The sequence below is a fragment of the Streptomyces sp. NBC_00984 genome (assembly GCF_045162475.1).
Taxonomy (GTDB): Bacteria; Actinomycetota; Actinomycetes; order Streptomycetales; family Streptomycetaceae; genus Streptomyces.
The window spans coordinates 2,406,962-2,637,647 of record NZ_CP108734.1; the positions used below are offsets into that span (position 1 = coordinate 2,406,962).

A 230,686-nucleotide genomic window follows, 5' to 3' on the forward strand; every position below is an offset into this window, starting at 1 on the left:
ACCGCCGCGACCCCGGCCCTTCCCGCGCTGCGGAGTCGCGACGGTGCGGCTGCGGCGTTACGAGGGCAGGGCGGCGCCGCTTCCGGTGCCGGGCTCCAGGGCGTCGAGCGCCCGGCGCAGCCCGGTGAGCTTGCGCTCCAGATGGGCCGCGGTGGCCACCGCCGCGGCATCCGCCGACTCGTCGTCGAGCTGCTTGGAGAGCGCCTCGGCCTGCTCCTCGACGGCCGCGAGCCGCGCCGAGAGCTCGGCCAGCAGCCCCGCCGGCTCGTTCTCGTGGTCCGCGCCGCTGCCGTCGCCCTCGAGCTGGAGCCGCAACAGCGCCGCCTGCTCGCGCAGCTTGCAGTTCTTCATGTACAGCTCGACGAAGACCGAGACCTTGGCCCGCAGCACCCACGGGTCGAACGGCTTCGAGATGTAGTCCACCGCGCCCGCCGCATAACCCCGGAAGGTGTGATGCGGACCATGATTGATCGCGGTGAGGAAGATGATCGGGATGTCCCGGGTCCGTTCCCGCCGCTTGATGTGCGCGGCGGTTTCGAAACCGTCCATGCCCGGCATCTGGACGTCCAGCAGAATGACCGCAAAGTCGTCCGTGAGCAGCGCTTTGAGCGCTTCCTCCCCTGACGATGCCCGTACCAGTGTCTGATCGAGCGCAGAGAGGATGGCCTCCAGCGCCAGCAGATTCTCCGGCCGGTCATCGACCAGGAGGATCTTGGCCTTCTGCACCATGGCCCGTCCTCCTCGCCCCGGAATTGCACCGGGCGCCGCCCCAGGGGACGACTCCCTTACGCCGTCCGTCCTTGTGCCGGTCATGGTAGCCGCACCCCGCCCGTCGCCACACCCTGTCACCGCGATGTCACTGTGCACACAGCAGAAACGCGGTGGGGGACCAGAAGGTTCCCCGTACAGCGCCCTCTCACACCCCTGCGGGCACAGCCGATCAGCAACTCATCGCGATTCGCTCAGCTAATGATCACTCTCCGCGCATCCACTGCTCCATTACGGAAAGAAGATGATCAGGGTCGACAGGCTTGGTGACATAGTCGGAAGCGCCGGATTCGATCGCCTTCTCCCGGTCACCCTTCATCGCCTTCGCGGTCAACGCGACGATCGGCAGCCCGGCGAACTGCGGCATCCTGCGGATCGCCGTCGTCGTGGCATAGCCGTCCATCTCCGGCATCATGATGTCCATCAGTACGACCGTCACATCGTCGTGCTGTTCCAGGACTTCGATGCCCACGCGCCCGTTCTCCGCGTACAGCACCGAGAGGCCGTGCTGCTCCAGCACGCTGGTGAGCGCGAAGACGTTACGGATGTCGTCGTCGACGATGAGCACCTTCTCGCCACGGAACCGGAACGTCCTGCGTGCCGCCGACTCCTCCTGCCCGGCGAGCGTCCACGGCTCCTGCGGAGCCGCTGGAGCGGTACTCCGGGGCGGCAGCGCGGGCCGCCGCTCCGCGCTCTCCAGGCTCTTGCGGCGCCGCCGCATCAGGCCGGCCGCACCGGCCGAACCCGGTGCCGTGGCCGCCGGGTCGGCACCCGGACCGGCCTCCGGCAGCAGCCCTTGCTCGACCGCGGCGCCATGTGCCTCGATGGAACCGGGGCCGATCTGCGGGTATCCCTGCGGCGGCAACTCGCTCGGGTGCAACGGCAGATACAGCGTGAACGTCGAGCCTCGGCCCGGCTCGCTGGCCGCGTGGATCTCGCCGCCCAGCAGCCGGGCGATCTCCCGGCTGATGGACAGCCCGAGCCCCGTGCCGCCGTACTTGCGACTGGTCGTACCGTCCGCCTGCTTGAACGCCTCGAAGATCACCAGCATCTTGCTGGAGGCGATCCCGATACCGGTGTCGGTGACCGAGAACGCGATCAGGGCGGCGTCCGCGTCGCGCAGTGAGCCGGCCTCCAGGAGCTGCTCACGGATGGCATTCGGCACATCCTCGTTGGCGTGCCGGATCACCAGCTCGACCGCCCCGCTGTCGGTGAACTTCACCGCGTTGGAGAGGAGATTGCGCAGCACCTGCAACAGCCGCTGCTCGTCCGTGTGCAGTGTCGCGGGCAATTCCGGCGAGACCCGTACGGAGAAATCGAGTCCCTTCTCCGCGGTGAGCGGGCGGAAAGTGGCCTCCACGTAGTCCACCAGCTGGACCAATGCGATCCGGGTCGGGCTGACGTCCATCTTGCCCGCCTCGACCTTCGTCAGATCGAGAATGTCGTTGATCAGCTGGAGCAGATCGGAACCGGCCCCGTGGATCGTCTCGGCGAACTCCACCTGCTTCGGCGAGAGATTGCCCTCGGCATTGTCCGCGAGCAACTTGGCCAGAATGAGCAGCGAGTTGAGCGGCGTACGCAACTCGTGCGACATGTTCGCCAGGAACTCGGACTTGTAACGCATCGAGACCGCGAGCTGCTCGGCGCGCTCCTCCAGGACCTGCCGGGCCTCTTCGATCTCGGTGTTCTTGACCTCGATGTCGCGGTTCTGCTGGGCCAGCAGTTCGGCCTTCTCCTCCAGTTCGGCGTTGGAGGCCTGGAGCGCCTTCTGCCGGTTCTCCAACTCCTGTGAACGGTCCCGCAATTGCTCGGCCAGCTCCTGCGACTGTTCCAGGAGCTTCTCGGTCTTCGTGTTGACGCTGATGGTGTTGACGCTCGTCGCGATCATTTCGGCGAGCTGGTTGAGGAAGTCCCGCTGGATGTGGGTGAACGGCTGGAACGACGCCAGCTCGATCACACCGAGCACCTTCCCCTCGAAAAGCACCGGCAGCACGATCACATGCGCGGGCGGCGCCTCCCCGAGCCCGGAGGAGATCTTCAGATACCCCGGCGGAACGTTGTCCACCTGAATGGTCCGCTTCTCCTCGGCGGCCGTGCCGATGAGCGTCTCGCCCGGCCGGAAGGACGTCGGCATCGAGCCCGCCGAGTATCCGTAACTGCCCCTCATGCAGAGTTCGTACGAACCGTCCTTGTCGCTGTCCGGGCCCACCGCGCCGGTGTCGCCGGTCGGCATGGCCAGGAAGAACGCGCCGTGCTGCGCGGATACGACCGGAGTCAGCTCGCTCATGATCAGCGAGGCCACGTCGTCCAGATCGCGACGCCCCTGCATCAGACCGGAGATCCGGGCGAGGTTGCCCTTGAGCCAGTCCTGTTCCTTGTTGGTCGCCGTGGTGTCGCGCAGGTTGGCGATCATGGTGTTGATGTTGTCCTGCAAGGCCTGGATCTCACCGGCCGAGTCCACATCGATCTTCAGATTGAGATCGCCGCGGGTCACCGCGGTGGCGACGGCCGCGATGGCCCGCACCTGACGGGTGAGGTTTCCGGCCATCTCGTTCACCGACTCGGTGAGGTCGCGCCAGGTGCCGTCGACGTCCCGGACCCGGGCCTGGCCGCCCAGCTGCCCCTCCGTGCCCACCTCGCGGGCCACCCGGGTCACCTGCTCGGCGAAGGAGGACAGCTGGTCGACCATCGTGTTGATCGTGTTCTTCAGCTGCTGGATCTCACCACGCGCGTCGATGTCGATCTTCTTGGTGAGGTCGCCCTTGGCGATGGCGGTGGTGACCGCGGCGATCTGCCGCACCTGACCGGTCAGATTGGACGCCATCGAGTTCACCGACTCGGTGAGGTCCTTCCACGTACCGGACACCCCGGGCACCCGCGCCTGGCCGCCCAGCTCGCCTTCCGTACCCACCTCGCGGGCGACGCGCGTCACCTCGTCGGCGAACGAGGAAAGCGTCGTCACCATCGTGTTGACGGTGTCCGCGAGCTCGGCGACCTCGCCGCGCGCCTCGACGGTGACCTTCTTGCGCAGATCGCCGTTGGCGACCGCCGAGGAGACCCGGGAGATGTTCCGCACCTGACTCGTCAGGTTGTTGGCCATCAGGTTGACGTTGTCACTGAGGTCCTTCCAGATACCCGTCGCACCCGGCACCCGGGCCTGACCGCCGAGGATGCCCTCGGTACCCACCTCGCGGGCGACCCGCGTCACCTCGTCGGCGAAGTTGAGCAACTGGTCGACCATCGTGTTGACGGTCGTGACCAGTTCGAGGATCTCGCCTCTGGCATCGACGGTGATCTTCTTGGAGAGGTCGCCGTTGGCGACCGCGGTGGTGACCTCGGCGATGTTGCGGACCTGCATGGTCAGGTTGTTCGCCATGCCGTTGACGGACTGGGTGAGGTCCTTCCACGTACCGGACACCCCCTGCACCTCGGCCTGGCCGCCGAGGATGCCCTCCGTACCCACCTCGCGGGCGACCCTGGTCACCTGCTCGGCGAAGTTCGAGAGCTGGTCGACCATCGTGTTGATGGTGTTCTTCAGCTCCAGGATCTCCCCGCGCGCGTCCACGTCGATCTTCTGCGACAGGTCACCACGCGCCACCGCCGTGGCGACCTGCGCGATGTTACGGACCTGAGCGGTGAGGTTGCCCGCCATGCCGTTCACCGAATCGGTCAGATCACGCCACACCCCGGCCACGCCGGGCACCTGCGCCTGCCCGCCGAGCCGCCCGTCGGTGCCGACCTCGCGGGCGACCCGGGTCACCTGCTCCGCGAAGGCGGAGAGCTGGTCGACCATCGTGTTGATGGTGTTCTTCAGCTCCAGGATCTCGCCACGCGCGTCCACGTCGATCTTCTGCGACAGGTCACCACGCGCCACCGCCGTGGTCACCTGGGCGATCTGGCGCACCTGCGAAGTCAGGTTCCCGGCCATGAAGTTGACGGAGTCGGTGAGCTCCTTCCAGGTGCCGGAAACGCCGTCCACCCGGGCCTGGCCGCCGAGGCGGCCCTCGGTACCCACGTCACGCGCCATCCGCGTCACCTGGTCGGCGAAGTTCGAGAGCTGCGCCACCATCGTGTTGACGGTGTTCTTCAGCTCCAGCATCTCGCCCGCGACATCCACGGTGACCTTCTGCGACAGGTCGCCGTTGGCCACCGCGGTCGTCACCTGCGCGATGTCGCGCACCTGCCCCGTGAGGTTGCGGAACGCCGCGTTCACCGAGTCGGTGAGGTCCTTCCAGGTCCCCGCCGCACCCGGCACCTCGGCCTGACCGCCGAGCCGGCCCTCGAGGCCGACCTCCCGGGCCACCCGGGTCACTTCCGAACCGAAGGCCTGGAGCTGGTCCACCATCGTGTTGACGGTGTTCTTCAGCTCCAGCATCTCTCCGGCCACGTCCACGGTGACTTTCTGCGTCATGTCACCGTTGGCCACCGCCGTGGTCACCTGCGCGATGTCGCGCACCTGGGTCGTCAGGTTCCTGAAGACCGTGTTCACCGAGTCGGTGAGGTCCTTCCAGGTCCCTGCCGCACCCGGCACCTTCGCCTGACCGCCGAGCAGACCCTCGCCACCGACCTCGCTGGCCACCCGGGTCACTTCGTCCGCGAAGAGCCGCAGCGTGTCGGTCATCTGGTTGATCGTCTCGGCCAGTTGCGCGACCTCGCCGCGGGCGCTCACCGTGACCTTCTGGGACAGGTCTCCATTGGCGACGGCCGTGGTCACCTCGGCGATCCCGCGCACCTGGGACGTGAGGTTCCCGGCCATCGTGTTGACGGAGTCGGTGAGGTCCTTCCACACCCCGGCCACGCCCGGCACGGTCGCCTGGCCGCCGAGCTCGCCCTCCGTACCCACCTCACGGGCGACCCGGGTCACCTCGGAGGAGAACGACGACAGCTGGTCGACCATCGTATTGACGGTGTTCTTCAGCTGGAGCATCTCGCCGGCCACATGGACGGTGACCTTCCGCGACAGATCCCCCTTGGCGACCGCCGTCGTCACCAGGGCGATGTCGCGCACCTGCGCGGTCAGCCGGTACGCCATGGTGTTCACGGAGTCCGTGAGGTCCTTCCACGACCCGGACATCCCGCGCACCTGGGCCTGACCGCCCAGTTTGCCCTCGGTACCCACCTCGACCGCGACCCGCGTCACCTGCTCGGTGAACGCCGACAGCTGGTCGACGAGGCTGTTGACCGTACGGGCGACCTTCAGGAACTCGCCGCGCAGCGGCCGTACCGTCTCGTCGGACGTGTGCGACCGCAGTTCCATCCGCTGTTCGAGATCACCGTCGGCCACCGCCGACAGCACCCGCCCGACCTCCGAGACCGGGCGTGCCAGATCGTCGACCAGCTCGTTCGAGGCGTCGATCGCGGCGGCCCAGGAGCCCTCGCACGCGCCCGTCTCCAGCCGCTCGGTGAGCTTCCCCTCGCGTCCGACCACCCGCCGCACCCGGGCCAGCTCACCGGTGAGATGCAGATTACGGTCGGCGACCTCGTTGAAGACTGCCGCGATCTCCGCCATCACGCCGTCGCCCGAGACGGTCAGACGCCTACGGAAATTCCCGTCGCGCATCGCCACCAGGCCCGCCAACAGTCTGTTGAGCGCCGCCGCGTCGACGTCGATGGTTCCATTGCGCTGTTTCTTCACGGACTGTCCGCCTTTTGTGCGCGTGCCTGATCCCCGCGCCGCCACGCCAGACTCCACCGTGTCCCTCCCGCAGGGGTTGACCGTATCGCTCGGGCCTTATCTGGGAGCTTGCCCAGTTCTTCTTTGGCTCACCGCCACAGCCCACCGTCGACGGGTGACCATGGGGACGTCAAATCGTTGAAACGTACCAGGCCCGACACAGCCGGGGTGCAACCTCCAAGGGTTGTCCCACATCCCGCTGTTGAGAAGCCCACACTTGTCCGGTCACGAGTCTGTTCCTGGTCGCTCCTGCCCGAAGTCGCCCCTCGTGTATCCGGCACCGAGACCGAGCGTCTAGCCTGGCAGGCGAATCGAAGCGGCGAGAAACGGGCACAGGACTCGGGGAAGCGACGAGACACCATATGGGGAGTGCTGTGATCACCGCGCGCGCGGCCGCCACCTTCGACCCGGTCGGGCGCTCCGTCGCGACCGCCCGCGCCTTTGTCCGCGACACCCTCCAGGGGTGGGGCTACACGGACGTCGTCGACGACGCGGTCGTCCTCACCAGCGAGCTGGTGACCAATGCCGTGGTCCACGCGGGCACCGCCGCGGACGTGCTGTGCCTGCGTACGGAGGACGGCGTCCGGATCGAGGTCTCCGACCACTATCCGGAGCGTGAGATCCCGCTCCAGAGCACGGGCCCGGACTTCGGCAGCCCGGACCGCGAGAACGGCCGCGGGCTGCTGCTCTGCGCGGCACTCGCCACCCGGTGGGGCGTGGAGTACTCGCCCACCCGCAAACATGTCTGGTTCCAGCTCGATCTTCCCGACCGCCCGGTGGGCATCCGTTCGGCGGGCCCGCTGCTGCCCGTGGGACTGCTCCCCGTCGCCGACGAACGCGTCCGGGTGGCGGTCGTCCAGATCGACAGCGCCGGCTCCATCGCGGCCTGGAACGAGGACTCCTCGTTCCTTTTCGGCCATACCGCGGATCAGGTCACCGGGAAGCAGCTCACCGACTTCACCGCCTGGCCCCAGACTCCCGGCACCAACACGGGCATCGTCGACGCCCTCCAGCTCTCGCGCTGGGAGGGGAGTTACGGAATCCGGGGTGCCGACGGCCGGATCATCCCCGTCTACGCCTCGCACCTGAGGGTCCGCGACACCCACGGCGAGCCCTCGACCGTCTGTCTGCTCGTCCGCGACTACGAACGCGCCGTGCTCCAGTCGCCGGTGCGCACACCGGTGTCCGACACGAACGCCGAGAGCGGCAAGACCGACCCGTTCGAGATCTTCATCGGCTCCCCCGCCCCCGACGACCTCGACGGCCTGCTCCAGCGCACGGTCGAGCGGGCCCGCGACATGCTCGACGCCGACGCAGCCTTTCTGCTGCTGGCGACGGACGACGAAACGGAACTGGAGGTACGGGCCACCACAGGTCTGCCCTCCGCCCGCCAGCGTTTCGCCCGCGTCCCGGTGGAAGCCGGTACCGGACGATACGGATCCGCCCGGATGCCCGCCGTCCACGAAGACCTCGACAATGTTCCGGGCGCCGTACCGCTGCTCGGCGGCACCGGGATGCGTTCCGTCGTCACCGTCCCGCTGAAGGTCGAAGGGCGGCTCACTGGCTCCCTGGGCGTCGCCGCCGAAGCAGCCGGCCGCTACTCGAACGAGGAGGCCCTGCGCCTGCAGTTCGCCGCGGACCGGATCGCGCTGGCGGTCGAGTCGGCCCGCCTGGGCGAGCTGGAACGCCTCCGCCGCGGTTCCCTCTCCTTCCTCGTCGAGGCTTCCGACCTGCTGGCCGGCACCCTCGACCGGGACCAGACCCTGGCGCTGATGGCCCAGATGACGGTCCCCACCCTGGCCACCTGGTGCGCCGTCTACACGATCGCCGACCAGTCGTCCGAGCCGTATCTCTCCTACGTCCTGCACGAGGACGAGGAGCGCATCGACGGCCTCAAGGCCCTGCTCTCCAAGATCGCGCCGCCGGACCCCGTGCCGACCCCCGGCGCCCGTGTCTGGGCCGCCCCGTCCGAGGCCGCCCACCAGGCGGCCCTGCGCAGTTCGATGCGCACTCTCGGCCTCGGTGAGAACGGCAGGCTCGGCGAACCGGGCAGGCTCGGCTCCGGCATCCGTACGACGCTCGCCACCGCGGCCGCCGTCGGCGGGGAGACGGTGGTCCTGCCACTCGTGGCCCGTAACCGCGTCATCGGCATGCTGACGCTCGGCAAGCCCTCCGACGACCATTTCCGCCAGGAGATCCTGGAACTGGCCGAGGACCTCTCCCGCCGCGCCGCACTCGCCCTCGACAACGCCCGCCTCTACTCGGAGCGCATGGCGATCAGCCAGTCCCTGCAGCGCAGCCTGCTGCCGCCGGGGCTGCCCGAGGTCCCCAATGTCGAGATCGAGGTCATCTACCGCGCGGCCGGCGAGGGCAACGAGGTCGGTGGCGACTTCTACGACGTCTTCCCGATCCGTGACGGCGCCTACGGCTTCGCCATCGGCGACGTATGCGGTACGGGCCCGGAGGCCGCGGCCGTCACGGGCCTCGCCCGCCACGCCCTGCGCCTTCTCGCCCGCGAGGGCTTCGGCGGCCCCGCCGTCCTGGAGCGCCTCAACGCCGCCATCCTGGACGAGGGCGCCCGCAGCCGCTTCCTGACCCTCCTGTACGGCGAGCTGTGGCCCCAGGAGGACGGCAGCGCCCTTCTCAAGGTGGTCTGCGCAGGGCACCCGCTGCCGCTGCGCCTGCGTCAGGACGGTTCGGTGGAGGCAGCGGCCGAGCCTCAGCCCCTGCTGGGCGTCATCGAGGAACTCGAGCTGTACGAGCAGACGGTCACCCTCGCCCCGGGCGATGTCCTGCTGTGCGTCACCGATGGCGTCACGGAACGCCGGGAGGGCACCCGCATGCTGGGCGACGACGGTCTGGCGGACGTCCTGGCGACCTGCACCGGTCTCACGGCGGGTGCGGTGGCAGCCCGCATCCTGCGGGCGGTGGAGCGCTTTGCCGCCGAGCCGGCCTCGGACGACATGGCCATCCTCGCCATGCGCGTGCCTGAACCCCACACCGCCTAATACGGCAGCACCGACAAACAGGAAAGGCCCCCGCCGACTGGCGGGGGCCTTTCCTATTCTTCTGAGCCCCAATGCGGAATCGAACCGCAGACCTTCTCCTTACCATGGAGACGCTCTACCGACTGAGCTATTGGGGCCTACTGCGCTGTGGCAACGAGGTAAAGCATACCCCGAACTCAGGGATGCTCAAAACCACTGACCACAGAAGACTCTGACGGGCTCTCACCGGACCCCGCACCGTCCTTCCCGTCACGACGCGGGGCCTGCCCCGACAAGGCCGGCCCCGGCCGTACGACTCCATAGGGCAGCCAACCGTGGAACGCAGAAAAGCCCCGTGCCACAAGGGCACGGGGCTTTCCCGTAAAAGGAGTTCGGCGGCGTCCTACTCTCCCACAGGGTCCCCCCTGCAGTACCATCGGCGCTGAAAGGCTTAGCTTCCGGGTTCGGAATGTAACCGGGCGTTTCCCTAACGCAATGACCACCGAAACACTATGAAATTAACCAACACCGGAAAAACACGGCCGTTCGTTATTTCAGAACTAACACAGTGGACGCGAGCAACTGAGGACAAGCCCTCGGCCTATTAGTACCAGTCAGCTCCACCCGTTACCGGGCTTCCACATCTGGCCTATCAACCCAGTCGTCTACTGGGAGCCTTAACCCTTCAAGAGGGTGGGAATACTCATCTCGAAGCAGGCTTCCCGCTTAGATGCTTTCAGCGGTTATCCTTTCCGAACGTAGCCAACCAGCCATGCCCTTGGCAGAACAACTGGCACACCAGAGGTTCGTCCGTCCCGGTCCTCTCGTACTAGGGACAGCCCTTCTCAATATTCCTACGCGCACAGCGGATAGGGACCGAACTGTCTCACGACGTTCTAAACCCAGCTCGCGTACCGCTTTAATGGGCGAACAGCCCAACCCTTGGGACCGACTCCAGCCCCAGGATGCGACGAGCCGACATCGAGGTGCCAAACCATCCCGTCGATATGGACTCTTGGGGAAGATCAGCCTGTTATCCCCGGGGTACCTTTTATCCGTTGAGCGACAGCGCTTCCACAAGCCACTGCCGGATCACTAGTCCCGACTTTCGTCCCTGCTCGACCCGTCGGTCTCACAGTCAAGCTCCCTTGTGCACTTACACTCAACACCTGATTGCCAACCAGGCTGAGGGAACCTTTGGGCGCCTCCGTTACTCTTTAGGAGGCAACCGCCCCAGTTAAACTACCCATCAGACACTGTCCCTGATCCGGATCACGGACCCAGGTTAGACATCCAGCACGACCAGAGTGGTATTTCAACGACGACTCCACAACCACTGGCGTGGCCGCTTCAAAGTCTCCCACCTATCCTACACAAGCCGAACCGAACACCAATATCAAACTGTAGTAAAGGTCCCGGGGTCTTTCCGTCCTGCTGCGCGAAACGAGCATCTTTACTCGTAGTGCAATTTCACCGGGCCTATGGTTGAGACAGTCGAGAAGTCGTTACGCCATTCGTGCAGGTCGGAACTTACCCGACAAGGAATTTCGCTACCTTAGGATGGTTATAGTTACCACCGCCGTTTACTGGCGCTTAAGTTCTCAGCTTCGCCGACCCGAAAGTCAGCTAACCGGTCCCCTTAACGTTCCAGCACCGGGCAGGCGTCAGTCCGTATACATCGCCTTACGGCTTCGCACGGACCTGTGTTTTTAGTAAACAGTCGCTTCTCGCTGGTCTCTGCGGCCACCCCCAGCTCATGGAGTAAATCCACTCACCAGTGATGGCCCCCCTTCTCCCGAAGTTACGGGGGCATTTTGCCGAGTTCCTTAACCATAGTTCACCCGAACGCCTCGGTATTCTCTACCTGACCACCTGAGTCGGTTTAGGGTACGGGCCGCCATGAAACTCGCTAGAGGCTTTTCTCGACAGCATAGGATCATCCACTTCACCACAATCGGCTCGGCATCAGGTCTCAGACTATATGCACGACGGATTTGCCTACCGTGCGTCCTACACCCTTACCCCGGGACAACCACCGCCCGGGCTGGACTACCTTCCTGCGTCACCCCATCGCTTACCTACTACAAGTCTGGTTCATCGGCTCCACCACTACCCTCAACTCCGAAGAGATCGGGCCGGCTTCACGGACTTAGCATCGCCTGATTCAGTATTGGGCGTTTCAAAGCGGGTACCGGAATATCAACCGGTTGTCCATCGACTACGCCTGTCGGCCTCGCCTTAGGTCCCGACTTACCCTGGGCAGATCAGCTTGACCCAGGAACCCTTAGTCAATCGGCGCACACGTTTCTCACGTGTGTATCGCTACTCATGCCTGCATTCTCACTCGTGAACCGTCCACAACTCGCTTCCGCGGCTGCTTCACCCGGCACACGACGCTCCCCTACCCATCCACACAGGCGTTGGCCCTTCATGTGTGAATGACACGACTTCGGCGGTACGCTTGAGCCCCGCTACATTGTCGGCGCGGAATCACTTGACCAGTGAGCTATTACGCACTCTTTCAAGGGTGGCTGCTTCTAAGCCAACCTCCTGGTTGTCTCTGCGACTCCACATCCTTTCCCACTTAGCGTACGCTTAGGGGCCTTAGTCGATGCTCTGGGCTGTTTCCCTCTCGACCATGGAGCTTATCCCCCACAGTCTCACTGCCGTGCTCTCACTTACCGGCATTCGGAGTTTGGCTAAGGTCAGTAACCCGGTAGGGCCCATCGCCTATCCAGTGCTCTACCTCCGGCAAGAAACACACGACGCTGCACCTAAATGCATTTCGGGGAGAACCAGCTATCACGGAGTTTGATTGGCCTTTCACCCCTAACCACAGGTCATCCCCCAGGTTTTCAACCCTGGTGGGTTCGGTCCTCCACGAAGTCTTACCTCCGCTTCAACCTGCCCATGGCTAGATCACTCCGCTTCGGGTCTTGAGCGTGCTACTGAAACGCCCTATTCGGACTCGCTTTCGCTACGGCTTCCCCACACGGGTTAACCTCGCAACACACCGCAAACTCGCAGGCTCATTCTTCAAAAGGCACGCAGTCACGACTGCATGTGCAAGCACACACAGCGACGCTCCCACGGCTTGTAGGCACACGGTTTCAGGTACTATTTCACTCCGCTCCCGCGGTACTTTTCACCATTCCCTCACGGTACTATCCGCTATCGGTCACCAGGGAATATTTAGGCTTAGCGGGTGGTCCCGCCAGATTCACACGGGATTTCTCGGGCCCCGTGCTACTTGGGTGTCTCTCAAACGAGCCGTCAATGTTTCAGCTACGGGGGTCTTACCCTCTACGCCGGACCTTTCGCATGTCCTTCGCCTACATCAACGGTTTCTGACTCGTCTCACGGCCGGCAGACCGCAAAAGAGAGATCCCACAACCCCGCATGCGCAACCCCTGCCGGGTATCACACACATACGGTTTGGCCTCATCCGGTTTCGCTCGCCACTACTCCCGGAATCACGGTTGTTTTCTCTTCCTGAGGGTACTGAGATGTTTCACTTCCCCTCGTTCCCTCCACACTGCCTATGTGTTCAGCAGCGGGTGACAGCCCATGACGACTGCCGGGTTTCCCCATTCGGACACCCCCGGATCAAAGCTCGGTTGACAGCTCCCCGGGGCCTATCGTGGCCTCCCACGTCCTTCATCGGTTCCTGGTGCCAAGGCATCCACCGTGCGCCCTTAAAAACTTGGCCACAGATGCTCGCGTCCACTGTGCAGTTCTCAAACAACGACCAGCCACCCATCACCTCACCCTTACAGGCAAGTTCACTGGGGCCGGCAACTGAAGGCGACCATACGGCCGTACCCTCAGATACCCAACAACGTGCCCGACCCGACCTGCCATCCCCCACGTTCCACGCCGAAGCAGTACTAGTGAAAAACAACCTGTCGTGCCGAATAGTCAACGTTCCACCCATGAGCAACCACCGTCGAACATTTGCCGACGTAATGGCCTCTGGACTCCTTGCGGAATCTAGATGCTCCTTAGAAAGGAGGTGATCCAGCCGCACCTTCCGGTACGGCTACCTTGTTACGACTTCGTCCCAATCGCCAGTCCCACCTTCGACAGCTCCCTCCCACAAGGGGTTGGGCCACCGGCTTCGGGTGTTACCGACTTTCGTGACGTGACGGGCGGTGTGTACAAGGCCCGGGAACGTATTCACCGCAGCAATGCTGATCTGCGATTACTAGCAACTCCGACTTCATGGGGTCGAGTTGCAGACCCCAATCCGAACTGAGACCGGCTTTTTGAGATTCGCTCCGCCTCGCGGCATCGCAGCTCATTGTACCGGCCATTGTAGCACGTGTGCAGCCCAAGACATAAGGGGCATGATGACTTGACGTCGTCCCCACCTTCCTCCGAGTTGACCCCGGCAGTCTCCTGTGAGTCCCCATCACCCCGAAGGGCATGCTGGCAACACAGAACAAGGGTTGCGCTCGTTGCGGGACTTAACCCAACATCTCACGACACGAGCTGACGACAGCCATGCACCACCTGTACACCGACCACAAGGGGGGCACCATCTCTGATGCTTTCCGGTGTATGTCAAGCCTTGGTAAGGTTCTTCGCGTTGCGTCGAATTAAGCCACATGCTCCGCTGCTTGTGCGGGCCCCCGTCAATTCCTTTGAGTTTTAGCCTTGCGGCCGTACTCCCCAGGCGGGGAACTTAATGCGTTAGCTGCGGCACCGACGACGTGGAATGTCGCCAACACCTAGTTCCCAACGTTTACGGCGTGGACTACCAGGGTATCTAATCCTGTTCGCTCCCCACGCTTTCGCTCCTCAGCGTCAGTAATGGCCCAGAGATCCGCCTTCGCCACCGGTGTTCCTCCTGATATCTGCGCATTTCACCGCTACACCAGGAATTCCGATCTCCCCTACCACACTCTAGCCTGCCCGTATCGACTGCAGACCCGGGGTTAAGCCCCGGGCTTTCACAACCGACGCAACAAGCCGCCTACGAGCTCTTTACGCCCAATAATTCCGGACAACGCTTGCGCCCTACGTATTACCGCGGCTGCTGGCACGTAGTTAGCCGGCGCTTCTTCTGCAGGTACCGTCACTCTCGCTTCTTCCCTGCTGAAAGAGGTTTACAACCCGAAGGCCGTCATCCCTCACGCGGCGTCGCTGCATCAGGCTTTCGCCCATTGTGCAATATTCCCCACTGCTGCCTCCCGTAGGAGTCTGGGCCGTGTCTCAGTCCCAGTGTGGCCGGTCGCCCTCTCAGGCCGGCTACCCGTCGTCGCCTTGGTAGGCCATCACCCCACCAACAAGCTGATAGGCCGCGGGCTCATCCTTCACCGCCGGAGCTTTCAACCCCGTCCCATGCGGGACAGAGTGTTATCCGGTATTAGACCCCGTTTCCAGGGCTTGTCCCAGAGTGAAGGGCAGATTGCCCACGTGTTACTCACCCGTTCGCCACTAATCCACCCCGAAGGGCTTCATCGTTCGACTTGCATGTGTTAAGCACGCCGCCAGCGTTCGTCCTGAGCCAGGATCAAACTCTCCGTGAATGTTTTCCCGTGATCGGGACAACACAACACGAGAGCGGAACGACCGGACGGAATAAGACCGGTCGTTCACAGCGTCCTCGCTGTGTAAATTGCCCACCGGGTCAGTGACCCCGCGGGACTTTCAAAGGAACCTCCAACCTGCCGAAGCAGGCCGGGGTATCAACATATCTGGCGTTGACTTTTGGCACGCTGTTGAGTTCTCAAGGAACGGACGCTTCCTTTGTACTCACCCTCTCGGGCTTTCCTCCGGGCTTTCCCTTCGGTCTTGCGTTTCCGACTCTATCAGACTCTTTCGTGTCCGATTCCCGGTCGAAGCGGGTTTCGCTTTCCAGTTCTTCGCTTTCGCGCTTCCCTTTCCGGCGGTTCCAACCTTACCAGACTCTTTTTCGTTCCGTTTCCGGTCCGAATTTGAATTCCGGTGACCTTTGGAGTGGTCTTTGCCTTTCGGCGGATCCGACTTTATCAGAAGTTCTGAGTCGGAATTCCCGCCCCGTCCGGAACGCTCACTGCACACGAGTGTGCGCGGTGCTTCCCGGTCAGGCGGAGCCGTAAACGTACTGGAGCGGGGCGCCCCGATGCAAATCGGGGGCCCCGCTCCGGAGTTCGTTGCTGTCGGCGTCAGACCTCGACGACGACGGGAAGGATCATCGGGCGCCGGCGGTAGGTGTCGGAAACCCACTTGCCCACCGTGCGACGGACGAGCTGCTGGAGCTGGTGCGGCTCCAGCACGCCGTCCTGGGCGGACTTGTTGATCGCTTCCTCGATCTTCGGCACCACGGCGGTGAACGCCGAGTCGTCGATGCCGGAGCCGCGGGCGTGGATGTCCGGCCCGCCCGTGATCTTGCCGGAGGAGCTGTCGACCACGATGAAGACCGAGATGATGCCCTCGTCACCGAGGATACGACGGTCCTTGAGCGAGGTCTCGGTGACATCGCCGACCGAGAGGCCGTCGACGTACACATATCCCGCCTGGACCTTGCCGACGATCTTGGCCTTGCCGTCGATGAGGTCGACGACGACGCCGTCCTCGGCGATGACGATGTGGTCCTTGGGTACGCCGGTGAGCGCGCCCAGTTCGGCGTTGGCCCTCAGATGGCGCCATTCGCCGTGGACCGGCATCAGGTTCTTCGGCTTGCAGATGTTGTAGAAGTACAGCAGCTCGCCGGCCGAGGCGTGGCCCGAGACGTGGACCTTGGCGTTGCCCTTGTGGACGACGTTGGCGCCCCAGCGGGTCAGGCCGTTGATCACGCGGTAGACCGCGTTCTCGTTGCCCGGGATCAGGGACGACGCGAGGATCACCGTGTCGCCCTGGACGATCCGGATCTGGTGGTCGCGGTTGGCCATCCGGGACAGTGCGGCCATCGGCTCGCCCTGGGATCCCGTGCAGACCAGCACGACCTCGTCGTCCGGCAGGTCGTCGAGGGTCTTGACGTCGACGACCAGGCCCGCGGGAACCTTCAGATAACCGAGGTCACGGGCGATGCCCATGTTGCGGACCATCGAGCGGCCGACGAAGGCGACCCTGCGGCCGTACTCGTGTGCCGCGTCGAGGATCTGCTGGATGCGGTGCACGTGGCTGGCGAAGCTCGCCACGATGATCCGCTTCTGGGCGTTGGCGAAGACCGTGCGCAGGACGTTGGAGATGTCCCGCTCGGGCGGTACGAAGCCGGGGACCTCGGCGTTCGTCGAGTCGGAGAGAAGGAGGTCGATGCCTTCCTCGCTCAGCCGGGCGAAAGCGTGCAGGTCGGTGAGCCGGCCGTCCAGCGGGAGCTGGTCCATCTTGAAGTCGCCGGTCGCGACGGCCATCCCCGCGGGTGTGCGGATGGCGACCGCGAGGGCGTCCGGGATGGAGTGGTTGACCGCGATGAACTCGCAGTCGAACACGCCGATGCGCTCGCGCTGGCCCTCCGCCACTTCGAGGGTGTACGGACGGATGCGGTGCTCCTGGAGCTTCGCCTCGATCAGCGCGAGGGTCAGCTTGGAGCCGATGAGAGGGATGTCCGGCTTCAGGCGCAGCAGATACGGGACACCACCGATGTGGTCCTCGTGGCCGTGCGTGAGGACGATGCCCTCGATGTCGTCGAGACGGTCCCGGATCGTGGTGAAGTCCGGCAGGATCAGGTCGATTCCGGGCTGCTCCTCCTCGGGGAAGAGAACTCCACAGTCGACGATGAGCAGGCGGCCGCCGTACTCGAAGACCGTCATATTGCGGCCGATTTCGCCGAGGCCGCCGAGCGGGGTGACCCGGAGGCCGCCCTTCGGGAGCTTCGGCGGGGTGCCGAGTTCGGGATGCGGATGACTCAAAAGACTCTCCTTACCACACACGCCACGTACCGCTTGGGCACGTGGCGCGCATGTCATTCGTGCACTTACTTGTCTGTGATCGCTCTTGCGAGTGTTCTTCGCTTATTCAGTTGTGAAGTCTGTGGTTACAGCTCTACCCCACCGGCTGCGAGATCGATCTTGAGCTGCGCCGTTTCCTGTGCGGTGAGTTCCACCAGGGGGAGACGCAGCGGGCCCGCCGGGAGGCCCTGGAGGGCCAGTGCGGCTTTGGTGGTGATCACACCCTGGGTGCGGAACATGCCGGTAAAGACGGGCAGGAGCTTCTGGTGGATCTCCGTGGCCTTCTGGACGTCGCCGCCGGCATACGCCTCGATGAGGGCGCGCAGGTCGGGGGTGACGACATGGCCGACGACGGAGACGAATCCGATGGCGCCGACCGAGAGCAGCGGCAGGTTCAGCATGTCGTCGCCGGAGTACCAGGCGAGGCCGGAACGTGCGATGGCCCAGCTGGCGCGGCCGAGGTCGCCCTTGGCGTCCTTGTTGGCGACGATGCGCGGGTGCTCGGCGAGCCGTACCAACGTCTCCGTGTCGATCGGCACACCGCTGCGACCGGGAATGTCGTAGAGCATCACCGGCAGGCCGGTGGCGTCGGCGATGGCCGTGAAGTGGCGGAAGAGGCCTTCCTGCGGCGGCTTGTTGTAGTACGGCGTCACCGCGAGGAGTCCGTGGGCGCCGGAGCGTTCGGCCGTACGGGCGAGCTCGATGCTGTGCCGGGTGTCGTTGGTGCCGATGCCCGCGACGATGTGGGCCCTGTCCCCCACGGCTTCCAGTACCGCCCTTACGAGCTGGTCTTTCTCCGCGTCGCTGGTGGTCGGGGACTCGCCGGTGGTGCCGTTGACGACCAGGCCGTCATTGCCTGCGTCCACCAGATGGACGGCGAGCCGCTGCGCACCGTCGAGGTCGAGTGCACCGTCCGCCGTGAAGGGCGTGACCATAGCGGTGAGGACCCGCCCGAAGGGGGTCTGCGGAGTGGAGATCGGAGCCATGGGTAACACGCTACTCGCTGCTCAGCGCCCAATGTCCCCTCGGGGGGACAAGCTGTAGGAGCCCGGCACTGCCTGCTCGGGGGTTCAAGCAGTGCCGGGTCCGTTTGATCAGCCTAGATGAACTTCACGAAACGCCGCAATACGGACACCGCTTACGGGGCTACGCGTCCGTTCTTGTTGAAGGCTGCATGGGTGAGCGGCATGAGCCGGGCCCAGTGCTCCTCCATCTGCTGTCCGACCATCTCGATCTCGCGCTGCGGGAAGGACGGCACCTTCGCCAGCTCGTGCTGGGTGCGCAGGCCGAGGAAGTGCATCAGCGAGCGGGCGTTGCACGTGGCGTACATCGAGGAGAAGAGGCCGACGGGGAGCACGGAGCGGGCGACCTCGCGGGCCACTCCTGCGGCGAGCATCTCCTGGTACGCCTCGTACGCCTGGCGGTAGGAGTCCTCCATGACGCGGCCGGTGAGCTCCTGCTGGGCCCGGGTGCCCTCGACGAACTCGTACTTGCCGGGGCGGCCCTGCTGGACGAGCTTGCGGGACGCGTCCGGAACGTAGAAGACCGGCTCCAGCTCCCTGTAGCGGCCCGATTCCTCGTTGTACGACCAGCCGACACGGTGCCGCATGAACTCGCGGAACACGAAGATCGGGGCACTGATGAAGAAGGTCATCGAGTTGTGCTCGAACGGGCTGCCGTGGCGGTCGCGCATCAGGTAGTTGATGAGGCCCTTGGAGCGCTCGGGGTCCTTGGTGACCTCCTCCAGGGACTGCTCGCCGGCCGTGGAGACACGGGCCGCGAACAGGACGTCGGAGTCGCCCGCGGCGTGTTTCACCAGCTCAACGGTGACATCGCTGCGGAAGCTGGGCTTTGCGGGCTCGGGGGTCTCGGTCACCGGCGGGGTCCTTCCAGTTGCGTCGCACGGGCGGCGCCCACTCTACGGGCCACCACTGACAACCAGGTCGGGAAGGGCCGTCCAGGGATTTCTTCGACGAATTCGGCGATTCGGGGCACCGATCGGGCCCGCCGTGCGTCTGACTCAATAGCAGCATCCGTAACAGAGTTCAAGGAGACCTTCCTCATGTTCCGCCGGCGTGAAGCCGTCCCGTTCTCGTTCGTGGCCGAGAGCGACCGATTCCGCAGCAATGTCACTCCGCCCCCGCGGGAGCGCGCGAGCGTCTCCCAGCTGGCCGCCCGTTCTCTCGTCGGGCTGACGGTGGTCGCCGGCCTGGCCGGTGCGCTGATCCTCGGCCTGCCCGCGCTCAGCCCCACCCAGAGCCCTTCGCACGCCGAGCAGACCGAGGCCGCCCACGGGCACTGACTCGTACGGGCCCCCTGGGGTGGTCGGGCCGGTGACCTCCTCGGTAGCCTCACCGGGCACAGCAATCGAGCGTGTTTGTGAGTGAGGATCTGTCGTGCCCCTGCCCTTTCTGACGGCCGACCGCGCGTTTGACGCGAGCGCCGAGGACATCGCGCTGCCGTTCGACGACCACGACAGCTGGCGACGTCCGTACCGTCCCGGCCCCTGGCGCGTCGCGGCTGCGGCCTTCCTGCTGCTGCTCGCGTCCTTCGTGCTGCTCGCGGGAATGATCATCGCGTTCGCCGGGGCGCTGCCTGGCACGGCCGTGTGCCTGGTACTGGCCCTCGGGGTCATCCTCTGCGCGCTGCGGCTGCTGCGGGTCGGTGCCTGGGTCAGCCGGCACGGCGTGCGCCGGGTGGGCTTCTTCACGACGGCGACCGTGCCGTGGAACCGGGTCACCGCCATCCGTACGGTGCAGCAGCCGGTGAAGTGGCTCGGGTTCCCGCGCACGGTCCAGGGGCAGGCCCTGATCGTCGTACGCCAGGGGGGCGAGGCGATGGCGCCGCTGCTCACCGACAACAGCGCCGACTTCCTGACGCGCGGCGAGGCGTTCGACCGTGCGGCCGACACGGTCGAGGCGTGGGGGGACGAGTACCGGCGGGCCTGAGGCCCTGGACGAACGGGCCGCCCGGCCCGGCACGCCCGTTCAGGACGTGCTGGGCCGGGCGGTCTTCATGTGCAGGGCGATGGCTCGCTGCATGGCCTTCCGGGCCCGCGGGGTGTCCCTGGCGTCCTGGTAGGCGACGGCGAGGCGGAACCAGCTGCGCCAGTCGTCCGGGGAGTCCTCGGTCTCCTCGCGGCGGCGGGCGAACACCGCGTCGGCCGAGTCGCGGTCGATGCGGCCGGACGGGGTGCGGACCAGTTCGTCGACCGGCAGGCCGCCCTCCGCGTCGAGTTCCGCGGCCAGCGCGTTCGCCCGCGACACGAACTGGGTGTTCTTCCAGAGGAACCAGATGCCGATCACCGGCAGGATCAGCACCGCGACCCCGAAGGTGACCGTCAGCAGGGTGCCGTGCTCGATGAGCAGGACGCCACGGCTGCCGACCAGGACGAAGTAGAAGACCAGGACGGCAGCGGTGACGAAGTAAGTGATCTTTGCGCGCATGGCGGGGGCTCAGTCAGTTCAGGTCGAGGAAGTGTTCCAGGCCGAACGTGAGGCCGGGAGTGGTCACCACGCGGCGTGCGCCGAGCAGGATGCCCGGCATGAAGCTGCTGTGGTGCAGGGAGTCGTGGCGGATGGTGAGGGTCTCGCCCTCGCCGCCGAGCAGCACTTCCTGGTGGGCGAGGAGGCCGCGGAGCCGGACCGCGTGGACCGGGACCCCGTCGACGTCCGCTCCCCGGGCCCCGTCCAGGGCCGTGGTGGTGGCGTCCGGCTGCGGGGCGCAGCCGGCCTTCCTGCGGGCCTCGGCGATCAGCTGGGCGGTGCGGGTGGCGGTACCCGAAGGGGCGTCGGCCTTGTTGGGGTGGTGGAGTTCGATGACCTCGACGGACTCGAAGTAGCGGGCGGCCTGCTCCGCGAACTTCATCGTGAGGACGGCGCCGATGGAGAAGTTCGGCGCGATGAGCACACCGGTCTCCGGGGAGCCGGAGAGCCAGGTGTTCAGCTGCGCGAGCCGTTCGTCGGACCAGCCTGTCGTACCGACGACGGCGTGGATGCCGTGCCGGACGCAGAAGTCGAGATTGCCCATCACGGACGCGGGGGTGGTGAGCTCGACGACGACCTGGGCGCCGGATTCCGTGAGGGTCTCCAGCTCGTCGCCGCGTCCCAGCGCGGCCACCAGCTCCATGTCGTCGGCGGCCTCGACGGCTCGTACCGCCTCGGATCCGATGCGGCCCTTGGCGCCGAGAACGGCCACGCGCAGCTTGCTCATTGCTCTGCTTCCTTACGGGTGGGGTTAGGAGACCGCTTCTTCGAGGCGGTCGGCCTGCTTGTCCTTGAGCGGACCGATGACGGAGAGGGAGGGGCGGTGTCCGAGGACCTCGCCCGCGACCGCGCGGACGTCGTCGGGGGTGACCTGCGCCATCCGGGCCAGCATGTCGTCGACCGACATCTGGTCGCCCCAGCACAGTTCGCTCTTGCCGATGCGGTTCATCAGCGCGCCGGTGTCCTCCAGGCCGAGGACCGTGGAGCCGGAGAGCTGCCCGATGGCGCGGCCGATCTCCTCGTCGCTCAGTCCTTCGGACGCCACCCGGTCGAGTTCGTCCCGGCAGATCTTGAGGACGTCGTGGACCTGGCTGGGCCGGCAGCCCGCGTACACCCCGAAGAGTCCGCAGTCGGCGAAGCCCGAGGTGTACGAATACACGCTGTAGGCGAGGCCGCGCTTCTCCCGTACCTCCTGGAAGAGGCGTGAGCTCATGCCGCCGCCGAGGGCGGTGTTGAGGACGCCCAGCGCCCAGCGGCGCTCGTCGGTGCGGGCCAGGCCGGGTACGCCGAGGACGACGTGGGCCTGCTCGGTCCTGCGGTTCAGGAGCTCCACCCGGCCCGCGGTGCGCAGGGTGCGGGAGCCCTCGCGCGGGGCGACCGGGACGGCGTCGGTGCGGGACAGAGCGCCCGCCCGCTCGAAGGCCCTGCGGACCTGGCGTACGACCGTGGCGTGGTCGATGTTGCCGGCGGCGGCGACGACCAGGTGCGTGGGGTCGTAGTGCTTCTTGTAGAAGCGGGCGATCCGGCTGCGGTCGAGCGCGTTGATGGTGTCGACGGTGCCGAGCACCGGGCGGCCGAGGGGGGTGTCGCCGAGCATGGTGTGCGCGAACAGGTCGTGCACGCAGTCGCCCGGGTCGTCCTCGGTCATCGCGATCTCTTCGAGGATGACGCCGCGCTCGGCGTCGACGTCCTCGGCGGTGATCAGCGAGCCGGTCAGCATGTCGCAGACGACATCGATGGCCAGCGGCAGGTCGGTGTCGAGGACCCGCGCGTAGTAGCAGGTGTACTCCTTCGCCGTGAAGGCGTTCATCTCGCCGCCGACCGCGTCGATCGCGGCGGAGATGTCGAGGGCGCTGCGCTTGGCGGTGCCCTTGAAGAGGAGGTGTTCGAGGTAGTGCGTCGCGCCGTTCAGGGTGGGGGTCTCGTCGCGTGATCCGACGTTGGCCCAGATGCCGAAGGTGGCGGAGCGTACGGAGGGCAGGGTCTCGGTGACGACCCGGAGGCCGCCGGGCAGGACGGTGCGGCGGACCGTACCGATGCCGTTGGTGCCCTTGAGAAGCGTTTGGGTACGGGCGACGGCCCGCGCCTCGGAGGAGGCGCGGGCCGTCGTCACGGAACTACGGGACGTCACTTGGCGGCGTCGTCCTTCTTCTCGTCCTCTTCACCCTCGACGACCGGGATCAGGGAGAGCTTGCCGCGGGAGTCGATCTCCGCGATCTCGACCTGGACCTTGGCGCCGACGCCGAGCACGTCCTCGACGTTCTCCACGCGCTTGCCACCGGCGAGCTTGCGGATCTGCGAGATGTGCAGCAGGCCGTCCTTGCCGGGCATGAGGGAGACGAAGGCACCGAAGGTGGTGGTCTTGACGACCGTACCCAGGTAGCGCTCGCCGACCTCCGGCATGGTCGGGTTGGCGATCGAGTTGATCGTGGCGCGGGCGGCCTCGGCGGCCGGTCCGTCGGCGGCACCGATGTAGATGGTGCCGTCGTCCTCGATCGTGATGTCGGCGCCGGTGTCCTCCTGGATCTGGTTGATCATCTTGCCCTTGGGGCCGATGACCTCACCGATCTTGTCCACCGGGATCTTGACGGTGATGATCCGCGGGGCGTTCGGGGACATCTCGTCCGGGACGTCGATGGCCTCGTTCATCACATCGAGGATGTGGAGGCGGGCGTCGCGGGCCTGCTTCAGCGCGGCGGCCAGGACCGAGGCGGGGATGCCGTCGAGCTTGGTGTCGAGCTGGAGCGCGGTGACGAACTGCTTCGTACCGGCGACCTTGAAGTCCATGTCGCCGAAGGCGTCCTCCGCACCGAGGATGTCGGTGAGGGCGACGTAGTGGGTCTTGCCGTCGATCTCCTGGGAGATCAGGCCCATGGCGATACCGGCGACGGCGGCCTTGAGCGGCACACCGGCGTTCAGCAGCGACATGGTGGAGGCGCAGACCGAGCCCATGGACGTCGAGCCGTTGGAGCCCAGCGCCTCGGAGACCTGGCGGATCGCGTAGGGGAACTCCTCGCGCGTCGGCAGCACCGGCACGATGGCGCGCTCGGCGAGCGCGCCGTGGCCGATCTCACGGCGCTTGGGCGAGCCCACGCGGCCGGTCTCACCGACGGAGTACGGCGGGAAGTTGTAGTTGTGCATGTAGCGCTTGCGGGTCACCGGGGAGAGGGTGTCCAGCTGCTGCTCCATGCGGAGCATGTTGAGGGTGGTGACGCCCAGGATCTGGGTCTCGCCACGCTCGAACAGCGCCGAGCCGTGCACCCGCGGGATGGCCTCGACCTCGGCGGCGAGCGTACGGATGTCCGTGACGCCACGGCCGTCGATGCGGACCTTGTCCTTGATGACGCGCTCGCGGACCAGCTTCTTGGTCAGCGCGCGGTACGCGGCGGAGATCTCCTTCTCGCGGCCCTCGAAGGCCGGGAGGAGCTTCTCGGCGGCGATCTCCTTGACGCGGTCCAGCTCGGCCTCGCGGTCCTGCTTGCCGGCGATGGTGAGCGCCTGGGCCAGCTCGGACGTCACGGCGGCGGCGAGCGCCTCGAAGACGTCGTCCTGGTAGTCCAGGAAGACCGGGAACTCGCCGACCGGCTTGGCGGCCTTGGCGGCCAGGTCGGACTGGGCCTTGCAGAGCGCCTTGATGAAGGGCTTCGCGGCTTCCAGGCCGGCGGCGACGACCTCTTCGGTCGGGGCCTCGGCGCCGTCCTTGACGAGCTGGATGGTCTTCTCGGTGGCCTCGGCCTCGACCATCATGATCGCGACGTCGCCGTCCTCCAGGACGCGACCGGCGACGACCATGTCGAAGACGGCGTCCTCGAGCTCGGTGTGCGTCGGGAAGGCGACCCACTGGCCCTTGATCAGCGCGACACGGGTGCCGCCGACCGGGCCGGAGAAGGGCAGGCCGGCCAGCTGCGTGGAGCAGGAGGCGGCGTTGATCGCGACCACGTCGTACAGGTGGTCGGGGTTGAGCGCCATGATCGTCTCGACGATCTGGATCTCGTTGCGCAGGCCCTTCTTGAAGGAGGGGCGCAGCGGGCGGTCGATCAGGCGGCAGGTGAGGATCGCGTCCTCGGAGGGCCGGCCCTCACGACGGAAGAAGGAGCCGGGGATCTTGCCGGCGGCGTACTGCCGCTCCTCGACGTCCACCGTGAGGGGGAAGAAGTCGAGCTGGTCCTTGGGCTTCTTCGAAGCGGTGGTGGCCGACAGCACCATGGTGTCGTCGTCCAGGTACGCGACGGCGGAGCCGGCGGCCTGCTTGGCCAGGCGGCCCGTCTCGAAGCGGATGGTGCGGGTGCCGAAGGTTCCGTTGTCGATAACGGCCTCGGCGTAGTGGGTCTCGTTCTCCACTAGCGTTTTCTCCGATACATATCGTCTTCTCGCCCCCACGCCCGTGTGGCGGGGGACGGTAGCGGAGAAGCCCTCCATCGGCGGGCCGGTCTTCGATCGAAGCACCCGGGTCGATGAGTCCGGGGGCCACTACCGAGGACCGGCGGCGGGGAGGTCTGCTTCTCGCTCGTCTGTTGGTCGTTCTCCGACCAGGTTACTGAGATTCGGCTCAGCTTGGCATTCCGGTGGGGCGGGCGGGCCCGTCACTTCCCGGACATGCGTGCGTACGCACAATCGTACGTACAACAAAGGGAGCGGCCCCCTCAGTGGTGGGAACCGCTCCCTTCACGGCGAACTACTTGGCGCCGCCGGCCGCACCGCGGCGGATGCCGAGGCGGTCGACCAGCGCACGGAAGCGCTGGATGTCCTTCTTGGCCAGGTACTGAAGGAGGCGGCGACGCTGGCCGACCAGGATCAGCAGACCACGACGGGAGTGGTGGTCGTGCTTGTGCGTCTTGAGGTGCTCCGTCAGGTCCGAGATCCGGCGGGAGAGCATCGCGACCTGGACCTCGGGGGATCCGGTGTCACCCTCCTTCTGGGCGAACTCGGACATGATCTGCTTCTTCGTAGCGGCGTCGAGCGGCACGCGTACTCCTCTTGATGTTCGATGCGCCCACGAGTGCCCCTGGTCTTGATCGCAGGGGAGCTTCCGTGACTCGGAGGCGAAGGTCCGATGAGCGCAGCTCCCAGCATGATCCGGAAGGGCGTACACAAACGGCCGTCACACAGCGTACCAGCCCCCACGGCTCAGCTCGTCAGGGCCCTCGCCCTGCTGAAGACGTCCAGTACTGCCAGGCAGAGCGGGACCAGCGAGAGCAGGACGGCGCTCTCGGCCAGGTCGAGCAGGCGGCCCCAGAACGGGGAGAGGCCCTTGCGCGGAATGATCAGGCCGATCGCGGTGAGCAGGGCGGCCCCGGCGGCGACGGCCGCGGAGAGCCAGATCGTACGGATGTCCAGGGAGCTGCGGTCCCCGTACCGGACCAGGTCGAAGAGCAGGTCGGTCGGCGGGTTCAGGGAGAGGCCGAGGACCAGCAGGGCGACCGTGCCGAGGCCCGCCACCAGTACGCAGGCGACCTGGGAGGTGTAGCGGAACAGACGGGCGCGCAGCAGCATCGCGAGTCCGGCGGCCAGCGCCAGGAACTGGCCCCAGATGTTGTCCGAGAAGCCGAGCACGGCCCCGCATCCGACGACGACCGCCGCGCAGCCCCCGACCAGGCCGAGCAGCATCTCGTGGCCCCGGCGGGCCTGGGCCGCGATGCGTTCGGCGTCGACGGGGGCGCCCTGGGCCGCGGGCTCGGCGTACGGGTCGGCGAGGGTGTCGTCGTAGCCGCCGGGGGCGGTGCGCGGCGACGCGTAGCCGATGGGCAGCCGGGCGAACCGGGCGGAGAGGCCGGGCAGGAAGGCGACCAGGCCGAGGGTGGCCGGGGCGCAGACGGCGGCCGTCTGCGTGGCGGACGCCTCGGTGAGGATCGCGACGAAGGTCGCCAGGGTGCCGACGGTGGCGAGGAAGGTGGCCGCGACGAACGGGGCGTCGCCGCTCGGGGTGAGGACGACCAGCGCGACCGAGGCGATCAGGACGGCGACGCAGCCGAGCAGGAACTGCAGCCGGCCGGGGCCCTGGCCTGCGTCCGGGCCGATGACGCCGGAGCCCGCGATGAGTACGAGGGGCAGCGCGCCGAGGCCGAGGGCGACAGCGGTGGAGCGGTCGGTGTAGACCCGGGCGCGTACCCCCGCGAACGCGGTCAGCAGCAGTCCGGCGGAGCCCGCGATGATGCCGGGCAGGCTGTGCATGTCGTGCCTGACCGGGTCGGCGAACCAGAGCACGAAGCCCATCAGTACGAGCAGCAGCACCCCGCCGACCAGGCCCGCGCCGCGCAGCAGTTCGTCGCTCCACAGATGGCGGTCGCGGGTGACGGCCGAGGCGACGGCGTCCGAGACGTCGTCGAAGACGGCGGGCGGCAGGGACTGGGCGAAGGGGCGCAGGCTGAGGAGTTCGCCGTCGAGGACCTGCTGGGCGGCGAGGGTGCGCGCCCCGTCGAGGACCGTGCCGTCGCGGCGCACGAGGTGGTATCCGGTGGGGATTCCGGCTGCCTGGGTCTGGCCGGTGAGACGGAGGATCTCCGGGTAGACGTCCGCGACGGCGATGTCCTCCGGCAGGGCCACATCGATCCGGCTGTCGGGCGCCACGACGGTCACCCGGCAGAAGCCCGTCGCTGCAGTCGAACTCACGTGTCTGGTCCCCCTGATTCGCGGTTGCGCACGGTGCGCGCGCCACCCTACCGGGAGGGGGGCCGGTCATCTGCAAGTAGGATCGCCGTCGCGCGGAGGGACGTCCGCAAGCAAAGGCAGCCACGGGGGCTTCGGTGCACGTTCGGCCGGTCTTGTGCCCGTCCGTACCGAGGGACTGATGTTTCGGTGAGCCAGATCGTCGTGAAACGACCTCCGCGGGCCCTGCCGCCGGAAGTCCCCATGGACGAGTTGACGTTGGAGTCCCCTCCCGAACTGCCCCGCGGGCAGCAGGAGGGCATGCTGATGCAGATCCTGCCGGTGCTCGGCATGGGGTCGTCGGTGGTCTTCTTCTTCTCTCCGCAGGCACCTCCGTTCATGCGGATCATGGGTGTTCTGATGCTGGTCTCGACCGTCGGGATGGTGGTCGCCCAGCTGGTCCGCTATCGCCGCGGTACGCAGGGGCAAATGGCCGATGTCCGGCGCGACTACCTCAAGTACCTGGCGCAGACCCGGCGTACGGTGCGCCGGACGGCGCGCACCCAGCGGGACGCGCAGCTGTATCTGCAGCCCGCTCCGGACCAGTTGTGGTCGGTGGTCGCCGAGGGCGGCCGGGTGTGGGAACGGCGGATCGGCGACAAGGACTTCGGGCAGGTCCGGGTGGGGCTCGGGGCGCAGCAGCTGGCCACCCCGCTGATCGCTCCCGACACCGCCCCGGTGGACGAGCTGGAGCCGATGTGCGCGGGTGCGATGCAGCGGTTCCTCGCCGTGCACGGGTCGTTGGACGGGCTGCCGATGGCCGTGTCGATGCGGGCGTTCTACCACGTGACGGTCTCCGGCCGGCCGGAGGCGGCGCAGTCGGCCGCGCGGGCGCTGGTCGCCCAGTTGGTGACGCTGCACTCCCCCGAGGATCTGCTGGTCGCCGTGGTGGCGGCGCGGGGTGCGTTGGAGCGCTGGGACTGGACGAAGTGGCTGCCGCATCTGCAGCTGCCGTTGCAGGTCGACGGGGCCGGTACGAGGCGGCTGTTCGGGGACGACCTGGGTGAGCTGGAGCAGTTGCTGGCGGGCCGGCTGGAGGGGCGGCCGCGGTTCGGCCGGGAGAGTCAGCCGTTGCTGGACCAGCCGCACATCGTGGTGGTGCTGGACGGCGGGATGGTGCCGCCCGACTCGCTGTTCGCGGCGGCCGAGGGCATCCAGGGTGTGACGATCGTCGAGGTGGTGCCGGGCGAGCTCGACGAGCCGCGCGGCGGTCTGTCGGTGGTGGTGCGGCCGGGGCTGCTGCGGCTGGAGTCGGGTGCGGGGATGGCGTACGAGGGTGTGCCGGACGGGATGTCGCTGCCCGCGGCCGAGGCGCTGGCCCGGCAGCTGGCGCCGCTCAGGATGGGCGGGGGCGACGACGACGAGCCGTTGCTGGCGAACCTGGACTTCACGGATCTGCTGAATCTGGGCGACGCGGCTTCGGTCGATGTGGCGCGGACCTGGCGGCCGCGATCGGTCTCCGAGCGGCTGCGGGTGCCGATCGGCATCGGTGAGGACGGTCAGCCGGTGATGCTGGACCTGAAGGAGGCCGCGCAGGACGGCATGGGTCCGCACGGGCTGTGCGTCGGTGCGACGGGTTCCGGCAAGTCCGAGCTGTTGCGGACGCTGGTGCTGGGGCTCGCGGTCACGCACTCCTCGGAGACGCTGAACTTCGTGCTCGCGGACTTCAAGGGCGGCGCGACGTTCGCCGGGATGTCGCAGATGCCGCATGTGGCGGCCGTGATCACCAACCTCGCGGACGATCTGACGCTGGTCGACCGCATGGGGGACGCGATCCGCGGTGAGCTGCAGCGCCGGCAGGAGCTGCTGCGGTCGGCCGGCAACTACGCCAACATCCACGACTACGAGAAGGCACGGGCGGCGGGTGCGGCGCTTGAGCCGCTGGCCTCGCTGGTCCTGGTCATCGACGAGTTCTCCGAACTCCTCACCGCCAAGCCCGACTTCATCGACATGTTCATCCAGATCGGCCGGATCGGGCGTTCGCTGGGTGTGCATCTGCTGCTGGCCTCGCAGCGTCTGGAGGAGGGCAAGCTGCGCGGTCTCGACACCTATCTCTCGTACCGGGTCGGGCTGCGGACCTTCTCCGCCGCCGAGTCGCGTACGGCGCTCGGTGTGCCGGACGCGTACCACCTGCCGTCGGTGCCCGGTTCCGGCTATCTGAAGTTCGGTACGGACGAGATGACCCGGTTCAAGGCGGCCTATGTGTCGGGGACGTACCGCACGGGCGGCCCCGATCTGTCGGTGGGGGCGCTGCCGATCGAGCGGCGGCCCGCGCTGTTCAGCGCCCTTGAGGTGCCGGTGGTGTACGCGGCGCCCGACCCGGCGCATCTGGTGGCCGCGCGGGCAGGCGCGGACGACGACGCGCTCGCCGACACGGTGCTCGATGTGATCGTGCGCCGCCTGGAGGGGCAGGGGGTGCCCGCCCATCAGGTGTGGCTGCCGCCGCTGGACCGGGCGCCGACGCTGGACCAGCTGCTGCCGGGGCTCGCGCCGACCGCCGAGCGCGGGTTCACGGCGACGGAGTACACCCGTCCGGGCGGGCTGACCGTGCCGCTCGGTCTGATCGACAAGCCCTTCGAGCAGCGGCGCGAGGTGCTGTACCGGGACTTCTCGGGCGCGTCGGGTCACATGATGGTCGTCGGCGGTCCGCAGTCCGGAAAGTCGACGCTGGTGCGTACGCTCATCTCGTCGTTCGCCCTCACCCACACCCCGTACGAAGTGCAGTTCTACGGGCTGGACTTCGGTGGTGGCGGCCTGGTCTCGCTGGCGGATCTGCCGCATGTCGGCGGAATGGCCTCGCGGCTGGACCCGGAGCGGGTGCGGCGTACGGTCGCCGAGGTCGCGGGCGTGCTGAACCGGCGCGAGGAGTTCTTCCGCGCCCACTCCATCGACTCCATCGCCACCTACCGGCGCAGGCGCGCCCTGGGTGAACTGCCCGGCGAGCCCTGGGGCGATGTCTTCCTGGTGGTGGACGGCTGGGGCGGTTTCCGGTCCGAGTACGAGATGCTGGAGCAGGTCGTCACCGACATCGCCGCGCGCGGGCTCGGTTACGGCATCCATGTCGTGATCACGGCCGCGCGGTACATGGAGGTGCGGGCCGCGCTGAAGGACCAGATGCTGGGCCGGCTCGAGCTGCGGCTCGGCGACGTCATGGACTCCGAGTTCGACCGGAAGGTCGCGGCCAATGTGCCGGCCGGTGTCCCGGGCCGGGGTCAGGTGGCGCAGAAGCTGCACTTCATGGGCGCGCTGCCGCGTATCGACGGTTCCAGCAGCGCCGCGGATCTCTCCGACGGCACGGCCGCGTTCGTCGCGGCGGTGAAGGCGAACTGGGCGGGTCCCGCCGCGCCGCCCGTGCGGCTGCTGCCGCGCAAGCTGCCGGCCGATCAGCTGCCGAAGGGCTTCGAGTTCCCGCAGCGGGGCATCGCGATCGGTATCGACGAGACCGATCTGGAGCCGGTGTTCGTCGACTTCGAGACCGATCCGTTCTTCCTGGTCTTCGGGGAGAGCGAGTCGGGCAAGACCAATCTGCTGCGGCTGATCGCGAAGCAGATCTCGGAGCGCTACTCCCCCGACGAGGCGAAGCTCGTCGTCGGTGACTACCGGCGGGGTCTGCTGGGTGCGCTGCCGGAGGGCCATCTGCTGGAGTACGCGCCGATGGCGAGCTCGATGCAGATGCACATGGAGGCGCTGGCGGGCGTCTTCGCGCGCCGGCAGCCGCCGACCGATGTCACACCGCAGCAGCTGCGCGACCGCAGTTGGTGGACCGGGCCGCAGATCTTCATCATCGTCGACGACTACGACCTGGTGGCGACGAACGCGGGCAATCCGCTGGCCCCGCTGGCGGAGTACCTGCCGTTCGCCCGCGACACCGGGGTCCGCTTCGTCATCGCGCGGAACTCCGCCGGGGCCTCGCGGTCGATGTACGAGGGGTTCATGCAGCGCATCAAGGAGCTGGGGGCGCAGGGTGTCGTCCTTTCCGGTGACCCGGGCGAGGGCGATCTGATCGGTACGGTGCGCGGGCACGCGATGCCGCCGGGGCGCGGGTACTTCGCCTCGCGGCGCCGGGGCAACCCACTGGTGCAGATCGGGCGGCTGCCGGAGCAGCGTTGAGCGAGGGGAGCCGGGGCGTGGTTCTCCCGCACCCCGGCTCCTTGGGTGGGCACAGGTGTACTAGCGTCTACCGGTGTGATCTTCACGCCTTCGGGCAGGTCACCAGGTGTACGACAGTCGCTGTTACGGGGAATCTCATGGGTTTTGACGAGGAATGGGGTCTGCTGCGCGGGCAGGCCGCGGAGCGGCAGAGCACCCACATGCAGCTGAACGGTACGGGCGACGGTCCTTTGTCCGGCCCCGGCGGCAAGGACTTCGCCTCGACACCGGCGCAGAAGACGGCCGCGGCGAACACGATCGAGACCGAGCTGGAGCCGAACACCAAGAAGGCCACCGACCGGGCGGACGAGACGTCCACCGCGGCGGTCAAGGAGTTCGACGGCTGGGACACCGGGGCGGGTCTCAAGAAGGTGATGGAGACCTGGGACAAGCAGGTGAAGGTCCTGATGGGCCGGCTGTCCATGGAGAAGGGAGCGCTGCGCGGCGCGTCCAGTCTCTTCGCCGGCAACGACCAGCTGATCAAGTCCCAGTTCACTCCGTTGCTCAAGCCACAGCCCGGCCCGTACGCCTCCGGGCTCGACGGACTGTAGGGCTGGGAACCGGCGACGTCCGCATCGCGGCCACCGCCTGGAGGCCGCAACGATGGGCTGAGGAAAGGATCTCGACGAGCATGCGAGGGGCCCTGGTCAGCTGCGCCTTCCATATCGGTGACGAGGCCGTCGAGGTCCATGCGGTCGTCACCGGGAAGCTTCGGGCGGAGCCCGTGCTCACACCGGTGATCACGAGCGCCGGACGGTTGCCGCCGGACGGCGTCACCTCATATCCGGAGCGCACCGCGGCCGGGCGGCCGGGCGAGCCGGTGGTCGCCGATTCGGGTGCCTGCGCCACCGTACGGCTGAATCCCGTGGGGGCCGGCGATGCCGCCCTCCTGCTGGTGACGGCCGGGGCCGCAGGACGCACCACGTTCACCGCGCAACAGGTCACCGCGCCGGCCCGAGGGCTCCACGCACAGATCGCCTGACGGTACGAGAACCGAACAAGCCACGGGGGACACACATGCTCACCTACCACGACGTGATGACCACCGATCTCAGTCAACTGACCACGGCCGCGGGCAAGTGGGACGAGATGGCTGCGGAGATCAAGAAGGTGGCTGACCGCTACAAGGACAGCGTCCAGAAGATCACGCTCGGGCCCTCCTGGGCGGGCGTGAGTGCCCAGACCGCCCACACCAACTTCGCCGCCACCCAGTACGAGTACACGGCCGCCCAGACGGAGGCGAAGGCCATAGCCTCGCTGCTGCGCGACGCGCACGAGGACTTCGTGCGGCTCAAGAAGAACCTGGAGTCCAAGCGCGCGGAGGCCGTCAAGGCGGGGATGCGCGTCTCCGAGAGCGGAGTGGTCAGTTACGACTACGACAAGCTCACGCCCGGAGAACGTTCCTCCATGCACCACGACCCGGACTTCGCACAGAGCGTCAGCAAGGCCGCGGCGTCGTGGACCGAGGCGATCAACGCGTGCGTCAAGGCGGTGGACGACGCTGACCAGGGGGTGAAGATCGCACTCGACGCGGTCACCAAGGACGGCTACGGCGACAAGAACGACGAGACCCTGGGTGTCGGCTTCAACAATCACGCGTACGGCGACATCGAGAAGTACGAGGCGGAGAACACGGCGGACATCGCCACCCGGCTCAACAACGGCGAGAAGGTCTCCGCCGCCGACATGGCCGAGTTCCAGCGTGCGGTGCGGGACAACCACGGCGACAAGGCGTTCTCGCAGACACTGCTGAACAGATTGGGTCCGGACGGCCTGGTCAAGGTCACCAACCGGCTCAACGACCGTGCCTACGACTCCGACAAGAAGCACAAGGGCCAGTACCTGGAGATCGAGAAGAACCTCGGGAACACGATCGCCACCGCGACCAAGGTGCCCGGTAGTGTCCGGGACGCCCCGCCCGGATCGGCCGCGTTCAAGAAGTGGGTGGACAGCGGGGACGGGAAGTTCTACCGGGAGTGGATGGAGGGGATCGACAAGACCGGCGGCAAGGACTACGAGGACGAGGTCGGCAACCCGCTCTACGGCTACCAGACCGTCGTCAGCGTGATGCAGCGGGCCGATACGCCGTTCGACGACCAGTTCCTCTACGACATGGGCGACAAGCTCATCGAGGCCGAGAAGAACCACCCCGGAATCTTCGAGAAATGGAGTCACGGCCACAACGGGATCGAGACGGACGCCATCGACGGTGTGTTGGACGTGATGAGCCGGAACCCCGACGCGGCCACCGCGTTCTTCGACCCGGACGGCAACGGGGCCGACCCGAACCACGTCAAGAACGACCACCTGAAGTACCTCGCGGGCAGTGGCGACGATTCCCGCACCTGGCCCCGGAACACCATCACGGGCGTGGCCGTGACCACGATGGACGACCCGACGAGCCGCATGGGTCTCGGCGCTGCGCTCGAAGCCGCCGCCACCGGTCACGTGCCGCTGGGCACCGGGCAGGACCCGTGGCCGGAGGCCGAGCACAGCGAGGCGCAGGCCCGGGTCATGAACGGCATCCTGGAACAGCTCGCGCCGGGCGAGGGCGAGGGCACCGACGCGTCCGTACCGAAGAATCTGCGACTGCCCCTCGCCAACGCCCTGGGCGATTACGCCTCCGACACCCACGAGATCATCAGCGAGACGTCGGGCGACCACATCCACAACCGGGTCGAAGGGTACTTCGTCGACGAGGACGGCCGGGGCCACCTCTCGACCACGTCGAAGGACCTCATCCAGGTGATGCGTGGGCTCTCCGACGACCCGAACGCCTATGCCACGCTCCACAAGGCCGAGGCGCGTCATCTCAACGCCCTGCTGGACAACATCCCGAATGGGAAGACGGACTTCAATCACAGCGGCAGCTTGGGGGACGCGGGTGCGGTCCTCGGCGCGTACACGGCGATCCGCGAGGACGTGATCAACGACGAGCGGATGAGCGAGTACAGCAAGGCCGACTGGAAGTCGAAGATGGCCTACCACGTGGTCGGCGGGGCCGTCACACCCCTCACCCTGCCAATCGGCGGAAGGGCGCTACCCATCGGTGACGCAATTCAGCGCGGTGTGGACACCTGGGCCTGGGAGTGGGGCAACCAGATGAAGGGCGAAGTCGACGTGAAGGCCAACGCCGCGATCGCCGACGAGTATCTCGATGCGTCCATGCAGGTCACCGAGACCCTCGACGGCTGGGCCGCAGGGCGTGACGACATCGACACCAACACCGATGACGGCAAGGCGAAACTCAGAACGCTGAATCGACTCATGCTCGATGGTCGGACGACCGGCAGCACCCAAGCCCACAAGTACCTGACCGACACCACCAATTGACCGCCCCGAGCAACACGTCCCCGGCCCGACCGGTCGCTCCCCACCTGCCGCGGAGGAACACCACATGTCCGAACCATCCGCCGACAAGCCCCCCAGCCGCCGTCCCCTGTACGCGGTCACCGCCGCCCTGCTCGCCGTGGCCATGGCCGGGGGCGCGTGGTTCCTGCTCGGCCGGGGGCAGCCGACGGACCACTGCGGCAAGCTCATCAAGGATGATCGTGTCAAGTCCGCGCTCGGCTCGCGCCACTCGGCCGACATGAGTTGCGCGGATCTGGGTGCGGCGGTGAAGGCCGCCACCACCGGCGGCAAGGCGGCACCGCACACCCGGTCCCAGGCCGACAGCATGAAGAAGATCCTGCTCGTCGTGAACGACAGTCTCGTCCACGACGACCGGACTCTCGCTGCGGATCTCCGGATGCCACTCGCCGCATCCCTGGCCGACTACGCGAACGACATCCAGGAGATCCTGGACGGCACCAACTCCGAGTACACCCGTTGGGCCTCCCCGAGCAGCATCGCGTGGCAGGACGAAACGGGCTACCACTTCTCGGTGTTCCGGGGCGAACTCGTCCGCGTACTGCGGGGCGTCTCGGAGGAACCGACGGCGTACGCGATCCTGCGCAATGCCCAGACGCGATGGGGTGCGGCGCAGCTCGGTTCGCTGACCGCGGAGGCGAAGAGCAACGTTCTGGAAGGTGCGCCGGTCACCAATGCCTCGGCTCTGGGCGGCTACGACGCGATCGCGGCCGACGTGGTGCGGGACAAGGAGGCCTCGGCCGCGGCCCGGTGGGGGGACGCGGTGTACACGGCCCTGAGCAGCCCCGAGGCGACCGCGTCGGCGACTCCTCGATCCGCACTGTCCGGCCGGATCGCCGAGAAGTGGCGGGCGTCTCTGGCATCAGTACCGGCCAAGGAACGGACGGACCACCTGCGCGAGCAGGGCACGTTCATGTTCACCACCTGGGCCAAGGCGGCGGGGGTGGGCCGTGACCGGGCGGCGCCGGTGGAGGCGCAGTGCCATCGCACCGGTCAGGAGCAGTACGCCGCACTCGCCCAGAGCCTGAGAATGTCGTGACGATCGGGGAGCTGGAGAACGACATCCACAACGGCCGGGACCGGGGCGGTGACTTATCGTACGAATGGCCCGGCCGTCGGGGCGAACTGACGGCGTCCCAGGACCGAAGCAGAGCGATGACGTGCTGATGAACTACACGACGGAGCGGCCCCGCCTGCCGAACGCGTGGGTACCACCACGGTGCGGAAGCTGTCCATTCCCGGCGGTGGTGCACGGTGGCGGGGATAGTCTGCTCACGGGCGACGAACACGTTCCGCCACAGGAGAGGAAAGGCACCTGATGGGCACGCAAGCGGAGAAGGACGAGCTGTACGCACTCGACATCTCGGGGGTGGAGTGGCTGAGCGCGCCCGGCACCGAGGAGGCCGAGGAGCGCGTCGAGATCGCGCATCTGCCGGGCGGTGCGGTGGCGATGCGGTCCTCGCTGGATCCCGGGACGGTGTTGCGGTACACCGAGGCCGAGTGGCGGGCCTTCGTCCTGGGCGCGCGGGACGGCGAGTTCGACCTGAAGTAGTCGGCTGACATACGGAAGGAGGGGCACGCTCCGACGAGCGTGCCCCTCCTTCCGTATGTCAGCGGTCAGAACGCCTCGGTGAAGGCGCGGGAGGCCCTGTGGTCCGTGGAGCGGTAGCTGTCCTTGCCGTTCTCGACGATCCTCGCGACGTGCTCCAGGCGGTCCTTCATGTGTTCCGCCCGGCCCTTGTACTTGCCCTGCAGGGTCACGTACTCACCGTGGGCCACACCGTCCCAGGTGTCGGTGACGACCTTGAGCGCGGCGTCCATCTCTTCGAGGTCCTTGACGATGTTCTTCGACACCGTGCGGATGCGGTTGGCCATCTCCTGGACGGTTTCGTACTTGACCTTGGTGTTCGGGTCGTGCCCCATGTGTCTTCTCCTCGGTGCTCGGCGTGTGCGGAAGGGGTGGTACGGCGCCGCTCAGACGTTGTTCAGCCCGGAGGTGTTGGCGGGCAGCGCCTGCTCCTTGACCGGACTGAAGGCCGCGCGGACCTCTTCGTCGTTGGCGTTGCTGAGGTTCTTGGTGCCTTCCACCGCGTTGAGCAGGACGTCGAGGAGCCGACGGATCTGGTCGTGGTCCTCGTTGATCATCAGCTGCGCGGACTTGAACCCCGAGGCACCGACGCCCGTCCATCCGGCGCCGACCGTCTCCAGGATGTCGGCCAGTTCCCTGGACTGACGGGACACCGCGCGACCCGTCTCGATGATCTTGTTCTTCGCCTGGACGATCGGATCGTCGGCAAGTCCGAAACCGCCTGAGGGGCTGGTCATCCGGAAGTCCTATCTCTCGGTTCCCTGGCCTGTCCGTCTGTCACGGTCAGGATCCTTCCGTTCCCATGTGCTCCGGCAAAGGAATGAGGAAGGTCCGGGCCGGGGAAGCGCCGTCTCGGCATTCCCGTGCCCCGAATTCGGCGTCGGCCACTTCTCGTTCCCCCGTCACACACGTGAAGTCTGTTACCACCCTAGCCACTTCGCGGTCTCTCCCCAACTGCTCTTCGCCGGGAGCCGGTCACATCGCCGGGCGGTCGTGTCATCGCGCGACGCGCCTCCGGCGGGCGTCCCGGACCACCGTCGCGGCCCCGGCGATCACGCCGACCAGGACGGCTGCCGCGGCCAGCGCGTAGGTGGCGTACCGCTCGCTGCGCTCCTGCGGCGTCTCCGACAGGGAGAGGCGCGCGGGCTCGGGGGCCGGTGCCTTCGGCGGTGCCGGGTCCGGATGCGGCGCGTTCTGCGGGGTGTCGTCCCCGGACAGGGCACGGACCGGGTCGACGACGCCCCAGCCGACGTAGTCGTCGTGGCCGGTGACGGAGCGTTCGGCGGTCTGCTCGATCCGGGCGACGATCTGGGCCGCCGTCCACTTCGGGTACTTGGCGCGCATCAGGGCGGCGACCCCGGCGACGTAAGGGGCGGAGAAGCTGGTGCCGTTGTCGGTGCACTGCCCGTAGCCGGGGACGGTGGAGACGATGTCGACGCCCGGGGCGGCGACCCCGACGAAATCGCCGGCCTGGGAGAACGGGGCGCGCTCGTTGTTGCGGTCGGACGAGGCGACGGCGAGGACTCCGTCGAAGGCGGCGGGGTAGGTGCGTTTCAGCCTGCCGTCCATGCCGTCGTTGCCCGCGGAGGCGACCACGACGATGTCCTTGGCGAGCGCCCTGGCCACCGCCCGGCCCAGCGTGGACGTCTCGTCCAGGGCCTTGGTCGTGTCCTGGGAGATGTTGATGACCTTGGCCCCCTTGTCGATCGCGTGGCCGATCGCGGTGGCCATCGTGGTGTCCTTGCCGCTGTTCTTCTCGTCGTTCTGGCGGATCGGGATGATCGTGGCCTCGGGGGCCAGCCCGACGAACCCGGTGCCCTTGCGGGGGCGGGCGGCGATGATGCCGGCGACCTTGGTGCCGTGGCCGACCTCGTCGACCGTGCCGTCGCTCTTGCCGCCCTTGAGGTAGTCGGCGCCCGCCGATGCGTCGACGGCCGTCCTGAGCTGCGGGTTGACGTCGTCCACGCCGGTGTCGATGACCGCGACGCGTACGCCCTTGCCCTTGGTGTCCTGCCAAAGTTCGTCCAGCAGGACGCGCTGCAGCGGCCAGGGGCGGCCCTCGTACTGCCGCTTCATCGGGAAGGTGCACTCGCCGCCGCCGTCTATGCCCACGTCGCCGGACCCCCGGGCGCCCTCGGCGGCGTACGCGGCCGCCGGCCCCGCCAGTGCGGCCAGCGCGGCGGTGATCGCCGCCGCGCGGGCCGTCTTCCGGTACCCCATCCGTATCTCTCCCCCATGCCGCACGCTGCCCGCCGCGTTCCGCAATGTCATGAACCCTGGGGCTGGCGGGCGCTGTTGGTGTCCAGCCTGGGCCCCTTGGACAGGAAGTCCGACCATTCGATCGGTACGAGGGCGGGCATCACCTTCTCGTATCCGAGCCTGCTCTGCGCCTGGCTGGGCTCGGGGCGGCCGTCCGACTGCTTCTGCTGGTCGCCGGTGCCGATGTCGGAGCGCCTGGCGTCGCTGTCGCCGTTCGCCTGGACCGCGTAGCGCAGTCCGGTGTCGGTCACCAGGAAGAGTGATCCGTCGGGCCTGGTCTGCCGGCCCCGGACCTGGGTGTAGAGCAGGCCGCTGCCGGGGGTGACGTAGGTGCTGGTGCCACCGGCGGCGATGGAGGCGGGATACGCGGTACTCGCCCAGGTGCTCAGGGTGGTCCGGCCCGAGCTGTCGACCTTGCGCAGCACGCTGCAGATGGTGTCGCGGCCGGCGCTGCCGCCCTCGGCGGAGTTCACCGGGGGGTCGGTCTTGTGGGCCGGCCAGTGTGCGGCCTGGCCGGCGAAGGCCGCGGTGTCGGGCACGAAGTCCTGGAGGCCGACGGCGCGGGCCTCGCCCTCCAGGTTCAGCTCGGCCGTCTGCGGCGAGTTGATCAGCAGCCAGGCGGTGAACTCGGAGACGCGCTGGACCTTTCCTTCGAGCACCACGTAGTAACTGGTGCCCTCGCCGGTCCTGGTCCGAAGGACCATGCCGACCGTGTTCTCCTCGGCGGAGAGCTGCCCCGCGACGTGCGCCGGGGCACCGACGTTGCCGGGGATCCGCGGGAAGACGACCGGGCTGCCGTCGTGCAGGGTGGCCAGCCAGTCGTCGGTGACGGACTGCGGCTGCCTGCTCCCGACCAGGGCGTTGGTCAGATGGCCGCTGTCGGCGGCGGTCTCGGCGATGCGGTACTTGGTGCCCTTCGCGTCGACGAGGTAGCGGGCCCGGTCCTGGCCCTGGACGTAGAGCACCTGGCCGCCACCGAGCTTCTGCCTGCCCTCGGTCAGCCTGTTGTCACGTGCGCCGAAGACGAAGGCGGCCTTCTGCACGGTGTTGCCCTTGCCGCCGGGCTGTACGCAGACGGCCCACCGCTTCGCCGTCCCGGCGTCCTTGGCCTCGGGCAGCCGGTCGGGGGCGTACGGGATGCCGAGGATCGGTCCGCGCGGGGGCTTGCCCGCGTCCAGGACGTCGTCCGCGACCTGGATGACGTCGTAGTCCGCCGGGTTGAGCAGCAACCGGGCCGAGGCCAGGTTGAGCACGGGGTGCAGCAGGGTCTTTTTCTTCTTGCCCTTGCCCGTGGTGAGCACGACGTAGCGGGTGGTGGATTTCTTGCCGACGATCACCTTGGTGGCGGGCTTGTCCCAGCCCTTGGGAGCGGTGGGTTTGAACATGCCGACGGCACCGAAGCCCGCGAGGATCAGGGCCCCGACGATCACGCTCGGCAGGACCGCGCGCAGCGGACGTGGAGCGCCCTCCTCGGTGCCGTTGGACGAGGGTTGGAGGAATGCCGCCACCGTGCGTTTCTTCGCGAAGGTGTATGCGTTGAGCTCATCCCGCCGTGATGCCATGAGTCGCTTCGTCTCCCGTGTCTCCCCGCGCGGCACCGGAAGCGGTCGCGTCGCCGGCCGCCGGGCCGGGTCGCGATGCCGGACCTCGGTGCCGGACCGGCCCCCTACTATGCCTGCTGACCGCGGGCGGTGGTGGGGCGGGTAGGGTGATCCGGCCGCCAAGGCCCCGAGCGGGACAGGCGGATTACGGGTGGAGTTGGGGACCGACGAACGGGGGGAACGCCGGAATGACGGCTTCCGCGACACGGGCACGTCCGGCCGGGAACGCGACGGGCCCCGCGGCTCCGGGGGCCGGTGGTCCACCTGCTCCGCACGGCCCCGCACAGCGTTCCCGCGGACCTGTCTCCGGCCGGGCCGACGGACGGGTCGGAAAGCTCGGTTCGTTCCGATTGCAACAACTCGTGCTGCTGGAAGTCGCGGCGGCACTGCTGCTCGCGGCCTGGGTGGTCGATCCGCTGCTGCTGGCCCCGGCCGTGGTGATCGCCGGACTGCTGGTGCTGCTGGCCGTCGTGCGCCGACATCGCCGTTCGCTGCCCGAGTTGCTGGGCACCGTCCTCTCGTTGCACGCGCGTTCCCGCAGGGCCGGTGCGCTGGAGCTGCCCGCGGGCACGGAGCCGGGCATCGCGCCCGTCGTCGAGTGCGATCCGGCGCTGCGCACGTACTCCTTCAGCGACCGTGACCGGCGGCCGGTCGGCATGATCGGTGACGGTACGTTCGTCACGGCCGTCCTCCAAGTGGAGTCGGACGTCTCGGCGCTCAGGCCGGACCGGGCCGCGCAGCCGCTGCCCCTGGCGCTCGTACGGGATGTGCTCGAAGTCGACGGCATCCGGCTGGAGTCGGCGCAGATCGTGCAGCACACCCAGCCCGCGCCAGCCCCGCATCTGCCTCAGCAGTCCGTCGCCGCACGCAACTACGCGCCGCTGCAGGCCCAGACGGGTTCGCCCGCCGTCCGGATCACCTGGATCGCGCTCAAACTGGACCCGGAGCTGTGCCCGGAGGCCGTGCAGGCGCGCGGCGGTGGCATCACGGGGGCGCAGAAGTGCGTGGTGCGCGCGGCCGACCAGTTGTCCAGTCGGCTGACCGGGGCCGGTTTCCGCGCGACGGTGCTGACCGAGCAGGAGTTGACGTCCGCGATCGCGACCTCGGTCTGTGCCAGTGCGCCGGCCATGACGCAGGCCGGTCTGATCGGGACGCCGGTGCGCCGCACCGAGGAGACCGCGCGGACCTGGCGCTGCGACGACCGGTGGCACACCACCTACTGGGTGGCCCGCTGGCCGCAGTTGGGCGGCACCGGCGGTGCGGCGATGCCGCAGCTCGTGGCCCTGCTCACCTCGATCCCGGCGCTCGCCACGACCTTCAGCCTGACGCTGGGGCACGGCGAGCGGCAGGGTGTCTCGATCACCGGACACCTCCGGATCACCGGCCGCAGCGACGAGGAACTGCTGGGCGCCCGCCATGAGTTGGAGCGCACCGCCCGCGGGGTCAGGACCTCGCTGGTACGGCTCGACCGCGAGCAGCTGCCCGGCGTGCTCGCCACACTGCCGCTCGGGGGTACCCGCTGATGTCCGCACCCACGAGCGCCAGGGCCCGGCTCGGCTTCGGGCTGATCGGTCCGCGGCGCGCACGGCAGTCGGTCTCGCTCGACCAGTTGGCGTCGCTGGCCCTGCCGGTCGGCGACGACGGTGTGGTGATCGGCGTGGACGCCCTTGGCCGCCCCGCCGTGCTGGGGATCAACCGGCCGACTCCGTACGAGGTCACGCTGATCGGCGGAGTGTGGACGGCACAGGTGCTCGCGCTGCGGGCGGCCGCCACCGGTGCGCGGATCGTCGTGGAGACCGGGCGGGCCCAGACGTGGACGGGGCTCGCGCACGCGGCGGGCGGCGGTCAGCCGTGCGTCACGCTGCACGATGTCGGACGGGTGCCGCCGCAGGGGCCGTCGGCCGGTTCGCCGGTGGTCGTGGTGCGGGACTGCGGCATGCGGCCACCGCGCGGGCGGGTGGTGTCCGGGCCGTGGCAGTCGGTGCTGACGCTGCTGCCGTATCTCAGCCCGGTGGCACCGAGGCTGATCGAGAAGTCGGCGCTGGTCGGCATTCAGCGGGTATCCCCTGACGAAGCGGCACAGATCGGTCGCGCACTGCACCTTCCGGCCGCCGAGACGCAGGCGTTGTCCACACTGGCGGACGGGGTCACGCTCTGGTGCGCGGGGCGCGACCGGCAGTTCGTGATGACCCAGGCGACCGATGCCGAGACCGGACTGCTGGGCGGCGCGCGCAGGATGGACTGACCGGCGCGGTCCGCTCGCGCCTGCCCGCACGGAACGTTCGCCTTTCCGTACACGGATGTACATGTTTGACCGCTTCGCCCTTCACGCTGTGCCGTACTCGGTCCACTTGAGGGCGGCACGTGATGCACGGGACAGCTCTTGCGGTGCCGTACGGCCTGCCGGAGCGAGCCCCATGACGATTAGGGTGGGTCCGGGCGCGGCAGAAGAACCTGCGGGCAGGCAATGCGTGTCCCAGGGGGAGAGCCGGGCGGTCAGGCAGACGGAAACGGTCGCCCCCCACCCACTACGGCACAAGGGTGCTCGACCACACCAGGAGGCAAAGTGAACGGCGATCGGGACGAGATCCGCGGGGGCTGGAACAAGCCCGTCGACGAGTCGTCCGACGCGGAGCCCGCCGAGATGACGGGTGAGTTCACCATCGACTACACCCCGCCCGCCTGGTACACGCAGAACGCGCCGGGGGACTCGTCGGGCGGCGCCGGAACGCATCTCGCGCCGCCTCCGCCGCCCAGTGGAGCGCCGGTGCCCGCGCCCGCGCCGTCGGCCGGCGGCGGTTTCGACTCCGACTGGACTCCGGCGCCGCCCGCGCCCGCGCCGATTCCGGCCCAGTCCGCGGCGGGCGACGCCACGCCTTCCCCCGCACCGGGTGCGGGGGATTCCGAGGGTGCGTCGGACCCGTTCGGGGGCGGTGACGTGGAGAGCGGCTCGACCATGCGGTTCTCGCCGGCCGCGCTGAAGCGTCAGATCGAGGGGGGAGCGGCGGACGCGGCCGGCGAGGACCCGGTGGCGCATGCGGCTCCCGCACAGGCCGATGCCGGTGGCGGTGACAATGTCGGCGGTACGGGAGTGGGCGTGGCGCCCGGTTCCGATTTTGCGCAGACGGCGGACCCGTCCACCGGGGAGTCCGGTGGTGCCGACGCCGCGGATTCCGCCGCCGAGGTCCGGGCAGATGTCCCGGGCGGCGCTGCCGACGGGCCGCAGGACGCCATGCCCTCCGACGCCGTCGCGGATGCGGCACCCCGGGACGTACCGCCCGGCAACGCACCGCAGGACGCCCCGGCTCCCGCCACGCCGAACCCCTGGGCCCCGGCACCGCCGCAGGGCGGTGGTCTGCCGCCGCTGCCGCCCGCCTTCCAGCCCGCCGCGCCGCAGCCCACCGCGCCCCAGTCCGCCCCGCAGTGGCCAGCTCCCGGCCCGACCGGCCAGGCGCCCGGCGGCTACGGATTCCCCCAGACCGGGGCGCCCCAGCAGCCGCAGGCGCCTCTGCCGCCCCAGAGCGGCTACGGATTCCCGCAGCAGCCCGCTCCCCCGGCGCAGCAGGCACTGGCGCAGCAGGCATCGCCACAGCAGACACCGGCACCGAGCGGCTACGGATTCCCGCAGACGCCCCAGACGCCTCACACACCCCAGGCGCCTCACACACCTCACGCAGCTCAGCAGCCCCTGCCGCCGCAGGCACCTCAGCAGCCGCACGCACCCCTGCCGCCCCAGCAGTCCCAGTCGCCTCAGTGGCCCGCGCAGCAGGGCGTACCCCTGCCGCCGCAGGTCCCCCACGGCCCCCAGGCACCGCAGGCACCCCTGCCGCCGGCTCAGGCCACGCCCAATCTGCCCGCCCAGGTCACCCCGCAGCAGCCCGGCCGGCCCCAGCCTCCCCATCAGCAGCAACAGCACCCGCAGCAGCCGCAGGGACAGCAGGGGCAGCCGCCGCAGGGAGCGCCCGTCGACCCGCGCACCGGCGGCGCCTGGCCCACCCCCGTCACCCACGACCAGCGCGAGCGTTCCGTGCCCGGCGCCCCGCTCGGGTACACGGCGGCCGTGGAGCTCTCCTCCGACCGGCTGGTCCGGGGCAAGCAGAAGGCGAAGAGCAGCCGCACGCCGTCCGGCGCGTCCCGCTTCAAGCTGGGCGGCAAGAAGGAGGAGGCCGAGCGGCACCGCAAGCTCGACCTGATCCGTACGCCCGTGCTGTCCTGCTACCGGATCGCCGTCATCAGCCTCAAGGGCGGTGTCGGCAAGACCACCACGACCACCGCTCTCGGCGCGACCCTGGCCACCGAGCGGCAGGACAAGATCCTCGCCATCGACGCCAACCCGGACGCGGGCACGCTCGGCCGCCGGGTGCGCCGCGAGACCGGTGCCACCATCCGTGACCTGGTCCAGGCGATCCCGTACCTCAACTCGTACATGGACATCCGCCGGTTCACCTCGCAGGCGCCCTCCGGCCTGGAGATCATCGCCAACGACGTGGACCCGGCGGTCTCCACGACCTTCAACGACGAGGACTACCGGCGCGCGATCGACGTGCTGGGCAAGCAGTACCCGATCATCCTCACCGACTCGGGCACCGGCCTGCTCTACAGCGCGATGCGCGGGGTGCTGGACCTCGCCGACCAGCTGATCATCATCTCGACCCCGTCGGTCGACGGTGCGTCCAGCGCGTCCACCACGCTGGACTGGCTCTCGGCGCACGGGTACGCGGACCTTGTGCAGCGCTCCATCACCGTCATCTCAGGGGTGCGCGAGACCGGCAAGATGATCAAGGTCGATGACATCGTGCAGCACTTCGAGACGCGCTGCCGCGGCGTGGTGGTCGTACCGTTCGACGAGCACCTGTCGGCCGGTGCCGAGGTCGACCTCGACATGATGCGTCCCAAGACCCGCGAGGCCTACTTCAACCTCTCCGCGATGGTCGCCGAGGACTTCTCCCGCGCCCAGCAGCAGCAGGGACTCTGGACCTCGCACGGCTCCAACCCGCCGCCGCAGTACGCCCCGCCGATGCCCGGCCAGCAGCCGTACGCCCCGCAGCAGCCGTACGGGCAGCAGCAGCCGTACGGCGGCCAGCAGCCCCCGCAGCCGTACCCGCCGCAGCCCGGCCCCGGAGTGCAACAGAACGGCTGGCAGCAGTCGTTGCCCCCGCAGGCCCCGCCCGCTGCGGACCCGGCAGGCCCGCAGCCGCCCCACCAGCAGCAGCCCGCCCTGCCGGGGCAGCCGGGTCAGCCCGGCCAGCCGGTCCCGCCCGAGCCGCAGGGTCCCGTCCCGCCCGCGGGATGGCAGCAGCAGCCGCCGTCAGCGCCTCAGCAGTAAGGCGTCAGAGGTCTAAACCAATGAGGGTCCGCACCGTCTCCACGGTGCGGGCCCTTTGCGCATTCCCGCAGACCACACGCCGTTTCGATGACCGTTGACGCGGCTCGACCCCCGCTGATAAACCTTCGCTTCACCAGCTGGCGAACCACAGCTCAACCCGCCTTCTCCGTGCGAGTCATGACGCGAGGTCCCTGACCATGGTCGAAAGTGTTCCACCACGCTCCGCCAAGCCACGCTCACGTCTGCGTGTCCTCCTGGCCTCCGGTGCCGCCGCACTGGCACTGGCCGCCGGATCCATCGTCCCGGGTGTGCCGCTCGGCGCCGCGCCTCAGCAGGCACAGGCCGCCGACAGCGGAAAGTCGACACTGACCGTCGCCGTCGCACAGAGCGTCGACTCGCTGAGCCCGTTCCTCGCTCAGCGGCTCATGAGCACCAGCATCAGCCGGCTCATGTACGACTTCCTCACCAACTACGACCCCAAGGACAACCACGCGATCCCCGGTCTCGCCACCAAGTGGGAGCCGTCCGCGGACAAGTTGACCTGGACGTACACCATCCGTTCCGACTCCAAGTGGTCGGACGGGCAGCAGGCCACCGCCGAGGACGCGGCCTGGACGTTCAACAAGATGATGACCGACGAGGCCGCCGCGCAGGCCAACGGCAACTTCGTCGCGAACTTCAAGAAGGTGACGGCTCCCAGCCCGACGCAGCTGGTCATCGAGCTCAAGGAGCCGCAGGCCACCATGGCGGCACTCGATGTGCCGATAGTGCCGAAGCACGTCTGGGAGAAGGTCGGTGACTTCTCCAAGTTCAACAACGACAAGGCGTTCCCGATCGTCGGCAACGGGCCGTTCGTCGTGACCGACTACAAGGTCGACCAGTACGTGAAGCTCAAGGCCAACAAGGACTTCTGGCGCGGCAAGCCGAAGTTCGACGAGCTGGTCTTCAAGACGTACAAGGACCAGGACGCCGCCGTCGCCGCGCTGCGCAAGGGCGAGGTCTCCTTCGTCGCCGGCTCCCCCGCGCTGACGCCCGCCCAGGCCGCGTCGCTCAAGGGCGAGAAGAACGTCAAGGTCAACGAGGGTCCGGGCCGCCGCTTCTTCGCGCTGGCCACCAACCCTGGCGCGCAGACCAAGGACGGCAAGAAGTTCGGCAACGGCAACAAGGCCCTTCTCGACCAGAAGGTGCGCCAGGCCCTCTTCCTGTCCATCGACCGCAAGACCATCATCGACAAGGTCTTCCAGGGCCACGCCGTCGAGGGCCAGGGCTACATCCCGCCGCGCTTCTCCGCGTACCACTGGCAGCCGACCGCCGATCAGAGCCTCGCGTACGACCCGGCGAAGGCGGCCAAGCTGCTCGACGAGGCGGGCTACGGGCTCAAGGGCGACCAGCGGGTCGGCAAGGACGGCAAGCCGCTCGACCTGCGCATCCTCTGCCATGCGACGGACCCCAACGACAAGGCGATCGGCAAGTACCTCAAGGAGTGGTGGGGCAAGCTCGGCATCGGCCTGAAGGTCGACTGCCTCGACGACGTCTCGGTGCCCTGGTACGCCGGTGAGTACGACCTCGCCTTCGACGGCTGGTCCGTCAACCCGGACCCCGACTTCGTCCTCGGCATCCACACCTGCGCCGCGCTGCCGGACAAGGCGAAGGACAGCGCCACCACCGACAACTTCATCTGCGACAAGAAGTACGACGAGCTCTACAAGAAGCAGCTCGCCGAGTACGACCCGGCCAAGCGTGCCGAGATCGTCAACCAGATGCAGTCGTGGCTGTACGACTCCGGGTACATGAGCGTCATCGCGTACCCGAACGCGGTCGAGGCGTACCGCACCGACCAGATCAAGTCGATCACGACCATGCCCGAGGCGGCCGGCAACATCTACGGCCAGGACGGTTACTGGAGCTGGTGGTCCGCGGCTCCTGCGTCCGGCGGCAGTTCGGACGGCTCCGGCGGGTCGAGCTCGACCGGCGTCGTCATCGGCATCATCGTGGTGGTCGTGGTGCTCGCCGGTGGCGGGCTGTTCATCGCGATGCGCCGCCGCAACACGGCGGACGACCGCGAGTAGCCACTCGGACGGGTCGAGAGAGAGACCGGCCGGTGAACGTGCAGCTCACCGGCCGGCCCCTCCACGTGCAGCACGAGTAACGAGAGTTCCCCATGACAGCTGACAGCACTCCGGCGCTCGTGCAGGTCGCGGACGCGGACACCGACGGGCCGGCCCAGGCCGGCCCGTCGGCCGCCCGCGGTCCACGGGCGCGCAACACCAAGGCCTACCTCCAATACGTGGCGGCCAAGATCGCGGGAGCAGCGGTCTCGCTCTTCGCCGTTCTGGTCACCAGCTTCTTCCTCTTCCGGCTCATTCCCAGCGACCCGGTGAAGCAGATGACGGGCGGCCGGCCCGTCTCCGCCGAACAACTCCAGTCGCTCAGGCATCAGTTCGGCCTCGACCAGCCGATGTGGCAGCAGTTCACGTCGTATGTGGGAGACGCCCTCACGGGCGACTTCGGCACCTCGTTCCAGTTCCACGCACCGGTCATCGACAAGATCACCGAGGCGCTTCCGGCGACCCTGCTCCTCACCGGCACGTCGTACGTCCTCTACACCGCGCTCGGCATCTGGCTCGGCACCCGCACCGCCTGGCGCAACGGCTCCCTGAGCGACCGCTTCAACACCGCGTTCGCGCTCACGCTCTACTCGGTGCCGTCGTTCTGGCTGGGCCTGCTCCTGATCATCGTCTTCGCGGTGGGCATCGGCCCGATCCCCGGGATGTTCCCGACGGGCGGTCTGGAGTCGGGCAACGAGACCGGGTTCGCCTACGTCCTCGACGTGGCGCACCATCTGGTCCTGCCGGTGATCACGCTGGTCGCGGTCGGGTACGCGCAGACGCTCCTGGTGATGCGTTCCTCGCTGCTCGACGAGATGGGCAGCGACTATCTGACGACGGCCCGCGCGAAGGGGCTGCGGGACGACGTCGTGCGCCGCAAGCACGCCGTGCCGAACGCGATGCTGCCGACCTTCACGCTGATGTTCGTGAACCTGGGGCATGTGGTCGCCGGACAGATCCTGGTGGAGACGGTGTTCTCCTGGCCGGGTCTCGGCGGCCTCTTCTACCAGGGGCTGAGCGTGCCCGATCTCCCACTCGTGCAAGGGCTGTTCTTCGTCTTCGCCACCGCGGTGATCCTGGCGAACACCCTTGCCGATGTGCTCTATCCGCTGCTCGATCCCCGGGTGGGCCGATGACGACCGAATCCATGCCCACGCCCACGAAGGCGGAGACCGCGCAGAATCCGCGCGCCCTGGCCCGCGCGCGCAAGCGCCGGTCCATGGCCCGCTTCTGGCGCGAGTACCGCGGCCACCGGAGCGGACTGTGGGGGCTGGCCGCGCTCGTCACGATCGCGTTGGTCGCCCTGTTCGCGCCGCAGCTCGTCGGCGCCGACTCGCAGAGCGTCACCGGTGCCCCCGGTGGCGCCCTGGAGTCGCCGAGCGGCGAATTCCCGCTCGGCACCGACCAGTTCGGCCGAAGTGTGCTGGCGCTGCTGGTGTGGGGCACCCGGGTGTCGCTGACGGTCGGCCTGCTCGCGGCGTTCCTGTGCGTCGCCATCGGTACGGTCGTCGGCATCGTCGCGGGGCACTTCCACGGCTGGTACTCGACGGTCCTGATGCGGGTCACCGACTGGTTCCTGGTGATGCCGACCCTGGTCCTCGCCATCGCGCTCGCCACGGTGATGAACCGCTCGATGTGGACGGTCATCATCGCGATCGGGGTCACGACCTGGCCGACCACGGCCCGGCTGGTCCGGGCCCAGACGCTCGCCGTGGAGTCCCGCCCGTACATCGAACGCGCCCGCGCGCTGGGCGGCGGCCACGGACACATCATGGCCCGGCACGTGCTGCCGAACGTGATGCCGCTGGTGCTCGCGCAGACCACGCTGGTGATCTCCAGCGCGATCCTCACCGAGGCCACCCTGGCCTTCCTCGGTCTCAGCGACCCGACGACCACCTCCTGGGGCGGCATGCTCCAGGACGCCCGCGAGGCGGGCGCGGTCAGCGCGGGCGACTGGTGGTACCTGGCACCGCCCGGCATCGCCATCGCCCTGGTGGCCCTGGCGTTCACGCTGTGCGGCCGCGCCATCGAGTCCGTCCTCAATCCCAAGCTGGGGGTGGCCCGTTGAGCACGACGAGCATCCAGAAGACGCCGCTTCTCGACGTACGGGACCTCACGGTGACGTACGCCGGCGGAGCACAGGCCGTCCGTGGTGTGAACCTCTCGGTCGACGCGGGGCAGAAGCTGGGCATCGCCGGTGAGTCGGGCTGCGGGAAGTCGACGCTGGCGCTCGCGCTGCTGCGGCTGCTGCCCGCCGGCACGAAGGTCTCCGGCGAGATCCTGCTGAACGGCGAGGACGTCCTCACCATGAAGTGGGGCCAGGTCCGGGCGGTGCGCTGGGCAGGCGCGTCGATCGTCTTCCAGGGCGCGATGCACTCGCTCAACGCGGTGCACCGGATCGGGGAGCAGATCGCCGAACCGATCCTGCTGCACAAGAAGGCGACGCAGGCCGGGGCGGCGAAGAAGACCGGCGAGCTGCTGGAGCAGGTGGGGCTGCCCGCAGCCCGCGCGTCCGCCTATCCGCACGAGCTCTCCGGCGGGCAGCGGCAGCGCGTGATGATCGCGATGGCGCTCGCCTGCGACCCGGGGCTGATCATCGCGGACGAGCCGACCACGGCTCTCGATGTGATGATCCAGGCCCAGATCCTGCGGCTGATCGAGCAGCTGGTGTCCGAGCAGGACCTCGGCCTGATCATGATCAGCCATGACCTCGCGGTGCTCTCGGACACCTGCGACCGGCTCGCGGTGATGTACGCGGGCCGGGTCGTCGAGGAGGGCCCGGCGTCCGAGGTCTACGAGAACGCGCACCATCCGTACGGCAAGGCCCTGTCCGGCGCGTTCCCGCGCATCGGCGACCCGGCCTCCCGGTTCGCGCCCCGCGGGCTGCCCGGCGATCCGCCGGACCCGTCGGCGCTGCCCGGCGGCTGCACCTTCCACCCGCGCTGCCCGGTGGCCCTGGACTCCTGCACGACCGAGGACCAGGAGCTGCGGGTCGCGGGGCCGGAGCGGCGGGCCGCCTGCGTGCTGGTGGAGCCGGGGGCGGTCGCGGTCCCGGCCCTGCCGGGCGCCGAGGAAGCAAGGAGCACACCATGACCACCACCACTCCCCTGCTCAGCGCCGAGGGGCTGAAGGTCACCTTCCCCGGCCGGCGCGGGGCCGCCCCGGCGCGTGCCGTGGACAGTGTCGACCTGGACATCCACCCCGGCGAGATCGTCGCGCTGGTCGGCGAGTCGGGCTGCGGCAAGACGACGCTGGCGCGCTCCCTGCTGGGCCTGGTCCCGCCGACGTCCGGGCAGGTCACCTTCGGCGGCAAGCCGCTCGACTACGCGAGCCGGGCGCTGAAGACGTACCGCAAGCGGGTCCAGCTGGTGCTCCAGGATCCCAGCGGTTCGCTCAACCCGAGGCACACGGTGTACGACGCCGTCGCCGAGGGCCTGCGGATCCACGGGTACGCCGGGGACGAGCGGGAGGCGGTCGCCGGGGCGCTGTCGCGGGCCGGGCTGCGGCCGCCGGAACGATTCTTCCTGCGGTATCCGCACGAGCTGTCCGGCGGTCAGCGCCAGCGGGTCGTGATCGCGGGCGCGCTGGTCCTGGAGCCCGAACTGATCGTGGCCGACGAGCCGGTGGCCTCGCTCGACGCCTCGGTGCGCGGCGAGATCCTCGCCCTGCTGCTCCGGCTGCGGGACGAACTGGGCCTGTCCGCACTGGTGGTCACGCACGACCTCGGCCTGGCGTGGAACATCGCGGACCGGGTCGCGGTGATGTACCTCGGACGGATCGTCGAGACGGGCAAGGTGGAGGAGATCCTGACGGCTCCTCAGCATCCGTACACCCAGGCGCTGTTGTCGGTGCTGCCGGAGTCGGGGGACGAGCCGGTGATCCTGACCGGTGAGCCGCCGGACCCGTCCAGGGTGCCGTCCGGCTGCCGCTTCCATGCCCGCTGCCAGGTGCTCGCCTCGGGCGAGGCGGAACGGGCGGGCGTCGCGGAGGACTGCCGTACGAAGGATCTGCCGGTGCTCGCGGGCGGCGGGCGGACACAGGTGGCGTGCCACTGGGCCCTCGCCACCGCGAAGGCCGGGACGTAGCGCGGCGGCGGTGCGACGACGCGGGGCCGGGACCGTCGAAACGGTTCCGGCCCCGGTCAGGTACGAGGCGGGGTTCAGCCGCGCTCGTTCGTACGCGTGGTGGTCCGGCCGCGCTCGCACGCGGCGGTGGTTCGGCCCTGCTCGGGCGCGCAGAGGTTCAGCCGCGCTCGTACGCGGAGATCAGCTCGCTGCACCGCTTCACATCGGCGGTCATCGCCACGAGCAGCTCGTCGATCGAGTCGAACTTCAGCATCCCGCGCACGTACGCCAGGAAGTCCACCGCGACATGGAGCCCGTACAGGTCGAGGCCGACGCGGTCGATCGCGTACGCCTCCACCGTCCGCTCCGTGCCGTCGAACTGCGGGTTCGTGCCGACCGAGATCGCGGCGGGCATCGCCTCGCCGTTCACGTTCAGCCAGCCCGCGTAGACGCCGTCGGCGGGGATCGCGGTGTGCGGCAGCGTCTCCACGTTGGCTGTGGGGAAGCCGAGCTCACGGCCGCGCTGTGCGCCGCGGACCACGATGCCCTCGACCCGGTGCGGGCGGCCCAGGATCTCGGCGGCGCCCGCGACATCGCCCTCGGCCACCAGTCGCCGGGTGAGGGTGGAGGAGAACGGCTCGCCGCCGCCCGCCTCGCCGCTCACATACAGGTCGATGACCTCGACGCGGTAGTCGTAGGTCTCACCGAACTCGGTGAGCAACTGCACGTTCCCGGCCGCCCTGTGGCCGAAGCGGAAGTTCGGCCCCTCGATGACCAGCTGCGCGTGCAGCTTGTCGACGAGCACCTTCACGATGAAGTCGGCCGGCGCCAGCCTGGAGAACTCGGTGGTGAACGGCAGGATGAGCACCGCGTCCACCCCCAGCTCCGCCATCAGCTCGGCGCGCCGGTGGTGCGGGGCGAGCAGCGGCGGGTGGCTGCCGGGGCGTACGACCTCGCTGGGGTGCGGGTCGAAGGTCACCACGACCGACGGCACGCCCAGCTCACGGGCGCGCTCCACGGCCCGCCCGATGATCAGCTGGTGCCCGCGGTGCACCCCGTCATAGGAACCGATGGTGACGACGCTGCGTCCCCAGTCCTGGGGGATGTCCTCCAAGCCACGCCAGCGCTGCACTCTGACCGCTCCTCGCCCGAACCTGTGTACGTGGGTTTGTCTCTTACGCAGGTCTAAGACTGCCATGCTCACGCCGCGCGGCCTGCATCGGCATCGTCTTCGGGCTTCCCAGCGCCTCCACGGTCCGCCGTGCGCTCGGACCGACGAGCGTCGCCCATTCCTGCGGGGCGTCGGCCAGCCACCCGGTGATCAGGGCGGCGAATCCGGGCAGCTCACGGGCGAGTTCGACCAGTCGGCGGTCGAAGCGGACCGCGCCCTCGGGGGTCCGGACCAGCAGTGTCCCGGTGCGGTGGACCAGGGCGCGGGTGCGGGCGGGGGCACGCCCGAGGGAGCCGGCCGCGGCGGCCCGCAGCAACGCGTCGAGCACGGCCGGATCCCGGTGGGCCTCCTGCTCGAAGTCCAGCAGGACCTCCAGCAGCTGCTCCCTCAGCGGCCCGGAGGCGGGACTCCCGGGTGCGGCGAGCACCCCGGCGAGCGCGCCGCGTACCGGCGGCGGCACGGGGCGGTCCCGCAGCAGCCCGGTCAACAGGGGCAGCAGCAGGGCGCGGGCGGCCGGGCCGCGCTCCAGCCTCCGGTCGACGTACGAGGCCGGGTGCACGGCGTCGTCCGGGTGGCTGTCGATGTAGGCGCGCACGAGCCCGGCGGTGTGCAGGGCGAGCGCGGGGGCGTCGATCCCGGCCAGCGCGCACAGCACCTCGCCCGCCTCGTCGTCCGGCCGGGTGAGCCGCTCCCGGAACGCGGCGAGCACCGGTTCCGGGTGGGAGGGCAGCGCGACGGCGAGCGCGTCCGCGGACGGCCCGGACTCCCCCGCGACGAAGGCCCGGAGCGCCTGCGGGAGGTAACGGTCCCTGGTCCGCGGGTCCTGTACGAGGAGGGCGAGCGCGGACCCGTGCAGGGCGGCGTCCGCCGGGCGGGCCAGCAGGGCCAGGGCCGATCCGCGCAGCAGCTCGCGGTCGGCGTCGAGCGTGGCGTGCGCCGAGGTGATCAGTGCGTAGGAGGCGGCGGCGGTGCGGCGGGCGCGCCGGTCCTCGTCGTGGGCCCAGCGGTGGACGGCCCGGCACAGCGCGGCGGGCTCGTCCTCGGCCAGCGCGGTGAGCAGTTCCTCGGCCCGGGGGTGGGGGGTCGAGACGAGTGCGTCGGTCAGATCGTCGACGGCCAGGTCCCGGCGGGCGTAGAGCAGCGCCTGGGCGGCGGCTCCCACGGTCGGCCGCATCGCGTCCCCGTCCCCGTCCCCGTCCCCGGCGGGAAGCGGGCGCTCGTCGGTGAACCAGCCGCAGAGCAGTGGCTGCATGGTCCTGGGCCGGTCGACGAGCCGTCGCGCGACGGCATCCAGGAACCGTTCGCCGCCGTCGCCGTCGGGGTACGTGCCGCAGGAGCGGTCGCGGCCGGCACGGGGCTCGCCGCGGGGCGGGCCGTCGGCGGGGACGAGACGCCGGAACAGATCGATCCGGTCCTCCTCGGGCAGCCTGAGCCGCCGCCAGAACCACGGCCCGAACGCGGCGAACGTCCCCGGGCCTCCCGGGGAGCCCGCGGCGGCCCGGCGTACGACCCGGCCGGCCAGGAGCCGCAGCACGCCGAGGTGCGGCCGGGCGTCGGGCACCCGGAGCAGGGTCTCCGAGAGCAGACGGACCGTCCACCAGCGGGCGTCGTGACGTGGTGGGCCGTTCTCCCCGTCGCGGCCGGGGGCGGTGCACAGGGCCGCGGCGCCGGCCGCCGCCCCCGCCTCTGCCTCCGCCTCCACCTCCGCCGACAGCCGGTCCAGCGCCTCGATGAGGTCGGCCAGCTGGCGGGACAGGGCGGCGGGGCCCTGTCGGCGGCCCAGGAGCAGCAGGGCCTGGATCACCGGGCCGATGCGATGGCGCGGCACGGGCAGGGTGCGTGCCCCGGTCGCCGCCCGCGCCTGCACCGCCACGTCCGGCAGGTCCGCACGGCCGGGCTGCGCTCGCGGCCCCGTGGGCACCGCCGCGGTCGCCTCGCGCCCCGTACGCGGCCTCCTCGGCTGCGGAACACGGTGCTCGGCGCCCGTCGCCCCCGGCCCTTCGCCCCGCCCCTCCTGCGCGTGCCAGCGGTGGACCAGCGCATGCAGCGCCGCGCCCACGTCCAGGTGGGCGCCCTGCACCCAGTCCCCCAGCTCCTCGTGTGCGAAGCGGTAACCGGCGCCCGCCGGGACGAGCAGGCCCTCGGTGAGAACGGCCGACGCCCAGCCCGTGCGCCAGGGGAAGACCTCCTCGAACGCCGCCCGGCCCAGCTCCCCCTGTCCGGGACCCAGACAGCGCCGCGCCGCCTCGTGGACCTGCCCCGCCACCCGCGCGGCCAGCCTGCGGACCGCGCCGCCCCCCGGCGCCGGGCCGGACGCCGCTGCGATCCGGACCGCGATGCGCAGGCACATCAGGTCCAGGTGGGCGCCGAAGACCTGCTCGGTGTCGGGCTGCCCGGGGACGTCCCCCGGCAGCGCGGCGCGCACCTCCGCGAGCAGGCGCAGGGTGAGCGGGTGCCGGTCGTGGCCGGGGGCGAGCGCTTCGGGCGGGATGGCGTACCGCTCCTTGGCCTGTCCGGCCTGGCCTGCGGTGAGCTCGCCCAGGCGGACCGCGGAGGGCAGCCGCCCGGCCGGCCTGACGGGGCGGTGCAGCGCGCCGGGCGGGCAGAGCGCACCGGCCGTCTCCCAGTGCTCGGGCCCACAGGCGATCACGAGCCGCGCCCCGTGGCCCCGCAGCCATTCGACGGTGGCGGCGGTCCACCGGGCCGGCTCGTGGGCCAGCGCGGGAGGCATCTCCTCGGGACCGTCCAGCAGGACGAGCAGCGGGCTCCCGGACTCCTCGGCCAGCCGGGCCACCCGCTCGGGGGTGGCGCTCGCCATGTCGCCGTCGGCTCCGGCGGCTGTGACGATCCGCCCGGCCCGGCGCAGCGTACGGGCGACGGCGTCGGCGACCGAGGTGTCGTCGGCCAGCAGATCGGCGCCGCGCAGCCAGAGGGTGGGCGCGGGTACCGGGCCGCGCGCCCGGCGGGCGGTGAGTGCGGCCAGTTCGGTGGTACGGCCGGTGCCCGGCGCTCCGACGAGACCGAGGACCACGGCGGGGCCATCCGGTGCCGGCGCGGCTCGGACCGGGCCCGCGAAGGCGGTGAACTCCGCGATGACATCCGGGCGTTCGACCGGATCGGGCCAGGCGGCGGGGCCGTCCGCCGAGCGGAGCGAGGTCGCGGTGAGGTGCAGGGCGCCCGCGAGATTCAGATCGCGCCCGTATCCGGGAACGCTCGTCGCGTTGCGCCGCAGCAGGGCGTCGAGCGGGCCGCCGGTGCCCGCTTCCCGGAGCGGCACGGCGAACCCCGCGCCCGTGTGCCCGGCGCGCAGCGCACTGCCCAGCACGGCGATGACCGCGCCGCTCTCCGGGTCGAGGACGGGCCCGCCCACGGCCGCGCCGCCGAGCCGCAGGGCGTCCCTGCCGTCCGTACCGAGCGCCAGCTCCAGCGCCGCGCCGATCGGATGGGAGCGGCCGTTCGCGGTGTACGTCACGTCAGCCGTGCCGAGCACCCGGGCCTCGCGCCAGCCGTGCGCGGCGATCGTCACATACGTACCGGCGTCGTTCCGGTCCCGCCGGGCGATCGGTACCGGCTCCACGCCCAGCTCTCCGGGCCCCGCGGTGTGCAGCAGGGCGAGATCCAGCTCGGGCAGGGCGGTGATGTCGTCGGCCTCGACGGTGCGGCTGCGACCGCCCGTTCCGTGCAGGACGAGCCGGGTGGTGCCGTCGACGGCTTCGTGACTGGTGAGTACCGTGCCGCGGTCGTCCGCGACGAATCCGGTTCCCCGCGGCCGGCCGGCCGGATCGCAGATACGTACCAGCGCTGCCCGGTCCCCGCTTCCCATGGTCCGACGTTAGGTCCGATGATCGCCGCATGGGCCACTCGGAGTAAAAGCGCCCCCGAATGCACCCCCGTTTCACTCCGAGCGCCTGCCCATTGGGGTGAATTGATGGCGTCCGGTGGACAGACCATGTGGGGGGATCGTGGAGCGGGCGCAGGGACTGCCCCGCCCGCTCCACGATGCGGGTCCCGAAGGACCGGTCCGCCCGTCAGGCGAATACGGCGAGGCTCTTGGCCTTGCCCTTCTGCTCCTCGACGAGGACCAGGAACCGCCCGTCGGGCCCGAAGACGCCGACCGGTCCCGGCGGGAAGGCCGGCATGTCCAGCCGTACGCCGTTCAGCAGCAGCTTGGCGCGCTTCTCGTCCACGTCCCAGCGGGGGAACGCCGAGGCGGCGGCCTCGGCCACCGGCATCACGGTCAGCTTCTCCTGGTGCTGGTCGAGCGTCCGCGCCGCGTCGAGGCCGTAGGGACCGACCCGGGTGCGGCGCAGCGCGGTCAGATGCCCGCCGACGCCGAGCCCGGCACCGAGGTCCCGGGCGATCGCACGGATGTACGTACCTGAGGAGCAGACCACCGAGACGACCAGGTCGACGACCGGCGTGCCGTCCTCGGCGACCTCCGGGCGGACGTCGTAGACATGGAAGGACGAGATCGTCACCGGCCGGGCCGGGATCTCGAACTCCTCGCCGCCGCGCACCCGCGCGTAGGACCGCTTGCCGTCGATCTTGATGGCGCTGACCTTGGACGGCACCTGCATGATCGGTCCGGTCAGGGCGGCGACCCCGGAGTCGATGCCGTCCCGGGTCACACCGGACGCGTCGGTGGACGAGGTGATCTCGCCCTCCGCGTCGTCCGTGATGGTGTCCTGGCCGAGCCGGATCGTGCCGAGGTACTCCTTCTCGGTCAGTGCGAGATGGCCCAGCAGCTTGGTGGCCTTCTCGACACCGAGCACGAGAACGCCGGTCGCCATCGGGTCCAGCGTGCCGGCGTGGCCGACCCGGCGGGTACGGGCGATGCCGCGCATCTTGGCGACGACGTCGTGCGAAGTGAAGCCGGACGGCTTGTCGACGATGACAAGGCCGTCCGGCGTTTTCTGCGATGTCATTCGGAGGCGGCGTCCTCGTCGTTCTCGTCGTCCGCCTTGCGGTACGGGTCGGCACCACCGGCGTACGTGGCGCCCGAGGACGCCTCGCGCACCCGTGCGTCCGAGGCACGCGCCCGGTCGAGGAGGTCCTCGATCGCCTTGGCGTTGCCCGGCAGGGCGTCCGCCACGAAGGCCAGGGTGGGGGTGAACTTCGTCCCCGCCGCCGCTCCGACCGCCGAACGCAGGATGCCCTTGGCGCTCTCCAGACCGGCCGCGGCGCTCGCCCGCTCCTCGTCGTCGCCGTAGACCGTGTAGAAGACCGTGGCCTCCCGCAGGTCACCGGTGACCCGGGTGTCCGTGATAGTCACGTGCGTACCCAGACGCGGGTCCTTGATACCGCGCTGCAGTTTCTCGGCGACCACCTCCTGGATGAGGTCCGCCAGCTTCTTCGCCCGCGCGTTGTCGGCCACTGGTCCGTCTCCTTCTTCGCCTTGCTCAATCGTCTTCGTCGCTGTGTACCCGCCGTCGTACGGACAGCAGCTCCACTTCCGGGCGTGCGGCCACCAGCCGCTCGCACCGGTCCAGAACATCTGTGAGGTGTCCGGTGTCCCCGGAGACCACGGCAAGACCGATCTCGGCCCTGCGATGGAGATCCTGACCGCCCACCTCCGCCGCGCTCACCGCGTATTTGCGCTGGAGCTCGGCGACGATCGGACGGACGACGGAGCGCTTCTCCTTCAACGACCGTACGTCGCCGAGAAGCAGATCGAAGGACAGTGTCCCCACATACATGTGTGTCCGGATGTCCCGCCGGTTCGGGTTCGCGCCCTGCCAGTGCTTGGCGGGGACACCAGAACCGTACACGGAACGGCCGGGGCCGATCGACGGAAATATGACCCGTCGACCGGCCCCGACTGTTGAAGAGAGATCCGGGGGTCTCCCCCCGGAATTCCCCGTGGATCAGCCTCGCGGCTTCTCGCGCATCTCGTACGTCGCGATGACGTCGTCGATCTTGATGTCGTTGAAGTTTCCGAGGTTGATACCGCCCTCGAAGCCTTCGCGGATCTCGGTGACGTCGTCCTTGAAGCGGCGCAGACCGGAGATGTTGAGGTTCTCCGCGATGACCTTGCCATCGCGCAGCAGGCGCGCCTTGGTGTTGCGCTTGACCTCGCCGGAGCGGACCAGCACACCGGCGATGTTGCCCAGCTTGGACGAGCGGAAGATCTCGCGGATCTCCGCCGTACCGAGCTCGACCTCTTCGTACTCCGGCTTGAGCATGCCCTTGAGGGCCGCCTCGATCTCCTCGATGGCCTGGTAGATCACCGAGTAGTAGCGGACGTCGACACCCTCGCGCTCCGCCATCTGCTGGGCACGCCCGGCAGCGCGGACGTTGAAGCCGATGACGATGGCGTCGGAGCCGGTCGCCAGGTCGATGTCCGACTCGGTGACCGCACCCACACCGCGGTGCAGGACCCGGATGTCGACCTCGTCGCCGACGTCGAGCTGGAGCAGCGAGGACTCGAGAGCCTCCACCGAACCGGACGCGTCGCCCTTGATGATGAGGTTGAGCTCCTGGACCAGACCGGCCTTGAGCGCCTCGTCCAGGTTCTCCAGGGAGAACCGGACACCCTTGCGGGCGAAGTTGGCGTTGCGCTCACGGGCGGCACGCTTCTCGGCGATCTGACGGGCCGTACGGTCCTCGTCGACCACCAGGAAGTTGTCGCCGGCACCCGGGACGTTGGTGAGACCGAGCACGAGGACGGGGGTCGACGGACCCGCTTCCTCGACGTTGTTGCCGTTGTCGTCGAGCATCGCCCGGACACGGCCGTACGCGTCGCCGACCACCATCGTGTCGCCGATGCGCAGCGTGCCGCGCTGGACCAGGACGGTCGAAACGGCACCGCGGCCGCGGTCGAGGTGGGACTCGATCGCAATACCCTGCGCGTCCTGCTCCGGGTTGGCCCGCAGGTCGAGCGAGGCGTCGGCGGTGAGGACGACGGCCTCCAGAAGGGACTCGATGTTGAGGCCCTGCTTGGCGGAGATGTCGACGAACATCGTGTCGCCGCCGTACTCCTCGGCCACCAGACCGAACTCGGTGAGCTGACCGCGCACCTTGGTCGGGTCGGCGCCCTCGACGTCGATCTTGTTGACCGCGACCACGATCGGCACGTCGGCCGCCTTGGCGTGGTTCAGCGCCTCGATCGTCTGGGGCATCACACCGTCGTTCGCCGCCACCACAAGGATCGCGATGTCGGTGGACTTCGCACCACGGGCACGCATGGCGGTGAACGCCTCGTGACCCGGGGTGTCGATGAAGGTGATCCTGCGGTCCTCACCGTTGACCTCGGAGGAGACCTGGTACGCACCGATGTGCTGCGTGATGCCGCCGGCCTCGCCCGCGACGACGTTCGTCTTGCGGATCGCGTCCAGCAGTCGGGTCTTGCCGTGGTCGACGTGACCCATGACGGTCACGACCGGCGGACGCGAGACGAGGGCCTCTTCGCCGCCCTCGTCCTCGCCGAACTCGATGTCGAAGGACTCGAGCAGCTCGCGGTCCTCCTCCTCGGGGCTGACGATCTCGAGGACGTAGTTCATCTCGTCCGCGAGCAGCCTGAGGGTGTCGTCGGAGACGGACTGCGTCGCCGTGACCATCTCGCCGAGGTTCATCATCACGGCGACGAGCGACGCCGGGTTGGCGTTGATCTTCTCCGCGAAGTCGGTGAGGGAGGCACCGCGCGACAGACGGACGGACTGTCCGTTGCCGCGAGGCAGCATGACGCCGCCCACCGACGGGGCCTGCATGGCCTCGTACTCCTGGCGCCTCTGCCGCTTCGACTTGCGACCACGACGCGCGGGACCGCCGGGACGGCCGAACGCACCCTGTGTGCCACCACGGCCACCGGGGCCGCCGGGACGTCCACCGAAGCCAGGACGACCGCCGAAGCCGCCGCCACCGCCGGGACGACCCGCACCGCCACCGCCACCGCCACCGGGACGACCGGCGAAACCGCCGCCACCGCCACCGGGACCGGCCGGACGGCCGGCGAAGCCACCGCCGCCGGGACGGCCTGCGCCGCCACCGCCGGGACGACCGCCGCCACCGGGACCACGGCCACCGCCGGGGCCACCACCGGGACGCGGGCCGGCAGCGGGACGCTGCGGCATCATGCCCGGGTTCGGACGGTTACCACCGGGGGCACCGCCCGGACGGGGAGCCTGCGGACGGGGCATGCCGCCCGGAGTCGGACGGGCACCGCCCTGACCCTGGGGACGCGGGGCGCCACCGGGGCCGCCCTGCGGACGCGGGGCGCCCGGACGGTCCTGACCGCCGCCGGGACGCGGGGCGCCGCCGGGACGGGGCGCCTGCGGACGGGCCATGCCCGTCGAGCCACCGGAGGTGAAGGGGTTGTTGCCCGGACGGGGACCGGCCGGACGGGCGCCGGGGCGCGGGGCACCCTGGCCCGCGGGACGCGCGGGGCGGTCGCCGCCACGCTCGCCACCACGGCCGCCGTCGCGCTGGCCACCGTCGCGCTGACCGCCGGCCGGGGCCGGACGGGCGGGACGGGGACCGGGGGTGGCACCCGCGGGACGCGGGGCCTGCTGCTGCGGGGCAGCGGGCTGGGCCGGAGCCGGAGCCGAGAACTCGGCGGCGGGCACCGGAGTCACCGGAGCGGGCTTGGGCGCGGGCTTCGGGCCCGGACGCGGGCCGGCAGACGGCGCGGAAGGCGCTGCGGGGGTGCTGCTCACCGGGGCGGCGGGGGCCGGCTTGGGGGCCGGGGCGCCGGGCTTCGGAGCAGCGGGACGTGCCGCAGCGGCCGGGGAGGGCGCTGCGGGCTTTGCGGGCGTCGCCTTGCGGGGCGCGCCAGGCTTTGCAGCGGACTTGCCGGCGTTGCCGCCGGGCCCCTGCAGTGCGTCAGTCAATTTGCGTACAACCGGCGCCTCGATCGTCGAGGACGCCGAACGGACGAATTCACCGAGTTCTTGGAGCTTGGCCATGACGACCTTGCTCTCGACGCCGAACTCCTTGGCGAGTTCGTATACCCGGACCTTAGCCACTTCGCTCCTTTTAGGTCCGGGTTACCGCCGGACCGTCGCTACTTCATGGGCGTACTCATCGCGTACTCATCGAGTGCTCATCGCAATCTCGACCTACTTCCAACTCGCGAGGTACCTGACCGCACGGGGTCCCGTGCCGTTCATTTCTTACGGTGTCACCCGCTCGACGAACCGCTGCACCGCGGCGGGGTCGAACGGCCCCTTGGCCTTGAAGGCCCGAGGGAAGGCCCGGCGGCGAACCGCCAGGTCCAGACAGACGGAGGCGGGGTGTACATAGGCACCCCGGCCGGGCAGCGTACCGCGAGGATCGGGGACGCAGGCGTCCCCGTCCACGACGATGCGCAGCAGATCGCTCTTGGCCGCCCGCTCCCGGCATCCCACACACGTTCGCTCAGGGCAAGCACGAGGGCAAGCACGGGCCTGCGTCCGGCCAGACACGTCTAAGTCTACCTCCCCGCGCCGACCTCACCCCTTTGGGGCAAAAATCGAACGGATGTTGTCGTGATCTCAGCGGCATGCCGCCCGGATGTATTCCCTGCGGGCAGGGTCAGCGGCGCTCGGACCGCTCACGGGCCCGCTCGGCCCGCTCCCGGTCGGCCACGTCGCGCTCGGCGTCGGTCTCGGTGTCCGGACGGATGTCGATGCGCCAGCCGGTGAGACGGGCGGCGAGGCGGGCATTCTGCCCCTCCTTGCCGATCGCCAGCGAGAGCTGGTAGTCCGGCACGGTGACCCGGGCGGACCGGGCGCCGAGGTCGACGACCTCGACCTGGCTCACCCGTGCGGGCGACAGCGCGTTGGCGACCATCTCGGCGGGGTCGTCCGACCAGTCCACGATGTCGATCTTCTCGCCGTGCAGCTCGGCCATGACGTTGCGCACACGGCCGCCCATCGGGCCGATGCAGGCACCCTTGGCGTTCAGCCCGGAGCGGGTCGAACGGACCGCGATCTTGGTGCGGTGGCCGGCCTCGCGGGCGATGGCGCAGATCTCGACGGAACCGTCCGCGATCTCCGGCACCTCCAGCGCGAAGAGCTTCTTCACGAGGTTGGGGTGGGTCCGCGACAGCGTGACGGAGGGGCCACGCACGCCCTTGGCGACCCGTACGACGTACGTACGCAGCCGCAGGCCGTGGGTGTACTCCTCGCCCGGCACCTGCTCCTGCACCGGCAGGATCGCTTCCAGCTTGCCGATGTCGACCAGGACGTTCTTCGGGTCCTTGCCCTGCTGGACGACGCCGGTGACGACATCGCCCTCGTGGCCCGCGTACTCACCGAACGTCTTGTCGTCCTCGGCGTCGCGCAGCCGCTGCAGGATGACCTGCTTCGCGGTGGTCGCGGCGATCCGGCCGAAACCGGACGGGGTGTCGTCGAACTCCTTGGGCTCCTGGCCCTCTTCGAGGTCGGCCGGGTCCTCCTTCGCCCACACCGTCACATGGCCGCGCTCGTCGAGCTTCACTCGCGCGCGGCGGTGGCTTCCGTCGGTACGGTGGTAGGCGATGAGGAGGGCCGACTCGATCGCCTCGACGAGCACGTCGAAGGGGATCTCCTTGTCCTGTGCCAAGCCCTTCAAGAGCTTCACATCGATGTCCACGGCTACGCCTCCTCTTCCTTCTTGTCCTTGCGGCTGAATTCGATCTCCACGCGCGCCTTGGCGATCTCGTCGAAGGCGACCCGGCGGGACGTGGGCTTGCGGCCCTTGACGCCCGGCACTTCGAGGTCGAGGCCTTCTTCGTCCACGGCGAGGATGCGGGCCACCAGCTCGCCGCCCTCGTGCAGATGCAGCTTGGCCAGGCGGCCCGTGGCACGTACGTAGTGGCGGTGCTCCGTCAGCGGACGGTCGGCACCGGGGGAACTGACTTCGAGGACGTACTCGCCGTCGCCCATCGCGTCGGTCTCGTCGAGCTTCTCGGAGATCGCTCGGCTCAGCTCGGCGCAGGCGTCCAGCTCGACGCCCTCCTCGGAGTCCACGATGATCCGCAGCACGCGGCGGCGACCGGCCCGGGACACCTCGATCTCTTCGAGATCCAGCTGTTCGGCGCTGACGAGCGGTTCGAGCAGCCCGCGCAGCCTCTCGCTCTGGGTGGTGCTCATCCGGGTGACTCCTCGGCCGCGTGTGCTGTTGTGGGGATCGTTGCGTGTCAGGTCAAAGGGTATCCGGTCCCGAGGGGTGTTGCCGTCCGCCGGTTCCCCGGCCGCAGGTACGCTCGCCTGCGGTGATCACTTCAGGACAGATCCAGTCAAGTCAGGTACAGGCCCGAAGGAGAACAGGTGCGGCGCACGGGGACGACGCGCAGAGATGCGTTCACCGCGACGGGAGCGCTCGCCCTGGGGGCGGTGCTGGCCGGCTGCGGTGACGGGCCGGGGCACGGGAAGGACTCCGCCCGGTCCGGGGCGGCGACCGCGGCCGAGCAGGCCTCGGCGGCACGGGCCGAGAAGAAGATCCGGGCGACGGCCGCGCGGACCAGTCTGGAACTGCTCGGCGGGTACGAGCACGTGGTCAGGGCCCATCCGGCGACCGCGGCGGGGCTCGCGCCACTGCGGGACGCCGTGCGCGCCCACGCGAAGGCGCTGGCCCCCGACGGGGCGCAGGCGCTCACCTCCACGCGGACGCGCGCGACCGACGCCCGGTCCGCCGTCAGGGAACTGGCCGCGGCGGAGCGCCGTGCCGCGGACGCGCATCTGGCGGCCCTGATGGAGGCCCCGCCGGAGCTGGCCCGGCTGCTGGCGTCGATCGCGGCGGCGGGCGCGGCCCACGCCTATCTGCTGACCGAACTGGCCAAGGAGACCTCGTCATGAGCGCCGCGACACGGAAGGCCGCACAGGCGGCCCTGGCCGCCGAACACGCGGCGGTGTACGGGTACGGGGTGGTCGGCGGCCGGGTCGTCGAGGTCCGCCGGGCCGAGGCCGTGGCGGCCTACCACGCGCACCGGGCCAGGCGCGACGCGCTGACGCGGACCGTGCGCGGGCTGGGCGGCGAGCCGGTGGCGGCGCAGGCCGCGTACGCTCTGCCGTTCGCCGTGCCGGACCCGTCCGCGGCGGTGCGGCTGGCGGCCGTGCTGGAGGACCGGGTCGCGGGTGCGTACTCCGATCTCGTACGGGCCGCCGAGGGTCCGCTCAGGCGGGAGGCGGCCGACGCGCTGCGGGAGGCCGCGGTCCGCGCGGTCCGCTGGCGGGGCAGCGGCGTAACCTTTCCCGGGCTCGTCGAGCGGTCCGCCGACGGCACCGGCGCGAAGGCGGGGACAGCCGCGAACGCCGGGTCCGGTGCGAAGAGCGGGGCCGATGTGACGAACGGGTCCGGCGCGGCGCACTGAAGAAGCTCTGAAAGGGAACAAAGCACGTATGGGTTTCGAACCGCCGCAGCGTCTGGTGCGGGCGCTGGGCGAGTCGTACGGGGATGCGGCCGCCGCCGACTGGCTCGCGCAGCTTCCCGCACTGACCGAGGAAGCGCTGTCCGCCACCGGACGGAAGCCGACCGTGGAGCGGGTCGCCGCCCCGGGGGGCCGCAGCAGTCTGGTCCTGTTGGTGACGGGTTCCGACGGCACCCCGGCCGCCCTGAAGATCGCGCCGCCCGGGGCCGCACCCGAGCTGGAGCGGGCGGCACTGGCCCACTGGAACGGCTGGGGCGCGGTCCAGCTCATCGCCGCCGGCCCCGGCTCGCTGCTGCTGGAGCGGCTGCACCCCGAGGTGTCGCTGCGCTCGCTGCCGGAGGCGAAGGCGCTGCTCGAAGCGGCGGGGACGGTGCGCCGGCTGTGGGTCGAGCCGCCGGCCGGGCACGGTTTCGAGACGGTCGCCGAACGGACCGGGCACCGGATCGAGCCGATGCGCGCCTGCGCGGCCGCCGACCCGGGCCTGGAGCCGCTGGTCTCCGCGGCGCTCGCGGCGCGTGCGGAGCTGGTCGCCCACTCCCCCGAAGTTCTGCTGCTGCACGGCAACTTCCGCCAGAGCAAGGTGCTGGCCGGCGAGCGGGCGCCGTGGCTGACGGTCGGCCCCGAGCCGCTGGTCGGCGAGCGCGCCTACGACCTGGCCCGCCTGGTGCGCGACCGCGTCGAGGACCTGATCGCCTCGCCCGGCGGCCCGGTGACGGCACGCCGACGGATCAAGAAGCTCGCCGATTCGCTGGACGTGGACCGGGAGCGGCTGCACGGCTGGACGCTGTTCCGCGCGGTGGAGTCGGGGACCCGGGCGCTGACGGTCGGCCGCCGCCAGGAGGGCGAGCTGACGCTGGAGTTCGCGAGCTGGCTCTGAGGACCGACAGGCCGCAGGCCCCCCGCGCGGTGCGCGGGGGGCCTGCGGCCTTCTGCGGTGTCAGGCGGTGAGGCGGGCGATCGCCTCGTCGACGGTGAGCTCCTCGCGCTCACCGGTGCGGCGGTCCTTGAGCTCCAGGACGCCCTCGGCCGAACGGCGGCCGGCGACCAGGATCTTCGGGACGCCGATGAGCTCGGAGTCGGTGAACTTGACGCCGGGCGAGACGCCCGGACGGTCGTCGACCAGGACGCGCAGGCCCGCGGCGTTCAGCTTCTCGGAGACATCGAGCGCCAGCTCGGTCTGGAGCGCCTTGCCCGCCGCGACGACGTGCACGTCGGCCGGGGCGATCTCGCGGGGCCAGCACAGGCCCTTGTCGTCGGCGGTCTGCTCGGCGAGGGCGGCCACCGCGCGGGAGACGCCGATGCCGTACGAGCCCATCGTGACGCGGACGGGCTTGCCCTGCTGGCCGAGGACGTCGAGGGAGAAGATGTCGGCGTACTTGCGGCCGAGCTGGAAGATGTGCCCGATCTCGATGGCGCGGTCCACCTGGAGGCCGGTGCCGCAGTTGGGGCAGGGGTCGCCGGCCTCGACGACGACGACGTCCAGGTAGTCGGCAACCTCGAAGTCACGGCCCGCGACGACGTTCTTCGCGTGCTTGCCCTCCTTGTTGGCGCCGGTGATCCAGGCGGTGCCGGGGGCGACGCGCGGGTCGGCGATGTAGCGGACCTTCTCCAGGCCCTGCGGGCCGACGTAGCCGCGTACCAGGTCGGGACGGCCCTCGAAGTCCTCGGCGGTGACGAGCTCGACGACGGCGGGGGCGAGGTGCTCGCCGAGCTTGCCGAGGTCGACCTCGCGGTCGCCCGGCACGCCCACGGCCACGATCTCGCCGTCGACCTTGACCAGCAGGTTCTTCAGGGTCGCGGAGGCCGGGACACCGAGGTGCGCGGCAAGCGTCTCGATGGTCGGGGTGTCGGGGGTGTCCAGCTCCTCGACGGGGCCGTGCGCCGAGCCGTCCGCGGGGGTGGCCCTGAAGGTCACGGCCTCGGTGTTGGCGGCGTAGTCGCAGGCGGGGCAGTCGACGAAGGTGTCCTCACCGGCCGGGGCGGGCGCGAGGAACTCCTCGGACGCCGATCCGCCCATGGCACCGGAGACGGCGGAGACGATGCGGTGGTCGAGGCCGAGCCGCTCGAAGATCCGGATGTAGGCGGCGCGGTGGAGCCGGTACGCCTCGGCGAGACCCTCGTCGGTGGTGTCGAAGGAGTACGAGTCCTTCATCTGGAACTCACGGCCGCGCAGCACGCCGGCCCGGGGACGGGCCTCGTCGCGGTACTTGGTCTGGATCTGGTACAGGATCACGGGCAGGTCCTTGTAGGACGAGCACATGTCCTTGACGACCTGGGTGAAGATCTCCTCGTGGGTGGGACCGAGAAGGTAGTCGGCACCCTTGCGGTCCTTGAGCCGGAACAGCAGGTCGCCGTACTCGTCGTACCGCCCGCTCGCCTCGTACGCCTCCTTGGGCAGCAGCGCGGGAAGCAGGACCTCCTGGCCGCCGATGGCGTCCATCTCCTCGCGGACGACGCGGGTGATGTTCTCCAGGACCTTCTTGCCGAGCGGCAGCCAGGTCCAGATTCCGGCCGCGGTGCGACGTACGTATCCGGCCCGGACGAGCAGCTTGTGGTTGAGCGTCTCGGCGTCGGCCGGGTCGTCGCGCAGTGTCTTGATCATCAATCGGGACATGCGCTGGACCTGGGCCATGGTGAACTCCTGCTCGGAAAGGGTGATGTGCAGGAGGTTAGCCGGGCGGTACGGGTGGGCGGAAATCCATTGTCCGCGGTGCCGGTGCCATGACCGGCGAGGCGCGGCACCGGGGCACGCGAGCCCGGCATGATCCGAACGAAAGGCCCTAGCCCTTGCGACGCAGCGGGAGCGGGGCTCCCATCACGGCGTACGGCTTGGGAGCGCTGGGAAAGAGCACCTGCCGGGCCAGGTCCTGGTAGCCGAGACTGCGATACAGGCCACGTGCCGGGCTCTCCGTGTCGACGGCGGAGAGGATGGAGCGGGGCTGGTCGACGGCGTCGGTGATGGTGGTGATCAGCGTGCGCCCGATGCCCCGGTTCTGGAACTCCGGCAGGACGTGCAGTTCGGTGATGACGAACGCGTCGTCGAGCCAGTGCACGCAGCCGGTGGCGCGGAGGTAGGGCTCGACGACGGTGGACCACCACTGGCCGCGTTCGTTCGGCATGCCGTAGACGAAGCCGACGAGCCGCTCGTCGGCGGCGGTGGCGCCGAGGGCGAGGGCGCGGGGGTGGTCGAGGTGTCTGAGGACGATATGGCGTCGTACCTCGACCTCTTCGGGACCCAGGCCGAAGGCGACGGCCTGCACGGAGAGCGCCTCGTCCACGCGCGCTGCGAGATCGATCGGCCCGATCCGGACGCTGGGAGTGCGGGGGCCGCCCCCGGAAACTGCTGCCATGCGCCGACCCTACTGGCCGGGGCGGGGTGCGGGGTACGGGGTGGCGAAGCCGGTGGCCGGCCGGTCAGAACAGCACGCTCATGAACGCGCCGGTCTCCCGGAAGCCGACCCGGGCGTAGGACCGGCGCGCGGGGGTGTTGTAGTCGTTCACGTAGAGGCTGGCGACGGGGGCGATATCGGCCAGCGCGTAGCGCAGGACCGCGGCCATGCCGGTTTCGGAGAGTCCGCGGCCGCGGTGTTCGGGGGCGACCCAGACGCCCTGGATCTGGCAGGCCTGCGGGGTCGCGGCGCCGATCTCCGCCTTGAAGAGGACCTTGCCGTCCTCGATCCGGGCGAAGGAGCGGCCGGCTCCGATGAGCTCGGCGACGCGGGCCTGGTAGAGGAGTCCGCCGTCGCCCGCGAGCGGGGAGATGCCGACCTCCTCGGTGAACATCGCCACGCAGGCCGGCATCAGGACGTCCATCTCGTCCTTGCGGATCCGGCGGACCAGGGGGTCGGGGGTCACGTCGGCGGACGGGCTCTCGGTGACCATGAGCGGCTGGTTCGCCCGGACTTCGCGGGCGGGTCCCCAGCCGGGTTCGAGCAGCCGCCACAGCTGGGCGGTGGGTTCGGCGGGGCCAACGATCGAGGAGCAGCGGCGACCGGCCCGGCGGGCCCGGTCGGCGAAGGCGCGGACGGCCTCGGGGGTGGCGCAGATGGGGACGAGGTTGGCGCCCGAGTAGCAGAGCGAGCGGAGTCGGCCGTCGGCGTACCAGCCCCACATCTCGCCGCCGAGGCGCCAGGGGTCGAGACCTGCAATCTGGACCCGGGACGTCACGAAGGCGTTGGCGACGGGCTCGCTCTCCAGGACGGCGAGAGCGGCACCGAGGTCGCTGGGTTCGAGGACCCGGGTGGTGGTCTGCGTCAACACGAGGGGGCCTCACCATACGGTCTGCTGATTTCCGCACTTTAACCGAAGCGGCTCATCCGTGCCGCCCGTGCCTGCGAACAGGCTCCGCGGTGGCCGTGAGGTCGCTCACGGCGGCGCCCCGCCGGTCGGTCTCCGTCCGGCGGGGCGCTGTGGTGCGAGTCGTGGTTCAGCCGACGTCGTGATTCAGCCGACGTCGTGGTTCAGCTGACGGAGACCTCGGGCTCGCCCGAGGCGATGCCGTCCTTCTCCATCTGCTCGGCGATCTTCAGGGCCTCTTCGATCAGCGTCTCGACGATCTTCGACTCGGGCACCGTCTTGATGACCTCGCCCTTCACGAAGATCTGCCCCTTGCCATTGCCCGAGGCAACACCCAGATCCGCCTCACGCGCCTCACCCGGACCATTGACGACACAGCCCATCACGGCCACCCGCAACGGCACCTCCATGCCCTCAAGACCCGCCGACACCTGATCCGCCAGCTTGTACACATCCACCTGCGCCCGCCCGCACGACGGACACGACACGATCTCCAGCCGCCGCTGCTTCAGGTTCAACGACTCCAGGATCTGGATACCGACCTTGACCTCCTCGGCCGGCGGCGCCGACAACGACACCCGGATCGTGTCCCCGATCCCCTCCGACAGCAACGCACCGAACGCCACCGCCGACTTGATCGTCCCCTGGAACGCCGGACCCGCCTCGGTCACACCCAGGTGCAGCGGATAGTCGCAACGAGCCGCCAGCTGACGGTACGCATTCACCATCACCACCGGATCGTTGTGCTTCACCGAGATCTTGATGTCCCTGAAACCGTGCTCCTCGAAGAGCGACGCCTCCCACAACGCCGACTCCACCAACGCCTCGGGAGTCGCCTTCCCGTACTTCGCCAGCAACCGCGCATCCAGCGAACCCGCGTTCACACCGATCCGGATCGGCGTCCCCGCATCATTCGCCGCCCGCGCGATCTCCTTCACCTTGTCGTCGAACTGCTTGATGTTCCCCGGATTCACCCGCACCGCCGCACAGCCCGCATCGATCGCCGCGAACACATACTTCGGCTGGAAATGAATATCCGCGATCACCGGGATCTGCGACTTCCTCGCGATCACCGCCAACGCGTCCGCGTCGTCCTGCGTCGGACACGCCACCCGCACGATCTGACAGCCCGACGCCGTCAGCTCCGCGATCTGCTGCAACGTCGCACCCACGTCCGACGTACGCGTCGTGGTCATCGACTGCACCGACACCGGCGCGTCCCCGCCCACCGCAACCGACCCGACCTGGATCTTGCGGCTGACCCTCCGGTCGGCGAGCTTGGTCGGAACGGACGGAATTCCGAGAGAAATCGCAGTCATGCGCTGAGCATCCCCAAGGTGTGGATCAAGGTCCCGAGATCGGCGGGCTCCGGCCTTCGAGGTTACGGCACCGGCGGCGGCCCGGAGCACACCGCGTCCGGGAGCGCCGCACAAAGGCGACGACCCGGACACACGCTGTGTGCCGGGCCGTCACTCGTGGTGCACGAGGTGGTCGGTGGGTCAGGAGATCTTGACCGGATTCACGATGTCGGCGACCAGCACCAGCAGCGTGAAGCAGATGAAGACACCGGCGACGACATAGGCGACCGGCATCAGCTTGGCCACGTCGAAGGGGCCCGGGTCGGGGCGCTTGAAGACCCGTGCCACATTGCGGCGCAGGGCCTCCCAGAGCGCTCCGGCGATGTGTCCGCCGTCGAGCGGCAGCAGGGGCAGCATGTTGAAGAGGAACAGCGAGAGGTTGAAGCCCGCCAGCAGGAACAGCATCATCGCGATCTGGTTCGTCGCCGGGACGTCGAGCGTCATCACCTCGCCGCCGATCCTGGCCGCGCCGACCACGCCGACCGGGGAGTCCGCCGCCCGCTCGCCGTCACCGAAGGCTGCGTCCCACAGGCCCGGAATCTTGGACGGGAGGGCGATGATCGAGTCGACGCCGTTCTCGACCATGTCTCCCATGCGGACGACCGAGTCGCCGAAGGAGAGCGGGACGATCTCGGTCTGGGCGGCGAAGCCGAGGTAGCCGGCCGTCACGAATTTGCCGGGGATCACCTCGCCCTTGGAGTCCTTCTTCGCCACCGAGTTCTTCTGGAGCACGGCGTGGAGGGTCTTCTCCTGGCCGTCGCGCCGGACCGTGATGGTGGCGGGGCCGGTGGTGTCGCGGATCTTGTCGGAGAGCGTGGCCCAGTCGTCGACCTTCTGTCCGTCGAAGGCGACGATCCGGTCGCCCTTCTTGAGCCCCGCCTCCATCGCGGGCGAGACCGGGTCGGACTTCTTGCAGGTGTCGCGGTTGGCACTCTGGTCGATCACGCACTTCTGGACGCCCGCCACCTCGGTGGTCTGGGTCTGGAAGCCGAAGGTCATCGCCACCCCGATGAAGATCGCGACGGCGAGGACCAGGTTCATGAACGGTCCGGCGAACATCACGATGACGCGCTTCCACGGCTTGCGCGTGTAGAAGAGGCGCTTCTCGTCACCCGGTTCGAGCTCTTCGAAGGCGGCGGACCTGGCGTCCTCGATCATGCCGCGCCACGGCGAGGTGGACCGCGCTTCCAGGCGTCCGTCCTCTCCCGGCGGGAACATGCCGATCATGCGGATGTAGCCGCCTGCCGGGATGGCCTTGATCCCGTACTCGGTGTCGCCCTTCTTCCGCGACCAGACCGTCGGCCCGAATCCGACCATGTACTGGGGGACGCGGATGCCGAAGAGCTTGGCGGTCGACAGGTGCCCGAGCTCGTGCCAGGCGATCGAGAACAGCAGACCGATGGCGAAGACGACGATGCCCAGAATCGTCAACAGGACCGTCGTAATACTCATGCGCGCGCCTCCGCTGTCGCTTTCGCCGAGAGTTCACGGGCCCGAGCGCGTGCCCAGGTCTCCGCTTCCAGGACGTCTGCGACCGTGAGCGAAGTTCCCGTGGCGGGGGTGCCGTGTTCGGCCACCACCGCGGTGACCGTATCCATGATGCCGTTGAACGGCAGCCGTCCGGCGAGGAATGCGTCGACGCATTCCTCGTTGGCGGCGTTGAAGACGGCCGGTGCGGTGGCGCCGAGCGTGCCGACGTGCCTGGCCAGTCCCACGGACGGGAAGGCCTCGTCGTCGAGGGGGAAGAACTCCCAGCTGGACGCCTTCGACCAGTCGAAGGCGGGGGCGGCGTCCGGGACACGGGCGGGCCAGCCGAGGCCGATGGCGATCGGGCCCCTCATGTCCGGGGGCGTGGCCTGGGCGAGGGTGGAGCCGTCGGTGAACTCCACCATGGAGTGGACGTACGACTGGGGGTGGACCACGACCTCGATCCGGTCGAACGGGATGTCGTAGAGGAGATGGGCCTCGATGACCTCCAGCCCCTTGTTGACCAGGGTGGCGGAGTTGATCGTGATGACCGGTCCCATGGCCCAGGTCGGGTGGGCGAGGGCCTGCTCGCGCGTGACGTCTGCCAGCTCGCTCCTCGTCCGTCCCCGGAAGGGGCCGCCGGAGGCGGTGACGACGAGCTTGCGCACGTCGGCGCGGGTGCCGGCGCCCAGCGCCTGGAAGAGCGCGGCGTGTTCGGAGTCGACCGGGATGATCTGGCCGGGCTTCGCCAGCGCCTTGACCAGCGGGCCGCCGACGATCAGCGACTCCTTGTTGGCCAGGGCGAGCGTGCGGCCCGCCTCCAGCGCGGCGAGCGTCGGGGCGAGTCCGATCGATCCGGTGATTCCGTTGAGCACGGTGTGGCAGTCGCTCGCCGCGAGCTGTGCGGCTGCGTCGGGCCCTGCCAGGATCTCGGGGAGCGGCTCGCCCGTCCCGTACTGCTCGCGCAGCGCCTCACGGAGGGCCGGTACGGCGTCCGGTGCGGCGACGGCCACGGTACGCACCCGCAGCTGCCGCGCCTGCTCGGCGAGGAGGGCGACCCGTCCGCCCGCGGCGGAGAGCGCGGTGACGCGGAAGCGGTCGGGGTTGCGCAGCACCAGGTCGATGGCCTGGGTGCCGATGGATCCGGTGGAGCCGAGGATGACGAGATCCCGGCGGCCTTCCGCTGCGTCGAAGACGAGGTGCGGGTCGGCGAGGGGGGCAGGGCTGTCGCTCATGCCCCCCATTGTTGCCGCATCTCCTGTGGGCGTGGACAGTGCGTCCCGCACACGGGGTGGCCGGGAGCCCTATCGGCAGGCGGGTTCCGCGAATTCGGCGAAGGCCTGGTGGAATCCGGGGAACGTCTTCCGTACGCAACCGGGGTCGTCGAAGGTGATGCCCGGCACCCGCAGTCCGGCGACGGCGAACGACATGACGATGCGGTGGTCGCCGTGGGTGGCGATCTCGGCGGGGCGGGGGGTTCCGGGCCGGATCTCGATCCAGTCCCGGCCCGTCGCGACCGTGATGCCCATCCGCCGGAGGTTCTGGGCGCAGGCCTCCAGCCGGTCGCACTCCTTGACCCGGGTGTTGCCCACGTCCTCGATGCGTACCGGCCCCGACGCGAAGGGGGCGATGGCGGCCAGCGTCGGCATGGTGTCGGAGATGTCGCGCATGTTGACGGTGAGGCCCGAGAGGGTTCCGCCGGAGCGGACAGTGGTGGAATCGGCGGTGGTGCGCACCTCGGCGCCCATGCGGCGCAGTACGTCGACGAAGCGCAGGTCGCCCTGGAGCGCGTCGGTGCCGAGGCCGGGGACGGTGATCCGACGGCCGGTGAGGGCCGCCGCGGCGAAGAAGTAGCTCGCGGTGGAGGCGTCGGGCTCGACGGCGTACGTGGTGGCCCGGTAGCCGCCGGGCGGCACGGTGAAGACGTTGCCGTCGCGGGTCACCTCGACGCCGAAGCCGCGCATCATCGCGAGGGTGATCGCGATGTACGGGGCGGAGACCAGGTCGGTGACGGTGATCCGCAGCCCCTTCGCGGTCAGCGGTCCGAGCATCAGCAGCGCGGTGAGGTACTGGGAGGACTCCCCCGCGTCCAGGGTGAGTTCGCCGCCCTCGATTCCGGACGCGGCGATCCGCAGCGGGTGATGGCCCTCGGCCTCGTCGTGGCGCAGGTCGACGCCGAGCGTGCGCAGGGCCTCGGTGAGCGGGGCGAGGGGGCGGCGGCGCATCTGGGCGGAGGCGTCGAAGCGGTACGTGCCGCGGGTGGCGGCCGCGGCGAGGGTCGGCAGGAAGCGGGCCGTGGTGGCGCCGTCGCGGCAGTGGACATCGGCGTCGGTGGCGGCGGGGCCCGTGGGGCGGCCCTCGATGTGCCAGCGGTCCGTCCCCCGCTCGACCCGGTAGCCGAGGCGCGTGAGGCCTTCGGCGAAGCCCTCGGTGTCGTCGGAGCGCAGGGGGCGTACGAGGGTGCTGGTGCCGTTCGCGGCGGCGGCCAGGAACAGGGCACGCGCGGTGACGGACTTGGAGCCGGGGATGTGGGTGACGGTCACGGGTCGTCATCCTGCCGCACCGCGCGCGGCCGGGCGGGGTACGTCCGATGAGTGGACGTGCCCCGCCCGGCCGGTGGTTCAGCGGATGGTCCGGTGGACGTTCTCCCGGGCGGACGGCCCCGGGGTGGCGTCGGCGATCCACGGTCCTTCGCCGCTCGGGTCGATGACGCCCTCCTCCAGCCAGGTGTACGCGCCGGACAGGACGCCGTCGACCAGGCGCCGGTCCAGGTCGTCGGTGTTGGACCACAGGCGGGTGAAGAGTTCCTCGATCCGGACGCGGGACTGGTGGCAGAACACGTCTGCGAGCCGGTAGGCCTCGCGTCCGTGGTCGTCCGAGGAGCGCAGCAGTTCGGCGCGTACGCAGGCGGCGCTCATCGCGAAGAGTTCCGCGCCGATGTCGACGATCCGTCCGAGGAAGCCCTGTTTGGTCTCCATCCGGCCCTGCCAGCGCGACATGGCGTAGAAGGTGGAGCGGGCGAGCTTCCGCGAGGCGCGTTCGACGTAGCGCAGATGGGCGGACAGGCCGGGATGGCCGGGATGGTTGAACTCCCCGTACGTACGCGGGAGTTGCCCCGGGCCCGCGACGAGCCTGGGGAGCCAGCGGGCGTAGAAGCCGGCCGCGTTCGCGCCCGCCTTCGCCTTGGCGGAGAGGGGTTTGTCGGGGTCGATGATGTCCCCGGCGACCTTCAGATGGGCGTCCACGGCCTCCCGGGCGATCATCAGGTGCATGATCTCGGTCGAGCCCTCGAAGATCCGGTTGATCCGCAGATCGCGCAGGAGCTGTTCGGCTGCGACGGCCCGCTCGCCGCGGGCAGCGAGGGAGTCGGCGGTCTCGAAGCCGCGTCCGCCCCGGATCTGGACGAGTTCGTCGGCCATCAGACAGCCCATCTCGGAGCCGTACAGCTTGGCGAGGGCCGCTTCGATGCGGATGTCGTTGCGGTTCTCGTCCGCCATCTGCGAGGAGAGGTCGACGACCGCTTCGAGGGCGAAGGTGGTCGCGGCGATGAAGGAGATCTTGGCGCCGACGGCCTCGTGCCGGGCGACCGGCCTGCCCCATTGCTCACGGACCGTGGACCACTCGCGGGCGATCTTCAGGCACCACTTCCCGGCGCCGACACACATGGCGGGCAGCGAGAGCCGTCCCGTGTTGAGTGTGGTGAGGGCGATCTTGAGCCCGGCGCCCTCGGGGCCGATGCGGTTCGCGGCCGGGACCCGGACCCGGTGGAAGCGGGTGACGCCGTTCTCCAGGCCGCGCAGGCCCATGAAGGCGTTGCGGTTCTCGACGGTGATGCCCGGGGAGTCCGCCTCGACGACGAAGGCCGTGATGCCGCCCTTGTGGCCTTCCGACTTCGGTACGCGGGCCATCACGACGAGCAGATCGGCGACGACGCCGTTGGTCGTCCAGAGCTTCACCCCGTCGAGGACGTAGTCCGGCCCTTCCGGGACGGCCGAGGTGGCGAGCCGGGCCGGGTCGGAGCCGACGTCCGGTTCGGTGAGGAGGAACGCCGAGATGTCGGTACGGGCCAGCCGGGGCAGGAACGTGTCCTTCTGCTCCTGGCTGCCGAAGAGTTTCAGCGGCTGCGGCACGCCGATGGACTGGTGGGCGGAGAGCAGCGCGCCGATGGCCGGGCTCACGGAGCCGACCAGGGCGAGGGCCTTGTTGTAGTAGACCTGGGTCAGGCCGAGGCCGCCGTACCTCGGGTCGATCTTCATCCCGAGCGCGCCGAGCTCCTTGAGGCCGCCGATCACGTCGTCGGGGATTCTCGCCTCGCGCTCGATCAGGGCGCCGTCGATCCTCGTCTCGCAGAACTCGCGCAGCCGGGCGAGGAACGCCTCGCCGCGCCGCACGTCGTCGGCGGGCGGCAGCGGATGCGGATGGATCAGGTCGAGCCGGAAGCGTCCGAGGAAGAGCTCCTTGGCGAAGCTCGGCTTGTGCCAGTCCTGTTCGCGCGCGGCCTCGGCCACTTGGCGCGCTTCACGCTCGGTGACCCTGGGCGTGTTCTTCGGTGCGGATGGTGCGGACATGAGGAGCTCACCTCGCCGCGTTGTGGGTGGGGGACGCGGCCGGTCCGCGTGGGGGTGCGCCCACCGGTACCAACCGGCTCTACTCGTCCGTATGTACCCGATTTCCGACACGCCCGCCATCCCCCGGGAGCCGATCGGGTCGGGAGCCACTCCACTGACCCGCCCGCGGTGGCGGCCGGGCGGGAAGACGGAGATGGCCTGAACCCCCGCACAGTGGGTTCAGGCCATCTCGCTGTCGCCTGCTGTCGTGCTGTCCAGGCGGAACACAGGCGACGTCGGTGGATCGGTTCGATCCTGTTCGCGGACTACAGGGCGAGGCCGGTGAGGACCAGCACGCGCTCGTAGGTGTAGTCGTCCATGGCGTAGCGGACGCCCTCGCGGCCGACGCCGGACTGCTTGGCGCCGCCGTACGGCATCTGGTCCGCGCGGTAGGAGGGGACGTCGCCGATGATCACGCCGCCGACCTCCAGTGCGCGGTGGGCGCGGAAGGCCGTCTGCAGGTCGTGGGTGAACACGCCTGCCTGCAGGCCGTACTTGGAGGAGTTGACGGCCTCGAAGGCCTCGGCCTCGCCGTCCACCTTCTGCACGGACAGCACCGGTCCGAAGACCTCCTCGCAGGAGAGGGTGACGTTGTCCGGGAGCTCCGCGAGCACGGTCGGCGCGTAGGTGGCGCCGTCCCGCTTGCCGCCGGTGAGCAGCTGGGCGCCGGCCTGCACGGCCTCGTCGACCCAGGACTCGACGCGCTTGGCGGCGTCCTCGCTGACCAGCGGGCCGACATCGGTGGTGGCGTCCGACGGGTCGCCGGTGACCTGGGCCTCGACGGCCGCGACGATCTTCGGGAGCAGCCGGTCGTAGACCGAGGCGTCCGCGATGACCCGCTGCACGGAGATGCAGGACTGGCCGCCCTGGTAGTTGGAGAAGGTCGCGATACGGGTCGCGGCCCAGTCCAGGTCCTGGTCGGAGGCGTAGTCGCCGAGGACGACCGCGGCACCGTTGCCGCCGAGCTCCAGGGTGCAGTGCTTGCGCGGCACCGACTCCAGGATCGAGTAGCCGACGGGGCCGGAACCGGTGAAGGAGATCACGGGCAGGCGCTCGTCCTGGACCAGGGCGGGCATCCGGTCGTTGGGGACCGTCAGCACGGACCACGAACCGGCCGGCAGGTCGGTCTCGGCCAGCAGCTCGCCCAGGATCAGCGAGGAGATCGGGGTGGCCGGGGCGGGCTTCAGGATGATCGGGGCGCCGACGGCGATGGCCGGGGCCACCTTGTGGGCGCTCAGGTTCAGCGGGAAGTTGAACGGCGCGATGCCGAGGACCGTGCCGCGCGGGAAGCGCCGGGTCAGGCCGAGACGGCCGGTGCCGCCGGCGTCGGTGTCCAGGCGCTGGGCGTCGCCGCCGTTGAAGCGGCGGGCCTCCTCCGAGGCGAACCTGAACACGGAGACGGCACGGCCGACCTCGCCGCGGGCCCACTTGATGGGCTTGCCGTTCTCGGCGGAGATCAGCTGGGCGATCTCCTCGGTGCGCTCCACCAGACGCCGTACGACGTGGTCGAGCGCGGCGGCCCGGACGTGCGCCGGGGTCGCGGCGAACTCCTCGCGCACGGCGTGCGCGGCCGCGACGGCCTCCTCGATCTGGGCATCGGTCGGCACGCTGACGGTGCCCACGAGACGGCCGTCCCAGGGGTTGGTGACGTCGAAGCTGTCCTCGCCGGTGGCCTGGCGGCCGGCGAGCCAGAAGGCGTGGGTGGAAGTCATGGAGGTTCCGGCCCTTCGGAGCGGTGGGGGTGTCTTGCCCCCACCGTAGGGCCGCAGGGCCGCCCTGGCGTTTGTCCGGGGTGGAGCAGTGCGTGCCGGGGACGCGCCGGTTTGTCGGATGCGGACGGAACGCGTGGCTCCGCCGGGCCGCTACGGCTCGGGGGTCGGCGGCGCGCTCGTGGCCTTCAGGGCCAGCCACAGCTCCATCCGGACATCGGGATCGTCCAGCGAGCGGCCCAGGATCTCCTCCACCCGGCGCATCCGGTAGCGCAGGGTGTGGCGGTGCACTCCCAGGTCCGCCGCGGCCGCGTCCCACTGGCCGTGGTGGGCGAGCCAGGCCCGCAGCGAGGCCACGAGGTCGCCGCGGCCCTTGGCGTCGTGTTCGTGCAGGGCGCGGAGCATTCCGTCGGCGAAGGCCCGTACCGCGTCGTCCGCGAGCAGCGGGAGCACCGAGCCGGCTGCCAGCTCCTCGTGCTCGACCAGCGCCCTGCCCCGGCGGCGGGCCACCGACAGGGCCTGCTCGGCCTGCTTGTACGCGGCGGAGACGGCGATCGGGCCGGCCGGCGCGGAGAGGCCCACGACCACCTGGCCCTCCTCCGCCTTCGTCCCTTCGGCGTGCGTCCTCGCCTCCTGGGCCTCCGCGTAGGCCGCGCACGCCGCGACCGCCGCTCCGCCGTCCGCGGCGAGGACGACGAGCCGGTCGCCCTCGGGGACGGTCAGCAGGGTCTCGCCGGACCGCAGGGCCGCCGCCTCCATCGCCTCGCCGAGCGACGCGGGGGTGGCGGGGTCGGACGCCTCCGCGATGAGCAGCCGGAACGGGGCGTCGAGCAGCCCCCCGTACAGGTCCCCGGCGACGGCCCTGGCGTGGTCCGGCTGGCCGGCGAGCAGCATGCGCAGCACCGCCGCGCCGAGGCGCTGTTCGGCGCCCTGGAGGGACCGGGAGCGTGCGGTGGTCAGGGTCAGCAGGGCGACGGCGGAGTGCACGGCGTACCGCTCGGCGGTGCCGAGTGCCGCGCCGGTGCCGACGGCCAGCGCTCCCCTGACCCGGCGGCCGGTGCCCAGGGACTGGAGCTCGACCCGGTCGTCGGTGTCGCCGACGACGACGCTGGCGGGGGCCGGGCGGTCCCGCAGCCGTTCCACGTCGGGGGTGAGCCGGGCGGCGCGGCGGGCGGCCCATTCGGGGGCCGCGGCGACGACCTGGCCGGCCGCGTCGTACAGCGCGGCCCAGCCGTCGAGGTGCGCGGCGAGCCGGGTGAGCAGTTCGCCGGGACCGTCGCCCGCGAGTGCGGCCCTGGTCAGCTCCCGCTGGACCTCGAACCCGGCCGTCACGGCCCGGTACTGGTCCTCCGCGATCACCGAGGACACGGCCTTGGCGATGGCGATGAACGGGGTGCGGCGCGGCACTTCGAGGAGCGGCAGCCCCGCTTCCTCGGCCGCGTCGATCAGCGCCTGCGGCACCTCGTCGTAGTGGACGCCGACGGCGAAGCCCAGGCCGACGACTCCGGCTCCGGCCAGCCGCCGCACGTACCGCCGCATCGCCTCGGGGTTCTCCGCGTCGAGGTTGGTGGCGGTGACGAGCAGGAACTCGCCGCCCTCCATGTACGGAACGGGGTCGGTCAGCTCGCTGGCGTGCGCCCAGCGCACGGGCACGTCGAGCCGGTCCGCCCCCGCGCGCACGGTGAGTCTGAGCGCCGAACGCTGGACAAGCGAGGCGAGAGTGAGGGGCATGGGGACCGCGGGACCTCGGGGAGTCGGTTTTCGCCGTCCCGTATGAACGGCTCCTGCCAATTCTGCCAGGCTGGCGGGGTCCGGCATGACCATGCCCGGTGCCGCGGGCCGCACCCCGCGCCGCTCAGCCGTTCAGATCCACCAGCAGGGGCGGCGCGTGCTCCCCCCGCACGGTCGTCAGGGACAGTACCGCGTGCCCGGCCGGCACCCGGTGGGCCAGTTCGGAGGCCGACCAGCGCTCCCGTTCGACCTGGCGCACGGTCACCGCGTCCGTGGTGACCGCCTTGCCGGTGACGAGTTTGCGGAAGGCGTGGATGGCCCGGGTCATCGGCTGGTCGGCGAAGACGGTGCGCTGGGTGACGTCGCGGGTCTCGACCCACTCGGTGCCCCAGGCCTCGGCGAATTTCTTCCCGTCCCAGGTGGTGATCCCGGAGAACGCCATCCGGCAGCCGACCGCGCCCAGCAGCGCCGTGTGCAGGCTCTCCGGCACGTCGTCGAGCGTACGCAGGGTGAGTACGGCCCCGGCGTGCGCCGAGCGCAGCCGCTGGACGCCGCGGACGGTGTCGGGGGTCAGGGTGCCGGTCGCGTCGTCGAGGACGAGACAGGCGAAGAGGGAACGGTCGGTACGGGCCGCGGCGCTCGCGGTGAACTGGGCGAGGACCAGCCGCGCCAGCACCCGGGAGGCCTCGGCGTGGCCGCGCTCGGGCAGGTCGATGCGGACCCTCAGCGGGTGCTCCAGGGCGCGCGGCGAGAAGGGCCGGGTCCTGCCGGTGGTGTCGAAGAACTCGGCGAACGCGGGCCGGTCCAGCAGCGCCACCCGGTCGGCGAGCGCCGGACCCGGATCGCCGGGCGCACCGGCCTGGCGGGCGCGGCCGTCGAGCTCGCGCCGCATCCCGGGGTGCCCGGTGTCGTCGAGCGCCTCCCGCAGCGCGGCGAGGGCAGTGGGCACACCGTCCAGGAGCTCGCGCAGCTCGGGCACGGAGGGGAACCGGCCGTGGGCCACCCGGAAGGGGCCGAGGAGCTGGGCGAGCGCGGTCACGGCGCGTCTGCCGTCGACCTCGGGGAGGTCACCGACCAGGCCGTCGGCGAGCACGGTCGCGGCCTCGTCGGGGTCGGTGGTGCCGCCGTACAGGTCGAGGTCGTGCACGGACGACGGGTCGCCGATCTTGACGACGACGTCGAACCCCTTGTCGCCGCCGAGCTGGGTTCCCGCGGCGCACACGGCGACGACGGCGGCCTGCCCGGTGAGCGCCTGCAGCGCGAGGGATTCGACGACCGGCCGGACCAGTGACCGGCTCTTGCCCGCGCCCGGCGGGCCGACGGCGAGCAGGGAGGTGCCCAGCAGCCCGGGGTCCAGGGCGATGCCGCTGCCGCGGCGGGCGTACGGGTTGCGCTCGCCCGCCTCGACGGCGCCCAGCCTGACCTGCTGGACGAGCAGGTCGTGCCGGGCGGCGCGGACCGGGAGGTCGCGTGCGCCGGAGGGGTGGGTGCAGGCGGCGGAGCCGTCGCTGCGCACGTTCTCGGTGAAGGCGGGGAGGCGGGAGCGGTCGGCGCGTACGGAGGTCCAGGCACGGCGGATCCGGACGTAGTCGACATCGTTCATCCGCCCGGACCGGGTCTCCCCGGCGAGCGCGGCGGCGGCCTGCGGCTGTCCGGCGGCGCGCAGGTCGGGCCATTCGGCGGGGTCGTCCTCGCCGCCCTCGACGACGGCGTCCGCGCCGTCGGGCGTGTGCGGCTTCGCCGGGTCGCGGCCGTCCCGGCCGGGGGCCGGCCGCTCGGAGCGGCCGCGGCGCCACAGCTCGGCCCAGCGCCCGAGCCTGCCGAACGGCCACACGATCACCAGGGTGAGCAGGGCGTACAGCCCGTAGCTGATCAGCGTGGACTGGGTGCGGTCGCGGCCCAGCCAGCCGTCCGGCACGAGGCCGAAGACCAGCCCCATCCCCGGCACGGTCCCGTTCCAGACGAGGGTCCACACCAGCAGCGCGCAGACCGCGGCACCGGCCGCCCGTGCGGCGGCTCCCCTGGCGGCGACGCACCGCTCGAAGGCGGCGGGCCAGTTGCCGAGGCGGCCGAATCCGTAGACGAGTCCCCCGATGATCAGCAACCGGTAGATGTCGAGCGCGCGGACCGCGCCCCGGGTCTGCGGCTGGTCCCCGAACGGCCCCCACCAGTCGCCGGGAGTGAAGAGCTTCAGCGGGACCCGCCAGTACGGGATGTAGTTGTTGCGCCAGAGCGACCAGAGCAGGACGCAGGCCAGCAGCGAGATCACCGCGCCGCTCACCAGCGTGCGGTCCGGGGTGCGTTCCTTCTCCTCGGCGGGCCGGGGTACGTGGCCGAGCCGCCAGACGCCCGGCTCCGCCGCGGGCCTCGGGATGCGGAGCCAGTCGCCGAGGGAGGGCCCGGAGGCCGGGGCGTATCCGGGCCTCGGCGGCAGTTCGGGAGGGGGAGGGCCGGCCGGGCGCGGCACCGGATGACCGGAGCGGGTGCCGCGTGCGTCGTACGTGCCCTCGGTGTCCATGTGCTGTCCCTCGTCCCCTGACCAGCGCCGACCGGTATCTTCGGGCGCGGGCGCCCGAAGCCATCAATCTAGTGCCCCGTACCACCCCGTCGGACGCGGTCCGGCGGGATGTCTTCGCCCGGCCCCCGGAGCCCTCCCCGGGCCCCGCGTCCCCGCGGCCCGGCCCGCGTACCCCCTCGCTATGTCCGTGGCGGACAACGGCGCGCGAGCACCACTCCCGAACGGAACATGCCGTACCCCGGGCCTCGCCCATAGCCTGCACGAAGAAGCGTCCGAAACATCCCCCCAGGAGCCCCTCATGACCGCAATCCCGCAGGAGCGCCGCGTCGTCACTGCCATTCCCGGCCCGAAGTCGGTGGAGCTGCAGGCCCGCCGTCTGGAGACGGTGGCCGCAGGTGTGGGCTCCACCCTGCCGGTGTTCACCGCCCGCGCCGGTGGCGGGATCATCGAGGACGTGGACGGCAACCGTCTGATCGACCTCGGCTCCGGTATCGCCGTGACGTCGGTGGGCGCCTCCGCCGAGGCCGTCGTGCGCCGCGCGTCCGCGCAGCTCGCCGACTTCACCCACACCTGTTTCATGGTCACGCCGTACGAGGGGTACGTCGAGGTCTGTGAGCAGCTCGCCGAGCTGACGCCGGGCGACCACGCCAAGAAGTCCGCGCTCTTCAACTCGGGCGCCGAGGCCGTCGAGAACGCGGTGAAGATCGCCCGTATCCACACCAAGCGCACCGCGGTCGTCGTCTTCGACCACGGCTACCACGGCCGCACCAACCTCACGATGGCGCTGACCGCCAAGAACATGCCGTACAAGCAGGGCTTCGGCCCGTTCGCGCCCGAGGTCTACCGGGTGCCGGTGGCGTACGGCTACCGCTGGCCGACCGGTGCCGAGAACGCCGGCGCCGAGGCGTCGGCCCAGGCCATCGACCAGATCAACAAGCAGATCGGTGCGGAGAACGTCGCCGCGATCATCATCGAGCCGGTGCTCGGCGAGGGCGGCTTCATCGAGCCGGCCAAGGGCTTCCTCCCGGCCATCGCCCAGTTCGCCAAGGACAACGGCATCGTCTTCGTCGCCGACGAGATCCAGTCCGGCTTCTGCCGCACCGGCCAGTGGTTCGCCTGCGAGGACGAGGGCATCGTCCCGGACCTGATCACCACCGCCAAGGGCATCGCGGGCGGTCTTCCGCTCTCCGCCGTGACCGGCCGCGCCGAGATCATGGACTCCGCCCACTCCGGCGGCCTCGGCGGCACCTACGGCGGCAACCCGGTCGCCTGCGCGGGTGCGCTCGGTGCCATCGAGACGATGCGCGAGCTGGACCTGAACGGGAAGGCGAAGCGCATCGAGGAGGTCATGAAGGGCCGCCTCGCCGAGATGCAGTCGAAGCTCGGCAACGGCGACATCATCGGTGACATCCGTGGCCGCGGCGCGATGATCGCGATCGAGCTGGTGAAGTCCGGCACGAAGGACCCGAACCCGGAGGCCGCCGCGAAGCTCGCCAAGGCCTGCCACGCGGAGGGCGTCCTGGTCCTCACCTGCGGCACGTACGGCAACGTCCTGCGCTTCCTCCCGCCGCTGGTGATCGGCGAGGACCTGCTGAACGAGGCGCTCGACGTCATCGAGCAGGCTTTCGGCCAGATCTGATCTGTGCGAACCACAGCGGCTCCGGAACGCGTTCTCGCAGGGGTTACGAGGGGCCCGCGTGAGGGCCTGTGAAGAACGTGTGGGGGGCCGATGGCGGGATCTGTTTCCCGCTGTCGGTCCCCCCATCGGCTGCCGTACGGTTTCCGCAGATGAGAGAAACACCCCGCCCGCAGGGGACTGCGGGCGATGCCGGGCCGGAGCTTCCCCAGCGCCGTCCTGGCCGTGCCTTCGCGCACACCGCTGGAGCCTCTGGCTCCGGAACTCCTCACCGATCGGATGGCCGCTCGCCCCAAACCCCCCGGGGCGTGCGGCAAACCGGTCCGACCGGCCGCCCCGGAACCACCCCCCCTGTTCCCGGGCGGCCGGCTCTTTTCCTCTCCCTGGTCCTGACGCTCCTGGCGCTCTTCGGGCTCACCGCCTGGCAGGTCGCGGCCGGCGGCCCGCTGCGCGCACTCGACGAGCGCGCCGGCCGGGCCGTCGTCGGACACGGCCCCGCCCGGCTGACCGAATTCCTCGCCGATCTGGGCAATATGCAGATCGCGCTCCCGGTACTGGGCTGCGCGGTCGCCTGGGCCCTGGTGCGCGGTGCGCGCCGTGAGCCGCTGTACGCCGCGCTCACCATGGGCGCGGTGCCCCTGCTGGTCGTTCCGCTGAAGGCCCTGATCGCCCGTCCGGGACCGCTGACGGACGCCACCGGCTACTTCCCGTCCGGCCATGCCGCGACGGCCGCGGTGGCGTACGGCGCGGCGGCGCTGCTGGTCGTGCCGTACGCGAGGCGGTCGTGGTCATGGGTGATGCCCGTCGCCGCTGTCCTGCTGACCACGGCGACGGGCATCGGTCTGGTGCTGCGCGGCTATCACTGGCCGCTGGACGTGCTGGGCAGTTGGCTCCTGTGCGGGGCAGTGCTGCTGCCGCTCGGCCTCAGCCGCCGAAGTAGGCGTCGAAGTTCTTCGAGAACTCCCCGTTGTTGAACCGGTCCCAGTTGATCGACCACGTCATCAGCCCGCGCAGCGCCGGCCATGTTCCGTGGGTGGCGTAGGAGCCGCAGTCGGTCTTCTTCGTCAGGCAGTTCAGCGCCTTGGTGACCTCGGCGGGCGAGGTGTGGCCGTTGCCCGCCTGGGTGGAGGCCGGCAGCCCGATGGCGACCTGGTCGGGGCGGAGCGCCGGGAAGACCTTGGTCTGGTCGCCCGCCACCGGGAAGCCGGTGAGCAGCATGTCGGTCATGGCGATGTGGAAGTCCGCGCCGCCCATCGAGTGGTACTGGTTGTCCAGGCCCATGATGGAGCCCGAGTTGTAGTCCTGGACGTGCAGCAGGGTCAGGTCGTCGCGCAGCGCGTGGATGACCGGGAGGTAGGCGCCCGCCCGGGGGTCCTGGCCGCCCCAGGGGCCCGAGCCGTAGTACTGGTAGCCGAGCTGGACGAAGAAGGTCTCGGGGGCCATCGTCAGGACGAACTTGTCGCCGTACTTGGCCTTGAGGGCCTTCACCGCGGAGATCAGGTTGACGACGACCGGGGTGGTGGGGTTGCGGAAGTCGGTGTCCCCGGTGTTCAGCGAGAGCGAGTGGCCCTCGAAGTCGATGTCGAGGCCGTCCAGACCGTACTCGTCGATGATCTTGCTGACCGAGGAGACGAAGGTGTCGCGGGCGGCGGTGGTGGAGAGCTGGACCTGGCCGTTCTGGCCGCCGATGGAGATGAGCACCTTCTTGCCCGCGGCCTGCTTGGCCTTGATGGCCGCCTTGAACTCGGCCGCCGACTCGACGTTCGGGCATTCGGTGACCGGGCAGAGCGAGAAGCGGATGTCGCCGGAGGTCACCGAGGTCGGCTCGCCGAAGGCCAGGTCGATGACGTCCCAGGAGTCGGGCACGTCCGCCATCCGCGTGTAGCCGGAGCCGTTGGCGAAGCTGGAGTGCAGATAGCCGACGAGCGCGTGGACGGGCAGGCCGCCTCCCCCGCCTCCGCCGCCGCCCGCCGTGGCGGTGGCCGCGACCGCGGCCGATCTGGCGGACTCGCCCGCGGAGTTGGTGGCGGCGACCTGGAAGCTGTACGCGGTCGACACGGTGAGGCCGGTCACGGTGGCGGAGGTGCCGGTGACCGAGAGGACCTTGGTGCCGCCCCGGTAGACGTTGTAGCCGGTGGCCCCGGCGGAGCCGGTCCAGGACAGGTCGACCGAGGAGGCGGTGGCCGTGCCGGCCTTGAGTCCGGTGGGGGCGGCCGGGAGCTCGGCCGGGGCGCCGCCCGGACCGACCAGGGTGAGGTCGTCGGCGTAGTAGGCGGGAGTGCCGAACCAGCCGTGGGTGTAGACGGTCACCCGGGTGGTGGACGGGCCCGTCCTGAAGGTGGTGGTGAGCTGCTTCCAGTCGGTGGACGACTGGGTCCAGGTGGACACGTCGGTGGTGCCGGTGCCCTCCGCGCCGAGGTAGACGTAGGAGCCCTGCACCCAGGCGCCCAGCGTGTAGGTGGAGTCCGGCTCGACCGTCACCACCTGGGAGCACTTGGCGTTGTCGGCGCCGGCCGGGGTCGCCTTCAGCGCCGAGGTGCCGCTGTGGGCCGGTGTGCCGACGGCGGCTCCGCTGCCGCCGGTACAGCTCCAGCCGTCCAGGCCGGACTCGAAGCCGCCGTTGCGTGCCAGGTCGACGTCGGCGGCAGCGGCGGACGGAGCGAGGGCGGTCAGACCGCCGACGGCGAGCAGGGCCGCCGCGAAGGCGGCCACGACTCCGGTAATTCGGGCGGGGGGTCCCGTGCGTTCCACAACGGCCTCCGTGCATGGGGGAATTGGGTGCGGCCGCCACAACATGGTCCAGACCAATCAGGTTGTCAAGACCTCTGACGGTCCCGGGCCGCCCGCCCGGTCGACCGCGTACACCGTTCCCGCCGCCCGCCCGGTCGACCGCGTACACCGTTCCCGCCGCCCGCCCGGTCGACCGCGTCACCGTTCCCGCCGCCCGCCCGGTCGACCGCGTCACCGTTCCCGCCGCCCGCCCGGTCGGTGTCAGTCCCCGCCCCTCTCGGCCTGCCCGGCCGCCGTCTCGTGCATCGCGAGCTCCAGAAGTGTCGCGTCGGTGAGGGTTCCCGAGCCGTCGGGCGGGATCAGCCAGCGCACCCCGCCGTTGGACGCCCGGCCCGGATGCGGCACGACGATCCAGGTCCCCGGCCCCACTCCCCGCACCCCGGTGCCGACCCAGTGGGCGACGGTGCCCGGCGGCACGAAGAAGCCCATGCGGGCATTGCCGAAGTCGGAGAGAACGGGACCGGGCCTGTCGATGAGGCGGGTCAGTACGTCGAGGGTGGGATAGCCCAGCTCCCCCGGAAGAACCAGCACGTCCCAGCGTCGGCCGGCGGGAAGGAGCGCGATCCCGCGGGGATTGCGCTCCCATTCCCACCGGCAGGCGTCCGGATCCGGCGCCACCGATACGAGCCACTCGACTGCTGCTTTGACCCCCGCGCCAGCCATGACCGGCCTCCATTTCCGTGTGCACCAGCCATGCATTGCCGGTGTGTTCACACGGGAGAGAGAGGTGGAGCCGGTCGATTACGCGGGTTCGGGCAATGAATTCACGGGGACCCGGCCGGACTCAGCTGTCGAAGCCGAGCCCCAGCCGGTCCATCGTCCGCAGCCAGAGATTGCGGTGGCCGCCGTTGCTGTCGGCCCTGGCCAGGGACCTCTTGGTGAGCTCGATCCCGGCCCAGGCGAAGGGCTCCGGCGGGAACGGCATCGGCTTGCTGCGGACCATTTCCAGCGTGGTCCGCTCGTTCTGTTCGCCCGCCAGCAGATCGAGCATCACATCGGCCCCGAAACGGGTGGCGCCGACGCCGAGTCCGGTGAATCCGGCGGCATAGGCGACCCGGCCCTGATGGGCCGTGCCGAAGAACGCGGAAAAGCGCGAACAGGTATCGATCGCCCCGCCCCAGGCATGACTGAAACGAACCCCGGCCAACTGCGGGAAACAGTCGAAGAACTGGCCCGCGAGCTTGAGGAAGGTCTCCGGACGCTGATCGAGATCGGCGCTCAGCCGGCCGCCGTACGGATAGATCGCGTCATAGCCGCCCCACAGGATCCGGTTGTCGGCCGACAGCCGGAAGTAATGGAACTGATTGGCGCTGTCGCCCAGGCCCTGCCTGTTCTTCCAGCCGATGGAGGCCAGCTGGTCCGCGGTGAGCGGCTCGGTCATCAGCGCGTAGTCGTAGACCGGCACCGTGTACGGGCGCACCCGCTTGACCAGCGACGGGAAGATGTTCGTACCGAGTGCGACCCGGCGTGCGAAGACCCTTCCGTACGGCGTGCGGACCGCCATTCCCGTGGTGGACCTGGCGAGTTCGAGACCCCGGGTGTGCTCGTACATCCGCACCCCGAGTTCGAGACAGGCCCGCTTCAGGCCCCAGGCCAGCTTGGCGGGGTGCAGCATGGCAACGCCCCGCCGGTCCCAGAGACCGCCCAGGAATGTCGGTGAGTCGACTTCGGCGCGCAGCGCGTCCCGGTCCAGGAATTCCGTCCCGGTGAAGCCGAGCTTCTCGGTCTCCTGGTGCCATTCATGGAGCTCTTCGAGCTGGTGGGGCTCGGTGGCGACGTCGATCTCGCCGGTCCGCTCGAATTCGCAGTCGATCGAGTAACGGGCGACGGCGGCCTCGATGGCGTCGAGGTTGCGCTCTCCGAGCTCCTCCAGCCGGTGGATCTCGTCCGGCCAGCGCTCCAGGCCGTTGGGCAGGCCGTGGGTGAGGGAGGCGGCGCAGAATCCGCCGTTGCGGCCGGAGGCGGCCCAGCCCACCTCGTGCCCCTCGATCAGTACGACGTCCCGTTCCGGGTCGCGTTCCTTGGCGATCAGCGCGGTCCACAGTCCGCTGTAGCCGCCGCCGACGACGAGCAGATCGCAGTGCTCGTCACCGGTGAGCGCGGGCAGCGCCTCGGGCTTGCCGGGGTCGTCCAGCCAGAACGAGACGGGCTTCGCGTCGGAGAGCGATTGTGCAGCAGTACGCATGGCAACTGGGGCCATGGTTTCCAACTCCTTCAGGGCTTTCTATCGTGCGCTGTTCTTGCGCCGGTTCGCGATCAGCTGGCCGACGACGACCACCATGACAGCGATGATGAACATCGCCGTTCCGATGACGTTGATCTGCACGGGCGTGCCGCGCTGTGCCGATCCCCAGACGAACATGGGGAAGGTCACGGTGGAGCCCGCGTTGAAATTGGTGATGATGAAATCGTCGAAGGAGAGCGCGAAGGCGAGCAGCGCTCCCGCCGCGATTCCGGGGGCGGCGATCGGCAGCGTCACCCGCAGGAAGGTCTGCACGGGACCGGCGTACAGATCGCGGGCCGCCTCCTCCAGCCTCGGGTCCATCGACATCACGCGCGCCTTCACCGCCGTCACGACGAAGCTCAGGCAGAACATGATGTGCGCGATCAGGATCGTCCAGAAGCCCAGCTGTGCGCCCATGTTGAGGAAGAGCGTGAGCAGCGAGGCGGCCATGACGACCTCGGGCATCGCCATCGGCAGGAAGATCAGCGAGTTGATCGCGCCGCGCGCCCGGAAGCGGTAGCGGACCAGCGCGAAGGAGATCATCGTGCCGAGGACGGTCGCGCCGACGGTGGCCCAGACGGCGATCTGGAGGGACAGCGAGAGCGAGCCGCACATGTCGGCGACGCCGCAGGGGTCCTTCCAGGCGTCCAGGGAGAAGCGCTGCCAGGAGTAGTTGAAGCGTCCGTTCGGCTTGTTGAACGAGAACACCATGACGACGACGTTCGGCAGGATCATGTACGCGAGGGTCAGCAGACCCGCGATGACGATCAGATTCCGGCGAATCCAGCGCAGTACGGGCATCAGACCAGGTCCTCCGTCCCGGAGCGGCGGATGTAGACGGTGACCATGATCAGGACGACCGCCATGAGGATGAAGGAGAGCGCGGCCGCCGTCGGATAGTCCAGGACGCGCAGGAACTGGGTCTGGATGACGCTGCCGACCATCTTCGTGTCGGTGGAGCCCAGCAGTTCCGCGTTGACGTAGTCACCGCTGGCCGGGATGAAGGTGAGCAGGGTTCCGGAGACGACGCCCGGCATGGAGAGCGGGAAGGTCACCTTGCGGAAGGTGGTGGCGGGGGTGGCGTACAGATCGCCGGCCGCCTCGTGCAGCCTGCCGTCGATCCGCTCCAACGAGGTGTAGAGCGGCAGGATCATGAACGGCAGGAAGTTGTACGTGAGGCCGCAGACCACCGCCATCGGCGTGGCCAGCACCCGGTTGGACTCGGTCCAGCCGAGCCAGCTGGTGACGTCCAGGACGTGCAGGGTGTTCAGTACGTCGACGACCGCGCCGCCGTCCGCGAGGATCGTCTTCCAGGCGAGCGTGCGGATCAGGAAGCTGGTGAAGAACGGCGCGATGACCAGCACCAGGACCACATTGCGCCAGCGTCCGGCCTTGAACGCGATCAGGTAGGCGAGCGGGTAGCCGAGCAGCAGGCACAGGATGGTGGCGGTGCCGGCGTACAGCAGGGACCGGATGAACTGCGGGTAGTAGTCGGTCAGCGCGTCCCAGTAGGTCTGGAAGTGCCAGGTGACCTCGAAGCCCTTCTCCAGGGATCCGGTCTGCACGGAGGTCGAGGCCTGGTAGACCAGCGGCAGCGCGAAGAAGACGAGCAGCCACAGGATGCCGGGGAGCAGCAGCCAGTAGGGGATGAGGCGCTTGCGGGTGGAGGGCTTGCGTATCTCCAGCTCCGCGACGGGCGCCGGTGGCGCCTCTTTGGTGACGGTCACGCCGCGTCCTCCACCGTCTCCACACCGGCGTCGATGTCCTGTGCGGCGTCCAGGCCGAAGGTGTGCGCCGGGTTCCAGTGCAGGACGACCTCGGCGCCGGGGGTGAGCCGGGCGTCGCGCTCGATGTTCTGCTCGTAGACCTGGAGCGCCTTGCCCGCCGGGCTCTCCACCACGTACTGCGTGGACACCCCGATGAAGCTGGAGTCGACGATCCGGCCGGTGACCCGGTTGCGGCCGTCGGCTATCGCGTCCACGTCGTCGGCGTGCGCGAGCGAGATCTTCTCCGGGCGTACGCCGAGCAGCAGCTTGCCGCCGTCGGCGGTCGGGGCCGAACATCGCTCGGTGGGCAGCCGCAGCTTGCCGCCGCCGGCCGCCACGACGATGTCCGTGCCCGCGGAGACGATCTCGCCCTCGATGAGGTTGGACGTGCCGAGGAAGTTGGCGACGAAGGTCGTCCTCGGATTCTCGTACAGGTCGGCGGGGGCACCGAGCTGCTCGACCCGGCCGCCGTTCATCACCGCGACGGTGTCGGCCATGGTCATGGCCTCCTCCTGGTCGTGGGTGACATGGATGAAGGTGATGCCGACCTCGGTCTGGATGCGCTTGAGCTCCAGCTGCATCTGGCGGCGCAGCTTGAGGTCGAGGGCGCCGAGCGGTTCGTCGAGCAGGAGCACCTGCGGGTGGTTGATCAGGGCGCGGGCGACGGCGACGCGCTGCTGCTGGCCGCCGGAGAGCTGGTGCGGCTTGCGCTTGGCGAAGTCGCCGAGCTGGACCAGCTCCAGCATCTCGTCGACCTGCTTCTTCACCGATTTGATGCCGCGTCGGCGCAGACCGAAGGCGACGTTCTCGGTGATGTCGAGGTGCGGGAAGAGCGCGTAGCTCTGGAAGACCGTGTTGACGGGCCGTTTGTACGAGGGAAGCCCGGTGATGTCCCGGCCGCCGAGCGAGACCGTGCCGGTGGTGGCCTCCTCCAGGCCGGCGATCATCCGCAGAGTGGTGGTCTTGCCGCAGCCGGACGCGCCGAGCAGCGCGAAGAAGGAGCCCTGCGGGACGGTCAGATCGAGCGGCTTGACGGCTGCGAAGGAGCCGTACGTCTTGCTGATCCCGGTGAGGCGGACGTCGCCGCCGGTCTGCTGCTGTGTCATGGATCGCGGTCCCGGTGGTGTCAGAGGGAGATCAGGTTTGGAGATCGGGGGATCGGGTGGGGCGGGGAGGGCGCGGCGGTCAGGCGCCGATGAGCTTGGCGAACTTCTCTTCGTACGCCGTCTCTTCCTTGCTGGTCAGGGAGCGGAAGGCGTGCGACCGGGACGCCATCTCCTTGTCCGGGAGGATCAGGACGTTGTCGGCCATCGCCCGATCGATCTTCGCCAGCTCGTCGCGGACCCCGTCGACCGGGCAGACGAAGTTGATGTACGCGGCGAGCTTCGCGGCGACCGACGGCTCGTAGTAGTAGTCGATGAGCTTCTCGGCGTTGGTCTTGTGCCGGGCCTTCGCCGGGACCAGCAGGTTGTCGCTGGATATGACGTAGCCCGCGGCCGGAATCGCGTACTTGATGTCCGGGTTCCCGGCCTGGAGCTGGATGACGTCGCCGGCCCAGCCGACGCAGGCGGCGATGTCGCCCTTGTCGAGGTCCGCGGTGTAGTCGTTGCCGGTGAAACGGCGGATCTGGTTCTTGTCGACGCCCTTCTGGAGCCGGCCGATCGCTGCGTCGTAGTCGGCGTCGGTGAAGTTGCCGGGGTCCTTGCCCATGTCGAGCAGGGTCATGCCGACGGAGTCGCGCATCTCCGAGAGGAAACTGACCCTGCCCTTGAGCTTCGGGTCGTCGAGCAGCTGGCTGACGGAGTCGACCTTGCGGCCGCCGGTCGCCTTGGAGTTGTAGGCGATGATGGTGGGGATGCCCGCCCAGGGGTACGAGTAGGCACGGCCCGGGTCCCAGTCCGGGGAGCGGAACTGGGCCGAGAGGTTGGCGTAGGCGTGCGGCAGGTGCGAAGGGTCGAGCTTCTGCGCCCAGCCGAGGCGGACGACGCGGGCGGCCAGCCAGTCGGTGACGCAGATGATGTCGCGGCCGGTGTCCTGGCCGGCCGCGAGCTGCGGCTTGATCTTGCCGAAGAACTCGACGTTGTCGTTGATGTCCTCGGTGTACTTGACCTTGATCCCGGTGCGCTCGGTGAACGCCTCCAGGGTGGGCCGGTGCTTGCCGTCGTCGGTGACGTCCATGTACTCGGTCCAGTTGGAGAAGTTGACCTGCTTCTCCTCGGCCGAGTGGTCGTCGGAGGCCGCGGCGGCGTCCCCCTCCCGCTTGGCGGGCGGGATGCCGCACGCGCTCAGCGTGCCCAGCCCGCCGATCGCCAGCGCCCCCATGCCGGAGGCGCGGATCAGCGATCGGCGGGTCAGAGCGCCCCGGCCGCTGGTGAGACTGCGTCGCATCGCGGCGAGTTGGGCCGCGGAGAGGCGCTCCGGCTCGTACTGCTCCATGCGCGTTGCCCTTTCGGGTGTGGGTGGCCGGGGGTCGGCCGGGTTATCGGTCCCCGAAGATCGTGCGGTGCCAGTCCTTCCGGGCGACCGCGGTGTTGTCGTACATGACGTGCTTGACCTGCGTGTACTCCTCGAAGGAGTACGAGGACATGTCCTTGCCGAAGCCACTGGCCTTGTATCCGCCGTGCGGCATCTCGCTGATGATCGGGATGTGGTCGTTGACCCAGACGCAGCCCGCCTTGATCTCGCGGGTGGCGCGGTTGGCGCGGTACAGGTCGCGGCTCCAGGCGGAGGCGGCGAGTCCGTACGGGGTGTCGTTGGCGAGGCGGATGCCCTCGTCCTCGGTGTCGAAGGGCAGCACCACCAGGACCGGGCCGAAGATCTCCGACTGGACGATCTCGCTGTCCTGGGCGGCCCCGGCGACCAGGGTCGGCCGGTAGTAGGCGCCGGCCGCCAGTTCGCCGCCGGGTGCCTCGCCGCCGGTGACGACGGTGGCATAGGCGCGGGCGCGCTCGACGAATCCGGCGACCCGGTCCCGCTGGGCGTGGCTGATCAGCGGGCCGAGGTCGGTCGCCTGGTCGAAGGGGTCGCCGAGCCGGACGGTCTCCATGAGCGCGGCGACACCCTGGACGAAGGCGTCGTACAGCGGGCGCTGGACGTAGGCACGGGTGGCCGCGGTGCAGTCCTGGCCGGTGTTGATGAGCGCTCCGGCGACCGCGCCGTTGACCGCGGCCTCGAGGTCGGCGTCGTCGAAGACCACGAAGGGGGCCTTGCCGCCGAGTTCGAGGTGGAGGCGCTTGACGGTGGAGGTGGCGATCTCCGCGACCCGCTTGCCGACGGCGGTGGAGCCGGTGAACGAGGTCATGACCACGTCCGGGTGACCGACGAGGTGCTCCCCGGCGTCCTTGCCCGCGCCGGTCACGATGTTGATCACACCGTCGGGGATGCCCGCCTCGGTGGCCGCCTGGGCGAACATCAGCGAGGTCAGCGGGGTGATCTCGGCGGGCTTGAGGACGATGGTGTTGCCGGCGGCGACGGCCGGGAGGATCTTCCAGGCGGCCATCTGGAGTGGGTAGTTCCAGGGCGCGATGGAGCCGACGACGCCGATCGCCTCACGGCGTACGTACGAGGTGTGGTCGCCGTCGTACTCGGCGGCCGACTTGCCCTCCAGGTGGCGGGCGGCGCCGGCGAAGAAGGAGGTGTTGTCCACGGTGCCGGGCACGTCGAACTCGGTGGAGAGCTTGATCGGCTTTCCGCACTGGAGGGACTCCACGTACGCGAAGTCGTCGGCCTGCTCGGCGAGGACGGCGGCGAAGCGGTGCATCGCCTCGGACCGCTCGGCGGGCGTCGCGCCCGACCAGCCGGGGAACGCCTCGCGGGCGGCTGCCACGGCGGCGTCCACGTCGGCGGTGCCCGCCAGCTCGTAGCTGTAGACGGTCTCGCCCGTCGCCGGGTTCACCACGTCGTGGTGACGTCCCGATGTTCCGGACCGCAGCTTTCCGCCGATGTACTGTGCGCCGTCCGCGAAGCGGTCCCGCACCTGGATGCCGTTGCCCATGACGATCTCCTCCGCCGCGTGCCCGGAGTGCGGGGACGGCGTAGCCTCTGCTCGATTTGAGTGCCGATCCTGACAGAGGGGATCAACCCCAACAAGTGATTCCGTTGTTGCCTTTTGGTTACGCGACGGAATCTGTCGACCATGTGTCGCGTCGGTGCGGAATTCCCCGTACGTAGTGTCAGTGGCGGATGCCAGAATCGCATGTCATGGAACACATGGACGATCTCCTCGCGCGGACCGCGCGCGGCGAGAAGGTGAAGTATCTGCACTTCTGGGGGCACCGTCCCCGGCCCGACGGACGCATCGGTTCGAGCTGCCTCAGTCAGTGGTGGCCGTCGCCCTTCACGGTCGACGGCGTGAGGTACGCGTCGGCCGAGCACTGGATGATGGCCGCCAAGGCCCGCCTGTTCGGCGACGCGGAGTCGGAGGCCGCGGCGCTGGCGGCGAAGAGCCCGGCGGCGGCGAAGAAGGTGGGCCGGCTGGTCCGCGGTTTCGACGACGCGGTGTGGGAGCGCGAGCGGTTCGCGCTGGTGGTGGCCGGCAGCGTGCACAAGTTCGGCGGCGATCCGGAGCTGCGGGAGTTCCTGCTGAACACCGGGGACCGGGTGCTGGTCGAGGCGAGCCCCATGGACCGGGTCTGGGGCATCGGACTGGCGGCGGACGACCCGCGGGCGGAGAACGCGGCGAGCTGGCGGGGGCTGAATCTGCTGGGGTTCGCGCTGATGGACGCGCGGGCGGAGCTGCGCGCCTCATGAGGCGGCCCGGACACCCGATGGCCCGGCGGGCCGGGATCCGGCCCCGCCGGGCCATCGGCAGGAACTGCGGCGCCGGTGCCGCGGGGGTTCCGGCACCGGCGCCCGAGACTTGCTATCGGTTGACCTCGACGACCAGGGACGTGGAGTAGGGGTCGTCGTTGTAGCCGCTGTCCTCGAATTCACTGGCGTGGGTGGCGAACAGCCAGATGAAGAAGCTGATGATCGCCACACCGAAAACGATGCCGATGGATCCCATGATGATCCCGGCGAGCGCCTGACCGCTGTTGGTGGCCTCGCCTCGCTGCACCCGCTTGCGGCCGAGGATGCCGAAGATCAGGGCCAGTGCGCCCAGGATCAGGCTGGGTATCCCGTAGATGCAGAACATGCAGATGGCCAGGATGCCGAGCACCATGGCCGCGGTGCCCATGCCATTGGAGGGCGGCGGGCTGCCCCAGGGCGCCTGGTTGTAGCCGGGGTATCCCGGGTAGCCGCCGTACTGCGGGGCCGGTGCTGCCGGGTAGCCGTACTGTCCCGCGACCGGCGGGACCTGCTGGCCCGGTCCGTTCGGTCCGACCGGCGGCGGCGGTACCTCCCCGGGAACGGGACCGGGACCGAATCCGGCTCCGGGCACCGGCCCGGTCTGCGCCGGCGAACCGAATCCCGGCGGCGGTGCGTCGGTCTGAGCGGGCCCCTCCCCGACGCCCGGCATCGAGGTGACCGTGGGCTGATTGTGCACAGCGGGCGGGCGAGGGTCACCGGCCGGCTTCTCCAGCGGCACCTTGCTGTCCGGCGGAGCCCACGGATCGCGCGGCGCGGACCCGCCCGCGGACCCGCCCGCGGGCTGCTCTGTGTTGTCTGACATGTGCCTCCCCCATCGTGATCCCGTCATGCTACGGCCCCTCTGCCCACCGGCGGACCCGGCCTACGATGATGCCCGTCCCCTGCCCGGCCGACCGTGCCCGGCACCGAACCGCCCCACGCCCCGGAGAGTCCGATGACCGATCTGCACCCCTTCATCGCGGGGCTGCCCAAGGCCGAACTGCATGTCCACCATGTCGGTTCCGCTTCGCCCCGTATCGTCGCCGAGCTGGCCGCGCACCACCCCGACTCCAAGGTCCCCACCGACCCCGAGGCTCTCGCCGACTACTTCACCTTCACGGACTTCGGGCACTTCATCGAGGTGTACCTCTCCGTCGTGGACCTGATCCGCACCCCGGAGGACGTCCGCCTGCTGACCTTCGAGGTCGCCCGCGACATGGCGCGGCAGAACATCCGTTACGCGGAACTGACGGTGACCCCGTTCAGCTCGACCCGGCGCGGCATCCCGGAGCAGGGGTTCATGGAGGCGATAGAGGACGCCCGCAAGGCCGCCGAGGCGGAGCTCGGGGTCGTTCTGCGCTGGTGCTTCGACATTCCCGGCGAGGCCGGACTCGAATCAGCCGAGGAGACCGCCCGGCTCGCCGTGGACCTCCGTCCCGAGGGCCTCGTCTCGTTCGGTCTCGGCGGCCCGGAGGTCGGCGTGGAGCGCCCGCAGTTCAAGCCCTGCTTCGACCGGGCGATCGCCGCGGGCCTGCACTCCGTGCCGCACGCCGGAGAGACCACCGGGCCGCAGACCGTCTGGGACGCCCTGACCCATCTGCGCGCCGAGCGCATCGGCCACGGCACCAGCTCCGTCCAGGACCCGAAGCTGCTGGCCCACCTCGCCGAGCACCGCATCGCGCTGGAGGTATGCCCGACCTCGAACATCGCGACCCGGGCGGTGGCGGACATCGAGCAGCACCCGGTCAAGGAGATGGTGGAGGCGGGCGTACTGGTCACCATCAACAGCGACGACCCGCCGATGTTCGGCACGGACCTCAACAACGAGTACGGGGTGGCCGCCCGTCTCCTCGGTCTCGACGAGCGGGGTCTCGCCGCACTCGCGAAGAACGCGGTCGAGGCGTCGTTCCTCGACGCGGCCGGCAAGCGGAGGCTGGCCGCCGAGATCGACACGTACACGACGAACTGGCTGGAGCGCGCGGGCCGGTGACCCCGGTGGTCACAATGGCCCCATGGTCACCTCAGTCACCGCCGTGGCCCACCGCGGCGATCCCTACCGTGTCCGCGAGAACACGCTCCCCTCGATCCGCTCCGCCCTCGGACGAGGGGCGGACGCGGTCGAGATCGACGTACGGGTCACCCGCGACGGCGTACCGGTCCTGCTGCACGACGCCACGCTGAAGCGGCTGTGGGGCCACGAGGTGCGGCTCGACCGGCTGACCCACGAGGAGCTCACCGAGCTGACCCGGGGCGGTGTGCCCACCCTGCGCGAGGCGCTGCTCGCCGCCGGGGCGCACCGCGTCATGGTCGATCTGCCGGGCTCCACCGACGGCTCCGTCAAGAAGATCGTCGGCGTGGTGCACGAGTGCGGGGCCGGCGAGCGGGCGTACTACTGCGCCGGTCCCGACGCCATGCTCCGGGTGCGGGCCGCCGACCCGAACGCCGAGATCGCCATGACCTGGACGACCCTCGCGCCGCCGCGCGCCACGCTGCTCGACGCGGTGCGGCCGCGCTGGCTGAACTACCGGTTCGGCCTGGTGGACCGGGAGCTGACGGACCGGCTGCACCGGGACGGGCTGCTGGTCTCCGCCTGGACGGCCGACACCAGGCGGACCATGCGCCGCCTCGTCCGGCACGGTGTCGACTCGATCACCACCAACCGGATCGACGTCCTGCGCGACGTCATCGCCAACTCCCCGGCGGACGGCTCTCCCTGACCGGTCCGGCATCATGGGCCTGCCCCATCGTCCGTGATGCCGGGCCCGGAGCAGGAGGAGCAGCGACGTGACCGATCCCCGCACCACCCCCGTTCCCGGCCGGGTCCGTTCCGACGTCGCCCACAACGCGCGGGTCTGGAACCACTGGCTCGGCGGCACCGACAACTACCCGGTGGACCGTGCGGTCGGCGACCGGGTCACCGGCATGTACCCGAGCATCGGCGAAGTGGCGCGCGCCGACCGGGCGTTCCTTGGGCGGGCGGTGGGGTATCTGGCCGGTGAGGCGGGGATCAGGCAGTTCCTGGACATCGGCACCGGTCTGCCGACCGCGGACCACACCCACGAGGTCGCCCGGCGCACCGCGCCCGACTGCCGTGTCGTGTACGTCGACAACGACCCGGCCGTGCTGGCGCACGCCCGCGCACTGCTCGCCGGCTCGCCGCAGGGCGCCACCGAGTACGTCGACGCGGACGCCCGCGACCCGGAGCGGATCCTGCGGGCCGCACGGCCGACCCTCGACCTGGAGCGGCCGGTCGCGGTCCTGCTCCTGGGCATCCTGAACTTCGTCCTCGACACGGCAGAGGCCCGCCGCATCGTGCGCACGCTGATGGACGCGGTGCCGTCCGGCAGCCATCTGGTGCTCACCCACCCCACCCTGGAGCTGGGCGGCGAGGCCAACGAGGCGGCGATGCGGTTCTGGAACGAGAACGCCACGCCGCCGATCACCGCCCGCGGCCGCGCCGAGTTCGCCGCCTTCCTGACAGGGCTCGACCTGGTGGAGCCGGGCATCGTGTCGTGCGCGCACTGGCGCGCCGGGCCCGGTGCGGTACGGGTCGCCCAGTTCGGCGCGGTGGCGCGGAAGCCCTGACGGCGCCGGTCCGATGCGGATACGAGACATCCTGGCGAGAGTGCCGGGACACGCCCTGGGAGCCGGCCCTCGCGGCGCCGACCTGCTCATCGCGCTGCTGGTCCAGGCCGCCATGACCATACCGTTCGTCGTCCCGCGCGCCCCGGAGCTGCCGGACGCGACGTGGCCGGCGTACGGGCTGACCACCCTGATGGTGCTGCCGCTGGTGGCCCGCCGCCGGGCTCCGGTCATGATCCTCATCGCGGTGCTGGCGGCCGGCGCCCTGTACAGGTTCACCGTCGACGGGCCGGGCCAGCCGCTCCCGTACACCGGCCTGGTGGCGTTCTACACGGTGGCCGAACTCTCCTCTCCGCCGAAGCGGATCGGGATCGCGGTGCTCACGGCGCTGGCGGTGCTGATCTCGGTCGGACTGGGCAGCAACGACATGCGGGAGCTGCTCTTCTCCCTGTTCGTGTTCGCGGCGGCCTACGCCTTCGGCCGGCTCACGGTGACGCGCAAGGCCTATCTGCGCGCGGTGGAGGACCGGGCCCGTCAGCTGGAGCTGACGCACCGGATCGAGGCCGAACAGGCCGCGGCCCGCGAACGGGCCCGGATCGCCCGGGAGATGCACGACATCCTGTCCCATGCGGTGAGCCTGATGATCGTGCAGGCGGAGGCCGGTCCGGTGGCGGTCCGCACGGCGCCGGAGCGTGCCGAGGCGGCCTTCGACGCGATCTCGGAGACGGGCCGGGACGCGATGGTCCAGTTGCGCCGGATGCTCGGTGTGCTGCGCGAGAACGAGGGCTCGCCCGACGTGCCGCGGGAGCCCCAGCCCGCGCTGGCCGAACTGCCCGGTCTCGTGGAGCGGGTACGCGGCAGCGGTCCGGCGGTCTCGTACGAGGTCACGGGGCATCCCCGCCCGCCGGGCCTGGCGGTCGAGGCAACCGTCTACCGGATCGTGCAGGAGGCCCTGACGAACGTGGTCAGGCACGCGGACGCGGCCACGGTCCGTGTCCGGCTGGATCACGGCCCCGAGGCACTGACCCTCACCGTCACCGATGACGGACGGGGCCCCGGCGGCGGCTCCGGGCTGGGGCTGGTCGGCATCCGGGAACGTGCCGCCGCGCACGGTGGCACGGCCCGGACCGGCGCCGGTCCGGGCGGCCGGGGGTTCCGGGTCCGGGTGACGATTCCGCGGACGCGGCCGGAGCCGGGGACGGGGACGCGGCAGGAGCGGGAGACGGAACAACGGACAGGAGCGGGAAGTTGACGATCCGTGTGGTGGTGGCCGATGACCAGGAGTTGGTGCGCAGCGGCTTCGCGATGATCCTGGACGCGCAGCCGGACATCGAGGTGGTGGCCGAGGCGGGGGACGGCCGGGCGGCGGTCGAAGCGGTACGGCGGCTGGCGCCCGAGGTGGCACTGCTCGACATCCGGATGCCCGGCACGGACGGCATCGAGGCCTGCCGCACCATCAGCGCCGAGACCGGCTGCCGGACGGTCATGCTGACCACCTTCGACTCCGACGAGTACGTCTACGAGGCGCTGCACGCGGGCGCGAGCGGTTTCCTGCTCAAGGACGTCCGCCGCGACGACCTGGTGCACGCGGTACGGGTGGTGGCGGCCGGGGACTCGTTGCTGGCTCCTTCGGTGGCGCGCCGGCTGATCGCCGAGTACACCTCTCGCCCGCCCGCCACGGCCGTGGCACCGTCGGCGCGCCTGGACGTACTGACCGCCCGGGAGCACGAGACGCTGCTGCACCTGGCCCGCGGGCTGTCGAACGCGGAGATCGCGGCGGCGCTGGTCGTCAGCGAGCACACGGTGAAGACCCATGTCGGCAATGTGCTGTCCAAGCTGGGTCTGCGCGACCGGATCCAGGCGGTGATCTGTGCGTACGAGTGCGGCGTCGTCACTCCCTCTCCGGAGGGAGGGCCGGCCTCCGGCTCCCCCGCGCAGGGGAGGAAGCCTCCCTCCGGGAAACCCCCGGCCGGGGGATCCGACCGGGCGCGCTGATCAGCAGGATGGAATCCGCCAGCAGTTGAGGATTCCACGCCCGGGAGGCACCGGACATGAACACCCGCACGTCCCGCACCGTCGTCGCAGCAGCCCTGGTCCTCGGCATCGCCGCGGGCCCCGCCGCACCGGCCCTGGCGGCGGCCGGTACCCCGGCGGCCACGGGCCACGCCGCGCAGCAGGAACCCGCCCGGGAGGCTCCGGACGCCGGGGCGCTGCGGGCCGCGATCCAAGGGCTCCCGAAGGACGACGCCACGGCCGCGCTGGTACGGATCTCGGGCACCGGGGGCGGCTGGCGGGGCAGCTCCGGCGTCCACGACCTGGCCTCCGGGCAGCCGGCGGACCCGGACGGCCGCTTCCGGGCCGGTTCGGTCACCAAGGTCTTCACGGCGGCCGTCGTGCTGCAACTGGCCGGGGAGGGCAGGATCGGCCTGGACCGTCCGGCCCGGCACTATCTGCCGGACCTGATCCCGGCGGCGTACGGGAAGGTCACGGTGCGCCAGCTGCTGAACCACACGAGCGGCATCCCGTCCGTCGGCTCGGGCGGCGACACCCTGGAGGAGTGGTACGCGCACCGCTTCGACCTGCACGACGCGGCGGAGGCCGTACGCGAGGCCACCGCGCACCGGCCGGACTTCGCGCCCGGCGCCCAGCAGCACTACGCAAACATCGGGTACACCGTGGCCGGCCTGCTGATCGAGCGGGTCACGGGTGACACGTACGCCTCGCAGGTCTCCCGCCGCATCCTGGAGCCCCTGCGCCTGAAGGACACGTATTTCCCCGGCACCGACCCGACGATCCGCGGGCCGCACAACCACGGCTACCAGCTCTTCGGCACGGCCGGCGAGCTGCGCGATGTGACGGTGTGGGGGGCGACGGACGCCTGGGCGGCGGGGGACCTGATCTCGACCACCGCCGATCTGGAGCGTTTCACCCGGGCGCTGTTCAGCGGGCAGGTGGTGCGCGGACCGCTGCTCCAGGAGATGTTCACGCTGCCCGGCGCATCGGTGCGCGAGTACGGCACGGGCAAGCCCGCCGCGTTCAGCGCGGGTCTCTCGGTGATGAGACTGGGCGGACGCGAGGTCTGGGGCAAGACGGGTGGCCGCTGGGGCTACAACACGGCCGTCGCGGCCACCCGTGATCTCTCCCGGACGCTCGTCTACAGCGTCAACGCGACGGACGCGAAGGGGGAGGACATGAATCCCACGGCGATGAACATAGTGGTGGCTGCCTTCGGCGCCCCGTCGGCCGGGTGACTCAGACCGCCGGAGCGGTCGTCGGAGCGGGCTCCGGAAGCGGGGTCCGCTCCATGGCTTCCAGCCGCTTGATCATGCGGCGCACGACGAGCAGCGGGATCACCCCGAAGACGCCGAACGACATGTCGATGACGGACCACCAGAAGGGGATTCCACGGATGGGCCCGCAGATCAGCGCGAGCGGGATGATCCCGGCGCAGGCGATCATGCCGAACTCGACGACCCAGATGTTGCGGACCGGATCGCGGTAGGGGCCGTAGAAGGCGACCGCGATGACGAGATGAGCGAAGGCCAGCCAGTCGGTGCCGTACAGCACGAAGGGGTGTTTCGCGTCGGCCTCGTCGAGGCCGGTACGGACCTTGGTGATCCACTCCATCAGTGCCGGGAAGTGCTCCGGCACAGGAGAGGCCGAGGACCTCAACAGATCCTCGGCCCAGTGGAGTTCATGGACGAGCGGGAAGGCGGTCAGCCCGCTCAGGACCAGACAGACGATAAAGACGGCCAACCACACGCGTATGCGCCTCAGCAGGGCTCTTCGCTCGCTCATGTCCGCAGCGTACGCCCGCGTTTACCGGCCCTTTACGCCACCCCTGGTACGGCTCACAGCCCGACGATGGAGTTCCATTTCTTCGCGAACTCGGTGCGTTCCTCGGACGTGACGTCGCGGGCGATCACGAGCCTCTTGCGCATCGCGTCGTCGGGGAAGATCAGCGGGTCCTCGGCGAGTGCGGCGGTCTCCTCGTCCTTGGCGGAGGCCAGCACCTCGCGGGCGGCCGGAACGGGGCAGACGTAGTTGACCCAGGTCGCCAGTTCGGCGGCGACCTCCGGCTCGTAGTAGTAGTCGATGAGCTTCTCCGCGTTGCGCTTGTGGCGCGCGAGGTTGGGGATCATGAGCGATTCCGACCAGAGCTCGGCCCCCTCCTCGGGAACGACGAACTCGATCTCCGGGTTGTCGGCCTGGAGCTGGATGACGTCGCCGGAGTAGGCCTGGCAGGCGAGCACATCGCCGGTCGACAGGTCCTTGATGTAGTCGTTGCCGGTGAAGCGGCGGATGTGCCGCTTCCTCACCAGCTTCTCGACCTGGTCGCACATCTGGTAGAAGTCGTCCCGCTGCCAGCGGGTGATGTCGACCCCGTTGCCCTGCATCAGCAGGGCGAAGGACTCGTCGAGCCCGGACAGCAGCGTCACCTTGCCGCGGAGGTCGTCCGCCCACAGATCGCTCAGGTGCTTGATCTCGCGGCCGAGCCTCTTGCGGTTGTACGCGATGCCGGTGATCCCGGACTGCCAGGGGACACTGTGCATCCGGCCCTTGTCGAAGGCGGGCGACCGCAGTTGCGGGTCCAGGTACTTGGCGACGTTCGGCTGCTTCGCCCGGTCCATCTCCTGCACCCAGCCCAGCCGGACGAACCGGGCGGACATCCAGTCGCTGATGACGACGAGGTCGCGGCCGGTCTCCTGGTGGTTCATCAGCGCCGGGCTGATCTTCCCGAAGAACTCGTCGTTGTCGTTGATCTCCTCGGTGTACGTGACGGAGATCCCGGTCCGCCTGCCGAAGGCGTCGAGGGTGGGCCGCTTCGACTGGTCCTCGTCATCGGTGTCGATGTAGAGGGGCCAGTTCGCGAAGTGCAGGGTGTGGTCGCTCGCCGAGGTGTCTCGTCCGGCGCGGTCACCGGGTTCCACATAGGCGGCGGGCACTCCGCAGCCGGCCAGCGTGACACCGGCCGCCGTGGCTCCGAGGGCGCGCAGCAGGGACCGGCGGGACATGGGGTTCTTCGGGGTTGCTCGCACCTGCGCAGGATGCCGGTCGGCCGGCGGGGCGGGCAATGGACCAACCGTCCAGCGGCACACGCTCCGTCCGCACACCCTGTCGATGCCGGGGAACGATTCGACGCCGGGGAACGGTGACGGCCCCGGGCGGGCGCCCGGGGCCGTGACCTGCCTGCTGACGGGATATCAGTCGTCGAGCGAGGTCATGACGTGCTTGATGCGGGTGTAGTCCTCGAAGCCGTATGCGGAGAGGTCCTTGCCGTAGCCGGACTTCTTGAAGCCGCCGTGCGGCATCTCGGCGACGAGCGGGATGTGGGTGTTGATCCACACGCAGCCGAAGTCGAGGTTCTTGGACATCCGCATGGCGCGGGCGTGGTCCTTGGTCCACACCGAGGAGGCCAGGGCGTACTCGACGCCGTTGGCGTACTCCACGGCCTGGGCCTCGTCCGTGAACTTCTGGACGGTGATGACCGGGCCGAAGACCTCGTGCTGGATGATCTCGTCGTCCTGCTTGAGGCCGGAGACGACGGTCGCGGCGTAGAAGTAGCCCTTGTCGCCGACCCGGTGGCCGCCCGCCTCGACCTTGGCGTGGGCGGGGAGGCGCTCGATGAAGCCGCTGACCTGCTTCAGCTGGTTGGCGTTGTTGAGCGGGCCGTACAGCACGTCCTCGTCGTCCGGCTGCCCCGTCTTGGTGTCGGCGGCGGCCTTGACGAGCGCGGTGACGAACTCGTCGTGGATGGACTCGTGGACCAGGACGCGGGTCGCGGCCGTGCAGTCCTGGCCGGCGTTGAAGTACCCCGCGACGGAGATGCCCTCGACGGCCTTGGCGATGTCGGTGTCCTCGAACACGACGACCGGGGCCTTGCCGCCGAGCTCCAGGTGGACCCGCTTGACGTCCTTGGAGGCGGACTCGGCGACCTGCATGCCGGCCCGTACCGAGCCGGTGATGGAGGCCATCGCCGGGGTCGGGTGCTCGACCATCGCACGGCCGGTGTCCCGGTCGCCGCAGATGACGTTGAAGACACCCTTGGGCAGGATCTGGCCGATGATCTCGGCGATCAGCACGGTCGACGCCGGGGTGGTGTCGGACGGCTTGATGACGACGGTGTTGCCTGCGGCGAGCGCCGGGGCGAACTTCCAGACGGCCATCATCATCGGGTAGTTCCACGGCGCGACCTGCGCGCAGACGCCGACCGGCTCGCGCCGGATGATGGAGGTGAGGCCCTCCATGTACTCCCCGGCCGAGCGGCCTTCGAGCAGCCGCGCCGCACCCGCGAAGAAGCGGATCTGGTCCACCATCGGGGGGACCTCTTCGGTGCGGGTGAGTTCGAGCGGCTTGCCGGTGTTCTCCGACTCGGCGGCGATGAGGTCCTCGGCGCGCTCCTCGAAGGCGTCCGCGATCTTCAGCAGGGCCTTCTGGCGCTCGGCGGGCGTGGCGTCGCGCCAGGCGGGGAAAGCGGCCGCGGCGGCGTCCATCGCGGCATCGACATCGGCCTGTCCGGAGAGCGGCGAGGTCGCGTAGACCTCTTCCGTCACCGGGTTGACCACATCGATGGTCCGCCCGTCAGCGGCGTCCCGGAACTCTCCGTTGATGTAGTTGCGCAGACGGCGCACCTCGGTGGTCACAACCACCCCTCCTGTCGACACGTCCAATGGGTGAGATGCCCAGGGTAGTCGCTCGGGTGTCGCTTTCGACATGCCCAACCGCCGTGAACTTCGGATTCAGTGAGATCTGGACCCTCAAACAACGAATTTCATCGATCTGGGGTTGCCAGACAGACGAGTCCCGGTGCACAGTGGATGCGTGGCCAGTCGCAGCGCAGACTCCAGGACCGGGAACGGATCGTCACCAGCGGTCGATGCCGTGTCCCTCGCAATCATCGAGCAGCTCCAGGAGGACGGGCGCCGTCCGTACGCCGCGATCGGCAAGGCCGTCGGCCTCTCCGAGGCGGCCGTGCGGCAGCGCGTCCAGAAGCTGCTCGATCAGGGCGTGATGCAGATCGTCGCCGTCACCGATCCCCTCACCGTGGGGTTCCGGCGGCAGGCGATGGTCGGCATCAATGTCGAGGGCGACCTCGATCCCGTCGCCGAGGCGCTGTCGGCCATGGCCGAGTGCGAGTACGTGGTGATGACCGCGGGCTCCTTCGACCTGATGGTGGAGATCGTCTGCGAGGACGACGACCACCTGCTGGAAACGATCAACAAACGCATCCGGACCCTCCCCGGCGTGCGCTCCACCGAGAGCTTCGTGTACCTGAAGCTCAAGAAGCAGACCTATATGTGGGGAACCCGATAGCCGTGAGCAAGGACCTCAGCCGAACCGCGTACGACCACCTGTGGATGCACTTCACCCGCATGTCGGACTACGAGAACGCGCCCGTTCCCACCATCGTGCGTGGCGAGGGCACCTACATCTTCGACGACCAGGGCAAGCGTTACCTGGACGGCCTGTCCGGCCTGTTCGTGGTCAACGCCGGTCACGGCCGTCACGAGCTCGCCGAGGCGGCCTACAAGCAGGGCCAGGAGCTGGGCTTCTTCCCGGTGTGGTCCTACGCCCACCCGAAGGCCGTCGAGCTGGCCGAGCGCCTGGCCGACTACGCACCGGGTGACCTCAACAAGGTCTTCTTCACCACCGGTGGCGGCGAGGCCGTGGAGACCGCCTGGAAGCTGGCCAAGCAGTACTTCAAGCTCCAGGGCAAGCCGACCAAGTACAAGGTCATCTCGCGTGCGGTCGCCTACCACGGCACCCCGCAGGGCGCCCTGTCCATCACCGGCCTGCCGGCCCTGAAGGCCCCCTTCGAGCCGCTGGTCCCCGGCGCGCACAAGGTGCCGAACACCAACATCTACCGCGCCCCGATCCACGGCGACGACCCCGAGGCCTTCGGCCGCTGGGCCGCCGACCAGATCGAGCAGGAGATCCTCTTCGAGGGCCCGGAGACCGTCGCCGCGGTCTTCCTGGAGCCGGTGCAGAACGCCGGTGGCTGCTTCCCGCCGCCGCCCGGATACTTCCAGCGCGTGCGCGAGATCTGCGACAAGTACGACGTGCTGCTCGTCTCCGACGAGGTCATCTGCGCCTTCGGCCGCCTCGGCACGATGTTCGCCTGCGACAAGTTCGGCTACGTGCCGGACATGATCACCTGCGCCAAGGGCATGACCTCGGGCTACTCCCCGATCGGTGCCTGCATCGTCTCGGACCGCATCGCCGCGCCGTTCTACGAGGGTGACAACACCTTCCTGCACGGCTACACCTTCGGTGGCCACCCGGTCTCCGCGGCGGTCGGCCTCGCCAACCTCGACATCTTCGAGCGCGAGGACCTCAACCAGCACGTCCTGGACAACGAGAACGCGTTCTTCACGACGCTGCAGAAGCTCCTCGACCTGCCGATCGTCGGCGACGTCCGCGGCAACGGCTTCTTCTACGGCATCGAGCTGGTGAAGGACAAGGCCACCAAGGAGACCTTCACCGACGAGGAGACCGAGCGCGTCCTGTACGGCTTCCTCTCCAAGGCGCTGTACGACAACGGTCTGTACTGCCGGGCCGACGACCGCGGCGACCCGGTCGTCCAGCTCGCGCCGCCGCTGGTCTCCGACCAGTCGACGTTCGACGAGATCGAGGGCATCCTGCGCACCGTCCTCACGGAGGCGTGGACCAAGCTCTGACCGGCACGACGGCCGGCCGACCACGGATCGGCCGCCGGTCGGCTGCCCGGCCGTCCGTCCGGCGGGTCAGGGGCTCCCGCGCCCCCCGGCCCGTCGGACAGGCCTTTCCGGCTTGACCCTCGTTTGACCACTGCTTGACCGGCTTCCAGCCGTCATCCTCATACGGTCCGCACGGCCCGGATGCGCCCATTCGAGTGGGAAGGGACGCATCCGGGCCGTGTGCTGTGCGCTCACCGCGGTTCGAATCCTTACGGTGCCGAGTGACCGATCGGCCCTCTCTTCGTTCCCCCGTACGGGGGACGGGAATTACGATCTGAACCGAGGTGTACGCCATGGTGGCCCCGCCGGACAACGACGTGATCTGGGCGCGTTCCCTGCACCATTCCCACAACGGCTCACCCGCGCTCGGCGGCGTCTCCCTGGGCGTCCGCGACGGCGAGATCCTCGCCGTGACCGGCCCCCGGGGCTGCGGCAAGACGACCCTGCTGCACTGTCTGTCCGGTCAACTGGTGCCCGAGCAGGGCGAGGTGTGGTTCAACAGCGTCCCCGTCCACACCATGGGACCCCGGTTGCGTGAACGGCTGCGCCGCGACAGGTTCGGCTGGATCGCCCCCGAGCCCCAGCTCGTGCCCGAGCTGAACACCTGGGAGAACACGGCCCTTCCGCTGCTGCTGCGCGGCGCCCCCCGCCGGGAGGCGAAGAAGGCCGCCCTGGAGTGGCTGGAACGGCTCGACATCGGCCCATGCGCCAAACAGCGACCGCACACCCTGCTCCAGGGGCAGCGCCAGCGGATCGCCGTGGCCCGCGCCCTGGCCGCCGCCCCCACGGTGATCTTCGCCGACGAACCGACCGCGACGCTGCACCGGAGCGACCGGACGCATGTGCTGCGCACCCTCACCAGCGCGGCCCGTTCGCACGGCATCACGATCGTGCTCGCCACCCATGACGCGGAGATCGCCGCCCTCGCCGACCGCACGGTCCCGCTGCTGGACGGCCGCCGCGTCGCCACCGTCGCCCTGCCCGCCGTGTCCGATACGGAAGGCCGCGCGGCGTGCTCGCTCTCCGTCTAGCCCGGGGTTCCCATCCGCTGGTCCTGCTGCGGCGGCTGCTGGTCGCCGCCGCCGCCGCCGGCGTCGGATTCCTGCTGCTGTGCACCCTGAGCTACGCGTCGGGGCACCCGGCGCACTCCACCGGGGCCGTGCTGCGCCTGCTGTGGTGCTTCGTGCCGCTCGCCGCCACCGTGCAGTTCGCGGTCGCGGTGGCACGTACGGACCCGAGCACCCGGCCACGCTCCGGACTGTCCGCGGTGGGCCTCGGGCCGGTCCGGCTCGCGGTGCTCGCCGCGGTCTCCACCGCCGTCTCCTGCACCCTCGGGTCGATGGTGGCGCTGCTGTTCTTCCTGCATCTGCGCGGTGATCTGTCCGGGCTGCCGTTCGACGGCGCGGCGGCCGGGCTGCTCGACGCCGACGCCCCGCTGCCGCTCGCCGCCGCGCTCGTGCTGCTGGCCCTGGTCCCGGTGGCCGCGGCGACGGCGAGCGCGCTCGCGATGCGCGCCGAGCCGGTCTCGACGGCGGCCCCGGACAACTCCTCCTCGGATGTCCTGACGGAGCCGGAGGCACCCGATCCGGCGGCGCCGCCGACGGGGCTGCCGTGGGGCGTGGCGCTGACCGCGGTCGGCCTCGCCGTGGAGGCGTACATGAGCCGGGGCGACGGCCACAGCCTGCTCCCGCTGCCCGGCAGGCTCGACGCCACCCCGGCCGGGATGCTGGCGGGATGGACGCTGACGGCGTTCGGGCTGGCCGTGGCGGGTCCGGGCCTGGCCCATCTGTGCGGGCGGCTGCTGCAGGCGGTGCGCCCCGGCGCCGTACGCCTGCTGGCGGGCCGGGTACTGATGGACGAGTCGCGCCGGATCGGCCGGCCGCTCGGTGTGGTCTGCGCGGTGCTCGCGGCGGCTGTCGGCGGATCCGCGCTGTACGGGGCGGGGGCACACCGCCTCGGCCCGCTCACGGCACTGGGCGCGGTACTCGTGCTCGGCTGCACGACGGCGACGCTGCTGACCTCGGCGCTGGAGGCGAGGCAGGCCCGCGCGCAGACGGCGCAGGCGCTACTGCGGCTCGGCGCCCCGGCATCGGCGCTGCGGGCCGCGACGGCCCTGCGCGCCGCCGCACTGCTGCTCGTCTTCGCCCCGCTGACCTGGCTGGTCGCGGAGCTGGCCGCACTGCCACTGACGGCCTGAGGACGCGCGCCGCGGCCCGGGGCCGGTCCGGCGGCCGCTACGTAGCATGACAGCGTGGACAATCCGGACAACACCAGTTCCCTGCCCGGCCCCGAGATCGAGTCGCTCGCCGAATTCGACGAGGCGGTCGCCTCGGGGACGCTGGCCGGACACCGGATCCAGTCCATCGACCTGACCGGCCGGGGCGCCGCCCTGCTGGCCGCGGATACGTCCGGCGCCGTCTTCCTCGGCTGCCGGATGGAGCCCGGGGCGGCGGCGAAGGTGCGGGCCGACGGCGCGTTCGTCTTCCCGCCCGTGCCCGGACTCCCCTTCGATCCGTACCGCGGCAGGCTCTACTCCCCCGACGCGCTCTACGCGGGGCTGTCGGACGGCGGTTACGCGGCGACGCCCGACGCCCGCGCCTACCGCTGGTTCCAGCAGACGCGGGCGAACGGCGACACCTTCGCGTCGATGCTGCGGGCGCTCCACGACGACGCGGTCTCCGACGCGCTGGACGATTTCCTCGCCGGCGCCCGCGTGGTCGGGGTCATGGGCGGCCACGCGACCGCCCGCGGCAGCGCCCCGTACGCGGCCGCGGCCCGGCTGGGACGGACACTCGCCCGGAACGGCCTGACGGTGGCCACCGGCGGTGGGCCCGGCGCGATGGAGGCCGCGAACCTCGGGGCGTACACGGCGCCGCACCCCGATCCCGTGCTGGACGAGGCCTGCGCGCTGCTGGCCGCGGCGCCCTCGTTCACCCCGTCGGTCACCGACTGGGCGCTGGCCGCCTTCGACGTACGCGGGCGCTGGCCGGGCGGCGGCGGTTCCGTCTCGATCCCCACCTGGTTCTACGGGCACGAGCCGCCGAACCCGTTCGCGGACCGCATCGCCAAGTACTTCGCCAACGCGCTCCGCGAGGACGGACTGCTCACCCGGTCCACGGCGGGCGTGATCTTCCTGCCCGGCGCGGCCGGCACCGTACAGGAGATCTTCGACAACACGACGCCGAACTACTACGGCTCCCTCGGCGGGCCGACCCCGATGGTGCTGGTCGGCCGCGCCCACTGGACGCGCACGCTGCCCGCGTGGCCGCTGCTGCGCGCGCTGGCCGCCGGCCGGGCGATGGAGCCCCGGATCGCGCTCGTGGACACGGTGGACGAGGCCCCCGAGGCGCTCGCCCGGCTGTCGGCGAAACCGTAGGCCGGGGCCGGTTCAGAAGGACGCGAGCCGGGCCACGAGCGCGTCGAAGAACGCCTCCCAGCCGTCCTCGGCCGCCGCGTACTGCTCGGCCGTGAGGTTCCCGCCGCGCTGCTGGAAGACCATCTCGGTGGTGTTGTCGCCGCGGTCGGTGAAGGTGGCGGTGACGGTCTCGCCCTCGATGTCGGCGGGCGCGGAGGCGTCCTTCATCGTGAACACCAGCCGCTCCGGGGCCACCACCTCCCGGTAGACCCCGTGGAACGGCATCTCGACGCCCGGCACCACCATGACCAGGCTCCAGGCACCGCCAGGCCTGACGTCCATCGACAGCCGGTCGAGCGGCACCTCGGCGTCACCGCCGTACCAGGCCGCGAAGTGCTCGGGCGTCGTCCAGGCCTCGAAGACCCGTTCCCGCGGGGCCTGGAGGATGCGGGTGATGTCGATGCCCTCGCGTGCTGACTCGGTCATGTCCCTGTCCTTCCCGGAGTCGTTCCGGTTCTGCTGCACGGCCCCGGGGCTGTCCGCGAGGACGTGCCGGAGGTCCCCGGGGCGGCCGGAGCCGCGCTCCGGGGCATCAGGCAATCGTCCGGCCGATGGCCGACTCCCGCGACCGGTGCCGCCTCCGGCTCGTCCGGTCCGGTGAACGCCGCAGGACGCGCCCGGTCAGGAGCGGGCGGGCAGGACGACGGTCTCCGCCGCCTCGAAGGCGACCCCGACCACCGCACCTTCCTCGGGGGCGTCCCGCAGCGCGCACTCCGCCTCCAGGACCGGACCGCTATGCGGTGTCAGCCGTACCGCGACGTGGTTGCCCCGGAACGTACGCGTCCCGACCACGCAGCGCAGCCCCTCGTCCGGGGCGCCGATCCGGACCCCGGCCGGACGCACCAGCAGATCGCAGGCCCCCTGCGGCGAGCCCTCGGGCACCGGCACCCTGCCCCACACCGTGTCGGCGACGGTGCCGGTCACCGTCGCCCCGACCACGTTGTCGAAGCCCAGGAACCGTGCGACGAAGGCGGAGGCGGGCCGCTGCCAGACCTCCAGCGGGGTGCCCGCCTGGGCGATCCGCCCGTCGCGCATCACCACCACACGGTCGGCCAGGGCGAACGCCTCGCCCTGGTCGTGCGTGACCGCCAGCACCGTCGTGCCCAACTGCCCGAAGAGCGTGCGCAGTTCGACGACGAGCCGCTCACGCAGACCGCGGTCGAGCTGGCCGAGCGGCTCGTCCAGCATCAGCAGCTTGGGCCGCGGGGCGAGGGCCCGCGCGAGGGCGACGCGCTGCTGCTCACCGCCGGACAGCGCGGCGACGGCGCGCCGTTCGGCGCCGGGCAGGCCCACCAGGTCGAGGAGTTCACCGACCCTGCGCTCCTGATCGCGGCGCGACACCCCGTGCATCCGCAGCCCGAACGCGACATTGGCGCCGACGTCCCGGTGCGGGAAGAGCTGGTGGTCCTGGAACATCAGGCCGAGACCGCGCCGGTGCACCGGCACCCCGGCCTGGTCCGCGCCGTCCAGCAGCACCCGGCCGCCGTCCGGCGGATGCAGCCCGGCGACCACCCGCAGCAGGGTGGACTTGCCGCTTCCGCTCGGCCCGAGCACACATACGATCTCGTGCTCGGCGACCTCCAGGTCCACCGCGTCCAGCGCCGCCCGCTCGCCGAAGCGAACCGTGGCCGATTCCAGTGTCAGCATCTCTAGAACTCCCCGGACCGGTCCGTGCGGATACGTTCGAGCAGCAGCAGCGAGACGGCGCAGACCACCATCAGGATGGTGCTGAGGGCCATCGCCTGGCCGTAGTTGAGCTCCCCGGCCCGCCCCAGCAGCCGGGCCACGGCGACCGGTAGCGTCGGGCGGTCGGGCCGTGCGATGAAGACCGTCGCGCCGAACTCACCGAGCGAGACGGCGAACGCGAAACCGGCCGCGACCAGCAACGCCCGTCGCACCAGCGGCAGATCGACCTCCCGCCAGGCCCGTAGCGGTGACGCCCCGAGCACCGCGGCCGCCTCCCTGAGCCGCCCGTCCACCGCGCGCAGGACGGGCAGCATGGTCCGTACGACGAAGGGCACACCGACCAGCGCCTGGGCGAGCGGCACCAGGATCCAGGAAGTCCGCAGATCCAGCGGCGGCTTGTCCAGGGTGATCAGGAAGCCGAAGCCAACGGTCACCGCGGACACCCCGAGCGGCAGCATCAGCAGCGCGTCGAAGCCGCGCACGAGCCGGCCGGCGCGCCGGGTCAGCGCCGCTGCGGCGAGCCCGCCGATGACCAGGGCGATGACCGTCGCGACCAGCGCGTACTGGAGGGAGTTCCAGATCGCTTCGAGCGGCGCGACCAGGAACGTACCGCCACCGGCGTCCACGGACGCCAGCGCGCGGTAGAAGTCGAAACCATGACCGCCGGCGGTGTCCAGCGAGCGCTCGACCAGTACCCCGAGCGGCAGCAGGATCAGCAGCAGGACGGTCAGCAGGACCCCGCAGAGCAGCGTCCACTGCCCGGCACCGCGCGGCCTGCGGGCGGTCCGAGCCGGGTCGACCAGTTTCAGCGCGGTCTCCCGGCGCCGTACGGTCCACGCGTGCACGGCGAGGATCGCGCCGACCGCGGCGAACTGCACCAGCGTCAGCACGGCGGCCGTCGGCAGGGCGAGCAGCTGCGCGGTCTGCCGGTAGATCTCCACCTCCAGCGTGGAGTACCCGGGACCGCCGAGGATCTGCACGACTCCGAAGGAGGTGAAGGTGAAGAGGAAGACCATCAGCGCGGCCGCGGCCACCGCGGGTGCGAGGGCCGGCAGGGTGACCCGCCGCCAGGCGGCGAACCGCCCCGCGCCCAGCACCCTGGCGGCCTCCTCCTGCCGGGGGTCGAGCTGGGCCCACAGCCCGCCGACCGTCCGTACGACCACCGCGTAGTTGAAGAAGACATGGGCGAGCAGAATCGCCCAGACGGTGGTGTCGAGCCGTACGCCCCAGAGTTCGTCGAGGAATCCACCGCGTCCCAGCAGCGCCAGGAAGGCCGTCCCCACGACCACGGTCGGCAGGACGAACGGCACCGTGACGACCGCCCGCAGCAGTTGTTTGCCGGGGAAGTCGAAGCGGGCGAAGACATAGGCGCCGGGCAGTGCGATCAGCAGGGTCAGCGCGGTCGAGGCGAGCGCCTGCCAGCTGGTGAACCAGAGGACGTCGCGGATGTCCGGCCGGGTCAGCACCTCGCCGATCCGGCCGAACTGCCAGACACCGTCCGCTTTCAGCCCACGGCCGACGATCGCGGCGACGGGGTAGGCGAAGAACAGCGCGAAGAACGCGACGGGCACGGCCATCAGGCCGAGCCGCACCGCGCTCGCGCGCCGGGCCTTCGCACGGGCCGACCGCGCGTGCACCGACCGGTCCCGAGGAGCCTTCCCGCCCTCGCCGTTCCCGCCGTTCCCGCTCGCGTCCGGTCCGCGTACGGGACTCTTCGTTACTTCACTACGAGCGAGGACCACGACTGGACCCACTGCTCACGGTTCTTGGCGATCAGGTCCGGGGCGACGGTCGTCGGCCGGTCCACCGTCGCGCCGAACTTCGTGAAGAGCTCCGGCAGCTTCGCGTCCTTGGCGACCGGATTCACGAACATGTTGAGCGGCATGTCCTCCTGGAACCTCTTGCTGATCAGGAAGTCCAGCAGGGCCTTGCCGCCCGCCTCGTTCTTCGCGCCCTTCAGCAGGCCCGCGAACTCGGTCTGGCGGAAGCAGGTCCCGGTGGCGACGCCGGTCGGCGCCTTCGCCGGCTGCGGCTTCGCGTACAGCACCTCGACGGGCGGGCTGGAGGCGTACGAGACGACGAGCGGCCGGTCGGCCTTGGCCTTCTTGCCGCCCGCGGAGCCGGAGAACTCCTCGTTGTACGCCTGCTCCCAGCCGTCGACGACCTTGACGCCGTTGCTCTCCAGCTTCTTCCAGTAGTCCTGGTAGCCCTTCTCCCCGTACGTGGCGATGGTGCCGAGGAGGAAGCCGAGGCCGGGCGACGAGGTCCCGGCGTTCTCGGTGACGAGAAGGTCCTTGTACGCGGGCTTCGCCAGGTCGTCGAAGGACTGCGGCGGCGCGAGCCTCTTGTCGGCGAAGTACTTCTTGTCGTAGTTGACGCAGATGTCGCCGGTGTCGATCGGGGTGACCCGGTGCCGGTCCGCGTCGAGCCGGGTGTCTGCCGCGACCCGGTCGATGCCCTTCGCCTCGTACGGCGTGAAGAGCCCGCTGTCGAGGGCGCGGGAGAGCAGCGTGTTGTCGACGCCGAAGAACACGTCGCCGCGCGGGGAGCCCTTGGTCAGGATCTCCTGGTTGAGCGCGACACCCGCGTCACCGCTCTTCAGCACCTTGACGGTGTAGCCGGTCTCCTTGGTGAACTCCTTCAGTACGTCCTTGGAGGCGTTGAAGGAGTCATGGCTGACGAGGGTCACGGTCTTGGAGCCCGAGCCCTTCGTGCCGCCGGAACCGGAGGCCGAGTCGTCGGAACTCCCGCACCCGGCGAGTGCGGTGGCGCCGAGTGCGGCGGCGACGGCCGATGCCGCGAGCTGCCTGGTCCTGCGCGTGGTGCTCATTGTGGATTCCTCCTGGGTTTTGGCCAGGAAGAGACGCGGCCCCACCCGCGAAAAGCGGGCAGGGCACAACAGCATGAGTTGATGACCGAACTTCCTACCCGGAATGACCCGGGCGAGGTTCAGAGGGTCTGCGGCCGACCTGTCCTCGGTGCCGCACTCTCAGCGCTGTGGCGCTCCCCTGTCGGAATATGAAGTTGATTTCAGGGCCAGGCTACACGGGCCTCGGCGCCTGTCCGGGAGTGGCCTCAGCGCTCGGCCGCCGCCAGCTGCCCGCAGGCCCCGTCGATCTCCTGGCCGCGGGTGTCCCGCACAGTCACCGGCACCCCGTGGGCCGCGATCGCCTCGACGAACGCCTTCTCGTCCTCGGGGCGCGAGGCGGTCCACTTGGAACCGGGCGTGGGGTTCAGCGGGATCAGGTTGACGTGGACCCGCTTGCCCTTGAGGAGCCGGCCGAGCCGGTCACCGCGCCACGCCTGGTCGTTGATGTCACGGATCAGCGCGTACTCGATGGAGATGCGGCGACCGGACTTCTCCGCGTACTCCCATGCGGCGTCCAGCACCTCGCCCACCTTCCACCGTGTGTTCACGGGAACGAGGGTGTCGCGCAGCTCGTCGTCCGGCGCGTGCAGCGAGACGGCGAGACGGCACTTGAAGCCTTCGTCCGCGAAGCGGAGCATCGCGGGCACCAGGCCCACGGTGGAGACGGTGATCCCGCGCTGCGAGAGCCCCAGCCCGTCCGGCTCGGGGTCGGTCAGCCGGCGGATCGCGCCGACCACCCTGTTGTAGTTGGCGAGCGGCTCGCCCATGCCCATGAAGACGATGTTGGAGAGCCGCGCCGGACCGCCGGGAACCTCCCCGTCGCGCAGCGCCCGCATCCCGTCGACGATCTGGTGGACGATCTCGGCGGTCGACAGATTGCGGTCGAGACCGGCCTGCCCCGTCGCGCAGAACGGGCAGTTCATCCCGCATCCCGCCTGAGAGGAGATGCACATCGTCACCCGCTCCGGGTAGCGCATCAGGACGGACTCGACGAGCGTCCCGTCGTGCAGCTTCCAGAGCGTCTTGCGGGTGGTGTCGTCGTCACAGCTGATGTGGCGGACCACCGACATCAGGTCGGGGAACATCGCCTCGGCGAGCTTGTCCCGCGATCCGGCCGGGATATTGGTCCACTCGGCCGGGTCGTGCGCGTACCGCGCGAAGTAATGCTGCGAGAGCTGCTGGGCGCGGAACGGCTTCTCGCCGATCGCGGCGACGGCTTCCTTGCGCTCGGCGGGCGTGAGGTCGGCGAGGTGCCGCGGCGGCTTCTTGGCTCCGCGGGGCGCGACGAAAGTGAGTTCTCCGGGCTTAGGCATGGTCCATCCAGTGTCGCAGACAGAACAGTGAGGGCCCGCCGTCCTGTGGACAGCGGGCCCTCACTCGTAAAATCCCAGGTCAGGGGCCTGACCTCAGCCGGAGCCGACGAACAGCACCAGCAGCAGCCAGACCACCGGGGCGGTCGGCAGCAGCGAGTCCAGCCGGTCCATGATGCCGCCGTGCCCCGGCAGCAGCGTGCCCATGTCCTTGATCCCGAGGTCCCGCTTGATCATCGACTCGCCCAGGTCACCGAGGGTGGCGCTGGCCGCGACCGCGAGCCCGAGCAGCAGCCCCTGCCACCAGGCACCGCCGTCGATCAGGAACTGCATGCACAGCGCTCCGGCGACCATCGCGAAGGCGACGGCCCCGAACAGGCCCTCCCGGGTCTTTCCGGGGCTGATGCGCGGCGCGAGCTTGTGCTTCCCGAAGCGCCAGCCGACGGCGTACGCGCCCGTGTCGCTGACCACGGTCAGCAGCAGGAAGGTGAGCACCCGCTGCGGCCCGTCGTCGGCGGTCAGGAGCATGGCGACGAACGTGGCGAGGAACGGTACGTAGAACGCCGCGAACACACCGGCCGTCACGTCCTTGAGGTAGCCCTCGGGCGGCTCGGTCATCCGCCAGACGAGCACCGCCAGCGCGGTCAGCGCCATCGCCGCCCAGGCGCCTTCGGCACCCTGCGCGTAACCGGCGACCACCATCGCCGCGCCACCCACCGCCAGCGGGATGAGCGGTGCCTTGATGCCCTTGCGCTCCTGGAGCCGGGAGGTCAGCTCCCACAGGCCCACGACGACGGCGACGGCGATCACACCGACGAAGACGGCCTTCACGATGAACAGCGAGGCAACGATGACGGCGCCGAGCCCCACACCGACCCCTATGGCAGCTCGCAGATCACGGCCCGCACGTTTCTTCTGCGGGGGCGGCGGCGCGGTGGACATGGGCTCCTGCGGCTTCTCGTCACGGAACAGGGGGCGGCCGCTCAGGCGTCCGGCCCCCTGGTCCCGGTCATCACGGTCGTCAGCGTCTCTACCGTCGGGATCGTCCGGCACGATGGGCATGGGCCGAGTCTGCTGGGCGTCATGCACATCGTAAGCAGGACCCGCCGGAGCAGCCCGCATCTCGGGCGCACTCCAATGGCCGGCTCCCTGCGGGGCGCCCCAGGAAGAGTCGTTCATCAGACTTCGAGCAGCTCGGCTTCCTTGTGCTTGAGCAGCTCGTCGACCTGCGCGACGTACTTCGCGGTGGTGTCGTCGAGCTCCTTCTCGGCGCGACGCACCTCGTCCTCGCCCGACTCCTTGTCCTTGACCAGCTTGTCGAGGGTCTCCTTGGCCTTGCGGCGCACGGCGCGGATGGAGATCTTGGAGTCCTCGGCCTTCGCCTTGGCGACCTTGATGTAGTCGCGACGGCGCTCCTCGGTGAGGTCCGGGAAGGTCACCCGGATGATATTGCCGTCGTTGCTCGGGTTGACGCCGAGGTCCGAGTCACGGATGGCCTGCTCGATGTTGCGCAGCGCGGTCTTGTCGAACGGCGTCACGACGGCCATGCGCGGCTCGGGCACCGAGAACGAGGCGAGCTGGTTGATCGGGGTCAGCGCGCCGTAGTAGTCGGCGACGATCTTGTTGAACATCGCCGGGTGCGCACGGCCGGTACGGATCGCGGCGAAGTCCTCTTTCGCGACGACGACGGCCTTCTCCATCTTCTCCTCGGCCTCGAGGAGGGTTTCTTCGATCACCACGTGCTCCTGCGTGTCTTGAGTGGGCCCGTCGTGCTCGGGCCCGGCGGGTCCTGCGTCGCGTCCTCACCTGCACGGTGTCCGACCGGCAGGCCGTTGTCCATCCTTCGGGGCCGGTCCCGGGGGTTTCCCCGGGGGCCGGACCTCCCCGCGGTACTCCGGGAAGGCCCCCGGTCCTCAGGCCCGGGTGCTCCGGTCACTCACGAGCGTGCCGATCTTCTCACCATTGACCGCGCGGGCGATATTGCCGGTGGCGGTCAGCTCGAAGACGAGGATCGGCAGGTCGTTGTCACGGCAGAGCGTGATGGCGGTGGCGTCGGCGACCTTGAGATCACGGGCGAGAACCTCGCTGTACTCGAGCGCGTCGAACTTCACCGCGTCGGGGTTGGTCTTCGGGTCGGAGTCGTAGACCCCGTCCACCCCGTTCTTGCCCATCAGAAGGCACTCTGCGTCGATCTCCAGGGCGCGCTGGGCGGCAGTGGTGTCGGTGGAGAAGTACGGCATCCCCATGCCGGCGCCGAAGATGACGACGCGGCCCTTCTCCAGGTGGCGCACGGCGCGCAGCGGGATGTACGGCTCCGCGACCTGCCCCATGGTGATGGCGGTCTGGACGCGGGAGTCGATGCCTTCCTTCTCCAGGAAGTCCTGGAGCGCCAGGCAGTTCATGACCGTGCCGAGCATGCCCATGTAGTCGGACCGGGCCCGGTCCATGCCGCGCTGCTGGAGCTCGGCACCGCGGAAGAAGTTGCCGCCGCCGATGACGATCGCGATTTCCGCGCCGTCGCGGACGACCGCCGCGATTTCCCGGGCGATGGCGTGTACGACGTCGGGGTCGACACCGAGACCCCCGCCGCCGGCGAACGCCTCTCCGGACAGCTTCAGCATGAAGCGTCCGGCCACCTTGCCGTCGTCGCGCTTGTGGTCACCTTGTGCGGCGTCCGCGCCCTTGTTCATGGAGATTCTCCTCGTGCACATACGAAGAAGGCCATTGCCGGTGGGTCTGGTGTCCCTCAGCGGCAATGGCCTCCTCGTCAGATCTGCGGTCGTACGGCGTGAGTGCGGCCGACGACTGCACTAGACCCTATCGGGGTCCACCGTTGTTCGCGGACGGACTCAGATGCCGACCTTGATGCGCGAGAAGCGCTTCAGGGTGACACCGGCCTCGTCCAGAACCTTCTGGACGGACTTCTTGCTGTCCTTGGCGAAGGCCTGCTCCAGGACGACGACGTCCTTGAAGAAGCCGTTGACGCGACCCTCGACGATCTTCGGAAGGGCGGCCTCGGGCTTGCCCTCCTCGCGAGAGGTGGCCTCGGCGACACGACGCTCGTTCTCGACCGTCTCGGCCGGGACCTCGTCGCGGTTGAGGTACTTCGGGGCGAAGGCGGCGATGTGCTGCGCGACGTCCTTGGCGACCTCGGCGTTCTCCTTGTCGAGCTCGACCAGGACACCGACCTGCGGCGGGAGGTCGGGCATCGTGCGGTGCATGTACGCAGCCACGTATCCGCCGGTGAACTGCGCGAAGCGGTCCAGGACGATCTTCTCGCCGAGGTTGGCGTTGGCCTCGTCGACGTACGCCTGGACGGTCTTGCCGGCCTCGATCTCGGAGGCGAGCAGCGCGGCCAGGTCGGCCGGGGAGGTCGCGGCGACGTGGGCGGCGAGCGTGTTGGCGACGGTCTGGAACTTGTCACCCTTGGCGACGAAGTCCGTCTCGCACTTCAGCTCGAGCAGAACGCCGGAGGTCTTGTCCTCGGAGATGAGGGAGACGACGGCACCGTTCTCGGCAGAACGGCCCTCGCGCTTGGCGACGCCCTTCTGACCCTTGATACGGAGCGCCTCGACGGCCTTGTCGACGTTGCCGTCGGCCTCGTCGAGCGCCTTCTTGCAGTCCATCATGCCGGCGCCGGTCAGCTCGCGGAGCTTCTTGACGTCAGCGGCGGTGTAGTTCGCCATGAGTCTGTATTTCTCTCTCGAAGTCTGAAAGATCTACGGGTGAACGGCGGGGGCGGTGCTTGTGGCACCGGCCCCCGCCGTCATCAGCCGTGACGGGTGTCAGGCCTGCTCGGCGTCCGCGGCCGGAGCCTCGGCGGCGGGGGCCTCGGCAGCAGCCTCGGCGGCGGGGGCCTCGGCGGCCTCGGCGTCCGCGACCTTCTCGGTCTCGGCGGAGGTCTGCACCTCGGTGTCGGCCTTCTTGTCGCCCTCGAGCAGGTCGCGCTCCCACTCGGCGAGCGGCTCGCCGGCGGCCTTCTCGCCCGGCTTCGAGTCACCGGTGGCGGCACCGGAACGGGCGATGAGGCCCTCGGCGACGGCGTCGGCGATCACGCGGGTGAGCAGGGTGACGGAGCGGATCGCGTCGTCGTTGCCCGGAATCTTGTAGTCGACCTCGTCGGGGTCGCAGTTGGTGTCGAGGATCGCGACGACCGGGATGTGGAGCTTGCGCGCCTCACCGACGGCGATGTGCTCCTTCTTGGTGTCGACGATCCAGACGGCGCTCGGCACCTTCTGCATCTCGCGGATACCACCGAGGGTCTTCTCCAGCTTGGCCTTCTCGCGGGAGAGGACCAGGAGCTCCTTCTTGGTGAGGCCGGAGGCGGCCACGTCCTCGAAGTCGATGAGCTCGAGCTCCTTCAGACGCTGAAGGCGCTTGTAGACGGTGGAGAAGTTGGTGAGCATGCCACCGAGCCAACGCTGGTTGACGTACGGCATGCCGACGCGCGTCGCCTGCTCGGCGATGGCCTCCTGGGCCTGCTTCTTCGTACCCACGAACATGATGGAGCCGCCGTGGGCGACGGTCTCCTTGACGAACTCGTAGGCGCGGTCGATGTACGACAGCGACTGGAGCAGGTCGATGATGTAGATGCCGTTGCGCTCGGTGAAGATGAAGCGCTTCATCTTCGGGTTCCAGCGACGGGTCTGGTGACCGAAGTGGACGCCGCTTTCCAGCAGCTCCCGCATCGTGACGACGGCCATGGCCGTACTCCTTGAGGTGCTCGGTTGTCGCGACCGCAGGATTGCTGTCGCGCCTGACGCCCCGACGCGCCGTGCCACGAGGGACCGAGGAGCGCGGCCACCGTCCGCAGAGAGGGAGGTGGCGGGGCGTGCGAAGTCGACCCGGTGACCCGGATCGCCATAGGAAGTGTACGGGACGGCCCGGGTGCCGGGTGACGGCGCTGTCCACAACCGGTTGGTTGTCCACAGATCCGGTTCATGATCCCCGCGGATCGGGGGGCTGCGGGACGGTTCTGCCATGCAATGCACAACTGATCCGACCTGCCCGACCGGCCCGACCGACCCGGCTGATCCGACCTGCGCGGCCTACCCGGCAGAGCCCGCCTCCCTTCGCGTGCGGAGGGCGCTCGTGGTGGCGGTGGTGGCCCTGCTGGCCGTGCTGTGCGGCCCATCGGCCGCCGCGGCCGGAGCACCGGCCCCCGGACCCGTTCCCGCACCGACGCCGACATCGGTGGGCGACCGGGGCTGGCCGCTCGCGGGGCGACCCGCGGTCGTACGGGGATGGGAGCCCCCGGCCGGCCCCTACGCGCGGGGCCACCGCGGAGTCGACCTCGCCACGGAGCCGGGGGCTGCGGTGCTCGCCGCCGCCTCGGGACAGATCTCGTTCGCAGGGCGTGTGGCGGGGCGCGGGGTGATGGCGATCGAGGTGGCCGGCAGCGGCGATCCGCCGCTGCGGACCACGTACGAACCGGTGCGCGCGCTGGTCACGAAGGGCGAGAAGGTGACGGCGGGGCAGGTGGTGGCGACCGTGGAGGCGGGGCCCTTCCACTGCGCGTCGGGCTGTCTGCACTGGGGACTGCGGCGTGGTGACACGTATCTGGATCCGCTGTCGCTGCTGCCGCCGTCACTGTTGCGGCGGGGTCCGTCCCGGCTGCTTCCGGTGTTCGGCGTGCCCGAGCCCGCGGACTCGGCCGGGGGGACCGGGGACGGACTCGCCGCCCCCGGCGTTCTGCTCGCGGTCGCCGCGACGCGGCGACCGCGTCAGTCCCGTACGCCCTGCACGCCTCGGAGGATCATGGTGACGGCGGTGTCCGCGATCACGGACGGCTCCTCCGCCACGGCCAGTTCGATACGTCGCACCGCGGCGTCCACCGACCCCTGGAGCAGCATCGCCGCCAGCCTCGGCTGTGCGTGGCCGAGGTCGCCGAGCGCCTCGACGATCATGGCGATCAGCCCGCCGTGCGCGGCCCTGATCTTCTCGCGCGCCCCGGCGTCCAGTTCGCTCGCCGAGATGGCGACGACCGCGCGGTGGCGGCGGTCCCCGACGAGGTCGAGCTGTCGGCGTACATAGGCCTCGATCTTGCCCTCGGGCGTCGTGGCCTGCTCCATGGCGTTCTCGACCTCGGCCGCCCAGACGGGGAAGTCGACGGCGCAGAGCTCTTCGACCACGGCCGCGCGGGAGCGGAAGTACTCATACACGGAGGACCGGGCGAGGCCCGTGCGTTCGGCGAGGGCGGGGAAGGTCAATGCCTCCGTACCCCCCTCGGACAGCAGGGAGCGTGCGGCGTCCAGGAGGGCGCCGCGCTGCATGGTCCGGTGCTCGGCCACCGAGGCCGCTCGAATCCTGGGCACGCGTCCACTGTACGGCGACCGGTGTTCGAGAGGGCGCGTACGCCCCCAAATCCGTGGCCGAAGCGGCCACGGCCACTATCGGCCTCGCGTGGGACTCAGCGTCCGGCGTCGGCCAGTTTCGCGCGCAGCTGGAGCACCGATTTGGTGTGGATCTGACTGACCCGGCTCTCGGTGACCCCGAGCACATTGCCGATCTCGGCGAGGGTGAGGCCCTCGTAGTAGTAGAGGGTCACGACCGTCTTCTCGCGCTCCGGAAGCGTGTTGATGGCGCGGGCGAGCAGCCGTCTGAGCTCGCGGTCCTCGGCGACCTCCACCGGATTGTCGGCGGCGGTGTCCTCCAGGGTGTCCATCAGGCTGAGCCGGTCGCCGCCCTCGCCGCCGACATGCAGCAACTCCTCCAGCGCGACCACGTTCGCCAGCGACAACTGGCTGAAAACCGCGTGCAGTTCCTCCAGCGCGATCCCCATCTCCGCGGCGACCTCCGCCTCGGAAGGGGTGCGCCGCAGCTGCGCCTCCAGCGTGGCATAGGCGCGTTCCACCGCGCGCGCCTTCTGGCGCACCGAGCGCGGGATCCAGTCCAGCGCACGCAGTTCGTCGATCATCGCGCCACGGATGCGGGTGATCGCGTACGTCTCGAACTTGATCGCGCGCTCGATGTCGAACTTCTCGATCGCGTCGATCAGGCCGAAGACCCCCGAGGAGACGAAGTCCGCCTGCTCGACATTGGAAGGCAGGCCCACGCTCACCCGGCCCGCGACGTACTTCACCAGCGGCGAGTAGTGCAGGATCAACTGCTCCCGCAGCCGCTCGTCGCCCGTGGACTTGTACGAACGCCACAACTCGTCGAGCGAGGAGGGGGCAGAGGGGCGCACAGTGCCACGCGCAGCCGGTGGTACTGCCGCGCGGTCAGACCCGGAGGTGTGCTGGGGCATGTGGTGCCTTGAGCCGTTCTGCTGTGAAGTGCTGGGACGTATGCCTGAGTCGGAATCCTTGTGAGCGTAGCGTGACTGTGATGTCGCGGTCCGCGCAGGATAAAGGATCGGTACTGTGCGAATCCGGCCGATCCGACATGACTGAAGCCCGGGACCGTCGCCGCGTGCGTCGGCCCCGGAGGCGTCACTGAAGGATCCGCCGAGGTCATCTGCCTCACCTTTTCACCCGAATGCTCCAGGTCAAGTACCGCCTCGCCGCGCGTCGCCATTGCAAGTCGGTCGCGGCGTCAACTGCCATCCATCGCCATCCCGTTCGACGAACCCCAGTGAGTGCAGTTCGTACAGTCTGCCGAGCGCCTCGTCGGTACTGGTGCCGGCGGCGCGGGCCACATCGCGCCCGCTGACGGCACCCCGGTACGGCAGTGCGTCGAGGACCCTGGCGGAGACCGCGTCCAGCAGGTCCCGGGGATGCACGGGGCCGCGTCTGGCCGGAGCGAGTTCACCGATGTTCCCCACCAGTTCGGCGACTTCCGAGGCATCGGTCACCAGGATGCCCTCTCCGCGCAGGAGTTCATGGACACCTGCCGACAACCCACTGGTGGCGGGGCCCGGCACGCCCATGGTGAAGCGGCCGAGCCGCTGTGCGCAGCGCGCGGTGACCAGCGAACCGCTGCGGTATTCGGCCTCGACCACGACCGTCCCGCGCGTCAACGCGGCGATGACCCGGTTCCGGAGGATGAATCTGCTGCGGGTGGGATGATCGGACGGTGGCAATTCGCCGATGACGAGCCCTTGTTCCGCCATCCGTCCGATCAGCTCGGCGTGTCCCCGGGGGTAGGGGACGTCCACCCCGCAGGCCAGGACCGCCATCGTCGCCCCGCCGACGGCGAGCGCGCCGCGGTGCGCCGCTCCGTCGACCCCGAACGCGGCTCCCGACACGACCACCCACCCCAGCTCCGCGAGTCCCGCGCCGAGGCCGGCCGCCATGTGCGATCCGTAGGGCGTACAGGCACGGGCGCCCACCACGGCGACCGAGCGCAGCGCCCAGAGCCGCAGATCGCGGGGCCCCCGCACCCACAGGCCGGTCGGCCTGGCGTCCGCGAGGTCGTCGAGCTGGCTGGGCCATTCCCGGTCCCCGGGGCAGATGAACCGCCCGCCGAGCGCGGCGACCACCGAGAGGTCGCGCCCGGGGTCGGCGCTCTCGGCCCGCAGCCGGTACCCGGCGAGCCGTTTCGGTGTCATTCCGCTCAGCTGCTCCGCGGTGCCGTCCCTGGTGGTGATCCGCCGTATCAGTTCGACGGCACCGCACTCGCGCAGCCAGCGGCCGCCACGCTCGTCCCCCGGCTCGATGATGCGGGTCAGGGCGGCCCGTGCCAGCCGCTCCCGGCTGCTCACCGCCCTCCCCGGCCCCGTCCCGGGCGCCTCCCCCGGGTCTTGTTCCAGGACCCGGTGCCGTGCGTCCCCCGACGGGTCCCGCCCCTTTCCCTGCCCGCCGTCCGCCCCCGGCCTCATGACGCGCCGGCGTTCGTCAGGGCGCCCCGCGGAATACCGGTCCGCAGTTCCAGCGCCACCGCGATGTCCGACGCGTCCGGACGGTCGGCGCCGCGCAGATCGGCGACCGTCCACGCCACCCTGAGCACTCGGTCCAGGCCCCGCGCGGTGAGCATGCCCCGTTCCATGTCCCGTTCGGCTTCCATGAGCGCGCCCGGTGCCGCGACCAGCCGGGTCCGCAGCTCATGGCCGGGCACCTCGCTGTTGGTGGACCACGCGGTGCCCGCCAGCCGGTCCGCGGCCCGCGCCCTGGCCTCCCGGACCCGGGCCGCGACGGAGGCTGTCGACTCGCCGCGGTCCCCCTGCCCCATCAGGTCCTCGCGCCTGACCGGGTCGACGAGCACCCGCAGATCCACCCGGTCGAGCAGCGGCCCGGAGAGTCGCGCCTGGTAGCGCCTGACCGCCGACGGCGGGCATTCGCAGCCGGCACCGCTGAGGCTGTGCCGGCCGCACGGGCAGGGGTTTGCGGCCAGCACCATCAGGAATCGGGCGGGCAGCCGCACCACCCCGGCGCTGCGTGCCACCACCACATACCCCGATTCCAGCGGCTGGCGCAGCGCGTCCAGTGCCCGCACGGAGAATTCGGGCGCTTCGTCGAGGGACAGGGCCTGTAAAACAAGTCGTTACGTCCAGTGAGGACGTGATCCTAAGCGGGCGTGTCGTCCCACGGGTCGGGATCCCACAGCGGGTGAATCGTGACCTTGGTCTTACCGCTGTTCTCCAACCCGCGAACGCCCTTGGCGCCCCGCGTGGCTACTACTCGGCGAATCAGCGAACGGAGGATCGCGTTCTTCTCCGCCGCAACGAGCGTGTCCCACTCTTCGAGCAGGCCCACCGCAATGGGGATCAGCTTGGAACGGTCCGGAGCTACCTCCGCGACGGCCGCGGCTTCCAGTGCTTCGGCTACGTTCCGCTTCTGTGCGAGCAGACGGTCGCGCGCTTGCTCGAACACCCCGTCGGGATAGGCGTCCGGAGTGAGGGCGCGGTCTGCGGCGAGGTTCGACAACCCCGACACGAGCCGTGTGTGCTCCGCCTCCAAACGGGCCCTGTCCCGAGCTGCTCGCGCCTGTTTGCGTTCCTGGTCATCGTCCAGGGCGACGGGGGACGCCGGCGCCGCGTCGACGACGGCCGCGACTTCCCGGGCGAGCCACATGTGCACCTCATCCTCGACGAGAGCGCGCTGCACCCATACGGGACTGTCACACAGCTTGTGCCGCGACTCCCCGCAGGCGTAGGCGTAGCCGAGGAGTCGAACGCCCTTGCGTTTGGCTGACGTGCAGCCGGCGCCCTTGCGGCACGCTCCGCAACGAACAAGGCCGGTAAGGGGGTACGTGGGGTTCCTTGCCCTGGGAGTGAGCGCGGCGCGCTCCTTTGACAGTTCCTCATACCGTTCCCATGTTTCAGGCGTGATGATTGCCTCTTGCGCCCCATCTATATGTATCCACCGAGTGCAGTTACCGCCGTTGGCTGTGTAGTCGCACCGGCACCGGGGATCGTGCACGCGGAGCAGACCGGCCGCGAATCCGCTCTGCATGTAGCGGCGCAGGCTGTCGTACCGCCAGGGATTCCCGTCCGCCGTGCGGTACCCAAGATCGTTGAGCCATGCGGCGAGTTGGCCGTACCCGGCCGGCGTCGGCAGTTCCTTGCCGAGCTTCCGTTCGTACAGGGCCTCGATGTCCTCGCGTCCTGGTTCGTCAACCTCGTACCGCTCGTCTTGCAGTGTCCACTCGCCCCGCATGGTGGGGTGTGGGATGCGCCGGGGGTACCAGACGTATCCCATGCGCTTCCCGCCTGTGGCAGGAAGGCCGTGGGCGCGGCGCCACTGGTGCGTTTCCTTCCACTGCTCGCCGGCGCGGTCGCTCTCGAACACGGCGAGGTCAAACAGGATGCGCCGGTTGAACTTGCCAACCGCCGTCCGGGCATCGATGTCCTCGGTTGCTGAGGCGAGGTCTCCCCCGGCGCGTTCGACCCTGGCGAGGTTGACCGCGATACCGACGTCGTTCCGCCCGAATCGAGAGAACTTCCATACGACGATTCCGCGCCTACCGCGCTCCTCTACGCCGCGAATGCACCCCATGATCTTTCGCTTGAAATTCCGGCCGGTGACGTCCGGATCTTCAACCCACTCGACGATGCGGCGGTTGGGGTAACGCCGCTCCCATGCTTGAAGTGCCGCGCGCTGAAGGTCAAGAGAAATCTTGTCCTCGCGCCAGGTGGACACGCGCAGGTACGCGGTCCACTCCTCTATGTCTGTGTCTGTGATGTTCAACGTGCCTTGCGTTCCCCTCCGTGGTGTTCCGCATTCCGGTGGTCGGCCTGCGGTACTGCGTACAGGCGGTGCACGGTAGCGGCGCCGGGGGTGGCGCTCGCGCCGTTGCTCGGCTGCGGCGGGGGGATAAGCAGGCCACGGGCGGCGTGGTCGAGTCCAAGCCGGTAACCCTCTCGGCGGATAGCTTCCTTGTCCTCTGCGGTCATTCGGTGTTGGCGCCGCACCCGGGCCAGGATCACGAACGGCAGGCCCGCGAGGGCGACGCCTGCGCCGATGTCCGCCATACGTGGACGGTCGCCCTTGGCGGACGCGACCACGACCAGGGCAAGCCCGATGACGAATACGGCGTAGGCGACTGCTGTGGCGGCCTGGTCGCGCGTGATGTGCATGTGGTGCGGCTCCTTGCTATCCGTTTGCGCTGCGCTCGTCCGTCTCTACGGCTCGTAGGCCGTTCACCATCCGTTCGAACGCGTCGATGCCCTCTGGGCTAGTAATGCCGAGTTCGGCCGCGGCCTCTCTCGACGTGATGGGCTTGGGGTTGATAGGTCGCAGGTTGGCGAGGTCTTCCTCCCTGACCACGCCGGCCCGAATCAACAGCTCTGGGAGCCCGACACGTAGGGCTACGGCAAGCGTTTCGAGGGTGTCTGTCTCTGGAGTCCCGTCAGCCCGAAGCAGGCGTGAAACGGTCGCGGCACTGAGGCCAGCGTCTTGGGCGAACTTCTTCTGCCCTCGGTCCGGGTATCCGAGCCTGGTCATCATTTCGCGAAGCCACGCAGCGAAGGTTTCGGGCGTGTGCCGCTTCGGCGCATCTTGTGTCATGCGTGAAAGATATCGCGCGTGAAAGATTCGCACGACAGGACCCGGGTTTTGGCATAGTCCACCCCTCCCCCGTCCCCCCCGTGCAGCATTGCCAGGCTTGTTCGATTTCGAACAAATCTTCGATCCGAGCATAGGCCCGGACCCTCACCCCTGTCACTCCCGTAACGACATCAACACTGTCCGACAGGAAGCTGCCCAGGTCCGAGGTGGTTCCACCCGATTCTGCGACCTCACGCCCACTGAAAAGGTTGTACGGAGAACTGATTTCACACGTGAAATCTTAGTGGTACGTTTCTTTCACGACAGAGACCGACCCCGGTCGTGTCGTGAAAGGAACCGCCATGTCTTTCGCCCCCGCCGCCCTGGTCGCCGCCGCACAGGCCAAGGGCGACCAGACGCCCGCCGACATGGCGCGGCGCATGGGCGTGCCGTACCTCGCCGTCTACCGGTGGGCCACCGGCCGCAACGCTCCCGGGCCGTCTGGCCTCGCCGCGATCGAGCGGACGTACGGACTCACCCCCGCCGCCTTGATACGAGAGGACGCCGCCGCATGAGCACCGTGATCTCCCGCGAGCAGGCCGTCGCCAACGCGCGCCGTGTCCTCGACCGCGCCCGGGCCCGTCGCGACGCCCTGCCGATCCGGGAGGCCGCCGAGCAGGCCGCCGTCGGCTCGTTCCAGAGCGCCGACGAAATCGAACTGACCCTGCGCCGGCTCCGCCGCGCCGCACTCGTCGAACAGGTCAGCGCGCCGTCGGCCCCGGCCGCCCGCGCCGCCTGACCCACGAAAAAGCCGCCCCGGGTGCGACCGGGGCGGCGAGAGACACCCCCGTACACGTCACGAGAGGCCCGTCATGAACCGTACCCGTCACTCCGCCGCCGAGGCCGTGCGCGCCGTCATGGTCGCCCGCAACCTGCGCGCCATCGCCCCGGACGTCGACACCGTGCAGACGACGCCCGTTTACACCGAGGCCGGACCGCGCGGCGCCCGCGTCGCCGTCCGCGTCCACCTCGCCGACGTCCTGCACCTGCCGCTCGCCGCCGACGCCGACCAGCACCGCGCCGCGTACGACGCCCTGCGCCGCGCCTACCCCCGCGCGCAGTGGCAGAGCGACGAGTACCGGTACGACGTCCCCGCCGGCCGGCTGCACCGCATCACCCCGGACATGCCGGCGGACGTCCGTTGACCGCCGAGACCGTCCTCGACGCCCTCGCCGAGGCGTACGCCGACGAGCCGGCCACCGTCGAGCACCTGCTGCTCGACCTCGCCGCCGCCCGGGCGCACGCCGACCACGTGCGGCACTACCCCGCCGCCACCGACTACGGGCGCGACTCGGCCGCCGCCGGCCTCGACCGCGCCCGCGAGGACCTGCTCGACGTCCTCGACCTGCCCAGCACGAACGGAGCCACCCCGTGACCGTCATACCCCTGCACCGCAACGCGCCGGCCGCCACCGCCGGCCCCGTCGACCTCACCGCCGACCAGGTAACCACCCTGCTCGCCCCGATCAACCCGAGCCGCGTGCAGAACCACCGCGGGCAGTCCCACCTCGAAGCGTGGGACGTGCGCCGTTGGCTCAACCGCGTATTCGGTTTCGGCGGTTGGTCCGACGAGACACTCGAACTCGCCCCCGTGGCACAGATGGAGATCAACCCCGGCCGCTGGACCGTCATTTACCGGGCGCAGGTCCGGCTCACGGTGAAGACGACCGACGGCCGCGTGCTCACCGCGTACGACGACGCCGCCATGGGTGACAGCCGCAATCAGCCGGTACTCGGCGACGCGCACGACCAGGCCATGAAAACGGCTCTGTCGCAGGCGTTGAAGCGGTGCGCACACAACTTGGGGGACGCATTCGGCCTGTCCCTCTACAACGACGGAAGCCGGCAGGCCGTCGGGTTGTGGTCAGCCGCGCACCCGAAGCCGAAGGATGACGCCGCGGCGCCCGCCGTTCCGGATGACGCTCCGGTGAAGCCCGAGCCGGCGCCCGTCGTCGAGCAGCCGGCCCCGGCCGCGGCCGAGCAGCAGGTGCAGCGCAGCAAGCGGGCCGAGGGCGGACCGTGGGAGACCTCGCCGCAGCAGGCGCCCCCGGAGCAGCAGCGGCCCCGGGCCGTACCCGACCAGCAGCCGGCCGCGCAGGGTGGGCCGTCGCGCGACTACCTCGCCGACGCGCAGGCCGCCGAGTCGCGCGAGCGGTTCGACCAGGTGCGCGCCGCGGCCGTCGCCGAGAACGCCCCGCAGGACTACCTCGCCAAGCTCGACGCCATCGCACGGCAGAAGGAGCAGGCCGCGCAGCAGCAGGCCCCGAAGCAGCAGGCACCGAGCAAGCCGGCCGCGGCGAAGGCCGCCCCTGCGCGCCCTGTGGCCGTCCCGTCCGCCCCGGACCCGGAAGCGGACGCCGCGCGGCAGCAGCACGCTGTCGCCCTCGCCGAGTTCCTCGCCGCTGGTAAGGCCCTCGCCCTCGAACCGTCGCACCTCGACGACATCACCGTCGCCGAGGCCGGAAGCCCGGCCGCCGACTGCACGGTCGAGCAGCTCGCCGGCCTTACCGCGGACCTGCTCGCCGCCGCCGAGGGAGTCGCCGCGTGAGCACGGAGGAGAGCACCGAGCAGGCCGTCGAGGCGCCGAAGTACACCCCGGCGCAGATCAAGGCCGCCACGACCAAAGAGGCCGTCCTGAAAGCCCTACTCGACACCGTCGACAAGGCGTACAAGGTCGCCCGTACGGACGTGCAGGCCATGCTCGACGAGCAGCAGAAGACCACCGGCGGAACGAAGTTCGACGCGTCCCTGCCGGATGGGACCAAGGTGGGCGACGTCCGCCTCAGTGGGGGCGAAGCTGCGGCGAAGATCACCGACGAGCAGGTGTTCGTCGAGTGGGCACACAAGACGTTCCCGAGCGAGGCCGTAACCAAGTTGGTCCGGCCCGTGCCGGCACGGCTGGTCAAGGCCGTGCAGCCGCGGTTCGTAACGCTGCTGCTCGAACAGATGACGGCCGCCGGCGTCGCGCAGGTGCACAACGAGGAGACCGGCGAAATCCTCGACGTGCCCGGCGTCGACATCAAGCCCAGCCGCGCGCGTACGCACTCCGTGAACTTCACCCGCGCAAGCAAGGTGAAGCGCGCCGGCCGCGACCTGGTCGCCGACGCGTGGCGGGCCGGCACCCTCGCCCCGATCGTTCTGCCTGCCCTCGCCCCGCCGCCGGCCGCGACCCCCGCCGCGGCCCCGGACGACGAGAGCGAGGCCGCCGCATGAGCCGCATTGTGCGCGGCCTCGACCTGTCCCTGACGGGTTCCGGCGTCGCCGGCGCCGGTTGGGCGCAGACCCTCGGCAGCAAGGGCAAGCGGAGCGACACCTACGCCATGCGTCGCGCACGGCTCGACCGCCTCGCCGGCCGGATCCTCGACACCGTCGGGGCGTGCGACCTTGCCGTCGTCGAGGGCCCGAGCTACGGGTCGCGCGGCGCCGGAACGTGGGACCGCGCGGGTTTGTGGTGGCTGGTCGTCGACCGCCTCGCCGCCCGCGACGTCCCCGTCGCCGTCGTCACCCCGACCGCCCGGGCGAAGTACGCGACCGGTGACGGCCGCGCCGGAAAGCAGGCCGTCGTCGAGGCCGTCGGCCCGCGGTACGGGGTCGCCCTGCGCGACGACAACCAGGCCGACGCGTACGCGCTGCTCGCCATGGGTCACGACTGGCTCGACGAGCCCCTCGCCCCCGTGCCGGCGAAGAACCGGCAGGCCCTCGCCCGTGTCGAGTGGCCCCTGCTGCTCCCGCCGCCGGCCGTGCAGCTCGGTATCGGGGGCGACGACCGGCCGTACCCCGAGACTGTGCCGGCCGTGCCGCGGAAGCGTCGCCGGCGGAAGGCGAGCGAGCAGGCCGCGGTCGGCCCCGGGCAGGTCGACGCCCTCGCCCTGGTCGAGGGGGCCGCCGCGTGAAGTGCACGCACTGGATCGGCGCCCGCCGCCGGTACTGCCAAATCCCCGGCGCCCGTCGGTACGTCCAGGGCTACCGGTGCCCGCTCCACACCCCGTCGGCCCTCGCCGGAAAGCCGGAGCCCGGAACGCCCCCGGCCGCTCCCGTCGTCGAGCAGCAGGCCGTCGAAGACGGCCCGCCCTGATACCCCCGACGATCCCCTGCCCGGCGTGCGGACTCCCCGTGATCCGCACGCCGGGGGGCGACCTGCTCGACCCGACCCCGCACCCCCTCGCCATCACCCGGCCGAACGGCCGACGGATGACGCCGCGCGAAGTCGTCGAGTGCGCCCTCGACCGCCGGCCGCCCCGCGGACACCACCCGCACCGCCCCGGCCTGCTCCCCCCGTACGACTGCCGCCCCCGCGTCGAGCAGCTCGCCCTCGACTTTGACCTGTAGGAGAACTAGCCCGATGAGTTACGACGCCCGCGAATGGGTGTGGGACCACAGCAGCAGCAAGGGCACCGCCCGTATGGTCCTCGCGCTTATCGCCGACCGGTGCGTCGACCGGCGTTGCATGGCGTACGCGTCCGTCCCCGCCCTCATGAAGCGCGCGAACGCGTCCCGTACGGCCGTGCGCGACGCCCTCGACAAGCTGCTCGCCGGCGACGAGCTGCTGCTGCTCCCCGGCCGCAAGGGACCGCGCGGAGAAACGTATTACCACCTGCCGGCCGCCGCTCGATTCCTCGCCGAGCAGCCCGCCGAGGGGGGTCGGAATACGGCCCCCGGGGGACCGGATTCCGACCCTGCCGACCCGTCCGAGGGGGGACCGGATTCCGACCCGGGGGACCAGATTCCGACCCCCGGGGGGACCGGATTCCGACCCGGAGGGGGACCGGATTCCGACCCCCAGAACAGAAGAGAACCGAAGGTGAACGGTAAGAGAGCTGCTGCTCTCTCCCCCGCCGCCGAGTGGCAGGTCGACGACGACGCCCTCGCATGGGCCGACGAGCAGGGCCACCTCGACCGACTCGGCGAGGCCGGCCTGCGCGCTGCCGACGAGAAATGGCGCGCGTACCGAGCTGCTGCTGCTCCCCGTGCCGCCGCCGGATGGGCCGCGGACTGGCGTTCATGGGTCACCCGGGAACGCACCCCCGCCCCGGGCCGCCCGAACCTCTACGCCCTGCCCGGCGGATCCCCCGCCGCCCCCGCGCCCGCGGCCGGCATGACCCGCGCCGACGCGCACACCGCCGCCCTGCTCGCCCTGCTCGACGACGCCCCGACCGGAACGGAGTAACACCCCATGGACCGACGCGAAATAGCCGGCCTGCTCGCCTACATGGGCCGCCTCGACCCCCGCACGATGCGCACCGACCCGGGCGAGCTGCGCGACCAGGTCGACCAGTGGCAGGAGCTGCTCGGCGACGTCCCCCTCGCCACCGACTACGGGTGGGACGCCCGCACCGCTGTACGGGCGCACGTCGTCAGCTCGCCGTACCCCGTCCTGCCCGTGGACGTCGCCCGCCAGTGGAGCAAGCACAGCGGCGACCGCCTCGCCCGTCACACCGACCCCGTGCCGGCCGCCGACCCGGACGACGTCGAGTCATGGCGGGCCGAGCTGCTCGGCACCCGTCACGCCGTCCTCGCCGGACAGCGGCCCCCGAACGAGCAGGCCGCCATCACCAGCGGTACCACCATCGACCCCGCGGTCGAGGCCCGCCTGCGCGCCATCGGTTCCGTGATCCCGCCGGCCGTGCGCGCCGAGCTTTCGCTCTTCCGGCCCACCCGTGCCGCGCGCGAGGCCGCGGCCGTCGAGGGGCGCCCCGACCCGTTGACCGTCCGTTGCGAGTGGTGCCACGCCCCGGCCGGCGAGCCGTGCCGTAACCGTCGTATGGGTCTCGACGGGCGCGCCCGGGGTAACGCCCGCCGCGCCAAGCCGCATCCCTCCCGCCTCGACCTCGCCGCCGCCGCACTGCACCGTCAGGAGTCCGCCGCATGAGCCGTCCGCGCACGTTCCGGGTGATCGCCGTATGGCCGGCCCCCGCGCCCGAGAGCCGGTACGAGAAGACCGACCGGGCCCGCGTCGTTGCCCTCGCTCGCAAGTGGGCGAAGGCCGGCGCCACGGCCACCGTCGAGCAGGACGTCGGTAGTTGGCAGTGGCGCCACGTCCGTACGTACCGGCCGCCCATGCCGGCCCCGAAGGTTGAGCCCAAGCCGGCGCCCGTCGCCCCGCCTGCGCCCGTCGAGGACCGCCTCGACGACGACCTCGACCTGTACGAGCGGCTCATGAGGCAGGCCCCGACCAGCCGGGACAGCCGCGGCCGTCGTACCTGCCGGCACATCGTCAACCGCCGCGGGATCACGTAGACCCCCCTCCCCGAACCGGGACGACAACGCCGACCCATGCCCGGTAGATTTCACGTACGATTCGTTTTCCCGCTTTTCGTTTCACACTCGAAATAGGACTCGAAATAGGAGTGCCCGTTGTCCGGCGAAACCGTCATCACCGTTGTTGGAAACCTGGTCGACGACCCCGAGCTGCGGTACACGCCCAGCGGCGCGGCCGTCGCAGCGTTCCGCGTCGCATCCACCCCCCGCGTGTTCGACAAGACCGCGAACGAGTGGAAAGACGGGGACAGCCTCTTTCTGACCTGCTCCGCGTGGCGCACCCTCGGCGAGAACGTCGCCGCGTCCCTCGCCCGCGGATCCCGCGTCATCGTGCAGGGCCGACTCAAGCAGCGCAGCTACGAAGACCGCGAGGGCGTAAAGCGCACGGTCGTCGAGCTTGACGTCGAGGAAGTCGGCCCGTCCCTGCTGCGCGCCACCGCCGCCGTCACCAAGACCACCGGCAACAACGGCGCCACCGGCCAGCAGCAGCCCCAGCAGCCCGCGGCCGACCAGTGGAACACCGGGCAGCAGCAGCGCCCCGCACAGAGGCCCCAGCAGCCCCAGCAGCAGTACGCGCAGCAGTCGTACCCGAACAACGGATACGGAGACGAGCCCCCGTACTGAGTCGCGCCCGCGACCGGTCGATGCCGCCCCCGTGCGCAGGAAACCACCCGCGTACTCGACATACGTCGTCTTGCGGACGAAGAACCACGACCAGAGAGACCCGCCCCATGCCAAGCCCAACCCGCCGCACCGTTCACCTGACCCGTACCGAGCACGCCCTGCCGCTTCCCGCGTCCCTGCTCGACGTCGCCGAGCTGCTCGACACCGTGCGCGCCGAACTCACCCGGGCCGACCGCCCCGTCGTTGACGCCGAGCTGCGCGTCGTCGAGGGGGAGCTGCTCGCGTTCTACGACGTGCCGCGCGCGGCAGTGGTCAACCGATGAGCCCGGCCGGCGTCGCCCTGGCCGCCCTGGTCGTCGTGTTCTCCCCGGGCATCGTGCAGACCTGCGCCCGAGCGTGCCGCCGGCCCGACCACCTCGACCGCGAACTGCGCGCCCTGCTCGCCCACTCCCGCGCGTGCCCGCCCGACTGCACGGCCTGCTCGACCGCCCGGGACACCACGCCGTGAGGGCCCTCGACTGGCTGCTCGGCGTTGTCCGCCCCGCCAACTTCCGGCCACCTCGACGGAGCAGGCGCCACGCTGCGGACACGCGCGGCGCCTGCTCGCCCACCTGCCCCACCTGTACCGCCCCTGCCACCAGGAAGGCCGCACGATGAGCCGCACCACCCGCGCCGTACGGGAGCAGGCCCGCCTCGACCGCCGCGCGCAGGTCGACAACCTGCTCGCCCGGTACGCCCGTACTGCGCCGGCCGAGGCCGAGCTGCTGCGCGCCCTGGTCGGCGCCGAGATATCCGAGGGCGACCGGTACCGCCGGGAGTCCGGCGGGCAACAGGCCGCGGTACGCCGGGAGCAGCAGCGCCTCGCCGCCGCCGAACAGGCCATCGTCGAGGCCGAGGAGCGCGCGGCCGTCGCCGAGGCCGCCCTCGCCGAGCGGCAGCAGTGACCGCCCGCCCGCGCGTGCTGTGCACACATGAGTACGTGCTCATGCAGGACTCATGTCCCGGATGCGACGCCGAGCAGGAGCAGCCCCACCAGGCCGAGCCCGTCGACGTCGTCCCGTCATGGACACCCCGCCGTCACCGTCGTTGCCGGCGCTGCTCCCTGGTCGCCTCGCACCGCATCCACCAGCAGACGCCCGCCGCCGAATGAGCCCCGCGGGGCGCACCGAGTAGGCCGCGCCCCGCCGCACCACCGAGGAGACACCAACCGTGCAGCACCCCGTCGCCATCCGTACCGCCGAGCGCCTGCGCACCATCCGGGAGCAGTGGGGCGCCCTGCTCGCCGCCGTCGAGACCCCGCCCGCCTCGACCACATGGCCGCCGGCCGAGACCCGCGCATTCCTGAACGCGGGGGCCGTCGACGAGGGGGCCCTACTGGTCGAGGACCGGGCGCCGCTCGCCTTGCGGCAGCACCCGGCGCCGGCGAACCTCGACGCCCTCGACGTCGCTCTGTTCGTCGAGCAGCAGGTGTTCGACCTCGCCGACACCCTCGCCGCGGCCGTGCAGCACGCCGGCGTCGACGACGTCCGCCGCTGGACGTTCCCCGACCCGGGCGCACCGGACGCGCGCACCGCCACGGGATCCCGTGCGCATGGTCTGCACTGGGCTGCTGTGTACGTCGAGGGCCGCGTGCTCGACGAGGACACCGAGCCCGAGCTGCTCGGCGACACCATGGTCGCCGCCCCGTTCGCCCCGCTCCCCGAGTGGGCACTGCACGAAGCCGCGCGGGTGGCCCGGGCCTGCGAGCAGCGCGTCGCCCGCATCGTCGCCGCGGACGCGATCACCGGGAGCCGCACCCTGCCGACCCCGTGCCCGGCGTGCGGGGGCGCCCTGGTCGTGCGCGCGGCGCCGGCCGACCCCCCGACCGTCACCTGCCGGACAGGGGAGGCGTGCGGGGCGGACACCGGACGGGACGCCCGCGGCCGGCGCGTGTGGGAGTGGCCGGCCTGCCTGCCCCTGCTGCTCACCCCCGGGGCCCCGGACGCCAGTACCCCCCGGGCCGCATGACCCCACACCCCAACACGCGGAGCAGGGCCCGGAATTGACCCCGGGCCCTTTGCTCGCACCGCTTGTGAACCTAGTTCAGAACCTAGTACAGTTGTGCTTGTTCACCCCGCCGGCTGCACACCGGCACCCACCACAACCACGGGAGCTAACCCCATGGAGCAGCAGACGTTCACCGAGCAGGCCGGCGTCACGTACGCCGCAATCGGCAAGGGCAAGCGCGTCCACTACTCGCCGCGCAACGACGACGGCCTGTGTGGTCGCGCCATCACGCGGTACCTCGACGTCGAGGAAGCCGTCGCCCTGTTCGACAAGGGATACGAGCTGTGCGCGCCCTGCCACCGAGCCGCCGAGAAGCGCGCCGAGGCCCGCCGCCTCGCCGACGCCTCCCCCCTCGCCGCCGCCGCCGTCGACCTGGTCGACGCCATCGAGCAGACCGACGCCGAGCGTGCCGTCGCCCAGTTCGACAGCGTCACGCGCGCCGTCGACGCGGTCGAGCACGCCGAGCAGGTCGAGGCCGGCGTCGAGACTGTCGCGGACGCCGAGGCCCTGTACGCCGCCGCCCTGGTCACCGAAGCCGAGGCCACCGAGGGCACGTGGCGCGGCGAGTGGATCGGCGCGCAGGACGACGACGAGACCCTGTTCCCCGTCGAGCGCGACACCGAGCAGGGCGCACTCTTCACCGACCGCGCCACCGTCGAGCCGGCCGTCGAGGAGCAGCCGGCGACCGTAGAGACGTACTACTTCCTGCGCACCGCAGGGACACCGTGGGGCCCGCAGTCGCGCGAATACTGCGACGGGATGGTCGACCTTGCCGTCGAGCTTGGCCTCGCCCGTACCGAGATGGTCGAGAAGACCGTGACGTACCGCCCCGGGCAGGCCGCCACGACCGTTAACCGCGTCGTGCGCGAGAGCCACCCCGCGGCCCCGGCCGTCGTCAAGCCGGCCGCGGTCGAGGGCGTCGTCGTCAAGCACGCCGGCACCGCCGAGGGCAGCACCCCGAGCAACGCCTCGCACCCCGACGTCGCCGCCGCCCGGACCGCCCTCGGCTCGATGAAGGCCGCGCCCATGACCGATCACCACGACGTGAGCGACCCGACCGAAGACGAGCGCAGCGTGCGCGGGTACCTGGTGGAGCCCCGCGGGCAGGGCCGCGTCGCCCTGTACTGGCTCGAAGGGGGCCGCGTCGTCCGCCGTGAGGGGTGGCACGGGCCGAGCCTCGACTGCATGGCATGGACCATGGGCCGCGCAGGGTGGGCCGTCGAGAAGCTGCGCCCGTCCTCGCAGTGCGTGTTCGCTCACGTCCCCACCGAGACCACCGCGCCGGCCGCGGTCGAGGGACCGGCCGCGCCCGAGTGCCTGCACCACATCGCCGTTCGCGCGGACGTGTCCGGCGACCCCATCAAGGCGTGCGACCGGAAGCAGCCCAACCAGGAAGCCGGCGTATTCAACGACGAGGGTTGCATCGAGGCGTACGACTGCGCCGTGCAGGCCGCGAACCGCGCCGCCGAGTGGAACGTCGAGGAGGAGGCACCGGCCGGCGACCCGACGTACACATGGGACCTGCTTTGCGCCGACCACCGCGAACAGCAGGTCGACGAGTGCGAGCAGTGCAACGCCGAGGAGGCCACCGAGCAGGCCGCCGTCGACACGGTCGGGCAGCCCGCCGTCGAGGAGCGGCCCCGATGCATCACGCACGGCGCCGCGTGCGACGACGCCCCGAAGCGCCGGCACCAGTTCGAGCCGACCGCCGAGCAGGTCGAGGCCGCGCGCGAGGCCAAGCGGCAGGCCAAGGCCAAGGCCGCCGCGCGCATCACCGAACTCGACGACGTCCTCGCCATGATCGAGCAGGCCGAACGCGTCGACGGAACGTGGCGGGGCGAGTGGATCGCCGCCGCGCCGGCCGACGCCGAGCTGCTCGACCTGCCCGCCGACGTCGAACAGGGCGCGTTGTTCGCCTAACGGCCGGTACCGTTTCGCCCGCCCCGCAGCCTGCGGGGCGGGCCCGTCCTCGAAGGAGCGCAAGACATGAGCAGCGAGCAGCCATCCACCGCCGAGCAGCGTCTCGCCGAGCAGATGCGCAACGCGCTGCACGAGTACGACACCCGCAAGGCCGCCGAGCAGGCCGTCGCCGAGTCGCTCGAACACCGGCTGCTGCGTGCCGCGTCGGCCCGCTTGATTTGGAAGGCAGTAGAACCCACGTTGCCGGACCTGATGAGCGAAGCCAACGAAGCCGGGTGGACGGCCGATCTGATCGCAGACGCGTTCGGCGTGACGCCGACGTACGTCTATCGCAAGTTGCGCGAACACCGCGCCGAGTAGCGCAAACACCGCAGGCCCGACCGGTGACTGCACATCACCGACCGGGCCCCAACCACCACGGGAGCTAACCCCGCCATGGCTACGCCGAACCCTACCGAGCCGAAGACCACCAAGAGCCACAAGCCCCCGAAGCCGGGCACCCGGCCGTCGGTGCGCGCCGACGCCGCAGTCTGCGACGACTTCGCAGTGATCATGTCCGCCGGCGGTACCGCGTCGGACGCCATCCGTGCGGCCGTCGCCATGCTGGCGGACATGTACCGGACCGGGTGGGCCCATGGCGTCTGCGCGCCGGGCACCGCTCCGCGCCTGCTCGCCTACCAGTTGCAGCAGTGTCCGACAGTGACACCGGCCCTGATCAGCGGACGAGCACCCGTGTCCGACAGGCGCACGAGTCCGCGCACGGTGTCGCCCCGCCTGCCGCACCCTCCCACCGGCCGCCATCTGTCCGCGTAGGGGCCGACCATTCGTGATTCCCCGGAGTCCGACGACGAGGGCCCGGGGAATCACGCCTGTCCGACGCCATGGCCGACAACATTGGGTCAACGGGGCCCGGCGCCGCACGTGATTGCGTCGGACACAGCTACAACCTTGCTACACACCGGAGAGTCACACAGGGGACACATGTTCATCACACATGGAGTGCCACCCTTGAAGAGATTCGCCGCCCTCGCCACTGCCGCCGTCGCCGTCGTCGCGCTCTCCGCATGTTCGGCCGAGGACAAGCCGTCCACCGAGCCCACAGCAGCACCGAGCAGCGCACCGGCACAGCAGGCAGACAGCGGCATCCCGGCCAAGCCGACCGGGGCGAAGCGCGAGGCATACCTCCGGGCGATCAGGGCCGTTGACCCCACACTCACCACAGACGAGGACAAGGCGATAGACGCCGGCCGCAATCAGTGCTCATCGCTCAACGGTGGAGGGAAGGACCCCGACCACACGGCCGCCGAGCGGTTCGGGAACGACACGCACCCGCTCACGGACAAGCAGGGCAAGACGCTGAATGCAGCCCTACGCGGGACGCTATGCCCGGCGAGCTGATCAGCGTTGCACGCCGTTATCAACCTGTGATCTAATCGGGGCGTCCCCGGCGTGCCCGGAAACAGACCCTCCCCACTCGACGCCCCACGGCCATCCCCCCGGCAGTGGGGCGTCGTCATGCCCGCCGGGAGGTGACCAGCCGTGCGAGAGCGGATCACCGACGCCGATCGCGACCAGGTCCGCCGGCTGCACGCCGAGGGCCGTAGCCGCAACGAGATTGCCCGCACGATCGGGCGCAGCGGCTCTACCGTGTCCAAGATCGCCGGCGCGTTCGAGCCTCCACTGAGTTTCGCGCGCGGCCCCGAAGTGGTCGCCGCGACCGACGCCCGCCGTGTCGACCTCGCCGCCCGCCGCGCGCAGTTCGCCGAGTCCCTGCACGAGTCCGCCGAGAAGCTGCACGCGCAGCTATTCGCGCCGTGCACCATCGGCGCGTTCGGTGGAAAGGAAAACGAGTGGTCGCAGGTCGACCTCGACCGGCCGCCGTTCTCCGATCAGCGGCAGATCCTCGCCGGCGTGTCCATCGCCGTCGACAAGTCCTTGAAGCTCGCCCCCGCCGAGGGAGGCCAGGGAGCCGAGGACGTCCGTTCGATGCTGGGCACCCTCGGCGAAGTCCTCGCCGATGCGTTCGCCGACGACGAGGGGGCCGACGACGGGGGGTGAGCCGTGCGCCTGCCCGCCGGCGTCGACCTGCCCTTGTCGCGTAAGCAGCTCCGTTCGATCGGCCGCGCCCGGGCCCGTATCAACCTGTGGCACGGCAGCGTCAGGTCAGGCAAGACCGTTGCAAGCCTGCTCGCTTTCGTAATCGCCGTCGCCGCGGCCGGCCCGTCGGGACTCATCCTGATATGCGGCAGGTCGCTACAGACCATCGAACGAAACGTGTTCGAGCCGCTCACCGATCCGGCCCTGTTCGGCCCCCTCGCCCGCCACGTCCACCACACCCGCGGCGCCACAACGGCCGTCATCCTCGGCAGGACCGTGCACCTTATCGGCGCATCCGACGTCCGCGCCGAGGGCCGCCTGCGAGGACTCACGGCCCAACTCGCCTACGTCGACGAGGCAACGCTCGTTCCCGAATCGTTCTGGACGCAGCTACTCGCCCGATTGAGCACCCCCGGCGCGCGCCTGCTCGCCACCACGAACCCCGACTCTCCCCGCCACTGGTTGAAGGTCGGATACCTCGACCGGGCCCACGAACTCAACCTGCGTCACTGGCACTTCAAGCTCGCCGACAACCCGAGTCTTACGCGGCAGTACGTCGGAGACCTCACCGCCGAATACGTCGGTCTGTGGCGCCGCCGCATGATCGACGGGGCATGGGTCGTTGCCGAGGGCGCCGTATTCGATATGTGGGACGAGCAGCAGCACGTCGTCGACACCCTGCCGCCGATGCTCCGGTACTGGGCCGCCGCGGACTACGGGACCACCAACCCGTTCGCCGCCCTGGTGTTGGGACTCGGCGCCGACGACCGGCTGTACGTCGTGAGCGAGTGGCGCCACGACAGCAAGACCGCACACCGACAGATGACCGACGCGCAATACAGCGAGGCCGTCCGGGCATGGCTCGACCGGCAGAGCGTCGAACCCGAGTGGACGTTCATTGACCCGAGCGCCGCGTCGTTCCAGACGCAGCTATGGGCCGACGGACACCCCGGCGTCACCCGGGCCGACAACGAGGTGAAGGCCGGTATCCGGTCTGTGTCGTCGGCCCTCGCCGCCGGCCTGCTCCGCGTGCACGAGTCCTGTACCGGCCTGCTCGACGAGATCCCCGGTTACTCATGGGATCCGGCCGCGTCCGCGAAGGGCGAAGACAAGCCCATCAAGACCGCCGACCACAGCGTCGACGCCCTGCGCTACGTGCTGCACAGCACCGCGCACGAGTGGCGCCACCTGGTCACCGCGCCGAGGGAGGCCGCCGAATGATCACCCTGCCCGTGCACCTGCGCGTCGGGAGCACCGCCGCCGAAATCGGCACCGTCACCGTGGACGCCCCGGCCGGCATCCCCGCCGCCGTCGCCGAGCTGCTGCGCACCGCCGCGGACCACCTCGACCAGGTCGACGGAGAGGGGGCACCGACGTGAGCCTGCCCGACAACGGCACCATGTGGCCGCCGCGCAGCATCGCGCCCCTGTACGACGACATCAAGGTCGACGACGCGTGGTACTCCGGCGACGCCGACCGCCTCGCCAAGGTCTACCGGTACGCACCGCAGCAGCGGAAGGACGGCCGGCGTCGCTTGTGGGGGCGCCACCGTCAGCCGGGCAAGCGCGAGGAACGGCTGCACGTACCCCTCGCCGGCGAAATCGCGCAGACGTCCGCCGACCTGCTTTTCGCCGACACCCCCGTCGTCACCGTGGCGGACACCTCGACGCAGGACCGCCTCGACGAGCTGCTCGACGTCGGGGGCGTGCCCGAGCTGCTGCTGACCGCAGCGGAGACGGCCGCGGCCCTGTCCGGCGTGTTCCTGCGCGTGACGTGGGACCGCGCCGCCGCCCCCGACCGGCCCCTGCTCACCGTCGTTCACCCCGACCAGGCCGTACCCGAGTGGACGTTCGGCATCATGACGGCAGTCACGTTCTGGCGGGCCCTGCCCGGTACGGGGTCGGCCGTATGGCGCCACCTCGAACGGCACGAGCGGGGCCGCATCCTGCACGGCTTGTACGAGGGGACCGACGACCAGCTCGGCCGGCGCGTCCCGCTCAGCGAGCACGCCGAAACGGCCGGCCTCGCCGGATCCCTCGGCACCGAGGGCGACGCCATCGAGACCGGCGTGCCGATGCTCACGGCCGTATACGTGCCGAACATCGGGCCCAACCGGAAGCACCGCGGCGCCCCGTGGGGCCGCAGTGACTTGCAGGGTGTGCACGACCTGCTCGACGCCCTCGACGAAACGTGGTCATCGTGGCTACGCGACATCAGGCTCGCGCGGGCAAGGTTGATCGTTCCCGACGGGTACCTGCGCAACAACGGGCCGGGCAAGGGCGCGTCGTTCGACGACGACCGGGAAGTGTGGCAGGCCCTCGCCATTCCACCCACCGAGCAGGGCAACGGCATCACGTTGAGTCAGTTCGAAATCCGCGTCGAAGAGCACCGCACGACCGCCGAGGCGATCGTGCGACAGGCCACGACCGCGGCCGGTTACTCCCCATCGTCCGTCGGTCTCGACGGAGACGGGGCCGCCGTCACTGCAACGGAAATCGCCGCCCGTGATCATCGTTCGATGGTGACCCGGGGCAAAAAGGCGAGGTACTGGCGACGCGCGATTGCCGAGATTCTGCGCGTACTGCTCGCCATCGACCGGGCGCAGTTCGGCACGCAGAACGCCGACGAGCGCCCCACGGTAGACATCGGCGACGGAGTCGCGGAGGACCCGGGCAGCACCGCGCAAACCCTGTCCCTGCTCGCGCAGGCGCAGGCCGTTTCCACCGACACGAAGGTGCGTACCCTGCACCCGGATTGGGACGACACAGCCGTCGCCGAGGAAGTCGCCCGGATCCACGAGGAGACCGGGCAGGCCGCGCCCGACCCCGTCGGATCCTTCCCGCTCGCCGCGTGATCGGGGGTGCACGATGCCCGTGTCTCCCGATCAGGTCGAGTACCTCGCCGCGACGACGGCCGACCTGTACGCCGACGTCGAGCGGCGCCTGCTCGAACTCTGCGCGCGACAGCTCGCCATCGGGCAGGAGGCGCCCGGGTGGGCCGTCGCCAAGCTCGGCGCCGTCGCCCCGTTGCGCCGCGCGGCCGACACCCTGCTCGATACCCTCGCCCGGGGCGTCGACGAGGAGGTACGGCACGTCGTCGCGGAGGCGTACGACAGCGGCCGGCACTCCGCCCTCGCCGAACTCGGCGTACTGGGGGACGACGACCGCCGCACGGTGGCCGAGCGGACCCCGCAGGCGCAGGCCGTCGACCGCCTCGCCGCCGAGACCATCGAGACCGTCACCGCGACGCACCGTGGGATTCTCCGCGGCGTCGAGGACGGGTACCGGCAGGTCGTTGCGGAAGTCACCGCGGCGCCCCTGCTCGGCACCGACACCCGCAGGCAGGCCACACAGCAGGCCATGACCCGGTTTGCCGACCGGGGCGTGTCGTCGTTCCGCGACCGCGCCGGCCGCCGCTGGGCCCTCACGTCGTATGCCGAAATGGCCGTACGGACGTCCGTGGGCCGCGCCGCGGTCGAGGCGCACATGACGACCCTTGCCGCGGCCGGCGTCGACCTGGTCGTCGTCAGCAGCAGCCCGCGCGAGTGCCCGCTCTGCCGCCCGTGGGAACGACAGGTGTTGTCCATCGGGGGCCCGTCCGGCGCCCGTACGGTCGACGTTGAGCACGCCGTCGACGACGGCCGCATGGTCCGCGTGGACGTCGCCGGATCCCTCGACGAAGCCAGAGCCGCAGGGCTGCAACACCCCAACTGCCGGCACAGCGTGTCGAGTTACACCCCTGGCATCACGCGCACCGAGGACGCCGAATCGGACCCCGCCGGATACCAGGCAGGGCAGAGGCAACGCGAGATAGAACGGCACATCCGGAAGCACAAGAACCGGGCCGCCGCCGCGACCACGCCCGAGGGCAAGCGCGCGGCCGAGGCCAAGGTGCGCCAGTGGCAAGGCGCCATGCGCGAACACCTCGCCGCACACCCGGACCTGCGCCGCCTGCGCCACCGCGAACAGCCCGGCGCCTCGAACCTCCCCACCACCTACACCCGGCCGGCCGACGACGCCATGCAGGCCGCCCGCGTCCGCGCCGGCGACGACGCCACCCTGCGCGAAATGAGCGACGAGCAGCTCGGCGCCGCCATCCGGCCCGGGGTCCTCGACGAGCGAAGCCTCGCCCGCATCGAGAGCGAGGCGGACCGCCGGGACGCCGCCGACCTGCGCACCGCAGTGTTCCCCGAGGGGCGCCTGCTCGCCGACCTCTCCGGCACGGGCGACGAAGTCCTCGCATGGGCGCAGCAGCACGCCACCGACGACGACCTGCTGCGCATCGCCGACGAACTCGACCACAGGTACCCCGGGCCCATGCCCGAGTACCCCGTGCCGATGGGGGACGACGTCGACGACGTCCTCGCCGCGTCGGCCGCCCTCGACGACGCCCTCGCCCCGGGGGCGCCGCCGGCCGAGTGGCAGCAGTACGCGGACGTCGCCGACGACGCCCTGCCCGCCACGGCCCGGCACCTCGCCGACGAGCACCCGGCCGACGAGCCCGTGCACAAGGTCACTCGGCGCGAGGCCCGAGAGATGTATTTCGAGTGGGCCATGCAGCAGTACGAGGCCGCCGAGGGCGAGACGAACGGGTATCTACTCAACCGCCGCGGACGCGAGCAGGGCGTCGACCCGGGAAGCCTGTTCACCGGGCCCGCCCGTATCGCTTACGCCTACGCGTCCGACGAACTCAAAGCGTTCTGGCGGAAGATCGAGCGCAAGACGCAAGCGCAGTTCGTCGCGGAGACGACCGGCCAGAACATGAGCGATGTTCGAGCAGCTCAACAAGCGATGTGGGATGCTCGGAACAGGCACGATGGATGATCGAGGGGGCGTCATGGGAAGCCGCGCAGACCTTACTCGCGCGCTGCTCGCCGGCCGTACCGCGGCCCGCGCCGAGCAGTCCATGACCACATGCCCCCACCCGCCGCGCACACTGCTGCGGACCGCATGGCTACGCGGATACGGACAGGCCACCGAGCCCGCCGAGTAAGCCACACAGACACCCCACACGACCCCGAAGGGCCCGCCGACCGGCGGGCCCTTTCGCATGTCCCCACACGGTCACGGAGGGCCGATTACCCATGCCCGAAAGCCAGACCCCCGCCGCACCAGCCGCACCGTCCACCGACCCGGCCGCACCGGTCACCCCCGCGGCGCCGGCAACCCCCGCGGCGCCGCCCGCCTCGCCCGCGGCCCCCGTCGCGCCGGCAACTCCCGCGGCCCCCGCGGCGCCGGCCGTCGACCCGGCCGTCGAGCAGCGCGCGACCGCCGCCGAGCAGGCCGCGGAGCAGGCCAAGACCGAGCGCGACGAGCTGCTCGCCGGCCTGCGCCGCGTCCTCGACCCGTCCGGCGCCGCCGCCGAAACCGACCCGGCGCAGCTCGCCGCGCAGGCGACCACCGAGCGCGACGCCGCCCTCGCCGAGTCCCGCACCCTGCGCGTGGAACTTGCCGCGCACCAGGCCGCGCACGGCGCCGGCGCCGATCCGGCCCGCCTGCTCGACTCCCGCACCGTCGAGAAGCAGCTCGCCGAACTCGACCCGGGCGACGCCAAGTTCGGCGAGAAGCTCGCCGCCGTCATCACGGCCGCGGTCGAGGCAAACCCCCACCTGCGCGCCACGGGCGCCCCGGCCGGCCCGCCCGCGGGTGGCGCCGACTTCACCCCCGGCACGACCACCGCCCCGACCGCCGCGCAGTTCGCCGCCATGTCCTACGGCGACCGCGTCGCACTGCACCAGTCCGACCCCGACCTGTACGCGCGGCTCTCTGCCGCATCCGAGTAAGGAGGGCACGCGATGCCCGCTGGAAAGACCACCGCCGCACAGATGATCGTGCCCGACGTCTGGGCCGACATGGTGCAGGCGAAGTTCAAGGGCGCCATGATCCTCGGCTCTCTCTCGAACGACGACAACACCCTCGAAGGCAAGCCCGGCGACACGGTGAACTTCCCGAAGTGGAAGGCGTTGGGAGAGGCCGAAGACCTCGCCGAGGGAACGCCGATGACCACGGAGCAGCTCGGCACCGACCCGGGCAACTCGGCGACCATCAGGGAATCCGGTAAGGCCGTTGAGATCACCGACAAGGCCCGCCTTGTTGCGTTCGGCGACCCGTACGCGGAGACGCAGCGGCAGCTCGGCGTACTCATCGCCCGGAAGATCGACACCGACCTGCGCGCCGCGGCCGAGGCCGCCGGCGTGATCACGGTGGACGCCTCGACCGAGCCCCTGTCCTGGGATGTCATGGTGTCCGGCATCGAGCAGTTCGGAGACGAGTGGGATCCGGAGAACATGGCCGGCCTGGTCATTCACTCCGTGCAGCGCGCCGCCCTGCTCCGTGACCCGAACTTCATCAGCGCGGACAAGCTCGGCGCCAATGCCGTCATCCCGCGCGGAGTGATCGGCCAGGCCGGGGGCGTGAACATTTACGTCTCCAACCGGCTGACCACGGCCGGCACCGGCGACGCGACCACGTACAACGCACTCATGGTCAGGCGCGGTTCTCTGGGCCTGCTCTACAAGCGGCGCCCCGTCGTCGAGACGGACCGCGACATTCTCGCGCGCACCACGGTCGTCACGACGAACGTGCACTACGCGTGCCACAGGCTCGACGACGAGGGCGTCGTCGTGCTCAAGACCCGCGGTGCCGCGGCCCCTGCCGGGGGTGGCGCGTGATCCTGCGCCGCTATCACCCGCCGGCGGACGACGACGAGCAGCTCGACCAGGCCGCCGACGAGCAGCCCACCAACGCCCCGCCCGCGACCAAGCCGGCGGGGCGTTCTGCTGCCCCGAGCAAGGCCAAGAAGACCGACGGGGGGTGAGCCATGGGCCGCGTCTATGCGACCCCCGAGCAGCTCGCCACGTACACCGGCGCCCCCGCCCCCGAGGGTGTCGAGCGGCTGCTCGCCCGCGCGTCCGAGGACGTCGACGCCGCCCTGCTCACCGCCGTTTACGCCGTCGACGACGACGGAGACCCCACCGACCCGGCCGTCGTCGCCGCCCTCGCCGCGGCCGTCTGTGCACAAGTCGAGTTGCAACTCGCCACCGGCGACGACGGCACCGGCGCAGCCGGCGTATGGGACAGCGTCAGCATCGGGCCCGTGTCCCTGTCCGGGCGCACCGTGGGCCCGCCCGCCGCGTCCGGCGTCGACCTCGCCCCCCGCGCACACCGCGCCCTACGCGGCGCCGGCCTGCTCCCGGGGGTGATCTGGTGAAGGTCCCCGCCGCCCTGCTGCGCCACCGCGTCACGGTCGAGCCGTACCGGGGCGACTCGGCGTACGGCCCGATCTACGACCCGCCCGTCGTCGACGTGCGCGCCCTGGTCGCTCACACCGTCAAGCAGGTGCGCCGCGCGAGCGACGGCCGCGAAGTCGTGAGCACGGCGCAGGTGATCACCCTCCCGGGCCTCGACTGCCCGCCCGGATCCCGGGTGACCCTGCCCGACGGGCGCGTGACGACCGCCATTTCGACCGCCGACCACACCGCCCCGGGCCTGCCCGTGCCGGCCTGTACGGAGGTGATGACGGAATGACCGCCCGCGCCCGCCTCACCTGGAACGGCGCCGCCGCCCTGCGCGGCACCCGGGCCAGCGCCGTCCGCGGCCTGCGCCTCGCCGCCGAGCACGTCCTCGAAGTCTCCCGCCGGCGCGTCCCGATCGAAGAGGCAACCCTCGAACGGTCGGGCGTCGCATCGGTCGACGAGGAGGCCCTGACCGCCGGCGTTTCGTACGACACGAAGTACGCCGTACGACAGCACGAAGAACTCGACTACCAGCACGACGCCGGCCGGACCGCGAAGTACCTCGAAGGTCCCGTGACCGAGGAGGCCGGCACCGTCGAGGCGATCATCGCCGCGCAGGTACGGCGGGCCCTCCGTGGCTGACCTGCTCGACGGCCTCGCGCGCCACCTCGCCGCCGCCGGCCTGCTCACCTACGACCCGACCGGCAAGAGCGGCGACACGTTCGTCGAGGCCATGCCCCCGCAGCCCGACCTCGCCGTGTCCCTCGCCCTGTACGACGCCGGCGCCCCGGAAGCCCGGGACGACGCCGAGCAGCGACGCCTACAGGTACGCACGCGAGGCACCGCCGACCCCCGCGTATCGCGCGCCCGCGCCGAAGCCCTGTACCGCGCCCTGCACGGCGCCGCCGGCGTCGAGTTGCCCGACGGTACGTGGCTCACCCTCGCCGCCGCACGCGGCACCCCCGCCCCCATGGGCACCGACAGCACCGGCCGACACGAGCACGTCGTGAATTTCGATCTTGACGTGTCCGGCCCCACCACAGACACAGGAGGTAACGCCCATGGCCGGTAGGCCGATTGATGCGCGAGGCTGGATATTCGAGGTCCAGAACGCCGACGCCGAACCCGAGTCGTGGCTGCCCATCAGCGGCATCACGACCTTTACCCACAATCCCGGCGAAAACGAGGAGACGGCCGACACCACGGCGTTTGACTCCGACGGGCAGTACGAACAGGACGTGATGCAGCGCGGCGCCTCGCTCGAAGTCGAGGGGCAGTACCGCATCGACAAGACCACCAAGGCGCAGGACCCCGGGCAGGCGTACATCGACACCGTGTGGGCCGAGCGTCTCGGTATCGACTCCCGGAACCTGGTCCGGTGGCGCCACAACACGCAGACCAAGTGGGTTGTCTGGGATGCCACCGTGACCCCGGGCGAGCAGGGCGGCGCCACCAACGACAAGACCAGTTGGAGCGCCACCGTCACGAAGTGCGGCGCGGCGACCACGTCGGAGGTGACGCCGTGACCGACGCCGACCTCGACGTCGTCGACCAGGACGACGAGCAGCTCGACCAGGCCGGCGCCGGACCGGCGGACTTTGACGCGTTCTTCGCCGAGGAGTCCGCCACCCGGCCGCGCGAGCAGCTCACCCTCTACGGCACCACCTACACACTCCCCGAGTCCCTGCCCCTGCTCTTCACGCTCCAGATGGAGCGCGTACAGGACAGCAGCGACCCCGACGACGTCCGCCGGATGCTGGCCACCCTCTACGGGGGCGACGTCCTCGACACGTGGGCCGAAGCCGGCATGACCGACCGGCAGCTCGGCGTCGTGCTCATGTACTCCGCCGCGAACATCCGGAAGCAGGGCAGCGTCACCATGGCGCGCGCGGCCGAGCTGTACGCCGAGCAGGACGCGGGAAAAGACGCGGTCCCGGCGAACCGGGAGCAGCGCCGGGCGAAGACGAAGACGACGAAGAAGCGGGCGCGTTCTGGCGCGCGATCCTGACCCACTGGGCCGCCGTCGAGGGTGACCTCGCCCGCGAGTACGGCACCGGCCCGCGTGACCTCGCCCGCATGTCCACCCGCAGGTTCCTGGTTCTGGTGACCGGCCTGCCGGGCGAGTCCAAGTTCGCGCGCGCATGGTCGCGCACCCCCCGGGCCGTATCGGACCCGGCGGAAATCGCAGCAATCACCGGCATCCCCGCCGGCTGACCCGTACGACCGGCGAGCGCGCCGGATGACCCCCGAACAGGAGGTGATCCGGTGGCGCTCACCGTGGGCGAGCTGCTCGCCACCATCACCGTTGACGACGCCCCCGCCCGGGCCGGCATGAACCGCGCCGAATCCGGGATGCGCGCGACCGGCGACAACATGGTCGCCGACGCCGACCGGGCCGGACAGCAGGCCGGGGCCGCCCTCGGCGACGGAATGGCCGACGGGAGCAACCAGGCCGCGAGCGGCGGCGCCGACGCGTTGAAGGCGTTCGGGTGGGCCGCCGTGGGCGCCGGTATCGGCGCCGTCCTCATGGCCGGCGTGGGCGAGGCCATGCAGCAGGGCAAGGTCGCCGGCAAGTTGCAGGCGCAGCTCGGCACTACCGGCCCCGTGGCCGCGAAGTACGGCCGTGTCGCCGGCGACCTGTACGCCGGCGCGATCGTCGACTCAGTCGAGGACGGGGCCGAGGTCATCAAGGGCATTGCCCAAAATGGCCTGCTCCCGCCCGAGGCGACGAACTCGCAGATACAGCAGATGTCCAAGCGCGTCGCGGACACCGCGAGCGTCATGGGCGAGGACGTCGGCAAGGTCTCTCGCGCCGTCGGTGTGATGCTGAAAACCGGCGTCGCGTTGTCCGCCGATGAGGCTATGGACGTGCTCGTAAAGGGCACACAAAAGGGCGTCAATTCCGCCGAGGATCTCCTCGACACGTTCACCGAATACCCCACCCAATTCCGCGACCTTGGCCTCGACGCCAAGACCGCAATGGGCCTCATGCAACAGGGGTTGCAGGGGGGCGCGCGCGACGCCGATACGGTCGCGGACGCGTTGAAGGAATTCGCTATCCGCAGTAAGGACATGTCCGCCGGGAGCGTCGCCGCTTTCAAGGACATTGGCCTTAACGGCGACACCATGGCGAAGGTGTTCACCAAGGGTGGACCGGAAGCCAGTAAGGCACTCGGCGACGTCCTACAGCGCATCAAGGCCATTGAAGATCCGGCCAAGCGCAACGCAACGGCCGTCGCCCTTTTCGGCACGAAAGCGGAAGACCTCCAGGGCGCGCTATTCAAGCTCGACCCTAGCACGGCGGTAAAGGCACTCGGCGACGTCAAGGGCGCCACCGACAAAGCCGGAAACGCCATGCGGGACAACGCCGCAACCAAGTTCGAGCAGTTCAAGCGCGGCGCCATGCAGGGCGTCGTCAACGTGCTGGGAACGTACGTAGTCCCCGCGCTCATGACGGGCGCCGACTACGCCGTGAAGTTCGGCAAGGGGTTTGCCACGGCCGCGGGTTTCGTCTCGCAGCACTCGACCGCCTTTACGGTCGCGGCCGGCCTTATCACGGTGTTTTTCCTGCCCACCCTGGTTGCCCTCGCCGCGCAGGCGTGGACGACGACAACCGCCGTCGTTACCGGGTGGATCACGCAGGGCACGGCGCAGGCGGGCGCCCTCGCGTCGTTCCTGGTCGCCAACGCAACCATGTTGGCGGGATGGATCGCGCAGGGTGCGGGCGCCGTTGCCGCCGCGGCGCGCGTCGTCGGGGCGTGGATCCTGATGGGTGCACAGTCCCTGATTCAGGCCGCGCGAATGGCCGCAGCGTGGCTTATCGCCATGGGCCCCGTCGGGCTGATCATCGCCGCCGTTGTCGCGCTGGTCGCGCTGGTCGTCGCCAACTGGGACACCATCGTTTCCGCGACGAAAACGGCGTGGGAATGGGTCTGGAATAAGATAAAGGCCGTTGGTCAATTCTTGCTCGACCTGTTTACGAATTTCACGCTTGTTGGAATCATCATCAAGCATTGGGATTCGATCAAGTCCGGAACGGTGCGCGTCTGGAACGGCATTGTGGATTGGGTCAAGGGGCTCCCGCAGAAGCTCATCAACTTCTTTTTGAATTGGACCCTCCCGGGCCTGATCATCAAGCATTGGCAGAGCATCAAGGACGGTTCGGTACGCAAGGCCACCGAACTTGTCAATTGGGTGCGCGGCCTACCGGGCCGAATAGCGGACGGAATCGGCAGTCTCGGACGCCTGCTGTACGACAAGGGAACCGACGTTGTACGCGGCCTGTGGAATGGCATTAAGTCCATGGGTTCATGGCTAAAGTCGACGCTCATTTCGTGGGCAAAGGATTTGATTCCCGGGCCCATTGCAAAGGCACTCGGAATTCATAGCCCTTCCCGCGTCATGGCAAAGCGGGTCGGCCGCTGGATTCCCGCCGGCGTCGTCGCCGGTATCCGCTCCGGGCAGGGCGTGCTCGACCGCACCATGTCGAACCTGGTCACGCCCCCGCCCGTGCCCGCCCTCGCAGGCGCAGGCGCCAGCGCCGGCATGGGGGGCGGTACGTACGCGTTCGGCCAGAGCGCCGGCGCGGCCGTCCACATCGAGCACTGGCACGGCGGCGAGCAGACCCCCGAAGAGAACGCGCACGCCCTCGCGTGGCGCATGAAGGCGAGGGGGTAACCGTGGCTATCGGCGACCAGGTGACCGCGTCCGGGCACGCGCAGCTCGGCGAGCTGCTGCTCGGCCGCGGCACCCCCTACCGGTGGCGCTCCCTGCCCGGGTGGGAAGACCTTCCCGCCCTCGACTCCGGGAGCGTCAACCGGGCCGACGCGCACGGCGCGATACTCGGCCGGCTGCTCGCACAGCCGCGCGTCGTCACCCTCGACGGGATCCAGATAAGGGCCCGCCGGGGGGAGATTGGCGCCGTCGTGCAGCAGCTCGGCGCCGCAACGACCATCACCGAGGACGAGCAGCCGTTCGTCGTGCAGCTCGACGAGCGCGGCCCCCTGCTCGCATGGGTCCGGGTGACCGCCCGGGTTCTTCCCGTCGAGCGCGGGTACACCCTCGGCAGTATCAGCGGCGCGGCCGTGCAGCTCACCGCGAGCGACCCGCGCCGGTACGAGTTGCTCGAACGCACCGCCCGGGCCGGCCTGCCCGCGGACGAGCCGGGCCTCGACTGGAACGCCGACCCCTCACAGCAGGAGTTCCCCGACGACCAGGCCGCCGGCAGGGCGTCCGCCACGGCGTCGTTCTGGGCCATGTCCGGGATGACGCTGGGGAGCAGCGGGGGCGCGCTTACCGCGACGATCACCGCCGCGCAGGCCGGCCTCGCATGGACCGCAAGCCCGGGCGAGTACGACGGTTTCCCCGTCGAGCCCGCGCAGGCCGTGACGTTCCTCGCCGACACGCCCCCGCGCGGGTCGGTCCTGCTGCTGCACTGGATTGACGACACGGGCGCCTACCTCGCCGGCACGACCGGTACGTACGGACGTGTCACCGGAACCGCCCCGGCCGGCGCCACACAGGTACGCCCCGTCATGCAGTGGCCGGCCGTCCCCTCGCCCGCCACGGTCGCCGTCGGCCCCTCGCGCCTGCTCATTCCGGGACTCGGCGCCGAGGGACTGCTCGACCCGTACGACTTCGGCCCGCCGGGCAGCACGGGCACGCTCACCGCCCGCAACGACGGGAACGCCCCCGCGCACCCCGTCGTCGAGTTCCGCGGCCCCGTGTCCATGCCGAGCCTTACCAACCTCGCCACGGGCGACGTCCTCGAATACGACCTCGACCTCGCCGCCGGCGACGTCCTGGTCGTGGACACCGGCGAGGGCACGGTGACGCTCAACGGCACCGCAAGCCGCCTCTACACAGCCACCGCGCAAAGCGTCCCCGAGCAGTCGTTCGCGCTCTGGCCCGGTACCGCGGATCTTGCTTTCCGGGCCGCGCCCGACTCATCCGACCCCGCCGCATCCGTCGCCGTCCGGTGGCGTTCGGCTCACTGGTAAGGAGGCCGCCCGAATGACCGTGCGCGCCGCGTGGCTGCTCGCCGGACCCCCGGACGGGCAGACCCGCACCGACACCCGCCTCGCCCCCCTCGGCACGTTCGCGCCCGAGGGTGAACTGACCACCCGCGACGGAGTGATAGCCGGCGGCGCCCCGCTTATGGCGAGCGGCGCCGGCGCCATGCAGGTGCAGCTCGGCATCGGCCGCGCCCTGGTACAGGGCACCACCGCGCAGGGCGCCTACCCCGTGGCCGTGACCGTCCCCGAGACGCTCACCGTGGGCGACGGGAACGCGCAGTACCCCCGTATCGACTCCATCGTGCTCCGCGTGCGCGACGGCCTGTTCGACGCGACCGGGCAGACCGCCGTCGCCGTCGAGTTGGTCGTCGGCGAGCCGCAGCCGTCCCCCGTCGAGCCAAACCTGCCCCCGTCGTCCCTGCGCCTGTGGTCCATCACCGTTCCGGCCGGCGCGTCCGCCGGTACGGGCGGGATCAACTGGCAGTCGGCCCTCGCCGACCGCCGCCGGTACACCGCCGCTTACGGCGGGATCATCCCGCGCGGGTGGGGAACGTCGTTCGTCGGTAGCTATGACGGGCAGTTCCGCGACGTGGGCGGAGTCCTCGAACGCTGGAACGCCGCAACCTCCACATGGTCCACCTACCGGCCGCCGCGCGACGTCGAGACGATCAGCACCGGCGCCACCGCGGCGAGCGGATACGGCGTGACCGCGTTCAACGCCCGCCGCGTCGGGGGTGTCTGCTCGTTCACGGTCGAAGTGACCCGCACCGGTACCGCAATCCCGGTTCCGGCCGGCGGGAACATCACCGACCAGAACGTCGCCGTCATTCCCGCCGGGTGGCGCCCCGCGTACGACGTCGAGGGCGCAGCGTCCGACGGATACGGCGACGGAGGCGTGCGCATCAGCACCGCCGGAAACGTCGCCCTGCGGACGTGGTCCCCGGGTGGCTCCATCCAGAGCGGCCGGAACATCCGTATCAGTGCGTGCTACGTCCTGTGAGGGGGTCGCGTGATCTCCCCCGGGTACCGGCTGCTGCTCTGTGACCTGCGTTCCGACCAGGTACTCGACGCCCTGCCAGTGCAGCAGCTCAGCCTCGACGACTACATAGGCAAGTCCGGCGCCATGTCCGGCACCGTGCCGATACCGAACGCGTCGGTTGCCGCGCGGGCCCGGGCCGCCATCGTCCCGGGCCGTACGGCCGTATGGCTGGAGAGGGGCCGCGACATCTGGTGGGGCGGAGTCCTATGGACGGCCGCCGTGCAGTCGGACAGCCGCGGATTCCTCGGCGTACAGGTGCAGGCCGGAACGTGGGATACGTACCTGTCGCACCGAATGCTGTACGACACCCTGCAAACGACCGCGCCGACCGACCAGTACGACATCGTCCGCGGCCTGCTCGACTACGTGCAGTCCACCCCGGGCGGCGACATCGGGATCGAGTACCCGACGGACGTGTCGGGCACCCTGCGCGAGCGGACGTACTCACGGTTCGACCTGCCCGTCGTCCGGGACCTGCTCGACCAACTCGGCGCAGTCGAGGGCGGTTTCGAGTGGCGTATCGCATCGTTCCGCGACGCCGACGGCCGCAGGGTCAAACGGCTGCAACTCGGTACGCCGACCATCCGTACCGGGTCCACCGACATCGTCCTCGACCACCCCGGACCGGTCACCGCCTACACGTGGCCCGTCGACGCCACCAAGCGCGCGAACGCGTGGCAGTCGAGGGGCGCGACCGACAACGAGAACCAGGCCGCCGACAGCGTCCCCATAACGTCCGCGTTGCAGCTCGCCGACCAGGACGTCGCCGATGGGTGGCCACGCCTCGACGGAAGCAGCGACTACACCACGGTGAACGAGCAGGCGACCCTCGACGGGCACGCCGCCGCAGACCTCGCCGCCGCCCGGGCCGGGACCGTCGTCCCCGAGGTCACTCTCGACATGTCCCGCGCCCCCGTGTCCCCCGCCCTGCTCGGCGCAACCGTGCGCCTGCGGATCCGGGACCTGTGGCACCCCGAGACCCTCGACGCCCGGTACCGCGTCGTCGGTCTCGGCATCACCCCACCCGAGCGCGGCCGGCCCGAGTCGGCCCGCCTGTACCTGGAGGTCCCGTAAGTGGCCGCACTCCCGCAGGACATCCTCGACCGGATCCGCTCTCTCGAACGGCAGGTGCGCGAACTCACCGGCCGCTCGCAGATGCGGCCGGCCCTCGACAAGATCCTGCACGGTGACATCGTCATCGGCGAGGGGGGCCGCATCATCGCGCAGGCGCCCAACGGCAACCGCATCTTCATGACCGGGCAAACCGCCGAAGGCGACTGGGCCGTCGGCATGGCACGGGAGGACGGCACAGCGGCCCTGACCGTCGGCGACGACGTCAACACCGGCGGGCAAATGGTCCGCATGTTCAACCGCTCCGGTGGGGTCATCGTGATGGATGACGGGTACGCCGACGGATACCTTGGCCGCCCATGGGTGCCGGTCCCTCTCGCCCCGTTCATGCAGTTCAGCAACGACACCGACGTCGCCCTGTACTCCGGGGAGATGCTCACGCAACACAAGGTGCTGCGCGTCAATCTCCAGATTTCCGGGCCGTCCGGCACCGCCGCCCAAGTCGTCATGAAAATCGGGAACGTGCAGTACGGGCCGACATGGACGCTCAGCAGCTCGGCCACGACCAAAGACGTGAACGAGCGCGTCACGCTCCCCGCCGCCGACTTCCCGCACGGCAGCGACGTCTCGGTCGTGATGTGGGCAAGCCGCACGTCCGGCACAGGCGTTTGCACACTGCGGGTTCGCGGCGTGTGGGGCGTCAACACCATCACCCCCTCAGAGGCCAACTAGGAGCCCCTCAGTGCTGCCCGAGAACATCCCCACAGTGACCGTCACCGCCCGGTATCTCACCCCCGACGGCCGGCCCCTCTCCGGATCGGTCACCCTGCGCGCCCCAGCCGTCCTGACCTTCCCCGACTCCGACGTGATCCTCGGCGGGCCCGTCGTCGCCGCCCTCGACGCGACCGGCGCGATATCCGCAACGGTGCCCGCCACCGACGCCCCCGGGATGGACCCCGACGGGTGGGCGTACGTCGTCACGGAGCAGCTCGCCGGCGTCCCCTCGAACCGCTCGTACGCGATCCTGCTCCCCGCAGAGCACCCCGTCGTCGACCTCGCCGACATCGCCCCCCGCGACCCGGGCAAGCCCAACTATGTTGCCGTCAGGGGCGACAGCGCGTTCGAGGTAGCCGTCGAGCAGGGGTTCGTCGGCACTGTGCAGGAGTGGCTCGTATCCCTGGTCGGCGCGACGGGCGCCACCGGAGCCACCGGAGCGGCAGGAACGCCGGGAGCCAAGGGAAGCACGGGCGCAACAGGCGCCACCGGAGCGACCGGAGCCAAGGGCGACCCCGGAACACCGGGCACGAACGGCACGGATGGGAAGGACGGGGCCCCGGGCGTCGTCCAGTCCGTCAACGGGCAGTCGCAGGCCGTCGTCGTCCTCGCCGCCGTCGACGTGGGGGCGATCCCCTCGACTGCGGCCGGCACCGCCGGGGGCGTGGCGCAGCTCGACGCGTCCGGGAAGGTTCCGAGCGCACAGCTACCGACGTCGTCCGGCGGGGGCGCCGTTACGTCTGTCAACACGAAGACGGGCGACGTTGTCCTCGCCGCCGCCGACGTCGGGGCCGCGACCGCCGCGCACACGCACACCGCCGCACAGGTGGGCGCCCTCGCCACAACCGCCCGGGCCGCCGCAAACGGCGTTGCTAGCCTCGACTCGACCACCCGTATACCGGCCGCGCAGCTCCCGACCACCGCGCCGCGCAACGTCTGGACACCGCAGTCACTCGGATTCGCGGCCTGGTCGGTCGACCCGGCGCACGTTGCCAACCCGACCGGGACACCGAAGGCCGCGGTTATCCAACGGCTCTACATGTCCGGCGTCAACATTACGGAGAGCACGCAGGTAAACAGGGTCGTGATCTTCGCCCGGGGGTGGGCAGGGTCCACCGCCGTCCCGGCCGCACGGTTCTACGTCGGGATCTACAACGAAGCTGGCTCACGGGTTGCGACGTCCGGCCTGGTGTCGAGCGTCGCGGAAGCCGGGCAGATCACCGGGACCGCACCGGGCGCCGCCAACAACCACATCGGCGCCGTCCCGATCGCACTCACCGCCACGGCGACGCTCGCCCCCGGCCGCTACTGGGCCGCGTTCCTCATGTCCGCCGGCGCCGCCACGGATTTCTACTACATGCACGTACAGAACGAGTCGCCGAGCGCCCCCGCCAACTTCTACATGGGGACGACGTTTCAGCGCGCATGGTGCCTGAACTCCCAAACCTCACTGCCTGCGACCGTGAATCAGGCCGTGGGCGAGGTCGGCCTCGACCCGGCCGTTATGGCTCTGGCCATGGTCTGACCCTTCCCGCTTCCCCCGTACGCCCCGGCAGTCGCCGAGGGCGTTTTTTCATGTCTGGAGACACCCACCATGGCAACACCGCTCACCGCGTCCGCGTTCCTGTCCGCCCTGCGCGCCGAGGCCGTCGACGTCGTCGAGGTCGGATCGTGGCGCACCCACAACCGGGCCGGTCACGGCTCATGGGGCCCCATGCATGGCGTCATGATTCACCACACCGTCACGTCGGGCACCGACCACTCGGTCGCCATCTGCCGCGACGGGTACAGCTCGCTCCCTGGCCCGCTCTGTCACGGCGTCATCGACAAGGCCGGAACCGTGCACCTGGTCGGTTACGGGCGCGCGAATCACGCCGGCCTCGGCGACGACGACGTGCTCGCCGCCGTCATCGCCGAGCGCGCCCTGCCGGCCGACAACGAGGCGAACACCGACGGGAACGCACGTTTCTACGGGTTCGAGTGCATCAACTTGGGCGACAACGCCGACCCGTGGCCCGAGGCGCAGGTCGAGGCCATCGCCCGGGCCGCCGCCGGTATCTGCCGCGCGCACGGGTGGGGCGCCGCGTCCGTCATCGGACACAGCGAGTGGCAGCCGGGCAAGATCGACCCGCGCGGCCCGATCGGCAAGAAGGGCGGGCCCGCGCTCACCATGGCGAAGATCCGGGCCCGCGTCGCCGAGCTGCTCGGCCAGAAGGCGCCGAGCAAGCCCTCGACCCCGAGCAAGCCGAAGCCGTACACCCCGCCGGCGTTCCCGGCCGGCCTCGCCCCGAACAAGGCCAACCCGTCCGCGAAGCCGTTGCAGCGCGTGCTCAAGACCTGCGGGTTCATGCCGCAGAGCGTCACGGAGTCCGACAACTACGGCCCGCAGACTCAGGCCGCGGTCGCCCGCTTCCACAATGCCCACCCGTCCTACCGCAGCGCCGGCACGTCGTACGACCCGGCCATCGGCGCGAAGGGGTGGGCGTACCTGCACCGCACCGCGCACGCCAAGTGATCCCCCCAACCGAAGGAGAACCACCCGTGTCTACTGCTGCTAAGCGGACCATCCGCACCGTCATTCAGGGCGCCGTCGGACTCGCCGTCGTACTGCCCGCCATCGTTGACGCGTCCGGCGTTCCGGCATCCCTCCCGTGGGTTGCCGGCGCCCTCGCCGTCGCGGGTGGCCTTGCCCGAGTGATGGCACTGCCCGGCGTCGAGGCCCTGCTCGACCGCGTCGGCCTGGGCCTGGTCGACGAGGAGGCCCCGAGAACGTGAGTACCGGAATCCCCGGCGTCGACCTCGCCGTCGTCTGGTGCGCCGTCATCGCCGCCGTGGGCGGCGCCCTGGGCCTGCTCTACCGAGCGACCCGGGGCGCGCGCCGCCTCGCCGAACGACTCGGCGACCTCGCCGACGACTGGCAGGGCACCCCGACCCGCCCCGGCGTCGCCGGACGCCCGGGCGTCATGCAACGACTCGACGCCATCGAGGAGCAGCTCGGCGCCGTCGAGCACGAACTGCACCCAAACAGCGGGGGGAGCCTGCGCGACGCCGTCGACCGCGTCGACGAGCGCACCCGGCGCACGCTCGACGAGTAGCACCCACCAACGAGCAGTACCTCGCCCCCGCCCCGGCCTCGCGCCGGCGCGGGGGCGTCTTTGTCGTTTCTGGGGACTTCCTGACCTGTAGCCCTCCACACGCACCGCGCACGCTCTGTACCGTCATGAGTATGAGCCCGACGGATGGAGCACGGATGCCTCGCCGAACGCTTGCAAGCCGCCAGCGCCTCGCCGCAAGGGGGGCGCGCTGATGTTGGAGGAAGCCGAGGAGATCGGCCGCCGCGCCCGCCGCGCACGGCTCCGTCTCGGAATGCCGCAGGCAGACCTCGCCGCCGCCCTGGGGAAGTCTCAGGGGTGGGTATCAAAGATGGAACGCGGCCTGATCGAACTCGACCGCGTCGGCCTGCTCAACCAGGTTGCCGCCGAGCTGCACGTACACCCCAACGACCTCATTGGCCGCCCGTACAACAGCTCGCCCGATGAGAACCAATGGCAGGTCGCCGCGTCGTCGATCCTGCGCGAGCTGCGCCGGTATGACCTCGCCCCGGTTTTCGAAGGAGCGCCCCGGCCGTCGGGTCAACTCTGGCAAGAGGCAACCCGACTGCACCGCCTGCGCGATGCTGCGGCGAACGTAGCGATCATGCAGGTACTTCCTGACCTGTTCCGCGAGGCCCGCGCCCTCGCCGAGGTTTCCACCGGCCACGAGCGCGAGGAAGCGTTCGCCATCTACGCCGTGTGCTGCAAGTTCGCCCACACCTCCGCGCACGCCCTCGGGCACCCTGAGTTGGTCGCCATGGCCTGCGAACGGGCCGTATGGTCGGCCCGCCTGTCCGGCGACTCCGTCATGCCAGCCGTCGCGGACTGGATGCGCGTATGGGACATGTGGGCAACTGCGGATTGGGCGGACGCTATCGCCCTCTCCGACCGGGCCATTCACAGCGTCCAGCAGGGATACGACCAGGGCGATCCCCTCGCCGTACGCGCGTGGGGATCTCTCCAACTTCGCGCGGCTGTCTCCGCCGCCCGGGGCGGACGCACAGCGGAAGCCGAAGACCGCATCGGCCATGCCAAAGCCGCCGCCGATCGGTTGTGCGGGTACGCCGGCCCCCCGATCTACGACCGGCATTCGCTCACGTTCTCACCGGGCAACGTTCAAATCCATGCAATCAGCGTCGCACTGGAGATGCGCGAGCAGCGCAAGGCACTGGCCATAAACAGGCGCACGCCCCGGGACCTGGTCGCAGCACTCCCCAACTCCCGGCAAGGGCACCATCACATGGACCTCGCCCGCGCGTGGCTGTGGGACGGGAACCGCGACAAGGCGGTGAAGGAACTGGAGACCGCCGAGCGCATCGCCCCGCAGCTCATCCGGAACCATCCCATTGCCCGGTCAACCCTGCGGAGCATCGTCTACGCCGAACGAGCGACCACGCGCGAGAAGCTGCGCCGCATGTCAGACCGGTTTCACCTCGACGGATAAGGGTGATATTCCTCCGGTTCATATTCGGCCCCTAGCTCGCTCCTAGCTTCGGTGCATGGCCGAACAGACCTCGAAGCAACTCACCGTGCGTAGCGTCGAGTTAGGCGCAGGCGCCCCGTTTCATCCGCGACTTGGCGACCTCGCCCTCGACCTTGCCAAGGGTGGGCAGATCGGGGTCGTAGTTGACCTGCCGAGCGACACCGCAAAGTCGTACCACCTGCGCTTGCCCGGGGGCGGAAGCGACTGGCGCGCGAAGCCCGACGGGGCCACCCTGCGCCCCGTGGCCGTGCCCATCACCCACGTAACCCCGCAACAGCGGGACGTGATCTACGACCACCAGGCGCAGCAGGCCGCCCTACCGGTCACTGTCCATCACGAAGACGGGGGCACGTCCGAGTCGCTGCTCATCCTGACCCCGGCTCAAGTCGAGCTGTGTCACCAGCAACTCGACCGGCTGATTGAGAAACGGGAGAAGGCCCGGGGGCTCACGCTGTGAGCGCGGCCGTCATGACCCACCGCCCGCCGCCCCCCGCGCGCCCACTCAGGCACGCCGCCGTCGCATTTCGCTGCGAGGTGACCGCCCACGACCTGAGCGGCTCCCGCGAGGTCGTCCTCGCGTTCTACCGGGCCGCCTCGCCCAGGCTTGCCGCGCGATGGATGCGAGCCGAGGCGCAACGGCTCGCCCGCCTGCTCGCCCCCGAGCCGACCGCCCCATATCTGGGGTCGGTTCTGCTCGTCGCCGCCGGCCCGGCCTGCGCGCGCCCCGACGCTGACCTGCTCGCATGGGCCAGCAGTAACGAGCGGTACGAGCACGCCCTGCGTGTCCTCAGCTCCGGTAACACCTATCTGCTCAATGTCACGGACTACGACGCCCAATACTCCGTGCGCGCCTACGCCCTGCCGACCCGCAGTAGGCCGTTACAGTCCCCCACTCCCGCCGGAAGTCGCCAGTGTGCCCCGGCGGGGGTGGGACTCCACCGCAAGCCGCGTCGGTGGCGCTTCACCCTGTGAACTCCGCCCCCGCGTCGACAACGGTTCCCCCCGGGCGCGGGGGCGGCGCACCACCTGTTCAGAACCACCGCCCCAAGACCAAGGGAAGTGAGTCCATGGAACAGTTTGAGCGCGCACGTCTCGACTCCTATTTCGCGCGAATCGCCGACACGTTCGCCCCGACCGAGAAGCCGTCATGCTTCCTGATCACGCACCTTCTGCCGGAACGCCCGTCGTTCGTTCGAGCAGTCGGGACCGGGACCAGACTGCGCGCCGTCCTACCCAAGCCGAAGTCCATCGACCCCGCCGCGCGCCGGGAGATCGAGAAGACGACTCAGTGCGACACCCTGTCGCGCGAGTTGTTCGAGGACGCAGCCGCAGCCGTCGACTACGTAGAATCGCGAGCCGCTGGCGAGGACGTCGTGCTGTGCGACGTGGGCGGGTACTTCGCGCCCATCCTCAACGCTCTGTGCGACAACTTTTCCGGTCGAATCCTCGGCGTCGTCGAGGACACCGAGAACGGGCACAAGCGATACGCCGAGCGCGACAAGCTACCTTGCCCCGTCGTCTCCGTTGCTCGCTCGCCGCTCAAAGACCCCGAGGACTTCCTCGTTGGCCAGTCAGTCGTGTTTTCCACGGAAGCGCTCATGCGCAGTCGCGGCGACATCCTGCACGGCCGCGCCGCCCTCGTGATCGGGTTCGGAAAGCTCGGATCCAGCATCGCGCGCCTGCTTCACGCAAAGGGCGTACAGGTCACCGTGCACGACGTTGACCCCGTTCGACGGACACAGGCCCTTTCGCAGGGCTTCACGGTGGCACGTGACCGCGACGCCGCACTGCACGGCGCCGGCCTGGTCCTGTGTGCAACGGGTGCCGTGTCTCTCCGTGGCGAGGACTTCTCCTCTCTGCGGAACGGTGCCTACGTCGCAACGGTTACCAGCAGCGAGGACGAACTCGACCTCGCCGCCCTTCCAGACGTCTACCAGCGGACGCCCAACGGCGAGCACGTCACCCGATACCAGACCACGGGCCACTACTTCTATTTGCTCAACGGAGGTAACGCCGTCAACTTCCTGCACGGCGCCAGTGTGGGCCCGTTCATCTTCCTCGTGCAGGCCGAGATACTCGCGGGCGTCCGAATGCTGACCCGGGGCGACCTCGGACACGGTATGCACGAGGTGGACGCCGACGACCGGGCGTCCATCGCGGCTACGTGGCTCAACTACTACAACCGATAGGAGACAGCACCTCATGCCGATCACGGCACAGCATGTGCGCGACACCCTCGACACCTACCTCGCCAGCCATCCGGATGAAAAGGACAGCTTGTCCATTTTCTCCGAGGTGCTCGACGAGGCCAGCGAGTCGATCGCGTCGCGCAAGGAGTATCGCGGACACGTGACGGCCGGCGCCGTCCTGCTCCGCCCCGACGGGCGCGTGCTCACCATCGAGCACCGTGCACTCCGTAAGTGGCTGCTGCCCGGCGGACACGTTGAGGAGAGCGACACGACCCTGCTCGACGCCGCCCTGCGGGAACTGGCTGAAGAGACCGGCATCAGCCCGGACCAGGTAGAGCCGGACAGTGGCGTACCGCTGCACATCGACGCCCACCCGATTCCGGCGAATCCCGACAAGGGCGAAGAGGCACACCAACACTTCGACTTCCGGTACCTGTTCCGCACCACGGCCGACCTGGTCGAGCTGCAAGAGGAAGAGGTCACCGCGTACTCGTGGCAGTTCGCCGACATGCTGACGGCTGAGCCCCTGCGCTCCCGGGTGATGGCCGCAACGCGTCCGTAGCTCCCGCGCACGCCGACGGCCCTGGCACCCCACCAAGGGGGTACCCGGGCCGTCGGTGTGTCTGCGGACCCCGACCGTCCGATAGGCCGTCAGAGAGCCGCTGAGGGACCGAAACAGTGCAGCCCTGACGCTTCACGGGCCCTATCGGGTCACCTAGCCCACTTGTTTTACAGGCCCTATCCAGAAAGAGAATCCCCCGGTGGGCCAGCGAGACCGCACCGGGCCGCGGCAGCCCGTTGCCCCCGCCGACCAGCGACTGCATCGTCGCCGAGTGGTGGGGCGCACAGTAGGGAGGCCGGGTGACCAGTGGCTCTCCCGGCGGCAGAATGCCTGCCACCGAGTGCACCGCGGTCACCTCCAGGGATTCCTTCCTGGTCAGCGTCGGCAGGATCGCCGGCAACCGCTCGGCCAGCATGGTCTTGCCGGCGCCCGGCGGTCCCGAGAGCAAGAGATGGTGACCACCGGCCGCGGCGACCTCCAGAGCCTTGCGGGGCCGCTTCTGCCCCGCCACGTCCGCCAGATCCGGTGAATTTCCCTCGCCCTGACCGGCCCCGCGGGCGAGCCCGGTACCGATGCCCGCGCCGGGCACCATCAGCCCGGCCAGCATGGTGTCCGGGCGCCCCTCGTCGTGCGCCTCCCGCTCGTCGGGCACGGGCTCCTCGCAGAGCACGGCGATCAACTGCCGCAGGCTCCGTACCCCGAGGACGGAGACCCCGGGGACCAGTGCCGCCTCCCCCGCCGTCTGTTCGGGCACGACGACCTGGCGGTACCCGGCCTCCGCTGCGGCGAGCGCGGCCGGCAGCACACCGCGCACCGGCCGCACCCGGCCGTCGAGTCCGAGCTCACCGATCATCACCACATCGGCGATGGACGCCGGATCGATCCGCTCGGCCGCCCCCAGCACCGCGCAGGCGACAGCGAGATCGAACCCGGAGCCGCTCTTCGGGACGGAGGCCGGTGACAGACCCACCGTGAGTTTCTTCTGCGGCCACTCCGCCCCCGAGTTCACCACTGCGGCCCTGACCCGGTCCCGGCTCTCCACCAGGCTCTTGTCCGGCAGCCCCACCAGGGTGAACGCGGCCACCCCCGCCTCCAGGTCCGCCTGGACCTCCACCACCACACCCTCGACGCCGACGAGCGCCACCGAGCACGCCCGCGCGAACCCCATCAGGCCACCCCCCGCGCATGCTCGGCGACGGGCGCTCCGCGCCTGGGCAGCACCACCCCGACCAGGTCGATCCGGACCCCGCCGGACGGCGGGCCGCCGTGCCGGTCCATCCAGATACCGGCCAGCCGCCGCAGCCGCTCCGCCTTGACCGGCGTGACGGCCGCCATCGGATGTTCGAACGCGCCCGCCCTGCGGGTCTTCACCTCGCAGACCACGAGTGCGTCGCCGTCCATCGCGACGATGTCGATCTCACCGGCGCGACAGCGCCAGTTCCGCTCCAGTACGGACATGCCTGACTCGGCCAGCAGCCGTGCCGCCAGATCCTCGCCGTACCGCCCGAGTGCCCCCCGTGCGTTCATTTCGGCACCACCTCCGGGACCGACTCTGACGCGTCAGGTCCCGGCTTGTGGATCTTGGTGGACAACTGCGGAATTGTGGATAACCCGGCCACCCGGAAGTGGGAATCGAATCCCCCCTTGGAGTGGGCTCAGCCACCCGGGAGTTCGAGATCGCTCTTGTTGAGCTCCTCGATGTTGACGTCCTTGAACGTCAGCACCCGTACCTGCTTGACGAACCGTGCGGGCCGGTACATGTCCCAGACCCAGGCGTCCGCCATCGATACTTCGAAAAACACCTCGCCCTGGACCGAGTGCACCTGCATCTCGTAGTCGTTGGTGAGGTAGAAGCGCCGTTCGGTCTCGATCACATATTTGAACAGACCGACGACATCTCGGTACTCCCGGTAGAGCTTCAGCTCCATCTCGGTCTCGTACTTTTCGAGGTCCTCGGCGCTCATTGGCATGTTCCCCTTCAGCCGTGCGTCCCCCCATTGTGCGCCAGGCCCCGGGCCCCCTGGGCGCTTAGGCGATTTCGGGGTCCAGAACCAGTGGAGTACGCGGGGGACCCTCGTCGAGCAGCGTGCGCAGCAACTCGGCGAGCCTGGTCGGGTACACCGTCTCACGCGCCGCCGACAGTTCGGCGGAGGTCCACCACCTCAGGCCCGCGACACTGCGCTGCTCCAGCCCGGTCAGCCCACTGGTGTCGATGACGGTCTGTGTCGTACGTGCCAGGAAATACCACTCGTCCTGGTCCCAGCGGCGGCCGTCGAACGGGAATGAGCACATCCGCTGCCAGAGCAGCGGGCCGAGTTCGACATCGGTGATGCCGGTCTCCTCCGTGAGCTCGCGCAGCGCGGCCTCCTCCCGGGTCTCGTCGCCCTCCAGGCCGCCGCCGGGGGTGAACCACCAGGTGCTCTCCGGATCCTCCGGTTCGAACCCGTGGATCAGAAGGATCCGGTCGTCGGGGTCGAGGAGCACCACGCGGGCGACCTTCCGCTTCTCAATGCGCACCGGCGGGAACCCTTCCGCGCTTGTTCCGTGCCGATCGCGCAAACAGGGCCGCGATCGGGCCGTATGCCGCACCGCCCAGGATGAGCACCACGCCCACGACCACGGCCCCGAGCTGCAACCGCAGGGGTCCGGGCGACGACACCCCGCCGGGGAGGGCGGCGAAGGCCCGCGGACGCTCGACCATGCCGTTCATCGGCCAGGCGATGGCATCCACCCGGGCCTGTACCGCGTCACGGGGGACGGAGCCCTGCCCCACGTCGTCCAGGTGGACCCGGGAGTCCAGCGAGGCGGTGCGTTCGTCGCCCAGCAGGAAGAGCTGCCCCTCGGGCACCTCCGCCGTGAAGTCCTCGGCCGAGGCGAGGCCCTTCGTGTGCAGATACGGTTCGTCAATGGGCTTGCCGTTGACCGTGAGCCGGCCGCCCTTCGCGCAGCAGGCGATCTTGTCACCACCGATCCCGACGACCCGCTTCACCATCGGCATGTCGCCCCACGCCGGATCGGTGAAGACCACCACGTCACCGCGGTGCACCTCGCTGCCGTCGATCCGCTGCGCGAGCACCCGGTCGCCCGAATGCACCGTCGGCGTCATCGACTCGGTCGGCACCGTGTACGGCTTGTACACCACCGCCCCCCAGGCGAACCCGCCGAGGAAGAGCACACAGCCGACGGCCACGGCCAGCCCCGACAGCATGCTGCCGAGCCGGCCGTGACCGTCACCCGTACGTCCTTTTCCGCTCATCCCAGCGTCCCCCCACCTCGGAGATCGACAATCGCTGATCCGAGTCGGCACCCTACCCGGCGGTACGCCCGCTGGTCAGCCTCCTGCGGCGCCACAGTACGAGGGGCAGCGCACCCGCCACGCCGAGCGCGCCCGGGGCCAGGCCCGCCGCCACGCCGATCCCCGGCTGGTCGAAGGTGTCCGGGACCGACAGCGTCGCCCAGCGGTTGATCGGCCAGGCCACGACCACGGCCCGCCCGACGACGTCCTCGACGGGCACGAAGCCCTTGGTCGCGTCCTCGGTGTGATAGCGCGAGTCCCAGGAGTTCTGCCGGTGGTCGCCCATCACCCAGATCTTGCCTTCGGGCACCTTGAACGGCCCGAAGGGCTTGTCGTCGCACGCCGAGTCACCCGGGAAGATGTACGGCTCGTCGAGCGCCTTCCCATTGACCTCGACCGGACCGCCCTTCGTGCATTCCACGGTGTCGCCGCCGACCGCGATCGTCCGCTTGATCAGGTCCTTCTCCTTGGACGACGGCATCAGACCGATGAAACTCAGGAAGTCCTGCACCACGTTCGACTCGGGAGTCGGCTCCCCGGCCAGCCAGTTGTCCGGATCATGGAAAACGACCACTTCACCCCGTTCGGGCTCCCCGCCGAACCAGGGCGTCAGCTTGTCGACCAGCACCCGGTCGCCCCGCTGGAGCGTGTTCTGCATCGAATCCGAGGGGATCGAGAACGCCTGCACCAGAAACGTCTTGATCAGCAGCGCGAGAACCAGCGCGACGACGATCAGCAGCGGCAGCTCCTTCCAGAAAGGGCGCTGCTTCCTGACATTCCTGCCGTCCCCGTCCGCAGCCTGCGCATCCGCGGGCGCGTCCGGATCCGGTGTCTCCTCCGGTGGGCCGGAGGCAGGCTCAGCGGGCTGGCCGGGCCCCTTCGCGGGCTCTCCATGTCCAGGTCGTGCACCGGCAGCCACGTCACTCACATCCAGTCCTCACTCTGCGCCCACGCCTGCTCCGGGCCCCGTGCGTTCGAAGCCCACTGCCCCGAACAACGAACGGGAGTTCCGCAGGGCCACTGCGTACCCGACCATCTTGTCGTCCGCCGGGCGATTCCCGGGCCGCCCACCACCGACAACCGCCCTCCGGTGGCTCAGCGTGCTCGCCGAGCCGCCGGAGGGCGGTTCATCCGTACCGTCCGGCGCCCGCGTCACGGGCGCCGGCATCCTTCATCGCGTACCGGACGGCCTGGGCCGCCGGTCCATCTCCGGCCGGTGGAGACGGGGCCCCGGGCTCAGGTCGTCGCACACACCCAGCTGGAGCCGAACCCGCCGATCTCACCGGTGGACGGGTGGCCGAGACCCGCCTTGATGCAGATCTTCACACCCTCCGGGAAATTGTGGCTGTCTTCCTTCTTCGTGGTGCCGTTGCCGCCGCTGTTCCACACCATGAAGTCGTAGCCCTCGCCCGTCTTGATGGGCGCCACATCGACCTTGAGAGCGGCGGAGAAGCCGTCCGCGCAGGTGTCCTTGAGGTACAGCGTGTCCCCGTTGCTGATGAACCAGCCGTCGGACGTGTGGGTGCAGGAGCCGTAGCCGTAGGAGTGCCCCGTGTCGGCGGTGGCCGGAGTGCTCGCAACGGCCACGCCCACGACGGCCGCGGCAAGAGCGCCCATGACCTTCACCCGAGAAATACGTGCCATGTCTTCCCCCTGTGCAGCTGTACTGATCGGTCGTCAAGATCCTATGAAGAATGCCCGGCGAGCGCCTCGCATTTACTCGATCTTGCCGATGCCTTGATCGCAACGACATCGCGGCACCCTGCCGAATCGGCACGATTCAACGGATCATGACGGACCATCAGTCACTTCTGGCGGCCGGATTCCAGGCCGGCCCGCCTGCGTCGCCAGAGCACGATCGGCACGGCTCCGGCGATGCCGACAGCACCGGGCGCCACGGCCATCGCGGCGTTCAGGCCCGGCTGGTCGAAGGTCTTCGGGACCGGCAGGGTCGCCCAGCGGCTGATCGGCCACGCCACGACGACGGCCCGGCCGACGACCTCGTCGTTGGAGACCGTGCCGTTGCCCGGGAGTTCCTGGTGGTAGCGGGAGTCGCGGGAATCCTGGCGGTGGTCGCCCATCACCCAGATCCGGCCCTTGGGGACCTCGATCGGGCCGAACGGCTCGTCGTTGCAGGGCGTGTTGCCCGGGAAGATGAACGACTTCTCGTCCAAGGCCTTGCCATTGACCACGACAGGGCCGTTCTCCTTGCACTCCACCGTGTCGCCGCCGACCGCGATCACCCGCTTGATCAGGTCCTTCTCCTCGGCGGACGGCATCAGACCGATGAAGCTGAGGAACTTCTGGACCACATTCGGGTGGACCTCGGGGGTGCCGTCGAGCCAGCCGCCCGGGTCGTGGAAGACCACGACCTCGCCGCGCTCGGGCTCCGCGCCGAACCAGGGTGTCAGCTTGTCGACCAGCACCCGGTCGCCCCGCTGGAGCGTGTTCTGCATCGAATCCGAGGGGATCGAGAACGCCTGCACCAGAAACGTCTTGATCAGCAGCGCGAGAACCAGTGCGATGACGATGAGCAGTGGCAGCTCCTTCCAGAAGGAGCGGGGCTTCTTCGCTGCCTTGCCACCGCCGTCCGGAGTGTCGCCGTCACTCCCCGCGTGGCCCGTCGTCCCGGCAGACTCGGCATTGCCCGAACGGTCCGGCCGGTCCTCGGGTTCCTCGTGTCCGGATCGTGCGCCGACGGCCAAATCCCCCACATCCACTCCTTACTCCGTGCCACCGCCTGCGCCCTAGCCGGTGCAGGCCCACCACTCCCATAACGAGCGGGAGTTCCGCAGGGGTCGGGAGAGGGATCATTCCGTTGAGATCCTGGGACGACACACTATTCGACGGGCCCGGCGCGGCAGCCGACCCGGCGCGCGCGTCAGCGACCGAGCCGAAAGTCTCCGGCTCTTCCAGTCTTCGCCAATGGCCCAAGGGCCAGGCGATCACGACAGCACGTCCCACGACCTCGTCCTCGGACACCGTGCCGTGTTCCGGCTCGTCCAGGTGATAGCGGGAATCGGCGGAATCGGACCGGTGGTCGCCCATCACGAAGATCCGGCCCGGCGGAACCTTTACCTCGAATTTGATGAGGGAGGGGGGGTTCCCGGGATACAGATAGGGCTCGTCGAGCGGCACTCCGTTGACGGTGATCCGGCCGTCCTTGCCGCAGCACTTCACCGTGTCGCCGCCGACCGCGATCACCCGCTTGATCAGGTCCTGCTCGTCGTCGGAGGGCAGCAGCCCGATGAAGGTCAGCACCTCCTTCGCCTGCTTGACGACGACGGGCGAGTCCTTCTTGCCGACGTTCTCCTGCCTCAGCCAGCGCCCCGGGTCCTTGAAGACGACGACATCGCCGCGCTCGGGCCTGGATCCGAACCAGGGCGTCAGTTTGTCCACGAGCACCCGGTCACCGATCCGGATGGTCTGCTCCATCGATCCCGAAGGGATCACGAAGGCCTGCACCAGGAACGTCTTGAGCACGAGCGCGATCAGCAGTGCCACGAGGACGAGCAGCGGGATCTCCCGTACGGCGGACCCGCGCCGCCGCCGCCTGACCTTGCGGGCCAGCTTCCGCCGCTCCGCCCTGGTGGGCAGCGAACGTTCGGCCGCCGGTCCGCTGCCGGTCGGCGGTATCCCGGATTCGGACCCGCCGCGTCCGCGGCCGCGGTTACCCATGGCCCCCGCCCGGCGCCCGCACGGTGGCGAAGGCGGCGCCGTCCGGCAGTGAGCGCAGCCGGCTGGGCGGCCAGCCGATCCAGTCCACCCTGCCGATCACCCTGTCGACCGGGACCATGCCGCCGCCCGGCTCTCCCAGGTGGTCACGCGAATCGCGGGAATTGCTGCGGTGGTCACCCATCATCCACAGCGTGCCGTCCGGGACGACGATGTCGAAGCGGGCCCGGGAGGGCGCGTCCCCCGGATACAGATAGCCCTCGACGACCGGCCGGCCGTTCACCTCGATCCGGCCCCGCTTGTCGCAGCAGACCACCCGGTCACCGCCCACGCCCACCACCCGCTTCACGTAGTCGGTCTCGGCGGGCTCCGCCAGACCCAGGGACGCGGCCACCGAGTGCATCAGACCGGTGACGGGATTCTCCCGCGGGGGCTCCTGCACAAACGATCCTGTGCCGTCGAAGACCACCACGTCGCCGCGCTGCGGCACGGAGCCGGAGCGGTAGGCCAGTTTGTTCACCAGCACCCGGTCCCCCACCCGCAGTGTGGGCTCCATCGAGCCGCTGGGGATCAGGAAAGGCTGCACCACGTAGTTGCTCAGGAGCAGTACGAAGACCGCGCAGGCTGCCCCGAGCGCGGCGGTCCGCCGCCAGGACATCGATGCGGTGGGCCGGTCCGGGATACGCGAGGAGCGCGACCCCTCCTCCGGCACCGTTGCGGGTGCGGAGGAGCGGTCACGCTCCGAGGGCTTTGCTTCCGTGTCCATCGGGGCCAGAGCCTATCCGGCCGTCCTGTGGACCTGGGAGTCAGCTCAGTTGTCGCGCTTCTCCTTGATCTTCGCGGCCTTGCCGCGCAGCTCACGGAGGTAGTACAGCTTGGCGCGACGGACGTCACCGCGGGTGACGAGCTCGATCTTCTCGAAGATCGGGCTGTTCACCGGGAAGGTGCGCTCGACGCCGACGCTGAAGGAGACCTTGCGGACCGTGAAGGTCTCGCTGACGCCCGCACCCTGGCGACGGATGACAACGCCCTTGAACTGCTGGATACGGGAGCGGTTGCCCTCGATCACTCGGACGTGGACGTTGACGGTGTCACCGGGGCGGAACGCCGGGACGTCGGTACGCAGCGATGCGGCGTTGACGCCATCGAGCAGGGAAGCCATGTTGTCTGCTTTCTTCGCCGATGCCACAGGTCATCGACGGGAGATAGTGAGAAATGGGGGTGCTGATCGCATCGGGCGGGCGTCGTTCCCCCTGTGGCAGGGGCGCACGCCGGACGTACAGCAGCGACCTATTGTTCCACGGCCTCGGGCCTGCGCCAAAATCGGCCGCCGGGCTCCGGTGACCAGCCGAGGATGGACAGCATCTCGCGGTCCTTCTTGTCGAACCCTGCGGCGTCGCAGCGCTCGATCAGATCGGGCCGGTTGAGGGCGGTACGACGGAACGCCTCGTCCCGGCGCCAGCGGGCGATCCGCCCGTGGTGGCCGCTGAGCAGCACCTCCGGGATCTCCCTGCCGCGCCACTCGGGCGGCTTGGTGTAGACGGGCCCCTCCAGCAGATTGGCCATCGCACCCGGGGCGAAGGAGTCGTCCCGGTGCGATTCGGCGTTGCCGAGCACCCCGGGCAGCAGCCGGGCGACCGCCTCCGTGATCACCAGCACCGCGGCTTCCCCGCCGGCCAGCACATAGTCCCCGATGGACACCTCGACGACCGGCATCCGGGTCGCGTACTCGTCCATGACCCGTCGGTCGATGCCCTCGTAGCGGGCCGGCGTGAAGATCAGCCACGGCCGCTCGGAGAGCTCGACGGCGAGTTCCTGGGTGAACGGGCGGCCGCTGGGCGTGGGCACCACGAGCACCGGGGAGTGCGCCCCGGCCTCGTATCCGCCCGCCAGGGCGTCGTCCAGGGCCTCGCCCCACGGCTCGGTCTTCATGACCATGCCGGGGCCGCCGCCGTACGGGGTGTCGTCGACCGTGTTGTGCCGGTCGTACGTCCAGTCGCGCAGGTCGTGCACATGGACGTCGAGGCGGCCGCGCGCGCGGGCCTTGCCGACGAGGGAGACGTTCAGCGGTTCCAGGTACTCCGGGAAGATCGTGACGACATCGAGGCGCATCAGGCGTCCTTCCCGGCCGCGGGAGCCTCGTCGTCGCCCTCTTCGTCCCGCGCGGAGGCGATCACGGCCTGGCTCGTGTCGATCAGGCCGGGCGGCGGGGTGATCACCGCGCGCTGCTCCGCCAGATCGATCTCGGCGACGATCTCCTCGACGAACGGGATCATCACCTCGCTGCCGTCCGGCCGCTCGACGATGAAGAGGTCCTGGGACGGCAGGTGCGTGATCTCGGTGATCCGGCCGATCTCCGTGCCGTCGGCGAGAACCACGTCGAGGTCCATGAGCTGATGGTCGTAGAACTCCTCGGGGTCCTCCGGGAGTTCCGCCGGGTCGACCTCCGCGATCAGGAGCGTGTTGCGCAGGGCCTCGGCGGCCGTACGGTCGCGGACGCCCTCGAAGCGCAGCAGCAGCCGTCCGCTGTGCACCCGGCCGGTCTCGATCGTCAGCGGTCCGGCGCCCGCCGGTTCGGTGGCGAGCACGGCCCCGGGCCCGAGCCGCAACTCCGGCTCGTCCGTACGGACCTCGACGGTGACCTCGCCCTTGATGCCATGGGCGCGGCCGATCCGCGCGACTACCAACTGCACCTTGTGTCTCTCCTGTCGGACGACGACGGGCCGGGGCGGGCGCATGGCCCTCCCCGGCCCGTGCCGGTGTTCAACTCTGTCAGCGAACCTGATCCACATCGACGAGGTCGACGCGGATGCCACGGCCGCCGATGGCGCCCACGACGGTACGCAGCGCGCGTGCGGTGCGGCCGTTGCGACCGATCACCTTGCCGAGGTCGTCGGGGTGGACCCGGACCTCCAGCACGCGACCACGGCGCAGGTTGCGCGAGGCGACCTGCACATCGTCAGGGTTGTCGACGATTCCCTTCACGAGGTGCTCGAGAGCCTCCTCGAGCATGCTCAGGCCTCGGTCGACTCGGCGGGCGCAGCCGCGTCAGCAGCCTCGTCCGCCTTCTTGTCGGACTTCTTCGCCTTCTGCGTGATGGCCTCGCCCTTGGACTCGTCGCCGCCGTCCTTGGCCAGGGCCTCGAACAGGGCGCGCTTGTCAGCCTTGGGCTCCGGCTGCAGCAGCGGCGCGGGGGCCGGAAGACCCTTGTGGGCCTGCCAGTCACCGGTGAGCTTCAGGATCGCGAGAACCGGCTCGGTCGGCTGGGCGCCGACGGACAGCCAGTACTGCGCACGCTCCGAGTTGACCTCGATGCGCGAGGGGTTCTGCACCGGGTGGTACAGGCCGATCTCCTCGATGGCCCGGCCGTCACGGCGGGTACGGGAGTCGGCGACGACGATGCGGTAGTGAGGCGAACGGATCTTGCCCAGACGCTTCAGCTTGATCTTGACTGCCACGGAAGTGGTGTCTCCTGGTCTATGACGTGGGTGGGCACAACGAAGATGCCACGTGGGGTTGCGGTACTCGGGTGCCCGATGGACGCGTCAGCCGGAGGAGAGAGGGGTCCTGTGCGACTGTCGAGTACAGCTAGCCATTGTGCCACACCGTGCCGGGTCACCCCACCGCGACCGCGGCCTCCGGGATGCGGAAGGGCTTTCCGCAGCCTCCGCAGACGATCGGCGCCTGCGCCAGGACCGACGGGACGACCCGCACATTGCGGCCGCAGTCGCAGACGGCCTTGACGCGGACGCCTCCGCCGGAGGAGCCGTGCCGGGCGGCCGGCCCGCGGAAGGAGCGCTTGGTGTCGGCGGCGGTGGCGACCGTGTGCGCCTTGAGGGCGCGCTGCAGCCGCTCGATCGTCGGGCGGTACCGGCGCTTGGCCTCGGGATTGAGGGTGACCAGCGAGAAGCCGCTGCTGGGGTGGGGCTCCTCGGCGTGGTCGAGGCCCAGCTCCTCGGCGATCGCGAGGAATCTGCGGTTGTGGTAGCGGCCGGCGCGCGAAGTGTCGCGGACGCCTCGCGCGGCGGCGATGCCGTGGACTGCCTCGTGCAGCAGTCGCTCGAAGGAGAGCTCGGCGCCACAGGCGGACGAGGACTCTCCGATCAGGGACTCGGGCGCGGCTAGATCGGGCAGCTCGGGGTGGTACCGCTGAATGTCGGCCCACGCCTGTGCCAGCTCTGCGGCAAGTACAGGTGGTGTCGTGCTCACGTCGTGACAACGAGCACGAGTGCCCCGGTGTTCCGATTCCGGGCCATCCCAAATAATTTGCACGTACCAGTCAGTTGCCATTGATGCGTCCCGACGAGGGCGGGTGCGCAGAACTGCGGAGAAGCCTCACAGCTCGCACCAAGGTGGTACGTAGCGACGCGTACGCCGGACACGTGGGCGGCCACCGTACGCCGGGGCGCCGAGCGCCCGGGGCGGCGGGTGGGGCGTCAGTAGGCGCGTGCCACCAGGGCGACATTACCGGGCGCGTCGTCCGCGTCGGGCACCGACCCGTCCTCGGCGACCAGACACCGTACGGACACCCCGTGCTCCGCGAGCCGGGCCTCCCCCGCCGGGCCGAGGGACGACCAGGCGATACGGGCCCAGCCACCCGCGAGGGCCGCCTCCACGGCCTCCGCCACGGTCGCGACCTCGCTGGTGGCCGACTCGCGCCGGCTCCGGGACTCCCGCAGCAGCGCCGCCTGGTCCTCCTCCAGGACCGCCGGGAGCAACGCGGGCAGGGTCTCGACGGCGACCGGTTCCTTCCCGCCGGGCACGCGCCGGGCCAGCATCGCGGTGCCGGCCGCCAGATCGCGCGGACCGATCTCGATCCGCACCGGCACGCCCTTCAGCTCCCAGTCGACCGCGCGGCGGCCGAACGGGGTGTCCGTGCGGTCATCTACCTCGGTCCTGATCCCCGCCGCGCGCAGCCGCTCCGCGACGGACCGGACCGCGGCCAGCACGGCCTCGTCCTCCTTGACCGCGAGGACGACCGCCTGGACGGGCGCGAGCCGGGGCGGCACCCGGAGCCCGTGGTCGTCGCCGTGCGCCATGATCAGACCGCCGACCATCCGGGTCGAGGAGCCCCACGAGGTCTGCCGGACAAGCTCCTGCCTGCCCTCCCTGGACAGGTAGCTGGTGTGGAAGGCCTTGGCGAAATTGGTACCGAGCTCGTGGCTCGTACCCATCTGCAGGGCCTTGCCGTCCCGCATCATCGCTTCGAGCGTGAGCGTGTTGACGGCCCCGGCGAACCGCTCCGCCGGGGTCTTGCGGCCGAGGACCACGTCGATGCCCAGCACATTGACCATGAAGTCGGCGTACACGTCACGGTGGATGTACGCGGCGAAGTCCCGGGCCTCCTCATCGGTGGCATGGGCGGTGTGGCCCTCCTGCCAGAGGAATTCCGTCGTACGGAGAAAGACCCGCGGGCGCATCTCCCAGCGCACGACGTTCGCCCACTGGTTGATCAGGAGCGGCAGATCCCGGTAGCTCTGCACCCACTTCGAGAAGTACTCGTTGATGATCGTTTCGGAGGTCGGCCGCACCACCACGGGCTCTTCGAGCTCTTTCCCGCCGCCGTGGGTGACCGTCGCGAGCTCCGGCGCGAAGCCCTCGACGTGCTCGGCCTCGCGTGTCAGGTAAGACTGGGGGATGAAGAGCGGGAAGTAGGCGTTCCGGGCGCCCGCCTTTTTGATCCGGGCATCCAGCTCCTGCTGCATCCGCTCCCACAGGCTGTATCCGTACGGCCGGATGACCATGGTGCCGCGCACCGGGCCGTTGTCCGCGAGTTCGGCCTTGTTGATCAGATCCTGGTACCAGCGGGGAAAGTCCTCGGCCTGGGGCGTGAGAACGGGTGCCTTTGCCATGGCGCGCATCGTACGGCGACACCGGCCACCGCACGGGGCGACGGGCCCCGGTCCGGCGGGCCTTCCCCACGGACGCACCACCGCGGCACACAACCATTGCCATCGGACCCCTGGACGCGACCGCGGATGCGCAGTTCTCTGACATACGGGGGGAAGCGGGCGCACACGTACACGGGGGAGCATGCACTCGGGCACTACCGATCGGACACGGCCGAACTCTCGGCGGATTGGGGCGCTTTCCATGACACCAACGCTCGTCCGGCACCACAGCCACGCGGAAACGTCCACCCGGGTGGAACCCGGCAACCGTGCCCGGGACTGGGCCGAGATCCAGGAGCGGATGCTCACACCGCTGTACGAAGCGGTGTACGAGCGGCTCGAAGTGGGATCCGGTACCCGGCTGCTCTCCCTCGGCTGCGGCTCCGGTCTCGCGCTGCTGATCGCTGCCGCCCGTGGGGCGGGCGTCACCGGCGTGGACACCGACCTCGAACGGCTGGCGCTCGCCCGGACCCGGCTGCTGCCCGGTCCCGGAAGCGACGCCGGGCCCGTGGCCGGGCACCCCCGGCTCCTGGAGGGTGATCCGTCCGCCGCCCCGCCGTCCGACGGAGCGCCGTACAACCTGATCACCGCGTTCACCCCGATCGGCTGCTCGTCCGACGACGGCGAGGGGCTGGTGGCCGCGCTGCGGTCCGCGGTGCCGCTGGCCGCCCGGGGCAGCACCGTGGTGCTCACCGGCTGGGGTCCGCCGGAGCGCTGTGCCACGGCGCCCGTGCTGCGGGTGGCGGGGCGGCTGTCCGACCGGGACCGGGCCCCGCGCACCGGCGGCTGGCGGCCGTCGGGCCGGGACGACCTGGAGGAGCTGGCGTTCCGGGCCGGCCTGAATCCCGACGGCTCGGGCCGGGTGGCCTGCCCGTTCGGGTACGCGGACATGGACAGCGCGGTGCGGGGGCTGCTCTCCACCCGGCTCTTCGACGCAGCGGTACGGGCGACGGACCGGGCCCAGGTGGAGAAGGAGGTCGCGGAGGCCCTTCATCCGCACCGGCGCCGGGACGGCACGATCTGGATGCCGAACGTCTTCCGCTATCTCGTCTGCACCACCTGAGCGACCAGCTCGTCCGCACCACCTGAGCGACCGCCCCCGCGTGCGCGGCCCGCGCGGCGGCCGCTACTTGGCCAGGCGGGTGATGCCGGCCGCCCGGTAGGCCTCGGCCTCGTCCAGCGTCTCGTTCGCCAGGAGCGCGGCGGACAGCGAGTCCAGCCGGTCCCGGTTCTCGCGCAGGAGCCGGCAGGCCACCTCGTAGCACTCGTCGACGATCCGCCGCATCTCGCCGTCCACCGCGTCGAGCGTGGCGGGGGCCGCCGACAGGCCGTACGCCTGCTGGGCGTCGCTCGGGATCGCCGTCAGCCGGCCCACCTTGTGGCTCATGCCCCAGCGGCCGACCATGCCGCGGGCCAGGTTGGTGACCTGCTCCAGATCACTCTCCGCGCCGGTGGTGACCATGCCGAAGACCACCTGCTCGGCCGCCATGCCGCCGAGCGCCCCGACGATGCGGCCGCGCAGATATTCCTCGGTGTACGCGTACTTGTCGGCGTCCGGCGTCGAGAGCGTGACGCCCAGGGCCCGGCCGCGCGGCACGATGGTGACCTTGCGGACCGGGTCGGCGCCCGGCTGGACCATGCCGAGCAGGGCGTGGCCGCTCTCGTGGTACGCGGTCCTGCGGCGTTCCTCGTCGGACATGACCAGTGAGCGTTCCGCACCCAGCTGGACCTTCTCCAGGGCGTCCGAGAAATCGGGCTGGGTGACCTCGGACTGCTGGCGCTTGACCGCCAGGAGCGCGGCCTCATTGGCCAGGTTGGCCAGATCCGCACCGGTCATTCCGGGGGTCGTACCGGCCACCTGGGCCAGGTTCACATCGTCGGCGAGCGGGATCTGCCGGGTGTGGATCTCCAGGATCGCCTCCCGGCCGGTCCTGTCCGGCGGGCTGACCTGGACGATCCGGTCGAAGCGGCCGGGCCGGGTGAGGGCGGGGTCGAGCACGTCGGCGCGGTTGGTGGCGGCGAGCACGACGACGCCCTCCGAGCCGGAGAAGCCGTCCATCTCGGTGAGGATCTGGTTGAGCGTCTGCTCGCGCTCGTCGTGGCCGCCCATGCCGGAGCCGCCGCCCCGGGCCCGGCCGATGGTGTCGATCTCGTCGATGAAGACGATGGCGGGGGCGACCTTGCGCGCCTCCGCGAAGAGTTCCCGGACCCGGCTCGCGCCGACGCCGACGATCATCTCGATGAACTCGGAGGCCGATGCCGAGAAGAACGGCACTCCGGCCTCACCGGCGACGGCCCGTGCCAGCAGGGTCTTGCCGGTGCCGGGCGGTCCCGCGAGCAGCACCCCGCCGGGCATCCGGGCACCCATCCTCCGGTACGCCTGCGGGTTCTTCAGGAAGTCCACGACGTCGTCGAGTTCGCCCTCGACCTCGTCGATCCCGGCCACGTCCTTGAAGGTGGTGCGCTTGGCGCCCTCCAGCTCGACGGGCTTGGGCGGGGCCTTGCGCCCGAAGCCGCCCATCCCGCCGCCCATGCCCCTGGACATCCGCCGGGCGATGAAGACCCAGAGCACGACGAGCAGCAGCATGGGCGCGAGCGAGATCAGCAGGTTGGCGAGGAAGCTGCGCTGCTGGACGACCGGTTCGGCGGTGACCGTGACGTCGTCCTTGACCAGTTCGGCCCAGAGGTTGTCGTCCGCGAAGGCCGGGCGCTGGGTGACGAACTTCGTGTACTTCTCGTCGGTCCCCGGGACCTTCGCCTCCTTCTTGAGCTGCCCCTCGATGGCATCGCCCTTGGAGTAGATCTTGGAGACATTGCCCGCGGTGACCTGCTTGCTGAACTCCGTGTACGCGATCGTCCGCTCCGCCTCCCCGTTGAAGAAGGACAGCACCAGATTGGCGATCAGATAGACGGCGAGCGCGGTCAGCAGCAGCCCGCCCCAGCCGCCCGGCATCTTCCGGCCCGGTGTCGGAGGTGGCGGGGCGCCCTCGGAGCGCCACGGCAGATCGGTCCGATCGCGGGGAGGTACGGGGTTGGTCACGCGCGCTCCTCTGCCGACAGCCGTTGAAGCGACAGTAAGGGAGAAATGCGGGCAAAGCCCTCCCAGGGCCTGCCCGATGGGCCCTTGGAGGGACGGCGTACGACAGCCGTGGCAGTGGCTCCGTACACGCCGGAGGGGGCGCCCGCCGGAAAGCGGGCGCCCCCTCGGGGACATCACCGGGCCGCCATGGCCCGTCGAACCACGGGGCCGGTTCAGCCCATGAACTTCTTGAACTCGTCCGGCAGCTCGAAGTTCTGGTCGTCCTGCGCGGGCAGACCGAAGGCGCCGCCCTGTGCCGCCTGCTCGCGACGGGCCGCCGCGGCCTGCTCCTCGGCCTTGCGCTTCATCGGGTTGCCGCTCTTGCGCTTGCCCTTGGCCTGCTTGACCTGCTTCTTCTGCCGGCCGGGACCACCGCCCATGCCCGGCATCCCGGGCATCCCCGGCATGCCGCCGCCCTGGGCCATCTTCGACATCATCTTGCGGGCGTCGAAGAACCGCTCCACCAGGTTCTTCACCGCGCTGACCTCGACACCGGAACCCTTGGCGATACGGGCCCGGCGCGAGCCGTTGATGATCGTCGGCTCGGCGCGCTCCTTCGGGGTCATCGACTTGATGATCGCGGCGGTGCGGTCCACGTCGCGCTCGTCGATGTTGTTGATCTGGTCCTTGATCTGCCCCATGCCGGGCAGCATGCCGAGCAGCTTGGAGATGGAGCCCATCTTCCTGACCTGCTCCATCTGGGCCAGGAAGTCGTCGAGCGTGAAGTCCTTGCCCTTGCTGGACGCCAGCTTGGAGGCCATTTTGGCGGCCTCTTCCTGGCTGAAGGTCTTCTCCGCCTGCTCGATCAGGGTGAGCAGGTCACCCATGTCGAGGATGCGGGACGCCATGCGGTCGGGGTGGAAGGCGTCGAAGTCCTCGAGCTTCTCACCGTTCGACGCGAACATGATCTGCTTGCCCGTGACATGGGCGATCGACAGGGCCGCACCACCGCGGGCGTCACCGTCGAGCTTGGAGAGCACCACGCCGTCGAAGCCGACGCCGTCGCGGAAGGCCTCGGCGGTGTTGACCGCGTCCTGGCCGATCATCGCGTCGACGACGAAGAGGATCTCGTCGGGGCTGACGGCGTCGCGGATGTCCGCGGCCTGCTGCATCAGCTCCTGGTCGATACCGAGACGGCCGGCGGTGTCGACGATCACGACGTCGAACTGCTTGGTGCGGGCGTACTCGATCGAATCCTTGGCGACCTGGACCGGGTCACCGACCCCGTTGCCCGGCTCGGGCGCGTACACCGCGACACCGGCACGGTCGGCGACGACGCTCAGCTGGTTGACGGCGTTGGGGCGCTGGAGGTCACAGGCGACGAGCAGCGGGGAGTGGCCCTGGCCCTTGAGCCAGAGGCCGAGCTTTCCGGCGAGGGTCGTCTTACCGGCACCCTGGAGACCGGCGAGCATGATCACGGTGGGCGCGGTCTTGGCGAACCGCAGCCGCCGGGTCTCGCCGCCGAGGATGCCCACGAGCTCCTCGTTGACGATCTTGACGACCTGCTGGGCGGGGTTCAGCGCCTGGGAGACCTCGACGCCGCGCGCCCGCTCCTTGACGTTGGCGATGAAGGCGCGGACGACGGGCAGCGCGACATCCGCTTCGAGCAGGGCGATACGGATCTCGCGAGCCGTGGCGTCGATGTCCGCCTCGGACAAGCGGCCCTTGCCCCTGAGGTTCTTGAAAGTCGCGGCAAGGCGGTCGGAGAGAGTATCGAACACGGCGCTCGTCGGTCCTCAGGGTCGGGGGCAAAGTGGATTCGGTACCCCAGGGTATCCGGCTCGGAAGAAACGATGACCCCTGCCCGGGAAATCCCGGGCGCAGTTCACGTCGCGTGCTTTCCGCGTCACGCCCGCAGCGCGGTCTCCACCGCGTTCGCCACCGCGAGCGCCCGCTCCTCGGGCAGCGGCTTCCCGTCGGTGTCCGTGACGTAGAAGGCGTCCACCGCGTTCGCCCCCAGGGTCGACACATGCGCGCTGCGCACCCGTACCCCGCTCTGTTCCAGCGCCCGGCCGATCCGGTGCAGCAGTCCCGGGGCGTCCTGGGCCCGCACCTCGATCACCGTGGCCAGCCGGGAGCCGGCCGCCGCGACGGTGACCCTCGGCGGCGGCGCCTTCACCCCGCGGCGGCGCGGGTAGGCGGCCTCGCGTTCGGCGAGCCGGGCCCGGATGTCCAGGGAGCCGTCCAGGGCGCGTACGAGGTCGGCGCGCAGCCGGGTGGCCTGTGGCAGCGAGCCGTACTCGGCCGCGACCCGCCAGCTGAGCAGCAGCAGGTCCGCGGGCTCGCCCAGCTCGGTGGGGAGTTCCACGGCGCGCAGGTCGGCGGCGCGCACGGTGAGGCGGTGCAGGGCGAGGACGCCTGCCGCGGCGGGCAGCACGCCCGGCCGGTCCGGCAGGGCGATGTGGAGCTCGACACCGACGGGTTCGGGTGCGCCGTCCTCGTCCGGGGCCTCGGCCTGGGCGCGCAGGGCGAGAACGGGTCCGCCGGTGCGCAGGGCCTCGACGGCGAGGCGCTCCTGTTCGGCACCGGGCGCGGCAGGTTCCGGCTCCTGCGGGGCCTGGCCGGCGAGCACGGCGGCGACGCGCCCCACGAGGTCGGCGACGAGGGAGGCGCGCCAGGCGGACCAGGCGGCGGGCCCGGTGGCGAGGGCGTCGGCCTCGGTGAGCGCGTGCAGGAGCTCCAGGGTGGTGGCGCTCCTGACGGCGGCGGCGACGGAGCGGACGGTCGCCGGGTCGTCGAGGTCGCGCCGGGTGGCGGTCTCGACGAGCAGCAGGTGGTGGCGTACGAGGGTGGCGACGACGCCCACGTCGTGCTGGTCGAAGCCGATCCGGGCTGCCATGTCCCGGGCGATGACCTCACCGGCCGCGGAGTGGTCGCCGGGCCAGCCCTTGCCGATGTCGTGCAGCAGGGCTGCGACGAGGAGGAGGTCGGGGCGGTGGACGCGGCGGGTGAGGAAGGAGGCGCGGACGGCCGTCTCGACGAGGTGGCGGTCGACGGTCCAGGTGTGGACGGGGTTGCGCTGGGGGCGGCAGTGGACTCGTTCCCAGTCCGGGAGCAGGCGGGTGATGAGCCCTTCGGCTTCGAGCGCCTCCCAGACCGGGACGGTGGCCTCGCCCGCGCCGAGCAGGGTGACGAGTTCCTCGCGGGCCTCGGCGGGCCAGGGCACCGGCAGCGGGTGCGCGGCGGTGGCGAGCCGGCGTACGACGTGGCGGGAGAGCGGGAGCTCGGACTGGGCGGCCGCGGCGGCTGCGCGCAGCACGAGCACCGGGTCGCGCTCGGGGCGGGCGCTGCGGGCGAGGACGACTTCGCCGTCGGCCTCGACGACGCCCTCGGCGAGCGGGGTGCGCTCCGGGGCGGCCGCCCTGCCGCCGCCCAGCATGGCGCGCAGCCGGGGGCGCACGGACCGGGCGCGCAGGACGCGGTTGACCTCGCGCCAGGTGACGTCGGTGGCGTACGAGATGGTGCGGGCGGCCTCGTAGACCTGGCGGAGCAGGGCGTCCGCGTCGAGCAGGCCGAGCTCGCCGGCGACCTGGTCCTGTTCCTGGAGGGCGAGGCGGTCGGTGGCGCGGCCGGTGGTGAGGTGGAGGGCGTCACGGGCGTCGAGGAGGACGCGGCGGGCTTCGGCGAGCCCTTCGCGGGGCGCGTCGGCGACCCAGGACGCGGCGACGGCGCGCAGGGCGGTGGCGTCCCGCAGTCCGCCGCGGGCCTCCTTGAGGTCGGGTTCGAGGAGAAATTGGAGCTCGCCCTGACGTTCGGCCCGTTCGCGGCAGAGCTCGTCGAGTGCGGGGAGGCGTTTGGGCGCCTGGTTGCGCCAGTCGGCGAGGATCGCGGTGCGCATCGCGGCGACGAGTCCGAGGTCCCCGGCGACGGGCCGGGCGTCGAGCAGTCCGAGCTGGACCTTGAGGTCCTCGCCGGCCGTCCTGCGGGCCTCGGCGGGGGTGCGTACGGAGTGGTCGAGGGCGAGGCCGAGGTCCCAGACGGGGTACCAGACGCGGTCGGCGAGGGCGGCGACGGCCGCGGGGTCGGCGTTCCCGTCGTGCAGGAGCAGCAGGTCGAGGTCGCTGCGCGGGGAGAGTTCGCCGCGTCCGTAGCCGCCGACGGCGACGAGGGCGGCGCCGTGGACGCCCGCCTGTCCGGCGGCGGCGGTGAACAGCGCGGTGAGCCAGTCGTCGGTGAGCGCCGCGAGGGCCGCACGGCGCGGCGGCCCGGAGCGCGCCTCCTCCTGGAGGAGGCGCAGCCGGGCCGCCGCGTAGCCGCCGGGCTCCGGGGCTGCGGATTCGGTGGTCGTTCCGGTGCGCGTCACCCGGCTGCCTTTCGTTCGGGGGCGTCGGTCAGAGTGCGTCCGGGCCGCGTTCGCCCGTCCGTACCCGGACCGCGGTGTCGACCGGCACGCTCCAGACCTTGCCGTCACCGATCTTGCCGGTCCGGGCGGCCTTCACGACGATGTCGATGAGCTCTTCGGAGTCCTCGTCCTCGACCAGGACCTCGATACGGATCTTGGGTACGAGGTCGACGGTGTACTCGGCGCCCCGGTAGACCTCGGTGTGGCCGCGCTGGCGTCCGTATCCGCTGGCTTCCGTGACCGTGAGGCCCTGGACGCCGAAGGCCTGGAGGGCCTCCTTGATCTCGTCCAGCCGGTGTGGCTTCACGACTGCGGTGATGAGCTTCATGCGTCCACCTTCTTCGTCTTCGCTGCTGCCGTGCTGCCCGGGGCGGAGCTCGTGGTGCGTGGGGCCGCACCGCCGCCCGCTCCGCTGAAGTCGTACGCGGTCTCGGCGTGTTCGCCCTGGTCGATGCCGGAGATCTCGTCGTCCTCGGTGACCCGCATCCCGATCGTCCGGTCCAGGAGGAAGGCCAGGACCGCGGAGACGACGAGAGAGTACGCGAGGACGGCGAAGACGCCGACGGCCTGCTTGCCGAGCTGTTCGGGGCCGCCGCCGTAGAAGAGGCCCTTGGCCTCGGACTGGACGCCGCCGGTGGCGAAGAGGCCGACGAGGAGTGAACCGGCGACACCGCCGACGAGGTGGACGCCGACCACGTCCAGGGAGTCGTCGTAGCCGAACCGGTACTTCAGGCCGACGGCCATGGCGCAGAGCACACCGGCGATCGCACCGACCGCGATGGCGCCGAGCGGGCTGACCGCGCCGCCGGACGGGGTGATGGCGACGAGTCCCGCGACCGCGCCGGAGGCCGCGCCGAGGGTGGTGAAGGAGCCGTGGCGGAGCTTCTCGTAGCCGAGCCAGGCGAGCATCGCGGCGGCGGTGGCGACCTGGGTGTTGACGAACATCACCGCGCCGACGCCGTCGTCGTTGCCGAGCCACGAGCCGGCGTTGAAGCCGAACCAGCCGAACCAGAGCAGACCGGCGCCGAGCATGACGAGCGGCAGGCTGTGCGGCCGCATCGGGTCCTTCTTGAAGCCGACGCGCCTGCCGATGACGAGGATCACGCCGAGCGCCGCGGCACCGGCGTTGATGTGGACGGCCGTACCGCCCGCGAAGTCGATGACCCCCATCTCGTACAGCCAGCCGCCCGCGCCCCAGACCCAGTGGGCGACGGGGAAGTAGACGACGGTGACCCAGAGCGTGATGAACAGGGCCCAGGAGGTGAACTTGACCCGGTCGGCCAGGGCGCCGCTGATCAGTGCCGGGGTGATGACGGCGAACATCAGCTGGAAGACGGCGAAGACGTAGACGGGGATCGTGTAGCCGTCCCAGAGCTGGGTGATGCCGATCCCGCTGAGGCCGAGGTAGTCCGAGCTCCAGCCGACGACGGAGCCGATGTCGGTGCCGAAGGCGACGCTGAATCCGTAGAGCACCCACAGGATCGTGACGATCCCGAGGCTGATGAAGCTCATCATCAGCATGTTGAGGGTGCTCTTGACGCGGACCATGCCTCCGTAGAAGAAGGCCAGGGCCGGCGTCATGAGCATCACCAGGGCGGAGCAGATGAGCATGAACCCGGTGTTGGCGGCAGACAGTGTCGGGGTGTCTGCGGCAAGCGTCGTGATGCCTGGGGGCATCGGCGTCTCCTCGTCGTCGGTGCGGCCGCGTGCGGGCGATCGGTAGCGGCACCACGTGCGGGACCACTGGGGAAAAGGTGCGGGCCGGTTATGGCCATGAGATTCGCCCAGCGCGGTTTCCGCCGATGCCGCACGGTGTTTCACGGCAGTGACGAAGAGGTCCGGTGTGTTACGTCGCCATGAACCGGCGGTGGCGCGACCGGCGCCGGGCCTGCCCTGCGGCCATGGCCGCATACGGTGCGCTGACGACTCTTCCGTACGGGCACGGCAATGCGAACCGGCCACGCCGACCACCCGCTGACCTGGCAATTGGGGGAGCCGAAGTCGGTCTGTGCGGGGTGGTCGCCGTGGCCGGGGCCGGGGGTGCTGCTCAGACCGCTTCCGCGGTCTCCGGCAGCTGCTCGGTGAGGAGATCGGTGAGCCTGGCGACATCGGGGATGTCCCCGAAGTCCCTGGCGGCGGTGTCGACGGTCTTGCGGAGCCGGGTGTTGACGCGCTCGGAGCGGATCCTCCTGGCGACACGCAGGGCCTGCTCGGCCAGGACCGTGGACTGTTCGGGCTCGCGCTTGAGGAGGTGGACGGTGGCGAGGCCGATCAGGTTGAGCGCGTACGACCGCTGGTGCTCGTCGTCCTCGCCGAAGAGCTGGACGGCCTTCTCCATCAGGGGCTCGGCGAGCGTGGCGTACGTGGGGCTGCGGCCCGCCACGTAGGCGAGGTCGCGGTAGGAGTGGGAGTTCTCGCCGTTGAGCTCGGCCTCCGAGAAGAAGCGGATCCAGTCGGGCTCGGGCTCGCCGTCGATCCCCACGTCGAGGAAGGTGTCCTCGGCCATCCGGACGGCTCGTTTGCACTTGCTGGGCTGGCCCATGTTGGCGTACGCGCGCGCCTCCATCGCGTACAGCATGGCCTGGGTGCGCGGGGTGGCGCAGTCCCGGCTGCCGTACTGCGCGAGGTGGATCAGTTCGAGGGCGTCGTCGGGCCGTCCGAGGTGGATCATCTGGCGGCTCATGCTGGACAGGATGTACGAGCCCAGCGGTTTGTCACCGGCCTCCTTGGAGGCGTGGAGCGCGAGGACGAAGTACTTCTGCGCGGTGGGCTGGAGGCCGACGTCGTAGCTCATCCAGCCGGCCAGCTCGGCCAGCTCGGCGGCGCACCGGAAGAGCCGCTTGGCGGTGGCCTCCGGCTGCGGCTCCTGGAGCAGGTCGGTGACCTCGTGGAGCTGTCCGACGACGGCCTTGCGGCGCAGTCCGCCGCCGCACTGCGCGTCCCACTGGCGGAACATCGCGGTGGTGGACTCCAGCAGATCGAGCTCGGGGCCGGAGAGCCTGGAGGGGCGGTGGGGCGCGGTCGGCGGTTCCGGTTGCGCGAAGCCGGCGGTGGAGACGGGCACCAGCCAGCGCTGCATCGGCTCGATGAGTGCGGGTCCGGCGGCCAGGGCGAGCGAGGAGCCGAGGAATCCCCGGCGGGCGAGCATCAGGTCGCTGCGGGAGAACTCGCTGAGCAGTGCGACGGTCTGCGGGCCGGCCCAGGGCAGGTCGACACCGGCCACGGACGGCGACTGGTGTGCGGAGCGCAGTCCGAGGTCCTCGATCGCGACGACGGCGCCGAAGCGCTCCGAGAAGAGCTCGGAGAGGATGCGCGGGATCGGCTCGCGCGGCTGCTCGCCATCGAGCCAGCGCCGCACCCGGGACGTGTCGGTGCTGATGTGGTGGGCACCCATCTGGCGCGCCCGGCGGTTCACCTGGCGCGCGAGCTCGCCCTTCGACCAGCCGCTTCGCACGAACCATGAGCTCAATTGCCCGTTGGGGCGCTTGCCGGCATTCGAATCGCCTGCGCCGCTGCCACTCACTGGAACGCCCCCATCCCGCTGAATACCTGTCGCGCGAACCATTACCAGAATGCCCTGAGCCGATGCCGCCCATGCGGAGGGTGCGCACCATCGAACAGGAAATCGGGTTGCCTCCGGCATACCCATGGGCGCACATACTTCCATGGTTCGTGTACCGACGGTAATCCTACGATCACCCCCGGGCGAGGGCGATTAGGGAAACGCCACCATTCGCCACCCCTTCGAATGAACGCCACCACCGTCGGGCGCGATTCACTTGACACACGGCGATCAACAGGGGCGCAGTGATGCGCATCGGGGCGTGCGGTCAATGTCGCACAACCCCAAATGCCACCGGCGTACTCCGGATCGACGGCGACGGCGGAGCGTCACCACTCCGCCCCTCGTCGTAACCACCGGCGAGTCGGACCCGTTGGAGGGGGCATGGGCTTCACGATCGGCGGCATCCGCGAGATGCGCACCGGCTCACGGCGCCGCGGCCGGGCGGCCGGATGCACGGCAGTGGCCGAGTACACGGGACTGTGGGGCTGGGCCGTCGCGCCGGGAGCGCGGGCCGCGGCCGGCCGCTGCTCGTGCGGGGAGGCGGACTGCCCCTCCCCCGGCGCCCATCCGCTGGACTTTGCCCCCGAGGTCCCCGCGGGCGCCACGCTCGACGCGGCGGCCGACGCGTGGGCGCAGGTGCCGGGTGCCTCGATGCTGCTGCCGGTGGGCCGCGCCTTCGACGTCCTCGATGTCGCCGAAGCGGCCGGGCGCCGGGCCCTGGTGCGGATGGAGCGGATGGGGCTGCCGCTCGGTCCGGTCGCGGTGACCCCGGCCGGACGGGCGCAGTTCTTCGTGGCCCCGGGCGCCGCCGCCGAGCTCCCGCAGCTGCTGTACCGGATGGGCTGGGACGACGCGGGGCTGGATCTGCGGGCGCTGGGGCCCGGCTGCCACATCACCGCCCCGCCGTCCGACGAGGGCGGCCTCGGCCCGGTCCGGTGGCTGCGCCCGCCGGTGCTGGACACGGCGGCCGCGCCGCCGCAGGCGCGGCTGCTGCTGGGCACGCTGGCGTACAGCTGCCATCGCGCGCCGCTGTGCGGCTGAGCACGCCGACGCCCGCACCCGTCCCGTAACGCCGAAGAGCCCGGCCGCAGCTGCATCATGCGGTCGGGCTCTTCGGGTGCGGCGCGAGGCGTCAGTCGCCGATCAGGGCGTCCACGAACGCCTCCGGCTCGAACGGGGCCAGGTCGTCCGGCCCCTCGCCGAGACCGACCAGCTTCACCGGTACGCCCAGCTCGCGCTGGACGGCGATGACGATGCCGCCCTTGGCGGTGCCGTCCAGCTTGGTGAGCACGATGCCGGTGATGTCCACGACCTCGGCGAACACCCGGGCCTGCACCAGACCGTTCTGTCCGGTCGTGGCGTCGAGGACGAGCAGGATCTCGTCGAGCGGTCCGTGCTTCTCGACGACCCGCTTGACCTTGCCGAGCTCGTCCATCAGCCCGGTCTTGGTGTGCAGCCGTCCGGCGGTGTCGATGAGGACCACATCGGCACCCTCGGCGATGCCTTCCTTCACCGCGTCGAAGGCGATCGACGCGGGGTCGCCGCCCTCGGGTCCGCGCACGGTGCGGGCACCGACGCGCTCGCCCCAGGTCTGGAGCTGGTCGGCGGCGGCCGCCCGGAAGGTGTCGGCCGCGCCGAGCACGACGCTGCGGCCGTCGGCGACGAGCACCCGGGCCAGCTTGCCGGTGGTGGTGGTCTTGCCGGTTCCGTTGACGCCGACGACCATCACGACGCCGGGGGTGTCGAGGCCGCTCTCCGTCTTGACCGCACGGTCGAAGTCGGTGCCGAGCAGGTTCAGGAGCTCCTCGCGCAGCAGCGCGCGCAGCCCTTCGGGGGTACGGGTGCCGAGCACGCGGACGCGCTCGCGGAGCCGCTCCACCAGTTCCTGGGTGGGCGCGACGCCGACGTCGGCGGTGAGGAGGGTGTCCTCGATCTCCTCCCAGGTGTCCTCGTCGAGGTTGTCGCGGGACAGGAGCGTGAGCAGCCCCTTGCCGAGGGAGTTCTGCGAGCGGGCGAGCCGGGCGCGCAGCCGTACCAGACGGCCGGCGGTGGGCTCGGGCACTTCGAGGGCGGGGGCGGCGGGCGCCTCCGGCTCGACGGCCTCGGGGGCCTCGGGGGCCTCCTCGGCGGGAGCCCCGGCCTCGGGGGGGCCGACCTCCTCGATGGTGCGGCGCGGTTCCTCGCGCGGCGTCTCGGCTTCCTCGCCGACATGGGGCTCGGCGGGAGGAGTGATGGTCGGCGTGCTCGACGGTGCCGGGGGCAGCTGCTTCTTCTTGCGGCTGCTGACCACGAGCCCGCTGATCACGCCGACCGCGACCAGGGCGATGACTACAGCAAGGATGACGAATTCCATAACCCACCCAGTATCAGTCACGTCCGCCCGAGGAAACCGCCCCGAAGGATCACCCGAGTATCCCCTTGACCGTTATGCACCTTTTGGCGGTAAAGGTACGATCCTGCCCGTGGAGACCCGTGGCCTGGAGCCCGTCCCCGACAACGAACGCACCGGCCGGGTCCGGACCCTCTTCCCCACCTGGGTCGGCGCGAACCTGACCGTGCTCCTCCTCACCGTAGGCGCGGGGCTCGTCGTCTTCAACGGGCTGAATCTCTGGCAGGTGCTGGCGGTGGCGGTCATCGCCCCGGTGATCGGCTTCGGGCTGGTCGGCCTGGTCTCGATCGCGGGCAGGCGGGGCGGGGCGCCCGGCATGGCGCTCTCCCGGGCCGTTTTCGGACAGCGCGGCAATCTGCTGCCCGGCGCGCTGACCTGGGTCGCCCGCTGGGGCTGGGAGACCGTGAACGCGGTCACCGGCACCTACGCGGTACTCGCCGTACTGAATCTGCTCTTCGGCATCACGGGCAGCCACCGCCTGACCCTGGTGGCCCTGCTCGCCTTCGTGGGATGCAGCTGGCTGGTGTCGGGGCTGGGCATGGGGGCGCTGCGGGTGTGCTGCACCTGGTCGGCGTATCTCTTCGGCGGCGTCAGCGTGCTCGCACTGGTCCATCTGATCGACGCGACCGACTGGCGGGACGTGCTGGGCAGGCCCGCCGGACCGACGGCGATGATGATCGCCGGGGTCGGCACCCTGGCGGCGGGCGGTATCAGCTGGGCCCCGTCGGGCCCCGACTTCGCCCGCTACCTGCCGCACACGGCGTCCGGCCGGGCGATGATCGGGGCGACCGTGGGCGGCGCCGGGGTCGTATATCTACCGATGGTGCTGATGGGGGCCGTGATGGCGGTCGCCGAGCCGGGGCTGGCCGTCGCCCGCGACCCGGTCGCATTCGTCGGCCCCCTGCTGCCCGACTGGCTCTCGGTGCCGTATCTGCTCCTCGTCGTGGCCGGCATGGTGCTGATCAACGCAATGTCGTTGTATTCGGCCGGTTTCACCGCGCAGACGCTGGGATTCCCGATCCCCCGCACCTGGGCGGTCGGCGTGAATGCCGCCATCAGTCTTTTCCTGGGCGCGTCACTGATGCTCGCGGCCACGGGTTTCCTGGATTCCTTCATCTCCTTTCTGACGCTCCTCGCCGTGACGTTCTCCGCATGGATCGGGGTCTTCGGCGTGGATCTGCTGCGGGGCCGTGCATACGATCCGGTGGCACTCCTGGACACCTCGCCGACCAGCGCCTACTGGTACACGGGAGGCTTCGCCGTGCCGGCCGTGGCCGCGTGGGCCGCGGGTCTGGCGACGGGCCTGCTCTTCACCGGCGTGCGGTGGTTCACCGGACCGCTCGCCACCACCTGGATCGGGCGCCAGGGGCTGGGCTGGGCGGCCACGATCGCCGTCTCCGCCGCTCTGTACGCGGTCCTGCCGCGTTCCGCCGGACGGGCCCGGGAGGACGGCGGCGAGAGCGGCGACAGCACACCCCTACACTTCTGACGCTGCGTCAGCTACTGTCCCGGCTCGCCGAGTCCGCCCGACGATGGGGACAAGTCTCATGGCCTTCACTGTGGTCCGGTTCAATCTCGTCGATCCCGATGCCACCCCCGAGTCGCTCTCGGCCCGCTACCGCGCCGCGCTGGAGATGGCCGCGTACGCCGACGAGCACGGCGTCGACACCGTGCAGACCGAGGAGCACCACGGCGCCGCCAACTCCTGGCTGCCCTCCCCCTTCGTCTTCGCGGGCTCCGTCTTCGGCACCACCCGCCGGATCGCGGTCACCGTCTCGGCGATCATCGGCCCGCTGCACGACCCGCTGCGGCTGGCCGAGGACATCGCGGTCCTGGACCTGCTGAGCGCCGGCCGGCTGGTGACGGTGGCGGGGATCGGCTACCGGCCCGAGGAGTACGAACAGGCGGGCGTCGAGTGGGGCAGGCGTGGCAGGCTCCAGGACGAACTCCTGGAGACGCTGCTGCAGGCATGGACCGGCGAGCCGTTCCCGTACCGGGGCCGTACGGTCCGCGTCACGCCGCGTCCGTACACCCGGCCGCACCCGCTGCTGCTGGTGGGCGGCAGTTCGCGGGCGGCGGCGCGGCGGGCGGCCCGGTTCGGGCTGCCGTTCTTCCCGAGCGCGCATCTGCCGGAGCTGGAGGCGTACTACCAGGAGCGGCGGGCCGAGTTCGGGACCGACGGCTTCTGTATGATGCCCGCCGCCGAGACACCGCTGCTGCATGTGTCGGTGGACCCGGACCGGACCTGGGCGGAGTACGGCGAGCACTTCCTGCACGAGGCGCGCACGTACGCCTCCTGGCAGTCCAAGGACATCCGCTCCGCCGTACGTTCGGCGGCGACGACGGTGACGGAGCTGCGGGCCGAGGGGGTCTACCGGGTCCTCACCCCGGACGAGTGCGCCGCGGCGGTCACGGAGCTGGACAGCCTGGTGCTGCATCCGCTGTGCGGCGGGATGCCGGTCGAGGAGGGGTGGCGCAGCCTGCGGCTGTTCTGCGAGGCGGTCGCACCGGACGCGCGACCCTAGGCATGCGTGCCGGACGCCGCACGGCAGACGGCAGTTCGACGACAGGCCCTAGCCCATCTCCTCCAGCGCCTTGCCCTTGGTCTCCTTCACGAACTTGAGCACGAAGGGGATCGAGAGCGTGGCGAAGCACGCGTAGATGATGTACGTGCCCGACAGGTTCCAGTCGGACAGGCTCGGGAAGCTCGCGGTGATCGCCCAGTTGGCGATCCACTGCGCGGAGGCGGCGACGCCGAGCGCGGCGGCGCGGATCTTGTTGGGGAACATCTCGCCGAGGAAGACCCAGACGACGACACCCCACGACAGGGCGAAGAAGAGCACGAACACATGGGCCGCGACGAGTGCCACGACGCCCTGGGTGCTGGGCAGTTTGCCGTCGACCAGGTCCGCGGAGAAGGCCCAGGCCTCGAAGGCGAGGGCGATGGCCATACCGGTGGAGCCCGCCAGCGCGAGCGGCCGGCGGCCCACCCGGTCCACCAGGACCATCGCGATGACGGTACCGATGATGTTGATGATGGACGTGGTGAACGACCAGAAGAACGAGGCGGTCGGGTCGATGCCGACGGACTGCCAGAGCGTCGCCGAGTAGTAGAACGCCACGTTGATGCCGACGAGTTGCTGGAAGACCGACAGACCGATACCGACCCAGACGATCGGCAGGAAGCCGAAGCGGCTGCCGAGCAGGTCCGCGAACCTGGACTTGTGCTCGCGGTGCATGGCGGTCTCGATCTCGGCCACCCGGGCATCGAGGTCGATGCCCTTGCCCTCGACCTCCTCCAGGATCTTCCTGGCCCGGTCCTTCTTGCCGATCGAGATCAAAAACCGCGGCGACTCGGGGATCGCGAAGGACAGGAGCCCGTACAGGAGGGCCGGGACGACCATCACGCCGAGCATCCACTGCCAGGCTTCGAGGCCGCCGATCTTGCCGCGCTGGTCGCCGTCGGCGAGCTGCAGGATGCCGTAGTTGACCAGCTGGGAGATGGCGATGCCGATGACGATCGCCGCCTGCTGGAAGGAGCCGAGCCGGCCGCGGTAGGCGGGCGGCGAGACCTCCGCGATGTACGCCGGGCCGATCACCGAGGCCATCCCGATGGCGAAGCCGCCGACGATGCGCCACATCGCCAGGTCCCAGAGCGCGAACGGGAGCGCGGAGCCGACGGCACTGATCGTGAAGAGCACGGAGGCGATCTGCATGCAGCGGATACGGCCGATGCGGTCGGCGATGCGCCCCGCGGTGGCCGCGCCGATCGCACAGCCGATCAGGGCGATGGCGATGACCTGGGCGAGCGTTCCCGAGCCGATGTCGTAGCGGCTGCGGATCGCCTCGACGGCGCCGTTGATGACCGAACTGTCGTAACCGAACAGGAAGCCGCCCATGGCGGCGGCCGCGGTGATGAAGATGACATGGCCGAGGTGGTCCGGGTGGGCCGCTCGGGCTCCGGACGGCGGTCCCTGCGAGGTGCTGGTCACATGAACTCCTGATGCCTGGCCGCGTCGTCAGGTGTGGGGGGCGAACTCTTCCAAGTGGCGCATAACTTCTCCACTGCCACCACTTGAAGGCAAAAACGACATCGCAGAGACTATTCGTTCACGCTTCGAAGCCAATATCGGGGACCTTGCGCACATTCACCCAGAGATACTCAAAAGGTACGTCGAAGTCTTGAAGATCGGGTAAGGATTCAACGCAGACGCTGGCTGATGACCTTGGAGACACCGTCGCCCTGCATCGAGACGCCGTACAGCGCGTCGGCGACCTCCATCGTCCGCTTCTGATGCGTGATCACGATGAGCTGCGAGCTCTCCTGGAGCTCCTCCATGATCCGGATCAGCCGCTGCAGATTGGTGTCGTCGAGCGCCGCCTCGACCTCGTCCATCACATAGAACGGGCTCGGCCGGGCCTTGAAGATGGAGACCAGCAACGCCACCGCCGTGAGCGAGCGTTCGCCGCCGGACAGCAGCGAGAGCCGCTTGACCTTCTTGCCGGGCGGCCTCGCCTCGACGTCCACACCGGTCGCGAGCATGTTGCCCGGGTCGGTCAGGACGAGCCGGCCCTCGCCGCCCGGGAAGAGCCGCGAGAAGACACCCTCGAACTCACGGGCCGTATCCCGGTACGCCTCGGTGAACACCTGCTCGACCCGCTCGTCGACCTCCTTGATGACCTGTATCAGATCGGCGCGGGTCTTCTTCAGGTCTTCGAGCTGCTCGGAGAGGAACTTGTGCCGCTCCTCCAGCGCCGAGAACTCCTCCAGGGCGAGCGGATTCACCTTCCCGAGTTGCTGATACGCCCGTTCGGCCGACTTCAGCCGCTTCTCCTGCTCGGCCCTGACGAACGGCTTCGGCCGGTTGCGCGGATGCTCCGGGTCCTGCGGCAGCTCCTCGCCCTCCGCGGCCGGTGACGGCGGTACGAGCTGGTCGGGGCCGTACTCGGCGGCCAGCCCGGCCGGCTCGACGCCCAGCTCCTCCAGCGCCTTCGCCTCCAACTGCTCTATCCGCAGCCGCTTCTCGGCACCGAGCACCTCGCCGCGGTGGACCGAGTCGGTGAGCTTGTCCAGCTCGCCCTTGAGCTCACGGCCCCGGCCGCGCTCGGCCGCCAGCTCCCGTTCCCGCTCCGCCTTCGCCGCCTCGGCCACGACCCGCTCCCGCTCGGCCCGTACGACGGACACCTCGACATGCGCGAGCAGCTGACGGGCACCGGACGCGACGGCGGTGGCCACCGCCACCTCGTGCCGCAGCCGGGCCCGGCGCCGCTCGGCGCGGGCGCGGGCCTCCCGTTCGGCGCGGGCGCCCCGGTCGAGGGAGTCCGCCCGGCCCGCGAGCGCCTTGACCCGCTCCTCGTGGGTACGCACCTGGAGGCGGGCCTCCATCTCGGTCTGGCGGGCGTTGGCACCGTCGGCGGCGAGCCGGTCCCGCACGGAGGTGTCCGGCTCCTCCTCGACCGGCATCTCCTCGGCGACGAGCAGCCGCTCGGCCAGTTCCTCGGCCTCCTCGGTCGCCCGGTCGAGGGCCTCCTGGGCACGGACGGCCGACGCGGTCGTCCGGTCGGCCTCGCCCGCCGCGCCACGGGCCTGCCCGGCCAGCCGCCCCAGCTGCTGGGACACCCCGGACTTCTCCCGCTCGGCCGCCCGGCGCCGCTCCCCGAGCTCCTCGACCAGCCCGGCAGCGGCCCGGCGCCGCTCCCCCGCGTGCCGCTGTGCCTCGGTCAACGCGGCGCACCGCACGGCCAGTTCCTCCAGTTGGGCGGCGGCCTCGTCGACCGAAGCCTGCACTTCGAGGAGGCTCGGTGCCCCGGCGGAACCGCCGTGCGCGAAGTGGGCCGAGAGGATGTCCCCCTCGGCGGTCACGGCCGTCAGTTCCGGGTGTACGGCGACGAAGTCCTCGGCGTCCTCCAGAGTGCCGACGACCACCATGTCCCGCACCAGCCTGCGTACGGCGCCCATCAGTTCGACGGGCCCGCGGACGAGATCGGCCACGGCGGGCGGCCCTGCTGCGGGCCCCCCGCTCACGGCAACGGCCGCGGCATGAGCGGACACGAGCGCCCCGTCCGCCTCGCCCGGCCCCTGCACCTGTCCGGGTACGTGCACAGCAGACGCATCGGTACCACCAGCAGACGCATCCGTACCACCCACAGCGCCACCACCACCAGCGCCACCACCATCAACGGCGGCAGCACCGCCACCATGGGCACCTCCCTGATCAGGGACTCCGGCGCGCCGCACCCCGCCCAGCAGCAGCGCGGCCCGCCCCGCGTCCTGCTTGCGCAGCAGCCGGATCGCCTCCGCCGCCGTGGCCGGGTCCGTCACCGCGACCGCGTCCGCCGCCGCGCCCAGCGCCGCCGCCACCGCCACCTCGTGCCCCGGCGCCACCGTCAGGAGTTCCGCGGCCGGGCCGAGCAGGCCGGACAGCTGGTCCTGCGCGCCGAGCAGCGCGCCCGTGCCGTCCTTGCGGCGCAGACCGAGGGCCAGCGCCTCATGCCGGGCCGCGACCGCCGCCCGCTTCCGTTCTGCCTCGGTGGCCGCCTCCCGGGCCGCGGAGAGCGCCGCCTCCGCCTCCGCGAGCTCCCGCTTGGCGGCATCGTGCTGCTCGCCGAGCTCCTGGTCCCCGGCGTCCAGACCCTCGACCTCGGCCTTGAGCTGTTCGTACTCCTCCTGGGCGGCGACCGCCCGCTCCCGCGCCTCGTCCCGGGAGGCGGCCAGCCGGTCGATCTCGGCCTGTGCCGAACCGGCCCGGCCGCGGGCCGCGTTGACCTGGCCGTTCAGCCGGGCGAGCCCTTCGCGGCGGTCCGCGATGGCGCGGGCGGCGTCCTTGAGCCTGCGCTCCTCGGCCGCCAACTCCCGCTCCAGGTCGGCGCGGTGGGCCGCGGTGTCCTCCAGCGCGTGCTCCGCGGCCTCCAGTGCGGCCGTCAGCTCCGCCTCCTGCTCACGGATCCTGGCCGCCTCCCGTTCCATGTCCTCGGGGTCGCGACCGCGCCGCTCCTCCTCCTCGGGAGCGGCGGCGCTCTTCACCCGGGCATCGGCCAGCGAGATCGTGCCGCGAACCCGCTCGGCCAGCTGGGACAACTCGTACCAGGTCTGCTGGGCCCGCTGGAGCCGCGGCGCCAGCCGTCGCACCTCGTCCTCCAGCTCCGCCTCGCGCGCCAGGGCCGCCTTGAGTTCCGCCTCCGCGGCCTCCCGGCGCTGCTTGAGCGCCGCTTCGTCGGCGATCTCGCTGCGCAGCGCCGTGCGCAGCCGCACCAGGTCGTCGGCGAGCAGCCGCAGCTTGGCGTCGCGCAGATCGGCCTGGATGACGGCGGCCCGGCGCGCCACGGCTGCCTGCCGGCCGAGCGGTTTCAGCTGCCGCCGCAGTTCGTCGGTGAGGTCCTGGACGCGGGCGAGGTTGGCCCCCATCGCGTCCAGTTTCCGCAGTGCCTTCTCTTTCCGCTTGCGGTGCTTGAGCACACCCGCGGCTTCCTCGATGAACGCGCGACGGCCCATCGGATCGGCGTGGAGCACGGAGTCCAGCTGCCCCTGACCGACGATGACATGCATCTCGCGGCCGATGCCGGAGTCCGAGAGGAGTTCCTGGATATCCAGGAGCCGACAGGTGTCGCCGTTGATCTGGTACTCGCTGCCGCCATTGCGGAACATGATCCGAGTGATCGTCACTTCGGCGTACTCGATGGGCAGTGCGCCGTCGGAATTGTCGATGGTCAGCGATACTTCGGCCCTGCCGAGCGGCGGCCGCCCGGTGGTACCGGCGAAGATCACGTCTTCCATCTTGCCGCCGCGCAGGGATTTGGCGCCCTGTTCCCCCATGACCCAGGAGAGCGCGTCCACCACATTGGACTTGCCGGATCCATTGGGGCCGACGACGCAAGTGATGCCGGGTTCGAACCGCAGTGTCGTGGCGGAGGCGAACGATTTGAAACCACGCAGGGTCAGGGCCTTGAGGTGCACGCCGCCGGACTCTACCTTTCGCTCTCGGTTTCGCTGATGAAGGTGCAGGGCACATCAGACGTTAAGGGAAGGGGTGTACGCCGGGGGCGGGTCCCGCACAGGGCCGAGCGGTAAAGAATCCGGACGGGAAAAGAAAGAAGGGACGCCGAGGCGCCCCTTGTAAATCTTGTGCCGTGTTACGTGCGGTGTTGCTGGTGCAGCTGCGCATGACGGATCAAGGACATGTCACGAAGGTGACAGATCAAGAGCAGTGATCTTCAATGATCCGGCGACGATCCGGGTGATGATCTCGGACGGCTGACGCGTACAGCCCGACCGGCCTCTGGGGCCATCGGTCAGGTCAGCGCCGGCTCCGCCTGAGGTACGTCGATGTCGATGCTGTCGAGCAGCGACTCTTGGTGCTGGGCGGCGGCATTCAACGCGTCGTTCTCGTCCTGAATCCGTACAAGCTCGGATTCGAGATCCTGGACGCGCTGCTGGAGCCGTCGCATCTCGGCGAGGAGTCGCGGGTCGGAACCGCCGACGTAACCGAGAAGCGCCTTTGCCATGATGGATGGTCCTCCACACTGAGTGACCGACCGATGCGGTGTGGGTCGTGAGGGAATCGCACCCGCGGTGCTCGGCAGTGCTCTCTCGTCACTGCTGTTCTGCTGCCAAACAGCTCTGCCAAACAGCTAAGGTGCGCGGGGATTTCAGCGTCTCACCAAAAAGTTTGACGGTCAACACGATCACACCCTGTAGAGGCGGACAGCCCGGGGGCGCGCGGCTCGACGATCATGCGGCGCGACTCTCCTGCGGGGGCCCTGCGGGGCGTGGAGATCATCCCTACTGCCGCAGCCTGGCACGGTAACCGAATCTTGGCAACCACCCGGTCATTCCGCAGGTCATTTCATGTGTATGCAGATGAGCACCCCGCCCGGCAACGCCTCGCCACACTTCGAACACGGTCCGAACACGGCCTGTTTCGCGCCCCCGGGCGGGACCTGGATCAGCGGATCGCGAAGCCCTCGTAACCACCGCGCGGGGTGTCCCATATCTCAGTGACTCCGTCGACGCGTCCGGGTGTGTCGTCCGAGCGCAGCCAGTCCAGCAGGCGGTGGCAATTCTCCCGCCGCCCCTCGGCGACGATCTGCACCCTGCCGTCGTCGAGATTGAGGGCGAAGCCGGTGAGGCCACCGATCTCCAGAGCATTTGCCCTGGTGAACCAACGGAACCCCACCTGCTGCACTCGGCCGCGCACCCATGCGGTGAGCCGTACTTCTTCGTTCATGCCCGAACGCTAACCGGCCGATTGCCCTCGGAGCACTTCCTGCCGTGGGGCCATGGCGTACAGTCCCGACGCAATGACCTCACTCGAACGGGTGAGGCGTGTTGACGCCCGAAGCGGCGTCCAGACCGTCAGAAGGGCTCAGCAGATGGGACGCCACCGACGCTCCGCCGCAGCTCCGGCCGCTGCGGATCACGCAGCGGTGGGCGCGGGCCGGAACCAGGGCGGGCACCGCCGGAAGCGGTCCGGGGCACCGGTCCGTACGGGACTGGTCGGCGTCTCCGCGGCCCTTGCCGTGGGAGCCGTGGCGGTGGCCTCCGGCCTGCTGCCCGGCGGCGACACCCTCACGGGCGGCGGTGGCGCCGCCGACCAGGTGCGCGCCGAGGGCGCCCCGGATCTGCTGACCCAGGGCGGCCCCACCACCGCCCCGGCCGATCGCGGCACCGCGTCCGCCCCGGCCGGCCGCGGCATCGGACGGGCCGAGGGCCCGACGAGGACGGAGTCCCCCACCGGTTCCCCTTCGTCCCCTTCGAAGACGTCCGGGCCGGCCGAGCGGACGAAGCCGTCCCCCACGGCACCTTCGGAGCAGGCTTCGGCCGGGACCGGGAAGAGCACCGCCCCCGCCGCCGAGACGTCGTCGGCCGCGCCGAAGGCCCCTTCCTCTGCTCCCGCCACCCGCGCCGCCGCCGCCCCGACCACCCGGTCCGCGGTGCTCGCCCTGGTCAACCAGGAGCGCGCGAAGGTCGGCTGCAGCCCGCTGACCGCCAGTACCTCGCTCGCCTCGCTCGCCCAGGACTTCAGTGAGGACATGTCCGCCCGCGGCTTCTTCGACCACACCGACCCCGACGGCCGGACCCCCTGGGACCGCGCCTCGAAGGCCGGTGTGCAGGGCCTCGCCGCCGAGAACATAGCCCGCGGCCAGGCCGACGCGCAGGCCGTGATGGACTCCTGGATGAACAGCGCCGGCCACCGGGCGAACATTCTCAACTGCGACTACAAGACGCTCGGCGTCGGTGTGCACTACGGCTCCGGCGGCCCCTGGTGGACCCAGGACTTCGGCTTCTGACCTACACCCCGGACAGCGCTCACCCGGAGAAAGCGCACTCCTGCGGTGAGCGCTGTGCGGGCGTACGCTGCTCGGTATGGACGAGAAGACCCGTCTGGACGCGCTCGCCTTCGATGTGTTCTCCAGACAGTGCCCCTCACGCGGCACGCTGGAGCATGTCACCGGGCGCTGGGGCAGTCTGACGCTGGGAGCGCTGTACGAAGGCGGCTTCCGCTTCAACGAGCTCCGTCGCCGGGTCGACGGGGTGAGCGAGAAGATGCTCTCCCAGACACTCCACGCCCTGGAACGGGACGGTCTGGTCCACCGCGAGGCCCAGCCGACCAATCCGCCGCGCGTCGACTACGAGCTGACGCCGCTGGGCCGGCAGGTGGCCGAGCGGCTGCTCGCGCTGATCGAGCTCGTCGAGGGCCGGATGCCCGAGGTGCTCCGGGCCCGCGAACACTACGACGGGACGCACCCCACGCCTTAGGCGGTCGCGCGCGGCGGTCGCTGGCAGCGCGGGCAGAAGTAGCTGGAGCGGTTCATCCAGGGGCGGCGGCGGATCGGCGTGCCGCAGCGGTGGCAGGGCTCGTCCTCGCGTCCGTAGGCGTCGAGCGAGCGGTCGAAGTAGCCGGACTCGCCGTTCACGTTGACGTAGAGGCTGTCGAAGCTGGTGCCGCCCTGGTCGAGCGCCGCGGTCATCACCTGGCGGACATGGCCGAGCAGTTCGGCCGACTTGGGGCGGGTGAGGGTCGCGGTCGGCCGGTCGTAGTGCAGTCTGCTGCGCCAGAGCGCCTCGTCCGCGTAGATGTTGCCGACCCCGCTGATCAGCGACTGGTCGAGCAGGGCCCGCTTGACGGTCGTACGGCGCAGTCGCAGGGCCGCGTGGAAGGCGGCGTCGTCGAACGCCGGGTCCAGGGGGTCGCGGGCGATGTGCGCGATGGTGTCGGGCAGCCCGTCGGGGGTGTTCTCGTGGAGCGACAGCCCGCCGAAGGTCCGCTGGTCGACGAAGCGGAGCTCGGTGCCGAGGGAGTCGTCGAACCGGATCCGGATACGCAGATGCTTCTCGTCCGGTGCGTCCTGCGGCTGTACGAGCAGCTGCCCGCTCATGCCGAGGTGGCCGAGGAGCGAGCTGGACGCGTCGTCCAGCGGCACCCAGAGGTACTTGCCGCGGCGCATCGCCGTTCCGAAGCGGGCGCCGCCGAGCCGGGCCGCGAAGTCCACGCCCCCGGCGAGATGGCGGCGGACCGCACGCGGGTGCAGCACCTCGACGTCGCCGACGGTCCGGCCGGTGACCCAGCGTTCGAGACCACGTCGTACGACTTCGACCTCGGGCAGCTCGGGCACGGTGTCGCTCCTGAAGAGAAGGTCTGGGAAAAGAGTACGTTTCCGGGCAGGACGAACCCCCCGGTGCGCGGGGGCACCGGGGGGTTCTGGGGGTCAGGCCGGAGCGGCGTCCGTGGACGGCGACGGGCCTGCAGGGGTGTCGGCGACCCCTCCTTCGGCAGCGGCCTTCGCCGCTGCCGCCCGTTCCTCCGCGGCGGCGCTGATCTCGCGCCAGGCGGACTCCGCCGCCTGCTGCTCCGCTTCCTTCTTGCTACGGCCGGTGCCGGTGCCGTACGAGACACCACCGACGCGAGCAGCAGCAGTAAAGGTCTTCTCGTGGTCCGGGCCGGTCTCCGTGACGAGGTACTCGGGGACTCCGAGGCTCTCGCCGGCGGTGAGCTCCTGGAGGCTGGTCTTCCAGTCCAGGCCGGCACCGAGGTTGGAGGACCTGTCGATCAGCGGGTCGAAGAGCCGGTGGACCAGCTCCGAGGCCGCGCTGAGGCCCTGGTCGAGATAGACCGCGCCGATCACCGCTTCAAGGGTGTCGGCGAGGATGGACGCCTTGTCCCGGCCTCCCGTGCCCTCTTCACCCCGGCCGAGCCGGATGAAGGAGCCGAGTTCGAGGCCGCGGCCCACTTCCGCAAGCGCACGCGAGTTGACCACCGCGGCCCGCAACTTGGCCAGCTGGCCTTCGGGCAGGTCGGGGTGGGTGCGGTACAGCGTGTCCGTGACCACCAGGCCGAGCACCGAATCCCCGAGGAATTCGAGCCGCTCGTTGGTGGGCAGACCGCCGTTCTCGTATGCGTACGAACGGTGGGTCAGCGCACGCACCAGAAGGGCGGTCTCGAGTTGATACCCGAGCCGCCCTTCCAGAAGCGTGTGGGACGAGGCTGTGTTGACGTTGTCTGCCTTCTTCTTGGCGTTGGACAACTCAGACATCGGGCCTCTCACCAGCCGCTCAGACCTCGAGGACCTGGCGCTTGTTGTACGTGCCGCAGCTGGGGCACGCGATGTGCTGCAGCTTCGGCTCCTGGCAACGCTCGCACGAAACCAGGGTGGGGACCGCAGCCTTCCACTGCGACCGGCGGTGGCGCGTGTTGCTGCGCGACATCTTCCGCTTCGGAACAGCCACGGCTACTTCTCCTGCTTCTCGTCGACGCCCGCTTCGGCGCCGCCCATGTTGTCCTTCTCGCCGTCCTGAACGGTGTCGGCGAGTCCCTGCAATGCCGCCCAACGGATGTCGACGGCATCATGGTGGTGACCGGGGTTCTCGTCCAGCCTGATTCCGCATTCGGAACACAGACCGGCACAGGACTCCCGGCACACCGGCTGCATCGGCAGTGCGAGCACCACCGCATCGCGCAGCACTGGTTCGAGGTCGAACAGGCCGTCCTCGATGAAGAGCCTGTCCTCGTCGTCCTCGGCGTCGTCGGCCGGCTCCGCCTTGCTGCTGCGGCCCCGGTCATCGGCGTCAGGGTACGAGAACATCTCCTGGAAGTCCGCCGCAACCCCAAGGCGCAGCGGCTCCAGACACCTTACGCACTCCCCCTCGGCCGACGCACGGGCGGTGCCTGTGACAAGCACCCCTTCCATGACCGATTCGAGGCGGAGGTCCAGCTCCACGGGTGCGCCTTCCGGCACACCGATGACCCCTTCGATGCCGAGGACCGACGGAAGACCGGGTGCGTCCACCGTGCGGGAGAGCCGCTGGAGGGCACCGGGACGCCGGCCCAGCTCGTGCGTATCGAACACGAGGGGGTTTCGGTGGTCGAGGTGGCCGTTCAGGGCTTTTCCTGCTTTCGAAATCATGTGCAACGCACATCGTGGGGAGGGCCGACCTGATTCGGAGTCGAAACGGGCAGCCGGGATCGCGGACATACGCGCGACCGAAGAGCCAGGATACTGGACGCGCCGCCCAGCTCCCAATCCGGGCCGTCGGGCCCGTCCGGACCCGCTCCCCGGCCCCTCTTCCGTCCGGTCAGCGCTCCTGCTCGTACCGGCGGAGCTGCTCCAGGTCGATCATGCTGGTGTCGAACAGGCTGGTCTCGTCGAGGGCGCTCTCGCCCTGCTGCTGGAGCGCCTGCTGGGGCTGCACGGGCTGCTGCTGCCAGCCGTCGTACCCCTGGGCCGGCACCTGGGCCTGGGCCTGGTCGTAGCCCTGCTGCTGATAGGCCGCGGCGTACGGGTCCGGCTGCTGCTGGTACCCGTACATGTCCTGCTGCGGCTGCTCCTGGTACGCGTAGGTCTCCGCGTAGCCCGGCTGGGCCTGGGCGGGGAAGTGCGGCTGGACCTGCTGGTGCACCGGCTGTGGCTCCGGCGTGGCGATCTCGGCGAGGCCGGCCCAGTGGTCCTCGTCGCTCATGTGCGCCTGGTTGCCGGCCGCGTCCTGGGCGGCCACGTGCGCGCCGAGCTCGTCGGTGGCGACCCGGCCGTGCAGCTTCTGCCGGCCGCGGCCGACCGCCTCCAGGGTCTTGGCGAGCACGGCCTCGAAGGCGCCCAGCTTGGTGTCGACGTATTCGTCCGCCCGGCGCTGGAGCGTGGCCGGGTCGGTGCTGCGCTCGGGGGCCTCGGCGAAGTCCGGGTCCTCGTAGCCCTGCTCGTCGAAGGCCTGGCCGCGGCCGAGAAGCTTCTCGCGGCCCCGGTCGACGGAGCCGATCGTCTTGGTGAGGACGACCTCGAAGTTGGCGAGCTTGCTGTCGACGTACTCGTCGGCTTCGCCGCGCACCTCGGCGGCCTCCCGGCGGGCCTCGTCGAGGATCCGGTCGGCCTCGCTGCGGGACTGCCTGGCGACCTCGGTGCCGGAGATCAGCGAGGTGCGTTCGGCGCGGGCGGCCCCGATGATCCGCTCGGCCTCCTGGCGGGCCTGCTCGGCCAGCTGTTCCTGGCCGCCGATGAGCTCCTGGGCGTGGGCGAGCGAGCCGGGCAGGGCCTCGCGCACCTCTTCGAGCATCGCGAGCAGCTCGGCGCGGTTGACCACGCACGAAGCCGACATGGGCATCGACCGGGCGTTCCCGACCGTTTCGACGATCTCGTCGAGCTTCTTCTGCACGTCCACCGTGTGCTCGCCACTCTCTACAGCCGATTGGAGACGGACGGGACGACTGTAAGGCCAGTCGGCGCCCGTCCGACACCTGGTGACGGGCCGTCAGCTCCTCAGCCCCGGGCGAGCCGCTCGGTGAGGGCCTGGTGGACCAGCGGCGGGAGCAGGTGGGAGACGTCGCCGCCCCAGGTGGCGACCTCCTTGACCAGGGAGGACGACAGGAAGCTGTAGGTGGGATTGGTCGGCACGAAGAGCGTCTCGACGCCGGAGAGGCCGTTGTTCATCTGGGCCATCTGGAGCTCGTAGTCGAAGTCGCTGACGGCCCGCAGGCCCTTCACGATCGCCGGGATGTCGCGCTGCTTGCAGAAGTCGACCAGGAGGCCGTGGAAGGACTCGACCTGGACGTTGCCGAAGTCCGCGGTGACCCGGCGGATCAGGTCGATCCGCTCGTCGACCGTGAACAGGCCCTTCTTGGACTGGTTGATCATCACCGCGACATGTACGACGTCGTACAGCTTCGAGGCACGGCCAATGATGTCGAGGTGTCCATTGGTGATGGGGTCGAATGACCCCGGACAGACGGCGCGGCGCAACTTGGTTCCCTCGCTCTCCGGTCCGGTCATCGTGCGTCTTCACACGTAGAGGCGGCGCGACCGTACCAAAGCGTTCCTTCGCCGTAACGGCGGGCCCGCAATGGTTCGAATCCCTCGGGCCAGCCGAATTCTCCGCCCCTGGTGCTGCGTTCCACGGTGACGAGGGCATCGGCCGTGAGCCACCCCTGGGCACGGAGTGTGAGCAGTATCTCGCCAAGATCGTCGTCGGTGACGGCGTACGGCGGGTCCAGGAACACCACGTCGTACGGCTGCGCCGGTGCCGGTCCCGTCACGATCTGTTCGGCTTTGCCGGTGCGGACCTCGGCACCGGGCAGGCCGAGCGTGCGGACGTTGTCCCGGACGATACGGACGGCCTTGGGGTCGGCCTCGACGAGCAGGGCGTGCACCGCGCCCCGGGAGAGCGCCTCCAGGCCGACAGCCCCGGAGCCCGCGTACAGATCGGCGATACGAGTGCCCTCCAGGCTGCCGAGGAGGGCTTCCCAGGTGGAGAAGAGGCCCTCGCGCGCACGGTCGGAGGTGGGGCGGGTGCCGGTGCCGGGCGGGACGGCCAGGCGGCGTCCGCCGGCCGAGCCGGCGATCACGCGGGTCATGGGTGTCTGGTCCTCGGTTCGTGGGCGGCCCGCGGGATGCCGCGACGCCGTGCCACCCACGATATGGCGTGGTGGCGGATCGGGCCCGCGCACCCGGTGTCCCGCGGCGTCCCCCGTCAGCCCTTGTCGAGGTACTGCTCGCGCTCCTTGTCGAGCAGCGCGTCCAGCGCGATCCGCAGCTCCGGAAGGTGTTCGAGCTCCGGGTCGGCGGCGACGATCGCGACGGCCTCCTCCCGTGCGGCGGCGATGACCTCCTCGTCGTCGATGACGGTGAGCATCCGCAGCGAGGAGCGGACCCCGGACTGGGCCTGGCCGAGCACATCGCCCTCGCGGCGCTGTTCGAGGTCGATCCGGGAGAGCTCGAAGCCGTCGAGGGTGGCGGCGACTGCGGACAGCCGGGCGCGGGCGGGACCGGCCTCGTGGGCCTCGCTGACCAGCAGGCAGAGTCCGGGTGCGGAGCCCCGGCCGACCCGGCCGCGCAGCTGGTGCAGCTGGGAGACCCCGAAGCGGTCGGCGTCCATGATCACCATGGCGGTGGCGTTGGGGACGTTGACACCGACCTCGATGACGGTGGTGGCGACCAGGACATCGACGTCACCCGCGGCGAAGCGGCGCATCACGTCGTCCTTGTCGTCCGGATTCATCCTGCCGTGCAGCACCTCGACGCGCAGACCGGCCAGGGGGCCCTTGGCGAGCTGTTCGGCGATCTCCAGCACGGCGAGCGGCGGGCGCTTCTCGCCGTCGTCCTCGGGCGCCTTCTTCTTCGCCTTCTTCCCCGCCGCCTCGTCGTCGGCGTCGTCGCCGATGCGGGGGCAGACCACATACGCCTGGTGTCCGTTCTCCACTTCTTCCCGCACCCGTTCCCAGGCGCGGCTGAGGAAGTGCGGCTTGTCCTTGGCGGGGACGACGTGGCTGGCGATCGGCGAGCGGCCGGCCGGGAGCTGGTCCAGCACGGAGGTCTCCAGGTCGCCGAAGACGGTCATCGCGACCGTACGGGGAATGGGGGTGGCCGTCATGACCAGCAGATGCGGCGGCTGCTTCCCCTTGGAGCGCAGGGCGTCGCGCTGTTCCACGCCGAAGCGGTGCTGTTCGTCGACGACGACCAGGCCCAGGTCGTGGAACTGCACCTTGTCCTCGATCAGGGCATGGGTGCCGATCACGATCCCGGCCTCGCCGGTGACGAGGTCGAGGAGCGCCTGGCGGCGGGCCGCGACGCCCATCGAGCCGGTGAGCAGCACCACCTTCGTCCCCTGCTCGGAGCCGCCCAGCATTCCGCCCTCGGCCAGATCGCCCATCATCTCGGTGATGGAGCGGTGGTGCTGCTGGGCGAGCACCTCGGTGGGCGCGAGCATGGCGGCCTGCCCGCCCGCGTCGACGACCCCGAGCATGGCCCGCAGCGCGACCATGGTGTTGTGCGTGACCGTGAAGTGATCCGTGATGTACGCGTGGCTCGGGTGGGCGACACTGATGCACTGGACCGGTTTGCGACCGACGTACTCGACCGCACGGATCCCGCGCCGGAACGTGTTGTATTTCGGCCTGGGTTGGATCCGGGCAACCTTGCGAGTGAGCTGAAATGGCAGGTAATCGGCAGGCAGCGAAATCGACACATTGAAGGCCGCCTTCTTGGGCAGCACCCTGGCGCGCCCGCCGAGGGAGCGAACAAGCCACGCCACGTCCTCGGCCAATCTGCGGGATGCAGAGCAGAACGAAATGCTCATCCCTTGAGCATCCAAAGTCCCGTCCGTGTCCATGAGCCCCTGCAACACAGCGAGCCGGTTCTTCATCGACGTGTTCTTGAACACGGGTGGGATGAACTTGTCGTACGACGTGGCCCCCCACAGCCCCAGCGCACGTAGTGCACTGATCACTGGGTTCCTTTGTGATCCGGACTTCGGCCTCGTCATCCGGATTGTGTAGTCGCAGCGGGACCCTGGCACGGGCACGAGTTCACAGTCGGGCGCCACTGCGGTTCGGACGGCAGCCAGGATCTCGTCGTCGACCGTGGACAGACGAAGGTTGTGCCGGAACGAGCCATCTCCCAGCAACAGTCCGAAAACGTAAGGATCGAGGGGTGGTTCGGAACCGCAACTGAGATCCACTGGTGTGACCGATGGCACATACCATTTCGACGAACCGTTGGCCTTGAACGTGTCCATCCTGATCTCGCGGGTTGTCATCACCTTGGGTGCTTGCTCCCGGTCCCAGGCGCAGCTGGTCCCGACGATCCACAGATGCTCGTCATCGCATTCGACAGCCGTGTCGTCGGACAGAACAAGTCTCCATACATCTCGCACTCCCTGAGGGAAGACCCCGTCCACTACGGCGACTTCCCCCTCGGGAACCACTACCTCGTCGCCTTGCCGGATGTCGCCCATGGGCTTGTAGCCCTGAGGGGTCAGGACCAACGAATCGAGTGGCTGCGCCTTCCCCGATCCGACTTCGCCCTGTAGCAGCCGGTGCATCGGGTGTTCGGTCGCGAGGTCGTCGAAGATCTCCTTGGAGACCTTCTGCTGCCCGTCGGTGAGGGTGAAGGGCAGCCTGGCGTCGAAGGCGTCGAGCAGTCCGCCGGGCACGGGTCTGCGGGCGACGGACGGGAGCTGGGTGTCGGCGTATCTGCGGCGGGCCAGCGCGACCTGGAGGACGAAGGCCTCGTCCCACTTCAGCCGGTCCCTGGCCTGGGCGATGTCCGCCTTGGTCTGCGGGCGGTGGACCTTCAGCAGCGCTTCGGGGAGCGCGGTGAACCCGCGCCCCTCGCGCAGGCTCGGCGGCAGCGGGTCGACCGCCTCCTGGGCGCTGGGCAGCACCACGTCGACGGCCTTGGCGATCCGCCACGAGTCCAGCTGCTTGCAGGCCGGGTAGATCGGCAGCAGCCGCCCGGCGAAAGCGTCCACCGCCTCGGTGGCCTCGTCGGTGTCTTTGGTGTCCAGCAGCTGGTACGTCGGGTGGGCGAGCTGCATCTTCCGGTTGAAGACGGAGACCTTGCCCGCGAACATCGCCCGCCGGCCGGGCAGCAACTCCTTGTGCGGCTTGTGGACGCCGTGGCCGAAGAAGACCAGCTGGAGGCGGCCACTGCCGTCGGTGAGGGTCACTTCCAGGCGCTTGCCTCGGCCGTTGTTGAACATCAGGACGCGGGCGTCGGCGACCTGGGCGACCACCGTCACGTGCTCGTCCAGCGGGAGGTCCGTCAGCGCCGTGAGCCGGCCGCGCTCCTCGTAGCGCCGCGGGTAGTGATGGAGCAGATCACCGACCGTGTGCAGGTCGAGGTGTTCGGCCATCACCTTCGCGGTGGCTCCGCCGAGCAGCTTCTTGAGGGGTTCGTCGAACGCAGACACGCGATCCATTGCACACCACACCACTGACAGATGTCGGCGGGCACCACCCGGACCGTTGGAATCCCCTGGTCAGAATCGTCGCCGCACCCCACCGGCGAGCTGCTGATCGCCCACGTCTGCCCGGGTGAGCCGGACGAGGCGCCGGAGTACGAGGAGGCGCTCGGGTACGTGGACCGGGCGGTCGCGGGCTTCGCGGAGGCCGGCGCCGGTTTCGTCGGCCTGCGCACGACCGCCGAGCTGATGGCAGCCTGGCTGGAGGCCGACCTGGGCCGCCCGTCCGGCGCCCGGGGCCCGGCGAGCGGCGCTACTCCACCCCGATGAGCAGCGGAGCGCGCTGGTGGCCACCCCGGTACACCACCGTGTCCACCGCCAGATAGCCCTCGCGCACGTGCTCCTCCAGCGCGTCCGCGAGGCTGTCGGGGACATCCTCGCCCAGGACCAGGGTGACCAGTTCGCCGCCCGCCGCCAGCATCCGGTCCAGCACGTCGCGGGCCGTCCGCGACACATCCTCGCCGATGACCGCGACATCGCCGTCGATCAGGCCCAGGATGTCGCCGGCCTGGCAGATGCCCGCCATGGTCCAGGACTGCCGTTCGGCGACGGCGAGTTCCGCGTAGCGGGTCGCGCCGGCGGCGGCGGTCATCGCCACCACGTCCTCGTCGAAGCTGCGGCCGGGTTCGTGGACGGCGAGGGCGGCGATGCCCTGGACGGCGGCCCTGGTCGGGATCAGGGCGACCCGGACGCCCTCCGCGCGGGCCTGTTCGGCGGCAGCGGCGGCGGTGTGGCGCAGCTCCGCGTCGTTGGGCAGCAGGACCACCTCGCGGGCGTGCGCCCGGCGGATCGCGTCGACCAGTTCGCCGCTGGCGGGCGGCTCCCCGGGGCGGGCCAGGACCGTCGTGGCCCCGGCCTCCTTGCACAGGCCGCGGAGCCCGTCACCGGGGACCACCACGACGACCGCGCGCTGCACGGGCTCGGTGTGGGGGTGCACCCGGTCCGCGCCGAAGTGGGTGATCCGGATCCGGTACGGCCGCCCCGCCTCGACCCCGGCCTCCACGGCGGCGCCCGCGTCGTCGACGTGCACATGGACGTTCCACAGCCCGTCGCCGCCCACCACCACGAGCGAGTCGCCGAGCCGGTCGAGCCGGGTCCGCAGCCGGTCCACCGCGTCGTCCGTGGCCTCCAGCAGGTAGATGACCTCGAAGGCCGGTCCGCCTTCCGTCTCGGCCACCGCGCAGTCGTCCGGTACGGGAAGGGCGGGCACGGCCACGTGGGTGCGCTCGGGCGCCCGCCCGCAGACCGCTTCGACGAGCGCCCCGAGCACCGTCACCAGACCGCGTCCGCCGGCGTCCACGACGCCCGCCCGGCCGAGGACGGCGAGCTGTCCGGGGGTGGCTTCCAGGGCCGTCCGCGCTCCTTCGTACGCCGCCCGTACGACCTCCGCGGTTCCGGCGTCGTCCTCGGTGCGCGCGGCGGCCTCGGCGGCCGCGGTGGCCACCGTCAGCACGGTGCCCTCGACGGGGTGGGCGACGGCCTGCCGGGCCGCTGCGGAGGCGACGGCGAGCGCCCGGCGCAGATGGTCCGCGTCATGGCCGACGGCCAGCACTCCGGCCATCCCGCGCAGCAGCTGGGCCAGGATCGTGCCGGAGTTCCCCCGGGCACCGATCAGGGCGCCGTGCGCCATGGCCCGTACCGCGTCGGCCGCGACGGGTGCGGTCGCACCGGTCTCGTGGGCGGCGAAGACCGCTTCGACGGCCTGGGTCGCCGATTCCACGGTCAGATAGAGGTTCGTACCGGTGTCCCCGTCGGCGACCGGGTACACATTGATTGCGTCGATCGCCTCGCGCTCCCGGCCCAGCGCCTCCAGGGCCAGTGAGCACCAGGTACGCACCGCGACGGCGTCCATGTCGTCGGCGGTCTGCGGCACCTGTCGGTCCTCCTCGGATTCGGCCGTGGGCGGCCGACTGCATCGCAGAGTAGTCCCCCGCGCACCGGGTCCGGCGGGGACAGGGGCGGCGGGACAAGGTCGGTGAAACCCATGGTAGTTTCGTTCTACCGACGCAGCCGTTGTATGCTGCTTCGGTTGCCCGATGAGAGTCGGGCCATCCCTCCGGCACCGCCACTTCAGTCAAATGAATCCGGCGCGCCGGATTTCACTGTAAGTGCATCTGAAGTCTTTGGAGTGACCCGTGGCTGCCAACTGCGACGTCTGCGGCAAGGGGCCGGGCTTCGGCAACAACATTTCGCACTCGCACCGCCGTACGTCCCGTCGCTGGAATCCCAACATCCAGCGCGTGCGTGCCGTGGTCGGTCGGACGCCGAAGCGGCTCAACGTCTGCACCTCGTGCATCAAGGCCGGCAAGGTCGCGCGCTGACGTTCCCGTCGTAGCGCAGCCTTCCGGTTGCCCAAAAAGCCGGTCCACCTCGGTGGACCGGCTTTTTGCTGTGCGCCGGGGTGCCCTCACCCGGTGCGCGTCCGCCAGCCGTGGTCGACCGGGCCGATCCCGGCGCCCAGCGGGAAGCCCGCCTCGATCGCTCCGGTGACGTAGGCCTTCGCGTCCCGTACCGCCGTGGGTACGTCCTGCCCCAGGGCCAGTCGGCAGGCGATGGCCGAGGCGAGTGTGCAGCCGGTGCCGTGGGTGTGGCGGTTGTCGTGCCGGGGGGCGCGCAGCCAGTGCTCCTCGGTGCCGTCCGTCAGCAGGTCGACGGGTGCGCCCGGCAGATGACCGCCCTTGACGACGACCCAGCGCGGCCCGAAGTCCAGCACCGCGGCAGCGGCCCGCCGCATCCCCGGCTCGTCCTCGACGTGGATGCCGGTGAGCTGCGCCACCTCGTCCAGGTTCGGGGTGGCGACCGTGGCGGCCGGCAGCAGATTCGTCCGTACGGAATCGAGCGCCTCGGCGGCGAGCAGCGGGTCGCCGTGCTTGGAGACGCCGACCGGGTCGACGACGGACGGGGCGTCGGTGCCGGCGAGGAGCTCGGCCACGGCCTCCACCAGGACGGCCGACGACAGCATTCCGGTCTTGACCGCCTGCACCCCGATGTCGTCCACCACACTGCGGTACTGGGCGCGCACGGCCTCGACGGGCAGTTCCCAGGCGCCCTGCACCCCCAGCGAGTTCTGCGCGGTGACGGCGGTCAGCACGCTCATCCCGTGCACGCCGTGCGCCAGCATCGTCTTCAGATCGGCCTGGATGCCCGCACCGCCGCCGGAGTCGGATCCGGCGACGGTGAGCACACGGGCGGGTACAGCAGCAGATAGGGGCATACGCCGAAATCTACTGGGCGTCCTCGATGTCCCCGAAGTGGTCCCAGCCGCCCTTGCTGGTCCACGGCGCCCCGTCGACCGTCACCTGCGGCAGCGCGGAGGGGTTGAGGACCTCGCCGATCACCTTCCAGCGGGCGGGCAGCTTCACGTCCGGCGGGAAAGTGGCGACGATCGCGTGGTCCTCGCCCCCGGTCAGCACCCACTGGAGCGGGTCGACGCCGACGGCCTGCCCGATGTCGGACATCTGCGAGGGGATGTCGATGAGTCCGGAGTGCAGATCGATCCGGACCTTGCTCGCCTCGGCGATGTGCCCGAGGTCGGCGACGAGCCCGTCACTCACGTCCGTCATCGCGGTGGCGCCGAGCCCGGCGGCCGCGGGGCCCGCGTGGTACGGCGGTTCGGGGCGCCGGTGGGCCTCGACGAAGGCACGGGGCGAACGGAAGCCGCGGGAGAGCACCGCGTACCCGGCGGCGGACCAGCCGAGCCAGCCGGTGACGGCGACGACGTCGCCGGGCTGGGCGCCGGAGCGAGTGACCGGCTCGTGGTTGCGCAGATCGCCCAGCGCGGTGATCGAGACGGTGATCGTCTCGCCGCGCACCACGTCCCCGCCGACCACGGCCGCGCCCGCGACCTGGCACTCGTCACGGATGCCGTCCATCAGCTCACCGGCCCAGGTGACCGGGAGTTCGCCGGGGACGACCAGGCCGAGCAGCAGCGCGGTGGGCACCGCGCCCATGGCGGCGATGTCGGCGAGGTTCTGGGCGGCGGCCTTGCGGCCGACGTCGTACGCCGTCGACCAGTCACGGCGGAAGTGCCGTCCCTCCAACAGGATGTCCGTACTGGCCACGACCCTGCGGTCGGGAGCGGTCACGACCGCGGCGTCGTCGCCGGGGCCGAGTCGTACCGCCGGAGTGGTGGTGAGCCGGGAAGTGAGCTCCCTGATGAGCCCGAACTCCCCCAACTCGCCCACGGTTCCCTTCACCGAGTCTCACCTCTCATCTATCGCGCCGGACGGTCGTCCGGGCTGCTTCGGCGGCCGGGGGTCCGGACCCTGGACCGGCCGCCGCCGCAGGGAGCAGTCTGCACCGCTCGTCACCGCCATGCCCGTCCCCCTTCCGGACCGCTGCGCTTGCGGTCGCGGGCCGTCACTGCTGTCGGTACTGTCAAGAGATACGTCAACTTGCGTCTTGCGTACGCCACGCTGTGGGCGTCAACGGCCCACAGGTCTCCCCGCGGCACGCGGCAACGCGATACCGTGGCGTCTCTTTCTCCCCCACATGATCCTCGTGGCCGCCCTGGAGGTTCCGTGGTACAGGCGTACATCCTTATTCAGACCGAGGTGGGCAAGGCGTCGACCGTCGCCGAGACCATCGCCAGAGTTCCGGGAGTGATCCAGGCAGAGGACGTCACCGGCCCCTACGACGTGATCGTGCGCGCGCAGGCCGACACGGTCGATGAACTCGGCCGCATGGTGGTCGCCAAGGTCCAGCAAGTGGAAGGCATCACCCGAACCCTGACCTGCCCGGTCGTTCATCTGTAGTCCCGTCTACGCTGGGCCGGTGACATCATCGCGCCGGCTCCGCCACCCCGTGCTCCTCGGCCCGTCCGTCGCCGCGCTGCTGCTGGCCGCGGCGGGCTGTTCCTCAACGGATGCCGCGGTGTCGATCACGGTTCCCACACCGTCCCCGGAAGCCGCGGCCTACTGCCGCGCGCTGCACGAGGAGCTGCCGACGACCGTTGCCGGTCTCGACCGCGGCGACGCCGAGCCGAAGTCCGAACTGACCGCCGAGTGGGGGGACGGAGAGATCGTACTGCGCTGCGGTGTCCCCCGGCCCGCGAAGATGGACGACCCCATGGCGAAGGGGACCGAGGCGAACGGCGTCAACTGGCTGCTGGAACAGCCCGATGACGCCGGTCCGCGTTTCACGACGACCTACCGCAAGGCATACGTCGAGGTGACCCTCTCGACGGCGTACGCCCATGACGCGACCCCCTTGGCCGCGTTCGGCCCGCCCGTCCGGAAGACGGTGCCCGGCCTGTAGGGCGTGCGCCCCCGATCGGAAGCGCACGCCGTGCGGCGCGGGGCCCGGCTCAACGCAGGCCGGTCGGGCGGCTCAACGCGGCCTGGATCAGCCGGTCCACCAGCTCCTGGTAGCTCACACCGCTCTCCTGCCACATCCGCGGGTACATGGAGATCGGGGTGAAGCCCGGCAGCGTGTTGATCTCGTTGATCACGAAGGTGCCGTCCTCGGTGAGGAAGAAGTCGGCACGTACCAGCCCCTCGCAGGACGTGGCCTCGAAGGCCTCGACCGCGAGCCGCTGGACCTCGGCCGTCTGCTCCTCGGTGAGCGGGGCGGGCAGGATCCCGGCGGCCGAGTCGATGTACTTGGCCTCGAAGTCGTAGAAGTCGTGCGAGGTCACCGGCGGGATCTCGGCGGGCACGCTGGCACGCGGGCCGTCCTCGAACTCCAGCACCCCGCACTCGATCTCGCGGCCCCGCAGCAGCGCCTCGACCAGGAACTTGGGGTCGTGGCGGCGGGCCTCCTCGATCGCCTCGTCGAGCCCGGACAGGTCGTCGACCTTGGTGATGCCGAAGGACGAGCCGGCGCGGGCGGGCTTGATGAAGAGCGGCCAGCCGTGCTCACCGGCGAAGTCCACGATGCGCTTGCGGGCACCGGAGGGGTCCTTGTCCCATTCGCGGGGACGCACCACGAGGTACGGGCCGACCGGCAGCCCGAAGGAGATGAAGACCCGCTTCATGTACTCCTTGTCCTGGCCGACCGCCGAGGCGAGCACCCCGGCGCCGACGTAGGGCACACCGGAGAGCTCCAGGAACCCCTGGAGGGTGCCGTCCTCGCCGTACGGGCCGTGCAGCACGGGGAAGACGACGTCGACTTCGCCGAGCGCCTTGGGGACCGAGCCGGGCTCGCTGTACACCACTTCGCGGCTGCCGGGGTCGACGGAGAGCACCACGGCGCCCTCGGTGGACTCGGCCAGCTGGGCCACTTCCGGCATCTTCCGGTCCGTGATGGCCATGCGTTCGGGTTCGTCGGCGGTGAGCGCCCAGCGGCCGTCCGTCGTGATGCCGATCGGCAGGACGTCGTACTTCGTCCGGTCGATGGCGTTCAGGACGGCGCCGGCCGTGACGACCGAGATGCCGTGTTCGGAGCTGCGGCCGCCGAACACGACGGCCACGCGCGGCTTGCGGAGCTGCTGCTCCGGGCTCTGGGGGAGGTTCTCGCTGCTCATATCGCGTTGAGCGTACCTGCTGGTACCACTCGCGTCAGCGCGGCCGGGGCCGCCGGAGCGGTGACCGGGAACGTTCACCGGTCCGGCCGCCCCCGGCCGCCGTCAGCGCCGCTCGGGCTTCGCGCTGCGCGACATCAGCTCGCCCAGCGCGACCATCGGCGGCTTGCCCTCGTGGACGATGCCGACGACTGTCTCGGTGATGGGCATGTCGACGCCGTGCCTGCGTGCCAGATCGAGCACCGACTCACAGGACTTGACGCCTTCGGCGGTCTGCTTGGTGACGGCGATGGTCTCCTGGAGCGTCATGCCGCGGCCGAGGTTGGTGCCGAAGGTGTGGTTGCGGGAGAGCGGCGAGGAGCAGGTCGCCACCAGGTCGCCCAGGCCCGCGAGTCCGGAGAAGGTGAGCGGGTCGGCGCCCATGGCCAGGCCGAGGCGGGTCGTCTCGGCGAGGCCCCGGGTGATGAGCGAACCCTTGGCGTTGTCGCCGAGGCCCATGCCGTCGGCGATGCCGACCGCCAGACCGATGACGTTCTTGACCGCGCCGCCGAGCTCGCAGCCGACCACGTCGGTGTTGGTGTACGGGCGGAAGTACGAGGTGTGGCAGGCGGCCTGGAGGCGCTGGGCCACGGACTCGTCCTGGCAGGCGACGACGGCCGCCGCGGGGCGGCGTTCGGCGATCTCCTTGGCCAGGTTGGGTCCGGTGATGACGGCGATCCGGTCCGCGGAGACCTTGGTGACGTCCTCGATGACCTCGCTCATCCGCTTCGCGGTGCCGAGTTCGACGCCCTTCATCATCGAGACGAGAACGGTGTCGGAACCGAGGTGCGGGGCCCATTCGGCGAGGTTGGCGCGCAGCGTCTGCGAAGGCACCACGAGTACGGCGAAGTCGGCGCCGCGCAGCGCCTCGGCGGCGTCGGTGGTGGCCCGGACCGATGCGGGGAGCTCAATTCCCGGCAGGTAGTACGGGTTGGTACGGGTCGTATTGACGGCCTCGGCGACCTCGGCGCGACGGCCCCAGAGGGTGACCTCGCAGCCGGCGTCGGCGAGGACCACGCCGAAGGCCGTACCCCATGAGCCGGTTCCGAAGACGGCCGCCTTTGCGGGGTGCGTCACTTGGGTCCCTTTCCTTCGGCCTTGCGTCGCTGTTCCGCACGGGCCTTGCGGTGGTCGTAGGGCTGTGCGGGGGCCTGTTCGCCCCGCACGATCTCCAGCTGCGCGGTCACCGCGGCCATGATGACCTCGGTCACCTCGCGCAGGACGTCGGGCGTCGGGTCCTTGTCGTAGAACCTGGTGAGGTCCACGGGCGGTCCGGCCTGCACCTGCAGGGTCTTGCGGGGGAACAGCCGGAGCTTGTTCTCCCTGGCGTACGGCGGCATCGCGAGGTTGGCGCCCCACTGGGCGACGGGGATGACCGGGGCCTTCGTCATCAACGCCACACGGGCGGCACCGGTCTTGCCGGCCATCGGCCACATGTCGGGGTCACGGGTGAGCGTGCCCTCCGGGTAGAAGGCCACGCATTCGCCGCGCTCGATGGCGTCGACGGCCGCCCGGAAGGCGTCCAGCGCATTGGTCGTCTCGCGGTACACCGGGATCTGTCCGGTGCCGCGCAGCATCATTCCGACAAAGGGGGTCTTGAACAGGCCCGCCTTGGCGAGAAGCCGCGGCACCCGTCCGGTGTTGTACTGGAAGTGACCGTAGGAAAGCGGGTCCAGATAGGAGTTGTGATTGACCGCGGTGATAAATCCACCGTCGGCCGGAATGTGTTCCGTCCCCCGCCAGTCACGCTTGAACAGAACCACCAACGGCGGTTTTGCAATGACCGCCGCCAGGCGGTACCAGAAGCCGATTCTGCGGCGGGACACTCGGACACCTTCCTCTAAGGACCTGAACTCTGCCTGGCTACCGACGGTCAAGTCTCGCCCCAGGCCCCTGCTCTGTCGAGAACACCGTACGCCCCGCTTTCGGGACCGACCCTCCGGGTTCTCGCACCGGCAGGCGAGAATAGGCGGCGACGCGCATCGAGGGGGAGATCGCCACGAACACCGACCCGACCGGTCCTTGGTCCCTGGTCGTCCCGTTGAAGCCCCTGGCGCGGGCCAAGAGCAGGCTGACGCCCACGACGGGTGCCGAGCTGCGCCCCCGGCTCGCTCTCGCCTTCGCCCGGGACACCGTGGCCGCCGCCCTGTCCTGCCCCTCGGTGCTGGATGTGGTGGTAGTCACGGACGACCCGGAGGCCGGGGCGGCCCTCACGGCCATCGGGGCCCGCGTCGTCCCCGACGAGCCCGACCGCGGACTCAACGCCGCGCTGACACATGGCGAGCGGGCCGTACGGGCCGGGCGGCCCCGGGCCGCGGTCGCCGCCCTCAACGCGGATCTGCCCGCGCTGCGCCCCGGAGAATTGGCCCGGGTGCTCGATTATTCCGCCGAATTCCCTCGCGCATTTGTGACCGATGCGGCAGGAATCGGGACAACATTTCTGTCGGCTGCGCCGGGAGTGGAATTGCGTCCGGCTTTCGGCGGCCCTTCCCGGGCCCGGCATCTGGACTCCGGCGCGGTGGAAATCGACCTGACAGGCATCGATTCGGTCCGCCAGGACGTGGACACCGGCGACGATCTGCGGGCGGCGCTGACGCTGGGGGTCGGCGTGCACACCGCGGGACACTGGGCCGCGGGAGCCTCCCGGGCCGCCGAAGCTCCCGGCCGGGCCCGCAGCGACGAGCCCTCAACGGCCCCGGCACCGGACCGATAGGCTGCCGTCCATGCAGGCGACCTCGTACACCTACGACCCCGAGACCCGCACCGGCAGCGTGCTGCTCGACGACGGCACCCCGGTGGATTTCGACGCGCGGGCCTTCGACGCGGGCGGTCTGCGGCTGCTGCGTCCGGGGCAGCGGGTGCGGATCGAGGGCAGCGGCGAGGGTGCGGACCTGCGGATCACCCTGGTGACCCTGCAGACGTTCTGAACGGGCGCGGCAGACGTTTCCGGACGGCCGCGCGCAGAGCGCCCCACAACAGCCCGCGGGCCGGGCTCCCCGAGGGGAGCCCGGCCCGGCGCGTGTGAGTAGCCCTGCGCGGCTCGGTCTCACTTCTTCCGTGCAGTGGCCTTCTTCGCCGTGGTCTTGCGCGCCGTGGTCTTCTTCGCGGGCGCCTTCTTCGCCGTGGCCTTCTTGGCGGGCGCGGTCTTGCTGGCGGCGGCCTTCTTGGTGGCCGTCGTCTTCTTCGCCGCCGCGGTGGTCTTCTTCGCCGCCGCCGTGGTCTTCTTGGCCGCCGCGGTGGTCTTCTTCGCCGCCGCCGTGGTCTTCTTGGCCGCCGTGGTCTTCGCCGCGGTCGCGGTCTTCTTGGCGGTGGCCTTCTTCGCCGTGGCCTTCTTGGCGGTGGCCTTCTTGGCCGCGGCCTTGGTCGTCGTACGGGTGGAAGGACCGCCCGAGAGGCTGCCCTTGGGCGCCTTCTTCACGGCCACTTCGCCGCCCTTGGGGAGCTTCTTCGAGCCGCTCACCAGGTCCTTGAAGCCCTGTCCCGCACGGAAACGGGGCACCGAGGTCTTCTTGACCCGCACGCGCTCACCCGTCTGCGGGTTGCGGGCGTAACGGGCGGGGCGGTCGACCTTCTCGAACGAGCCGAAGCCGGTGACCGAGACACGGTCCCCCGCGACAACCGCACGGACGATCGCGTCGAGTACCGCGTCGACGGCCTCGGCGGCCTGCTGGCGGCCTCCGACCTTGTCGGCAATCGCTTCTACGAGCTGCGCCTTGTTCACGTCTTCCCCTTCGGAGACATTGCCAGAACGAAAGTGTTCAAGCGTTTTCGCACGTTAGGCAGATATATACCGCAAATCAAACACGAAACGGGCTAATCACCCTAGTGCCGCAACGAAGTCGACTGCTGCGCAGTTCCGCAGAGTCAGTCACCTTCGGGGAATCGGCCCTCATCGAGGTCCTTCATCAACCGGTCCAGACGCCTTGCCGCATCCGGGAGATCGTGCTTAGCCGCGGCCGTGATGACCAACAGCTTCCGGGACAGCGCCATCCTTACGCCCTCCGGGACTTGCAGTGTGCGCACTCTTGTGTGCGCTTCCTTCAATCGGTCGGCGACTTGGCCGTAAAGCTTGAGTTGGCTGTCGCGTTCCATGCACCGATTGTGCCATCTGGGGCGAGTTGTCGCCCGACGGGGTCTCAACAAGCGACTGCGCCCCCTACCAGATGGCAGGGGGCGCAGTCCTGGAAACGTGCTGCTCAGGCGTTAATTGTACGCGGCTTGAAGGTCGGCCTTGCCGCCTCATATGTCGCGATGTCCGCTTCGTTCTGAAGGGTGAGGCTGATGTCGTCCAGCCCGTTGAGCAGTCGCCAACGGGCGTTCTCGTCGAGCTCGAAGTCGGCGGTCAGCTTCGATCCGCCGGGGGCCTCGGCGCGGACCTGGCGCGCCTCCAGGTCGACGGTGATCTCGGCCGTGGGGTCGGCCTCGGTCAGCTCCCAGAGCGCGTCGACGACCTTCTGGTCGAGCACGACGGTCAGCAGACCGTTCTTCAGCGAGTTGCCGCGGAAGATGTCGGCGAACCGGGAGGAGACGACGGCCTTGAAGCCGTAGTTCTGCAGCGCCCACACGGCGTGTTCGCGGGAGGATCCGGTACCGAAGTCGGGACCGGCCACCAGGACCGTGGCACCCTTGCGCTCGGGGCGGTTGAGGACGAAGTTCTCGTCCTTGCGCCAGGCCTCGAAGAGTCCGTCCTCGAAGCCGTCCCGGGTGACCTTCTTCAGCCAGTGGGCGGGGATGATCTGGTCGGTGTCGACGTTGCTGCGGCGCAGCGGGACGGCCCGGCCGGTGTGTGTGGTGAAAGCTTCCATGATTCTCAGACTCCGGCGGGCGTACGGGCGTCGGACAGGTCGGCGGGCGAGGCCAGGTGGCCCAGCACGGCGGTGGCGGCGGCGACCTGCGGGGAGACCAGGTGCGTACGGCCACCCTTGCCCTGCCGGCCCTCGAAGTTGCGGTTCGAGGTGGAGGCGGAGCGCTCGCCGGGGGCCAACTGGTCGGGGTTCATGCCGAGGCACATCGAGCAGCCGGCGTGCCGCCATTCGGCGCCCGCGGCGGTGAAGACCTTGTCCAGGCCCTCCTCGACGGCCTGGAGGGCGACCCGGACGGAGCCCGGGACGACCAGCATCCGTACCCCGTCGGCGACTTTGCGGCCGTCCAGGATCGCGGCCGCGTTGCGCAGGTCCTCGATCCGTCCGTTGGTGCAGGAGCCTACGAAGACGGTGTCCACGTTGATCTCGCGCAGCGGCTGGCCGGCGGTCAACCCCATGTACTCCAGGGCCTTTTCGGCGGCGTTGCGCTCCGAGGCGTCCTCGTACGAAGCAGGGTCGGGGACGTTGGCCGACAGGGGCGCGCCCTGGCCGGGGTTGGTGCCCCAGGTGACGAACGGGGCCAGTTCGGCCGCGTCGATGACGACCTCGGCGTCGAAGACCGCGTCGTCGTCGCTGCGCAGCGTCTTCCAGTACGCGACGGCGGCGTCCCAGTCCTCGCCCTGCGGGGCGTGGTCGCGGCCCTTCAGGTAGTCGAAGGTGGTCTCGTCCGGGGCGATCATGCCTGCCCGCGCGCCGGCCTCGATCGACATGTTGCAGATGGTCATCCGGGCTTCCATCGAGAGCTTCTCGATGGCCGGGCCGCGGTATTCCAGGATGTAGCCCTGGCCGCCGCCGGTGCCGATCCGGGCGATGATCGCGAGGATCAGGTCCTTGGCCGTGACGCCGTCGGGCAGTTCGCCGTCGATGGTGATCGCCATGGTCTTCGGGCGGGCCAGCGGCAGCGTCTGGGTGGCCAGCACGTGCTCGACCTGGCTGGTGCCGATGCCGAACGCCAGCGCGCCGAAAGCGCCGTGCGTGGACGTGTGGGAGTCGCCGCAGACCACGGTGGTGCCGGGCTGGGTCAGGCCCAGCTGCGGGCCGACCACGTGCACGACGCCCTGCTCGACGTCGCCCAGGGGGTGCAGCCGTACGCCGAACTCCGCGCAGTTCTTGCGCAGGGTCTCCAACTGGGCACGGGAGACCGGGTCGGCGATCGGCTTGTCGATGTCGAGGGTCGGGGTGTTGTGATCCTCGGTGGCGATGGTGAGATCGAGGCGCCGCACCCGGCGTCCGGCCTGCCGGAGGCCGTCGAAGGCCTGGGGGCTGGTCACCTCGTGCAGCAGGTGCAGATCGATGAAGAGGAGGTCGGGCTCACCTTCGGCGCGCCGGACGACATGGTCGTCCCAGACCTTCTCCGCGAGTGTCCTACCCATCGCTTTCCCTCCGGCCGGCGTCTTCGCCGGCCCAACTAGAGATTCGGTGCGCCGCCGTCCGGACCCCCGTGCGGGGCGGTGGCTACGGGCCGTTGTGTGGCCGCCCGTACAGGTTCGCAACTTCCGCCGAATATTGAACTTGCGTTTCACAGAGTGAGACGGGAGTATCGTCGTATGGACAACTCTAGCGGCGTCGGCGTACTCGACAAGGCAGCTCTGGTATTGAGCGCCCTGGAGTCCGGTCCGGCCACCCTCGCCGGGCTGGTCGCGGCGACCGGGCTCGCACGACCCACGGCCCATCGGCTGGCCGTGGCACTGGAACACCACCGCATGGTGGCGAGGGACATGCAGGGCCGTTTCATTCTCGGCCCCCGGCTGTCGGAACTCGCGGCGGCGGCGGGCGAGGACCGCCTACTGGCCACGGCGGGCCCGGTGCTCACCCACCTCCGCGACATCACCGGCGAGAGCGCGCAGCTCTATCGCCGGCAGGGCGACATGCGGATCTGCGTGGCGGCGGCAGAGCGGCTGTCCGGTCTGCGGGACACCGTGCCGGTCGGCTCCACGCTCACCATGAAGGCCGGCTCGTCGGCCCAGATCCTGATGGCCTGGGAGGAGCCGGAGCGCCTGCACCGCGGCCTCCAGGGCGCCCGCTTCACGGCGACGGCACTCTCGGGCGTACGACGCAGGGGCTGGGCCCAGTCGATCGGCGAACGCGAGCCGGGTGTGGCCTCGGTCTCGGCGCCGGTGCGCGGCCCCTCGAACCGGGTGGTCGCCGCCGTCTCGGTCTCCGGACCGATCGAGCGGCTGACCAGGCACCCGGGCCGGATGCACGCCCAGGCGGTCATCGACTCGGCGGCAAGGCTCAGCGAGGCCCTGCGCCGTACCGGCTGACGTACCCGGCACGTCCCCGGCCGCCCCGGCGTCGTGGCGGCCCCTCTCAGAACCTCACTTCGCGGACGAGCGGTGCGCGAGACGGTCCGCCGCCCGACGGCCCCGCCCTTCGATCGGCAGTACGCCGGTCGCCGCGGCCAGTCCGTGGACCGGCATATCGGCGTAGATCGATTCGTAACCGCCCTCGGGCACTATGTATGTCTCGTGCCACAGCCCCACGTGCCGCCGGGACTTCTTCTCCTTGCGGTTCATGATCGCCCAGGCCTCGCGGTGGAACATGTCGGGAGCGCTCGCGTACGCGTACAGCTTCTCCCTCGACTCCCAGTACTGGACGACGTAGTACGTCCGCGGCGAGCCGGACAACAGCGTGTAGCCCAGCAGGCCGCGCCCCTTGTCCTTGCCCAACTCCCGCAGCATGCGCAGCATCGCGGTCAGGACCGGCAGCCAGTGGTGCACACCCCGGAAGTGGTTGATGCGCATCCCGATGAGCAGGACGACCACCTCCCCCTCGGCCGCGGCGGTGGTCCGTCCCGGAATCAGTTTCGCGAACATGCCTGCCCCTTCCCCGGTTGGAGAGTGTCGCTATCCAATGATTGGATAGTGGCACTGCCCAAGAGGTGGCGCAAGGGAAGGCACGGAACATGCGACTCTCGGAACTGAGCGAGTCGAGCGGGGTCAAGACCGCGACGATCAAGTACTACCTGCGCGAGGGGCTGCTGCACCCCGGCCGGCGGATCACCGCGACACAGGCCGAGTACGACGAGAGCCATGTACGCCGGCTCCGCCTGGTACGGGCCCTGATCCAGGTGGGCCGCCTCCCCGTGGCCACGGCGCGCGAGGTCCTCTCCCACATCGACGACGAGTCCCTGGGCCGGACGATCCGGCTCGGCGCGGCACTGTGGTCGCTCCCGCACGGCCCGGAGCCGGACGAGGAGGCTCCGGAGACCGCGACCGCCCGCGAGGCCGTCGAGCGGCTCCTGGACCGGATCGGCTGGGCGACGTCGCAGGAGATCGGTTCCCTCTCCCCCGCGCATCGCTCGCTGGTGTCGTCGGTGGCCACCCTGATCCGCCTCGGCTACCCCTGTGACGCCGACTACCTGGCCGAGCAGGCCCACCTGATGCATCAAGTCGCCGTCCAGGACCTGGACATGATGGAGACGTACCCCACGGAGTCGGAGCAGGTGGAGATGGCGGTCGCGTCGGCGGTGCTCTACGAGCCGTTGCTGATGGCCCTGCGCCGGATGGCCCAGGAGGAGGAGTCGGCCCGGCGCTACGGTCTCTGAACGGCCCCGCGGACCAACGGCCCCGCGGACCAACGGACAAGGCCCTTCACCGAGGTGAAGGGCCTTTGCCTGTCCTGCTGTTGTACCCCCGACCGGATTCGAACCGGCGCTACTGCCGTGAGAGGGCAGCGTGCTAGGCCGCTACACAACGGGGGCTTGTTACTACTTGCATTTCTGCGCTGGGCTACCAGGACTCGAACCTAGAATGACGGTACCAGAAACCGTAGTGTTGCCAATTACACCATAGCCCATGGTGTTACAAGTACCCCCGACCGGATTCGAACCGGCGCTACTGCCGTGAGAGGGCAGCGTGCTAGGCCGCTACACAACGGGGGCCCTAGCGATCCTGCATCGAGAGCGTGGGTGCGACCCAGATGATCTCGCGGGAAGGATCTGTACCCCCGACCGGATTCGAACCGGCGCTACTGCCGTGAGAGGGCAGCGTGCTAGGCCGCTACACAACGGGGGCTTGTTACTACTTGCATTTCTGCGCTGGGCTACCAGGACTCGAACCTAGAATGACGGTACCAGAAACCGTAGTGTTGCCAATTACACCATAGCCCACCAAAACTCAACCCCCGTGAGGGGTTTTGTTTGGCTTGCGCTTCCCGTTCGGATCTTTCGTTCCGCTCGGGCGGCGCAGGAAGAACATTACCCGAAGGTGTCCGGCGCTCCAAAACGGGTATTGCCCGCCGGGCCTGTCCGGCGGATCAGGACCGAGCGGGCCCCAGCAGTCCGGGCAGCTGGTCGAGCCCGCCGATGCGGACGAGTTCGGGCCGTCCACCGCGCCCGCCCCGGTCCAGCCAGATCCCCATCAGCCCGGCGGCGACCGCCCCACCGGCGTCGATGTCCGGCTCGTCCCCCACATACGCGACCTCCCGCGGCTCCAGCGCCAGTGCGTCGCAGGCCGCGTGGAAGGCGCCGGCCTCGGGCTTGGAGACACCCAGCTCCACGGCGCACACCACGGCCTCGAAACGGTCCCGCACACCGAGCGTGCGCAGCTTGCGGTCCTGGTTGTGGATGCTGGAGTTCGACAGCACCGCGTGCCGGAATCCGTCCGCCAGCAGATCCAGCACGGGCAGCACATCCGGGAAGAGCGACCAGGCGGCCTCGTAGTGGGCCGCGTGCCGAGCAAACCAGAGGTCGGCCTCCTCGTCCTCCAGCGCCCGCGAGACGAACTCCCTGACCCGGTCCCGGCGCTGCCCCAGGAAATCCGTCTCCCCGGCGGCGAACCGCGCCCAGTGCGCGTCGGTGATCGCCCGCCATGCGGCGAGGGCCTGCTCGACGGAGTCGTATCCGTCGGGCAGGCCCTCCTGTTCCAGGTGCTTGCGCATGCCGACGCGGTCGGCGCCGGTGTAGTCGAAGATCGTGTCGTCGATGTCCCAGAGGACCGCGCGGATCGTCATACGGCCCAGCGTATGCGTCTACGCGGCGAGCATGGTGGGCTTCGCAGTGGTCAGCAGGCCGATGAACACGATCTTCAGACCGTCGATCTCCTCCGGGGAGAACAGGTCATCCGGACCGCCGGGTGCGCGGTCATGGAACGGGCTGCCGACTTCGTACAGGTCTCCGACGTCGAGCACACCGCGCTTGGCGACCACGTCGATGATCAGCGTGATGAAGTCCAACTGTGCGGCACTCAGCTGTTTTCCCACGATGAAGCCCTCGAAGGCCTGCTGAGCCGCCTGCCGGTCCAGTCCGCACAGTGCGCGGACGAACAGACCCAGACCGCCCATGGCCCGCACCTCGTCCAGATCCTCGGGCGAGGCCACCGCTTCGGCGAGGAAGATCTCTTCCAGGCCGGCCAGGTCGCCTTCGGTGATCTGCTCGTTGTGACGCAGCTTGTGCACGGTCGGCTGGTCCTCGTGACGCAGCAGGTACGCGCGGGCCTTCTGGCGGAACCTGTGCTCGTCCGTGCCTGTCGGCATGTCCTTGATGTCCGCCTCGGAGATCTCACCGAACTCGTCCTCGAAGTCGGTGTAGACGATCTTCCGCTTGGCCTTGGCGTCCACCAGTTTGGCCAGCCCTCGCAGCCTTCTGCGCAGGTCTTCCAGCATCGGCAGAGTGGCGTCCTGCCACCACTCTTCGCCCGCTGCCGCTTCCAGCAGCTCCAGCTGTTCGGCGACGGCCGGGATATTGGTCTTGCCGAGCAGGTCCTCCGCGATGTCGCGGACCTTCTGGCGCAGCTTGGCGTATTCCTTGCCGCCCTCCAGCGCCGCGAGCTGGAGCCGGAAGGCGATGAGGTCGAAGCGCTTGGCCTCCTCGCGGGTCTCATCGGGGTCCGGTTCGTGGTCGCTGGGCAGGGGGAGCAGCTTCTCGCGAACTGCGTGTTCGGCGTCTTCGTCGATGCGGTGCCAGGTGCGGAAGTCGGCGAACGTCTCGATCTCGCGGCGGTGCGGCCGGACGAGGAAGTTGTCCAGGTTCATCCCGGCAACGGTGGAGTGCAGGCGGTGGGCCAGGGCCCACCGGACAGACGACTCGGTCGCGATGGCGTCGGGGCCGCCGTCACGGGCCGGGTCCGGCTGCTGTCGGCGGTCGAGGCTGCGCAGCAGGTCCAGCTGCAGGCCGAGCAGACGCTCACTCAGGGCGGGCGCCCGACGGGCTTCGACGCCGGCGAGTTCGCTGTTGAAGAAGTCGATGTTGCCGCAGAAGTCGAAGACCCGGAAGTTCTGCTTGGCGTGGTCGGGGTTCGTCTCGTCCGGCCCGAACAGCGCCGGGCGCAGCCGGGTGCCACGGCCGATCATCTGCCAGAACTTGGTCTTGGAGAAGACCGGCTTGGCGAAGACCAGGTTGACGACCTCCGGCACGTCGATGCCGGTGTCCAGCATGTCGACCGAGATCGCGATGTCGGGCTCCTTGCGCGCTGCGGAGAAGTCCTCGATCAGGGACTGGCGGTAGGTCTCCTTGTACGTGATCACTCGCGCCTGGTGGCCGGCGCCCTTGGGATAGTTGGCGTTGTACCGGGCCTCGATGAACCGGGCGTGCTCGTTGTTCTTCGCGAAGACGATCGTCTTGCCGAGGCGGTCGCCGCCCTCGACCCGGTGGCCCTGGGTGACCAGGACCTCCAGCATCTTGTCGACGGTGTCCTCGTTGAACAGGATTTTGTTCATCTCGTGGCGGCTGACGGCGTCCGGCTTGTCACCGTCCTCGGACCACTCCTTCTCGTCCCATTCGGCCTTCTCCTCGTCGGAGAGGTCCTCGTAGCGGATGCCGTGCTCCATGAACTTCAACGGCACCTTCACGGCCTTCGGCGGCACGAGGTATCCCTCGCCGACCGCCTCGTTCAGTCCGTAGGAGTCGGTGGGGACGCCGTCCTCCAACTGGAACAGCTTGTACGTGTTGCGGTCGATCTCGTCCTTCGGGGTGGCGGTCAGACCGAGGAGGAGCGAGTCGAAGTAGCGGAAGATCGCGCCGTACTTCGCATAGACGGAACGGTGGGCCTCGTCGATGACGATGAGGTCGAAGTAGCCGGGACCGAAGCGGCGGCGGCCCGCGGTGTCCGTCACGTCGATCTGGTTCATCATCGTCTGGTAGGTGGAGACGAAGACGTGCGCCGACGCGGACTTGTCGTCCAGGAGACTGGCGACAGGGGTGTTCGGGAGGTGCTCCTTGAACGCCTTCATCGTCTGGACGACCAGGGCCTCGCGGTCCGCGAGGAACAGCACGCGCTGCGCCCAGCCGGCCTTCTTCAGCTGGTCGACGAGGGCCACGGTGGTACGGGTCTTGCCGGTGCCGGTCGCCATGACGAGGAGGGCCTGGCGCTGGCGGTCGCGTTCGTACGTCTCGCCGACGCGCTTGATGGCACGCAGTTGGTACGGACGGCCGGCGATCTTCTCGTTCACCGGGGTGGTCGTCAGGGAGAGGCGGCCCGCGCGCTGGCGCACATGCCAGTGGAGCTGGTCGTGGGTGAGGAAACCCTGGACCTGGCGGGGCGGGTAGCCCAGGCCGTCGTCCCAGAGGTAGGCCTCATAGCCGTTGGTGTAGAAGATCACCGGGCGGCGGTTGAACTCGGCTGCGAGGGCGTCCGCGTACAGCCTGGCCTGCTGCTGGCCGTCGCGGGGGTCGCGGCTGGTGCGCTTGGCCTCGACGACGGCGAGGGGCTTGCCGTCCGCGCCCCACAGGACGTAGTCGA

211 protein-coding genes, 6 tRNA genes, 3 rRNA genes, 3 pseudogenes and 1 riboswitch (1 of these 224 only partly in view) are annotated in these 230,686 nt (G+C 70.1%); of the genes and pseudogenes, 101 read left to right on the forward strand and 122 right to left on the reverse strand.

The window, feature by feature from the left end; translation table 11 throughout:
- Positions 1-57: 57 nt before the first annotated feature.
- Positions 58-729 carry a two-component system response regulator gene (locus tag OG520_RS10280; protein WP_399330309.1) on the reverse strand — a complete coding sequence of 224 codons (672 nt, stop codon included), beginning with the start codon at positions 727-729 and terminating at the stop codon, positions 58-60.
- Between the two features lie 244 nt (positions 730-973).
- Positions 974-6,403: a HAMP domain-containing protein gene (locus OG520_RS10285; protein WP_406012973.1), complete on the reverse strand. Its 5,430-nt coding sequence runs from the start codon at positions 6,401-6,403 to the stop codon at positions 974-976.
- 413 nt (positions 6,404-6,816) lie between these two features.
- Between OG520_RS10285 and OG520_RS10290 the strand changes: the two genes are divergently transcribed.
- On the forward strand, positions 6,817-9,450 hold the full coding sequence (locus OG520_RS10290) for a SpoIIE family protein phosphatase (RefSeq protein ID WP_406012974.1): 2,634 nt from the start codon (positions 6,817-6,819) through the stop codon (positions 9,448-9,450).
- A 64-nt stretch (positions 9,451-9,514) separates the two neighbouring features.
- On the opposite strand, the gene OG520_RS10295 is transcribed toward OG520_RS10290, so the two are convergent.
- The 7 genes from OG520_RS10295 to thyX all read right to left on the reverse strand — a co-directional run bounded on the left by OG520_RS10295 (position 9,515) and on the right by thyX (position 19,179).
- Positions 9,515-9,587: transfer RNA gene (locus tag OG520_RS10295), tRNA-Thr, on the reverse strand.
- 232 nt (positions 9,588-9,819) lie between these two features.
- Positions 9,820-9,936 (reverse strand): 5S ribosomal RNA (gene rrf, locus OG520_RS10300).
- Between the two features lie 77 nt (positions 9,937-10,013).
- A 23S ribosomal RNA gene (locus tag OG520_RS10305) occupies positions 10,014-13,138 on the reverse strand.
- A 296-nt stretch (positions 13,139-13,434) separates the two neighbouring features.
- Positions 13,435-14,960: ribosomal RNA gene (locus OG520_RS10310) — 16S ribosomal RNA — on the reverse strand.
- The 16S, 23S and 5S rRNA genes sit together here with 1 tRNA gene alongside, the layout of an rRNA operon.
- A 618-nt stretch (positions 14,961-15,578) precedes the next feature.
- The gene (locus OG520_RS10315) at positions 15,579-17,264 is read right to left on the reverse strand and encodes a ribonuclease J (protein ID WP_399335834.1); all 1,686 of its coding nucleotides are present in this window, start codon (positions 17,262-17,264) and stop codon (positions 15,579-15,581) included.
- A 125-nt stretch (positions 17,265-17,389) separates the two neighbouring features.
- Positions 17,390-18,289, reverse strand: coding sequence for a 4-hydroxy-tetrahydrodipicolinate synthase (gene dapA, locus OG520_RS10320; RefSeq protein WP_266427530.1), 900 nt, complete (start codon positions 18,287-18,289; stop codon positions 17,390-17,392).
- A 152-nt stretch (positions 18,290-18,441) separates the two neighbouring features.
- On the reverse strand, positions 18,442-19,179 hold the full coding sequence (gene thyX, locus OG520_RS10325) for an FAD-dependent thymidylate synthase (RefSeq protein WP_383772745.1): 738 nt from the start codon (positions 19,177-19,179) through the stop codon (positions 18,442-18,444).
- A 186-nt stretch (positions 19,180-19,365) separates the two neighbouring features.
- Here thyX and OG520_RS10330 point away from each other — a divergent pair, with 186 nt between their 5' ends.
- The gene (locus OG520_RS10330; RefSeq protein ID WP_399335837.1) at positions 19,366-19,605 is read left to right on the forward strand and encodes a hypothetical protein; all 240 of its coding nucleotides are present in this window, start codon (positions 19,366-19,368) and stop codon (positions 19,603-19,605) included.
- Positions 19,606-19,699: 94 nt separating this feature from the next.
- A complete protein-coding gene (locus OG520_RS10335; RefSeq protein WP_399335839.1) occupies positions 19,700-20,251 on the forward strand; it encodes a hypothetical protein in 552 nt (183 codons plus the stop codon).
- 39 nt (positions 20,252-20,290) lie between these two features.
- Here OG520_RS10335 and OG520_RS10340 read toward each other — a convergent pair whose 3' ends face one another.
- From OG520_RS10340 to eccD, 6 genes are all read right to left on the reverse strand, one after another.
- A complete protein-coding gene (locus tag OG520_RS10340; protein WP_406012975.1) occupies positions 20,291-20,749 on the reverse strand; it encodes a hypothetical protein in 459 nt (152 codons plus the stop codon).
- 13 nt (positions 20,750-20,762) lie between these two features.
- Entirely contained in the window at positions 20,763-21,515 is a 753-nt protein-coding gene (dapB, locus tag OG520_RS10345; protein ID WP_385337361.1) for a 4-hydroxy-tetrahydrodipicolinate reductase, read from the reverse strand.
- Positions 21,516-21,539: 24 nt separating this feature from the next.
- Positions 21,540-22,919 carry a M16 family metallopeptidase gene (locus OG520_RS10350; RefSeq protein WP_399335843.1) on the reverse strand — a complete coding sequence of 460 codons (1,380 nt, stop codon included), beginning with the start codon at positions 22,917-22,919 and terminating at the stop codon, positions 21,540-21,542.
- Positions 22,916-25,129 (reverse strand): polyribonucleotide nucleotidyltransferase, encoded by a 2,214-nt coding sequence (locus OG520_RS10355; protein WP_266427514.1) that lies wholly within the window; start codon positions 25,127-25,129, stop codon positions 22,916-22,918. Before OG520_RS10355 ends, OG520_RS10350 begins: the two co-directional genes overlap by 4 nt.
- A 334-nt stretch (positions 25,130-25,463) precedes the next feature.
- Positions 25,464-25,754, reverse strand: coding sequence for a 30S ribosomal protein S15 (rpsO, locus tag OG520_RS10360; protein ID WP_003965855.1), 291 nt, complete (start codon positions 25,752-25,754; stop codon positions 25,464-25,466).
- A gap of 161 nt (positions 25,755-25,915) precedes the next feature.
- On the reverse strand, positions 25,916-27,397 hold the full coding sequence (gene eccD / locus OG520_RS10365) for a type VII secretion integral membrane protein EccD (RefSeq protein WP_399335846.1): 1,482 nt from the start codon (positions 27,395-27,397) through the stop codon (positions 25,916-25,918).
- Between the two features lie 186 nt (positions 27,398-27,583).
- Between eccD and eccCa the strand changes: the two genes are divergently transcribed.
- The 6 genes from eccCa to OG520_RS10395 all read left to right on the forward strand — a co-directional run bounded on the left by eccCa (position 27,584) and on the right by OG520_RS10395 (position 36,503).
- A complete protein-coding gene (gene eccCa, locus OG520_RS10370) occupies positions 27,584-31,543 on the forward strand; it encodes a type VII secretion protein EccCa (protein WP_399335848.1) in 3,960 nt (1,319 codons plus the stop codon).
- Between the two features lie 137 nt (positions 31,544-31,680).
- On the forward strand, positions 31,681-32,133 hold the full coding sequence (locus OG520_RS10375) for a hypothetical protein (protein WP_266427505.1): 453 nt from the start codon (positions 31,681-31,683) through the stop codon (positions 32,131-32,133).
- Positions 32,134-32,213: 80 nt separating this feature from the next.
- Positions 32,214-32,564, forward strand: coding sequence for a hypothetical protein (locus OG520_RS10380; protein WP_399335850.1), 351 nt, complete (start codon positions 32,214-32,216; stop codon positions 32,562-32,564).
- Between the two features lie 35 nt (positions 32,565-32,599).
- A complete protein-coding gene (locus tag OG520_RS10385) occupies positions 32,600-34,915 on the forward strand; it encodes a hypothetical protein (RefSeq protein WP_406012976.1) in 2,316 nt (771 codons plus the stop codon).
- A gap of 64 nt (positions 34,916-34,979) precedes the next feature.
- Positions 34,980-35,990: a hypothetical protein gene (locus OG520_RS10390; protein ID WP_406012977.1), complete on the forward strand. Its 1,011-nt coding sequence runs from the start codon at positions 34,980-34,982 to the stop codon at positions 35,988-35,990.
- A gap of 279 nt (positions 35,991-36,269) precedes the next feature.
- A complete protein-coding gene (locus OG520_RS10395) occupies positions 36,270-36,503 on the forward strand; it encodes a DUF397 domain-containing protein (RefSeq protein WP_329813693.1) in 234 nt (77 codons plus the stop codon).
- Positions 36,504-36,568: 65 nt separating this feature from the next.
- Here the strand turns inward: OG520_RS10395 and OG520_RS10400 are convergent, their stop codons facing one another.
- From OG520_RS10400 to eccB, 4 genes are all read right to left on the reverse strand, one after another.
- Complete coding sequence (locus OG520_RS10400) at positions 36,569-36,874, reverse strand: WXG100 family type VII secretion target (RefSeq protein ID WP_266427489.1); 306 nt, start codon at positions 36,872-36,874, stop codon at positions 36,569-36,571.
- Positions 36,875-36,925: 51 nt separating this feature from the next.
- Positions 36,926-37,276: a hypothetical protein gene (locus tag OG520_RS10405; RefSeq protein ID WP_266427486.1), complete on the reverse strand. Its 351-nt coding sequence runs from the start codon at positions 37,274-37,276 to the stop codon at positions 36,926-36,928.
- Between the two features lie 259 nt (positions 37,277-37,535).
- Positions 37,536-38,759 carry a type VII secretion-associated serine protease mycosin gene (gene mycP, locus OG520_RS10410; protein ID WP_406012978.1) on the reverse strand — a complete coding sequence of 408 codons (1,224 nt, stop codon included), beginning with the start codon at positions 38,757-38,759 and terminating at the stop codon, positions 37,536-37,538.
- A 47-nt stretch (positions 38,760-38,806) separates the two neighbouring features.
- Positions 38,807-40,360, reverse strand: coding sequence for a type VII secretion protein EccB (gene eccB / locus OG520_RS10415; protein WP_399335862.1), 1,554 nt, complete (start codon positions 40,358-40,360; stop codon positions 38,807-38,809).
- Positions 40,361-40,587: 227 nt separating this feature from the next.
- On the opposite strand from eccB, the gene eccE reads away from it, so the two are divergent.
- The 8 genes from eccE (at position 40,588) to OG520_RS10455 (ending at position 51,918) form a co-directional block, all read left to right on the forward strand.
- On the forward strand, positions 40,588-41,922 hold the full coding sequence (eccE, locus tag OG520_RS10420; protein WP_406012979.1) for a type VII secretion protein EccE: 1,335 nt from the start codon (positions 40,588-40,590) through the stop codon (positions 41,920-41,922).
- Complete coding sequence (locus tag OG520_RS10425; RefSeq protein ID WP_406012980.1) at positions 41,922-42,644, forward strand: hypothetical protein; 723 nt, start codon at positions 41,922-41,924, stop codon at positions 42,642-42,644. Before eccE ends, OG520_RS10425 begins: the two co-directional genes overlap by 1 nt.
- A 321-nt stretch (positions 42,645-42,965) precedes the next feature.
- Positions 42,966-45,725, forward strand: a complete 2,760-nt coding sequence (locus OG520_RS10430; protein ID WP_406012981.1) for an SCO5717 family growth-regulating ATPase — start codon at positions 42,966-42,968, stop codon at positions 45,723-45,725.
- A gap of 197 nt (positions 45,726-45,922) precedes the next feature.
- Positions 45,923-47,794 carry an ABC transporter substrate-binding protein gene (locus tag OG520_RS10435; protein WP_406012982.1) on the forward strand — a complete coding sequence of 624 codons (1,872 nt, stop codon included), beginning with the start codon at positions 45,923-45,925 and terminating at the stop codon, positions 47,792-47,794.
- Between the two features lie 92 nt (positions 47,795-47,886).
- Complete coding sequence (locus tag OG520_RS10440) at positions 47,887-48,969, forward strand: ABC transporter permease (RefSeq protein ID WP_406012983.1); 1,083 nt, start codon at positions 47,887-47,889, stop codon at positions 48,967-48,969.
- Positions 48,970-48,980: 11 nt separating this feature from the next.
- On the forward strand, positions 48,981-49,901 hold the full coding sequence (locus tag OG520_RS10445; RefSeq protein ID WP_406012984.1) for an ABC transporter permease: 921 nt from the start codon (positions 48,981-48,983) through the stop codon (positions 49,899-49,901).
- A complete protein-coding gene (locus OG520_RS10450) occupies positions 49,898-50,926 on the forward strand; it encodes an ABC transporter ATP-binding protein (protein WP_406012985.1) in 1,029 nt (342 codons plus the stop codon). The genes OG520_RS10445 and OG520_RS10450 overlap by 4 nt, the downstream gene beginning before the upstream one ends.
- The gene (locus OG520_RS10455) at positions 50,923-51,918 is read left to right on the forward strand and encodes an oligopeptide/dipeptide ABC transporter ATP-binding protein (protein WP_406012986.1); all 996 of its coding nucleotides are present in this window, start codon (positions 50,923-50,925) and stop codon (positions 51,916-51,918) included. Before OG520_RS10450 ends, OG520_RS10455 begins: the two co-directional genes overlap by 4 nt.
- A gap of 157 nt (positions 51,919-52,075) precedes the next feature.
- Here OG520_RS10455 and OG520_RS10460 read toward each other — a convergent pair whose 3' ends face one another.
- The 9 genes from OG520_RS10460 to rimP form a co-directional block, all read right to left on the reverse strand.
- On the reverse strand, positions 52,076-53,029 hold the full coding sequence (locus tag OG520_RS10460; protein WP_399335877.1) for a bifunctional riboflavin kinase/FAD synthetase: 954 nt from the start codon (positions 53,027-53,029) through the stop codon (positions 52,076-52,078).
- Between the two features lie 43 nt (positions 53,030-53,072).
- The gene (locus OG520_RS10465; RefSeq protein WP_406012987.1) at positions 53,073-56,891 is read right to left on the reverse strand and encodes a trypsin-like peptidase domain-containing protein; all 3,819 of its coding nucleotides are present in this window, start codon (positions 56,889-56,891) and stop codon (positions 53,073-53,075) included.
- Between the two features lie 205 nt (positions 56,892-57,096).
- Complete coding sequence (truB, locus tag OG520_RS10470; RefSeq protein ID WP_399335879.1) at positions 57,097-57,993, reverse strand: tRNA pseudouridine(55) synthase TruB; 897 nt, start codon at positions 57,991-57,993, stop codon at positions 57,097-57,099.
- On the reverse strand, positions 57,990-58,442 hold the full coding sequence (rbfA, locus tag OG520_RS10475; protein WP_266427452.1) for a 30S ribosome-binding factor RbfA: 453 nt from the start codon (positions 58,440-58,442) through the stop codon (positions 57,990-57,992). The genes truB and rbfA overlap by 4 nt, the downstream gene beginning before the upstream one ends.
- 25 nt (positions 58,443-58,467) lie before the next feature.
- Positions 58,468-58,764, reverse strand: a complete 297-nt coding sequence (locus OG520_RS10480; RefSeq protein WP_266427449.1) for a DUF503 domain-containing protein — start codon at positions 58,762-58,764, stop codon at positions 58,468-58,470.
- Between the two features lie 168 nt (positions 58,765-58,932).
- Positions 58,933-62,028 (reverse strand): translation initiation factor IF-2, encoded by a 3,096-nt coding sequence (gene infB, locus OG520_RS10485; RefSeq protein WP_399335882.1) that lies wholly within the window; start codon positions 62,026-62,028, stop codon positions 58,933-58,935.
- Between the two features lie 147 nt (positions 62,029-62,175).
- Positions 62,176-62,466: a YlxR family protein gene (locus tag OG520_RS10490; protein ID WP_406012988.1), complete on the reverse strand. Its 291-nt coding sequence runs from the start codon at positions 62,464-62,466 to the stop codon at positions 62,176-62,178.
- A gap of 109 nt (positions 62,467-62,575) precedes the next feature.
- Entirely contained in the window at positions 62,576-63,616 is a 1,041-nt protein-coding gene (gene nusA, locus OG520_RS10495) for a transcription termination factor NusA (protein WP_266427444.1), read from the reverse strand.
- A gap of 2 nt (positions 63,617-63,618) precedes the next feature.
- On the reverse strand, positions 63,619-64,116 hold the full coding sequence (gene rimP / locus OG520_RS10500; RefSeq protein ID WP_266427442.1) for a ribosome maturation factor RimP: 498 nt from the start codon (positions 64,114-64,116) through the stop codon (positions 63,619-63,621).
- Between the two features lie 177 nt (positions 64,117-64,293).
- On the opposite strand from rimP, the gene OG520_RS10505 reads away from it, so the two are divergent.
- The 3 genes from OG520_RS10505 to OG520_RS10515 are packed head-to-tail and all read left to right on the forward strand — an operon-like array spanning position 64,294 to position 66,270.
- Positions 64,294-64,821, forward strand: a complete 528-nt coding sequence (locus tag OG520_RS10505; protein ID WP_406012989.1) for a hypothetical protein — start codon at positions 64,294-64,296, stop codon at positions 64,819-64,821.
- Positions 64,818-65,336 (forward strand): ferritin-like domain-containing protein, encoded by a 519-nt coding sequence (locus OG520_RS10510; protein ID WP_406012990.1) that lies wholly within the window; start codon positions 64,818-64,820, stop codon positions 65,334-65,336. The genes OG520_RS10505 and OG520_RS10510 overlap by 4 nt, the downstream gene beginning before the upstream one ends.
- Before the next feature lie 28 nt (positions 65,337-65,364).
- Entirely contained in the window at positions 65,365-66,270 is a 906-nt protein-coding gene (locus tag OG520_RS10515) for an aminoglycoside phosphotransferase family protein (protein ID WP_406012991.1), read from the forward strand.
- A gap of 60 nt (positions 66,271-66,330) precedes the next feature.
- Here OG520_RS10515 and OG520_RS10520 read toward each other — a convergent pair whose 3' ends face one another.
- The 11 genes from OG520_RS10520 to OG520_RS10570 form a co-directional block, all read right to left on the reverse strand.
- The gene (locus OG520_RS10520) at positions 66,331-68,025 is read right to left on the reverse strand and encodes a proline--tRNA ligase (RefSeq protein ID WP_399335891.1); all 1,695 of its coding nucleotides are present in this window, start codon (positions 68,023-68,025) and stop codon (positions 66,331-66,333) included.
- 148 nt (positions 68,026-68,173) lie between these two features.
- The gene (locus tag OG520_RS10525; RefSeq protein ID WP_406012992.1) at positions 68,174-68,743 is read right to left on the reverse strand and encodes a GNAT family N-acetyltransferase; all 570 of its coding nucleotides are present in this window, start codon (positions 68,741-68,743) and stop codon (positions 68,174-68,176) included.
- Positions 68,744-68,807: 64 nt separating this feature from the next.
- Complete coding sequence (locus OG520_RS10530; protein WP_406012993.1) at positions 68,808-69,653, reverse strand: GNAT family N-acetyltransferase; 846 nt, start codon at positions 69,651-69,653, stop codon at positions 68,808-68,810.
- A gap of 200 nt (positions 69,654-69,853) precedes the next feature.
- The gene (gene ispG / locus OG520_RS10535; protein WP_406016455.1) at positions 69,854-71,008 is read right to left on the reverse strand and encodes a flavodoxin-dependent (E)-4-hydroxy-3-methylbut-2-enyl-diphosphate synthase; all 1,155 of its coding nucleotides are present in this window, start codon (positions 71,006-71,008) and stop codon (positions 69,854-69,856) included.
- A 180-nt stretch (positions 71,009-71,188) separates the two neighbouring features.
- Complete coding sequence (locus OG520_RS10540; protein ID WP_266427426.1) at positions 71,189-72,499, reverse strand: RIP metalloprotease; 1,311 nt, start codon at positions 72,497-72,499, stop codon at positions 71,189-71,191.
- Positions 72,496-73,749, reverse strand: coding sequence for a 1-deoxy-D-xylulose-5-phosphate reductoisomerase (dxr, locus tag OG520_RS10545; protein WP_266427424.1), 1,254 nt, complete (start codon positions 73,747-73,749; stop codon positions 72,496-72,498). Before dxr ends, OG520_RS10540 begins: the two co-directional genes overlap by 4 nt.
- A gap of 69 nt (positions 73,750-73,818) precedes the next feature.
- The gene (gene aroA, locus OG520_RS10550; protein ID WP_406012994.1) at positions 73,819-75,057 is read right to left on the reverse strand and encodes a 3-phosphoshikimate 1-carboxyvinyltransferase; all 1,239 of its coding nucleotides are present in this window, start codon (positions 75,055-75,057) and stop codon (positions 73,819-73,821) included.
- Positions 75,058-75,135: 78 nt separating this feature from the next.
- Complete coding sequence (locus tag OG520_RS10555) at positions 75,136-77,082, reverse strand: acyl-CoA dehydrogenase family protein (protein ID WP_406012995.1); 1,947 nt, start codon at positions 77,080-77,082, stop codon at positions 75,136-75,138.
- Between the two features lie 305 nt (positions 77,083-77,387).
- Positions 77,388-78,833: an aldehyde dehydrogenase family protein gene (locus tag OG520_RS10560; RefSeq protein ID WP_266427419.1), complete on the reverse strand. Its 1,446-nt coding sequence runs from the start codon at positions 78,831-78,833 to the stop codon at positions 77,388-77,390.
- 150 nt (positions 78,834-78,983) lie between these two features.
- Positions 78,984-80,561 (reverse strand): PucR family transcriptional regulator, encoded by a 1,578-nt coding sequence (locus tag OG520_RS10565; RefSeq protein ID WP_406012996.1) that lies wholly within the window; start codon positions 80,559-80,561, stop codon positions 78,984-78,986.
- 124 nt (positions 80,562-80,685) lie between these two features.
- The gene (locus tag OG520_RS10570) at positions 80,686-83,079 is read right to left on the reverse strand and encodes an ATP/GTP-binding protein (protein ID WP_406012997.1); all 2,394 of its coding nucleotides are present in this window, start codon (positions 83,077-83,079) and stop codon (positions 80,686-80,688) included.
- Between the two features lie 298 nt (positions 83,080-83,377).
- On the opposite strand from OG520_RS10570, the gene gabT reads away from it, so the two are divergent.
- Together gabT and OG520_RS10580 are read left to right on the forward strand one after the other, a co-directional pair.
- Positions 83,378-84,718, forward strand: a complete 1,341-nt coding sequence (gabT, locus tag OG520_RS10575) for a 4-aminobutyrate--2-oxoglutarate transaminase (RefSeq protein WP_266427411.1) — start codon at positions 83,378-83,380, stop codon at positions 84,716-84,718.
- A gap of 149 nt (positions 84,719-84,867) precedes the next feature.
- Positions 84,868-85,689 carry a phosphatase PAP2 family protein gene (locus tag OG520_RS10580; RefSeq protein WP_406012998.1) on the forward strand — a complete coding sequence of 274 codons (822 nt, stop codon included), beginning with the start codon at positions 84,868-84,870 and terminating at the stop codon, positions 85,687-85,689.
- Here OG520_RS10580 and OG520_RS10585 read toward each other — a convergent pair.
- The 8 genes from OG520_RS10585 to OG520_RS10620 form a co-directional block, all read right to left on the reverse strand.
- On the reverse strand, positions 85,640-87,466 hold the full coding sequence (locus tag OG520_RS10585; RefSeq protein ID WP_406012999.1) for a chitinase: 1,827 nt from the start codon (positions 87,464-87,466) through the stop codon (positions 85,640-85,642). The genes OG520_RS10580 and OG520_RS10585 overlap by 50 nt on opposite strands.
- Positions 87,467-87,706: 240 nt before the next feature.
- Entirely contained in the window at positions 87,707-88,168 is a 462-nt protein-coding gene (locus OG520_RS10590) for a hypothetical protein (protein WP_406013000.1), read from the reverse strand.
- Between the two features lie 121 nt (positions 88,169-88,289).
- Positions 88,290-89,705 carry an NAD(P)/FAD-dependent oxidoreductase gene (locus OG520_RS10595; protein WP_399333077.1) on the reverse strand — a complete coding sequence of 472 codons (1,416 nt, stop codon included), beginning with the start codon at positions 89,703-89,705 and terminating at the stop codon, positions 88,290-88,292.
- A 24-nt stretch (positions 89,706-89,729) separates the two neighbouring features.
- On the reverse strand, positions 89,730-90,530 hold the full coding sequence (locus tag OG520_RS10600) for an ABC transporter permease (RefSeq protein WP_124716097.1): 801 nt from the start codon (positions 90,528-90,530) through the stop codon (positions 89,730-89,732).
- Positions 90,530-91,456 (reverse strand): ABC transporter permease, encoded by a 927-nt coding sequence (locus OG520_RS10605; protein ID WP_399333079.1) that lies wholly within the window; start codon positions 91,454-91,456, stop codon positions 90,530-90,532. Before OG520_RS10605 ends, OG520_RS10600 begins: the two co-directional genes overlap by 1 nt.
- Positions 91,453-92,601, reverse strand: coding sequence for an ABC transporter ATP-binding protein (locus OG520_RS10610; protein WP_406013001.1), 1,149 nt, complete (start codon positions 92,599-92,601; stop codon positions 91,453-91,455). Before OG520_RS10610 ends, OG520_RS10605 begins: the two co-directional genes overlap by 4 nt.
- 79 nt (positions 92,602-92,680) lie before the next feature.
- Positions 92,681-93,931, reverse strand: coding sequence for a PotD/PotF family extracellular solute-binding protein (locus tag OG520_RS10615; protein WP_406013002.1), 1,251 nt, complete (start codon positions 93,929-93,931; stop codon positions 92,681-92,683).
- A gap of 43 nt (positions 93,932-93,974) precedes the next feature.
- Positions 93,975-95,489 (reverse strand): gamma-aminobutyraldehyde dehydrogenase, encoded by a 1,515-nt coding sequence (locus OG520_RS10620; RefSeq protein WP_406013003.1) that lies wholly within the window; start codon positions 95,487-95,489, stop codon positions 93,975-93,977.
- Between the two features lie 215 nt (positions 95,490-95,704).
- Between OG520_RS10620 and OG520_RS10625 the strand changes: the two genes are divergently transcribed.
- On the forward strand, positions 95,705-96,244 hold the full coding sequence (locus OG520_RS10625; protein WP_406016456.1) for an NADAR family protein: 540 nt from the start codon (positions 95,705-95,707) through the stop codon (positions 96,242-96,244).
- 112 nt (positions 96,245-96,356) lie between these two features.
- On the opposite strand, the gene OG520_RS10630 is transcribed toward OG520_RS10625, so the two are convergent.
- Entirely contained in the window at positions 96,357-97,106 is a 750-nt protein-coding gene (locus OG520_RS10630) for a DUF4190 domain-containing protein (protein WP_406013004.1), read from the reverse strand.
- Positions 97,107-97,238: 132 nt separating this feature from the next.
- Between OG520_RS10630 and OG520_RS10635 the strand changes: the two genes are divergently transcribed.
- The 6 genes from OG520_RS10635 to OG520_RS10660 all read left to right on the forward strand — a co-directional run bounded on the left by OG520_RS10635 (position 97,239) and on the right by OG520_RS10660 (position 103,116).
- Complete coding sequence (locus tag OG520_RS10635; protein ID WP_399333088.1) at positions 97,239-98,273, forward strand: adenosine deaminase; 1,035 nt, start codon at positions 97,239-97,241, stop codon at positions 98,271-98,273.
- A gap of 22 nt (positions 98,274-98,295) precedes the next feature.
- The gene (locus OG520_RS10640; RefSeq protein ID WP_399333090.1) at positions 98,296-99,000 is read left to right on the forward strand and encodes a glycerophosphodiester phosphodiesterase; all 705 of its coding nucleotides are present in this window, start codon (positions 98,296-98,298) and stop codon (positions 98,998-99,000) included.
- A gap of 67 nt (positions 99,001-99,067) precedes the next feature.
- Entirely contained in the window at positions 99,068-99,868 is an 801-nt protein-coding gene (locus OG520_RS10645; protein WP_406013005.1) for an SAM-dependent methyltransferase, read from the forward strand.
- Between the two features lie 112 nt (positions 99,869-99,980).
- On the forward strand, positions 99,981-101,117 hold the full coding sequence (locus OG520_RS10650; protein WP_406016457.1) for a sensor histidine kinase: 1,137 nt from the start codon (positions 99,981-99,983) through the stop codon (positions 101,115-101,117).
- On the forward strand, positions 101,114-101,860 hold the full coding sequence (locus OG520_RS10655; protein WP_266427381.1) for a response regulator transcription factor: 747 nt from the start codon (positions 101,114-101,116) through the stop codon (positions 101,858-101,860). Before OG520_RS10650 ends, OG520_RS10655 begins: the two co-directional genes overlap by 4 nt.
- A 56-nt stretch (positions 101,861-101,916) precedes the next feature.
- Positions 101,917-103,116, forward strand: a complete 1,200-nt coding sequence (locus OG520_RS10660) for a serine hydrolase domain-containing protein (RefSeq protein WP_406013006.1) — start codon at positions 101,917-101,919, stop codon at positions 103,114-103,116.
- A gap of 1 nt (position 103,117) precedes the next feature.
- Here OG520_RS10660 and OG520_RS10665 read toward each other — a convergent pair whose 3' ends face one another.
- The 3 genes from OG520_RS10665 to OG520_RS10675 all read right to left on the reverse strand — a co-directional run bounded on the left by OG520_RS10665 (position 103,118) and on the right by OG520_RS10675 (position 106,509).
- On the reverse strand, positions 103,118-103,663 hold the full coding sequence (locus tag OG520_RS10665) for a hypothetical protein (protein WP_266427378.1): 546 nt from the start codon (positions 103,661-103,663) through the stop codon (positions 103,118-103,120).
- Between the two features lie 53 nt (positions 103,664-103,716).
- A complete protein-coding gene (locus tag OG520_RS10670; RefSeq protein WP_399333224.1) occupies positions 103,717-104,880 on the reverse strand; it encodes a PotD/PotF family extracellular solute-binding protein in 1,164 nt (387 codons plus the stop codon).
- Between the two features lie 189 nt (positions 104,881-105,069).
- Complete coding sequence (locus OG520_RS10675) at positions 105,070-106,509, reverse strand: gamma-aminobutyraldehyde dehydrogenase (RefSeq protein ID WP_406013007.1); 1,440 nt, start codon at positions 106,507-106,509, stop codon at positions 105,070-105,072.
- Positions 106,510-106,687: 178 nt separating this feature from the next.
- Here OG520_RS10675 and OG520_RS10680 point away from each other — a divergent pair, with 178 nt between their 5' ends.
- From OG520_RS10680 to OG520_RS10700, 5 genes are all read left to right on the forward strand, one after another.
- Positions 106,688-107,179 carry an Lrp/AsnC family transcriptional regulator gene (locus OG520_RS10680; RefSeq protein WP_030569493.1) on the forward strand — a complete coding sequence of 164 codons (492 nt, stop codon included), beginning with the start codon at positions 106,688-106,690 and terminating at the stop codon, positions 107,177-107,179.
- Positions 107,164-108,543 (forward strand): aspartate aminotransferase family protein, encoded by a 1,380-nt coding sequence (locus OG520_RS10685; protein ID WP_406013008.1) that lies wholly within the window; start codon positions 107,164-107,166, stop codon positions 108,541-108,543. The genes OG520_RS10680 and OG520_RS10685 overlap by 16 nt, the downstream gene beginning before the upstream one ends.
- 332 nt (positions 108,544-108,875) lie before the next feature.
- The gene (locus OG520_RS10690; RefSeq protein ID WP_406013009.1) at positions 108,876-109,613 is read left to right on the forward strand and encodes an ABC transporter ATP-binding protein; all 738 of its coding nucleotides are present in this window, start codon (positions 108,876-108,878) and stop codon (positions 109,611-109,613) included.
- Entirely contained in the window at positions 109,595-110,779 is a 1,185-nt protein-coding gene (locus OG520_RS10695; RefSeq protein ID WP_406013010.1) for a hypothetical protein, read from the forward strand. The genes OG520_RS10690 and OG520_RS10695 overlap by 19 nt, the downstream gene beginning before the upstream one ends.
- Positions 110,780-110,833: 54 nt before the next feature.
- A complete protein-coding gene (locus OG520_RS10700; RefSeq protein ID WP_406013011.1) occupies positions 110,834-111,958 on the forward strand; it encodes an LOG family protein in 1,125 nt (374 codons plus the stop codon).
- Positions 111,959-111,970: 12 nt separating this feature from the next.
- Here the strand turns inward: OG520_RS10700 and OG520_RS10705 are convergent, their stop codons facing one another.
- The 10 genes from OG520_RS10705 to rpsB form a co-directional block, all read right to left on the reverse strand.
- Positions 111,971-112,423: an SRPBCC domain-containing protein gene (locus tag OG520_RS10705; RefSeq protein WP_406013012.1), complete on the reverse strand. Its 453-nt coding sequence runs from the start codon at positions 112,421-112,423 to the stop codon at positions 111,971-111,973.
- Positions 112,424-112,618: 195 nt separating this feature from the next.
- On the reverse strand, positions 112,619-113,644 hold the full coding sequence (locus OG520_RS10710; protein ID WP_399333110.1) for an ABC transporter ATP-binding protein: 1,026 nt from the start codon (positions 113,642-113,644) through the stop codon (positions 112,619-112,621).
- Between the two features lie 2 nt (positions 113,645-113,646).
- Positions 113,647-115,260: an ABC transporter permease gene (locus tag OG520_RS10715; protein WP_399333226.1), complete on the reverse strand. Its 1,614-nt coding sequence runs from the start codon at positions 115,258-115,260 to the stop codon at positions 113,647-113,649.
- A 140-nt stretch (positions 115,261-115,400) separates the two neighbouring features.
- Positions 115,401-116,513, reverse strand: a complete 1,113-nt coding sequence (locus OG520_RS10720) for a thiamine ABC transporter substrate binding subunit (RefSeq protein WP_406013013.1) — start codon at positions 116,511-116,513, stop codon at positions 115,401-115,403.
- A gap of 73 nt (positions 116,514-116,586) precedes the next feature.
- Positions 116,587-116,703, reverse strand: a riboswitch (TPP riboswitch).
- 55 nt (positions 116,704-116,758) lie between these two features.
- Positions 116,759-117,865, reverse strand: a complete 1,107-nt coding sequence (gene rlmN / locus OG520_RS10725; protein WP_093899078.1) for a 23S rRNA (adenine(2503)-C(2))-methyltransferase RlmN — start codon at positions 117,863-117,865, stop codon at positions 116,759-116,761.
- A 93-nt stretch (positions 117,866-117,958) separates the two neighbouring features.
- Positions 117,959-119,041 carry a phosphatidate cytidylyltransferase gene (locus OG520_RS10730; protein WP_406013014.1) on the reverse strand — a complete coding sequence of 361 codons (1,083 nt, stop codon included), beginning with the start codon at positions 119,039-119,041 and terminating at the stop codon, positions 117,959-117,961.
- Positions 119,041-119,598 (reverse strand): ribosome recycling factor, encoded by a 558-nt coding sequence (frr, locus tag OG520_RS10735; RefSeq protein ID WP_266427315.1) that lies wholly within the window; start codon positions 119,596-119,598, stop codon positions 119,041-119,043. The genes OG520_RS10730 and frr overlap by 1 nt, the downstream gene beginning before the upstream one ends.
- Before the next feature lie 177 nt (positions 119,599-119,775).
- Positions 119,776-120,552 carry a UMP kinase gene (gene pyrH, locus OG520_RS10740; RefSeq protein WP_266427313.1) on the reverse strand — a complete coding sequence of 259 codons (777 nt, stop codon included), beginning with the start codon at positions 120,550-120,552 and terminating at the stop codon, positions 119,776-119,778.
- A 159-nt stretch (positions 120,553-120,711) separates the two neighbouring features.
- Positions 120,712-121,548, reverse strand: coding sequence for a translation elongation factor Ts (gene tsf / locus OG520_RS10745; RefSeq protein ID WP_266427310.1), 837 nt, complete (start codon positions 121,546-121,548; stop codon positions 120,712-120,714).
- 99 nt (positions 121,549-121,647) lie between these two features.
- On the reverse strand, positions 121,648-122,565 hold the full coding sequence (gene rpsB, locus OG520_RS10750; protein ID WP_385334259.1) for a 30S ribosomal protein S2: 918 nt from the start codon (positions 122,563-122,565) through the stop codon (positions 121,648-121,650).
- Positions 122,566-122,842: 277 nt separating this feature from the next.
- On the opposite strand from rpsB, the pseudogene OG520_RS10755 reads away from it, so the two are divergent.
- Positions 122,843-123,505, forward strand: a pseudogene (locus OG520_RS10755) (murein hydrolase activator EnvC family protein); the annotation flags it as partial.
- An 80-nt stretch (positions 123,506-123,585) separates the two neighbouring features.
- Here the strand turns inward: OG520_RS10755 and OG520_RS10760 are convergent.
- The 7 genes and pseudogenes from OG520_RS10760 to OG520_RS10790 form a co-directional block, all read right to left on the reverse strand.
- A complete protein-coding gene (locus OG520_RS10760; protein WP_385334329.1) occupies positions 123,586-124,152 on the reverse strand; it encodes a TetR/AcrR family transcriptional regulator in 567 nt (188 codons plus the stop codon).
- A 119-nt stretch (positions 124,153-124,271) separates the two neighbouring features.
- The gene (gene whiG / locus OG520_RS10765; RefSeq protein WP_385334257.1) at positions 124,272-125,108 is read right to left on the reverse strand and encodes an RNA polymerase sigma factor WhiG; all 837 of its coding nucleotides are present in this window, start codon (positions 125,106-125,108) and stop codon (positions 124,272-124,274) included.
- A gap of 240 nt (positions 125,109-125,348) precedes the next feature.
- Positions 125,349-126,620 carry a DNA-processing protein DprA gene (gene dprA, locus OG520_RS10770; RefSeq protein ID WP_406013015.1) on the reverse strand — a complete coding sequence of 424 codons (1,272 nt, stop codon included), beginning with the start codon at positions 126,618-126,620 and terminating at the stop codon, positions 125,349-125,351.
- Positions 126,617-127,264 (reverse strand): annotated as a pseudogene (locus OG520_RS10775) (ATP-binding protein); the annotation flags it as partial. The gene dprA and the pseudogene OG520_RS10775, both read right to left, overlap by 4 nt.
- Positions 127,265-127,305: 41 nt before the next feature.
- On the reverse strand, positions 127,306-128,928 hold the full coding sequence (locus tag OG520_RS10780; protein WP_406013016.1) for a recombinase family protein: 1,623 nt from the start codon (positions 128,926-128,928) through the stop codon (positions 127,306-127,308).
- Entirely contained in the window at positions 128,925-129,317 is a 393-nt protein-coding gene (locus OG520_RS10785) for a hypothetical protein (protein WP_406013017.1), read from the reverse strand. Before OG520_RS10785 ends, OG520_RS10780 begins: the two co-directional genes overlap by 4 nt.
- 16 nt (positions 129,318-129,333) lie before the next feature.
- Complete coding sequence (locus OG520_RS10790; protein WP_406013018.1) at positions 129,334-129,747, reverse strand: helix-turn-helix domain-containing protein; 414 nt, start codon at positions 129,745-129,747, stop codon at positions 129,334-129,336.
- 341 nt (positions 129,748-130,088) lie between these two features.
- On the opposite strand from OG520_RS10790, the gene OG520_RS10795 reads away from it, so the two are divergent.
- The 52 genes from OG520_RS10795 (at position 130,089) to OG520_RS11050 (ending at position 166,188) form a co-directional block, all read left to right on the forward strand.
- Complete coding sequence (locus tag OG520_RS10795; protein WP_406013019.1) at positions 130,089-130,301, forward strand: helix-turn-helix domain-containing protein; 213 nt, start codon at positions 130,089-130,091, stop codon at positions 130,299-130,301.
- A complete protein-coding gene (locus OG520_RS10800) occupies positions 130,298-130,525 on the forward strand; it encodes a hypothetical protein (protein ID WP_406013020.1) in 228 nt (75 codons plus the stop codon). The genes OG520_RS10795 and OG520_RS10800 overlap by 4 nt, the downstream gene beginning before the upstream one ends.
- Before the next feature lie 73 nt (positions 130,526-130,598).
- Positions 130,599-130,931, forward strand: coding sequence for a hypothetical protein (locus OG520_RS10805; protein WP_406013021.1), 333 nt, complete (start codon positions 130,599-130,601; stop codon positions 130,929-130,931).
- Positions 130,928-131,161 carry a hypothetical protein gene (locus OG520_RS10810; RefSeq protein ID WP_406013022.1) on the forward strand — a complete coding sequence of 78 codons (234 nt, stop codon included), beginning with the start codon at positions 130,928-130,930 and terminating at the stop codon, positions 131,159-131,161. Before OG520_RS10805 ends, OG520_RS10810 begins: the two co-directional genes overlap by 4 nt.
- Positions 131,158-132,333, forward strand: a complete 1,176-nt coding sequence (locus OG520_RS10815; protein ID WP_406013023.1) for a Rad52/Rad22 family DNA repair protein — start codon at positions 131,158-131,160, stop codon at positions 132,331-132,333. The genes OG520_RS10810 and OG520_RS10815 overlap by 4 nt, the downstream gene beginning before the upstream one ends.
- Positions 132,330-132,998 (forward strand): hypothetical protein, encoded by a 669-nt coding sequence (locus tag OG520_RS10820; protein ID WP_406013024.1) that lies wholly within the window; start codon positions 132,330-132,332, stop codon positions 132,996-132,998. Before OG520_RS10815 ends, OG520_RS10820 begins: the two co-directional genes overlap by 4 nt.
- Positions 132,995-133,678: a hypothetical protein gene (locus tag OG520_RS10825; protein ID WP_406013025.1), complete on the forward strand. Its 684-nt coding sequence runs from the start codon at positions 132,995-132,997 to the stop codon at positions 133,676-133,678. The genes OG520_RS10820 and OG520_RS10825 overlap by 4 nt, the downstream gene beginning before the upstream one ends.
- Positions 133,675-133,860, forward strand: a complete 186-nt coding sequence (locus OG520_RS10830; protein ID WP_406013026.1) for a hypothetical protein — start codon at positions 133,675-133,677, stop codon at positions 133,858-133,860. Before OG520_RS10825 ends, OG520_RS10830 begins: the two co-directional genes overlap by 4 nt.
- Positions 133,861-133,898: 38 nt before the next feature.
- The gene (locus OG520_RS10835; RefSeq protein WP_406013027.1) at positions 133,899-134,114 is read left to right on the forward strand and encodes a hypothetical protein; all 216 of its coding nucleotides are present in this window, start codon (positions 133,899-133,901) and stop codon (positions 134,112-134,114) included.
- A gap of 13 nt (positions 134,115-134,127) precedes the next feature.
- On the forward strand, positions 134,128-134,952 hold the full coding sequence (locus tag OG520_RS10840) for a helix-turn-helix domain-containing protein (protein ID WP_406013028.1): 825 nt from the start codon (positions 134,128-134,130) through the stop codon (positions 134,950-134,952).
- Between the two features lie 6 nt (positions 134,953-134,958).
- Positions 134,959-135,654, forward strand: coding sequence for a hypothetical protein (locus OG520_RS10845; RefSeq protein ID WP_406013029.1), 696 nt, complete (start codon positions 134,959-134,961; stop codon positions 135,652-135,654).
- Positions 135,651-136,022, forward strand: a complete 372-nt coding sequence (locus OG520_RS10850) for a hypothetical protein (protein ID WP_406013030.1) — start codon at positions 135,651-135,653, stop codon at positions 136,020-136,022. The genes OG520_RS10845 and OG520_RS10850 overlap by 4 nt, the downstream gene beginning before the upstream one ends.
- A gap of 117 nt (positions 136,023-136,139) precedes the next feature.
- Positions 136,140-136,667: a single-stranded DNA-binding protein gene (locus OG520_RS10855; RefSeq protein ID WP_406013031.1), complete on the forward strand. Its 528-nt coding sequence runs from the start codon at positions 136,140-136,142 to the stop codon at positions 136,665-136,667.
- A 107-nt stretch (positions 136,668-136,774) separates the two neighbouring features.
- Positions 136,775-136,990: a hypothetical protein gene (locus OG520_RS10860; protein WP_406013032.1), complete on the forward strand. Its 216-nt coding sequence runs from the start codon at positions 136,775-136,777 to the stop codon at positions 136,988-136,990.
- Positions 136,987-137,175 (forward strand): hypothetical protein, encoded by a 189-nt coding sequence (locus OG520_RS10865; protein ID WP_406013033.1) that lies wholly within the window; start codon positions 136,987-136,989, stop codon positions 137,173-137,175. Before OG520_RS10860 ends, OG520_RS10865 begins: the two co-directional genes overlap by 4 nt.
- A gap of 145 nt (positions 137,176-137,320) precedes the next feature.
- Positions 137,321-137,611 (forward strand): hypothetical protein, encoded by a 291-nt coding sequence (locus OG520_RS10870; RefSeq protein ID WP_406013034.1) that lies wholly within the window; start codon positions 137,321-137,323, stop codon positions 137,609-137,611.
- A gap of 35 nt (positions 137,612-137,646) precedes the next feature.
- Positions 137,647-137,817, forward strand: a complete 171-nt coding sequence (locus OG520_RS10875; RefSeq protein ID WP_406013035.1) for a hypothetical protein — start codon at positions 137,647-137,649, stop codon at positions 137,815-137,817.
- Positions 137,818-137,876: 59 nt separating this feature from the next.
- The gene (locus OG520_RS10880) at positions 137,877-138,674 is read left to right on the forward strand and encodes a hypothetical protein (protein WP_406013036.1); all 798 of its coding nucleotides are present in this window, start codon (positions 137,877-137,879) and stop codon (positions 138,672-138,674) included.
- Positions 138,675-138,827: 153 nt separating this feature from the next.
- Positions 138,828-140,633, forward strand: a complete 1,806-nt coding sequence (locus tag OG520_RS10885; RefSeq protein ID WP_406013037.1) for a hypothetical protein — start codon at positions 138,828-138,830, stop codon at positions 140,631-140,633.
- 66 nt (positions 140,634-140,699) lie between these two features.
- On the forward strand, positions 140,700-140,993 hold the full coding sequence (locus OG520_RS10890) for a hypothetical protein (RefSeq protein ID WP_406013038.1): 294 nt from the start codon (positions 140,700-140,702) through the stop codon (positions 140,991-140,993).
- 75 nt (positions 140,994-141,068) lie between these two features.
- Positions 141,069-141,446, forward strand: coding sequence for a hypothetical protein (locus tag OG520_RS10895; RefSeq protein WP_406013039.1), 378 nt, complete (start codon positions 141,069-141,071; stop codon positions 141,444-141,446).
- Between the two features lie 195 nt (positions 141,447-141,641).
- The gene (locus OG520_RS10900) at positions 141,642-142,031 is read left to right on the forward strand and encodes a DUF732 domain-containing protein (RefSeq protein ID WP_406013040.1); all 390 of its coding nucleotides are present in this window, start codon (positions 141,642-141,644) and stop codon (positions 142,029-142,031) included.
- Between the two features lie 141 nt (positions 142,032-142,172).
- Positions 142,173-142,691, forward strand: coding sequence for a helix-turn-helix domain-containing protein (locus tag OG520_RS10905; RefSeq protein ID WP_406013041.1), 519 nt, complete (start codon positions 142,173-142,175; stop codon positions 142,689-142,691).
- Positions 142,692-142,700: 9 nt separating this feature from the next.
- Complete coding sequence (locus tag OG520_RS10910; protein WP_406016458.1) at positions 142,701-143,951, forward strand: PBSX family phage terminase large subunit; 1,251 nt, start codon at positions 142,701-142,703, stop codon at positions 143,949-143,951.
- The gene (locus OG520_RS10915; protein ID WP_406013042.1) at positions 143,948-144,109 is read left to right on the forward strand and encodes a hypothetical protein; all 162 of its coding nucleotides are present in this window, start codon (positions 143,948-143,950) and stop codon (positions 144,107-144,109) included. Before OG520_RS10910 ends, OG520_RS10915 begins: the two co-directional genes overlap by 4 nt.
- Positions 144,106-145,584 (forward strand): phage portal protein, encoded by a 1,479-nt coding sequence (locus OG520_RS10920; RefSeq protein ID WP_406013043.1) that lies wholly within the window; start codon positions 144,106-144,108, stop codon positions 145,582-145,584. Before OG520_RS10915 ends, OG520_RS10920 begins: the two co-directional genes overlap by 4 nt.
- A 13-nt stretch (positions 145,585-145,597) precedes the next feature.
- The gene (locus tag OG520_RS10925) at positions 145,598-147,553 is read left to right on the forward strand and encodes a phage minor capsid protein (RefSeq protein WP_406013044.1); all 1,956 of its coding nucleotides are present in this window, start codon (positions 145,598-145,600) and stop codon (positions 147,551-147,553) included.
- Positions 147,554-147,566: 13 nt separating this feature from the next.
- Positions 147,567-147,722 (forward strand): Rmf/CrpP fold protein, encoded by a 156-nt coding sequence (locus OG520_RS10930; RefSeq protein WP_385648512.1) that lies wholly within the window; start codon positions 147,567-147,569, stop codon positions 147,720-147,722.
- Between the two features lie 91 nt (positions 147,723-147,813).
- Complete coding sequence (locus OG520_RS10935; protein ID WP_406013045.1) at positions 147,814-148,512, forward strand: hypothetical protein; 699 nt, start codon at positions 147,814-147,816, stop codon at positions 148,510-148,512.
- Positions 148,513-148,524: 12 nt separating this feature from the next.
- A complete protein-coding gene (locus OG520_RS10940; protein WP_406013046.1) occupies positions 148,525-149,400 on the forward strand; it encodes a N4-gp56 family major capsid protein in 876 nt (291 codons plus the stop codon).
- Positions 149,397-149,546 (forward strand): hypothetical protein, encoded by a 150-nt coding sequence (locus tag OG520_RS10945; protein ID WP_406013047.1) that lies wholly within the window; start codon positions 149,397-149,399, stop codon positions 149,544-149,546. Before OG520_RS10940 ends, OG520_RS10945 begins: the two co-directional genes overlap by 4 nt.
- 3 nt (positions 149,547-149,549) lie before the next feature.
- Positions 149,550-149,939 (forward strand): hypothetical protein, encoded by a 390-nt coding sequence (locus OG520_RS10950; RefSeq protein WP_406013048.1) that lies wholly within the window; start codon positions 149,550-149,552, stop codon positions 149,937-149,939.
- Positions 149,936-150,256 carry a hypothetical protein gene (locus OG520_RS10955; RefSeq protein ID WP_406013049.1) on the forward strand — a complete coding sequence of 107 codons (321 nt, stop codon included), beginning with the start codon at positions 149,936-149,938 and terminating at the stop codon, positions 150,254-150,256. The genes OG520_RS10950 and OG520_RS10955 overlap by 4 nt, the downstream gene beginning before the upstream one ends.
- Positions 150,253-150,606, forward strand: coding sequence for a hypothetical protein (locus OG520_RS10960; protein WP_406013050.1), 354 nt, complete (start codon positions 150,253-150,255; stop codon positions 150,604-150,606). The genes OG520_RS10955 and OG520_RS10960 overlap by 4 nt, the downstream gene beginning before the upstream one ends.
- A complete protein-coding gene (locus OG520_RS10965; protein ID WP_406013051.1) occupies positions 150,599-151,036 on the forward strand; it encodes a minor capsid protein in 438 nt (145 codons plus the stop codon). The genes OG520_RS10960 and OG520_RS10965 overlap by 8 nt, the downstream gene beginning before the upstream one ends.
- The gene (locus OG520_RS10970; RefSeq protein ID WP_385648507.1) at positions 151,026-151,490 is read left to right on the forward strand and encodes a phage tail tube protein; all 465 of its coding nucleotides are present in this window, start codon (positions 151,026-151,028) and stop codon (positions 151,488-151,490) included. The genes OG520_RS10965 and OG520_RS10970 overlap by 11 nt, the downstream gene beginning before the upstream one ends.
- Positions 151,487-151,972 carry a hypothetical protein gene (locus OG520_RS10975; RefSeq protein WP_406013052.1) on the forward strand — a complete coding sequence of 162 codons (486 nt, stop codon included), beginning with the start codon at positions 151,487-151,489 and terminating at the stop codon, positions 151,970-151,972. The genes OG520_RS10970 and OG520_RS10975 overlap by 4 nt, the downstream gene beginning before the upstream one ends.
- Before the next feature lie 68 nt (positions 151,973-152,040).
- The gene (locus OG520_RS10980; protein ID WP_351196550.1) at positions 152,041-152,178 is read left to right on the forward strand and encodes a hypothetical protein; all 138 of its coding nucleotides are present in this window, start codon (positions 152,041-152,043) and stop codon (positions 152,176-152,178) included.
- A gap of 51 nt (positions 152,179-152,229) precedes the next feature.
- Entirely contained in the window at positions 152,230-154,641 is a 2,412-nt protein-coding gene (locus OG520_RS10985) for a phage tail tape measure protein (protein ID WP_406013053.1), read from the forward strand.
- 2 nt (positions 154,642-154,643) lie between these two features.
- Positions 154,644-155,963, forward strand: coding sequence for a phage distal tail protein (locus OG520_RS10990; protein WP_406013054.1), 1,320 nt, complete (start codon positions 154,644-154,646; stop codon positions 155,961-155,963).
- Between the two features lie 13 nt (positions 155,964-155,976).
- Complete coding sequence (locus tag OG520_RS10995; protein ID WP_406013055.1) at positions 155,977-156,978, forward strand: hypothetical protein; 1,002 nt, start codon at positions 155,977-155,979, stop codon at positions 156,976-156,978.
- A 9-nt stretch (positions 156,979-156,987) separates the two neighbouring features.
- Positions 156,988-158,091 carry a hypothetical protein gene (locus OG520_RS11000; RefSeq protein ID WP_406013056.1) on the forward strand — a complete coding sequence of 368 codons (1,104 nt, stop codon included), beginning with the start codon at positions 156,988-156,990 and terminating at the stop codon, positions 158,089-158,091.
- On the forward strand, positions 158,092-158,820 hold the full coding sequence (locus OG520_RS11005; RefSeq protein ID WP_406013057.1) for a hypothetical protein: 729 nt from the start codon (positions 158,092-158,094) through the stop codon (positions 158,818-158,820).
- Positions 158,821-158,830: 10 nt separating this feature from the next.
- Entirely contained in the window at positions 158,831-160,387 is a 1,557-nt protein-coding gene (locus tag OG520_RS11010) for a hypothetical protein (protein WP_406013058.1), read from the forward strand.
- 69 nt (positions 160,388-160,456) lie between these two features.
- Entirely contained in the window at positions 160,457-161,377 is a 921-nt protein-coding gene (locus tag OG520_RS11015; protein WP_406013059.1) for an N-acetylmuramoyl-L-alanine amidase, read from the forward strand.
- Between the two features lie 26 nt (positions 161,378-161,403).
- A complete protein-coding gene (locus tag OG520_RS11020; RefSeq protein ID WP_402037774.1) occupies positions 161,404-161,637 on the forward strand; it encodes a hypothetical protein in 234 nt (77 codons plus the stop codon).
- Entirely contained in the window at positions 161,634-161,957 is a 324-nt protein-coding gene (locus OG520_RS11025; RefSeq protein WP_406013060.1) for a hypothetical protein, read from the forward strand. Before OG520_RS11020 ends, OG520_RS11025 begins: the two co-directional genes overlap by 4 nt.
- Positions 161,958-162,168: 211 nt before the next feature.
- Positions 162,169-163,398: a helix-turn-helix domain-containing protein gene (locus OG520_RS11030; RefSeq protein WP_406013061.1), complete on the forward strand. Its 1,230-nt coding sequence runs from the start codon at positions 162,169-162,171 to the stop codon at positions 163,396-163,398.
- A 55-nt stretch (positions 163,399-163,453) separates the two neighbouring features.
- On the forward strand, positions 163,454-163,894 hold the full coding sequence (locus OG520_RS11035) for a hypothetical protein (RefSeq protein WP_406013062.1): 441 nt from the start codon (positions 163,454-163,456) through the stop codon (positions 163,892-163,894).
- 77 nt (positions 163,895-163,971) lie between these two features.
- Positions 163,972-164,409, forward strand: coding sequence for a hypothetical protein (locus OG520_RS11040; protein ID WP_406013063.1), 438 nt, complete (start codon positions 163,972-163,974; stop codon positions 164,407-164,409).
- Positions 164,410-164,504: 95 nt separating this feature from the next.
- Positions 164,505-165,626: an adenosylhomocysteinase gene (locus OG520_RS11045; RefSeq protein ID WP_406013064.1), complete on the forward strand. Its 1,122-nt coding sequence runs from the start codon at positions 164,505-164,507 to the stop codon at positions 165,624-165,626.
- A gap of 34 nt (positions 165,627-165,660) precedes the next feature.
- A complete protein-coding gene (locus OG520_RS11050) occupies positions 165,661-166,188 on the forward strand; it encodes an NUDIX hydrolase (protein ID WP_406013065.1) in 528 nt (175 codons plus the stop codon).
- Between the two features lie 157 nt (positions 166,189-166,345).
- Here the strand turns inward: OG520_RS11050 and OG520_RS11055 are convergent.
- The 17 genes and pseudogenes from OG520_RS11055 to proS all read right to left on the reverse strand — a co-directional run.
- Positions 166,346-167,356: pseudogene (locus tag OG520_RS11055) on the reverse strand (YifB family Mg chelatase-like AAA ATPase); the annotation flags it as partial.
- Entirely contained in the window at positions 167,356-167,715 is a 360-nt protein-coding gene (locus OG520_RS11060) for a YraN family protein (protein ID WP_266427246.1), read from the reverse strand. The pseudogene OG520_RS11055 and the gene OG520_RS11060, both read right to left, overlap by 1 nt.
- Before the next feature lie 128 nt (positions 167,716-167,843).
- Entirely contained in the window at positions 167,844-168,152 is a 309-nt protein-coding gene (locus tag OG520_RS11065) for a DUF2469 domain-containing protein (protein WP_003965949.1), read from the reverse strand.
- A gap of 64 nt (positions 168,153-168,216) precedes the next feature.
- Positions 168,217-168,705: an NUDIX hydrolase gene (locus tag OG520_RS11070; protein WP_406013066.1), complete on the reverse strand. Its 489-nt coding sequence runs from the start codon at positions 168,703-168,705 to the stop codon at positions 168,217-168,219.
- Complete coding sequence (lepB, locus tag OG520_RS11075) at positions 168,695-169,444, reverse strand: signal peptidase I (RefSeq protein WP_406013067.1); 750 nt, start codon at positions 169,442-169,444, stop codon at positions 168,695-168,697. Before lepB (OG520_RS11075) ends, OG520_RS11070 begins: the two co-directional genes overlap by 11 nt.
- Before the next feature lie 52 nt (positions 169,445-169,496).
- Entirely contained in the window at positions 169,497-170,402 is a 906-nt protein-coding gene (gene lepB / locus OG520_RS11080) for a signal peptidase I (protein ID WP_406016459.1), read from the reverse strand.
- A gap of 317 nt (positions 170,403-170,719) precedes the next feature.
- Positions 170,720-171,127 carry a hypothetical protein gene (locus tag OG520_RS11085; protein WP_266427240.1) on the reverse strand — a complete coding sequence of 136 codons (408 nt, stop codon included), beginning with the start codon at positions 171,125-171,127 and terminating at the stop codon, positions 170,720-170,722.
- Between the two features lie 161 nt (positions 171,128-171,288).
- On the reverse strand, positions 171,289-172,188 hold the full coding sequence (gene lepB, locus OG520_RS11090) for a signal peptidase I (RefSeq protein ID WP_406016460.1): 900 nt from the start codon (positions 172,186-172,188) through the stop codon (positions 171,289-171,291).
- Entirely contained in the window at positions 172,088-173,161 is a 1,074-nt protein-coding gene (lepB, locus tag OG520_RS11095) for a signal peptidase I (protein ID WP_399333129.1), read from the reverse strand. The genes lepB (OG520_RS11090) and lepB (OG520_RS11095) overlap by 101 nt, the downstream gene beginning before the upstream one ends.
- A complete protein-coding gene (gene lepB / locus OG520_RS11100; RefSeq protein WP_399333131.1) occupies positions 173,154-173,924 on the reverse strand; it encodes a signal peptidase I in 771 nt (256 codons plus the stop codon). The genes lepB (OG520_RS11095) and lepB (OG520_RS11100) overlap by 8 nt, the downstream gene beginning before the upstream one ends.
- 45 nt (positions 173,925-173,969) lie before the next feature.
- Positions 173,970-174,320: a 50S ribosomal protein L19 gene (gene rplS, locus OG520_RS11105; protein WP_266427228.1), complete on the reverse strand. Its 351-nt coding sequence runs from the start codon at positions 174,318-174,320 to the stop codon at positions 173,970-173,972.
- A 128-nt stretch (positions 174,321-174,448) separates the two neighbouring features.
- Positions 174,449-175,270 carry a tRNA (guanosine(37)-N1)-methyltransferase TrmD gene (trmD, locus tag OG520_RS11110; RefSeq protein ID WP_266427225.1) on the reverse strand — a complete coding sequence of 274 codons (822 nt, stop codon included), beginning with the start codon at positions 175,268-175,270 and terminating at the stop codon, positions 174,449-174,451.
- The gene (rimM, locus tag OG520_RS11115; protein ID WP_385547329.1) at positions 175,270-175,851 is read right to left on the reverse strand and encodes a ribosome maturation factor RimM; all 582 of its coding nucleotides are present in this window, start codon (positions 175,849-175,851) and stop codon (positions 175,270-175,272) included. Before rimM ends, trmD begins: the two co-directional genes overlap by 1 nt.
- 79 nt (positions 175,852-175,930) lie before the next feature.
- Positions 175,931-176,170: an RNA-binding protein gene (locus OG520_RS11120; protein WP_005311361.1), complete on the reverse strand. Its 240-nt coding sequence runs from the start codon at positions 176,168-176,170 to the stop codon at positions 175,931-175,933.
- Positions 176,171-176,172: 2 nt separating this feature from the next.
- A complete protein-coding gene (gene rpsP, locus OG520_RS11125; RefSeq protein WP_356481844.1) occupies positions 176,173-176,616 on the reverse strand; it encodes a 30S ribosomal protein S16 in 444 nt (147 codons plus the stop codon).
- A 157-nt stretch (positions 176,617-176,773) separates the two neighbouring features.
- The gene (locus tag OG520_RS11130; protein ID WP_030928573.1) at positions 176,774-177,367 is read right to left on the reverse strand and encodes a hypothetical protein; all 594 of its coding nucleotides are present in this window, start codon (positions 177,365-177,367) and stop codon (positions 176,774-176,776) included.
- A gap of 227 nt (positions 177,368-177,594) precedes the next feature.
- A complete protein-coding gene (gene proS / locus OG520_RS11135; protein WP_406013068.1) occupies positions 177,595-179,010 on the reverse strand; it encodes a proline--tRNA ligase in 1,416 nt (471 codons plus the stop codon).
- Positions 179,011-179,251: 241 nt separating this feature from the next.
- On the opposite strand from proS, the gene OG520_RS11140 reads away from it, so the two are divergent.
- On the forward strand, positions 179,252-180,112 hold the full coding sequence (locus OG520_RS11140) for a class I SAM-dependent methyltransferase (RefSeq protein ID WP_399333137.1): 861 nt from the start codon (positions 179,252-179,254) through the stop codon (positions 180,110-180,112).
- Between the two features lie 63 nt (positions 180,113-180,175).
- Here the strand turns inward: OG520_RS11140 and ftsH are convergent, their stop codons facing one another.
- The 6 genes from ftsH to OG520_RS11170 all read right to left on the reverse strand — a co-directional run bounded on the left by ftsH (position 180,176) and on the right by OG520_RS11170 (position 189,993).
- Positions 180,176-182,089 (reverse strand): ATP-dependent zinc metalloprotease FtsH, encoded by a 1,914-nt coding sequence (gene ftsH, locus OG520_RS11145; RefSeq protein ID WP_399333139.1) that lies wholly within the window; start codon positions 182,087-182,089, stop codon positions 180,176-180,178.
- Between the two features lie 212 nt (positions 182,090-182,301).
- The gene (gene ffh, locus OG520_RS11150) at positions 182,302-183,849 is read right to left on the reverse strand and encodes a signal recognition particle protein (RefSeq protein ID WP_399333141.1); all 1,548 of its coding nucleotides are present in this window, start codon (positions 183,847-183,849) and stop codon (positions 182,302-182,304) included.
- Positions 183,850-183,974: 125 nt separating this feature from the next.
- Positions 183,975-186,431, reverse strand: a complete 2,457-nt coding sequence (locus OG520_RS11155; protein ID WP_406013069.1) for a [protein-PII] uridylyltransferase — start codon at positions 186,429-186,431, stop codon at positions 183,975-183,977.
- A 28-nt stretch (positions 186,432-186,459) separates the two neighbouring features.
- Positions 186,460-186,798: a P-II family nitrogen regulator gene (locus OG520_RS11160; protein WP_266427193.1), complete on the reverse strand. Its 339-nt coding sequence runs from the start codon at positions 186,796-186,798 to the stop codon at positions 186,460-186,462.
- Positions 186,795-188,147 carry an ammonium transporter gene (locus tag OG520_RS11165; RefSeq protein WP_406013070.1) on the reverse strand — a complete coding sequence of 451 codons (1,353 nt, stop codon included), beginning with the start codon at positions 188,145-188,147 and terminating at the stop codon, positions 186,795-186,797. The genes OG520_RS11160 and OG520_RS11165 overlap by 4 nt, the downstream gene beginning before the upstream one ends.
- A 370-nt stretch (positions 188,148-188,517) precedes the next feature.
- Entirely contained in the window at positions 188,518-189,993 is a 1,476-nt protein-coding gene (locus tag OG520_RS11170; protein WP_406013071.1) for a hypothetical protein, read from the reverse strand.
- A gap of 423 nt (positions 189,994-190,416) precedes the next feature.
- Between OG520_RS11170 and OG520_RS11175 the strand changes: the two genes are divergently transcribed.
- Positions 190,417-191,076, forward strand: a complete 660-nt coding sequence (locus OG520_RS11175; protein ID WP_389983074.1) for a bifunctional DNA primase/polymerase — start codon at positions 190,417-190,419, stop codon at positions 191,074-191,076.
- Positions 191,077-191,167: 91 nt separating this feature from the next.
- Here OG520_RS11175 and ftsY read toward each other — a convergent pair whose 3' ends face one another.
- On the reverse strand, positions 191,168-192,388 hold the full coding sequence (ftsY, locus tag OG520_RS11180; RefSeq protein WP_406013072.1) for a signal recognition particle-docking protein FtsY: 1,221 nt from the start codon (positions 192,386-192,388) through the stop codon (positions 191,168-191,170).
- Between the two features lie 109 nt (positions 192,389-192,497).
- Here ftsY and OG520_RS11185 point away from each other — a divergent pair, with 109 nt between their 5' ends.
- Together OG520_RS11185 and OG520_RS11190 are read left to right on the forward strand one after the other, a co-directional pair.
- Positions 192,498-193,913: a purine-cytosine permease family protein gene (locus tag OG520_RS11185; protein ID WP_406013073.1), complete on the forward strand. Its 1,416-nt coding sequence runs from the start codon at positions 192,498-192,500 to the stop codon at positions 193,911-193,913.
- A gap of 58 nt (positions 193,914-193,971) precedes the next feature.
- A complete protein-coding gene (locus OG520_RS11190) occupies positions 193,972-194,949 on the forward strand; it encodes an LLM class flavin-dependent oxidoreductase (RefSeq protein WP_406013074.1) in 978 nt (325 codons plus the stop codon).
- A 48-nt stretch (positions 194,950-194,997) separates the two neighbouring features.
- Here the strand turns inward: OG520_RS11190 and OG520_RS11195 are convergent, their stop codons facing one another.
- From OG520_RS11195 to OG520_RS11210, 4 genes are all read right to left on the reverse strand, one after another.
- Positions 194,998-196,416, reverse strand: coding sequence for a sugar porter family MFS transporter (locus OG520_RS11195; protein WP_406013075.1), 1,419 nt, complete (start codon positions 196,414-196,416; stop codon positions 194,998-195,000).
- Positions 196,417-196,625: 209 nt separating this feature from the next.
- Positions 196,626-200,378 carry an AAA family ATPase gene (locus OG520_RS11200; RefSeq protein WP_406013076.1) on the reverse strand — a complete coding sequence of 1,251 codons (3,753 nt, stop codon included), beginning with the start codon at positions 200,376-200,378 and terminating at the stop codon, positions 196,626-196,628.
- 335 nt (positions 200,379-200,713) lie between these two features.
- Complete coding sequence (locus OG520_RS11205) at positions 200,714-200,926, reverse strand: hypothetical protein (protein WP_018551753.1); 213 nt, start codon at positions 200,924-200,926, stop codon at positions 200,714-200,716.
- Between the two features lie 440 nt (positions 200,927-201,366).
- A complete protein-coding gene (locus OG520_RS11210; protein ID WP_399333159.1) occupies positions 201,367-201,648 on the reverse strand; it encodes an acylphosphatase in 282 nt (93 codons plus the stop codon).
- A gap of 145 nt (positions 201,649-201,793) precedes the next feature.
- Here OG520_RS11210 and OG520_RS11215 point away from each other — a divergent pair, with 145 nt between their 5' ends.
- Together OG520_RS11215 and OG520_RS11220 are read left to right on the forward strand one after the other, a co-directional pair.
- On the forward strand, positions 201,794-202,711 hold the full coding sequence (locus OG520_RS11215; protein WP_406013077.1) for a CAP domain-containing protein: 918 nt from the start codon (positions 201,794-201,796) through the stop codon (positions 202,709-202,711).
- Positions 202,712-202,787: 76 nt separating this feature from the next.
- Positions 202,788-203,180, forward strand: a complete 393-nt coding sequence (locus tag OG520_RS11220; RefSeq protein WP_399333163.1) for a winged helix-turn-helix transcriptional regulator — start codon at positions 202,788-202,790, stop codon at positions 203,178-203,180.
- Here the strand turns inward: OG520_RS11220 and mutM are convergent.
- From mutM to OG520_RS11260, 8 genes are all read right to left on the reverse strand, one after another.
- Entirely contained in the window at positions 203,177-204,037 is an 861-nt protein-coding gene (mutM, locus tag OG520_RS11225) for a bifunctional DNA-formamidopyrimidine glycosylase/DNA-(apurinic or apyrimidinic site) lyase (protein WP_406013078.1), read from the reverse strand. The genes OG520_RS11220 and mutM overlap by 4 nt on opposite strands.
- Positions 204,038-204,130: 93 nt before the next feature.
- Positions 204,131-204,955 carry a ribonuclease III gene (gene rnc, locus OG520_RS11230; protein WP_406013079.1) on the reverse strand — a complete coding sequence of 275 codons (825 nt, stop codon included), beginning with the start codon at positions 204,953-204,955 and terminating at the stop codon, positions 204,131-204,133.
- A 19-nt stretch (positions 204,956-204,974) separates the two neighbouring features.
- Positions 204,975-205,148 carry a 50S ribosomal protein L32 gene (rpmF, locus tag OG520_RS11235; protein ID WP_003965982.1) on the reverse strand — a complete coding sequence of 58 codons (174 nt, stop codon included), beginning with the start codon at positions 205,146-205,148 and terminating at the stop codon, positions 204,975-204,977.
- A 2-nt stretch (positions 205,149-205,150) separates the two neighbouring features.
- Positions 205,151-205,825 (reverse strand): YceD family protein, encoded by a 675-nt coding sequence (locus tag OG520_RS11240; RefSeq protein WP_399333169.1) that lies wholly within the window; start codon positions 205,823-205,825, stop codon positions 205,151-205,153.
- Between the two features lie 169 nt (positions 205,826-205,994).
- Positions 205,995-207,071, reverse strand: a complete 1,077-nt coding sequence (locus OG520_RS11245; RefSeq protein WP_406013080.1) for a cell division initiation protein — start codon at positions 207,069-207,071, stop codon at positions 205,995-205,997.
- 98 nt (positions 207,072-207,169) lie between these two features.
- Positions 207,170-207,649, reverse strand: coding sequence for a pantetheine-phosphate adenylyltransferase (gene coaD / locus OG520_RS11250; protein WP_399333236.1), 480 nt, complete (start codon positions 207,647-207,649; stop codon positions 207,170-207,172).
- Between the two features lie 26 nt (positions 207,650-207,675).
- A complete protein-coding gene (gene rsmD, locus OG520_RS11255; protein ID WP_399333173.1) occupies positions 207,676-208,260 on the reverse strand; it encodes a 16S rRNA (guanine(966)-N(2))-methyltransferase RsmD in 585 nt (194 codons plus the stop codon).
- Positions 208,261-208,376: 116 nt separating this feature from the next.
- Entirely contained in the window at positions 208,377-211,604 is a 3,228-nt protein-coding gene (locus OG520_RS11260) for a helicase-related protein (protein WP_406013081.1), read from the reverse strand.
- Positions 211,605-211,625: 21 nt separating this feature from the next.
- Here OG520_RS11260 and OG520_RS11265 point away from each other — a divergent pair, with 21 nt between their 5' ends.
- Positions 211,626-211,916: a hypothetical protein gene (locus tag OG520_RS11265; RefSeq protein ID WP_406013082.1), complete on the forward strand. Its 291-nt coding sequence runs from the start codon at positions 211,626-211,628 to the stop codon at positions 211,914-211,916.
- Here the strand turns inward: OG520_RS11265 and OG520_RS11270 are convergent.
- On the reverse strand, positions 211,900-213,519 hold the full coding sequence (locus OG520_RS11270; protein WP_406013083.1) for a DAK2 domain-containing protein: 1,620 nt from the start codon (positions 213,517-213,519) through the stop codon (positions 211,900-211,902). The two genes, OG520_RS11265 and OG520_RS11270, sit on opposite strands and share 17 nt — an antisense overlap.
- A 262-nt stretch (positions 213,520-213,781) precedes the next feature.
- Between OG520_RS11270 and rpmB the strand changes: the two genes are divergently transcribed.
- Positions 213,782-213,967 (forward strand): 50S ribosomal protein L28, encoded by a 186-nt coding sequence (gene rpmB, locus OG520_RS11275; RefSeq protein WP_030928661.1) that lies wholly within the window; start codon positions 213,782-213,784, stop codon positions 213,965-213,967.
- 86 nt (positions 213,968-214,053) lie between these two features.
- Here rpmB and thiD read toward each other — a convergent pair whose 3' ends face one another.
- Positions 214,054-214,860 (reverse strand): bifunctional hydroxymethylpyrimidine kinase/phosphomethylpyrimidine kinase, encoded by an 807-nt coding sequence (gene thiD / locus OG520_RS11280; RefSeq protein ID WP_406013084.1) that lies wholly within the window; start codon positions 214,858-214,860, stop codon positions 214,054-214,056.
- Between the two features lie 10 nt (positions 214,861-214,870).
- Complete coding sequence (locus OG520_RS11285) at positions 214,871-215,842, reverse strand: thiamine-phosphate kinase (protein ID WP_406013085.1); 972 nt, start codon at positions 215,840-215,842, stop codon at positions 214,871-214,873.
- 324 nt (positions 215,843-216,166) lie between these two features.
- On the opposite strand from OG520_RS11285, the gene OG520_RS11290 reads away from it, so the two are divergent.
- Both OG520_RS11290 and OG520_RS11295 read left to right on the forward strand, forming a co-directional pair.
- The gene (locus OG520_RS11290) at positions 216,167-216,400 is read left to right on the forward strand and encodes an Lrp/AsnC family transcriptional regulator (RefSeq protein WP_072487263.1); all 234 of its coding nucleotides are present in this window, start codon (positions 216,167-216,169) and stop codon (positions 216,398-216,400) included.
- Between the two features lie 19 nt (positions 216,401-216,419).
- Positions 216,420-216,902: a DUF3515 domain-containing protein gene (locus tag OG520_RS11295; protein WP_399333183.1), complete on the forward strand. Its 483-nt coding sequence runs from the start codon at positions 216,420-216,422 to the stop codon at positions 216,900-216,902.
- A gap of 49 nt (positions 216,903-216,951) precedes the next feature.
- Here the strand turns inward: OG520_RS11295 and OG520_RS11300 are convergent, their stop codons facing one another.
- The 3 genes from OG520_RS11300 to OG520_RS11310 all read right to left on the reverse strand — a co-directional run bounded on the left by OG520_RS11300 (position 216,952) and on the right by OG520_RS11310 (position 219,971).
- On the reverse strand, positions 216,952-218,109 hold the full coding sequence (locus OG520_RS11300) for a D-alanine--D-alanine ligase family protein (RefSeq protein WP_399333185.1): 1,158 nt from the start codon (positions 218,107-218,109) through the stop codon (positions 216,952-216,954).
- 102 nt (positions 218,110-218,211) lie between these two features.
- The gene (locus OG520_RS11305) at positions 218,212-219,222 is read right to left on the reverse strand and encodes an NAD(P)H-dependent glycerol-3-phosphate dehydrogenase (RefSeq protein ID WP_266427123.1); all 1,011 of its coding nucleotides are present in this window, start codon (positions 219,220-219,222) and stop codon (positions 218,212-218,214) included.
- On the reverse strand, positions 219,219-219,971 hold the full coding sequence (locus OG520_RS11310; protein ID WP_399333187.1) for a lysophospholipid acyltransferase family protein: 753 nt from the start codon (positions 219,969-219,971) through the stop codon (positions 219,219-219,221). Before OG520_RS11310 ends, OG520_RS11305 begins: the two co-directional genes overlap by 4 nt.
- Before the next feature lie 155 nt (positions 219,972-220,126).
- On the opposite strand from OG520_RS11310, the gene cofC reads away from it, so the two are divergent.
- Positions 220,127-220,858, forward strand: a complete 732-nt coding sequence (gene cofC, locus OG520_RS11315; RefSeq protein WP_406016461.1) for a 2-phospho-L-lactate guanylyltransferase — start codon at positions 220,127-220,129, stop codon at positions 220,856-220,858.
- 10 nt (positions 220,859-220,868) lie between these two features.
- The gene (locus OG520_RS11320) at positions 220,869-221,072 is read left to right on the forward strand and encodes a hypothetical protein (protein ID WP_385334182.1); all 204 of its coding nucleotides are present in this window, start codon (positions 220,869-220,871) and stop codon (positions 221,070-221,072) included.
- A 119-nt stretch (positions 221,073-221,191) separates the two neighbouring features.
- Here the strand turns inward: OG520_RS11320 and OG520_RS11325 are convergent, their stop codons facing one another.
- From OG520_RS11325 to leuC, 4 genes are all read right to left on the reverse strand, one after another.
- Positions 221,192-221,866 carry an HU family DNA-binding protein gene (locus OG520_RS11325; protein WP_266427114.1) on the reverse strand — a complete coding sequence of 225 codons (675 nt, stop codon included), beginning with the start codon at positions 221,864-221,866 and terminating at the stop codon, positions 221,192-221,194.
- Positions 221,867-222,009: 143 nt separating this feature from the next.
- Complete coding sequence (locus OG520_RS11330; RefSeq protein WP_093545158.1) at positions 222,010-222,237, reverse strand: hypothetical protein; 228 nt, start codon at positions 222,235-222,237, stop codon at positions 222,010-222,012.
- A 104-nt stretch (positions 222,238-222,341) separates the two neighbouring features.
- Positions 222,342-222,950 (reverse strand): 3-isopropylmalate dehydratase small subunit, encoded by a 609-nt coding sequence (leuD, locus tag OG520_RS11335; RefSeq protein WP_399333190.1) that lies wholly within the window; start codon positions 222,948-222,950, stop codon positions 222,342-222,344.
- A 5-nt stretch (positions 222,951-222,955) separates the two neighbouring features.
- Entirely contained in the window at positions 222,956-224,380 is a 1,425-nt protein-coding gene (leuC, locus tag OG520_RS11340; RefSeq protein ID WP_399333192.1) for a 3-isopropylmalate dehydratase large subunit, read from the reverse strand.
- 174 nt (positions 224,381-224,554) lie between these two features.
- Here leuC and ndgR point away from each other — a divergent pair, with 174 nt between their 5' ends.
- Positions 224,555-225,271, forward strand: a complete 717-nt coding sequence (gene ndgR, locus OG520_RS11345; protein WP_003966003.1) for an IclR family transcriptional regulator NdgR — start codon at positions 224,555-224,557, stop codon at positions 225,269-225,271.
- A 54-nt stretch (positions 225,272-225,325) separates the two neighbouring features.
- Here the strand turns inward: ndgR and OG520_RS11350 are convergent, their stop codons facing one another.
- Entirely contained in the window at positions 225,326-225,823 is a 498-nt protein-coding gene (locus tag OG520_RS11350) for a DUF4188 domain-containing protein (protein ID WP_266427102.1), read from the reverse strand.
- An 89-nt stretch (positions 225,824-225,912) separates the two neighbouring features.
- Here OG520_RS11350 and OG520_RS11355 point away from each other — a divergent pair, with 89 nt between their 5' ends.
- Positions 225,913-226,554, forward strand: coding sequence for a MerR family transcriptional regulator (locus OG520_RS11355; RefSeq protein WP_266427101.1), 642 nt, complete (start codon positions 225,913-225,915; stop codon positions 226,552-226,554).
- Between the two features lie 83 nt (positions 226,555-226,637).
- On the opposite strand, the gene OG520_RS11360 is transcribed toward OG520_RS11355, so the two are convergent.
- The 7 genes from OG520_RS11360 to OG520_RS11390 form a co-directional block, all read right to left on the reverse strand.
- Positions 226,638-226,710: transfer RNA gene (locus tag OG520_RS11360), tRNA-Glu, on the reverse strand.
- A 23-nt stretch (positions 226,711-226,733) separates the two neighbouring features.
- Positions 226,734-226,805: transfer RNA gene (locus OG520_RS11365), tRNA-Gln, on the reverse strand.
- Positions 226,806-226,817: 12 nt separating this feature from the next.
- Positions 226,818-226,890: transfer RNA gene (locus OG520_RS11370), tRNA-Glu, on the reverse strand.
- A gap of 60 nt (positions 226,891-226,950) precedes the next feature.
- Positions 226,951-227,023 (reverse strand) — tRNA-Glu (locus OG520_RS11375).
- A gap of 23 nt (positions 227,024-227,046) precedes the next feature.
- Positions 227,047-227,118: transfer RNA gene (locus tag OG520_RS11380), tRNA-Gln, on the reverse strand.
- Between the two features lie 146 nt (positions 227,119-227,264).
- Complete coding sequence (locus tag OG520_RS11385; RefSeq protein WP_406013086.1) at positions 227,265-227,960, reverse strand: HAD family hydrolase; 696 nt, start codon at positions 227,958-227,960, stop codon at positions 227,265-227,267.
- Positions 227,961-227,978: 18 nt separating this feature from the next.
- A protein-coding gene (locus OG520_RS11390; RefSeq protein ID WP_406013087.1) for a DEAD/DEAH box helicase family protein crosses the window boundary here: on the reverse strand, positions 227,979-230,686 show its 3' portion. The gene runs 931 nt beyond the window's last position; only the last 2,708 of its 3,639 coding nucleotides appear in the window; the start codon falls outside the window, past its right edge — the gene reads right to left on this strand; the stop codon is at positions 227,979-227,981.

Bases quoted from the DNA above. Each gene is read 5' to 3' on its own strand.
- OG520_RS10620 (WP_406013003.1), bottom strand. From the start codon at position 95,489: ATGGGCAACGGCATCCAGGTGCGGGACCGCTTCGCGGACGGCGCACAG.
- OG520_RS11265 (WP_406013082.1), top strand. From the start codon at position 211,626: ATGTCGGCGGGCACCACCCGGACCGTTGGAATCCCCTGGTCAGAATCG.
- OG520_RS10375 (WP_266427505.1), top strand. From the start codon at position 31,681: ATGGGTTTTGACGAGGAATGGGGTCTGCTGCGCGGGCAGGCCGCGGAG.
- OG520_RS10455 (WP_406012986.1), top strand. From the start codon at position 50,923: ATGACCACCACCACTCCCCTGCTCAGCGCCGAGGGGCTGAAGGTCACC.
- ispG (WP_406016455.1), bottom strand. From the start codon at position 71,008: ATGACTGCGATTTCTCTCGGAATTCCGTCCGTTCCGACCAAGCTCGCC.
- OG520_RS10670 (WP_399333224.1), bottom strand. From the start codon at position 104,880: ATGTCCCGCCGGTCCCTGCTGCGCGCCCTCGGAGCCACGGCGGCCGGT.
- OG520_RS10480 (WP_266427449.1), bottom strand. From the start codon at position 58,764: ATGTATGTGGGGACACTGTCCTTCGATCTGCTTCTCGGCGACGTACGG.
- OG520_RS10385 (WP_406012976.1), top strand. From the start codon at position 32,600: ATGCTCACCTACCACGACGTGATGACCACCGATCTCAGTCAACTGACC.
- truB (WP_399335879.1), bottom strand. From the start codon at position 57,993: ATGACATCGCAGAAAACGCCGGACGGCCTTGTCATCGTCGACAAGCCG.
- OG520_RS10800 (WP_406013020.1), top strand. From the start codon at position 130,298: ATGAGCACCGTGATCTCCCGCGAGCAGGCCGTCGCCAACGCGCGCCGT.
- OG520_RS10785 (WP_406013017.1), bottom strand. From the start codon at position 129,317: ATGCACATCACGCGCGACCAGGCCGCCACAGCAGTCGCCTACGCCGTA.
- OG520_RS10930 (WP_385648512.1), top strand. From the start codon at position 147,567: ATGGGAAGCCGCGCAGACCTTACTCGCGCGCTGCTCGCCGGCCGTACC.
- OG520_RS10850 (WP_406013030.1), top strand. From the start codon at position 135,651: ATGAGCCGTCCGCGCACGTTCCGGGTGATCGCCGTATGGCCGGCCCCC.
- OG520_RS10715 (WP_399333226.1), bottom strand. From the start codon at position 115,260: ATGGCCGTGCCCGTCGCGTTCTTCGCGCTGTTCTTCGCCTACCCCGTC.
- OG520_RS11350 (WP_266427102.1), bottom strand. From the start codon at position 225,823: ATGTTCGCGAAACTGATTCCGGGACGGACCACCGCCGCGGCCGAGGGG.
- OG520_RS10660 (WP_406013006.1), top strand. From the start codon at position 101,917: ATGAACACCCGCACGTCCCGCACCGTCGTCGCAGCAGCCCTGGTCCTC.
- OG520_RS10570 (WP_406012997.1), bottom strand. From the start codon at position 83,079: ATGGACACCGAGGGCACGTACGACGCACGCGGCACCCGCTCCGGTCAT.
- OG520_RS10795 (WP_406013019.1), top strand. From the start codon at position 130,089: ATGTCTTTCGCCCCCGCCGCCCTGGTCGCCGCCGCACAGGCCAAGGGC.
- OG520_RS10580 (WP_406012998.1), top strand. From the start codon at position 84,868: ATGAGAGAAACACCCCGCCCGCAGGGGACTGCGGGCGATGCCGGGCCG.
- OG520_RS10865 (WP_406013033.1), top strand. From the start codon at position 136,987: ATGAGCCCGGCCGGCGTCGCCCTGGCCGCCCTGGTCGTCGTGTTCTCC.
- OG520_RS10440 (WP_406012983.1), top strand. From the start codon at position 47,887: ATGACAGCTGACAGCACTCCGGCGCTCGTGCAGGTCGCGGACGCGGAC.
- dprA (WP_406013015.1), bottom strand. From the start codon at position 126,620: ATGAGGCCGGGGGCGGACGGCGGGCAGGGAAAGGGGCGGGACCCGTCG.
- OG520_RS11240 (WP_399333169.1), bottom strand. From the start codon at position 205,825: ATGATTTCGAAAGCAGGAAAAGCCCTGAACGGCCACCTCGACCACCGA.
- OG520_RS11300 (WP_399333185.1), bottom strand. From the start codon at position 218,109: ATGAGCAGCGAGAACCTCCCCCAGAGCCCGGAGCAGCAGCTCCGCAAG.
- OG520_RS11165 (WP_406013070.1), bottom strand. From the start codon at position 188,147: ATGCCCCCAGGCATCACGACGCTTGCCGCAGACACCCCGACACTGTCT.
- OG520_RS10720 (WP_406013013.1), bottom strand. From the start codon at position 116,513: ATGAGCACCACGCGCAGGACCAGGCAGCTCGCGGCATCGGCCGTCGCC.
- OG520_RS11220 (WP_399333163.1), top strand. From the start codon at position 202,788: ATGGACGAGAAGACCCGTCTGGACGCGCTCGCCTTCGATGTGTTCTCC.
- OG520_RS10635 (WP_399333088.1), top strand. From the start codon at position 97,239: ATGACCGATCTGCACCCCTTCATCGCGGGGCTGCCCAAGGCCGAACTG.
- pyrH (WP_266427313.1), bottom strand. From the start codon at position 120,552: ATGAACAAGGGCGCGGACGCCGCACAAGGTGACCACAAGCGCGACGAC.
- OG520_RS11205 (WP_018551753.1), bottom strand. From the start codon at position 200,926: ATGGCAAAGGCGCTTCTCGGTTACGTCGGCGGTTCCGACCCGCGACTC.
- OG520_RS11210 (WP_399333159.1), bottom strand. From the start codon at position 201,648: ATGAACGAAGAAGTACGGCTCACCGCATGGGTGCGCGGCCGAGTGCAG.
- OG520_RS10650 (WP_406016457.1), top strand. From the start codon at position 99,981: ATGACCATACCGTTCGTCGTCCCGCGCGCCCCGGAGCTGCCGGACGCG.
- rplS (WP_266427228.1), bottom strand. From the start codon at position 174,320: ATGGCTTCCCTGCTCGATGGCGTCAACGCCGCATCGCTGCGTACCGAC.
- lepB (WP_399333129.1), bottom strand. From the start codon at position 173,161: ATGGGTAACCGCGGCCGCGGACGCGGCGGGTCCGAATCCGGGATACCG.
- proS (WP_406013068.1), bottom strand. From the start codon at position 179,010: ATGGCAAAGGCACCCGTTCTCACGCCCCAGGCCGAGGACTTTCCCCGC.
- OG520_RS10705 (WP_406013012.1), bottom strand. From the start codon at position 112,423: ATGACCGAGTCAGCACGCGAGGGCATCGACATCACCCGCATCCTCCAG.
- OG520_RS10940 (WP_406013046.1), top strand. From the start codon at position 148,525: ATGCCCGCTGGAAAGACCACCGCCGCACAGATGATCGTGCCCGACGTC.
- OG520_RS11140 (WP_399333137.1), top strand. From the start codon at position 179,252: ATGACACCAACGCTCGTCCGGCACCACAGCCACGCGGAAACGTCCACC.
- OG520_RS11160 (WP_266427193.1), bottom strand. From the start codon at position 186,798: ATGAAGCTCATCACCGCAGTCGTGAAGCCACACCGGCTGGACGAGATC.
- OG520_RS10435 (WP_406012982.1), top strand. From the start codon at position 45,923: ATGGTCGAAAGTGTTCCACCACGCTCCGCCAAGCCACGCTCACGTCTG.
- mycP (WP_406012978.1), bottom strand. From the start codon at position 38,759: ATGGGGTACCGGAAGACGGCCCGCGCGGCGGCGATCACCGCCGCGCTG.
- rnc (WP_406013079.1), bottom strand. From the start codon at position 204,955: ATGTCTGAGTTGTCCAACGCCAAGAAGAAGGCAGACAACGTCAACACA.
- OG520_RS10610 (WP_406013001.1), bottom strand. From the start codon at position 92,601: ATGACACAGCAGCAGACCGGCGGCGACGTCCGCCTCACCGGGATCAGC.
- OG520_RS11015 (WP_406013059.1), top strand. From the start codon at position 160,457: ATGGCAACACCGCTCACCGCGTCCGCGTTCCTGTCCGCCCTGCGCGCC.
- OG520_RS10950 (WP_406013048.1), top strand. From the start codon at position 149,550: ATGGGCCGCGTCTATGCGACCCCCGAGCAGCTCGCCACGTACACCGGC.
- leuD (WP_399333190.1), bottom strand. From the start codon at position 222,950: ATGGAAGCTTTCACCACACACACCGGCCGGGCCGTCCCGCTGCGCCGC.
- OG520_RS10690 (WP_406013009.1), top strand. From the start codon at position 108,876: ATGGTGGCCCCGCCGGACAACGACGTGATCTGGGCGCGTTCCCTGCAC.
- eccE (WP_406012979.1), top strand. From the start codon at position 40,588: ATGACGGCTTCCGCGACACGGGCACGTCCGGCCGGGAACGCGACGGGC.
- ndgR (WP_003966003.1), top strand. From the start codon at position 224,555: ATGGACAACTCTAGCGGCGTCGGCGTACTCGACAAGGCAGCTCTGGTA.
- OG520_RS10515 (WP_406012991.1), top strand. From the start codon at position 65,365: ATGGGTTTCGAACCGCCGCAGCGTCTGGTGCGGGCGCTGGGCGAGTCG.
- OG520_RS10710 (WP_399333110.1), bottom strand. From the start codon at position 113,644: ATGCTGACACTGGAATCGGCCACGGTTCGCTTCGGCGAGCGGGCGGCG.
- OG520_RS10935 (WP_406013045.1), top strand. From the start codon at position 147,814: ATGCCCGAAAGCCAGACCCCCGCCGCACCAGCCGCACCGTCCACCGAC.
- OG520_RS10555 (WP_406012995.1), bottom strand. From the start codon at position 77,082: ATGTCCGCACCATCCGCACCGAAGAACACGCCCAGGGTCACCGAGCGT.
- OG520_RS10615 (WP_406013002.1), bottom strand. From the start codon at position 93,931: ATGGAGCAGTACGAGCCGGAGCGCCTCTCCGCGGCCCAACTCGCCGCG.
- OG520_RS11085 (WP_266427240.1), bottom strand. From the start codon at position 171,127: ATGGCACGTATTTCTCGGGTGAAGGTCATGGGCGCTCTTGCCGCGGCC.
- OG520_RS10380 (WP_399335850.1), top strand. From the start codon at position 32,214: ATGCGAGGGGCCCTGGTCAGCTGCGCCTTCCATATCGGTGACGAGGCC.
- OG520_RS11260 (WP_406013081.1), bottom strand. From the start codon at position 211,604: ATGGATCGCGTGTCTGCGTTCGACGAACCCCTCAAGAAGCTGCTCGGC.
- leuC (WP_399333192.1), bottom strand. From the start codon at position 224,380: ATGGGTAGGACACTCGCGGAGAAGGTCTGGGACGACCATGTCGTCCGG.
- eccB (WP_399335862.1), bottom strand. From the start codon at position 40,360: ATGGCATCACGGCGGGATGAGCTCAACGCATACACCTTCGCGAAGAAA.
- OG520_RS10395 (WP_329813693.1), top strand. From the start codon at position 36,270: ATGGGCACGCAAGCGGAGAAGGACGAGCTGTACGCACTCGACATCTCG.
- OG520_RS10590 (WP_406013000.1), bottom strand. From the start codon at position 88,168: ATGGCTGGCGCGGGGGTCAAAGCAGCAGTCGAGTGGCTCGTATCGGTG.
- OG520_RS10445 (WP_406012984.1), top strand. From the start codon at position 48,981: ATGCCCACGCCCACGAAGGCGGAGACCGCGCAGAATCCGCGCGCCCTG.
- OG520_RS11065 (WP_003965949.1), bottom strand. From the start codon at position 168,152: ATGAGCGCCGAGGACCTCGAAAAGTACGAGACCGAGATGGAGCTGAAG.
- ftsY (WP_406013072.1), bottom strand. From the start codon at position 192,388: ATGGAATTCGTCATCCTTGCTGTAGTCATCGCCCTGGTCGCGGTCGGC.
- OG520_RS11355 (WP_266427101.1), top strand. From the start codon at position 225,913: ATGCGACTCTCGGAACTGAGCGAGTCGAGCGGGGTCAAGACCGCGACG.
- OG520_RS10860 (WP_406013032.1), top strand. From the start codon at position 136,775: ATGCCAAGCCCAACCCGCCGCACCGTTCACCTGACCCGTACCGAGCAC.
- rsmD (WP_399333173.1), bottom strand. From the start codon at position 208,260: ATGACCCGCGTGATCGCCGGCTCGGCCGGCGGACGCCGCCTGGCCGTC.
- OG520_RS11330 (WP_093545158.1), bottom strand. From the start codon at position 222,237: ATGGAACGCGACAGCCAACTCAAGCTTTACGGCCAAGTCGCCGACCGA.
- OG520_RS10400 (WP_266427489.1), bottom strand. From the start codon at position 36,874: ATGGGGCACGACCCGAACACCAAGGTCAAGTACGAAACCGTCCAGGAG.
- OG520_RS10560 (WP_266427419.1), bottom strand. From the start codon at position 78,833: ATGACTTCCACCCACGCCTTCTGGCTCGCCGGCCGCCAGGCCACCGGC.
- OG520_RS10925 (WP_406013044.1), top strand. From the start codon at position 145,598: ATGCCCGTGTCTCCCGATCAGGTCGAGTACCTCGCCGCGACGACGGCC.
- OG520_RS10885 (WP_406013037.1), top strand. From the start codon at position 138,828: ATGGAGCAGCAGACGTTCACCGAGCAGGCCGGCGTCACGTACGCCGCA.
- OG520_RS10840 (WP_406013028.1), top strand. From the start codon at position 134,128: ATGAGTTACGACGCCCGCGAATGGGTGTGGGACCACAGCAGCAGCAAG.
- OG520_RS10330 (WP_399335837.1), top strand. From the start codon at position 19,366: ATGTTCCGCCGGCGTGAAGCCGTCCCGTTCTCGTTCGTGGCCGAGAGC.
- OG520_RS10665 (WP_266427378.1), bottom strand. From the start codon at position 103,663: ATGAGCGAGCGAAGAGCCCTGCTGAGGCGCATACGCGTGTGGTTGGCC.
- OG520_RS10540 (WP_266427426.1), bottom strand. From the start codon at position 72,499: ATGAGTATTACGACGGTCCTGTTGACGATTCTGGGCATCGTCGTCTTC.
- OG520_RS10625 (WP_406016456.1), top strand. From the start codon at position 95,705: ATGGACGATCTCCTCGCGCGGACCGCGCGCGGCGAGAAGGTGAAGTAT.
- tsf (WP_266427310.1), bottom strand. From the start codon at position 121,548: ATGGCGAACTACACCGCCGCTGACGTCAAGAAGCTCCGCGAGCTGACC.
- OG520_RS10845 (WP_406013029.1), top strand. From the start codon at position 134,959: ATGGACCGACGCGAAATAGCCGGCCTGCTCGCCTACATGGGCCGCCTC.
- OG520_RS10895 (WP_406013039.1), top strand. From the start codon at position 141,069: ATGGCTACGCCGAACCCTACCGAGCCGAAGACCACCAAGAGCCACAAG.
- dxr (WP_266427424.1), bottom strand. From the start codon at position 73,749: ATGAGCGACAGCCCTGCCCCCCTCGCCGACCCGCACCTCGTCTTCGAC.
- OG520_RS10280 (WP_399330309.1), bottom strand. From the start codon at position 729: ATGGTGCAGAAGGCCAAGATCCTCCTGGTCGATGACCGGCCGGAGAAT.
- OG520_RS11190 (WP_406013074.1), top strand. From the start codon at position 193,972: ATGGCCTTCACTGTGGTCCGGTTCAATCTCGTCGATCCCGATGCCACC.
- rpsB (WP_385334259.1), bottom strand. From the start codon at position 122,565: ATGGCCGTCGTCACGATGCGGGAGCTGCTGGAAAGCGGCGTCCACTTC.
- OG520_RS10405 (WP_266427486.1), bottom strand. From the start codon at position 37,276: ATGACCAGCCCCTCAGGCGGTTTCGGACTTGCCGACGATCCGATCGTC.
- OG520_RS11215 (WP_406013077.1), top strand. From the start codon at position 201,794: ATGGGACGCCACCGACGCTCCGCCGCAGCTCCGGCCGCTGCGGATCAC.
- OG520_RS11175 (WP_389983074.1), top strand. From the start codon at position 190,417: ATGGGCTTCACGATCGGCGGCATCCGCGAGATGCGCACCGGCTCACGG.
- OG520_RS10870 (WP_406013034.1), top strand. From the start codon at position 137,321: ATGAGCCGCACCACCCGCGCCGTACGGGAGCAGGCCCGCCTCGACCGC.
- OG520_RS10980 (WP_351196550.1), top strand. From the start codon at position 152,041: ATGTCCACCCGCAGGTTCCTGGTTCTGGTGACCGGCCTGCCGGGCGAG.
- OG520_RS10510 (WP_406012990.1), top strand. From the start codon at position 64,818: ATGAGCGCCGCGACACGGAAGGCCGCACAGGCGGCCCTGGCCGCCGAA.
- OG520_RS10525 (WP_406012992.1), bottom strand. From the start codon at position 68,743: ATGGCAGCAGTTTCCGGGGGCGGCCCCCGCACTCCCAGCGTCCGGATC.
- OG520_RS10630 (WP_406013004.1), bottom strand. From the start codon at position 97,106: ATGTCAGACAACACAGAGCAGCCCGCGGGCGGGTCCGCGGGCGGGTCC.
- OG520_RS11385 (WP_406013086.1), bottom strand. From the start codon at position 227,960: ATGACGATCCGCGCGGTCCTCTGGGACATCGACGACACGATCTTCGAC.
- OG520_RS11045 (WP_406013064.1), top strand. From the start codon at position 164,505: ATGGAACAGTTTGAGCGCGCACGTCTCGACTCCTATTTCGCGCGAATC.
- lepB (WP_399333131.1), bottom strand. From the start codon at position 173,924: ATGGACACGGAAGCAAAGCCCTCGGAGCGTGACCGCTCCTCCGCACCC.
- OG520_RS10595 (WP_399333077.1), bottom strand. From the start codon at position 89,705: ATGGCCCCAGTTGCCATGCGTACTGCTGCACAATCGCTCTCCGACGCG.
- OG520_RS10390 (WP_406012977.1), top strand. From the start codon at position 34,980: ATGTCCGAACCATCCGCCGACAAGCCCCCCAGCCGCCGTCCCCTGTAC.
- gabT (WP_266427411.1), top strand. From the start codon at position 83,378: ATGACCGCAATCCCGCAGGAGCGCCGCGTCGTCACTGCCATTCCCGGC.
- OG520_RS10565 (WP_406012996.1), bottom strand. From the start codon at position 80,561: ATGCCCCTCACTCTCGCCTCGCTTGTCCAGCGTTCGGCGCTCAGACTC.
- OG520_RS10915 (WP_406013042.1), top strand. From the start codon at position 143,948: ATGATCACCCTGCCCGTGCACCTGCGCGTCGGGAGCACCGCCGCCGAA.
- dapB (WP_385337361.1), bottom strand. From the start codon at position 21,515: ATGAGCAAGCTGCGCGTGGCCGTTCTCGGCGCCAAGGGCCGCATCGGA.
- OG520_RS10825 (WP_406013025.1), top strand. From the start codon at position 132,995: ATGAGCCGCATTGTGCGCGGCCTCGACCTGTCCCTGACGGGTTCCGGC.
- dapA (WP_266427530.1), bottom strand. From the start codon at position 18,289: ATGGCTCCGATCTCCACTCCGCAGACCCCCTTCGGGCGGGTCCTCACC.
- lepB (WP_406013067.1), bottom strand. From the start codon at position 169,444: ATGAGCGGAAAAGGACGTACGGGTGACGGTCACGGCCGGCTCGGCAGC.
- OG520_RS11030 (WP_406013061.1), top strand. From the start codon at position 162,169: ATGTTGGAGGAAGCCGAGGAGATCGGCCGCCGCGCCCGCCGCGCACGG.
- OG520_RS10465 (WP_406012987.1), bottom strand. From the start codon at position 56,891: ATGGGAAGCGGGGACCGGGCAGCGCTGGTACGTATCTGCGATCCGGCC.
- trmD (WP_266427225.1), bottom strand. From the start codon at position 175,270: ATGCGCCTCGATGTCGTCACGATCTTCCCGGAGTACCTGGAACCGCTG.
- OG520_RS10890 (WP_406013038.1), top strand. From the start codon at position 140,700: ATGAGCAGCGAGCAGCCATCCACCGCCGAGCAGCGTCTCGCCGAGCAG.
- OG520_RS11035 (WP_406013062.1), top strand. From the start codon at position 163,454: ATGGCCGAACAGACCTCGAAGCAACTCACCGTGCGTAGCGTCGAGTTA.
- OG520_RS10600 (WP_124716097.1), bottom strand. From the start codon at position 90,530: ATGCCCGTACTGCGCTGGATTCGCCGGAATCTGATCGTCATCGCGGGT.
- OG520_RS10340 (WP_406012975.1), bottom strand. From the start codon at position 20,749: ATGCGCGCAAAGATCACTTACTTCGTCACCGCTGCCGTCCTGGTCTTC.
- rlmN (WP_093899078.1), bottom strand. From the start codon at position 117,865: ATGCCTAAGCCCGGAGAACTCACTTTCGTCGCGCCCCGCGGAGCCAAG.
- OG520_RS10425 (WP_406012980.1), top strand. From the start codon at position 41,922: ATGTCCGCACCCACGAGCGCCAGGGCCCGGCTCGGCTTCGGGCTGATC.
- thiD (WP_406013084.1), bottom strand. From the start codon at position 214,860: ATGCCCCTATCTGCTGCTGTACCCGCCCGTGTGCTCACCGTCGCCGGA.
- OG520_RS11320 (WP_385334182.1), top strand. From the start codon at position 220,869: ATGCAGGCGACCTCGTACACCTACGACCCCGAGACCCGCACCGGCAGC.
- OG520_RS10520 (WP_399335891.1), bottom strand. From the start codon at position 68,025: ATGGCCCAGGTCCAGCGCATGTCCCGATTGATGATCAAGACACTGCGC.
- rimP (WP_266427442.1), bottom strand. From the start codon at position 64,116: ATGAGCACCACCCAGAGCGAGAGGCTGCGCGGGCTGCTCGAACCGCTC.
- OG520_RS10730 (WP_406013014.1), bottom strand. From the start codon at position 119,041: ATGAACGACTCTTCCTGGGGCGCCCCGCAGGGAGCCGGCCATTGGAGT.
- OG520_RS10790 (WP_406013018.1), bottom strand. From the start codon at position 129,747: ATGACACAAGATGCGCCGAAGCGGCACACGCCCGAAACCTTCGCTGCG.
- OG520_RS10640 (WP_399333090.1), top strand. From the start codon at position 98,296: ATGGTCACCTCAGTCACCGCCGTGGCCCACCGCGGCGATCCCTACCGT.
- OG520_RS10805 (WP_406013021.1), top strand. From the start codon at position 130,599: ATGAACCGTACCCGTCACTCCGCCGCCGAGGCCGTGCGCGCCGTCATG.
- OG520_RS10960 (WP_406013050.1), top strand. From the start codon at position 150,253: ATGACCGCCCGCGCCCGCCTCACCTGGAACGGCGCCGCCGCCCTGCGC.
- OG520_RS11120 (WP_005311361.1), bottom strand. From the start codon at position 176,170: ATGCTCGAGGAGGCTCTCGAGCACCTCGTGAAGGGAATCGTCGACAAC.
- OG520_RS10995 (WP_406013055.1), top strand. From the start codon at position 155,977: ATGACCGTGCGCGCCGCGTGGCTGCTCGCCGGACCCCCGGACGGGCAG.
- whiG (WP_385334257.1), bottom strand. From the start codon at position 125,108: ATGCCCCAGCACACCTCCGGGTCTGACCGCGCGGCAGTACCACCGGCT.
- OG520_RS10970 (WP_385648507.1), top strand. From the start codon at position 151,026: ATGGCCGGTAGGCCGATTGATGCGCGAGGCTGGATATTCGAGGTCCAG.
- OG520_RS11060 (WP_266427246.1), bottom strand. From the start codon at position 167,715: ATGAACGCACGGGGGGCACTCGGGCGGTACGGCGAGGATCTGGCGGCA.